We start from the raw sequence: 220,831 nt of genomic DNA, 5'->3' as shown, positions 1-220,831 counted from the left end.
CAGCGGCTGTGAGTTGGACGGCTACGGTCCCATCCCGGCTGCGGTGGCGCGGGAGATCATGACCAATACCGACAGTGTGTGGCGGAAGGTGGTCTGCGACCCGGCCACCGGCCAGCCGCTGGACCTGGGTCGTAGTCGACGACGGCCCAACGCGGCCATCCGGGAACTCGTCCGGGTGCGCGACCGGGAATGCGTGGTGCCGTGGTGTCGACGTCCTGCTCGGCACTGCGACCTCGACCACCAACGCGAGTGGGCCACCGACAACGGGCCCACCTCCGCCACCAACACCGCACCACGGTGTCGACGACATCATCGAATGAAGAACGCGCCCGGCTGGATCACCCGCTACGACCCACACCACGGCGCCTCGTCCATCACCACACCCGGCGGAACCACCTACACCGGCAGACGCCGACCGATACTCACGCCGAAACGATCCGCCCCCGACGATCCGCCGCCCTTCTGACCACGCGCTATCCACGCTGCCTGTGACCCCACCCGCAACGTGTGTTTCCCCTGTTCATCTCCTCCTGCCTAGCGTCGTGACTGCGGAACAACACCGAACGTACGGAGGGAACAACCCATGGCCGACACAGATCTGCGGGACAAGGTCGTCGTCATCGGCGGCGGTGCGAAGAACCTCGGTGGGTTGCTGGCGACGAAGGTCGGCGCGGCCGGGGCGAAGGTCGTCGTGCACTACCACAGTGACGGCTCCGCGCCGGACGCGCAGAAGACGGCCGACGCGGTGCAGAACGCCGGCGGGGAAGCGGTCACGGTGCAGGGTGACCTGACGCGCGTGGCCGACGTGCGCGCGCTGTTCGACGCCGCGGTCGACAGGTTCGGCGGCGTCGACGTCGCCGTGAACACCACGGGAATGGTGCTGCGCAAGCCGATCCTCGAGACGACCGAGGAAGAGTACGACCGCATGTTCGCGATCAACGCCAAAGCGGCGTACTTCTTCATCCAGGAAGCAGGCCGCAGGCTGAACGACAACGGCTCCATCATCAGCCTCGGCACGTCGCTGCTGGCCGCCTTCACCGACGGATACTCCACGTACGCCGGCGGCAAGGCCCCGCTCGAACACTTCACGCGCGCCGCAGCCAAGGAGTTCGCCGACCGCGGCATCTCGGTCAACACCGTGGCGCCGGGACCGATGGACACGCCGTTCTTCTACCCCCAGGAGACGCCGGAACGCGTCGAGTTCCACAAGTCCCAGGCCATGGGCAACCAGCTCACCAAGATCGAGGACATCGCACCGATCATCACCTTCCTCGCCACCGAAGGCCGATGGTTCACTGGACAGACGATGTTCCCGAACGGTGGCTACACCACCCGGTAACCGGCGAAAGGGGCGACGCGTGGGCCTGGACCTGCACAAACTCGACCACCTCGTCGCCGTGGCCGAGGAAGGCAGCTTCACCCGCGCCGCCGCGCGCCTGCACATGTCACAGCAGGCACTGTCCACATCGGTCCGGACGCTCGAACGTCAAGTGGGCGTGGACCTCCTCGACCGGGGACCCGCGGGCGTGACCCTCCTGCCCGCGGGAGAAGTCCTCGTCGAGGAGGCCCGCGTACTGCACGGCGTCGCACACTCCGCCGTGCTCCGCGCCCGGCGCATCGGCCGCGGCGAAACGGAGACGCTCCGCATCGGGCACACCCCGGCCGTCACCGGCGACGAAGTCACCGCACTGCTGGCCGGAACCACCGTCGGCGACACCCGCGTCAGCCAGCGCTACCCGGACGAACTCACCCGCGAACTCCTCGCGGGCGAACTCGACCTCGGCCTGTGCCGCGCCATGCCACCCGCCCACGGCCTCGCGCGCACCCTCGTCACCCGCCAGCGCCTCCGCGTCGCCGTCGCGGGCGACCACCCCATGGCCGCACGCGACACGGTCGCCCCGGCCGAACTCGCCGACCACACCATCATCGTGTGGGGCACACCCGGCCGGTCGGCCTACACCGACCTGCTCATCGGACTGTGCCGGGACGCCGGCTTCGAACCGCGCATCCGCCGCAACCCCGTCCAAGGCACGCCACCCGTCACCGCGCCCGCCGGCACCGCCGACGTCGCCTTCGTGACCGCACCCGCAGGCACCGCAGCAGGTGGCGTCCGTGTCGTCGACCTCGCCCCCGAACTCACCGTCCCGCTCCACGCCCTGTGGCCCCAGCGCACCACCTCCGCGGCCCGCGACGCTTTCCTGTCCTCAGTGGACTGACCCGCCGGCCGCCAGATACGCCCGCCATCCGCCGTCGTGCCCGCGGCCGAACGCGATTCGGCTCACGAACGTGGCGTGGCGGTGGCGTCCCGTGGGTCGGCACACCGTCGGTGGTGGCAGCCTGCCCGCATGACCCGCTGGTATCCGCATCTGTGGGCGGGCACGCTGCTCACCCAGGCCGCCTACAACGCGGCCCGCATGCTCGTGTCCTACCGAGTCCTCGAGCTCGGCGGGCACGGGATCGCGCTCGGCGTCATCACCGCGCTGTTCTCGCTCCTGCCGCTGATCGTGGCGGTGCCGGTCGGACGCGCGGTCGACAACGGCCACCCGGCGGGCATGCTGCGGGCGGGCGTGTTCCTGACGATCGGAGCGCTGGTCGTGATCGCCGTCAGTGGCGACCTCGTCGTGCTGGCCATCGGGAACGTGCTGCTGGGATTCGCGCAGATCCTCGTGACCGTCGCCGGACAGGGGTTCATCCCGCTGCTGTCGACCTCCGACCAGCTCGACCGGCGGTTCGCGGGGTGGGCGCTGGCCACGTCGATCGGGCAGACCGCGGGCCTACCTGTGGCGGGTCTGGTCACCTCGGCCAGCAGCGGCTCCGGCGGCGTGGCCACCACCGCGGGACTGCTGGCCCTCGCGGGACTGGCCGTCCTCGCCGTTCCGTCGACGCTGTTGATGCCGGTCGTCGGGTCCGCGGCGGCACGGGCCAGACAGCACGGCGAAGCCCAGTCGGTGCCCACCATGCTGCGCACGCCCGGCATGCGGGCCGCCATGTTCAGCAGCCTCGTCGTCCTGACGTCGATGGACGTACTCGCCGCGTTCCTTCCCGTGCTCGGCCAACAGCACGGGTTCAGCGTGCTGCTCGTGACCACCCTGCTGATGATGCGCACCGGCGCTGCCATCGTGTCGCGCTCGTTTCTGCCCGCGTTGCTGCGGAGGGTGCACCGGCGGTGGATGCTGCTGGCCGCGACGCTGTGCTCGGCCGTGCCGATGGCCCTCATCCCCGTCATCCCGCACCCGGTCGTCATCGGCGCGTTCCTCGTGATCGTCGGCTTCCTCTGGGGCGTGGGCCAACCGCTGACGATGAGCTGGGTCGTGAGCCTCGTGACCGAACGCAGCCGCGCCTCTGCCCTGTCGCTGCGGCTGACGGGCAACCGGCTCGGTCAGGTTCTCGTCCCGCTCGGGGCGGGCGCCATCGCCGGGGTCGCCGGGGCCGGCGGGGTCTTCCTCGTGACCGCCGTGCTCCTCGGCACCTCCGGCGGGCTCACCTGGCGGGCGATCCGCAAGAACCTCGTCTGACGGCAGCGCGCGAACGCCTCACGCCCGCTCCGTGTCCTGTTCGGCGTCACCCTTCGGCGGCTTGCGCGGCGGCGACCATGACGGCCCTGGCGTTGCGCATGTGCGCGGTCATCACCGCCTCGGCCCACACCGCGTCGCCCGCACGGATCGCGGCGACGATCTCCACGTGATGGGCCAGGCTGCGGCGCAACGATTCGACGTCGTAGGTGTGGAAGTTGCGGAGCACGATCGGCGCGTGCACGGCCCCCGACAGGGCGTTGGCCAGCGCCGCGTTGTCCGCCAACGCCGAGAGCCGGTCGTGGAACCGCCGGTTGAGCTCGGCCAGCGCGTCGAGATCCTGCCCCCGCCCGGGCGTGCCGACCTCGACCATGCGCTCGGCAAGGTGGGCCAGTTCGGCGGTGTCGTCGGCCGTCGCGTGCCGTGCCGCCAGGGCCGCCGCCCGCGGTTCCAACGCGGTCCGCAGGTCGAAGATGCCCTCGAGCTCGCGCACCGTCCAGGTCGCCACCCGGGCCCCGCGATTCGGCGCGACCTCGACCAGCCCCTCCGTCGCCAGCTGCGTCAACGCGCTGCGCACCGGCGTCCTGCTCACACCGAGCCTGCCCGCCAGCTCCACCTCCGCGAGTCGCGCACCCGGGGCCAGCTCCCCGCGGAGGATGAGCTCGCGCAATGCGTCCACGGTGCGGCTCGTCGACGTGGTCGACGGTGCCGTGGCCGTCGGGGCGGGTGTGCCCGGCTGCCGCGGTTCGTGTGGTTGTGGTCGGTTCATGGGCACCTCACCCGGATTGTGTGCAATCCTCGTCGTGGACGTGTCGACAACGTTCGATCCGTGGCCGGCGGTGGCTACTTCCGGCCTGTGGCGTACAGCAAGGAGGCTAGCCGTGGCAGACCTGCTCGGCACTGCGGAAACACCACCACGCAAGCGTTTGCGAGAGCTGCTTGCCGCCGACCGTCCCGTCGTCGCGCCCGGGTCGTACGACGCACTGTCGGCCCGGCTGGTGGAGCAAGCCGGATTCGACATTGTGTACATGACCGGTTTCGGGACGACCGCGTCGTTGATCGGCAGGCCCGACGTCGGCCTCCTGTCCGGCGCCGAGATGATCGACAACGCGACCCGCATCGTCTCCGCCGTCGACGTCCCCGTGATCGCCGACGCCGACACCGGATACGGCAATGCGATCAACGTCGTGCGCACCGTACGAGCCTACGAACAAGCCGGGGTCGCCGGTGTCCACCTCGAGGACCAGGTGATGCCGAAGAAGTGCGGGCACATGTCCGGCAAGGCCGTCATCCCGACCGACGAAATGGTGGGCAAGATCCGCGCCGCCGTCGCCGCCCGCCGCGACCCCGACTTCGTGCTCATCGCGCGCACCGACGCCGCCGCGGTCCACGGACTCGACGACGCGATCGCCCGCGCTCGCGCCTACGCCGCGGCCGGCGCGGACGTGCTGTTCGTCGAGGCGCCGACGAGCGAGGAGGGTATCGAGTCGGTCGCCCGCGAGTTGCGTGGCGTCGCACCGCTGGTGTTCAACTGGGCCGAGGGCGGACGCACTCCGCCGTTGTCGCTCGACCGCATCGCCGAGCTCGGCTTCTCGCTGGTGATCTATCCGATCGGGACGTTGCTCGCCGCCACCGCGGGCATGCGCTCGCTGCTGGCGACGCTCCGCTCCGAGGGCACGCCGACATCCGCATTGCCCGAGCTGCCGACCTTCGGCGAGTTCACCGACCTGATCGGCCTGCCCGAGATCGGCGACCTCGAACAGCGCTTCTCCTGACGCTGCTTTTCCTGGCGGCGCTTCTTCCGGCGACGCGGCCGGGTGGTGATCACCCGGCCGCGCGGCTAGGTTGATTTATGCGCATCTGCGCACCTGCCCGGCGAGCAGACAAAGGGGTTCGCAAATGCCGGATAATCGCGTTGTCGTCTACAAGGGTCCCGGTGAGGTCGCGGTCGAATCCGTCGACTATCCGAAACTGGAACTGCCGAGCGACGTCGTCGACGGCCTCGGAATCAAGAAGAAGGCGCCGCACGCGGCGATCCTGCGTATCGTCACGACCAATATCTGCGGCAGTGATCAGCACATGGTGCGTGGGCGCACGACTGCTCCGGTCGGGCAGACACTCGGTCACGAGATCACCGGTGAAGTGGTGGAAGTCGGCGAGGACGTGCTGTTCGTCCGCGAAGGTGACATCTGCTCGGTGCCGTTCAACATCGCCTGCGGCCGGTGTCGAATGTGCAACGAGGGCAAGACGGGAATCTGCCTCAACGTCAATCCCGCCCGTCCCGGCGCTGCCTACGGGTACGTCGACATGGGCGGCTGGATCGGTGGTCAGGCCGAATACGTCATGGTGCCGTTCGCCGATTTCAACCTGCTGAAATTCCCCGACCGTGATCAGGCGCTCGAGAAGATTCTCGACCTGACGATGTTGTCGGACATTTTTCCCACCGGATATCACGGTGCCTACACCGCGGGTGTGACGACCGGGTCCACTGTGTACGTGGCAGGGGCGGGGCCGGTGGGGCTGGCCGCCGCCCACGCGGCCCAGTTGCTCGGCGCCTCGGTCGTGATCGTCGGCGACATGCTCGCCGAACGGCTCGACCAGGCACGCAGTTTCGGCTGCGAGACCGTCGACCTGAGTTCCGGAACGCCGCTGCCCGACGCCATCGAGCAGATCACCGGCGAACCGGAGGTGGACGCGGCGGTGGATGCCGTCGGGTTCGAAGCGCGCGGCCACGGCAAGGACGCGGGTGAGCAGCCCGCGACCGTGCTCAACGACGTCATGACCATCGCCCGTGCAGGTGCGTCACTGGGCATCCCGGGGTTGTACGTCACGGGCGATCCCGGTGCGGCCGACGAGAACGCCCAGGTCGGTCAGCTCGGCGTGCGGATCGGCTTGGGCTGGGCGAAGTCGCACTCGATGACGACGGGTCAGTGTCCGGTGAAGCAGTACAACCGGCAGCTGATGAACATGATCCTCAGCGGGAAGGCGAACATCGCCAAGGCAGTCAACGCCACGGTGATCTCGCTCGACGACGCACCGCAGGGCTACCGGCAGTTCGACAGCGGTGTCGCCCGCAAGTTCGTCATCGACCCGCACGGAATGGCGCCGGCCGCCTGAGCGCCCTCGACCCGTGTTGCGTTCCCAGGGGCGCGTGTTGCGCCCCTGGGAACGCGTGTTGCGGATCCGGGGGCCCGTGTTGCGCCCCTGGGGGCGCGTGTTGCGTTCTTGGGGTGCCGTGTTGTCGGCTCGGGAGACCGTGGTTGTCGGTGCTCGTGTTTGCGAACACACGTCGAGCCGGGCTCGGCCCGGTACACCGTCGCAGCATGCCACTCGCGATGCCCTCCGCGCCGCTGGCATCGACGACGCGGATACCACCGCGTCGCGCCAACGCGTCGTGGCGTGATGGATGCGCACCGGGTCGGCTCGACGCCGAACGCGCAACACGCGCCCCGGAATCGGCAACACGGCTCCCTAGGGGCGCAACACGGCTCCTGAATCCGCAACGCGGGCACCGGAATGCGCAACACGGGTCCCGGAACCCGCAGCACGCGCCCCGGAACCCGCAACACGGGCCCCGGAATCCGCAACACGGCGTCGGTCAGGGGTGGAGGCGGGGGGCTATCGACGCTGCGTCCGGGGGGCTCGTGCGGGTCGGCATGCCCTGGGCGAGGGTGCGTGCCCAGGCGCACAGGCCGGCGACGTCGAGGCCGTACGGCGCGTCGGCGGCGAACGGTTCGATGTTGTCCGCACCCCGGGTGAGCAGCGACGCCGCGCCGGTGAGGTTGCCGCGCGCCGCGTGCGTCACGCCCACCGCCACCTGCGCCAGCCCGCGCCACAACCCCTCTTCGCTCGCCGGGCCGGACTTCCACGCGTCCTCGAACACCTCGTGGGCGTGGAACGGCTTGCCCTCGTCCAACAGCTGCTGCGCCTCGCGAATCGTGTCCTCCGGGGTGCGTTCCACGCCTTCCGGCGCGCGCTCCACCCCCGGCGAGCCGTAGGGCAGCGGCCTGCCGAGTCCGTCGCGCGGACGCGCGTTGCGTGCCCTGCCTTCGGAATCCCTGTCGCGTGCGCTCGTCGGTCGATCACTCACGGTCCGAGTCTGACACGTCGTGGGTACCGCTCATGCCGTTCGATGCGTGCTTCGACGGCGGCTGCGGCTGACTGTCGTGCGGTTTGGTCCTGCCGGTGAACGTGATGTGCCCCTCCGCGTGCAGCCGCTCGATCATGTGCGGATAGTGCAGCTCGAACGCGGGACGCTCGGAGCGGATCCGGGGCAGTTCGAGGAAGTTGTGCCGGGGCGGAGGCGAGGTCGTGGCCCATTCGAGCGAGTTGCCGTAGCCCCACGGGTCGTCGGCGGTCACCGGTTCGCCGAACCGCCAACTGCGCATGAGGTTCCACACGAACGGCAGCATCGACGCACCGAGGATGAACGCGCCGATCGTCGACACGGTGTTGAGTGCCGTGAAGCCGTCGGAGGGCAGATAGTCGGCGTAGCGGCGCGGCATGCCCTCCGAGCCCAGCCAGTGCTGCACCAGGAACGTCGTGTGGAAACCGATGAACGTGAGCCAGAAGTGCAGTTTGGCGAGACGTTCGTCCATCATCCGGCCGGTGAACTTCGGGAACCAGAAGTAGATCCCCGCGAACGTGGCGAACACGATGGTGCCGAACAGCACGTAGTGGAAGTGCGCCACCACGAAGTAGCTGTCGTGCACGTGGAAGTCGGCGGGCGGCGCGGCCAGCAGCACGCCCGTGAGCCCGCCGAGCAGGAACGTCACGAGGAAGCCGACGGACCACAGCATCGGCGACTCGAACGTGATGTGGCCCTTCCACATCGTGCCGATCCAGTTGAAGAACTTGATGCCCGTCGGCACGGCGATCGCGAATGTCAGGAACGAGAAGAACGGCAGCAGCACCGCGCCGGTCGCGAACATGTGGTGGGCCCACACCACGAACGACAGCGCCGTGATGCCCATCGTCGCGAACACCATCAGCCGGTAGCCGAACAGCGGTTTCCTGCTGAACACCGGGATGATCTCGGTGATGATGCCGAAGAACGGCAACGCGACGATGTACACCTCGGGATGGCCGAAGAACCAGAACAGGTGCTGGTACAGGATCGCGCCGCCGTTGGCCGGGTCGAACACGTGCGCCCCGAGCATGCGGTCGGCGAACAGGCCGAGGAGCGCAGCCGTCAGGATCGGGAACGCGGCCAGCACGAGAACGCTGGTGAACAGGATGTTCCAGGTGAAAAGGGACATCCGCCACATCGTCATGCCGGGCGCGCGCAGGCACACGATCGTCGTGATCATGTTGACCGCGCCGAGGATCGTGCCCAGTCCGGACACCGTCAGGCCCATGATCCACAGCTCGCCCCCGACGCCCACCGAGTACTCGGCGCGGGACAGTGGCGTGTAGGCGGTCCACCCGAAGTCCGCACCACCGGCGGGCGTGATCAGCGAACTCAGCACGATCAGCCCGCCGAACAGGAACAGCCAGTACGAGAACGCGTTCAGGCGCGGGAAGGCGACGTCGGGTGAGCCGATCTGCAGCGGCAGCACCAGGTTGGCGAACGCGAAGACCACCGGCGTGGCGTACAGCAGCAGCATCACCGTGCCGTGCATGGTGAACAGCTGGTTGTACTGCTCCTGCGAGAGGAACTGCATCCCCGGCCTGGCCAGCTCGCCGCGGATGAGCAGGGCCATCAGCCCGCCCGCCATGAAGAACGCCAGCGACGTGGCCATGTACATGACGCCGATGACCTTGTGGTCCGTCGTGCGCATGAGGCTCAGAAGCCGCCTGCCCCGCGTGCCCGTCGCATGCGGGGGATCGGCGATCCGGGTCGGCTCGATGTCCGTCGGCGGCTGTACCGAATGCGTGGTCACCCGAGGTACCTCCGGCTGCGGTGGACGGTCCCTCCATGACGGTAGGAGCGTGTCCCGGTGATCGCAGCGCTTTGCACCCGCGTGAGGTCCGCGTGAGCACGATGTGGGTGTCGGCCTGGGATTTTGCTACGTTCGCCAGTACCGGTGCGCGCGGCTGCGCCGGAAACCAGGCGCACGGGTACAGCCCGGCACGAATCGGAAGGCGACACGGATGAACACGGGCGTGGCCGCAGGAGCGGGTGATCTCGGGGGACTGGCCGGGTGGGCGGTCGACATCATGGAGACGCTCGGCGGCCCCGGTGCGGCCATCACGGTCGGGCTCGACAACGTCTTCCCTCCGATTCCGAGCGAACTCGTCCTGCCGCTGGCCGGGTTCACGGCCGCGCAGGGCACATTCACCCTCCTCGGAGCGCTGCTGTGGACCACGGCGGGTTCGGTCGCGGGTGCGCTGATCGTCTACCTCGTGGGCGCGCTGCTCGGCCGCGACCGCACCCGCAGGGTCATCGCGGCGGTGCCGCTGATGAAGGCGCAGGACTTCGACGTCGCCGAGGCCTGGTTCGCCAAGCACGGCACGAAGGCCGTGTTCCTCGGCCGCATGGTGCCGCTCGTGCGCAGCTTCATCTCACTGCCCGCGGGGATCGAACGCATGCCGCTGCCGGTGTTCCTGACGCTCACCACGGTCGGCAGCCTGATCTGGAACTCGATCTTCGTCGTCGCCGGGTACCTGCTCGGCGCCAACTGGCAGGTGGTCGAGGAGTACTCCGGTGTCTTCCAGACGGTCGTGATCGTCGCCGTCGTGGCCGCGGTGACGCTGTTCGTCGTCAAGCGGGTCCGCGAACGCCGCGCGGTCGACCCCGGTGATCCCGACCCCTACGCCGAGGACTCCCACCCCGAGGACACGCGCGTCTGAGCCGGCAGCCCGGACCTTCCGGGACTGTCAGCTCACCGCAGGGCGGCGGTACCAGGAGGTCCACAGCGGCCGGTAGCCGTTGGCGTACCAGAACGGCGTCGAGCGGGGGCTCTCCAGCGCGTGGTGCAGCAACACGGCGTCGACGTCCTCGGAGTCGAACAGCTGGTGCGCGTGTGCCGCCAGCGCCGAACCGACACCGCTGCTGCGCGCCTCCTCGGCGACGTGCAGCGACGACAGGTATCCGACCCGGTCCGCGGCGACGTAGCCCGAGATCCAGTCGGACTGTGGTGGCAGCTCCACCTCGAGGAACCCGAGCGGCCTGCCGTACAGCTCGGCGATCCACAGCGGCGGCACCGTGCGGCCCTCTGCCAGCTGTGCCCGCGCGTCCTCGGTGAGCCGTTCGACGGCGTCGGCGCGCGGCGTGACCACGCCGAACTGTGCGTCGTAGGCGTGCAGCTCACTGCGCATCCGCACGAGCGTGGGCAGGTCGGACTCCTCGGCGGCGCGGATCCGCACGCCGGGAACCGCGGGCGGACCGGAGCCGAGACGGTTGGCCAGCCGCACGGCCAGCACCCGGTTCGGGGCAAAACCCCTGCGCAGCAGGGTTGTCGTGCCGGTGGTGTCCCGGCTGGGCCTGATCACCACGGCGGCGGTGTCCCAGTCGTAGCCCTCGTCGTAGGTGACGGCCTCGGCCAGCTGGTCCTCCCACTGGCACAGCAGACCGTCGAGGGCGCTCGCCGGATCGGGCCCGGCGATGCGGACGTCGAGGCGGTACTCCACGAGGGGCCGCCACAGCGACCCCATCGAGCCGGGGGCGACCTTCGACCGGCTCGCGAACGCGAGACCGTCCCGCACCCGCAGCGGCGGTGCGGATCCCGACCCGGGATGGGTCAGCGGGGGCAGTACGGCGTCGGCGCTCGCGACGCGCTTGGCGTGCTCGTCAAGGACGGCGGTGTCACTCGCGTGCATGGCTCCATCCAACCCGTCGGCCGTGTGGGCGTGTGATCGCCCTCTATGACGCATCTCACCTGGTCGACATGATGACAGCCAACGGGTGATCGTCGCCTGCTACTGGCAGCGATCGACCGATATGAGGTATCACTCCCATGCGGTTAACGACCTCTTACGTTCACCGTCCGCTCACGACGAGTTGACCTGACGGTGTTCAAATCAGATGCTTTATCCGCCGTGCGGGGTACGGTTTATGCCTCGTTCGCGGACAGTTGCGAACGCGCAACCGGTGGGTGACCCGGCACCGGGACGGAAGGGGAAGGTGGCATGGGCCAGGCACGCCGAGATCCCACTGGTCATCGGCTTCTTCGTCGCGCCGTTCGAGGTCGTGCTGGCCGCCCACGTCGTCGCGGGCATCACCACACTGCTCGCGCGGCGCGTGACCGGCAGGGTGCTGTACAACGCGGGCGCCTTCCTCATCGAGGTGACCGCCGCGTTCGCCGTCGCCGGGCTCGTGGCGGGTGCGCTCGGCGACCCCGGCGGCATGCCGTGGCCTGCCGCGCTCGCCGGCACCCTCGCCGCCCCGCTGGCCAGCACCGTCCTGGCGATGGCGGCCGTGCGCGTGCTGCGCAGGCGGATGCAGATCGGCACCGTCGTCCGGCTCGCCGCGCGCATCCTCGTGGTCGGCTTCGTCAACGCCTCCGCGGGGCTCACCGGCTACCTCGTCATCGCCAACACGCCCGGCGCCTGGCCGATCGTCGTCGCCGTCAGCATCGGTCTCGTCGCGCTGTACTGGGCCTACTCCGACCTGCTCCGCGAACAGCGCGACATGGAGGCCCTGTTCGACGTCAGCCTCATGGTCGCCCGCTCCGACCACCAGGTCGCCGCGCAGCCCGCGGGCAAGGCGGGGGAGATCGACACCGGCATCGACCTCGACGAGTGGAACAGCATCGCCGAGCGCATCAAGGACCAGCTCGCCGCGGGCCGGGTCGTCCTGCGGCTGCGTCTCGAGGTCGACGAGCCGATGCACGTGCTCGTCGTCGGCGCCGACCTGCCCGACGAGCAGCTCCGCCCCGACGATCCGCTGCTGCGCCTGCCCGGCGCCAACGTGCGGCACTTCCGCGTCACCGACGGCAACGCCTCCGTGCGCGGTGCGCTGTCCGCACGCAACGCCCAGGAAGCCCTCGTCGTGCCCTTGCGCAGCGGTAACCAGCTCCTCGGCCTCGTCGAGGCGCACGACCGGCTCTCGCGCTGGCGCGGCTTCGGCAAGTACGACGTGCAGCTGCTCGGCACGATGGCCAGCCACCTCGCCACCGCGCTCGACAACCGCCGCCTGCTGGCCACCCTGCGCCACGACGCCTACCACGACCCGCTGACCGGACTGCTCAACCGGCCGGGTTTTCGTCAGATCGCCTCCGAACCGCTCGCCGAACGCGCGGGCCACCCCACGGCCGACGTCGCGGACCCGTCGGGAACCCAGGCCGTCGTCCTGCGTCTCGACCTGGACATCTACTCGACCGTCAGCGACGCGCTCGGCTACACGTGGGCCGACCGGATGGTCGTCGCCGCGGGCCGCCGCATCCGCGACGTGCTCGGCCCCGGCGTCCCCCTCGCACGGCTGGAAGGGGCCTCGTTCGCCGCGCTGCTGCTCGACCGCGTCCCCGACGAGGCACACGGACTGGCCGAACGGCTCCGCGACGAGGCGTCCAAGCCCTACCTCGTCGACCGGCTCAACGTCGAGGCCAACGCCATGGTCGGCTACGCCTGCGCGGCCATGCCCGGCGACGACGGCGAACCCCCCGACGTCGACGCCCTCCTCCAACGCGCAGACGTCGCCGTCCGCGCCACCCGCGGCGGCGAGGAGGTGCGCGGCTACGCCCCGAGCATGGGCCAGATCTTCCTCCGCCGGTTCCAGATGGTCACCCAGTTCCGGCAGGCCCTCGAGGAGGGGCAGGTCAGCGTCCACTACCAGCCCAAGGTGTCGCTGCCCGGCAAACAGGTCGTCGGCGTCGAGGCGCTCGTGCGCTGGGTGCACCCCGAGTTCGGCCGGATCAACCCCGACGAGTTCGTCCCCGCCGTCGAAGCAGCTGGCCTCGTCGGTGCGCTCACGTCGTTCGTGCTCGACGAGGCCCTCGCGCGCGTGCGGCGCTGGCTCGACGAGGGCATCGAGATCTCCGTGGCCGTCAACCTGTCCGTGCGCAGCCTGGCCGACGAAGGCTTCGCGGCCCAGGTCGCCGACGCACTGGCGCGCTACGACGTCCCCGCACGCCTGCTGACGTTCGAACTCACCGAGTCCGCCGTCATGGCCGACCCGCAGCGGGCGCTGCCCATCCTGGGCGAACTGCACGAACTCGGCATCGAACTCGCCGTCGACGACTTCGGCACCGGCTACTCGTCCCTGGCGTACCTGCGCAGGCTGCCCGTCGACCAGGTGAAGATCGACAAGAGCTTCGTGTTCGGCATGGGCACCGATCTCGGCGACCTGGCCGTCGTGCGCTCCATCGTCGAACTCGGCCACTCGCTCGGCCTGTCCGTCGTCGCCGAGGGCGTCGAGGACGACGCGTCCCGCGACCAACTCGAGGCCATGGGATGCGACGTCGCGCAGGGCTACCTGATCTCCCGGCCCCTCGCCGAGGACCGCCTCGAGGCGTGGCTCCAGGCCCGCACCGCACGCTCCCTCGGACACCGCGACGAGACCGTGCTGACGCTGCTGACCTGAGGTTTCGCCCCAAGCCCACCCCCGTGTCCGAAGGCCCGTCGCGCTCGGGTACTCTATTCGAGGCTCGTTGAGCACGCCCCTTTAGCTCAGTCGGCAGAGCGTCTCCATGGTAAGGAGAAGGTCGACGGTTCGATTCCGTCAAGGGGCTCGCGATTGGGAGTAGTCTGCTGACGGAGTGCGTCAGCCTGGATCGCTCGCCGATCATTGTGGGGGCTCAGCCCCCACACCCCGACCAAGGGGCTTCGCCCCCTGGACCCCCTTCGGTGGCTGGGTTTGGTGCCCGGGTCCCGTTGGGTGCGGGGAAGCTGTTGGACAGGGCGGGGTAGCTCAGGTGGTTAGAGCACACGGCTCATAATCGTGGTGTCGCGGGTTCAAGTCCCGCCCCCGCTACTCGGACTACACGGCCACGGCGGTGGCCCACTCATCGTTGAAAGAGGAAAGACCGTGGCTTCTTCCACCGACGTTCGCCCGAAGATCACCCTCGCGTGCGAGGAGTGCAAGAACCGCAACTACATCACCAAGAAGAACCGGCGCAACGACCCGGACCGTCTTGAGATGAAGAAGTTCTGCCCCAACTGCGGCACCCACCGCGCGCACAAGGAAACCCGCTGACGCGGCAGACCCACACTTCCAACCGCCCCCACCCGACGGTGGGGGCGGTTTTTTGTCACCCGCGCACAGTCCACGGCGCCCGAATTGTGACTCCCTGAGCACTCACGACCACTGTGAGAAAGATCCACCCTAAGTAGCTACCGGGCCAACTCACCCCGACATCACACTGTCGGGCGACACATCCCAACCCTGCGGGAAAGTGAGTTGTCGGTATGAAAACGTCGCGCAAGACCGCCATCACCGCCGTGGCAGGAGCCCTGGCCCTGGGAATGTTCGCCCCGGCCACCGCGGCATCGGCCTCCGTACCGGGTATCGAGGGCTACTCGGACGTCGTCGCGAACGAAGCCATCACCACCCTGTCGAGCGAACGGGGCGTCAGCGAGGTGGCCGCCGCCACCCTGCTGCAGACCCAGCAGAACAGCGTCGACGCGCTCGACGAACTCCGCTCCTCGCTGTCGTCCGACATCGTCAGCGAATACCTCGACGCCTCCGGCAAGCCCGTCGTGAACGTCGCCACCAAGGCCGCCGCCGCCAAGGCCGAAGCCGCGGGCGCCACCGCCAAGGTCGTGTCCCGCACCGCCGAACAGCTCGACGCCGCGCGCGCTCAGCTCGAATCGGTCAGCGTGGCGCACACCTCGGTCGGCCTCGACCCCCAGAACAACCAGCTCGTCGTCACCATCGCCGACCAGGCCAAGGACAGCGCCGCCGCCAAGCTCACCCAGAAGGCGGCCCAGCTCGGCGACGCCGTGCGCGTCGAGCACGTCGCAGGCGGCATGGAGAAGGCCATCTACAACGGAGAGGCCATCACAGGAGGCGGCAGCCGCTGCTCCGCGGGCTTCAACGTCAACGACGGCTCGCAGGACTACATCCTCGACGCAGGCCACTGCACCGCGGGCGTCGCCGAGTGGAACGTCGGCCCCTCGATCGACGCCAGCTTCCCCGGCAACGACTACGGCCTGATCCGCAACGACACCGGCAGCGCACCCGGCGCCGTCACCCTGTGGGACGGCACGACGCAGTCCATCAGCTCCGCGTCGGACGCCACGGTCGGCCAGGACATCTGCAAGAGCGGCTCCACGACCCAGCTGACCTGCGGCACCGTGCAGGCCACCAACGTCACCGTCAACTACCCCGAGGGCGCCGTCAGCGGCCTCGTGCAGACCAGCGCCGAGGTCAACTCCGGTGACTCCGGCGGCTGCCTGTTCTCCGGCAGCACCGGCTTGGGCATCACGTCCGGCATGGGCGGCGGAAGCTCCTACTTCCAGCCCGTCACCGAGGCGCTGTCGGCCTACGGCATGTCGCTGAACTGACGACTCACGGCCGGCTTTCCGCCCCCACGGTCGCTCCGCTCGCGCACAGCGCAGGTGGAGCCACCGTGGGGGCGGTGCCGTGTCGGCGGCAGGCGGCCTCCGCCAGGCCTCCACGGTCGTGTCCGCGCTCCCGGCCTGCCGGTAGGCTCGCCGCCGTGCCACTGGATCCGTCATTCGTCGGGCGCACCTACCCGCCCCACACGACCTACGAGGTCGGCCGCGCGAAGATCGCCGAGTTCGCCGACGCCATCGGCGACGACAACCCGCTCCACCGCGACGTCGAGGCGGCCAAGGAGGCCGGATACCCCGACGTCATTGCGCCGCCCACGTTCCTGACGATCATCAACATCCGCGCCATCAACGCGGTCGTCGAGGACCCCGAACTCGGACTCGACTACGACCGCATGGTCCACGGAGACCAGAGGTTCGTGCACCACCGGCCCGCCCGTGCAGGCGACCGGTTGCAGGTCACGGTGCACATCGACGACATCTTCGTGCGCGCGGGCAACGACTTCCTCAGCGTGCACGCCGACGTCGCCACCACCGACGGCGAGCCCGTCTGCACCACCTACGCCCAGCTCGTCGTCAGGGGGGAGCAGTCGTGAACGTCGGAGACGAGCTGCCGGGCCTGTCCGTGCGGGTCACCCGCGAGCAGCTGGTGCGCTACGCGGGCGCGTCACTGGACTTCAACCCGATCCACTGGAACGAACGCTTCGCCTCCGAGGTCGGCCTGCCGAACGTGATCGCGCACGGCATGCTGACCATGGCGCTGGCAGGTCGCGTCGTCACCGACTGGCTCGGCGACCCCGGCCGCGTGCTCGAGTACGGCGTGCGCTTCACCCGCCCGGTCGTGGTCCCCGACGACGGCGAGGGCGCGCTGGTCGACTTCACCGCCAAGGTCGGCGAGGTCCGCGACGACGGGACCGCCCGCGTCGACATCACCGCGAAGTTCGACGGCAAGACGGTTCTCGGCAAGGCGCAGGCCGTCGTCCGCGTGTGACGCGGCTCAGGTGCGGGCGGACACCAGGTCGTTGACCAGGCCCGCCGCCTGCTCCGCGCCGTCGACCGTGGCCTTGATCGTGTGCCCCGACGTCAGCCGGATCGCGAGCGTCTCGCCCGCACGCACCTTGAACGCCGTGTACGAGGGCCCGCGGCGCAGGCCGTAGCCGCCTGCGCTCCACACCGACATGTGCTCGACGTCGGCCGAGGCGATCTCGTCCAGCGTCACGTGCCTGCTCGGGAACGAGAACAAGCCGAGCGTGAGCAGCACGCCCGTCGCGTCGACCCGGACCCGCACCCGGCACACCGCCGACAGCGCGAGCACCGCCACGACGAGGATCAGCGCGTACGGCATCACCTCGAGGTCGGTCAGCCCGACCTGCAGCACCACGTAGAGGGCGATGACGAACATCCCGCCGAACGCCATCGGGTAGTTCGTACCGGCCCCGATCCACGTCGCGCGTTCTCCGGGGGACAGGCCCGCCGACGGCAGGTCCCGCGGACTCGGCGCCACCGCACGCACCGTCGGCCCCGCGAGCCACGCGGCCAGGGCACCCGCGGCCACGCTCACCCCGAAGGCGATGGCCACCGCTCCGACGGCGCTGCCCGCCTGTTGCCAGGACGTCGTGTCGAGGCTCGCCCACATCGATCCGGCCAGCACGCCACCGGGTAGCGTCGCCAGCCAGGCCGCGAACCCGACCGCGCTGCGCGGCGCGCCCGACCCGCGTGCGTGGGACACGAGGACGCCAACGGTCGCGACCACCGCGACGGCCGCGCCGAGGCCCAACGTCCAGCCGGTCATCGCCGCCAGGTCCGTCCCCCGGTCCGGGCCGCCCGTGCCCCAGTGTGAGACGACCACGTCGGGCAGGCGGTCGGACCACGCGGCCCGCACGGCGTACACCGCGGCCAGCGCCGCGAGGGGGACGCCGGCCGTCGCCAGCGCCAGTCGCGTCGTCTTCATGCGTACTTCTCCTTCACGATGTTCGTGAGCTCCTCGACGTCGACCCCTACGCGGCGCGCCTCGTCGACGAGGTCGCCGGCCAGTGTGTTCAGTCGCGCCCGCGTGTCGGCGGTCCCGGTGACGACCGCACCGCGTCGGCGGCGCAGCTCGATCAGCCCTTCGTCGCGCAGCACGCCGTAGGCGCGCAGCACGGTGTGCACGTTGATGTCGAGCGACGCCGCCACCTCCCGCGCGGGCGGCAGCTGCTGCCCCTGGGCGAGCTCGCCGTCCGACAGGGCACGCCGCACCGACGCGGCGACCTGTTCGAACAGCGGCACCTGGGACGCCGGGTCGATCCGGATCAACATTGTTCTAACTGTACTAGAACAAACGCCGTTGCGGCGGGTGGGTGTCGAGTCCCGGAGTCCGCAACACGCGCCCCCGGAGGCGCAACACGGGCACTCGGGGGTGCAACACGCGCCCCTGGGTCCGCAACACGGGGTCCTGGGGGTGCAACACGGGGTCCTGGAACGCGAAACGGCCCCTCGGTGTTCGCCGAGGGGCCGTTTCGGGTGCTGCGCCGGGTTCCGGCGGGTTTGGTTACCTCTGTTGGTTACCTCGCCTCGGCGAGGAGGTTCGCCACGCGGTTCACGCCCTCCACAAGGTCCGCCTCGGCGAGGGCGTAGGAGAACCGGAAGTAGCCGGGCGTGCCGAAGGCCTCTCCCGGCACGACCGCGACCTCGGCCTCCCGCAGGATCAGGTCGGCCAGCGCGACCGTGTCCTCGGGGCGCTCCCCGCGGATCTCCTTGCCCAGCAGCGCCTTCACCGACGGGTAGGCGTAGAACGCGCCCTCGGGGGTCGGGCACTCGACGCCGGGGATGTCCGACAGCAGCGACACGATCTTCTTCCGCCGCGCGTCGAACGCCTCCCGCATGCTGTGCACCGCGTCCAGCGGGCCGGCGACCGCGGCCTGGGCGGCGCGCTGGGCGACGTTGGAGACGTTGCCGCACAGGTGCGACTGGAAGCTCGACGCGGCCTTGACCACGTCGTCCGGGCCGATGATCCAGCCGACGCGCCAGCCCGTCATCGAGTACGTCTTCGCCACGCCGTTGAGGATCAGCGTCTGGTCGGCGAGCTCGGGCACCACGACCGGCATCGACGCGGCCGTGATCCCGTCGTAGACGAGGTGCTCGTAGATCTCGTCGGTGATCACCCAGATGCCGTGCTCGAGGGCCCACTTGCCGATCGCCTCGACCTGCTCACGCGGGTAGACCGCGCCGGTCGGGTTGGACGGCGAGTTGAACAGCAGCACCTTCGTCTTGTCGGTGCGCGCAGCCTCGAGCTGGTCGACCGTCACCAGGTAGCCGGTCGTCTCATCGGCCGTGACCTGCACGGGGACGCCCCCGGCGAGGGTGATCGACTCGGGGTAGGTCGTCCAGTACGGCGCGGGCAGCAGCACCTCGTCGCCCGGGTCGACCAGCGTCGCGAACGCGGAGTAGACCGCCTGCTTGCCCCCGTTGGTCACGAGCACCTGTGACGGGTCGCAGCGGAAGCCGGAGTCGCGCAGCGTCTTCTCGGCGATCGCCTCTCGCAGCTCGGGCAGGCCGCCGGCGGCGGTGTAGCCGTGGTTGACGCGTTCGCGCGTCGCCTCGGCCGCGGCATCGACGATGTAGTCGGGCGTGGGGAAGTCCGGCTGCCCCGCGCCGAATCCGATCACCGGGCGGCCCTCGGCCTTGAGCGCCTTCGCCTTCGCGTCCACCGCGAGCGTCGCGGACGGCGTGATGCCTGCGATCCGTGCGGACACGCGGGAGCGGGGGCGGGCGGATGTGGTTCCAGGTGTGGCCATGGCTACAGTTTTCCACGCGTACGGCGCCGGGGATCACCTGGCCCGATGCGGACGAGTGCGGTGGTGGGCGGTCAAGAGGGCCTCGGTTGCAGAGCGCGATCGGCCTTGCCGTAGACTGCTGCACTTGGAACGTTCGACGGTTGATCCTGCCCGCGTCCTCACGATCGGATGGGGGATGATGGACCACGCGGATGTTCAAAGGGGTGTAGCTCAGTTGGTAGAGCAGCGGTCTCCAAAACCGCAGGTCGCAGGTTCGAGTCCTGTCGCCCCTGCGTTGACGTGTCAGGTGAGGCAGAGGAGTGACTCGTGAGCGAGGACGGCGAGAAGGACACGGAGAAGGAGCAGAAGAGCTCCGCCTCCCGTCCGAACACCGCCGCGGCTCGCCGCGAGCGGCGCGCCGCTGCCCGCGCAGGCACGGGCAGTGACGCCAAGGCGGGTAAGACTGCTCCCAAGGGCAAGGCGGGTTCCGGGCCCGACAAGGGCAAGACCGCCGGCAAGGACCGGCCCACGCCGAAGCGGGGCGGCACGGCGACGGCCGAGAAGCGTTCGCTTTTCGGGCGGATCGTGCTGTTCCTCCGTGAGGTCTGGGGCGAGCTGCGGAAGGTCATCTGGCCTACCCGCAAGCAGATGGTCACTTACACGGCCGTGGTGTTGGTGTTCGTGGCCTTCATGATCGCCCTGGTCTACCTGCTCGACTTCGTCTTCCTCGAGGGAGTCGATTTCGTATTCGGCGACTAACGCCCTGGCCAGGCCGCGCGGGTGGCGGGGGCGGATCGTCGCGCCCGCTACCGCACACGCGATCAACTGAGAGGACGGAAAGTGACCTCCGAGAACGGCTCAGACGAGCAGGTGCTCGCGGCCACCGACGTGGACGCGGACTCGGCCGAGGCCACTGAGGCTGCCGCCGCGGCCGACGCCGCTGAGACGCCTGAGCAGGCCGCCGAGACCGCCGAGGTCGAGGAGAGCGCGGAGGCAGGCACCGAGGACTCCGCCGAGGTCGGCGAGGCTTCTTCGGAGTCTGCTGACGCTGCTGGTTCGGCTGATGCTGCCGGTTCCTCGGACGAGCCCGTCGACCCGGTCGCCCAGCTGCGCGCGGAACTCAAGTCGCTGCCCGGTGAGTGGTACGTCGTGCACTCCTACGCCGGCTACGAGAACCGGGTGAAGAACAACCTCGAGACCCGTCGGCAGACGCTGGACGTCGAGGACTACATCTTCCAGATCGAGGTGCCGACCGAAGAGGTCACCGAGATCAAGAACGGCCAGCGCAAGCAGGTGAACCGCAAGGTCCTGCCCGGCTACATCCTGGTCCGCATGGAGCTCAACGACCAGTCGTGGAGCGCCGTGCGCAACACGCCCGGGGTGACCGGTTTCGTGGGCGCCACGTCGCGTCCCTCGCCGATCACGCTGGACGAGGTGCTGAAGTTCCTCGCGCCGCAGGTCGAGAAGGAGGCGCCGGCGAAGGCGGCCAAGAGCGAGGCCGCCTCGGCGGACACGCAGGCCCCGGCCGCGTCGACGTCCGCGGTCGAGGTCGACTTCGAGGTCGGCGAGTCGGTCACCGTCATGGACGGTCCGTTCGCGACGCTGCCCGCGACGATCAGCGAGGTCGACGCCGGTGGCCAGAAGCTGAAGGTCCTGGTTTCGATCTTCGGCCGCGAGACTCCGGTCGAACTGTCGTTCAACCAGGTCTCCAAGATCTGACGGCCGCTGCCTCGCAGCGGTCGGAAGGCCCCCGCGCCACGGCAGGTGCGTGGGGAGAGCAACGCTGAACTAGGAAACGGAAATGCCACCCAAGAAGAAGAAGCTTGCAGCGATCATCAAGCTGCAGATCCAGGCGGGTGCCGCGAACCCGGCGCCCCCGGTTGGCCCCGCGCTCGGTCAGCACGGCGTCAACATCATGGAGTTCTGCAAGGCGTACAACGCCGCCACGGAGAACCAGCGTGGCAACGTCGTGCCGGTCGAGATCTCCGTCTACGAGGACCGCTCGTTCGACTTCAAGCTCAAGACGCCGCCGGCCGCGAAGCTGCTGCTGAAGGCCGCGGGCATCGACAAGGGCAGCGGCGAGCCGCACAAGAACAAGGTCGGCAAGGTCACGATGGACCAGGTCCGCGAGATCGCCGAGACCAAGAAGGCCGACCTCAACGCCTACGACACCGACCAGGCCGCCAAGATCATCGCCGGTACCGCCCGGTCGATGGGCCTGACCGTCGAGTAAGTCGCCTCCCCGCGAGGCCGCCGTGGAAGGGCCAGGCGCTGGCCCGCACCACAACTGATCCACCTCTTATCGAAGGACAGAGCATGACCAAGCGCAGCAAGGCCTACCGTCAGGCCGCCGAGCTCGTCGACCAGGACAGGCTGTACTCGCCGCTCGAAGCGGTGAAGCTGGCCAAGGAGACGTCCAGGGTCAAGATGGACCCCACGGTCGAGGTCGCGATGCGGCTCGGCGTCGACCCCCGCAAGGCGGACCAGATGGTCCGCGGCACCGTGAACCTGCCGCACGGCACGGGTAAAATCGTCCGCGTCGCTGTTTTCGCCACCGGTGACAAGGCCTCCGAGGCCGAAGCCGCCGGTGCCGACGTGGTCGGTTCCGACGACCTCATCGAGCGCATCCAGGGTGGCTGGCTCGAGTTCGACGCCGCGATCGCGACTCCGGACCAGATGGCGAAGGTGGGCCGCGTGGCCCGCGTCCTCGGCCCGCGTGGCCTGATGCCGAACCCCAAGACCGGCACCGTCACCCCGGACGTCACCAAGGCCGTCTCGGAGATCAAGGGCGGTAAGGTCAGCTTCCGCGTCGACAAGCAGTCGAACCTGCACCTGGCGATCGGCAAGGCCTCGTTCGACACCGAGAAGCTGGTGGAGAACTACGCCGCGGCTCTCGACGAGATCCTGCGTGCGAAGCCGTCCGCCGCCAAGGGCCGCTACATCAAGAAGGTCACCTTCACGACGACGATGGGCCCGGGCATCCCGGTCGACCCGACGCGTACCCGCGACCTCCTCGCCGAGGACACCGCGGCCTGACGCGAAGAACACAGCCGAGGGGCGGTTCACCCGTGACGGGTGAACCGCCCCTCGTCGTGTTGCGGCTTCGGGGGCCCGTGTTGCGGATTCCGGGGTTCGTGTTGGCACTTCGGGGGCTCGTGTTGGCGCCTCGGAGAGGGCGAACCCGGGGGAGCGCGGTGCGGTCGCCGGATGCATCACGGGGTCCCGAAACCGCAACACCGCTCCCTGGGCGTGCAACACGGGCCCCGGGGCGTGCAACACGGCTCCCTGGGGGTGCGACACGCGCCCCGGGATCCGCAACACGCTCGCCTGAGGGCGCAACACGGGCCCCGGAGGGCGCGACACGGGGTTAGTTGGCGTTGTTGCGCTGCGAGTTGGGCGATCCTGACGTGCCGGGGCACGTTTTCGGGCCCGGTTCGTGGCCGGTGATCAGCCACTGGCCCGCGTAATCCTGCTTGGTGACCACGAACGTGCCGAGCGCGGGACCGCCCTTGATCGTGAACGAGCACGAGTCGATCCGTTCCTCGTTCGAGTTCGGCAGGTATCCGCGGGCGTAGACCGACTCGGCGTAGTCGTTGACGTGCGTGACCTGCTCGTGCAGCGCGAGCACCGCCTCCTTGCAGTCGCCGAACCCGAGGTTCTCGGCGAAGCGCTGCTGGGTGCGTTCGGCGAACCGTCCGCACGCCTTGTCCACGAGCGGTTCGCCCGTCGTCGGGTCGTCCTGGGCGATCGCGTCGTAGACCTGCCGGACGGCCTCGTACGGCTCGTCGGACAGCAGTTCGTTGGTGCGGTAGGTGCCGCCGCCTTCCTGGGCGTACTCCTCGGTCGTCTTGCCGTCGCCCGAGTCGCCGAAGAAGTGGTTGTAGGCCCACGTGGCGGCGAGCGCCAACAGCAGGATGGCGATCAGCCACGCCAGGACCTTCTTGCCCAGCCACACGAGCCACCGCGGCGGGCGCCTGCGCGGCCGGTCGTCGGGGCGGCGTTCGAGCTCCCGCGGATCGGCCGTCGTCACCGCGCCGGACGGTGCCTGATGAGCCGCGGGGTACTGCTGCGACGGCGCCGCCGGTGGGCTGGCGGGCTGGTACGGCGCAGGCGGATGCTGCGGCGAGGGGACGACGGCACCGCCCTGCTCCTGCTGCGCCTGCTGGAACTTGAGGAATTCCTGGAACTGCTGGAACTGCTGGAACTGACGCAGCTGTTCCGGATCGACCGGCTGCGCACCCCCGCCCGGCTGCGCGCCCCCGCCCGGCTGCGCGCCCCCGCCCGGCTGGATCTCGGCGCTCGACGGCTCGGCCGCACCGGACCCCGCCGACGGCCCGGACCCCGCCGACGGCCCGGACGCCGTGGCGTCGGCGCCAGCCTGTTCCGTCGGGCCGGAGTGGTCCGCAAGCCCCGCCAGGTCCGTGCCCGAGGGTGGGGTCGGGGTGTCGCCCGCCGCGCCCGCGGGGTCGGCGGATTCGCCGGGTTCGCCGGATGCCGGGTCGGGTCGCTGCTCGGTCACGGACCCATGATGCCTGCTCACGGTCCGCGTTCGGGAGTGCCTCGCGCAGACCCTGTCGCAGACGCGCGGGAGGGTGGGCGTATAGTTTTCGCTGGTTCTACCGAAGACCGCTGGTCTTCCCGGGGTTACCTCGGGAACGAAGGCCCGCCGGACACGGCGGCGGCCCGCGCAGGAGGAACGAGGACTCACCACGCTACCCGCGTGTCTTGACGCCCCGCGCCTGCTGTGCTGGCCACCGAGCCGCCGCGCCGGGGCGTTTGTCGTTTCCAGGGTGGCGACGGGCGCGCCAGTGGTCCCCAGCCAAGAGAGGAGGCGACCATGGCGAAGCCCGAGAAGGTGGAGGCGGTCGCCGAGATTGCGGACTCCTTCCGCAACAGCTCGGCCACGGTCATCACCGAGTACTCCGGCCTCTCCGTGTCCCAGCTCGGTGAGCTGCGCCGCGCTCTCGGCTCCACCGTGAAGTACCGGGTCGCGAAGAACACGCTCACGAAGCGCGCCGCCGAAGAGGTGGGCGTGGAGGAGCTCAACGAGCTTTTCGTCGGGCCGACCGCCATCGCCTTCATCGAGGGTGAGCCGGTCGAGGCCGCGAAGGCGTTGAAGAACTTCGCGAAGGACAACAACGCGCTCGTCATCAAGGGCGGCTACATGGATGGCCGTTCGATGAGCGTCAGCGAGATCGAGAAGCTCGCCGACCTCGAGAGCCGTGACGTGCTGCTCTCCAAGGCGGCGGGTGCGTTCAAGGCCAAGCTGTCGCAGGCCGCCGCGCTGTTCGAGGCGCCGCTGTCGAAGATGGCCCGTGCCGCCGCCGCGCTCGAGGACAAGCAGAAGTCCGAATCCGGCTCCGACGCCGAGAGCTGACCGCTACATCCACCCCCGACCCCAGAGTCGATCGCAAGGAAGGAACGCCACCATGGCGAAGATGAGCACCGACGAACTGCTCGACGCCTTCAAGGAGCTGACGCTGCTTGAGCTGTCCGAGTTCGTGACCAAGTTCGAGGAGACCTTCGACGTCACCGCCGCCGCCCCGGCCGCCCAGGTCGTGGCCGCCGCCCCGGGTGGCGGCGAGGGCGCTGCCGCCGCCGAGGAGCAGGACGAGTTCGACGTCGTCCTCGAGGACGCCGGCGACAAGAAGATCCAGGTCATCAAGGTCGTGCGCGAGGTCATCTCGGGCCTCGGCCTGAAGGAGGCCAAGGAGCTCGTCGAGGGCGCCCCGAAGCCGCTGCTCGAGAAGGTCGACAAGGAGGCCGCCGAGGCCGCCAAGGCCAAGCTCGAGGAGGCCGGCGGCAAGGTCTCGCTCAAGTGATCTGACGCCCCTTTCGGGCGCTTGATTCACCGCGAAAGCGGGCGGACATCCACGCGATGTCCGCCCGCTTTTTTCGTATCCCGGAATGGGTGGATGTGCCTGCTTCGTGTACGCGGCGTGTCGATTTCTCACATTCGAGGGAGTGCTCCTCGTATCCGGGATGGGCCGTGGGTTACCTTGCAGATCCACATCACACGGTCTGTGTTCGGGATTACCCCGGGTGCGGCATTCGGGTGTGAACCAGTGAGTAACTTGTGCGGGCGTCGGTCGTTGCTCGTAGAAGGAAGACGCTGCGGACCTGGCGGTGCTGCCTCGCGACACGCAGGCACCCGCGCTCGGGCCGCGGCCGCGGAACCGCTCCAGGAGGGTGCGATGGGTGCCGAGGTGGTCATCGAGGGCTTGACCAAGTCCTTCGGCAAGCAGGCCATCTGGCGTGACGTGACGCTGAACCTGCCGCCTGGGGAAGTGTCGGTGATGCTCGGGCCGTCGGGTACCGGTAAGTCGGTGTTCCTGAAGTCCATGATCGGCCTGCTCAAGCCCGACAAGGGGTCGTGCACCATCAACGGCACCGACATCGTCACGTGCTCGGAGCGCAAGCTCTACGAGACCCGCAAGCTCTTCGGGGTGCTGTTCCAGGACGGCGCGCTGTTCGGGTCGATGAATCTCTACGACAACGTGGCGTTCCCGCTGCGCGAGCACACGAAGAAGTCGGAAACCGAGATTCGCAAGATCGTGCTCGAGAAGCTCGACATGACGGGTTTGTCGGGTGCCGAGGACAAGCTCCCCGGCGAGATCTCCGGCGGTATGCGTAAGCGGGCGGGTCTGGCCCGCGCCCTGGTGCTGGACCCGGAGATCATTCTGTGCGACGAGCCGGACTCCGGCCTCGACCCGGTGCGCACGGCGTATCTGTCGCAGTTGCTGATCGACCTGAACGCGCAGATCGACGCGACGATCCTCATCGTCACGCACAACATCAACCTCGCCAGGACGGTGCCGGACAACATCGGCATGCTGTTCCGCAAGGAGCTGGTGATGTTCGGCCCGCGCGAGGTGCTGCTGACCTCGGACGAGCCGGTCGTCGAGCAGTTCCTCAACGGCCGCAGGCTCGGCCCCATCGGCATGAGCGAGGAGAAGGACTCGGCGCAGATGGCGCTCGAGCAGGCCCAGGCCGAGGCCGGCCACCACGACGGGTCCACCGAGGACGTGCGCGGCATCGTGCCGCAGTTGCAGCCCACGCCAGGTCTGCCGGTGCGGCAGGGCGCCGTGCGCCGTAAGGACCGGGTGGTGAAGATCCTGCACACGCTGCCCGAGGCGGCTCGGGAGGGCATCATCGCCTCCCTCACCCCGGAGGAGCGCAGGCACTACGGCATCCCGGAGCCCGCCGTCACCGCGGGCTCGGCGTTGCCGCCGCACCGCGGCAACCTGCCCGCCGACGACGTCGCGAACCTGCCGACCGAGAGACAGTGGCCCGCGGAGCAGACGGGTGCCACCCCTCCGCTGCGGCCTCGGCGAGGCGGGCGATGAGCGCTCGTGCCGGTACGGTTCCCGGCCTCGGGATGCTCCGCGAAACCGGCAAGCTCTTCGCCCTCGGTCTCGACGTCGGCCGTGGCATCTTCCAGCGGCCGTTCCAGCTGCGCGAGTTCATCCAGCAGGCGTGGTTCATCGCCAGTGTGACGATCCTGCCGACCGCGCTGGTGGCGATCCCGTTCGGCGCGATCATCTCGCTGCAGTTCGGGTCGTTGGCGAGCCAGCTGGGTGCGCAGTCCTACACGGGTGCGGGCAGCGTGCTCGCGACCGTGCAGCAGGCCGCGCCGCTGGTGACGGCGCTGCTGGTGGCGGGTGCGGGCGGTTCGGCGATCTGCGCCGACATCGGCGCGCGCACCATCCGCGAGGAGATCGACGCCATGGAGGTGCTCGGCGTCTCGGCCGTGCAGCGCCTCGTGGTCCCCAGGGTGCTGGCGTGCATGCTCGTCGCGGTGCTGCTCAACGGCATGGTCAGCGTCATCGGCGTGCTCGGTGGCTACTTCTTCAACGTCATCCTCCAGGACGGCACGCCGGGTGCGTACCTGGCGAGCTTCTCCGCCTTGGCCCAGCTGCCCGACCTGTGGGTGGGCGAGCTCAAGGCCCTCATCTTCGGTTTCCTGGCCGCGGTCGTGGCCGCGTACCGGGGCCTGAACCCGCCGCCGGGGCCGAAGGGCGTCGGGGACGCGGTCAACCAGTCCGTCGTCATCACGTTCCTGCTGCTTTTCGTGGTCAACACCGTCATGACGTTGATCTACCTGCAGCTCGTCCCGCCGAAGTTGGACTGACCGATGACTCCACGGACCCAAGTGACCCAGCGCGCGAAGAAGATCGCGAACCGCCCGCTCGAGACGCTGGACGATCTCGGCGACCAGATGTCGTTCTACATCCGCGCCCTCGCGTGGGCGCCGAGAACGATCCGGCGGTACTCGAAGGAAGTGCTGCGCCTGCTCGCCGAGGTGAGCTTCGGTTCGGGCTCGCTCGCGCTGATCGGCGGCACCGTCGGCGTGATGGTGGGCCTGACGCTGTTCACCGGTGTGCTGGTGGGCCTGCAGGGCTTCTCGGCGCTGGACTCGATCGGCACGTCGGCGTTCACGGGCTTTCTGACGTCGTTCTTCAACACACGCGAGATCGCCCCGCTGATCGCGGGGCTGGCGTTGTCGGCGACGGTCGGTTCGGGCTTCACCGCCCAGCTCGGCGCGATGCGGATCTCCGAGGAGATCGACGCGCTCGAGGTGATGGCAGTGCCGAGCCTGCCGTACCTGGTGACGACGCGGATCATCGCGGGATTCGTCGCCGTCATCCCGCTGTACGTGATCGGCCTGATGGCCTCGTACATCGCGTCGAGAACGGTGGTGATCTATGTCTACGGACAGTCGGCGGGCACCTATGACCACTACTTCGACATGTTCCTGCCACCGCAGGACGTGCTGTATTCGTTCATCAAGGTGCTGATCTTCAGCGTCCTGATCATCCTCACGCACTGCTACTACGGCTACAAGGCCAGCGGCGGCCCCGCGGGTGTGGGTGTGGCCGTCGGCCGTGCGGTGCGGTTGTCGATCGTCACGGTCGCGGTGGTCAACTTCTTCATCGGGTTCGCCCTCTGGGGGACCGACACGACGGTGAGGATCGCGGGATGATGGCAACACTTCGTCGCAGGCTCCTCGGACTGCTGCTGGTCGCGTTGATGGTCGGCGGTGTCGCGCTGAGCGTGGCCATCTACAACAAGGCGTTCACCGACTACGTCGACGTGACGCTCGAGGCCGACCAGGTCGGTAACCAGCTGTCGGAGAACTCCGACGTCAAGGTGCGCGGGCTCATCGTGGGCCGGGTCGGCGAGATCACGCCGAGGGTCGACGGCACGACGTTGACGCTGAACCTCGACCCGGAGCACGCCCAGCTCGTGCCCTCGGACGTGTCGGCGCGGTTCCTGCCGAAGACGCTGTTCGGTGAGCGCTACGTCGACCTGGAGATCCCGGATGGCTCCTCGGCCGAGCCGCTGCGCTCGGGCGATGTCATCCCGCAGGACCGCACGCGCAACGCCATCGAGCTGGAGCAGGCGTTCGAGGACCTGATGCCGGTGTTGCAGGCCGTGCAGCCGCAGAAGCTCTCCAGCACGTTGACCGCGATCTCGACCGCGTTGCAGGGCCGCGGCGAGGACCTCGGCGACACCATTTCCGAACTGGGTGAGTACCTGGGCGAGCTGAACCCGCACGTGCCGAAGCTGCAGGAGAACCTGCGTGAGCTGGCGAAGTTCTCGCACAACCTCTCGGACGTCACGCCGGACCTGGTGCACACGCTGGAGAACCTGACGACCACGAGCAAGACGATCGTGGAGAAGCAGGAGGGCCTGCAGAAGGTGTACAGCAGCGTCACCGGTGCCTCGACGGACCTGCAGTCGTGGCTGGAGGCCAACTCGCAGAACCTCATCCAGCTCGGCAAGACGGCACGGCCGACGGCGGAACTGCTGGCCAAGTACGCGCCCGGCTATCCGTGCTTCCTGGGGCAGATGGCCGAGCTCGTGCCGAGGATCGACAAGGCCTTCGGCAAGGGCACCAACAAGCCAGGTCTGCACGCGACGTTGGAGATCACCACCAACCGCGGTCCGTACCTGCCCGGCCAGGACGAACCGGAGTGGAACGACCACCGTGGTCCGCGGTGCTACGACTTCGCCGAGCGGCCCGACCCGTTCCCGCAGTACCCGCCGGACGGCCCGGTGCAGGACGGCAGCACGGCACCGCCGCCAGCCCGCTCGGTCAACGACGGCCTCAACCCGGCGAACAACATGGCCGACGCCGGCGGATACAACACCGGCGGCGGCTCGGCCGCTCCCGGCCTGAGCGCGGGTGACCCGGCGGGTTCGCCCGGCGAGCTGCGCCTGATCTCGCAGCTGACCGGCCCGCAGATCGGCATGGACGCTGACGAGGTGCCCGGCTGGGGCGCGCTGCTCATGGCGCCGATGTACCGAGGAGCGGAGGTGACGGTCGAATAATGCGTGGACTCGCCGCACCACTGGTCAAGCTCGGGGTGTTCATCGCCGTGACGGTGATGCTGACCGGCGTGCTCGCGATCAGCATCGCGAACGTGAACCTCGGGGACACCGCGACGTACAAGGCCCGGTTCACCGACGCGACGATGGTCATCCCCAACGACGACGTCCGCATCGCGGGCGTGCGGGTCGGGCAGGTCAAGTCGGTCAACATCGTCGACCGCAGGCACGCCGAGGTCGAGTTCGACGTCGAACAGGGCAGGCGACTGCCCGCCGGCGTCGAGGCGACGATCAAGTACCGCAACCTCGTCGGCCAGCGCTACATCTCGCTGGAACAGGGCGACGGCACGCCGGGTGGCACGCTGGAGCCGGGCGACACGATCCCGCTCGAACGCACCACGCCCGCGTTGGACCTGAACGAGCTGTTCAACGGCTTCAAGCCGCTGTTCCGCGCGCTCTCGCCGGACGACGTGAACAAGCTGTCGTACGAGATCATCCAGGTCCTGCAGGGCGAGGGCGGCACGGTGGAGAGCCTGCTGCAGCACACCGCGTCGCTGACCACCACGATCGCCGAGAAGGACCAGGTGATCGGGCAGGTGATCAACAACCTCAACTCGGTGCTGACCACGATCAACGAGCGAACGCCGCAGCTGGACCAGCTGATCGTGCGGCTGCAGAAGCTCGTGTCGGGGCTGGCGTCCGACCGGGAGCCGATCGGCCAGTCGATCGAGGCGCTCGGCGGCCTGGCGCAGACCACCTCCGGTCTGCTCCAGGAGGGCCGCGAGCCGCTGAAGAAGGACATCAAGGCGCTCGGTGAGCTCACCGGCAACCTCAACGACAGTGAGCAGGTCGTGGAGCACTTCATCCAGTTCCTGCCGGAGAAGGCCAGGAAGATGGCCGCCACCGCCGACTACGGCTCGTGGTTCAACTTCTTCCTGTGCAGTGCGGGCGGCAACGTCCGGATTCCCGGCCTGATGCAGGAGCCGATCCACTCCGAGGTCGCGCCGGTCAACAGGGAGCGGTGCATCAGCGAATGAAGAGCTTCCAGAAACGCAACCCGATCCCCATCGCGATCGCCGGCATCGTGGTGATCGTGCTGGGCATCGTGGCCGCGCTCAACACCGAGGACCTGCCGATCATCGGCGGCGGCACGACGTACCAGGCCGAGTTCAGCGAGGCCGCGGGTCTGCAACCGGACGACGAGGTGCGCGTGGCGGGCGTGAAGGTCGGCAACGTCAACGACATCGAGCTCGACGGCGACCGCGTGCGGGTCTCGTTCAAGGTCAGGGATGCCTGGCTCGGCGACCGCACGACGGCGACCATCAAGATCAAGACGTTGCTCGGGCAGAAGTACGTGGCGCTCGACCCGGTGGGGGAGGGCACGCTCGATCCGGGCGAGTCGATCCCGCTGGAACGCACCACGGCTCCCTACGACGTGCTCGACGCGTTCCGCGACCTGTCCAGCACCGTCGACGAGATCGACACCGACCAGCTCTCCGACAGCTTCGACGTGCTGTCCGAGACGTTCGCGAACACGCCCGACGACGTGAAGGGCGCGCTGAACGGCCTCTCGCAGCTCTCGGACACGATCGCCAAGCGCGACCAGCAGCTCGCCGGCCTGTTGAAGAACACCAAGCAGGTCAGCGGCACGCTCGCCGGTCGCGACAAGGAGCTCGTCAAGCTCATGAACGACGGCAGTTCGCTGCTGAGCGAGCTGCAGAACCGCAAGCAGGCGATCACGGCGATGCTGCAGGGCACGCAGGAGCTGTCGAAGCAGCTGCGCGGGCTCGTCGACGACAACGACGAGCAGATCGGTCCCGTGCTCACCAAGCTCGACCGGCTCACCGGGATGCTGCAGCGCAACCAGGACTCGCTGTCGGAGGGCATCCGCCGGTTCGCCCCGTTCGTGCGCGTGTTCAACAACACGATCGGCAACGGCCGCTGGTTCGACAACTACATCTGCGGCTTCCTGCTGCCGTCGGTCGGCCCGCTGAACGAAGAGGGGTGCAACGTCAAATGATCACCACTCGGTTCGGGCAGCGGCTCGCTCAGGGCGTCACGATCGCCATCGTGCTCGGCCTCGTGGTCGCGGGCGGTCTGTGGTGGACGCTGAAGGACGCGGGAACGAAGCAGGTCACCGCCTACTTCCCGAGCGCCATCGGCCTCTACGAGGGCAACAGCGTCCGCGTGCTGGGTGTCGACATGGGTGAGGTGACCAAGGTCGAGCCGCAGGGCGAGCGGGTCATGGTCCAGATGACCTACGACCGGGAGGTGCCGATCCCCGCCGACGCGAAGGCGATCATCGTCGCTCCGTCGCTGGTGTCGGACCGCTACGTGCAGTTCGCCCCCGCCTACACGGGTGGCCCGCAGCTCGAGGCGGGCGCCACGATCGGGCAGGACCGCACCGAGGTGCCGCTGGAGGTCGACGAGCTCGCCGACAGCCTCAGCAGGGTGTCCGAATCGCTCGGCCCGAAGGGCGCAAACTCCGACGGGTCGCTGTCGAACCTGCTCGACACCACGGCGAACAACCTCGACGGCAACGGCAAGGCCCTGCACGAGACGATCTCCAAGCTCGGCCAGGCGGCGGGCACGCTGTCGGGCAACTCGGGCGACCTGTTCGACACCGTCGAGAACCTGGCCAAGCTGTCGAAGACGTTCGCGGGTTCGGACCAGACGGTGCGCCGCTTCGAACAGCAGCTCGCCGACGTCAGCGGCTACCTGGCCGGGGAGCGGGAGAACCTGTCGAAGACCGTCACCGAGCTCGGCACCGCGCTGCAGTCGGTGAAGGGCTTCGTGGAAAGCAACCGCGGCAGGCTCAAGTCGAACGTCGACAAGCTGGCCAGTGTCACGCAGGTGCTCGTCGACCAGCGTGGTGCGCTCGCCGAGACGCTCGACATCGCCCCGCTCGCACTGTCGAACCTCGCCAACACCTACAACGCCTCGTCGGGCACGCTCGACGCCAGGCCGAACCTCAACGAGCTCACCCAGCCGCCGATCACCATGGTGTGCGGGCTGCTCAAGCAGACCCCGAACGCGCTCGACGCGGTCGGCGACCTCTGCCAGGGCGTGGCCGACGTCGTCGAGGGTGCGGTGCCGCTGCCGTCGCTGGCGCAGTCGGTCAACGCACTGAACAAGGGCAAGCTGCCGCCGCTGCCGCTCCCGGTCACCGAGCAGGTGCTGTCGTCGGGAGGTGGCCAGTGAGGTTCCGCAAGCTGATCGCAGCGGGGGCGGCCGCGACGATGCTGGCCGCGTCCGGATGCGGGTTCACCGGCATCTACGACGTGCCGCTGCCCGGCGGCGCCGACCTGGGCGACCACCCGTACCGCGTCAAGGTGCAGCTGCGCGACGCGCTCGACCTCGTCCCGCAGTCGGGCGTCAAGGTCAACGAGGTGTCGGTCGGCAGGGTCGAGAAGATCGACCTGGCCAAGGACGGCTGGACCGCCGAGGTGACGGTGCTCGTCAACGGCGACATCGAATTGCCCTCCAACGCCATCGCCAACCTGCGCCAGTCGAGTCTGCTGGGCGAGAAGTACATCCAGCTGGCCGCGCCGGGGCAGGACGCGTCGGGGGAGCGGTTGTCGGACGGCGGCACGATCCCGGTCTCGCGCACCGACCGCAGCGTCGAGGTCGAGGAGGTGCTCGGTGCGCTGTCGATGCTGCTCAACGGTGGCGGCGTCGAGCAGCTGAACACGATCACCAAGGAATTGAACACGGCGCTGTCGGGCAACGAGCAGGACGTCAAGGGCCTGCTGCGCAACGCCAACCAGCTGGTGTCGGCGCTCGACGAACAGTCCGGCGACATCACCCAGGCCCTCGACGGGCTCAACCGGCTGTCGATGAGCCTGAACGGCCAGAAGGACCGCATCGCGGGCGCGATCGAGAACCTCGGCCCCGGCCTCGAGGTGCTCGAGAAGCAACGCGGTCAGCTCGTCACGATGCTGCAGGCGCTCGACCGGCTCTCCGGCGTCGCCACGCAGACCATCAACGCGAGCCAGGAGGACCTGGTCGCCAACCTGAAGTCGCTGCTGCCGGTGCTGCAGAAGCTCGGTGAGGCCGGCTCGGACCTGCCGAACGCGCTCGAGCTGCTGCTCAGCTACCCGTTCACCGACGAGGCGGTGAAGGGCGCCAAGGGCGACTTCTTCAACCTGTACCTCGATCTGGACCTGGATCTGGCCGAGGTGATGAAGAACCTCGGCCGCAGCAGGCAGAACCCGCTGAAGGACGTGCCGATCCTCGGCGGGCTGACCTCCGGGCAGGAGGGCACGGGCGGCAACCCGCCGCCGCTGCCGCTTCCCGGCGAGTCGCAGCAGCAGGCCCAGCCGCAGCAGGACCAGGGCGGGCAGGACGCACCGCAGGAGCAGGCGCCGCGGTCGGGCGTCGAGGGGATCTTCGACGTGTTCGCAGGGGGTCGATAGCCGATGCTGGTGCGCAAGACCAAGATCCAGCTGGTCGTGTTCGCGGTGGTGTCCGTGGTCGCGATCGTGTACGCGCTCGTGCGGTTCACCGACGTCGAAGAGGTCTTCGGCCAGGGCGGTTACACCGTGGACCTGCAGCTGTCGGAGTCTGGCGGCATCTTCACCGGTGCCGAGGTCACCTACCGCGGATACAACATCGGCAAGGTCGGCCCGCTCAGCCTCACCGCGGACGGCACCAAGGCCGAACTGGACATCGAGCCGGGCGCGCCGAAGGTGCCCGCCGACCTCAAGGCCGTCGTGGCCAACCGCTCCGCCGTCGGTGAGCAGTACGTCGACCTGCAGCCGCAGAGCTCGGGCGGGCCGTACCTCGAGGCCGGATCGGTCATCGGCGCCGACCGGACGGAGACGCCGGTGCCCACCGAGAAGCTGATCGGCGACCTGTCGTCGCTGGCCAAGTCGGTGCCGACCGACTCGCTGCGCACCGTCGTGGACGAGTCGTACGAGGCGTTCAACGGCACCGGGCACGACCTGCAGACGCTCATGGACACCACGCGCGAGTTCACCGGGGTGGCCAAGGAGCACCTGCCGCAGACCGTCGACCTGCTCGAGCACGGTTCCACCGTGCTGCGCACGCAGAACGAGCTGACCGGCTCGATGCGGTCGTTCAGCCGGGACCTGCGGTCGCTGTCGCAGACGTTGAAGGACTCCGACGCCGACTTCCGCAAGCTCGTGGACGTGGCCCCGCAGGTGGGCGACCAGGTGCAGCAGGTGCTCGCCGAGACCGGCCCCGGCCTGTCGACGCTCACGGCGAACCTGCTCACGACGTCGAACCTGCTCACCACCCGCCAGGACGGGCTGGAGATGATGTTCATCGCCTACCCGATGGTCACCGGTGGCGCGTTCTCGGTGGCTCCCGGCGACGGCACGGCTCACCTGGGGTTGGCGTTGAACCTGTTCAACCCGCCGTCCTGCACCAAGGGATACCGTTCGCCCGACGAGTACCGGCCGGGCAACGACACCTCGGACCGGCCGCCCAAGGAGGACGCCTACTGCGCCGAGCCGTCCGGCAGTCCGATCAGCGTGCGTGGTTCGCAGAACGCCCCGTACAACGGCGTTCCGGTCAAGCCGACCGAGCAGCAGGTCGAGGCCAACTCGACCAGGGACGAGGAGGAGCTCGCCTCGCTGCGCGGCACGCCGGGCGTCGCGGGAGCACCCGGTGTGGACCTGACGAGCCTCGGGCAGCTCGCGGGCCTGGCGGGCCGATGACGAGACGGCAAACGTCCAGCTAGGGGCCATACGGCAAGCTGACACGATCGCAATACCCTGGAGCGCTATGAGTTCGGACGAGCCGGAGAAGGCCCGCGGAGGCGACGAGGCCGAAGACAGGACCGGCGAGGCCGAGGCGTCGCCGGCCGGAACCGACGCCGGTACTGCCGACACCGCCGGCACGGCCGGCACCGACGACACGGCTGATACCGCTGGCACCGCCGACACCGCCGAGGAGGCCGAGGACGCCGAGGACACCGGCCCGGCCGACGACACGGCCGAGGCCGGCGAGTCGTCCGGTGCGCAGGACTCGGGCGAGTCGGGTCTGCCGAGGTGGACGCTGATCGGTGCGGCGGCGTTCGCCACGGCCGCGTTCATCGTCGCCGCGGTGTTCGGCGTGCTCTGGTTCGCCAACGCCACCGGTGAGGACGCCGAGGTCGCGGCCGAACGGCAGGACGTCGTGCGGGTCGCGGGCCAGGCGGTGACGGCGTTCACCGAGCTCGACCACACCAAGCTCGACGAGTACTTCGAGCGGCAGAAGGAGCTCAGCACCGGCGAGCTGTCCCAGCAGATCTCCCAGGCCGAGGACACGTACCGCAAGGCCATCACCGAGGCGAAGTCGAAGGTGACGACCACGGTGCACGACATCGCGGTCAACGAGCTCAACACGCGCGAGGGCAAGGCCAGCGCCGTGGCCGCGGCCAGCACGAAGGTGCAGCGCGGCAGCGACGAGGGCACCAAGACGATGCGGCTGGAGATCCAGCTCTCGCGCCAGGGCGAGGACGCCCCGTGGAAGGTGTCGCAGATCGGCGACGTGCCCGTCGCCGGGGCCGGCCAGCAGTAATCGCGCAGGATCGGAGTTCCATTCGTGCCACCGAACCGTCGTAAGCCCACCCCGCACCCCGCGGGACCGGCCCCGACCCCTGCGCGCCGTCCGAAGGTCGCCGGCCTGCGCAGGCCCCGGCCCACCCAGGCCGAGGGCACCGAGGGCACCGAGGAGGTCCAGCAGCCGGAGCAGTCCCCGTCGCAGGCCGAGTCGGCCGGCTCGCCTGCCGAGGCTCCCGCGCAGGAGACGTCGGACGCGGGTGCATCGGACGCGCGTGAATCGGATGCAGGTGCATCGGCCTCAGGTGCATCGGCCGGGCCCGCGCGTCCCGGGCCGCGCAGGAAGGCCAGGGACACCGGGCGGGCCAAGCCCTCGAGTCTCGACGAGGCGGAGACGGCCGACGTCGAGGAGCCGGGCACCCCGGCCGTCGCATCGAGCTCGCGGAGTGCCAAGGGCGCACGGCAGGGCCGTGCCTCCGCCGACGCCGCCGCCTCCGCCGACACCGCCGACGCCGCAGACACCGCAGACGCCGGAAACGCCGACACCACTGCCGACAACACCGCCGACAACACCGCCGACGCCGACGACGAGGGCGCGGCCGGGTCCAAGCGGGTCGGCTACGCGCCCGTCGCGGTGCTGCTCGTGGTGGGGCTGGTGCTCGCGGGCCTGGCGGTGTTCTTCCACATCAAGGGCAGTGACGCGCGTGCCGCGACGAGCAACGCGGCGATGGTCGACATGGGTGCGACCTCCGAGGTCACCGATGCCATGTCGACCGCGGCCGAGCGGCTGTTCTCGATCGACTACAACGACCTCGGCAAGAGCGAGAAGGCCGCCGAGGAGCTGCTGGCCGGCGACGAGGTCAAGCAGAAGTACGACGCGCTCATGGGCGAGATCAAGCGGCTCGCCCCCGAACAGAAGATCGTCGTGACCGTGCACGCCTCGCGCAGTGCCGTGGTGAACCTCGACGGCGACCGCGCGAGGGTCATGGTGTTCATTGACCAGTCGGCCACCCGCGCCTCGGACCAGCAGTCGTCGGCCGGCGGTGCCGCGATGTGGCTGGAGACCGAGAAGCTCGACGGCCAGTGGAAGGTGACGAACATGGACACCTACGCCGCCGAGCAGCCTGCCGGTGGCCAGGGTGAGAGCGGACAGCCTTCCGGCGGTGCGCCACTGCCCGGTGATCAGAACGGCCAGCAGGGTGGCCAGAACGGTCAGCAGGGCGGCCAGCAGGGAGGCCAGAACGGCGGGAACTGACGTCGTGCTGCGGCCGTAACCGCAGGTGGAAGGGCCGTGACGGATGCGTCACGGCCCTTCGCACGTCCGGTGTCGGGCCCGTGTGCCATATCCGGCGCGGCGCTGTCGATACTCGGGCGTACGTGATCTATTTCGTACTGCGCCACCCGTCGGCTCCGGCGTGTGAATGCTTGACTCAGCGCGGTCGGGGGTTCACGCTTACAGGCAATAGCGCACGGCAAGCCTTGCGGGAGGCGAGCCGGAGACGAGCGAACGAGGCTTGGGCCCCACGTCTTGGGCGAGCCCCCTCGACAAGTCGCCGTCTTCGGGGCTAGACTGCTTCTTTGCGCTGCCCACTTTCATGCTGCCCATTGTCGGTAGCTAGGATGGTCGGCACTACCGCACCCTTGACAGTTCGTGTTGCTCGTCGCTAACGCGGCTGCTCAACCGCTTATGTCCCCGGAAGGACGCATCTTGGCAGTCTCTCCCGCGAATCAGGCCACTGCTGCGACCACCTCGACGCGCTCGTCAACGGGAATTCCAGGAGCACCGAAGCGGGTCTCATTCGCGAAGATCCGTGAGCCGCTGGGTACCCCCGACCTGCTTGACGTGCAGATCCGGTCTTTCGAATGGTTCACCGGCTCCGATGCGTGGTTCGAACGCGCCGTCAACGACGGTGAGGAGAACCCGGTCGGTGGCCTGGCTGAGGTCCTGGGCGAGATCTCGCCCATCGAGGACTTCTCCGGCTCCATGTCCCTCTCCTTCTCCGACCCGCGCTTCGACGAGGTCAAGGCCTCGGTCGAGGAGTGCAAGGACAAGGACATGACGTACGCGGCGCCGCTGTTCGTCACCGCCGAGTTCGTCAACAACAACACCGGCGAGATCAAGAGCCAGACGGTCTTCATGGGCGACTTCCCCGTGATGACCGACAAGGGCACGTTCATCATCAACGGCACCGAGCGTGTCGTCGTGTCCCAGCTCGTGCGGTCGCCCGGCGTGTACTTCGACCAGGCCATCGACAAGTCGACCGACAAGGACGTCTTCAGCGTCAAGATCATTCCGAGCCGGGGTGCGTGGCTCGAGTTCGACGTCGACAAGCGCGACACCGTCGGCGTGCGCATCGACCGCAAGCGCCGCCAGCCGGTCACCGTGCTGCTGAAGGCCCTCGGCTGGACGACCGAGCAGATCCGCGAGCGCTTCTCGTTCTCCGAGACGCTGCTCGCGACGCTCGAGAAGGACTCCACCGCCGGCACGGACGAGGCGCTGCTGGACATCTACCGCAAGCTGCGCCCGGGCGAGCCGCCGACGAAGGAGAGCGCGCAGACGCTCCTGGAGAACCTGTTCTTCAAGGACAAGCGCTACGACCTCGCCAAGGTCGGCCGCTACAAGATCAACAAGAAGCTCGGCCTCGACCTGCCGTACGAGACCGGCACCCTCACCGAGGAAGACATCGTCACGACCATCGAGTACCTCGTCCGCCTGCACGCGGGCGAGGAGACGATGCAGCCGGGCGAGACCGAGGTGCCCGTCGAGACCGACGACATCGACCACTTCGGCAACCGTCGTCTGCGCACGGTCGGCGAGCTGATCCAGAACCAGATCCGGGTCGGCCTCTCGCGGATGGAGCGCGTCGTGCGTGAGCGCATGACGACCCAGGACGTCGAGGCCATCACGCCGCAGACGCTGATCAACATCCGCCCGGTCGTGGCCGCGATCCGCGAGTTTTTCGGTACCTCGCAGCTGTCGCAGTTCATGGACCAGAACAACCCGCTGTCGGGTCTGACCCACAAGCGCCGTCTTTCGGCGCTGGGCCCGGGCGGTCTGTCCCGTGAGCGTGCGGGCATGGACGTCCGCGACGTCCACCCCAGCCACTACGGCCGGATGTGCCCGATCGAGACGCCGGAAGGCCCGAACATCGGCCTCATCGGCTCGCTGTGCGCCTACGCCCGCGTGAACCCGTTCGGCTTCATCGAGACGCCGTACCGGAAGGTCGTCGACGGCAAGGTCACCGACGAGGTGCACTACCTGACCGCCGACGAGGAGGACCGCTTCGTCAAGGCGCAGGCCAACGCCCCGCTGAACGAGGACGGCTCCTTCGTCGAGGAGCAGGTCCTCGGCCGCCGCAAGGGTGGCGAGGTCGAGCTGATCGACCCGCAGGACATCGACTACATGGACGTGTCGCCGCGGCAGATGGTCTCCGTCGCGACCGGCATGATCCCGTTCCTCGAGCACGACGACGCCAACCGTGCGCTCATGGGTGCCAACATGCAGCGCCAGGCGGTGCCGCTGCTGCAGGCCTCGTCGCCGCTGGTCGGCACGGGCGTCGAGCTCACGGCCGCCGTCGACGCCGGTGACGTCATCGTCGCCGAGCAGGCCGGCGTGGTCGAGGAGCTGTCCGCCGACATGATCACCGTCATGCACGACGACGGCACGCGGAAGACCTACGGGCTCTACAAGTTCCGTCGCACCAACGCGGGCACCTGCTTCAACCACCGTCCGGTGGTCGGCGAGGGCGACCGCGTCGAGGCGGGCCAGGTGCTGGCCGACGGCCCGTCCACCGAGAACGGTGAGATGGCGCTCGGCAAGAACCTGCTCGTGGCGGTCATGCCGTGGGAGGGCCACAACTACGAGGACGCCATCGTCATCTCGCAGCGGCTCGTCCAGGACGACGTGCTCACCTCGATCCACATCGAGGAGCACGAGATCGACGCCCGCGACACCAAGCTCGGTGCCGAGGAGATCACCAGGGACATCCCGAACGTCTCCGAGGACGTGCTGGCCGACCTCGACGAGCGCGGCATCATCCGCATCGGTGCCGAGGTCCGCGACGGCGACATCCTGGTCGGCAAGGTCACGCCGAAGGGCGAGACCGAGCTGACCCCGGAGGAGCGCCTGCTGCGCGCGATCTTCGGCGAGAAGGCCCGCGAGGTGCGCGACACCTCGCTGAAGGTGCCGCACGGCGAGACCGGCAAGGTCATCGGCATCCGCGTGTTCTCCCGCGAGGAGGACGACGAGCTGCCCCCCGGCGTCAACGAGCTCGTCCGCGTCTACGTGGCGAAGAAGTCGAAGGTCCAGGACGGCGACAAGCTCGCCGGCCGGCACGGCAACAAGGGCGTCATCGGCAAGATCCTGCCCGCGGAGGACATGCCGTTCCTCCCGGACGGCACGCCGGTCGACGTCGTGCTGAACACGCACGGTGTGCCGCGTCGTATGAACATCGGCCAGATCCTCGAGCTGCACCTCGGCTGGCTGGCCTCGCAGGGCTGGAAGGTCGAGGGCAACCCCGAGTGGGCGGCGAGCCTGCCCGAGGACCTGCGCGACGTCGAGCCGGGCACCAACACCGCGACGCCGGTGTTCGACGGTGCGCGCGAGGCGGAGCTGATGGGCCTGCTGTCGTCGACGAAGCCGAACCGCGACGGCGAGCGCATGGTCGGCGAGGACGGCAAGGCGGCGCTGATGGACGGGCGCTCCGGTGAGCCGTTCCCGTACCCGGTGGCCGTCGGCTACATGTACATGCTGAAGCTGCACCACATGGTGGACGACAAGATCCACGCGCGGTCCACGGGCCCGTACTCGATGATCACGCAGCAGCCGCTCGGTGGTAAGGCGCAGTTCGGTGGCCAGCGCTTCGGCGAGATGGAGTGCTGGGCGATGCAGGCCTACGGCGCGGCGTACACGCTGCAGGAGCTGCTCACCATCAAGTCCGACGACGTGCTCGGCCGCGTGAAGGTCTACGAGGCCATCGTCAAGGGCGAGAACATGCCCTCGCCGGGGATCCCGGAGTCCTTCAAGGTTCTGCTGAAGGAGCTCCAGTCGCTGTGCCTGAACGTCGAGGTGCTCTCCAGCGACGGTGCCGCCATCGAGATGCGCGACTCCGACGACGAGGACCTCGAGCGCGCGGCTGCGAACCTCGGGATCAACCTGTCCCGGAACGAGTCGCCGTCCGCCGACGAGATCGTCCAAGGCTGATCCGCCTGCCCGCTAACGACTCATACTTCGTTCGAGAGAAAGAAGTCCTCTAGTGCTGGACGTCAATTTCTTCGATGAGCTTCGCATCGGCCTGGCGACCGCCGACGACATCCGCCAGTGGTCCTTCGGCGAGGTCAAGAAGCCCGAAACCATCAACTACCGCACCCTGAAGCCGGAGAAGGACGGACTCTTCTGCGAGAAGATCTTCGGTCCGACCCGGGACTGGGAGTGCTACTGCGGCAAGTACAAGCGCGTGCGCTTCAAGGGCATCATCTGCGAGCGCTGTGGTGTCGAGGTCACGCGTGCCAAGGTGCGCCGTGAGCGGATGGGCCACATCGAGCTGGCCGCCCCGGTCACGCACATCTGGTACTTCAAGGGTGTTCCCTCGCGGCTCGGCTACCTGCTGGACCTGGCCCCGAAGGACCTCGAGAAGATCATCTACTTCGCGGCGTACGTGATCACCTCGGTGAACACGGAGCTGCGGCACAACGACATGCCGACGCTCGAGAGCGAGATCGGCGTGGAGCGCAAGAACATCGAGGCCAAGCGCGACGCCGACATCGAGGAGCGTGCGCAGAAGCTCGAGGCCGACCTCGCCGAACTCGAGAACGAGGGCGCGAAGTCGGACGTCAAGCGCAAGGTGAAGGAGGGCGGCGAGCGTGAGATGCGCCAGCTCCGCGACAAGGCCCAGCGCGAGCTGGACCGACTCGAGGAGGTCTGGAACACCTTCACCAAGCTCGAGCCGCGCCAGCTGATCGTCGACGAGCTGCTCTACCGCGAGTTGGTCGACCGTTACGGCGAGTACTTCACCGGCGGCATGGGCGCCGAGGCCATCCAGAAGCTGGCCGAGGACTTCGACGTCGACGCCGAGGCCGAGGCGCTGCGCGAGACGATCCGCGGCGGCAAGGGCCAGAAGAAGCTGCGTGCGCTCAAGCGCCTGAAGGTCGTCGCGGCCTTCCAGGCCACGGGCAACGACCCGCGCGGCATGGTGCTCGACGCCGTCCCGGTGATCCCGCCGGAACTGCGCCCGATGGTGCAGCTCGACGGTGGCCGCTTCGCCACGTCGGACCTGAACGACCTGTACCGCCGGGTCATCAACCGCAACAACCGCCTCAAGCGACTGATCGACCTCGGCGCGCCCGAGATCATCGTCAACAACGAGAAGCGGATGCTGCAGGAGTCCGTCGACGCGCTGTTCGACAACGGCCGTCGCGGACGTCCGGTGACCGGTCCCGGTAACCGGCCGCTGAAGTCGCTGTCCGACCTGCTCAAGGGCAAGCAGGGCCGCTTCCGTCAGAACCTGCTCGGTAAGCGCGTCGACTACTCCGGCCGTTCGGTCATCATCGTCGGTCCGCAGCTCAAGCTGCACCAGTGCGGTCTGCCGAAGGACATGGCGCTCGAGCTGTTCAAGCCGTTCGTCATGAAGCGGCTGGTGGACCTCAACCACGCGCAGAACATCAAGTCCGCCAAGCGCATGGTGGAGCGGTCGAAGCCGGCCGTGTGGGACGTGCTGGAAGAGGTCATCAACGGCCACCCCGTCCTGCTGAACCGTGCTCCGACGCTGCACCGCCTCGGTATTCAGGCCTTCGAGCCGCAGCTGGTGGAAGGCAAGGCCATCCAGCTGCACCCGCTGGTCTGCGAGGCGTTCAACGCGGACTTCGACGGTGACCAGATGGCCGTGCACCTCCCGCTGTCGGCGGAGGCGCAGGCCGAGGCGCGCATCCTGATGCTGTCGGCGAACAACATCCTCTCGCCCGCCTCCGGCCGGCCGCTGGCGATGCCGCGTCTGGACATGGTCACGGGCCTGTACCACCTCACGCGTCTCGACGAGAACGCCACGGGTGCGGGCAACGTGTACTCGTCCGAGGCCGAGGCGATCATGGCCTTCGACATGAAGCAGCTCGGCCTGCACGCGCCGATCAAGATCCGCGTGAAGGACCGGCAGCCGTCGCGGGAGCAGGAAGCCGAACTGCGCGAGGCCGGCTGGGAGCCGGGCCAGGCGTGGCTGGCCGAGACGACCCTCGGCCGGGTGCTGTTCAACAACCTGCTTCCGGCGGACTACCCGTTCATCAACGAGCCGCTGCCGAAGAAGCGTCAGGCCGTCATCGTCAACGACCTCGCCGAGCGCTACTCGATGACCCAGGTCGCGCAGACCCTGGACCGGCTGAAGGACGCCGGCTTCCACTGGGCCACGCGTTCCGGTGTCACGGTCGCCATCTCCGACGTGCTCGTGCCGCCGGAGAAGAAGGAGATCCTCGACGACTACGAGGCCAAGGCCGCCCAGGTGGAGAAGCGCTACCAGCGCGGTCAGCTGTCGCACTCCGAGCGCAACAACGAGCTCGTCAAGGTGTGGGGCCAGGCGACGGAGGACGTCGCCAAGGTCATGGAGGACCACTTCCCGGACGACAACCCGATCTCGATGATCGTGAAGTCCGGTGCGGCGGGCAACATGACGCAGGTGCGGTCGCTGGCCGGTATGCGTGGTCTGGTGTCGAACCCGAAGGGTGAGTACATCCCGCGTCCGATCAAGGCCAACTTCCGTGAGGGCCTGTCGGTGGCGGAGTACTTCATCGCCACGCACGGTGCCCGTAAGGGTCTGGCCGACACGGCGCTCCGTACCGCCGACTCGGGTTACCTGACCCGTCGTCTGGTGGACGTCTCGCAGGACGTCATCGTCCGCGAGACCGACTGTGGCACCAGCCGCGGCATCAACATGGTCATCGGTGAGGACCTGGGCGACGGCCGCATCGTGCGCGGTGCGAACGTCGAGACCAGCGCCTACGCCCGCAGCCTCGCGGCCGACGCGGTCGACGCGCAGGGCAACGTGGTGCTCAACGCCGGTGACGACCTCGGTGACCCGGCGATCGAGAAGCTGATCGCCAGCGGCATCACCAAGGTGAAGGTGCGCAGCGTGCTGACCTGTGAGTCGTCGGTCGGTGTGTGCGCGACCTGCTACGGCCGTTCGATGGCCACCGGCAAGCTGGTGGACGTCGGCGAGGCCGTCGGTATCGTCGCCGCCCAGTCGATCGGTGAGCCGGGTACGCAGCTGACGATGCGTACGTTCCACCAGGGTGGTGTCGCCGGTGACGACATCACGACCGGTCTGCCGCGTGTCACGGAGCTGTTCGAGGCCCGTGTGCCGAAGGGCAAGGCGCCGATCGCGGACGTCGACGGCCGGGTGCGCATCGAGGAGAGCGAGCGGTTCTGGAAGATCACGCTCATCCCGGACGACGGCAGCGAGGAGATCGTCTTCGACAAGCTGTCGAAGCGTCAGCGTCTCGCGGTGGGCCCGAACGGCCCGCTCGCCGACGGCGACCACGTCGATGTCGGCCAGCCGCTGCTCGAGGGCACGCCGGACCCGCACGAGGTGCTTCGTGTGATGGGTCCGCGCGAGGCGCAGATGCACCTTGTGGAAGAGGTCCAGAAGGTCTACCGGGCTCAGGGCGTGGGCATCCACGACAAGCACATCGAGGTCATCGTGCGGCAGATGCTGCGCCGCGTGACGATCATCGACTCGGGTGCCACCGAGTTCCTGCCGGGTGAGCTGCCGGAGCGCACGCGCTTCGAGCAGACCAACCGCCAGGCGGTGGCCGAGGGCGGCGAGCCGGCCTCGGGTCGCCCGGTGCTGATGGGTATCACGAAGGCCTCGCTGACCACGGACTCGTGGCTGTCGGCCGCGTCGTTCCAGGAGACCACGCGTGTCCTGACCGACGCCGCGATCAACGGCCGCAGCGACTCCCTGGTCGGCCTGAAGGAGAACGTGATCATCGGTAAGTTGATCCCGGCCGGTACGGGCATCAACCGGTACCGCAACATCCAGGTGCAGCCGACGGAGGAGGCACGGGTCGCCGCCTACGCGATCCCGTCCTACGACGACGGCTACTACACCCCGGACGTGTTCGGTACGGGTACCGGTGCCGCGGTGCCGCTGGACGACTACGACTTCGGTCGCGACTTCCGGTAAGCAGTAGGGAAAAGGCCCTCGGTCCGATGTGGACCGAGGGCCTTTTCGTGTTTGACGGCGGTGTCTCACGCGGTGGTGTCACGCGGCGGTGACGGCGACGGCCGGTGCGGGTGCTGACTGCGGTGTCAGCCCGCCGCTCGGCGTCGGGCACGGTAGGCGGCGGCTTTGACACGGTTGCCGCATTCGCTCATGCCGCACCAGGTGCGCCGGGCGCCGCGGGACCGGTCCAGGTAGAGGCGGGTGCAGTCGGGGCGTGCGCATTCCTTGATCGGAGCGGCAGGCGGAGTGGTGGTCGAACTCGAGGAGTTGGCAGCCGGGGAGGTCGCAGCCGGGGCCGCTGCCGTCTGGTTCGCTGCAGTCTGGTTCGCCGTACTCGGAGTTGGTGCGGCGGCGAGCACGGTGATGCCGCTGCGGGCGACGTGGGCCAGCGCGGCGCGGATACCGCCGGTGATCCGCATGCCGCCGTCGACCAGTTCGAGCGCCAGTGCCGGGCCGTTCGCGGTCACGTTGAGGACCTCAACGTCGGCGGGGTCGAACGGATCGCCGCGGGTGCGGGCGAGCGCCAGGCGGTACACCGCTTCCCTCAGGGTGATCGCGGTATCGAAGCTTGCGAGGTCGGCCGCGACCTCGGCAGGAAGCCCGTCGCACGCACTCACCCATCGTTCCAGGTCAGCAGGGCCCTTGAGGAGGTCGACGGGTTCGGTCCGCCGGTATCCGACGGTCGCGGCCAGGTCGAGCGCAGGATCGCCGCTCACGAAGGAGAACTCCACGTCACCATCTTGACCGGTGACGGCCGTGGCAGCAAACTCGTCACCAGTTGAACCGGTGACGATGGGAGTGGGGCATGCAGGGTGGTGTGGACGGGGTCGAGGCGGTGGTTTTCGACGTGCTGGGCACGCTGGTGGACGAGCCGGGAGGAATCCGGAGCGCGATCGGCGAGGCCGTCCCGGGCGCGGGCGACGACCGGGTCTCGCAGCTGGTGGCGCTGTGGCAGCGGCACGTCGAGAACCAGCAGCACCGCATCGTGGTGGGGGAGCGGGCCTACGCGGGCAGCACGGTCCTGGACCGGGAGGCCGCCGGGCGGGTTGCCGGCGATGCCGGCCTCGCCGACGCCGCCGTGGTCGATCGGCTGGCGCTGGCCGGCCGCAGGCTGAGGCCGTGGGCGGACTCGGCAACCGCGCTGGCGCGGATCGGGTCGGCCCTGCCGACCGTGGGACTGTCCAACGCGGACCGCTCGACGCTGTTGTGGTTGAGTGCGCGTGCCGGGCTGCGCTGGCATCAGGTGCTGTCGGCCGACGACGTCGGGACGTACAAGCCGGCGGCGCAGGTCTACCGCGCGGCGCTCGACGTGGTGGGCTGCGAGCCGGAACGGGTGCTGATGGTCGCCGCGCACGCGTGGGATCTGCGTGCGGCGCGGGCGACCGGCATGCGCACGGCGTACGTGGCGCGCCCGGTGGGCGATCCGCCCGTGGACAGCGACGTCGTCGACGGCCGGTTCACCTGCCTCGACGATCTCGCCGCGGCCCTCGACCGCTGATCAGGACCGCGTGCCCGGCGGATTCCGGGACGCAGTCGACCCCTGGGTGGCGGCGGGCCGTTCGGACGAGCTGGAGGCGACGAGCCAGATCGGGACGGCCAGCAGGCCGAAGCACACGGCGCTGATCACGAGCAGCCAGAACGGGTCCCAGCCGGTGAGCGGTTCGTCGTCGATGCCGAGCCAGCTGACCGGCAGGACGGGCATGGTGCCGTCGAGAACCTCGCCGACCTCGCCGCTGGACAGCGCCATCGAGTGCGTTTCGCCGTCGATCGTGTATTCGCCGAACAGATGGGGATTGCGCTTGTTCCACTCGGTTTCGTCGGTGACGGTCACCGTCACGTCGTCGCCGAGGCCGAAAGCGGACGCGACGCCGTTGACGAGGTTCACTCCGCCGTAGCCGAAGAGCCCGACGACGAGCGCCAGCATGCCGAGGATGATGCCGACCACGCCGAGCGTGGACATCGACGAGCCCTTCTCCTCGGGCCGAGTCGTCGGGACAGCCTCGGTGATGAGGTGGCTCTGGCCGTCCGGTGGCGTCGGCGATGCCTCGGGGATGCAGTCGAGGAGTCCGAGCAGGGTGTTGACCGTCTCGACGTCCTTGGCCGGGTCGATGCGGCCGGGCAATGTCACGTACAACAGGCCGGACTCGAACGTGAAGATCCGCGGTGCCATGGGGTGCAGCCGGTCGAGCAGCCACGCCGTGGCCTGGGCGTTCACCATCCGCGCTGCGGCGGCGTGGTCGCCGGTGAAGGCCGCGAGGTGCTGATTCGCCGGGGTCGACACCGGTGTTTCCACCCAAGCGCCACCGCGTGCGGCCACGGTCGCGGGCACAGGCGGTGCGGTTGCGCCGGCATCCGGGTCGATCGGCCGGCCGTCGACGTCGGTGTGCTGTTTGACCTGGAGCACGAGGGGCGCGATGTCGGCCGTGGCGATCTCGACGCGACGCTCGTGGATGGTGTTCCGGCCGGAGGAGCCGGTGGACCGCCGTTCCAGGGATGCCTCGCTGATTCGTACCCGCCATGGCCCTCGCGCGAACTCGACCGCGTACTCGTTGCGAGGACGGTGTGTCGTCAGGAACCGGCGGAAGCCGGCGAGTTGCCGGTCGAAGGGCGGCTTCAGGTGCGCCGACCAGGCACCGGCCTGCCGCTTGCGATGCACCGTCCCGCCGAGGCCGGCGGCGAACTCCTCGAGGACGGCGGCGTGCGCCGTGTCCTGACGCCGGCGCCCACGGCGGCTGGACCACGCGGCGAGCGCAGGCAGGACCACCAGCACCACCACGACCAGGACGTACACGGTTGTCATGGCTCAGATGTCCGTCCTTCTGTGTTCTGCCTGTTCCGTGTTCAGCGGCGGTACTGCCAGGCTTGGCGGGGGAGCCGGTCGACGATGTCGATGAGGGGATTGACGTGCCGCAGGACCGCGGCCGCGTCGAGTTTGCCCGGGCGGTCCCACCAGAGACATTCCTCCTGGAAGACCATCCACTTCGTCTGACAGCGCTGGTCGGCCATGAGGAAGTCGAGCACGGGGCCCTGGAGCAGCGTGCGGGCGAAGCGTTCGTCCTCGGCGTGGACGCGGAACCACCGGTCGAACTCGTTTCCGAGCGTGATCTCCGGGAACTGGTCGCCGGGTCCGGTGAACGTGTGTATGTACCTCGACGAGATCTGCACCAGTGGCCACGGAGGGGTACGCACCTCGTAGAAGACCTTGTTGTACTCGATCGACCGCGTCCTGTTTCTGGTGCGCCTGTGGATCCAGTACGTGTAGTCGATGGCCTGTACGTCGTGGTTGCGGTACTGGAAGCGGATGGCGGTGTTCCACTCGGTGCGGCGGCCGACCCCGAATCCGTCGGAGGCCGACGTCGGCATCACGCCCCACTCGGGACGGCCGCCCATCTCGTACCGGAACATCTGCGCACGGACGCGATCGGCGAACCACCGCAGCCGGGTGTTGCGCTTGTCCTCCTCGGCGCGTGCCTGAGGGCCGTCGTACCGCAGATGCCGCATTCCGAGGAAGGCGCCACCGAAGATGAGCGCGCCGACGAGCAGCGCCCCGATCAGTGGGCCGCCCCATTCCTGCATCATCGGCGGGCACCTCCGTTCCGCGCGGTCGAGGGAATCCGGTCGAGGAGGTCGATCAGCACGTCGGCGCCCACGCACACACTGTCCACATCGAGCTCCGTCGGCATCTGCAGCCAGCACACGTCGCCGTCGAACGAGATGACCTTGTGGTGGTAGCGGCTGTCGACGGCGAGGTAGTCGAGCACCGGGCCGTGGAACACGGCGCGCGCGGCCTGCTCGTTGTCGGTGTAGAGCTGGAACGCGCGGTCGAAGGCGTCGTGTCCGATGTGGATCCGCTGCGTGTTCGCCAGGTTCGGAGGCGGGCCTTCGCGCAGTGCTTCCCCGCCGCAGAGCCGTATCCGGGGCAGCGGCGGGACGCGGGCCTGGACGTACGTCCAGGGTTGGGCCTGCGCCGTGCCGTCCATGGTCCGGACGTGCACGTGCCGGACGAACGCGAGCAGCTCGTGGCCGCGATAGGGCGATGCCAGGGCGGTGTCGAACGGATGTGCTCCCGGCTGCAGCGGGGCGGGGAGGAATCCGTACGGCAGCTGGGCGGCCTCGCCGGGGAGGAACACGACCGGGTCGACGAACCCGTTGCTGAACTCGTCACGAATCCGCTCGCGCCCGCGATCCCGGGTCGGCTCCCGAGGGGCCCGCAGCCCGAGGATCACCCCGGCGACCGCGAGCACCACCCATACGACGACAACGACGACGGCGACGGGGTTCATCTGCGACTCGAATCAGAAGTCGAGGTTGCCGCTGATCCGGCTGTCGGACTGCTGCTCGCCGATGTTCCGGTACTCAGCGTTCTCCTCGGCGTCTTCCTTGGCTCCCATGTAGTGATCGTTGGCCGTCTTCACCACTCCGGGCAGCGCTCCCACTTCGCCGTCGGCCACCTTGGTGAGGCCATCGACGTCGACGCCGGTCGTCTGGGTGATGGCCTCCTCCGCTCCTGCCTGCAGAACGTTGCCCGCGACCTGTTTCGCCGCTTCACCCTTGCTGACCTGCTCGACGACCCGGTCGGTGACCTTCCCGGTGGCCTCGTCGACGAGATCCCGGGTCTTCGCGAGACCGCCCTTCTCGAGGGAGTTCATCGCCGCGTCCTTCAGACCCTGCGAAGAGCCCAGGCTCTTGAACGAGTCCTTGATCTTCGCGAACCAGTCCTTGATCTTGTTGATCAGCTGCTGGAGCTTCGAGACCTTCTGCGACGTGTCGGCCACGGTGGTCCCCGCGCGCACACCGGTCGCCGCGCCGGCCGCGGCGGTCGAACCGCCGAACGTCGGCCCTGCGGCGAGCAGCGCCGGCACCCACGTGAGGATGAGCCACTTCACGAACTCGGTGATGATGGCCTTGATGACCTCCTCGATCACCTGCATCACCATCGCGGACTGCTTCAGGACCTCCGCGACGTTGCCCGCTTTCGAGGCGACGCCGGCCACGCCGTCGGCGAACGAGGCGAGCCGCGCCCCTGCGGCGTTCGCGCTGTCGCCCTGCCAGCTGGCCAACGCCTCGTTCGACACCGAAGGGAAGTCCTGGCTCATCGCCTCGAAGGCCTGACCGATCTGGCCGAAGTTGCCCGCAGCCTGCTCGAGCGCAGGTCCGTCGCCGGTGACCATCTTCAGCATGTCGTCGAGTGGCTGGACGACCGACATGAGGAAGTCGAGACCTTGCTCGACGAGCCAACCGAGCGGATCCGACGCGATGTCGAGCGCCAACCCCCCGACCTCACTGATGAAGGCGGTGCTGTCGATCGCCAGCGTCCTGGTCCAGTCGTTGGCCTGGGCGGCATCCTCGCCGGGGCCTTCGCAGAACTTGCTGACCAGATCCACCGCACTGCCGACCACCGGCGTGTTCTCGGCGATCGCACCGGTGTTGATGAGCCCGGAGTCGTTGCTCGTCTCGATGTTGACGTCCTGCGTGACGTCCTCCACCTCAGCCAACCTGCGGCCCCCCTTGCGCCGTTTGGATGTTCGTCAGGATCGCCTTCAACTGCCTGGCCACTTCGCGCTCGTTCGTCTCGTACTTCTCGGCCGAGTCGTTGATCTTCTCCGCCGCGGAGTGCAGGCCGTCCAACATGCTCTTGATGTGCGAGTCGAGCTCGTTCAGCAGCTCCGTGTACTCCTGTTTCGTGAACAGGCCGACGATGCCCCACGACTTGTCGCCCACGTCGGCCTGATGCACGTTCTGGGCCAACTCCTGGGTCTGCTCCTTGTACTGCCCGAGATTCTGGGTGTACTTCCGAAGGTGCTCGGGGTCGAGTGCGAAGCCCGGTCCGCCTGTGGTCATCGACGCTCCTCCTCGTCGTTGAACAAGCTCTTCAGGAACTCGTCGCCGGACGAAGCCGAACCGCTCGCGGGCGGAGTCGCTGCCGGCGCGTTGTCGTCACCGTCGCCGTCGAAGACGCTCTGGTGGGAGTAGTCCTCGTGGTACTCCTCCTCGACCGGGACCGATTCACGCGCGGGCTGCTCCTCGGCCATGCGCTGGCGCAGCTCCTCCTTCGAGATGCCGAATGCCTCGGCCTGCGTCTCGATGACCTGGTCGGTGACGTTCATGCCCAGACCGCCCATGTGGGTGTCGACGATGCCGGCCTGTTTGCGTGCCGCCTCCGCGACCGCTTCGTACAACGTGGACTTGATCGCGGCCGCGAGTGCCTGCGGCGGCTGGGTCATGGCCTTGTCGGTCAGCTGAATGTCCTTGACCGAACCTCCCGGGCCGGCGACGACGGTCACGGAGCGGTCGGAGTTCGACGCCGTGGCCTCGAGTTCCGACAACTCGCTCTGCATGTCGGCCACGCCTGCCATCTGCTCGTCGACGCGCTTCAACCTGGACTGGAACTTCTCGAACTCTGCGACGAGCCGGTCGAACTCCGCTGACACTTCGCCTCTCCCCTCAACACGGTGTACGCCTCGGCCCCGGTCTGCGGCCGCCTCGGCGGTCTTGCTTTTGTCGAACAGTCTTGCCGAACAGTGTCGGCGGAACGGTGTCGCACGTCGGACACCGCCCTACGGTGTTCCGCCGTCCTTGGACGACATACCGGAGGGCCCGGTTTCATGGGGCGCCTCAGTCCGGTTCCACGACGCATCAGTTCGGTTCCACACTGTGCGGGGAATGGTCTGCAGTACGTCCGCGAGAAGATCGGCCGCGGCGATGGTCCCTTCCGGGTGGAGGCGACCAGGCCCCCGTTGGTCGGCCTGGACGACTCCGTGTTCGAAGGTCACGGTGGGCCGGAACGGCTTCGCGTACCGGGGCGACATGATCGTGTCGACGAGCTGTTGCGACACGAAGGTGCGCGCGAACTCCGGGTCGCGGCACTCGACGATCAGATCGTGGTGGTCGGCAGCCGTCCCCTGAACGGTGTCCGCCGCGTCGACGAACACGTCCGTGTAGCGCGTGCGTGGCTGGATGCGCAGCCACGGGGTCGGTGGCGCCGGCATCTGCACCGCGCTGTGGTGCGTCACCTTCTTGACCTTGCTGGTGCTGCTTCCACTCGCGTTCTTGATCTTCACGGTGCGGGTTTCGTAGACCAGCGTGTGGAAACCGCGGTGGTTCCACTCCACGGCCCAGTGGAAGGGTGGGGTGTAGGCGTCCGGCGGGTCGAAGTGGCCGAACGTGGGCCGGGTGGGGCCGTCGCCCGTGTGCTCGACGCCGCCGACCTGTTGGGTGAATCGGGTGCGTTGTGTGGTCACCCGGCGTTCCTCGGCGCGGGTCCACAGCCAGCCCAGCAGCCAGCAGCCCAGCCCGAACGCGACGACGATCAGCAGGGTCGTCGTTCCTGCATCCAGCTCCATCCGCGCTCCGCCTCCCCTCGTGTGCGCATCAGTACCGCACCGTAGCGGAATCGTCACCGGACACGGGTGCGGTTCAGGCCACCGGTGGCGGAGGCCATGCGTCCCGGCCTGCGTTCTGCACGGCCGCGATCAGCAGGTCGGCGGCGCGGAGGATCGCCTCCTCGTGCAGGGTCGGGCCGTGGTAGGCCTTGGTACGCACGACGCCGTGTTCGACCATGATCGCGGGCGGGGTGCGCGGACCGCCGTGCATGCGCAACGTCTGCACCAGCTCGCGGGTCACGAACCGGCGCGCGAAGTCTTCGTCGGCGCACAGCACGTGCATTCCGGCCTCGTCCGCGGGCGTGCCCGCGACGAGGTGCGGTTCCTCCGGCCTGCCCGGTGCCCACACCCAGTCGTTCCTGCCACCGAGCCACAGCTGTGGCGTCACGGGCACCGGGATCTCGACGGTCGTCTCGTGACGCACCCCGTCGGGCGCGTGCTTGTTGACGCCTTCCCGCGAGCGGATCGCGAAGACCAGCACCCGGTGGCCGCCGCGCTGGAACTCGAACGCCCAGTGGAACGGCGGGGTCCACCGGTCGACCTCGTGGAAGTAGCCGAACGACGGCTGAGGGAACCGGTCCGGCGAGTACTCGGTGCCCCGCAGACGTCCCACGAACACCGACCGAGCCTGCGCCACCCGGGTGTCCCGCTCACGGTCGAGACGCCTGCGGCGTCTGCCCATCACCCAGCTGATCACCACGATGATCAGCACCAGTACCCACAGCACAGGATTGTCGAGCGACATGCGACGGCCTTCCTCCCCGTTCCAGGCCCTCCACCGGCGGCACACCTTAACGGCGCGCGGACCGAGCGGCGTCACATGCGCAGGTGGTCCTCGGTCTCCTCGGCGGACATGCCGTTGCCGGTGTTCGCGCCGTCGGCGACCTCCTTGGCGTCGCGCACGTGGTCGATGATCGTGCCGTAGTGGTCGTTGACGGTCTTGCCTGCCTGCAGACCGTTGTCGGGTCCTCCGCCGGTCGGGTCGATGCCGGTGAGCGATTCGGCGAGCTGGGCCGCGCCGGCCTTGCCTGTCTCCGCGGCGATCTTGCCGATCTTGCCCCCGGTCGTGCCGATCCGGGCGAGGTCGTCGACCTTGCCCGCCATGCCACCCGGCTTGACACCCAGCCGCTTGCCCAGCTTGACCATCGCTGAGCCGAACTTCTGGAAGAACTCGAAGATCTTGTCGAGGATCTTGCCCAACTTGCCGAGCTTCGAGGTCACCTTCGACACGGTCGCGGCCGCCTTCGGGGCGGTCGCCGCGCCCGCAGCCGCGGTGGAACCGCCCGCCGTGGGCACCGCCGCAGCCAGAGCGGGCAGCCACAGCGCGATCAGCCAGCTGACGAGCTCGGTGATGATGGCCTTGATGACCTCCTCGATCACCTGCATCAGCATCGAGGACAGCTTCAGGATCTCCACGACCCCGCCTGCGCTGGTCGCCACGCCGTCGATACCCGCGGAGAAGTCGGCAAGGGCGTTCTTGGCCGCCTCCGCGGCATCGCCGTTCCAGTCCTGCAACGCCTCGTCGGCCACGCTGCGGAACTCGCCCGCGTACTCGACCAGCCCGCTGCCGATCGACTGGAAGTCCTCCGCGGCCTCGGCCAGGCGGGGACCGTCGCCGGTGACGAAGTGGAGCGCGTCCTGCAGTGGCGTGATGACGCTGAGCAGGAAGTCGAGCCCGTTGCCGACGAGCCAGCCCACCGGGTCGAGCACGGCCATCGCGGCCTCGGTGCCGCACTCGGCGACGAACGCGGCCGTGTCGGTGGCGCAGTTGGCGCCGTGCAGCACCACGTCGAGGGCGTCGGGGTCCTCGGGAATGCCCTGCCAGTAGTTGGTGACGGTGTCGACGCCCTTCATCGCCGTCTTCAGCCCCGGCGTGCTCGACGCGACTCCCGCGGCGTAGTCGCCGATACCCGATTCGTTGTCCGCGTTCAGCTCGATGCCGCCCGCGACGTCGTTGACCTCGGTCATGGCCATGCTCCCCAGTTCCCTCAGACCCGCGGGTCCGTCGCGTTGCCGGTTCCGGCGCCGCCCGCGTCGCTCGTGTCGATGTCCACCAGGAATCCGCCGAGGTTCATCGCGTGCGCCTCGTCGTCGCCGCGGTACATCGCGGCAGCGGTCCCGATCTTGTCGGCCGTGCTGTCGAGACCTTCCTTCATGGCCTCGATGAGGTTCTTCAACTCGGCGAGGGCCTCGTCGTACTTGCCCTTCGTCATGATCCCGACGACACCCCACGACTCGTCGCCCACGTCGGCGGTGTCGGTGAGCTCGCCGAACGTGCCCGCCTGCTCCTTGAACGACGCGAGGTTCTCGCCGTAGCCGCTGAGCGCCTCGATCTCGACGTTGAATCCGGTCATGTCCGCCTCCTGGAAGAACCCGTGCCCGATACGACCGGTCCGCGGCCTCGGCGGTTCCCTCCGGTTTTCCGGACTGCGGCGGACCCACGTCCTAATCGCACTGATAGCCCTGCTGCCGGCGCAGGATCGCGGCCATCTCGATCAGCATGTCGGTGCCGCGCAGAAGCGATTCCGGGGCCAGGCGCATCCCGACCGACGTCGAGATCACGCCCTGTTCGAACGTCACCGTCGGCATGCAGCGCATCCTCCGGTGCGCGGCGAACACGGCGGCCAGCTCGGGGGTGACGACGCGCCGTGCGAACTCCTCGTCGCCGCACATGGCGCGGATGCGGGAGTCCGGGAAGCCGTCGAGTGCGCGGACACGCTGCAACGTGTCGGGGTCGATCACCCAGCGCCAGTGCTCGCCGACCATCAGCGGCGGCGCGTCGACGGGCAGCCCGCTGGGCACCTGCACCGTGCCGACGTGGCGCACCTGGGTGTTCGGCCCGCCGCTGCGTACCTCGGAGGCCACGACCGGCACACCGCTGCGGGTGAACTCCATGGCGTAAGTGAACGGAACGCCGGTGTAGTGATCCTTCTCGGGGAAGTGGCCGAAACTCGGCCGGGTGCCGCTCCGGGGATCGTGCTCGCGAGCACCGATCTGCCGCGCGAACTCCTCCCGTGAGACCCGCCGCCGGGCGTTGCCGTGGCGGACGGCGACGGCGGCGACGACCGCGCCCACGGCACACAGCACCAGCAGAATGACGATCAACGTTCCCGGATGCATGCGTTCCCCGTTCCCCTCCGTCCTGGTCCGCCGCCGCTGAGCCTGTCTGCTGCGCCCTGTCTACTGCGCAGCGCTCCGTCCGTCGCGGAGCCGGGACGGCGCGGCGCGCGGATCGCACAGGATGCTCGAAACCGTGGCCGAACCGCGTTAAGGTGAGGACGGTATCGCCCGATACCTCTCGACATCCGCCGATATACGTCTGCCGATACCGACCGGCTCGTGTGAGCGTGTCCGCCCCGCGTCAGGTCCGAGCTCGGCCGCCGGTGGTGACCGTGGAACCGCGGTCCGCCCGGCACCCGTGTGGGGCCGCCGGGGCCTTAGGGGACCCCCGGGTCGTCGCTATCTGCGTGGGCGGGTATCTTTGACATCTGTGCCCGGCATGCTGTCGGGCTGCTCCGTGTGCCGTTGTGGCCACGGGCCGGATTCTCATGTCCGGCTCGGGCCGGCAGCGCTTCGCTGACGCAGTGGCGATGACGGCGATTCGGAGCTCCGGAAAGTCATAACTCCGGAAATCCCGATGGGAGTTCACGGGTCGCCTGCGACCCTTGGCGCGGGCCGACACGCCCGACCGCGGGGACCGGGGGAGACAAGGCCACACAGTAAAGCTGCAGAAGCTTTTACAGACGCGAGAAGAAAGCTGGTCCATTGCCCACGATCCAGCAGCTGGTCCGAAAGGGCCGCCAGGACAAGGCTGCCAAGCAGAAGACCGCGGCGCTCAAGGGGAGCCCGCAGCGGCGCGGCGTGTGCACCCGCGTCTACACCACCACGCCCAAGAAGCCGAACTCCGCGCTCCGCAAGGTCGCGCGTGTCCGGCTGACCAGCGGCATCGAGGTCACCGCCTACATCCCGGGCGAGGGCCACAACTTGCAGGAGCACTCGATGGTGCTCGTGCGCGGTGGTCGTGTGAAGGACCTCCCCGGTGTCCGCTACAAGATCGTTCGCGGTTCGCTCGACACGCAGGGCGTGAAGAACCGCAAGCAGGCGCGCAGCCGGTACGGCGCTAAGAAGGAGAAGAGCTAATGCCCCGCAAGGGTCCGGCCCCGAAGCGGCCGCTGATCGCTGACCCGGTCTACGCATCGCCGCTCGTCACGCAGCTGATCAACAAGGTGCTGACCGACGGCAAGCGCTCGCTGGCCGAGCGCATCGTGTACGGCGCACTGGAAGGCGCTCGCGAGAAGACCGGCACCGACCCGGTCGTCACGCTGAAGCGCGCCCTCGACAACGTCAAGCCTTCCCTCGAGGTGAAGAGCCGGCGTGTCGGTGGTGCCACGTACCAGGTGCCCATCGAGGTCAAGCCCGGCCGCTCGACGACCCTTGCCCTGCGTTGGATCGTCACCTTCGCGCGTCAGCGCCGGGAGAAGACGATGATCGAGCGCCTTCAGAACGAGCTGCTCGACGCGAGCAACGGCCTCGGGGCCAGCGTGAAGCGCCGCGAGGACACGCACAAGATGGCCGAGTCCAACAAGGCCTTCGCGCACTACCGCTGGTGAACCGCCACCACTGAAGGAATACCGACGCCCGGTCGACGTGAATGATCGAGCCAGTGCCGGGCCCCACACTTGAGACAGGGGAACATTCAAGTGGCACGTGACGTGCTGACCGACCTCAAAAAGGTCCGCAACATCGGCATCATGGCCCACATTGACGCCGGTAAGACCACCACGACCGAGCGGGTCCTGTTCTACACCGGGATCAACCACAAGCTCGGTGAGACGCACGACGGTGCCTCGACGATGGACTGGATGGAGGAGGAGCAGAAGCGGGGTATCACCATCACCTCGGCTGCCACCACCACCTTCTGGAACGACTATCAGATCAACATCATCGACACCCCGGGCCACGTCGACTTCACCGTCGAGGTGGAGCGCAGCCTGCGCGTGCTCGACGGTGCCGTTGCCGTCTTCGACGGTAAGGAGGGTGTCGAGCCGCAGTCCGAGCAGGTCTGGCGTCAGGCCGACAAGTACGAGGTCCCGCGCATCTGCTTCGTCAACAAGATGGACAAGCTGGGTGCCGACTTCTACTTCACCGTCGGCACGATCGAGGAGCGCCTCGGCGCCAAGCCGCTGGTCATCCAGCTGCCGATCGGAGCGGAGTCCGACTTCGAGGGCATCGTCGACCTTGTTCAGATGAAGGCCCTCACCTGGCGCGGTGACGTCAAGAAGGGCGAGAAGTACGAGGTCGAGGACATCCCCGCAGACCTCGCCGACCGGGCCGCGGAGTATCGCGAGAAACTCATCGAGATGGTCGCCGAGTCCGACGAGGAGCTGCTCGAGAAATACTTCGGCGGTGAGGAGCTGACCGAGGCCGAGGTCAAGGCCGGTATCCGTAAGCTCACGATCAGCCGTGAGGCGTTCCCGGTTCTGGCCGGCTCGGCGTTCAAGAACAAGGGCGTGCAGCCCATGCTCGACGCCGTCGTCGACTACCTCCCGTCGCCGTTCGATGTGCCGCCGGTCGAGGGCACGCTGCTCGACGGGGAGACGCCGGCTTCGCGCAAGCCGTCCGTCGACGAGCCGTTCGCCGCGCTGGTGTCCAAGGTTGCCGTGCACCCGTTCTACGGCAAGCTGACCTACATCCGCGTCTACTCCGGCAAGGTCGCCTCCGGCACTCAGGTCGTCAACGCGACCAAGGAGCGCAAGGAGCGCATCGGCAAGATCTTCCAGATGCACTCCAACAAGGAGAACCCGGTCGACGACGCGCAGGCCGGCCACATCTACGCGGTGCAGGGTCTGAAGGACACCACCACCGGTGACACGCTGGCCGACCCGCAGAACCCGATCGTGCTCGAGTCGATGACGTTCCCCGAGCCGGTCATCAAGGTCGCCATCGAGCCGAAGACGAAGGCCGACCAGGAGAAGCTGTCGACCGCGATCCAGAAGCTCGCCGAGGAGGACCCGACCTTCCGGGTCAGCCAGGACGAGGAGACCGGCCAGACGATCATCGAGGGCATGGGCGAGCTCCACCTCGAGGTCCTGGTCAACCGCATGAAGACCGACTTCAAGGTCGAGGCGAACATCGGTAAGCCGCAGGTCGCTTACCGTGAGACCATCCGCAAGACGGTGGAGAAGTTCGAGTACACCCACAAGAAGCAGACCGGTGGCTCCGGTCAGTTCGCGCGGGTGATCATCAAGCTCGAGCCGCTGACCACCGGCGATGGTGCTCTCTACGAATTCGACAACCAGGTGACCGGTGGCCGAATCCCGCGGGAGTACATCCCGTCCGTGGACGAGGGCGCGCAGGACGCCATGCAGTACGGCGTGCTGGCCGGCTACCCGCTCGTCGGGTTGAAGCTCACCTTGTTGGACGGTGCGTACCACGAGGTCGACTCTTCGGAGATGGCCTTCAAGGTCGCCGGCTCCGTGGCGCTCAAGGACGCCGCGCGGCAGGCGAACCCGGTACTGCTGGAACCGATGATGGCCGTCGAGGTCACCACACCCGAGGACTACATGGGTGAAGTCATCGGTGACTTGAACTCCCGCCGTGGCCAGGTCCAGGCCATGGAGGAGCGGTCTGGCACGCGTGTCGTCAAGGCGCTCGTGCCGCTGTCGGAGATGTTCGGGTACGTGGGCGACCTGCGGTCGAAGACCCAGGGTCGTGCCAACTACACGATGGTCTTTGACTCCTACGCCGAGGTTCCGTCGAACGTCGCGAAGGAGATCATCGCCAAGGCGACAGGGGAGTAACTCCCACCAGCACCCAAAGCGGGCGGAAAAGGGGCCTCCCCTAAGGTCCGCACAACCGACCAGATCGAGTCGCGATCGGCGCAGCCACGCCGGGAGCGAGCAAGTACAGTCCAGGAGGACATTCCAGTGGCGAAGGCGAAGTTCGAGCGGAGCAAGCCGCACGTCAACATCGGCACCATCGGTCACGTTGACCACGGCAAGACGACGCTGACCGCGGCGATCACCAAGGTTCTTCACGAGAAGTACCCGGAGCTGAACCAGTCCCGCGCGTTCGACCAGATCGACAACGCGCCGGAAGAGAAGCAGCGCGGCATCACGATCAACATCTCGCACGTCGAGTACGAGACCGAGAAGCGTCACTACGCGCACGTCGACGCCCCCGGTCACGCCGACTACGTGAAGAACATGATCACGGGTGCCGCCCAGATGGACGGCGCGATCCTCGTGGTCGCCGCCACCGACGGCCCGATGCCGCAGACGCGTGAGCACGTGCTGCTCGCCCGTCAGGTCGGCGTGCCGTACATCGTCGTGGCGCTCAACAAGGCCGACATGGTCGACGACGAGGAGATCCTCGAGCTCGTCGAGATGGAGGTCCGTGAGCTGCTGTCCGACCAGGAGTTCCCCGGTGACGACGCCCCCGTCGTCAAGGTCTCCGGTCTGAAGGCGCTCGAGGGCGACGAGAAGTGGACCGAGGCTGTTCTCGAGCTGATGAACGCCGTCGACGACAACATCCCGGACCCGGAGCGTGAGGTCGACAAGCCGTTCCTCATGCCGGTCGAGGACGTCTTCACGATCACCGGCCGCGGCACGGTCGTCACCGGCCGTATCGAGCGCGGTGAGATCAAGCTGAACGAGGACGTCGAGATCGTCGGCATCCGGGAGAAGGCCACCAAGACCACGGTGACCTCGATCGAGATGTTCAACAAGCTCCTCGACGCCGGCCAGGCCGGTGACAACGCGGCGCTGCTGCTCCGCGGTATCAAGCGCGAGGACGTCGAGCGTGGCCAGGTCATCGTCAAGCCCGGCACCACGACTCCGCACACGGAGTTCGAGGGCTCGGTCTACATCCTGTCCAAGGACGAGGGTGGCCGTCACACGCCGTTCTTCAACAACTACCGTCCGCAGTTCTACTTCCGGACGACCGACGTGACCGGCGTCGTGACCCTCCCCGAGGGCACCGAGATGGTCATGCCGGGCGACAACACCGAGATCTCGGTGCAGCTGATTCAGCCGATCGCCATGGACGAGGGTCTGCGGTTCGCCATCCGTGAGGGTGGCCGTACCGTCGGCGCCGGCCAGGTCACCAAGATCATCAAGTAATTCGCACCCCCGGGTGCGGGTGCCATATTTCGGTGTGGCATCCTATTTAGGTTGCTCGACGCGGGGCGGCCGATTCTGGAAAAGATCGGAATCGGCCGCCCCGGCGCGAGCGTCCTGGGCTCACGACGGCGAACGTCCGTGGTGAGTCGGGAGTGATCCGCCTACCGGATCCCGGTAGTGATCACTTCGGAGAACGAAGACCTAGGGCACGACAATGATCCTGCGGGATCGGTCTGCGCAGCAAGGGCGACACGCCCGACCGCGTGGACCGGAGGCCGGACCGTTGACGTGCAGAAACCGGAGCAAGACCGGCTCACGGGCTTGTCACCGGTGGACACAAGCGGCACGAGACGAAGGAACGAGCTGCCACCATGGCGGGACAGAAGATCCGCATCCGGCTCAAGGCCTACGACCACGAGGCGATCGACTCGAGTGCGCGCAAGATCGTCGAGACGGTCACGCGCACCGGCGCCTCCGTGGTGGGACCGGTGCCGCTGCCCACTGAGAAGAACGTTTACTGCGTCATCCGCTCGCCGCACAAGTACAAGGACTCGCGCGAGCACTTCGAGATGCGTACGCACAAGCGGCTGATCGACATCGTGGACCCGACGCCGAAGACGGTCGACGCGCTCATGCGCATCGACCTGCCGGCCAGTGTCGACGTGAACATCCAGTAAGCGTTGGGCGAGCGGCGGAGATAAGAGACTCATGTCTGACAGGCAAGTGAAGGGCATTCTGGGCACGAAGCTCGGCATGACGCAGGTCTTCGACGAGAACAACCGGGTCATCCCGGTGACCGTCGTGCAGACCGGTCCGAATGTCGTGACCCAGGTGCGCAATCAGGAGAAGGACGGCTACTCGGCCGTGCAGCTGGCCTACGGCGCCATCGACCCGCGCAAGGTCAACAAGCCCGAGACCGGTCACTTCGACAAGGCCGGCGTGACGCCGCGGCGCCACGTCGCCGAGCTGCGCACGTCCGACGCCGACACCTACGAGGTCGGTCAGGAACTGACCGCCGAGGTGTTCAGCGACGGCGCGCTGGTCGACGTCACCGGCACCACGAAGGGCAAGGGCTTCGCCGGCACGATGAAGCGTCACGGCTTCAAGGGCCAGGGCGCCAGCCACGGTAACCAGGCCAACCACCGCACCCCGGGCTCGATCGGCGGCTGCGCCACCCCGGGCCGCGTGTTCAAGGGCGTGCGCATGTCCGGCCGGATGGGCAACAACCGCGTCACCACGCAGGGTCTCAAGGTCCACCAGGTGCGCGGTGAGGACGGCCTGCTGCTCATCAAGGGCGCGGTTCCCGGCCCGAAGGGCGGCCTTCTCTTCGTCCGTAGCGCCGCGAAGGGTGGTGTGACCGCATGACCGCGACGATCGAGGTGAAGACCCCGGCCGGTAAGGCCGACGGCTCGGTGGAGCTGCCCGCGGAGATCTTCGACGTCCAGGCGAACATCCCGCTGATGCACCAGGTCGTGGTGGCTCAGCTGGCCGCTGCCCGTCAGGGCACGCACGACACGAAGACCCGTGGCGAGGTCCGCGGCGGTGGCGCCAAGCCGTACCGCCAGAAGGGCACCGGCCGCGCCCGTCAGGGCTCGATCCGCGCCCCGCAGTTCACCGGCGGTGGCACGGTCCACGGCCCGACGCCGCGCGACTACTCGCAGCGCACCCCGAAGAAGATGAAGGTCGCCGCCCTGCGCGGTGCCCTGTCCGACCGGGCGCGCAACGACCAGGTGCACGTCGTCACCTCGCTGGTCGAGGGCGAGAAGCCCTCCACCAAGGAGGCGAAGAAGACCCTGGCTGCGCTGACCAGCGGCAAGCGGGTGCTCGTGGTGCTCACGCGCGACGAGGAACTGCAGTGGCTGTCGGCCCGCAACCTCCAGAACGTCCACCTGATCACGGCGGACCAGCTCAACACCTACGACGTGCTGGTCAACGACGACGTGGTCTTCAGCAAGGCGGCGCTCGACGCCTTCCTCGCCGGCCCGGCCAAGGGCAAGGGCGTGAAGGCTTCGGCGACCTCCGGCGAGGTCTCGGAAGGGAGTGACCAGCAGTGAGCTCGGTGGCCATCCCCGACCCGCGTGACATCCTCATCGCGCCGGTGATCTCCGAGAAGTCCTACGGACTGCTCGAGGACCAGCAGTACACCTTCGTGGTCCGTCCCGACGCCAACAAGACCCAGATCAAGATCGCGGTCGAGCAGGTCTTCGGCGTCAAGGTCATCAACGTGAACACGATCAACCGTTCCGGCAAGCGCAAGCGCACCCGGTACGGCTTCGGTAAGCGCAAGGACACCAAGCGCGCGATCGTCACGCTGTCGCCCGAGAGCAAGCCGATCGAGATCTTCGGCGCAGGCGCGTAAGGGACTGAGAAGACATGGGCATCCGTAAGTACAAGCCGACCACCCCGGGCCGTCGCGGCTCGAGCGTGGCTGACTTCTCCGAGATCACCCGGTCGACGCCGGAGAAGTCGCTCGTCAAGCCGGTCAACAAGACCGGTGGTCGCAACTCCGGTGGCAAGATCACCACCCGCCACAAGGGTGGTGGCCACAAGCGCGCCTACCGGATCATCGACTTCCGGCGCAACGACAAGGACGGCATCCCCGCCAAGGTCGCGCACATCGAGTACGACCCCAACCGGACGGCTCGCATCGCGCTCCTGCACTACGCGGACGGCGAGAAGCGCTACATCATCGCGCCGGACAAGCTGAAGCAGGGCCACACGGTGGAGAACGGCCCGAGCGCCGACATCAAGCCGGGTAACAACCTGCCGCTGCGCAACATCCCGGTCGGCACCGTGATCCACGCGATCGAGCTCCGCCCCGGCGGTGGCGCGAAGATCGCCCGCTCGGCCGGCGCCCGCGTGCAGCTCGTCGCCAAGGACGGCCCGTACGCCCAGCTGCGGATGCCCTCGGGCGAGATCCGCAACGTGGACGTGCGCAACCGCGCCACGGTCGGCGAGGTCGGCAACTCGGAACACTCCAACATCAACTGGGGTAAGGCAGGGCGTAACCGCTGGCGCGGCAAGCGTCCGACCGTCCGTGGTGTCGTGATGAACCCGATCGACCACCCGCACGGTGGTGGTGAGGGCCGCACCTCCGGTGGCCGTCACCCGGTGAACCCGAACGGTAAGCCGGAAGGCCGCACCCGCCGTCGCAAGGAAAGCGACAAGATGATCGTCCGCCGCCGGCGCACCGGCAAGAAGCGCTGAGCAGGGAGGTAGAAGAACATGCCGCGCAGCCTGAAAAAGGGCCCGTTCGTGGACGACCACCTGCTCAAGAAGGTGGACGCGCTCAACGAGTCGGGTAAGAAGACCGTGATCAAGACCTGGTCCCGTAGGTCCACGATCATCCCGGACATGCTCGGTCACACCATCGCGGTGCACGACGGCCGCAAGCACGTCCCGGTGTTCGTCACCGAGGCCATGGTCGGTCACAAGCTGGGCGAGTTCGCCCCGACGCGGACCTTCAAGGGCCACGTCAAGGACGACCGCAAGTCTCGTCGCCGCTGAAGCAGCGCACCTTAAGAGAAGGAAGTAACGATGAACGCGCGTAACGACGCGGTAGCCGAGCAGGACACCCTGCCGACGGCTTTCGCTCGGGCTCGCTTCGTCCGGGACTCGCCGACCAAGGTGCGCCGGGTGATCGAGCTGATCAAGGGTCAGAACGCCAACGAGGCTCTGACGACGCTGAAGTACTCCCCGCAGGCCGCGGCGTACCAGCTGTCGAAGGTGCTCGCCAGCGCCATGGCGAACGCCGAGAACAACCTGGACCTCGACCCCGACACGCTCTGGGTCAAGAACGCCTACGCCGACGAGGGGCCGACGCTCAAGCGGATTCAGCCGCGCGCCCAGGGCCGGGCCTACCGGATCCGGAAGCGCACGAGCCACATCACCGTCGAGGTCGAGTCCCGTCCTGAGGCGAAGAAGAGCAAGAAGGCAGGTGGCCGGTAGTGGGCCAGAAAATCAACCCGCACGGCTTCCGGCTCGGGATCACCACGGACTGGAAGTCCCGCTGGTACGCCGACAAGCAGTACAAGGACTACGTCGCCGAGGACGTGAAGATCCGCAAGCTCCTGTCCACGGGCATGGAGCGGGCCGGCATCTCCAAGGTGGAGATCGAGCGCACCCGTGACCGGGTTCGCGTCGACATCCACACCGCCCGTCCGGGCATCGTCATCGGACGTCGTGGTGCCGAGGCCGACCGCATCCGTGGTGCGCTGGAGAAGCTGACCGGCAAGCAGGTGCAGCTGAACATCCTCGAGGTCAAGAACTCCGAGGCCGACGCCCAGCTCGTCGCGCAGGGCATCGCCGAGCAGCTGTCCAACCGTGTCGCGTTCCGCCGTGCCATGCGCAAGGCGATCCAGACGTCGATGCGGTCGCCGCAGGTCAAGGGCATCCGCGTGCAGTGCAGCGGTCGTCTCGGCGGCGCCGAGATGTCCCGTTCCGAGCACTACCGCGACGGCCGGGTCCCGCTGCACACGCTGCGTGCCGACATCGACTACGGCTTCTTCGAGGCCAAGACGACGTTCGGCCGCATCGGCGTGAAGGTGTGGATCTACAAGGGCGAGCTCGTCGGCGGCCTCAAGGCCAAGGCCGAGCGGGACGCCGCAGCCGCGGCCGAGCGCGCGCCGCGCCGTGAGCGCCCGCAGCGGCGTCGCAGCGGTGCCTCGGGCACCACGCCGACGTCGACCGAGGCCGGCCGTGCCGCCAAGGCCGACACAGACGTCGCGTCCGCAAGCGCCCCCGAGGTCGCTTCGACGGACGCAGCAGAGAAGACGGAGGGCTGAGGCGTGCTCATCCCACGCAAGGTCAAGCACCGTAAGCAGCACGCACCGAAGCGCAAGGGTGCCGCCAAGGGCGGCACGAAGGTCACCTTCGGTGAGTACGGCATCCAGGCGCTCGAGCACGCCTACGTGACGAACCGGCAGATCGAGTCCGCTCGTATCGCCATGACGCGCCACATCAAGCGTGGCGGGAAGATCTGGATCAACATCTTCCCGGACCGCCCGCTCACGAAGAAGCCGGCCGAAACCCGCATGGGTTCCGGTAAGGGTTCGCCCGAGTGGTGGGTGGCCAACGTCAAGCCGGGCCGCGTGATGTTCGAGATGAGCTTTCCGAACGAGGCCGTGGCCCGCGAGGCCATGCGCCGCGCGATCCACAAGCTGCCGATGAAGTGCAGGATCGTGACCCGTGAAGGTGGTGAGTTCTGATGGCGGCAGCAGGAGTTGCTGCGTCGGAGCTGCGTGAGCTTACTGCGGAAGAGCTCGTGCTTCGGCTGAAGGAATCCAAGGAGGAGCTGTTCAACCTCCGATTCCAGATGGCTACCGGCCAGCTCGACAACAACCGCAGGCTCCGTACGGTCCGCGCGGACATCGCGCGCATCTACACCGTGATGCGCGAGCGCGAGCTCGGCCTCTCGATCGCGCCTGACGAGACTGACGAGAGTGAAGGTGCCGCATGAGCGAGCCGGTGCAGAAGGCTGACTCCGGTCGGAACTACCGGAAGGTCCGTGAGGGCCTGGTCGTCTCCGACAAGATGGACAAGACGATTGTCGTGGAGCTCGAGGACCGCAAGAAGCACCCGCTTTACGGCAAGGTCATGCGCTCGACCAAGAAGGTCAAGGCGCACGACGAGCAGAACACGGCCGGCGTGGGCGACCGCGTCATCGTGATGGAGACCCGGCCGCTGTCGGCGACCAAGCGGTACCGGCTGGTCGAGATCCGCGAGAAGGCCAAGTAATCAGGGGGCGGCAACAGCCCCATTCGTTCCGCCAGGCTCGGGGCGTGATCCCGAGAACCGGCGCGACATACAGGAGTTGACGTGATCCAGCAGGAGTCGCGACTGCGAGTCGCCGACAACACGGGTGCCAAGGAGATCCTGACCATCCGCGTGCTCGGTGGCTCGGGGCGGCGCTACGCGGGCATCGGCGACATCATCGTCGCCACCGTCAAGGACGCCATCCCGGGCGCCAATGTGAAGCGTGGTGACGTCGTCAAGGCCGTCATCGTCCGCACGGTGAAGGAGAAGCGTCGCGCCGACGGCTCCTACATCCGCTTCGACGAGAACGCCGCGGTGCTCATCAAGAACGACAACGAGCCGCGAGGCACGCGCATCTTCGGGCCGGTCGGGCGCGAGCTGCGCGACCAGAAGTTCATGAAGATCATCTCGCTGGCGCCGGAGGTGCTCTGAATGAAGGTCAAGAAGGGCGACACCGTTCTCGTCGTCTCGGGCAAGGACAAGGGCGCGAAGGGCAAGGTCATCAAGGCCGACCCCCAGGCTCAGAAGGTCCTCGTCGAGGGCGTGAACCGGATCAAGAAGCACACGCGGATCACCCAGACGCAGCGTGGAGCGGAGTCCGGCGGCATCGTCACGCAGGAAGCCCCGATCCACGTCTCGAACGTCATGGTCGTGGACTCGGACGGGAACCCGACGCGCGTCGGTTACCGCATCGGCGAGGACGGCAAGAAGGTTCGGATCTCGCGTAAAACCGGCAAGGACATCTGATGACCAGCGCAGAGACGACATACCCGACCCCGCGGCTGAAGGTCCGGTACCGCGAGGAGATCGCCGGCCAGCTGCGCGAGGAGTTCGACCTCAAGAACGTGCACCAGATTCCCGGTGTCACGAAGGTCGTCGTGAACATGGGCGTCGGCGACGCCGCTCGCGACAGCAAGCTCATCGAGGGCGCGGTGCGTGACCTCGCCGCCATCACCGGGCAGAAGCCCGAGGTGCGCAGGGCCCGCAAGTCCATTGCGCAGTTCAAGCTGCGCGAGGGCCAGCCGATCGGTGCGCGTGTGACGCTGCGCGGCGACCGCATGTGGGAGTTCCTGGACCGGCTGCTGAACATCGCGCTGCCGCGTATCCGCGACTTCCGCGGGCTGTCGAGCAAGCAGTTCGACGGGCACGGCAACTACACGTTCGGCCTGTCGGAACAGTCGATGTTCCACGAGATCGACCCCGACTCCATCGACCGCCCGCGCGGCATGGACGTCACGGTCGTCACCACCGCCACCACCGACGACGAGGGCCGTGCGCTGCTTCGCAAGCTCGGCTTCCCGTTCAAGGAGAACTGAGCAATGGCCAAGAAAGCACTCATCGCCAAGGCCGCCCGGAAGCCGAAGTTCAAGGTGCGTGCCTACACCCGTTGCCAGCGCTGCGGCCGGCCGCACTCGGTGTACCGCAAGTTCGGCCTCTGCCGCATCTGCCTGCGGGACATGGCGCACGCGGGGCAGCTGCCCGGCGTGAGCAAGTCGAGCTGGTGAAGGCGCCCCGATAACTCCCACTTCGCCACAGGCCCCGGACAGCCGGGGAACCAGGGCGAGAAAGGTTGACAGGTCACCATGACGATGACCGACCCGATCGCAGACTTTCTGACACGTCTGCGGAACGCGAACTCGGCGCACCACGACGAGGTGACGCTCCCGCACTCGAAGATCAAGGAGAACATCTCCGAGATCCTCAAGCGTGAGGGTTACATCGCGGACTACCGCACCGAGCCCGGCGAGAAGCACAAGAACCTCGTCGTGCAGCTCAAGTTCGGTCCGAACCGTGAGCGCAGCATCGCCGGCCTCCGCCGCGTGTCGAAGCCGGGTCTGCGTGTGTACGCGAAATCCAACAACCTGCCGAAGGTTCTCGGTGGCCTCGGCGTCGCGATCATCTCGACGTCGGCCGGCCTCCAGACCGACCGTCAGGCCATGCGCAACGGCGTGGGCGGCGAAGTCCTCGCCTACGTCTGGTAAGGGAGGGGACAAGGCAATGTCACGCATTGGGAAGCTGCCGATCACCGTCCCCTCCGGGGTCGAGGTGAACATCGACGGCCAGCACGTGTCGGTCAAGGGCCCGAAGGGCACCCTCGAGCACACGGTGCCCGAGCCGATCACGGTCGAGCGCGATGAGGACGGCGCGCTGCTGGTCAAGCGCCCGGACGACGAGCGCGAGAGCCGTGCCCTGCACGGCCTCACGCGGACGCTGGTGAACAACCTGGTCGTCGGCGTCAGCGAGGGCTACGAGAAGAAGATGGAGATCCACGGGGTCGGTTACCGCGTGCAGGCCAAGGGCTCGGACCTCGAGTTCGCCCTCGGCTACAGCCACCCGGTTCTGATCAAGGCTCCGGAGGGCATCACGTTCAACGTGGAGAGCCCGACGAAGTTCTCGGTGGCCGGCATCGACAAGCAGAAGGTCGGCCAGACCGCTGCGGTCATCCGCAAGCTGCGGCGTCCTGACCCCTACAAGGGCAAGGGCCTGCGTTACGAGGGTGAGCGCATCCGTCGCAAGGTCGGAAAGACGGGTAAGTGATCATGAGCGAAACGGTTACGAAGCGCAGGCCGATCGGCAAGGACGTCTCGACCCGTCGCCGCGTGAGCAAGGCTCGCAGGCACAACCGGCTGCGCAAGAAGATCTTCGGCACCGCGGAGCGTCCGCGGCTGTCGGTGAAGCGCTCCTCCCGGCACATCTACGTGCAGCTGATCGACGACGTCGCGGGCCACACGCTGGCTGCTGCGTCGACGCTCGAGGCCGACGTGGCCGCCGTCGAGGGCGACAAGAAGGCCAAGGCCGCCAAGGTCGGCGAACTGGTGGCCTCCCGCGCCAAGAGCGCGGGTGTCGAGTCCGCGGTGTTCGACCGGGGCGGCAACGCCTACCACGGCCGGATCGCGGCGCTGGCCGACGCCGCTCGCGAAGCGGGGTTGGAATTCTGATGGTGAGCAAGTTCGAGAACGGAAGGAACGCCTGATGCCGGGACGTACGCGGCAATCCGGCGGCCAGGGCGGACCCGGCGAGCAGCAGAACCGCGAGCGCGGTGGCGGCCGGGACCGCAGGGACCGTCGTGACGGTGGCCGTGGCGGGGCGGCCCAGGACAAGAACCCGCACCTCGAGCGCGTTGTAGCGATCAACCGCGTGGCCAAGGTCGTCAAGGGTGGTCGTCGCTTCAGCTTCACCGCTCTGGTCGTGGTCGGTGACGGCGACGGTCAGGTCGGCGTCGGCTACGGCAAGGCCAAGGAGGTGCCCGCGGCGATCGCCAAGGGCGTCGAGGAGGCCAAGAAGAACTTCTTCCGCGTGCCCCGCATCGCAGGCACCATTCCGCACCCGGTGCAGGGTGAGGAAGCCGCCGGTGTGGTGCTGCTCCGTCCGGCCAGCGCCGGTACCGGTGTCATCGCCGGTGGCCCGGTGCGTGCCGTGCTGGAGTGCGCGGGTGTGCACGACGTGCTGTCCAAGTCGCTCGGCAGCGACAACGCGATCAACATCGTGCACGCGACCGTGGCCGCGCTGAAGGGCCTGTCCCGTCCGGAGGAGGTGGCGGCCCGTCGCGGTCTGCCGCTCGAGGACGTCGCGCCGGCGCGCATGCTGCGCCAGCGTGCGGGACAGGAGGCCTGACATGGCGCAGCTGAAGGTCACCCAGATCAAGAGCACGATCGGGACGCGGCAGAGCCACCGGGACACCTTGCGTACCCTGGGACTGCGGAAGATCCGTCAGTCCGTGGTCCGTGAGGACACCCCCGACGTTCGCGGTCTGGTCCACACGGTGCGGCACCTGGTGAGCGTGGAGGAGGTCAAGTCATGACCATCAAGATCCATGACCTGAAGCCCGCACCCGGCGCCAAGCGCGACAAGATCCGCGTCGGCCGTGGTGAGGGTTCCAAGGGCAAGACCGCCGGTCGCGGTACGAAGGGCACCAAGGCCCGGAAGAACGTGCCCGCCGGCTTCGAGGGTGGGCAGATGCCCATCCAGATGCGGCTTCCGAAGCTCCGTGGCTTCAAGAACCGCTTCCGTACCGAGTACCAGCCGGTGAACGTGGGCGACATCGCTCGCGTGTTCGCCGACGGCGGCAAGGTCGGCAAGGACGAGCTCGTCGAGAAGGGCCTCGTCCGCAAGGGCCACCTGGTCAAGGTTCTCGGCAACGGCGACGTCGAGGGCGTCAAGCTCGAGGTCTCCGCCGACGCGTTCTCCAAGAGCGCGAAGGAGAAGCTCGAGGCAGCGGGTGGCTCGGCCACCACGCTCTGACGCTCCGCGAGCAGCCAGAACCGACCGCGGCCCGTCCGGTACCCACCGGACGGGCCGCGGTCGTTGTGCGTTCAGGTGCTCCCGAGGGCCCTATGGTCGCGTTGAACGCAACTATGGGGCCCTTGGGAGCTTCCTCCGGGCCCACGGCTGTAACCCCGCTGTGAAGCCCGTGCGACTTAGGTAGGTAGCCTGTGGTCACTTGGGCAACTCGCTGAATTGCCAGCTGCGACGGCTGTTAGAGTCGACGACGCGCTTGGGGCACCCGTGTGTGCTCGGGCGCTGTCTGGCCCAGCCCGCCAGCGAAGTTGAGTTGTCCCGTCGGCGGAGAAAGACCGTCGGCCAAGCCGATCGCCGGCACGTCCGGCGACGTCGAGGAGGTCCCCCGCGTGCTCAGCGCCTTCCGCTCGGCTCTCGCCACGCCGGACCTGCGCAAGAAGATCCTGTTCACGTTGATGATCGTCGCCGTGTACCGACTCGGCGCGGTCATCCCAGCGCCTGGCGTGTCGTACAACAGCGTGCAGGCTTGTCAGGCGCAGGTCGAGACGCAGAGCTTCTACTCCCTGCTGAACCTGTTCAGCGGTGGTGCGCTACTCCAGCTCTCCATCTTCGCGACGGGCATCATGCCGTACATCACGGCGAGCATCATCGTGCAGCTGCTCACGGTGGTCATCCCGCACTTCGAGGAGCTGAAGAAGGAGGGCCAGTCCGGTCAGAGCAAGCTCACGCAGTACACGCGGTACCTGACGATCGCGCTGGCGATCCTGCAGGCCACCGGCGTCATCGCGCTGGCAGAGCGCGGCGGGATGTTCCCGAACTGCACCGAGCAGATCTTCCCGGACAACAGCGTCGTCGCCATGGCGCTGACGGTGCTGACGATGACCGCGGGCACCGCGGTGATGATGTGGATGGGCGAGCTCATCACCGAGCGCGGCATCGGCAACGGCATGTCGCTGCTGATCTTCCTGAACATCGCCGCCCAGATCCCGGCAGAGGGTGCGAACATCCTCAGCCAGAACACGCCTGTCGTGTTCGCCTTCGTCTGCCTGCTGGCACTGCTGATCATCGCGAGCGTCATCTTCGTCGAGCAGGGCCAGCGCCGGATCCCGGTGCAGTACGCGAAGCGGATGGTGGGCCGTCGCATGTACGGCGGCACCTCGACCTACCTGCCGATCAAGGTCAACCAGGCGGGTGTGATCCCGGTCATCTTCGGTTCGTCGCTGCTGTACCTGCCGGACCTGCTGAGCAACATGATCGGAGACCCGAACAATGCGTCGGGTTTCCAGCGCTTCGTCCAGACGTACGTCAGTGACCAGGGCAGCTGGGTGCACATCATCCTGTACTTCGCCCTGATCATCTTCTTCACGTACTTCTACATCACGATCACCTTCAACGTTGACGATCGCGCCGAGGAGATGAAGAAGTTCGGCGGCTTCATCCCGGGTATCCGTCCGGGCAGGCCGACCGCCGAGTACTTGCGCTTCGTGCTGAGCAGGATCACGTTGCCGGGCTCGATCTACCTTGGCATCGTGGCAATCCTGCCGAACTTCTTCCTGTCCATCACCGGTGAAGGTCAGAACCAGAACTTCCCGTTCGGCGGAACGGCGGTCCTGATCATGGTCGGTGTCGGACTGGACACTGTGAAGCAGATCGAAAGCCAGCTCATGCAGCGCAACTACGAAGGGTTCCTCCGATGACGCGTGTGCTCCTTGTTGGTCCTCCCGGAGCGGGCAAGGGAACGCAGGCCGTCGCTCTCTCCGAGCGGCTCGGCGTTCCGCACATCTCGACAGGTGATCTGTTCCGCGCCCACGTGGGCAACGAGACGCCGCTGGGCCAGGAGGCCAAGCGGTACATGGACGCCGGCGAGCTCGTGCCCGACTCCGTGACCAACGAGATGGTGCGCGAGCGGCTGGAGGAGCCGGACGCCAAGGCCGGGTTCCTGCTGGACGGCTTCCCCCGCAACACGAAGCAGGCCGACGAGCTCGGCGACATGCTGGCCGCGCAGAACACGGCGCTCGACGGCGTGATCGAGCTGAAGGTCAGCGAGGACGAGCTGGTGGAGCGCCTGCTGGCCCGCGGCCGCAGTGACGACACCGAGGACGTCATCCGTCGCCGCCAGGAGGTCTACCGTCAGGAGACCGCGCCGCTGCTGGAGTACTACGCGGACATCCTCGTAACCGTCGACGGTGTCGGCGAGGTCGACGAGGTCTCGCAGCGTGTGCTGGACGGGCTCGGCAAGAACTCGTGAATCTGCTCGGCCTGCGTATGCCGCGGTGGGTTCGCCGCGGCGGTTCGATCCCAGCCAAGTCGCGTGGTGAGCTCGAAGCCATGCGTGCGGCGGGGCTGATCGTGTCCCGGACGCTCGCCGCCGTCACCGAGGCGGCCAAGCCCGGGGTGAGCACGCTCGAACTGGACGCGTTGGCCGAACAACTCATCAGGGATGCCGACGCCGTGCCCTCGTTCAAGGGCTACCACGGCTTTCCCGGATCGATCTGCGCGTCGGTCAACGACCAGATCGTGCACGGCATCCCGTCGGCGGAGCTGGTCCTCGCGGACGGCGACCTGTTGTCGGTGGACTGCGGGGCCATCCTCGAGGGCTGGCACGGCGATTCGGCGGTCACGATCTGTGTCGGGGACGTGAGGGAGCCCGACCGGAAGCTGTCGGCCGCGACGAGGTCGGCGATGCAGGCCGGGATCGACGCCGCGGTGGCGGGCGCGAGGCTGACCGACATCTCGCACGCCATCGAGACCGAGGCACTGGGCAGGAGCCTCGAGGACGGCGTCGACTACGGCATGATCGAGGAGTACGGCGGACACGGCATCGGCCGCGAGATGCACATGGAGCCGTTCCTGCCGAACGTCGGCAAGCCGGGACGCGGCCCTGAGCTGCGGCCGGGCGTCACCCTGGCGATCGAGCCGATGCTCACCGGTGGTTCGGGCGACACCGTCGAGCTCGACGACGGGTGGACGGTCATCACCGACGACGGGTCCCGCGCCGCGCACTGGGAGCACACCGTCGCGGTCACCGAGGACGGCCCCTGGGTGCTCACGGCACCCGAGCAGCAGGCCTCCTGAGCGCTCCGCATCTACCACAAGCGGCCCCGGTTTGGGAGTCGTGACACGGGGTGCGTAAACTGTCTAGCTGGCGTGCCTTCCACGCCGATTCCTGGGGCACCTGGTCACGGCAGGTAGCGGAGTTTCGGTTTCGCGACTCCCTGCGGTCTGACCGCGTGTCGGAATCGGTGAGGCGTGTGCGCCAGTCCAGGTAAGCACCGCTCAACCAATCACGAATTGCGGAGTACATGGCGAAGAAAGACGGGGCCATTGAGGTAGAAGGCCGCGTGATCGAGCCGCTCCCCAACGCGATGTTCCGCGTCGAGTTGGAGAACGGCCACAAGGTCCTGGCCCACATCAGCGGCAAGATGCGGCAGCACTACATCCGCATCCTGCCTGAAGACAAGGTGGTCGTGGAGCTCTCGCCCTACGACCTGTCTCGTGGTCGCATCGTCTACCGCTACAAGTGATCACGGAGAGCGTGGCGGATACCTGCGGCGTCCTAGTCCGCTAGGGCACACGGTTATTCGACACGACGAAAGCAGGAGACGTGAAGGTCAAGCCGAGCGTCAAGAAGATCTGCGACAAGTGCCAGGTCGTCCGGCGGCACGGCCGGATCATGGTGATCTGCGACAACCTGCGCCACAAGCAGCGCCAGGGCTGACGCAGCTCGTCACTTGTCGACAGTGACCTGACACTGTGACACCTCAACCTCCCCGAACCTGCTCGAACCGGGTGACACCGGTCGGGTTCGACCCCCGGGACTTCAGGCCGGGGCCGGGACACCGTTCGCGAGAGCGGGCGGAGACGCGAGTCGTCCCGGAAGTGGTCGGGGAGCAGACCTGAAGACGAACTCGAAGGAGCATCAAGCGCCAATGGCACGACTCGCTGGCGTCGATCTTCCCCGCGAGAAGCGGCTGGAGATCGCGCTGACCTACATCTACGGCATCGGCCGCACCAGCTCGAAGCAGATCATCGCCGCGACGAGCCTGAACCCGGACACCCGGGTCAAGGACCTCGCCGACGACGACCTGGTCAAGCTGCGTGACCACATCGAAGAGAACTTCAGGGTCGAGGGTGACCTCCGCCGCGAGGTGAACGCCGACATCCGTCGGAAGATCGAGATCGGCTGCTACGAGGGTCTCCGCTGGCGCCGTGGCCTTCCGGTCCGCGGTCAGCGCACCAAGACCAACGCGCGTACGCGCAAGGGCCCGAAGAAGACGGTCGCCGGCAAGAAGAAGGCAGGCCGCTGATGACGGTCGTACGCACGAAGCGGCGTGCCATGCGGATGGGAACCGGTTCCCGCCGCAACCACGCGACGTCGCCGAAGTCGCTGTACGCCCGTCCGATGGCGCTCCGCGAGCTGTACTCCGACGCCGGAACGATCATCCGGCGCGGACACCAGGAAGCCGCCGCGGCCGCCGACGAGAAGCACTCGCGCTAACGAGGAGATCACCCGAATGCCACCCCGCAGTGGCGGCGCCAAGAAGGTGCGCCGCAAAGAGAAGAAGAATGTTGCCCACGGGCACGCTCACATCAAGAGCACGTTCAACAACACGATCATCTCCATCACCGACCCGAACGGTGCGGTGATCTCGTGGGCCTCGTCCGGCCACGTCGGCTTCAAGGGCTCGCGTAAGTCCACGCCGTTCGCCGCGCAGATGGCCGCCGAGAACGCCGCCCGCAAGGCCGCCGAGCACGGCATGAAGAAGGTCGACGTGTTCGTGAAGGGCCCGGGCTCGGGTCGCGAGACCGCGATCCGTTCGCTGCAGGCCGCCGGCCTCGAGGTCGGCACCATCCAGGACGTGACCCCGCAGCCGCACAACGGCTGCCGCCCGCCGAAGCGTCGTCGGGTCTGAGGAACGGGGAGGAGTAAACAGAAATGGCTCGTTACACCGGCCCCGCGACGCGTCTGTCGCGTCGCCTCAAGACCGACCTCATCGGCGGCGACCAGGCCTTCGAGCGTCGTCCCTACCCGCCGGGCCAGCACGGCCGCGGCCGGGTCAAGGAGAGCGAGTACCTGCTTCAGCTGCAGGAGAAGCAGAAGGCCCGCCACACCTACGGCGTGCTCGAGCGCCAGTTCCGCCGCTACTACGAAGAGGCCGCCCAGCGGCCCGGTAAGACCGGCGAGAACCTGCTGCAGATCTGCGAGTCGCGTCTGGACAACGTCGTGTACCGCGCAGGCATCGCGCGGACCCGTCGCCAGGCTCGTCAGCTCGTGAGCCACGGCCACTTCACGGTCAACGGCAAGAACGTGAACGTGCCGAGCTACCGGGTGTCGAAGTTCGACATCATCGACGTGCGCCCCAAGTCGGCGCAGATGCTGCCGTTCGTGGCCGCGAAGGAGGCGCTCGGCGAGCGCCCCGTCCCGGCCTGGCTGCAGGTCGTGCCCTCGTCGCTGCGCATCCTCGTGCACCAGCTGCCCGAGCGCGCGCAGATCGAGGTCCCGGTGCAGGAACAGCTGATCGTCGAGTTCTACTCGAAGTGATCGCCGGCGGCGGCGCGGCCGATCCGCGCCGCCGCTCCGCCACCCCTTTCGGCGTCATATGGCGGGCGCCGGCAGGAAAGGACAAGGAACAGTGCTGATTTCCCAGCGACCGGCTCTCGGCGAAGAGACGGTCAACGAGACCCGGTCCCGGTTCACCATCGAGCCGCTCGAGCCGGGCTTCGGCTACACGCTCGGCAACTCGCTTCGGCGCACGTTGCTGTCGTCGATCCCGGGTGCTGCTGTCACGAGCATCCGTATCGACGGCGTCCTGCACGAGTTCACCACCGTCCCGGGGGTGAAGGAGGATGTCACCGAGATCATCCTGAACCTCAAGGAGCTCGTGGTGTCCTCCGAGGAGGACGAGCCCGTCACCATGTACCTGCGCAAGCAGGGCCCCGGTGAGGTCACCGCGGCGGACATCGTCCCGCCGGCCGGTGTGACCGTGCACAACCCGGATCTGCACATCGCCTGGCTGAACGACAAGGGCAAGCTCGAGGTCGAGCTCGTCGTCGAGCGCGGCCGCGGCTACGTGCCTGCCCTGCAGAACAAGCAGGCGGGTGCCGAGATCGGCCGGATCCCGGTCGACTCGATCTACTCGCCGGTGCTGAAGGTGACGTACAAGGTCGAGGCCACGCGTGTCGAGCAGCGGACCGACTTCGACAAGCTGATCCTGGACGTGGAGACCAAGCCGTCGATCACGCCGCGCGACGCCGTCGCGTCGGCGGGCAAGACGCTCGTCGAGCTGTTCGGCCTCGCCAGGGAGCTCAACGTCGACGCGGAGGGCATCGAGATCGGCCCGTCGCCGCAGGAGGCGGACACCATCGCCGCCTACGCGATGCCGATCGAGGACCTGGACCTGACGGTGCGGTCCTACAACTGCCTCAAGCGCGAGGGGATTCACACGGTCGGCGAGCTGGTCTCGCGCAGCGAGGCCGACCTGCTCGACATCCGCAACTTCGGTGCGAAGTCGATCGACGAGGTGAAGATGAAGCTCGTCGGCCTCGGCCTCGCGCTCAAGGACAGCCCGCCCGGGTTCGACCCGACGACCGCGGCCGCCAACTACGACGACGGTGGCGAGGGCTGGGGCGACGACATGTCCGTCGGCGTTCCCGGTGGCTTGTCCGACGATGGCCACGACGATGGCCAGGACTACGCAGAGACGGAGCAGTTGTAAGACCCGACGACGGTGGCCGGTCGCGCCCAGCGGCCGGCCACCGGGTCTGACAGCTGAGAAGCTAACGAGGAGAACCGATGCCCACCCCCACCAAGGGACGCCGTCTCGGTGGATCGCCGTCGCATGAGCGGCTGATGCTGGCGAACCTGGCCACGTCGCTGTTCGAGCACGGCAAGATCACGACCACCGAGGCCAAGGCCAGGCGTGTCCGGCCGCTCGCGGAGAAGCTGATCACGAAGGCCAAGCGCGGCGACGTGCACAACCGGCGTCAGATCATGCGGACCATCCGCGACAAGGACGTCGTGCACAAGCTGATCGACGAGATCGGCCCGCACTTCTCCGACCGCAACGGTGGCTACGTCCGCATCACCAAGACGCTGCCGCGCAAGGGCGACAACGCCCCGATGGCGGTCATCGAGCTGGTGGCGGAGAAGACCGTGACGTCGGAGGCCGAGAAGGCTCGCGGCACCAAGTTCGCGGCCGACGAGAAGGCCACCGAGGAGAAGGCCGCCGAGAGCGCGGAGAGCGCAGAGTCCGCGGACTCCGCCGACTCCGCGGACAGCGCTGACTCGGCTGACAGCGCCGACTCGGCCGACAGCCCGGCCGCCGAGTCGGACGAGCAGGCCGACGACAAGGCCGAGTCCGAGAAGAAGGACGAAGCCTGACAGGCAGTTCCGCATCGAACGAGCCCGCCGTTCCCACTGGGGAGGGCGGGCTCGTTCGTCTGCGTCTGGAGGTCTCCTACGACGGCACGGACTTCTCCGGATGGGCGCGCCAGCCGGGCAGGCGCACCGTGCAGGGGGAGTTGGAGGAGGCGCTCGCGAAGCAGCCTCCGGGGGCCGCCGTGCCCAGGTCGGTGGTCGTCGCCGGGCGCACCGACGCCGGAGTGCACGCCGCGCGGCAGGTGGTGCACGTCGACGTCGAGCCGTACGAGGGGCAGCCGACGTCGCGCCGGTTGACCGTCGACGAGCGTGGCCTGCCGGACCTGGACCGGATGCGTCACCGGTGGAACCGCATCCTGCCGCCCGACGTGCGCGTGCTGGACACGCGCGTGGCCCCGGACGGTTTCGACGCGCGCTTCTCCGCCGTCCGCCGGCACTACCGCTACCAGGTGTCCGACGCGCCCTGGGGCGTCGACCCGCTGCGGCGCAGGGACACGCTGGCCCATCCGCGCCCGCTGGACGTCGACGCCCTGCAGCAGGCCTCTCAGGACCTGCTGGGCCTGCAGGACTTCGCGGCCTACTGCAAGCATCGCGAGGGTGCGACGACGATCCGGGAGTTGCAGCGCTTCACGTGGCGCAGGGTGGGCGAGTACGAGGTGCACGCCGAGGTCTCGGCCGACGCGTTCTGTCACTCGATGGTGCGCAGCCTCGTCGGTGCGCTGCTGATGGTGGGCGACGGCAGGCGCGACGTGGAGTGGCCGCACCGCGTGCTGGACAGCCAGGTCAGGGAGAGCGCGGTCGCCCCCGCGCACGGGCTGACCCTCGTGGCCATCGACTATCCCCCGGACGCCCACCTGGCCACCAGGGCAACCCAAACGAGAGCCCTCCGGGACACCCCGCGCGCCTGACCCCAATGCGCCCGAGGGCCCCATGGTTGCGTTCAACGCAACCATGGGGCCCTCGGGGGCTTTGAAACGCGGGCAGTCAGTCGCCTCGGCGGACGGGGCCGAGGATGGCCTGCTCCTTGCCGGTGGTGACGAGGCGGAGCGGGCGCCACAGGTTGCGGCCGAGCGCCACCACCTGGTCGTCCTTGAGGGTCGTCAACTGCCTGCTCATCTGCTGGGGCAGTCGCCAGATCTGTGCGGCCAGGTCGGCCTGGCCCGCGGGCAGCCGCTGCATGAGGACGAGGTCGGCGCCGTTGGCGACCGCCGTGGCCTGCGGGTGCAGGTACGGCAGCACGTACACCGTCGTCTGCCAGGGCGAACGTGGTGGGAACAGGTCCTGCGGTGTCGGCCCGCCGTCGTTGACCACGAGCAGCGGTGCGTCCTCCGACGGCCTTGGCAGCTCGACGGGGGAGAGCCTGCGGATCTGTACCAGCGGCGACGGCTGGCCGTTCTGCGTGCCGGCGGCCTTCTGCAGCACGTGCCATGCCGCCGGACGTCCCGTGGCGACGATGCACCACGCGCCGACGGCCATGGCCCGCATGGCCACCTGACGGGCCAGGTACAGCCCGCCGACAAGCACGATGCGGGTCGGCACCGAACGCAGCGCCGACACCGTCAGTGGCTCGCCCTGCAGCCCGGAACCGAGGATGATGCCGCCCCGGTCGCCCGACGGGCTGACGGCGTCCAGCAGTGCGGGATCGGCGACGAACTCGGGCGCCACGCCGTCGAGTTTTGTGGGGTCCTGCAGTCGGCTCATTTCTCGATTCCCCCTCGCTGCGCGCGCGTCGTTCCGGCCCGGCTCATGCGTTGCCTCCGAGCGGGATCGTCGCGGCCAGTCCCTCGGTCTGCTTGCCACGGAGCGGGGTCAGCGTGACACCCACCCGCTCGGCGAGGCTGTCGAGCCGCTGGTCGGCGGCGTCGAGCTCGCGCGGGTTACGGGCGCTCACGCGCACCACGCCGCGCAGCGACACCTTGCCCTCGTCCTCGGCGGGCGAGATCGACATGCCGACGGTGGACGACAGCGCCCGCACGCTGGTCAACGCGTTGAGGTTCGCCGTGACCTTGCCCTTCGGCCAGCCCGTGATCGCGTAGCTGGCGTGCCCGATGCCCGCGGCCGTGACGCCCGTCCACTTCTCCTTGAGCGCCACCTTCTGCCCGGAGCCGACGACCCCGGTGAGCTCGGCGGCCGACACCCCGGCGCGCAGCAGCTCGTCGGCGTTCAGTGGCCGCGTGGGCACGCCGTTGGACTCGAGGGCATTGCGGACTCGCGACAGTGCACCCATCAGCGCGCGGTGGGCGCCGACGACGCCGCCGCCACGTTCCTGCACCGCCGCTGCGCAGCGCTTCGGGTCCAGTCGCAGCGAGATCCACGTGGTCCGCCGCGCGGCGGCGGGAAGCGGCCCGAGGACCTCCATGTACGAGCTCAGCGCGGGCGAGTCGGCGGGCAGCGCAGCGCTGCCGGGGTAGCAGTGCCAGGTCATCTGGATGGAGTCGAGCACGACCCCGCGGTCCTCGAGGCACGGAGCCAGCGCCGACAGCGGCAGGCTCGGTGCGCCGCCCGCCTGCGTGATGAGTGCGGGCGTCGGCTCGACGAGGAGCACGGCCGTCCACGTGCCGTCGTGCCAGGCGAGGCCGACGTCGGAGTGTTCGTGGTCCTTGCCGTGCGCCACGATCAGGCCGGGGATCGCCAGCCGCAGCAGGTTGACGCGCACGTCGTCGCCGCCGATGACGGTCTCCTCCTCGTCGGCCACCGTTTCGATGGACTTCGGAGGGGGCGGCGTCGCGGTGCGTGCCCGCGTGCGGAACGTGTATCGCGTGGTCAGGCCCGCCCACTGGGTGAACCACTGGCCGTTCCAGCGCAGCAGGGCGAGCACGACGGTCACGCCCAGGATGCCGACGCCGACCCACAGCAGCGACTGGCTGATCGCCAGCAGGATCAGCCCGATCGCCAGCCCGACCTCGACGAGGACGACGTTCATCACCGGGAACGGGCCGAGGCTCGCACCGTGGGTCCGCTTGTGTGCGGGCGGGGCGTTGCGGGGCTGTGGTTCCGGGGGTTTCGGCGGAGTCGGCTCCTGGCCTCCGGGACCTCCCGGACCACCGGAACCGCCAGGGCCTCCCGGACCACCGGGGCCACCGGGACCACTGCCACCGGGGCCGCCAGGTCCGCCAGGTCCGCCGGGGCCACCGGGACCGCCGGGGCCACTGCCACCCGGACCTCCCGGACCGCTCGGTCCTCCCGGGCCGGGACGTCCGCCGCCGGGCCCGCCCGGTCCCTGCGGACCGCCGGGCCGCTGGGGGCCGCCTCCGCCGGGTCCTGCGGGACCTCCCGGACCACCTGGACCACTCGGGCCACTCGGACGGCCGGGGCCACCGGGACCGGAGGGGGCAGGCGGCTTGCCGGGGCCTGCCGGCCCCTTCGGTGCGGGTCCGCCCGGGCCGGGACCTCCCGGTCCAGCCGGGCCTCCGGGACCTGCCGGGCCTCCGGGGCCGGGACGACCCGGACCCGCGGGTCCCTGCGGACGCTGCGGCGGTCCCGGTGGCCGCCCTCCGGGAGGCGGTGGGCCCGATGAGCGTGGAGGCGGCGTGGTGACGGACATCCGCTGGCTTCTTCCCCTCATTGTCACTCGCGTGTCCCCCGGAAGCGGCCGTGAGCGATTCGCGTTCGCCCGCCGTGGGCCTGCGGATCGCCCCGCCGCGGGCCCGTGTGAGACGGACACGCAGCGAAAACAGCCATCCCGGGGAGTCGCAGACTAGCGGGTGTTGGTAGAAACCAACACCAGCCGGTCCCGCACGGTTATCCTGCGGAACCGTATCGCGATGGGGAGGCAGTGGGGCGAGAATGCCGTCAACACCGACAACAAAGTCACAGGTTCAGGCGTACCGGTTCGTACTGCGGCGGATGCAGTCGGCGCTGGTGCGCAAGGACCCGGTCATGCTGCACGACCCGATGCGAACCCACGGGCGTGCCACCACGGTCGGCGTCGTCCTCGGTGCCCTCGGCTGTCTGGGGTTCCTGGTGTTCGGCATTTTCAAGCCGGCACCGAGCGTTCCGGACAGTGGCATCGTGATCAGCGAGCAGTCCGGTCAGGTCTACGTCGTCAACCAGGGCGGCGATCAGCTGATCCCGACGTTCAACGTCGCCTCGGCGAAGCTGCTGTCGATGGCGCAGGCGCAGGAGAGCAGTGAGGGCGGGGCCGCACCGCAGCCGCCCGAGGGCGACGGGCTCGAACCGCAGGTGGTTCCCGACGAACAGTTGACGGACATCTCGCGCGCTCGGCTCCGCGGCATCCCGGACGGCCCGCCGCTGCTGCCCAGCCAGGACCAGACGATCCGCAGCCAGTGGGCCGTGTGCGACGCGCTCGACTACGACGACTCGCTGCCTCCCGAGACGGCGCGGCAGGAGGCCACGGTCAAGAGTCAGGTGCTCGCGGGCGTCTCGGCGGGCGAGGCGAAGGACGAGCTCCCGCAGAACCAGGCGATCCTCGCCCAGAACGGCGAGGAGACGTACCTGATCTACCGGCAGCAGAACACGCAGGCGGGGCCGGGCAACGCGGTGAAGGCGCTCGTCGACCTGAGCCCGGACGACCCGGTCACCAGCGCCTTCGGCCTCGACCCGCAGCAGGCGCGGAAGGTCTCGCCCAGCCTGCTCGAAGCGATCCCGAACGCCACCGGCCAGCTCGTGGCCCCCCAGATCGACGGGGCGCAGGAATCGCCGAACTACGACATCGGCCCCGCCTCCCCGCAGGTCGGCTCGATCATCAACGTGGTCGACGCGGGTGCGGAGACGCTGTACGTCGTCCTCAAGGACGGCATCCAGGAGGTTTCCGAGGGTGCCGCCAACGTCATCCTCGCGAGCAACCAGTCCGGCACGAGTGAGACGCCGCGGGACGTGTCGCTGGCCGACATCTCGAACGCGCCGAAGCTCGGCGTGAACGATCCGCGCCGCATCGAGACCGAGCACTTCCCCTCCGAGGGAATCGAGATCGTCGACCAGCAGCTGAGCCCGCACACCTGCCTCGGCTGGAAGGTCCAGGGCGAGGGTGCGGCCCGCGACTCGTTCACGACGGTCTACGTGCACCGCACCTCGCCGCTGCCGAACGGCGCGAAGCCCATCGACGTCGGCACGGCCGCGCCGGACGGCTACAACAAGGTCGACCAGTTCTACATGCAGCCCGGCTACGCCGCTCCGGTCCGTTCGGCCACGAGCAAGGAGACGTTCGGCAAGGGCCCGTTGCAGCTGATCTCCGACCGGGGCATCCGGTACGGCATCCCGAACGTCACCACGGCGCAGTGGCTGGGGCTGGGGGAGAACCTGTTCCAGCCGGCACCCGAGACGATCATCAAGATGCTGCCCGCCGGGGCGTCCCTGAACCCGCAGGACGTGCGCAAGACGTACGACTCGGTACAGGTCGCGCCGAACGCGCCTGAGGGTGGGGCGGCCGCGCCGGGAGGCTGATCGACCCGCGGATCGAGTTGAGGGCCGTGGCCCCGTGAGCGACGACGTCGCCGCGGGGCCACGGCTGTTTCCACCTGTGGACACCCCTGTGGACAACTCGGGGAGCCCGGTCGGTGTCGAAGCCCGGCCCGGTGTGGGAACGGCGGGCCGGGTGCGGCTCCCTGCGAGGCGAGCTCAGCCGGGGCCTCCGCGGACGAGGCCGCCTGCGTTCGCCGTGGTCACTCCGACGAGGCACCGCCGAAGCGGGCGCCGCGAAACCTGGAGGACAGACCGCTCCGGCTCGGTGCAGACGAGCACCCCGGCAGCGCCATGGGCCAGCCAACCGGGCCTGGTCGGCCTGCCTGTGGATCAGGCGGGCCGCGCCTCCCGCGGAGGTCTGCGGCCGCCGGGCTCGGCAAGGCCGGGTGTCCTACGACCCCGAGCCGGCCACCTTGGCGTCCTTGGCCGGCTTCTGGTTCCGCCGCACGGTGTGCACGACGAACATCGTCACCCCGATCGCCAGCAGCGCACCCGCCGAGCCGCCGACGGCGACCGCGAACGGCGTCCAGTTCGTCGTGTCGGCGGGCGGCAGGTCGTCGGGCAGCGCCTGGGGAACGACAGGCTCGGCGTTCTCCTCGGACGGCACGTTCGCGGTCAGCGCGGCGATCGGGTCGATGACGCCGTGGCCGATGTACTGGTCGTGTCCGTCGGGAGCGGCCGGGTGGTGCGCGGTGTACTTGATGCGGTCCATGACCTGCGTGGCGGTCAGCTTCGGATACATCTGCCGCACGAGCGCGGCCACCCCGGAGACGTACGGCGCGGCGAAGCTGGTGCCCTCGATGGGTGCGGCCTCGCCGTTGGGGTCGATGGTCTGGTTGACCAGCCGGTCGGAGCCTTCCGCCGGGTCGAGCGAGATGATGTCGGTGCCGGGCGCCGCGACGCTGACCCACGGCCCGTTCATGCTGAAGTTCGCCGCCCCGCCGCTCTCGTCGATGGCGGCGACCGACAGCACGTGGTCGGAGAAGATCGGCGGCGAGACGTAGGAACTGGGGCTGTCGGCCGAGGTGTTCTGCTCGCAGTTCTGGCCCACGTTGCCTGCGGCGCTGACGACGACCGCGTTCCTCTCCTCGGTCGCGTACTTCACCGCGGCCTGGAGCTTCTTGTTCTCCTGGTCGATCTGGTTCGGGCCGGTGGCGGGCTGGCAGTTGTTGATCGACACGTTGATCACGCCGCCCTGGCTCACGTCGGCGGCCTTGACGATGGCCGCGGCGAGCGAGGCGAGGGTGCCCGCGCCTTCCTTGCTCTCCGCCTGCCGCTGCGACGAGTCGGTGGCCGCGGAACCGCCGGTGCCGCCTCCGTCGCCGCCGTCACCGCCGTTGCCGCCCTCGCCACCGGTGTCCCCACCGCCGGGGCCGCCGCCGTTGCCGCCACCGTCGCCGCCGCCGGGCCTGCCGCCCTGGCCTCCGCCCTGATCGCCGGGACCCGGGGCGGGGGTCTCCTCTTCCTCGACCTTCTCGTAGGCCTCGCTGGACTGGCGGATGGACTTGATCTTGACGTTGGGAGCGACGCCCGTGAAGCCGACGTCGCTGGGGGTCTTCGCGCCGATGATGCCGGCGACCTCGGTGCCGTGCCCGTCGCAGTCGAGCACGCCGGGGCCGTAGTCGGTCTCCTGGTTCACCAGGTCGAGCACGCCTTCGACCCTGCCGTTGAAGTAGGGATGCCCGTCCCAGACACCGGTGTCGATGACCGTGACGGTCTGGCCTGCACCGGGCTGCATGCCCTGTGCCTCCATCATCCGGTGCACCTCGTCCAGGCGCAGGTACTGCTGACCCCACGGGGCGTTGCGCAGCTGCTCGACCTCGTCGAGCTCCGCGGCCGCCACGCACTCGGTGCTCTTCTGGTAGTTCTCGGGCGGCGAGTCGCTGCGCAGCGAGGCGGGGCTCGGCAGCCCGGAGTCCACCGGCGGCGTCCAGTCGGCCGACTGGGCCGACGCGGGCAGGGCGGGCAGCCCGGCCACCGTGGCGCCGATGGCGGCCGTGAGCAGCAGCGCCGACGCGCGCCGCGCCCCGCCGCGTGAACGTGTACCGACCGAACGCACCCGAAACCCCCTTGCCGGCTTCTCTTGTCCGCCTTCGCCCGCTGCGGCCTCAGCCGAGCAGGTCGAGGTGGCGGAAGTAGGAGTAGAGCTCCATGGCGGCCAGCGCGAGCGGCAGGACCGCGGCGATGCAAATGGCCTCGATGATGTCGACGGTGCGGCGGATCGGCGGCGAGAAGCGCTGGTTCGGCACCACCGCGCCGAGCACGACCGACCCCGCGGCCAGCACCACGAAGGCGACCGCGCCCCACAGCAGCTGGTCGAACGGGTCGGCGTTCTGCAGCCAGCCGACGAGAATGCCCGCGGCGGAGACCATGCCCGTGACCAGCAGTGCGATGGCCTGCGCACCGTTGGCGTAGGTGCGGGCGCGCAGCAGCAGCACCGCGGTGGCGACGGCACCGGTCAGCACGCCCCAGATGTTCGGCGCGGTCGCCGAGATCATCGCGGCGAGTGCGGTGACCGCGCCGCAGCCGACGAGCAGACCCGTCATGTAGTTGTGGGCCGCGCTCGTGCGCTGCTCGATGTCCGAGTAGTCCGGGATCTCGGAGTCTTCCTTGAGCTCGTCCGCGGTGCCGGGGACGGTCGGCAGCGGCAGCTTGGCCAGCCAGATCGTCGCCCTCGGCAGCACCGAGATGCAGCCGAGCGCCACGGCGGCGGTACCCGCGGCGATGGCGTGAGCCGGCTCGTCGCCCAGCAGCGTCGCGACGAGGAAGGACAGCACACCGAACACGCCCGCCGTCGCGGCGGCGATGAACGTGGTCAGGCCGGTGCCGGTGATCATGATCGACGCGGCTGCCACGACCACGACCAACGCGCTGCCGAGCAGCAGGTTGGGGCGGATCGACGTGTCGAGCGGGACGATGAAGAACCCGGCCACGAACGCCATGGGAAGCCCGCCCGCGGCCGAGATCAGCACGCCGGTGGAGACCGCGCGGTAGGCGCGGGCCAGGGTGGCGCCGAGTGCGACACAGGCGATGGCGAGCACGCCCGCCGCGATCGCGGCGAACATCGGGTACATGCTGCTCTCGCCGACGCCGAACACGCCGCCGAGGAAGATCGACAGAGCGGCGAGGACCGCGGCGAGGCCACCCGCGGCGTGGCCGATCTTGAGGGCCGTCTCCTTGCTCCACGGGCGGAAGCCGTCGGGATCGGCCTCGGCGATCGCGTCGACGACGTCGTCGTAGAGCGGGGGCGGCGGGTTCTCGTTGCGCTTGCGCAGCTGCAGCAGCTCACCGTCCACGACGCCGAGCGAGGCCAGCGTCCTGCTCGGGTCGAGCGGCGCGTCCCCCAGCTTGGCCAACGCCCACCCGCCGTGCCGGGCGCCTCCGTCGGGAGAGGTCTCCTTGGCCATCTCCAGCAACATCGGCATCAGGTCCGCAACGGCCACGTCGGCCGGCAGTGCGACGTCGATCCGGGTGTTCGGTGCCACCACCGTCACCCGACTGAATACGGTCGTGCCCGTTGCCACCTTCTAGCCCCCTACCTGGATGTATCGCTGCCTCGGTACTTATACCGCGCACGGCAACATACCGTTCGCCGCCCCGGACGTCTGCATCTGCCTTGACGGCAGGTCATGGCGGCGCATGCAGTCTTAACGCACGAGGAGCCGGCGCGGGGGCGATTCGGCCGAACCCGTGCGAGTTCGCCGGTCTGCCGATCACGACTTGCCCTCGTTCGCTACCGTGTGAGCTCGGCCAGCATGTCGCCGGTCGCATGCCGACTTGAATAGCCGACTTGAAGAGGGGTCTTTTCGGTGAGCACGCTGCAGTTCAAGCGGTCGCCACGCCTTGCTGCGCCCCGCCCGCCGGGCGGCGAGGTCCACCTCGAGCCGCCGCCCGAGGTGCCACGCGCCATCCCCGGCAACATCATGATGAAGATCCTGCCGGTCGTCATGATCGTGGCGATGCTCGGCATGGTCGGCATGATCATGGTTCCGCGGCTGCAGGAGGGGCAGGCGCCGAGCCCCTTCATGATGATGATGCCGATGATGATGGTCATGTCGATGGTCGGCATGTTCGCAGGTGGGGGCCGCGGCGGTCAGCAGAAGAAGGCCGAGATGAACGAGGACCGCAAGGACTACCTGCGGTACCTCGGCCAGATGCGTGAGCGCGCCCGCGAGGCGATGGAGGAGCAGCGCGCGTCACTGGAGTGGGTGCACCCGGACCCGCAGACCCTGTGGTCCATGGCGGCGACGCGGCGCATGTGGGAGCGCAGGCAGAACGACCAGGACTTCCTCCACCTTCGGGTCGGCCGCAGTGCGCACCGGCTGGCGACCAGGCTCGTCCCGCCGCAGACCGGTCCGGTCGACGAGCTCGAACCGATCGCGACGCTGGCCCTGCGCCGGTTCGTGCGCGCGCACTCGATCGTCCCCGACCTGCCCACGCAGATCACCCTGCGTGGGTTCGCGGCCGTCGGCATGCAGGGCGATCGCGAGCTCACCCGCGGGCTGACGCGCGCGATGCTCGCCCAGCTCGTCACGTTCCACAGCCCGGAGGACGTGCTCATCGCCGTCGCCTCGACGGGTCGGTCGAAGGCCGAGTGGGAGTGGGCCAAGTGGTTGCCCCACACGCAGCACCCGACGCTGTCCGACGGCATCGGCCAGCTGCGCATGATGGCCGGGTCGCTCGGCCAGATCGAGGCGTGGCTCGAGGACGAGCTGCGGGACAGGCAGCGCTTCTCGCGTAACGCCACGCCGCCGCCGGACCAGCCGCACATCGTCGTCGTGCTCGACGACGCCGACGTCACCGGCGAGGAGCAGATCCTCCTGGAGGAGGGGCTCGTCGGCGTCACGCTGATCGACCTGTCGGACACGATCGGCAACCTGGCCGCCCGCCGCGGCCTGCGCCTGGTGGTCGAGCCCGAACGGCTCGGTGCGCGCAGCGCGGGCGGTGTCGAGTGGTTCGGCGAGCCCGACACGCTCAGCCTCGTCGAGGTCGAGGCGCTGGCCCGCAAACTCTCGCCCTACCGGGTCGGCAGTGCCGCAGCCGAGGACGGGGAGGAACAGCCGCTGCTGTCCAACCCGTCGCTGCTGGAACTGCTCGGCATTCCCGGCGACCCGATGACGTTCGACGTGCAGCAGGCCTGGCGCCCGCGCCCGGTGCGCGACCGCTACCGCGTGCCGTTCGGCGTCGGCGAGATGGGCCAGCCGGTGGAGCTGGACATCAAGGAAGCCGCCATGGAGGGCATGGGCCCGCACGGCCTGTGCATCGGTGCGACCGGTTCCGGTAAGTCCGAGTTCCTCCGCACGCTCGTGCTGGGCATGCTCGCCACCCACTCGTCGACGACGCTGAACTTCGTGCTCGTCGACTTCAAGGGTGGTGCGACGTTCCTCGGCCTCGACAAGGCGCCGCACGTGTCGGCGGTCATCACCAACCTGGCCGACGAGGTCACGCTGGTCGACCGCATGAAGGACGCACTGGCCGGCGAGATGAACCGCAGGCAGGAGGCGCTCAAGAACGGCGGCAACTTCAAGAACGTGTGGGAGTACGAGAAGGCCCGCGAGAACGGTGCCGACCTCGACCCGCTGCCCGCGCTGTTCATCGTCGTCGACGAGTTCTCCGAGCTGCTCAGCGAGAAGCCCGACTTCATCGAACTGTTCGTCGCGATCGGCCGGCTCGGCCGTTCGCTGCAGATGCACATGCTGCTTGCCTCGCAGCGGCTCGAGGAGGGCAAGCTGCGCGGCCTGGACTCCCACCTGTCCTACCGCATCGGCCTGAAGACCTTCTCCGCCGCCGAGTCGCGCGCGGCGATCGGTGTTCCGGACGCCTTCGAACTGCCGTCGGTGCCCGGTGGTGGCTACCTGAAGTACGACACCTCGACGCTCGAACGTTTCAAGGCCTCCTACGTCTCGGGTCCGTACCGCCCCGCAGGCATCAAGGCGGCCGCACCCGGCGCCAAGGTGGTGCGTGCGGACAAGCGTCCGCAGATGTTCGTGCCCGACTACGTCGAGCTGCCGAAGGAACCCGAACCGGAGCCGGAACCGGAACCGGAGAAGCCGCAGCAGCCCGAGTCAGAGGAGGCCGTCGAGCCGAGCGAGCTGGACGTCATCGTCAGCAGGCTCGTCGGGCAGGGTCCGCCCGCGCACGAGGTGTGGCTGCCGCCGCTGAACGAGCCGAACTCGCTCGACACGCTCCTGCCGAACCTCAACCCGACCGAGGAACGCGGACTGTCGCCCGTCGGCTTCTTCGGCAACGGCAAGCTGCAGGTGCCGCTCGGCATCGTGGACCGTCCGTACGAGCAGCGGCGCGACCCGCTGTGGGCCGACTTCTCCGGCGGTGCCGGTCACGGCGCCGTCGTCGGCGGTCCACAGTCCGGTAAGTCGACGATGCTGCGCACGCTCGTGATGTCGATGGCGTTGACGCACACGCCCGAGGAGGCGCAGTTCTACGCCATCGACCTCGGTGGCGGCACGCTCGCCTCGCTCGACGGTCTTCCGCACGTCGGTGGGGTGGCCGTCGCCAGGCGCGACCCGGACAAGGCCCGCCGCATCGTCGCCGAGCTGACGACCCTGGCCGCCGAGCGGGAAGCGCGCTTCGGGGAACTGGGCGTCGACTCGATGGCCGACTTCCGCAACCGCAAGCGCCGCGGCGACATCACCCACGAGCAAGACCCGTTCGGCGACGCGTTCCTCATCGTCGACGGCTGGCGCGCGCTGCGGGACGACTTCGAGGAGCTCGAACCGCAGATCACCAAGCTCGCCGTCCAGGGCCTCGCCTACGGCGTGCACGTCGTCATCGCGTCCAACCGGTGGGCCGACATCCGGCCCGCCATCAAGGACATGCTCGGCACCCGGTTCGAGCTGCGGCTCGGTGACCCGAGCGAGTCCGACATCGAACGGCGCACGGCGGTCAACGTGCCCGCCGGACGTCCCGGTCGCGGTCTGACCCGGGACAAGCTGCACTTCCTCGGCGGTCTGCCGCGGATCGACGGGTCGAGCGACGCGACGACCGTCGGTGACGGTGTCGCCGACGCGGTCGCCAAGATCAGTTCCGCGTGGCAGGGCCGCAAGGCACCGCAGGTGCGGCTGCTGCCCGACTTCATGCCGTACGAGGACCTGCTGGCGATCGACAACCGCCGCGACTCCAAGCTGGTGCCCATCGGCGTCAACGAGGACGAGCTGGCGCCCGTCTACCTCGACTTCAACGCCGACCCGCACTTCCTGGCATACGCCGACGGCGAGTCCGGCAAGACGAACCTGCTGCGGCAGATCGTCCGCGGGATCACCGACCGCTACACCAAGCAGGAGGCGGTCATCATCCTCGTCGACTACCGGCGCACGATGCTCGGTTTCGTCGAGGGGGACCAGCTGCTGGCGTACGCGGTGTCTGCCAACCAGCTCGACGGGATCGTCAAGGAGGTGGCCGGGTCGATGCAGAAGCGCCTGCCCGGCCCGGACGTGACGCCGCAGCAGCTCAAGGACCGGTCGTGGTGGCAGGGCCCCGAACTGTTCGTGATCGTCGACGACTACGACCTCGTGGCCACGCAGCAGAGCAACCCGCTGCGTCCGCTGGCCGAGTACCTGCCGCAGGCCAAGGACGTCGGCCTGCACATGGTGGTCGCCAGGCGCACCGGTGGTGCCGCGCGTACCGGGATGGACCCGATCATCGGCAAGCTCAAGGAGCTGGCGATGCCGGGCATCGTGATGAGCGGTTCCAAGGACGAGGGCACGCTGCTGGGCAACGTCAAGGCCAGCCCGATGCCGCCCGGCCGCGGCAACCTGGTCAGCCGCAAGGTCGGCAAGCAGCTCATGCACGTGTCGTGGATCAATCCCGAGTGATCCACGCGCCGACGCCGTGGTCACCGGTCGTTCCTGACGTGGGGAGCGACCGGTGACTTTTCGCGTCGCGATCGACTTCGGCACGTCGAGCACCTGCGTCGTCGCCGCGATCGGGGAACGGCAGCCACAGGTCGTCGTGATCGACGGCCAGCCGCTGATGCCGTCGGCCGTGTACGCACACGCCGACGGCACGCTGTTCGTCGGCCAGGAGGCCGAGCGGCAGGCCGCGGTGGATCCCGCCCGGTTCGAGCCGACGCCGAAACGCCGGATCGACGAGGGCGAACTGCTGCTCGGCGACACCGTGCTGAACGTCGTCGACGTCGTGCGCGCCGTGTTGTCCAGGGCGGTGGGCGAGGCGCGCAGGCTGGCGGCGGGTGCGGAGATCGACCTGCTGGTCCTCACGCATCCCGCGGACTGGGGTGCGGTGCGCACCCGGCTGCTGCGCCAGGCCGCGAGCGGTCTCGGGCACGAGGTCGCGTTGGTGCCGGAGCCGGTCGCCGCCGCGGTCTTCCACGCCGCGACGTACGCACCGGCCCACGACAACCCGGAGAAGACCGTCGCGTTCACCGGCAAGCCGGGGGACACGTTGGCGGTGTTCGACTTCGGTGGCGGCACGATCGACGTGAGCGTCGTGCGCCGCACGGAGTCGCAGAACCGCAGGACGGCGTTCGAGGTCCCCGCCACCCGCGGCGACCCGGGCTTCGGCGGTGCGGACATCGACCAGGCGTTGCTGGAGCACGTCGGTTCCCTCGTCTCGTCGGCGGACAGGGATGCGTGGGAGCAGCTGGTCCAGGGCAGGGAACTGGCCGACCGGCGCAGGAGACGCGTGCTGCGGCAGGACGTGCGCGGCGCCAAGGAGACGTTGTCCCGGCACGCCTACACGGACGTGCCGATGCCGCCGCCGTTCGCCGACGCGCACGTGACGCGGGAGCAACTCGAGGAGTTGGTCGCCGCCCCGCTCGGCAGGGCCGTCGAACTCGCGGTCGCGACGATCGAGGAGGCCGGGCTGCGGCCGAAGCAGCTGACGGCGATCTTCCTCGTCGGCGGATCGAGCCGGATCCCGATGCTGTCGCGGCTCATCCACGAGCGGACCGGCGTCGTGCCCACGACCCTCGACCAGCCCGAGACCGTCGTGGCACGCGGTGCGCTGCGTGCCGTACAGGTGATCCCCGACCGCGGCGGAGCGGTGCCCGGCGCGTTGCCCGGCGCAGGGGACGAGGCCACCTCCGTCGTGCGCAGGCCGGAATCCGCGCCGCAGCAGCCCCACGGTCCACACGGGACGGGCAGGCAGTCGGCGGGCAGCGCCCGTCCCGGTGCGTACGGAGCACAGTCGGGGCCGAACACGGCTCCGTACCGGCCACAGCAGCCCGGCGGCCACCATCCGGGCACGCAGCCGCCCCAGCATCCGTCGGGCCAGCATCCGTCGGGGTCGCAGGCGGGCAGGCGTCCGCACAGCCCGCAGACGCCGCGTCCCGGCGTTCCTGCTCCCCACGCTCAGGGCGGGCACGGACAGGGCGGCCCCGGAAAGGGCGGGCACGGGCAGGCTGGGCCGGGAACACCGCACGGCGGCGGGTTCGCCCAGCAGCATCCCGGCTTCGCCGCGTCCTCCTACACCGCGGCCTCCTCCACCGCGGGCTCGGGTGAGCCCGGCGGCGAGGGCGCCGGCACCGGAACGAACGGCGGCCGGAAGCGGGCACTGGTGTGGTCGGCGCTCGGCCTGGTGGTGCTGCTGGCAGGTGCGGCCGCCGTGTGGTTCTTCGTCATCAGGGAGGACGAACCCGAGGGAACGCGGGTCTCCCGGTTCTCGTACTCGTTCATCGCACCGCAGGGCTGGAAACAGCTCGACGAGAACGTCGAACGCGCCAACATCACGTACGGCCCGGCCGACTCCTCCGGTTCGGACCTCGTCGTCGTCCAGCAGATCCAGCAGGACTTCGACGCCGGAAAGCAGCGCAGGCGCCTGTTCGACGAGATCCGCCAGGATGGGGCGGCGCGGCCGGACAAGTACCGCGGTTTCAAGGAACACCACGGGTTCGCGGGCCGCGACACCATTCACTACACGGAGAAGCTCGACGGGATCGCCGAGCCCGTGCGGTGGTACATCCTCGCGAACGGTTCGGTCCAGGTGAGCGTCGGCTGCCAGACCGACAAGGCCAAGAAGGAAGTCGCCGCGGGCTGCGAACAGATTGTCCAGACCCTCGAATTCACGAACTGACGCCACGTTCGACGTAACCCGCGTCCGCTGTGCATGTGCGAAACCGAATGCGAAACGCGCTCGCAGAGCTCTGACCTGCGTAAACGTGTTCGGTTCCGTTCGGTTCCAGGTTTCGGCGTTTACTGGAGCAACTACTTACGGAACCGGCGGGACATCGTGGAACCAACCATGGCAGGGTCTTCGTCGTAGGGTCAGTACCAGCAAGGAAGTACTCGACTGAACCACTGACGAAGGGGGTCATCCCAATGGCAGGCGGCTTTACAGGGACTCCGGAACAGTTCCAGCAGGCGTACCGCGACGTCGAAGAGACGAAGCAGGCCATGGACCAGAACATGTCGACGCTGCGCGACCGCATCGAGGCGACCCGCGCCGGCTGGGGCGGCGAGGCTGCGCAGGCGTTCCAGAACGTCATGAACGCGTTCGACGAGAAGAACATGAAGCTGAACCAGGCGCTGCAGGACATCGCCGAGCTGCTTCAGCAGTCCGGTGTCAAGTACCAGCAGGCGGAAGAGGAGCAGCAGTCGGCCATCGGCAGCATCTCCAACGCCCTCGGCGGCCTCTGATTCGTTCGCGACCCGATTCACTTCATTCTTAGACTTTCTGGAGGGTAGACATGTCCGGTATCAAGGTTGATTACGCAACGATCCACACCGCTGCCGAGGACTGCAAGGCCACCGGCGGCGAGCTGGAGAACCTGTTCGAGCAGCTGAAGAGCCAGCTCGCCCCGCTCGTCGAGAGCTGGGAAGGTGACGCGATGCAGGCCTGGAACGAGGTTCAGAACAACTGGAACCAGTCGCTCGAGGAGCTCAAGCAGGTTCTCGCGCAGATCGCCACCGCTCTGCCGCAGATCGCCGACGGCTACCAGGGCACGGAGAAGGGCATCCAGGGGATGTTCGGCTGACATCAGCCTGCTTCACCGCAGCCTCTGGGGGCAGCTCTGGGGGCAGTCCTGGTGGCACGGCCACCGGCTGACGGATACATGGAACGGGTCCGGCCTCTCACGGCCGGGCCCGTTCTCGTGTGTGCGGCAGAGGGCGCGGCGACGTCCGAGGGCGCCCCGAATCGACCGCCGACCAGGGTCGTAGACTGCGGGTAGCGGTTCCTCGACGCGCCGAGGCGGCCTGTCGGGAGGATGCGGTGGCCGGCATTAGGATGAGCCGCCCATCGGACCCCGCCTCCATGCGCTCCGAAGCGACCGGGTATCTTCGTAGTCTGTGCGCGCGCCGAGTGTTTGCGGCCGGCCCGCACGTACCCACAAGCAATCTTGACGACGAGGTAGACCCTTGCCCACGTACAGCCCTAAGCCCGGCGATGTCACCCGTGCCTGGCACGTGATCGACGCCCAGGACGTCGTGCTCGGCCGGCTCGCGACCGAGGTTGCCACGCTGCTGCGCGGCAAGCACAAGCCGACCTATGCTCCGCACGTGGACACGGGTGACTTCGTCATCATCGTGAACGCCGAGAAGGTCGCCCTCACCGGCAACAAGCGCGAGCAGAAGTTCGCGTACCGTCACAGCGGCTACCCGGGCGGCATGCGCAAGCAGTCGTTCGGCGAGCTGCTCGACACCAAGCCGGAGCGCCTGCTCGAGAAGACCATCAAGGGCATGCTGCCGAAGAACAAGCTCGGCCGTGCCATGGGGAAGAAGCTGAAGGTCTACGCCGGCCCGGACCACCCGCACGCCGCGCAGAACCCGCAGCCCCACGAGATCACCAAGATCGCTCAGGTGACCAAGTGAGTGAGGAACAGCCTGTGACCAGCACCGAGACCGAGGCCGCCACCGAAGCGGCTGTGACGAGCGAGACGCCGGCAGCGCCGAAGCCGTCTCGCGCCGCCGGTGGCACCGCGCAAACGGTCGGCCGGCGCAAGGAGGCCGTCGTCCGGGTGCGTCTCGTGCCCGGCAGCGGCCAGTTCAAGCTCAACGGCAAGTCGCTCGAGGAGTACTTCCCGAACAAGGTGCACCAGCAGCTCATCCGTGAGCCGCTGGTGACGGTCGAGAAGCCCGAGTCGTTCGACATCGCCGCCAACCTGCGCGGCGGCGGCCCGTCGGGTCAGGCCGGTGCACTGCGCCTGGCCATCGCCCGTGCGCTCGCCGAGATCGACGGCGACGACCGCCCGGCGCTGAAGAAGGCCGGCTTCCTCACGCGTGACGCGCGTGCGACCGAGCGCAAGAAGTACGGCCTCAAGAAGGCCCGCAAGGCGCCGCAGTACTCCAAGCGCTGACCTTCGACGTCAGTGTTCTGTCTCGCATCGACTGCGGTGTGGGGCAACACGCGAGAGCGCCCATCCGATACACGGGTGGGCGCTTTTCGCGTTTCCGGGGAAGGCGCCCGCCGTGTTGCGTTCTCCGGGGCCCGTGTTGCAGTCCCAGGGGCCCGTGTTGCGGGTTCCGGAGGGCGTGTTGCGGTCCTGGGAGCGCGTGTTGTGGGTATCCGGGCCGGGTGTCGCCTGCCGTAGCGCAAACGGTGACCCGCCGGTATCGCCCACGTGCGTGTCGCTAAGTTGTCCGCGCGACGCGGAGTCCGCACGGTGGGCTCCATGGCGTCTCGAGGCGATGTGTTGTAGCTGGAGGATGTATGGCCCGCCTGTTCGGCACCGATGGCGTGCGCGGTCTCGCGAACAGTGAGCTGACGCCGGAACTGGCGTTGTCGGTGGCCGCGGCGGCGGCTCGCGTGCTCGCTGCCCACGACCGATCGCACCGTCCGGTGGCTGTGGTGGGCCGCGACCCGCGGGCCAGCGGCGAGATGCTGGAGGCGGCGGTGGTCGCCGGGCTGACCTCGGCGGGCGCCGACGTGGTGCGCGTCGGCGTGCTGCCCACCCCCGCGGTGGCGTTCCTCGTCGGTGACCTGGACGCCGATTTCGGCGTGGTCATCTCGGCGTCGCACAATCCGATGCCGGACAACGGTCTGAAGCTGTTCGGCGAGGGTGGGCACAAGCTGCCCGACAGCATCGAGGACGAGATCGAGGCGCTGCTCGGCGCGGACGTGACGCAGGTGCCGCCGCGTCCCACGGGGTCGGAGATCGGCAGGGTGCGCGACGCCGCGGACGCGCTCGACCGCTACGTGGCGCATCTGGTCGCCGCGACGCCGCACTCCCTGGCGGGGCTGAAGGTGGTCGTGGACTGCGCGAACGGTGCGGCGTCGGTGGCTGCGCCCGAGGCCTACCGGAAGGCGGGCGCGGAGGTCGTCGCGATCCATGCCGAACCGGACGGGCTCAACATCAACGACGGGTGCGGGTCGACCCATCCGGAACAGTTGCAGGCCGCGGTCGTCGAACACGGCGCCGACCTGGGGATTGCGCACGACGGTGATGCCGACCGGTGTCTGGCCGTCGACGGCGAGGGCAACCTGGTGGACGGCGATCAGATCATGGCCGTGCTGGCCCTGGACATGGCCGAGCGGGGCGAACTGACGCACACGACGCTCGTGGCCACGGTGATGAGCAACCTGGGCCTGCACCTGGCGATGAAGGAGCACGACATCGCGTTGCGGACGGCCGCGGTCGGTGACCGGTACGTGTTGGAGGAGTTGCGCGCGGGCGGGTTCGCGCTGGGTGGCGAGCAGTCCGGCCACGTCGTGTTGCCCGCGCACGCGACGACGGGCGACGGGTTGTTGACGGCGTTGCGCCTGATGAGCAGGGCGGCGGCGACGGGCAAGCCGGTGGCCGAGCTGGCCGCGGTGATGGAACGGTTGCCGCAGGTGCTGGTGAACGTGCGGGTGGCCGACAAGGCGGCGGTGGCTGCGTCGGAGGCGGTGCGCGAGGCCGTGGACGCGGTGACCAGTGAGCTGGGCGAGGAGGGCCGGGTGCTGCTGCGGCCGTCGGGCACGGAGCAACTCGTCCGGGTGATGGTCGAGGCGAAGGCGGAGGCCACGGCGCAGGCGGCGGCGGACAGGCTGGCGGGGGTCGTCGCGGCGGTGGCGTGAGGTCGCCGACCTGCAGTGCGGCGCGAAACGTCCAGGTCGCGACGGACGGATCGGCGCGAACGGGCCGTTCGTGTCAGGTGTGCCTGGTTTGCGCGACAACGCCCGGGTGAGCTGGGTATGTTTCTCTGTGCGTTTGTGATGGCACCGGACGTCGCTGCCGTGCGTCCAACCCACCGCGTACACGCATGACGAGCACGACCACGCACCGACAAGGGGGAGGAACCGATGTCTGGTGGACAGCAAGTAAACGCGGACGGTCTGCGTGCGGCGGGCGAGGCCTATGCGCACGAAGGCGAGGAACTGAAAACCGCCGGCAGCAAGATCGAGACGAACGTCAGTTCCGAGAAGGTCGGTAAAGCGTGGGCCGATGTGGCCAAGTCGTACGTGGACGCCATCAGCAAGTATCGGGACGCAGTGAACAAATGTGGTGCGGAGGCTTCCGGGCTCGGCGACAAGATGGCGCAGGCGGGTAAGGCCTACAAGGACGGCGAGACGGTCAGCACCGAGACCATCGCGTCGAAGGGGGCGGAGCTCTGATGGCCAACAGTCGTATTCGGGACCGTGACAACCGGGATTCTGATGGTCCTACGCCACTTGGCCAGGGGGGATCCTCTTTCGCGGATACACCTACAGCCCATCGGCGGAACCAGGGCGATGACTGGGTCACGCCCGGGACCAAGGGCGAGATCGACGACGATCAAGTCGAAGCTGCGACGGACAAGTTCAGCGATCGCGATCTGAACGGTATGCGAGATCTGCTGGACGATCCCAACATCAACGACACCGATCGTGGTCAGATGCTCATGGCGTTGTCGAACGCCGGGATGGTCAGCGATGCCGAGATCGACAAGTACGCCAACAAGTACGGCTACGACGCTGACCGCCTGAAGGAAGGCGGCGACGATGTCGACACCAACCTCGACAACGCCAAGCGCGCCTACCGTGTAGCACAGCGCGACTCCCACAAGGGAAAGATCGACAAGGCTCAGAAGAACCTCGACGACTCCCAGGGGTTCAGTACCTCGGACGAGATTATCGACGAAGCTGAGCCCGGGGTGCAGCTGTTCGACGAATTCTATCCCAAGTATCTGAGAGCGCAGGACAAGGTCGGCCAGGCCGGCGGATCGCAGCAGCAGCAGCAGCCGGACGAGGGGTATCCCGAGCCTGCCGGTAAACAGTCATCCGGTGAGGGCGAGGGTGCGGGTGGTGCCCAGTACTCGGCCAGTGGAAACACCCCGGACGACATCCGGAATGGCCTTGACGAGTTTCGTGGAATCGTGTTCGGGACATTTCATGGTGACGCTTCGATGCTGGAGCGGGCCGGAAAATCGCTCGATGAGTTCGACGAGGCTGTCAGGAAGTCTTGGCAGGATGGTACGTCGGATTGGCTGGGCGACGCGAAGTCGGCTGCGGCTCAGCGCAATGACGAACTGAACCAGAATATGGGGGAGCTCTCACAAGCCCTGCGGTCGGCTCCGGGCGACCTCCGTGCCGGTATAGACGGTGTCCGCGACTGCGTCGTCTACTACGCCAGGCAAGTCCTGAACATGTACGGAAACGGCCGTATCAATGGAATCGTCCCAGTTGACGTCGACAAGTATATTCGGTTCCTCGATGATTTTCCCGCGGGAAAGGCTCAGATCCAGGAGGCTAAAGGAAAGGTTGAGGGCCGGAGCTGGGGTGATGATATTGCTGTGGCGGCTTTCGATGGTGGGTTCTTTGGTCTAGGCGACCCTCGAATAACGTTTCCTACTCCATTCTTCAATATCCTCGGGTACACCTTCGAGGGTGAGATCAATGAAGACAACATGGAGCAGGAGCTCAAGAAGGCTGAGCAGTGTAAGAACGCTGCTGAGACCGCTCTCCGGGAATTCATGGCGGCGTACGACGCCAAGTGTCAGGAGTTCCACGGTTACGGCTCCGAGGGTGTTGCCGCGATCCAGGATCACTACACCTCGATGATCGAGACCTTGAACGAGCACCTCGGTGAGGCGTTCGGAGAGAAGGAAGGAAAAAGTGGGGACGCTGGTCCTGGTCCTGAACAGCAAACGGCAACGCCTCCGCAGTCCGCTGGTGGGTCGCCCGTAGGCGGCGCACCCCCCGGCGGGGGCGCTCCCCCCGCGGGTGGTGCCCCGCCCGTCGGTGGCGGTGGCATGTCGACGCCACCGACCGCGGCCACCAGCCCTGCTGATGCCGGCGGTGGAGATGCAGCAGGCGGTGGCCCGGGTGCGGGTGGTGCAGGGCCGGATCTGGCGAATGGGCCCAAGCCCGGTGGTCAGGGCGACGTCGAGAACCCTGTGACCGGTGAAAAGGCCGAGGTTGACCCCGAAACCGGTGAGCCGTACCCGATCGACCCGGAGACCGGCGAGGCCGTCAAGGACGGCCCCGAGCGCGAGACCCTGAGCGTTGAACAGGGGGACCGCAAGCTCGATCTGGTCGCGCCCAACGAGAAGGGCGAGATGGAGATCTCCGTCGCCGACGGCGAGGGGCCCGGCAAGGACTTCAAACTCGACTTCGGCAACGACTCCGGCGACGGCAACGAATCCGGCGACGGAAACGGGCCCGGCGCGGGCGACGAGGCCTCGGGCGGCGCGCAGCCGAGCGGGCAGGCCGGCGGCGGGCCCGGCCAGGCCGAGGGCGCACAGGACTTCGGCCCGGAAGGCTCCGCCGGTGACGGCTCGAAGGGCGAACAGGTCTACACGCCCGACGAGGATGGCAAGATCCGCATCGAGGAGAACGGCCTCAAGATCACCGCGGAACAGCCGGACGGCCCCGACGGCCCGACGACGGTGACCGTCGACGACGGCAAGGGCGAGCCCACCACCTACACCCTCGGTGAGGAGAACAGCGAAACCACCGGCTCCAGCGCCGCAGGTGGCAACGGCATGCGTGCGAGCGGAGCGGGCATGGCGGGTGGCCCGGACGGCGACGGTCCGCTGCGGGCCACCGGCGGCGCCGCCCCCGCCTCGGCTGCGGGTATGAGCGCAGCGGGCATGGCCGGGCCGGACATGGGCGATACCGCAATGGGTGGCGGTGCGCCCGACCCCGGAACCAGCGGCGTCCAGTCCGGCGACCTCGGTGGCGACACGGCATCGGCAGCGGCGCAGGCAGGCCCGGCCGCGGCCGCGGCAGGCGATGCGGGAGCACTGCAGGGCGACATCTCCGGCGCGGCGGGCGCTGGAGATTCCGGCGCTATGCAGGGTGACCTCGGCGGTGGTCCGATGGCCTCGACCGGCGGCGACCTGCCCGCCGACGCGGGCCCGGTCTCCGACGGCCCGGTTTCCGACGGCCCTGGCGCCGACGCGCCTGTCTCCGCGGCATCCGAAGCCGAGTCGTCCGGATTCGAGGCGTCCGGACCCGAGGAACAGGCGTCCGACTCGACCGCCCCAGCGGCCAACGACGCGACCTCCCCAGCTCAGGCCATGCCCAGCGATGCACTGGGCGGTGGCGGTGACCCCACCGGCGAGAGCAGTCTCGCCGACACCCCGGGCATCGAGCAGGAGCAGGAACGCCAGGGCAACGACGGTGGCTCGGGTGGCGTCGGCTCCGCCGCCGCAGGCGGTGGCGGCGGCATGATGGGCGGCGGCATGGGCGCAGCCGGCGGAGGCGGCGGTGGTGGCGACGACCAGGACCGCCAGAGTCAGTTCGTCCTCGACGCGGTGAGCGAACTGTTCGACGCCACCCCGTCCAACGAACGCATCAGCGGCGCACTGGGCGAGGACACTCCGGTCGTGCTGCCGTTCAGTCGCTGATCGGGTGAGTGGAGGAAACGAGATGACCGGGGAAGCCAGCCCGAAACTGCTGGACAAGCTTGCCTCGATTCGAGCGCGATACGAGGCCGCCGTCGCCGAGACACAGGAACGTGCGACGCAGTACGAGCGCGCGTTGGCTCAGCGGGCCGAGGAGCGGCGGCAGCAGGCCGAGGAGCTGAGTAAGGAGCTCGACGCGAAAACAGCCGAGAACCGTGCTGCCCGCGAAGACCCCAACGCGAAGAACGAGTGGCTGAACCGCCGGGACGGTGGGGAGCGCACGATGAACTTCGGGCCGGGGGCCGACGAGCTCGACGAGGCTGCCGACGCGCAGCAGTCCACGCAGTCGTCGCCGCCGCAGCAAACCACGGTGCCGACCCCGCTGCCGGCGTCCGAATCGGCGCAGCCGTCGCAGGCGAAGCACCGTCGTCCCCGTCGCGACGAGGACGACGACGAGGACTTCGCCAACCGCGACTGGTTCGTCTGAACACCACCGTCTGAGCCCCACCGGCTGAGCAGCACTCCGCCTGCCGGCAGCACCCGACTCGACCACCGCAGAGCACCCGTCCGGACGTTCCTCCGGGCGGGTGCTCTGCTGTCGTGGGACCCGCCCCGAAAAACCCCGTGCCGGTACATTTCGTGTGCATATGCGACGGCACCGACCGGGCCTCGCCGACGTCGTAGTCACAGACGACAGCAGACACAGGGGGTGGGAGCCGTGAGCGGAGTCAACGCACCGGACGGATACACCGTCGACGAGAGCTCCATGGCGAGCCGGGCCACGAACATCAGCGACGCCGCCGACGGCGCACTCGACGACGTCAAGGACGTCGGCACGTCGAACGTCGCCGAAGCGGGGTTCGGCAATGCCCACACCGGCTTCGCGGGCGACTACACCGCGGGCATCCAGACCATCGGCGAGGCCGCACAGGCCATGTGCTCGGCGCTCACCTCGTTCGCCTCGACCATCGGCGCCGCGGGCAGCCGGTACGGCTCGGCCGAGGACACCCAGGCCCAGGCGGCCACGAACTCAGGGAGCGGACTGTGACCGGCATCTTCAGCAGGGAGCCCGAGTACACCTGGGCCGAGACCAAGGAGCTCCTCGACGATCCGCACGTCTCCGCCGAGACCAAACAGGCCGTCCTGAAACACTACTCATTGCGCGGCGACAACGACTCCGCCGCCGACGCCTACTACGAGAAGTACAACGTCAGGCCGGGTTGGGCGGATCCCATCTGGGACGATCGCCGTCGACCCTACGACCGGTCGGCCGACCCGTACGAGGACGCGCGGGCCGAAGCCGAGGAGAAGGGCTACCGGTCGAGCCAGATCGAGTCCGAACTCGACGAGAACCGCGGCAAACTCGACGAGGCGACCCTCGGAACGGGCAGCACGGGCTACACCACGTCCGACGAGCTGCTCGAACTCGCCAAGGACGGGCTCGACACGTTCCACAAGTTCCTGCCCATCGACGCGCAGGTGCCAGCCGACTCGCAGCACATCGACGGCCCATTGGACTACGCCTCCGACATCCGCGAGCGCTACTGGGAACAGGCGGGCATCGACTTCCAGAAGTTTCTCGACGACGCCGACGCACTGCGCAAGGCCCACGGCACGCTCAGCGAGCTCCGCTCCAGCACCGAGGACGACCTCAACGCGCTCTACCGCGACTGGACCGGCGACGCCGCGAACGCCTCGTACCAGAAGTACAGCGAGGACATCGATCCGCCGGCCAAGGACCTCGTGTCCCATGTGGAGGGAGCCGCCGCGGTCATCGAGCGGGCGGTGGAGTCCGTGTTCAACGCTGTGCGCAGCAAGGCCGAGGAGGTCACTCGGCTGTACTCGCCGACCGTTGGCGCCGCGACCCCGGAGATCGCGCAGAAGGTCGTCACGCTGGCCCGCGGCGAGTTCGACAGCCAGGACCAGGTGCTCGAGGTGGCCGCGTGGATCGACGCCCAGTGCGGCACCAACATCGAATCCACCATGCGCCACGACAACTGCGACCTCAACGACGAGAACAAACAGCTCGTCATCCGCGAGTGCAAGGCGTGGATCCGCGAGTCGTGGAACGTCGACCTCTACGACAACCTCTACTCGGCGTTCACGTCACTGTGCGACTCGACGAAGGAAGCCGTCGACGAGGCCTACACCACGCTCAACAAGTATCTCGGCGAGTACAGCAACGACTTCCCCAGCGACGGCGCTGGTCAGGGCGACCCGCAGAACCCGGGAGTGCCCGGCGGAAGCCACGATCCCGGCATCGACGCGGGTGCCGGTCCCGGAACGGGCAACGGCTCAGGTACCGGTTGGGGTACCGGCACGTCCGGTGTGGGCGGCTCGGGAGCGGGTACCGGCGGGCCCGGTGGAGGTTCCGGCGCAGGCACGAGCCCGTCGGCACCGTCGATGCCGAAGATCGACACCCCGCAGCCCGACCTCGACGGGCTCACCCCGGGCAGGCGTCCCGACGGCCGCGACGACGGCAAGCCGGGCGCCGGCACCCCCGACGTCGGCGACATCCTCGGCGAGGGCTCCAGGGACGACGGTACCGACGGCACCGCCGATCCGGGTTTCCTGCGCGGCGACGACGAGCAGGGCACGCTCACGGTCGAGCAGGGCGACAAGAAGCTCGAGATCGGTGAACCCGACGCCGAAGGCCGGATGGGCATCACCGTCGACGACGGCTCCGGCGAGCCCGCCCAGTACGAGCTCGACTTCGGCACCGGCGACCGGGACGCCCGCACCGCAGACGACGGCGATGCCGAGGGTGGTGAGTTCGGCCCGCAGGGCGGTGACCCGGCCGAGAAGGTGTACCGGCCGGGACCGGACGGCAAGATCCGCATCGAGGACGGCAACCTGACGATCGTGGCCGAGCAGCCCGAAGGCCCCGATGGCCCGACGCTCGTGACGGTCGACGACGGCACGGGCGAACCCACCACCTACACGCTCGACGGCTTCGGCGACGGCGACACCGGCAGCGACATCGACGGTCTCCGCCCGCTGCCAGCGCAGCCGCCGGCCACCGAGGACGGCATCGAGCTACCCGACCCGTTCGGCGGCGGCACGTCCGACAGCGGTGCCGACAGTGGTGCCGGAAGTAGCGCCGACGTGCAGACCCCGTCCGCGCCTTCGACGTCCGGAAGCCTCACCGGCTCCCTCGGAGGAGGCGGAGACGTCGGCGGTGCAGGAGGCGGTATCGCCGCGGCGGCTCCCGGCGCGGACGCCCAGCCGCTCGACGAGGGCTCGCGCACCAGCGCCACGACCGGCACGCCCGGCGGCGGTGGTGCCGCACCGGCGGCTCCGGCCCCGGGCGGCGCGCCCGCGGCAGCCGGGGCGTCCGGCGGCGGTGGCGGAATGATGGGCGGCGGCATGATGGGCGCCCCGATGGGTGCAGCCGGCGCGGGCGCAGGCCAGGGCGGCGAGCAGAACCGCAGCGCCAGCTACCGCATCGACGGCCAGCTGTTCGACGGTTCCGAGACCCCGAAGGCGATCAGCGGCACCATCGGCGAGGAGCGCCAGCCGCCCGTGAAGTACGACAAGTGATGCCGAGGAGACACGGTGGCTGACTCGACAGGCACGACAGGACAGGGCACGGCAGGACACGGCACAGCAGGTGGGAACACCGCGGGCGGGAACAGGGCTGCGGCCGCGCTGGCCCGGTTCGACCAGATCAACCGCGAACTGGCCGACCGTCGTGCGCTGCGCGAACGCAGGGCGGCCGAGGCGAAACGGCAGGCCTCGGAGAGCCTGACGAAGCGGGGCCTGGTGGCCGAGCGCGCCGCGCAGCACCTGGCCGAACTGGGCAGGCGTGCGCGGGCGCAGAGCGGCTGGGCCATCGAACGTTCCCGCGCCGGCGAGGAGAACGTGCTCACCTTCGGCGTCGAGGACGACACCGGCGCCGACGTCACCGAGGAGGTGCCGCCTCCCCAGACCGCGCGCACGGTGACCCCGCGCGACGAGGACGACGACTTCAGCAACGAGACGTATCTGACATGACCTCCGACGGCAACGCGGCGATCAGCGGGAGGGCCGACGAGATCAAGGCGATCGTGTGCCGTGTGCTCGACGTCCCGCCGTCGGAGGTCGGCCTCGAGTCGCGGTTCGTCGACGACCTGGGCGCCGACTCGATGGACCTGCTCGAACTGCTCTCACACCTGGAGGTCGAGTTCGACGTCCGGATCGACGAGGACCACCTCGCGCGGCTGGTCCACCTGCGGGGTGTCCACGACGTGCTGGGTGAGGTGCTGGAGGCCTGAGCGCCCGCTCAGAGCGCCCGGTCAGTGGGCGGCCTTCTCCTTCTCGTCGAGGTCGACGATCTTCGCGGCCTTCACGCTCTCGTCGAGCAGCGGCCGATACTTGTCGGTGCCCGTCAGGTGCGTGAGGAAGAACGCGGTGAACAGGGCGCGCACGGTGCGCTGCGTCGCCCGGTGCGGCTTGCCGTGCACGAGCAGCTGGCTCCAGTGCGATCCCTCGGCCACCGCGAGGTGCGAGGCCTTCGGCAGGGTGCGCAACTGGGCCGGTCCCGCCCAGGCACGCGTGATGACCTCGGCGTTGCCCTGCGCGGGCGCGACCAGGTCGTCGTCGGCCGCGAGGTGCATGCCGGGGCATTCCACCTGCTCGGCGGCCCTGGACGCCGACGGGATCGTCTGGGCGGGGGCGAACGTGGCCACCGCGCGCACCGCCGGGGCCTTCGCGGCGGCCAACACGGCGGCGCCGCCACCGGTCGAGTGCCCGGCCAGGCCCAGCTTGAGGGGATCGACGCTGATGGCGCCCGGACCGAGGCGGACGTTCGTCACCATCTCGAGAGTGGAGAGCAGATCGTCGGCGAACAGCCGATGCGACGGCAGCGGTCCACGCTGCGTCGAGGGGGCGGCCGCGACGATGCCCCAGCTCGCGAGGTGTCGCAGCAGCTCACGGTAGCGGCCTGCGGGCTGCAGCCAGCCGTGCCCGAACGCGACGGCGGGCAGCGCGCGGCCCTCCTTCGGCGTGTAGACCACGCCGGGCTGGCCCACCAGCGCCAGGTCGCCGCGCAGCACCTCGTGCGGTCCCGCGAAGGTGAGGTCCTCGAGCAACTGCTTCGCCTTGGCCATGGCGCGCAGATTACTCGACCCACCCCGCCGCTGTTCCCCCCGACACAGCCCCACCACCTCGATGAAGCTCCCAAGGGCCCCATAGTTGCGTTCAACGCGACTATGGGGCCCTCGGGAGCTCCCCGACACAGCCCTACCCCCGCGGCGCAGCCCTACCCCGCGGCGCAGCCCCACTCGCCGCGCGGCTGGGCTAACACGCGCTGGGTGCGGCCGGGAGGGGCGAGGCGCGCGGTGTCGATACGCTGGGGGACGTGTGTGGAATCGTCGGATACGTCGGGCACCGGAAAGCACTGGACGTGGTGCTCGGTGGCCTGCGACGCATGGAATACCGCGGCTACGACTCGGCGGGTGTCGCCGTGCTCGACGGAGCGGGCTCGCTGACCGTCGAACGGAAGGCGGGCAGGCTCGCCAACCTGGAGGCGGCGCTCGACGAGGCCGGGAGGTCGCGGTTCGAGGGCACGGCCGGGATGGGGCACACCCGGTGGGCCACCCACGGTCCGCCGGTCGACCGCAACTCGCATCCGCACCGGGACGCTTCGCAGCGCGTCGCCGTGGTGCACAACGGCATCATCGAGAACTTCGCCGAGTTGCGGGCCGAGCTCGAGGCCGACGGGATCGACCTGGCCAGTGACACCGACACCGAGACCGCGGCGCACCTGATCGCCCGCGCCTACGAGAAGGACCCGGATGCGGCGGGCGACCTGCCCGCGAGCGTCCGCGCGGTCTGCCGCAGGTTGCAGGGCGCGTTCACGCTGGTCGTCACGCACGCCGACCACCCCGACATGATCGTCGCCGCTCGCCGGTCCTCGCCGCTCGTCGTGGGCGTCGGCGAGGGGGAGACGTTCGTGGCTTCCGACGTCGCCGCGTTCATCGAGCACACCCGTGAGGCGGTCGAGCTGGGTCAGGACCAGCTCGTCACGATCACGCGCGAGGGCTACGAGGTCAGCGATTTCCACGGCGAGCTCGCGCAGGGCAAGCCGTTCACGGTCGACTGGGACCTGTCGGCCGCCGAGAAGGGCGGCCACGAGTACTTCATGCTCAAGGAGATCGAGGAGCAGCCCGACGCGCTGGCAAACTCGCTGCGCGGGCACTTCGCGGGCGGCCGCATCGTCCTCGACGAGCAGCGCATCTCCGACCAGGATCTGCGCGACATCGACAAGGTCTTCGTCGTGGCCTGCGGGTCGGCCTACCACTCCGGCCTGGTCGCCAAGTACGCCATCGAGCACTGGTGCCGCCTGCCGGTGGAGGTCGAGCTGGCCAGCGAGTTCCGGTACCGCGACCCGGTGCTCGACCGGGACACGCTCGTCGTGGCCGTCTCCCAGTCCGGCGAGACGATGGACACGCTCGAGGCCGTCCGCCACGCCCGCGAGCAGCGCGCCCGGGTCCTCGCGGTCTGCAACACCAACGGCGCGCAGATCCCACGTGAGTCCGACGCCGTGCTCTACACGCACGCGGGCCCGGAGATCGGCGTCGCCTCGACGAAGGCGTTCCTCGCCCAGATCGCGGCCAACTACCTCGTCGGACTGGCGCTGGCGCAGGCCCGCGGCACGAAGTATCCCGACGAGGTCGGCCGCGAGTTCGCCGACCTGGAGGCGATGCCGAAGGCCGTCGAGCAGGTGCTCACCACCGTCGACCAGGTGCGCGACCTCGGTGCGCGGCTGGCCGACTCGAAGGCGGTGCTGTTCCTCGGCAGGCACGTGGGCTACCCGGTGGCGCTCGAAGGCGCGCTCAAGCTTAAGGAACTGGCCTACATGCACGCCGAGGGTTTCGCCGCGGGCGAGCTCAAGCACGGCCCGATCGCGCTGATCGAGAAGGACTTGCCGGTCGTCGTGGTCATGCCGTCCCCGCGGGGCAGGGCGGTGCTGCACGCCAAGCTCGTGTCGAACATCAGCGAGATCCAGGCCCGCGGCGCGCGCACGATCGTCATCGCCGAGGAGGGCGACGAGACGGTGCGGCCCTTCGCCGACGAGCTCATCGAGGTGCCCGCGGTGCCGACCCTGTTGCAGCCGCTGGTGTCCACGGTGCCGCTGCAGGTGCTGGCCGCGGAGATCGCGCGCACCCGCGGTTACGACGTCGACAAGCCCCGCAACCTCGCCAAGTCCGTCACGGTGGAGTGAGCCGTGCGCGGCGTGTGGACGACCGCCCTGGTGCGTGCGGCCGAGGACGAGGTTCTCGCACGCACGCCCGAGGGCGCGCTGATGCGCAGGGCCGCCCACGCCGTCGCCGCGCGCGCCGCCGCGTTGCTGGCCGACCACACCGGTGGCGTCGCGGGACGGCGGGTCGTCCTCGTGGTCGGTGCGGGCAACAACGGCGGTGATGCGCTGTGGGCGGGTGCGTTCCTGCGCCGTCGGGGTGTCGGCGTCGGCGCGGTGCTGCTCGCGCCGGACAACGCGCACCCCGCCGGCCTGGCCGCACTGCGCCGCCGCGGTGGGCGCGTGTTGTCCGATGCGGACGTTCCACAGTGGATCGACGAGGCGGACCTGGTCGTCGACGGCGTGGTGGGGATCTCGGCCCGCGGTCCGTTGCGGCAGGAGGCGGCCGAGGTGTTCGATCGGGTCACCGTGCCCGTGCTGGCCGTCGACCTGCCGAGCGGTGTCGACCCGGACACCGGGGCCGTCGACGGACCGGCCGTGCAGGCGAGCGCCACGGTGACCTTCGGTGCCCGCAAGCCCGTGCACGTCCTCAACCCCGGCCGCTGCGGCGAGGTGACCCTCGTCGACCTGGGCCTGCCGCTGGGCGACGACCACGGCAGGCCGCCCCACCTGCACCAGCTCGACACGGCCGACGTCGCCGCGGCGTGGCCGATTCCCGGACCGGGCGACGACAAGTACACCCAGGGCGTGGTCGGGATCGCCGCGGGGTCGGAGACCTATCCCGGTGCTGCGGTGCTCGCCACGGGCGCCGCGGTGCGCGCGACGTCGGGCATGGTGCGCTACGCGGGCTCGGCAGCCGACGAGGTGCGGGCGTGGTGGCCCGAGGTCGTCGCCACCGGATCGGTCGCCGACGCGGGCCGGGTGCAGGCGTGGTCGGCGGGACCGGGACTCGGTACCGGCAACACCGGCTTCGAGGTCCTCGCGCACGTGCTCTGCCAGGGCGTGCCCGTGTGCGCGGACGCCGACGCCATCACCCTCCTCGCGAACCGCCCCGAGGTGTTGGACGCGCGCGACCCCGACACCCCGCTCGTGCTCACCCCGCACGACGGCGAGTTCGCCCGGCTCACCGGCGACCGGCCGGGACACGACCGGGTCGCCGCGGCGCGGGACGCGGCTCGCCGGTTCGACGCCGTCGTCCTGCTGAAGGGGCACTGCACGCTCGTCGCCGCACCCGACGGGCGGGTGCTGGTCAACCGGCCCCGTGGCGCGTGGCTGGCCACGGCCGGCTCGGGTGACGTGCTGTCCGGCATCCTGGGCGCACTGCTGGCCGCAGGCCTCGACCCGTGGCTCGCGGCCGGGGTCGCCGCCGACGTGCACGCCCGCGCGGGCGAACTCGCCGCGGACGGGGTGCCGACGTCGGCCGCGCAGGTGCTCGAGGCCGTTCCGGAGGCGGTCCGGCGCGTCCGTGCGCTGTGGGAAGATGACGCGCGCAGGTGAGCGCGTGCGACGAGAGCGCAGGAAGTCCATGACCGAACAGCAGCACACGAACCGGGCCCTGGTGACGGTGGACCTCGACGCGATCCGCCGCAACGTCGCGCTGCTGTCGGCCCGCGCCGCGGCCTCGGGGGCGGAGACGATGGCGATCGTCAAGGCCGATGGCTACGGCCACGGCGCCGCAGAGGTCGCCAGGGCCGCGCTGCGCGGCGGCGCGACCTGGCTCGGCGCGTGCTCGCTGAACGAGGCCCTCGACCTGCGTGCCGCGGGGATCGACGTCCCGCTGTTCAGCTGGCTCGAGACACCCGACACCGACTTCGCGCCCGCGCTGGAGGCCGGCATCGACGTCTCGGTCAGCTCGGCCGCCGAGCTGGCCAGGGTCGCCGACGCCGCCGCCCGCACCGGCAGGCGGGCCCGCGTGCACCTGAAGATCGACACGGGACTGTCGCGGAACGGCTGTCCCGCCGACCTGTGGCCCGCCCTCGTCAAGGCGGCCGCCGCCGAACCGGACGTCGACGTGATCGCGATGTGGTCGCACCTGGCCGCCGCCGACGAGCCCGGCGATCCGTCGATCGACCGCCAGGCCGAGCGGTTCGCCGACGCCTACGCCCTCGCGCGCGAGGCCGGACTGAATCCGTTGCGCCACCTGGCCAACTCGGCCGCGACGCTGACCCGCTCCGACCTGCACTTCGATCTCGTGCGTCCGGGCATCGCCGTCTACGGGCTGAATCCGGTGCCGCAGCACGAGGAACTCACGCCTGCCATGACGTTCTCGTCACAGGTCGTGCTCACCAAACGCGTCGCCGCGGGCGAATCGGTGTCCTACGGTCTGACGTGGACGGCGAGTGAGGACACCACACTCGCGCTCGTGCCGGTCGGTTACGCCGACGGCGTGCCGCGCACGCTGTCCGGTCGACTGGACGTGTGGCTCGACGGGCGCAGGCGGCCCGTGCGCGGCCGCGTGTGCATGGACCAGCTCGTGGTCGACTGCGGTGACGACGAACCGGCGCTCGGTACGGAGGTCGTGCTGTTCGGCACCGGCTCCGAGGGTGGGCCGACCGCGCGCGAATGGGCCGACCGGATCGGCACGATCGACTACGAGATCGTCACCGGCATGTACCGCCCGCGGGTGCGCCGGGTGTACACGGGCGGCGAGTCGTGACGACCGGCTCGGACCACGCCGCGGCGCGCCTCGGGGTGTTCGACGACGGCAGGGTGTCGCGGGTCGCCGTGGACGACGGCACCCCGCTCGCGGTCGAAGAGGTGCCGGCGGCGGGGAAACCCGCCCTGACGGTCGTCGGCGTGCACGGATTCGCGTTGTCGCGCCGCAGCTGGCATTTCCAACGGCAGGCACTCACCGGGCTCACCGACCCGGCCGTGCGTCAGGTGTACTACGACCACCGCGGACACGGCGAGTCGGCGCCCGCTGAGGAGTCGGCCTGCACCATCGAACAGCTGGCCGCGGACCTGCACTCGGTGATTCGCACCGTCGCACTCGACGAACCGCTCGTCCTGATGGGACATTCGATGGGCGGGATGGTGCTGATGGAACTCGCCCAGCAGGCGCCCGAGCTGTTCGCCGGTCAGGTGTGCGGTGTCGGTCTGCTCGCCACCGCAGCCGGGGAGGTCGGCAGTCAGGGACTGCCGAAATCGTTGCTGTCGCGCAGGAATCCGATCACGCGTGGCGTCGGTGAGCTCGCCGGGTGGCAGCCGGGGCTCGTCGAGTTCGTCCGCGCTGCGGGTGGCCAACTCACCCGCACCGCCGTGCGCCACCTGGCATTCGGCAAACACGACGTGCCCTCCGAGGTCGTCACCTTCATGCAGGAGATGCTCGGGGTCTCGTCGATGAAGCAGCTGGCGAGCTTCGCCGACACGTTCGGCACCCACAACCGCTACGCGGCGCTCGCCGGGCTCAAACACGTCCACACCCTCGTCGTCGGCGGCGATGCCGACCGCATCACGCCGTACTCGCACACCGAACGCATCGCGGCCGAACTGCCCGACGCCTCGCTGTTGCGGCTGCCCGGTGCGGGGCACATGCTGCAGCTCGAACGTCCCGACGAGGTCAACGAACACGTGCTCGACCTGGTGCGCGCCTGCGCGGGCGGCACCCGTGAGCGTACGAGGAAACGGAGGTCCCGGTGGTGGCGCCGGTGAGCATCGAGCTGACGACGGCCGACGACGCGATCCGATTCGGACGGACCCTCGGCGGCGCGCTGCGTCCCGGCGATCTCGTCCTGCTGGCCGGTCCGCTCGGCGCGGGCAAGACGACCATGACGCGCGGTATCGCCGAGGGCATGGGCGTCTCGGGGCGCGTGAGTTCGCCGACGTTCGTTCTCGCGCGCGTCCACCCGGCTGGTGCGGACGGTGGCACGCCGCTCGTGCACGTCGACGCCTACCGCCTCGGCGGCGATCTATCCGAACTGGACGATCTGGACCTGGACGCCGAACTCGAGTCGTCCGCGGTGGTCGTCGAGTGGGGTGAGGGTCTGGCCGAACCGCTTTCCGAGGACCGCCTGGTCGTCCGTATCGAGCGCCACGCCGACGACACCCGCACGGTCACGTTCGAACCCCACGGCACCTGGACCGGCCGCGTCGACAGCCTCACCTGAGCCCGGGCCCGCAGCGGTTCCGTGGGTGATTGAGCGGGTGATTCACCCCGTGATGCCCTCGGCGATGCCGAGGTCGACCAGGTCCTGGGGACTCAGCCGGAGCTGACCGGCCGTGGCGGGAACGTCGCCGGGGTTGCGTTTCAGAATGCGGGCGGCGGCCTCGGGCGAGGTCACCGAGAAGTAGGCGTCCGGGGTGATCCAGGTACGCCCCGCCGCGGCGAACGCCAAGGCCCCGCCCGAACCGCCCTCGCCGATCACCAGTGTCGTCACGGGCACGGCCGCGGAGGCCACGGCGTCGAACATCTCGGCGATCGCCGGGCCGACGCCTGCGCGTTCGGCATCGGCGTCGTTGGCGGCGCCCGGCGTGTCGACGAGGGTCAGCACGGGGACACCCAGCCGCGACGCGAGCCGCACCAACCGTGCGGCGGTGCGGAAGCCCGCGGGCGTGGTGGGCGTGCCGCACTGTGCGGCGTAGGCGATCGTCACCCCGTCGCGCCGTCCGAAACCGCACGACACCCCGGAATCGACGCCGCCGCACCGGTCGCCGCTGATGTCCTCCCGCCACTCGAAGTAGGAGTCCAGATAGGACTCTGCTCGTGGCCGGTGGGGCGACCGTGCCGCCTGTACGGCGTCCCACCCCGAGGCCGGCGGCGCGGTGGCCCCGAGCGGTGCGGGCGGCGGTGCCGGGTCGGCGGACGGCGCGGTGAGCAGCCGGAGCCACCGGCCGAGTCGCCGTGGCAGGTCGGCCGGATCCACGACCAGGTCGACGTGCCCCGCGCGGTGCTGGCCTTCCGCCGTGTACGCCGCGTACCCGTCGGGATGTCCCTCCGGGCGCACGCGGGAGCCCGCGAACCCGACCTGGGCGCCGGTGACGGCGAGCGTGACGTCGGCCCCCGCGCCGAGCGTGGCCCAGCCGCCGCCCGTGGCGGGGTCCCGCAGAACCGCGATGCGGGGCAGTCCGGCCTCGCGGGCCTGTCCGGACGCCCGCGCGATGCGTTGCAACTGCGTGAGCGCACGCATGCCCTCCTGCATCCGGCTGCCGCCGGTCGCGATGAGCGACACCACGGGCAGGCGGAGTTCGCGTGCCCTGGCGAAGGCGCGTTCGATCCGCAGGCCGGTGCGCTCGCCGATCGATCCGCCGAGGAAACCGAACTCGAACGCGATCAGCATCGTCTCGACGCCGTCGACCGCTCCGACCCCGCACAGCACCGACTCCGACTCGCCCGTGCGGCCGGCCGCACGGTCCCGCGCCGCGTCGTAGCCGTCCCAGCCGATCGGACCATCCACACCGGAATCGGCCGCGTCGTCGTAGGCCAGCTCCGCGAACGCCGGCGTCAACGAGCCGAGCAGCTGCCTGGCGGTCTCAGGCATGGAGCGACCGTTTCATGATCTTGCCCATGTCGTTGCGCGGCAACGCATCCAGGAACCGGACCACACGCGGTCGCTTGTGCGGCGTGAGCAGCCGGGCGACGTGGTCGACGAGTTCGGCGTCGCCGGGCCGCTCGCCCGCAGGCACGACCCACGCGACGATCCGCTCACCGAGGTCGTCGTCGGGTTCACCGGTCACCGCGGCCTCCGCCACACCCGGATGCTCCAGGAGCGCGTTCTCGATCTCGCCCGCGCCGATCTTGTATCCGCCGGACTTGATGATGTCGGTTCCCTTGCGCCCCACGATCTTCACGTAGCCGTCGCCGTCGCGGACGGCCATGTCGCCCGTGCGGAACCAGCGGTCACCGCCCGCGTCGTCGGCGGCGAAGGCCTCGGCGGTCGCGTCGGGCCGGTTGAGGTACTCGGTGAACAGATTGGTTCCGCGCACCTGGACCTCGCCGACGGTCTCGCCGTCCCACGTCTCGATCGGCGTACCCGACTCGTCGACGATCCGCAGTTCCACCCCACCCAGTGGCAGGCCGACCGTGCCCGGTTTGCGCTCACCGTCGGCGCGCACGCTGGTGTTCATGAGCGTCTCGGTCATGCCGTAGCGTTCGACGACCCGCTGCCCGGTCGCGGAGAAGATCCGTTCCTGGTCGTGCACCGGCAGCGCGGCCGATCCGGAGACGAGCAGCCGGGCGGCCCGCAGCGCCTCGGCCAGAGCGGGTCGGCTGCCGACCTCCTCGGCGATCCGGTGGTACATCGTCGGAACGCCGAACATCATCGTGCCGCCGCCTGCCAGGGCGTCGGTCAGCGCGTCGAGGGAGAACTTCCCGAGGTGCCAGGCCGTTCCGCCGCGCCGCAACGGCCCGAGGATGCCCAGGATCAGCCCGTGCACGTGGAACAGCGGCAGGCCGTGCACGACGGTGTCGGCCGACGTCCACTGCCACGCGTCCTCCAATGCGTCCAGTGTGGACGCGATCGCGCGGCGAGGCAGGACCACCCCTTTCGGGGCGCCCGTGGTTCCGGAGGTGTAGACGATCAGTGCCGGTGCTTCGGCGTCCGGCTCGGCCGGACGGTCCGATGTGGACGACTCGCCGGGAAGGTCGATACGCGGCAGGTTCGCGAGCTCGCCCGGCAGGTCGTCGCCGGGAGCGGCCAGCACGGCGTCGGGGGTGCTGTCGGAGACGATGTGGGCGAGCTCGCGTTCCCCGATCTTCGGGTTGATCGGCACCGCGGGGACGCCGGCCAGCAGCGCGCCGACGGCACCGAGCGCCGTCTCGAGGGTCGGGGTCGCCCACACCGCGACCCTGCGGCAGTCGCGGAGCCGCGCGGCGATGCCGCCGGCGATGTGGGCGAGCTCGCGGTAGGTCAGCGTCCGGTCGCCGAATCGCACCGCGGTGTCGTCGGTCGGTGCTGCCAGGGACGGGAACAACGGTGCGGTCACGCGAACTCCTTCGAACGACGGTGGTGCACTGGCTCGGCGTACCGGGGGCATCAACCGAATCCCGGTACGACGAGTATCAGCCAGCAGGCCAGCGGTGCCACGGCGACGACGATGCCGCCGTAGATCATGAGCTGCCGGAAGAAACGGTCCCGGTCGGCGCCCTCGGCGTTGGCGAGCACGAGGGCGCCGTTGGTGGAGAACGGGCTGACGTCGACGACGGTCGAGGCCACCGCGAGCGCGGCGATCATCCCGATCGGGCCGATCGTGCCTTCGGCCAGGAATGGCACGGCCAGCGGGATCAGCGCGCCCATGATGCCGACCGACGAGGCGAACGCCGACACGATCGCACCGATGTAGCAGATCAGCAGGGCCGCCAGTAGAGGAACGCCGACGCTCGAGACGGCGTTGCCCGCGTAGGCGATCGTGCCCATCTCCTCGAGCACGCCGACGTAGGTGAGCATGCCGCAGATCAGCAGCACGGTCGGCCACGTGATGTGCTCGATCGCCTTCTTGCTGGTGTCCGGCCAGACGACCGAGAGCACCACGGCCAGGGTGATCGCCGACAGCCCGACGTCGAGCTCCAGCACGAGAGCGCCCACGACCAGGGCGACGAGTCCGACGAGCGTGGTGATGCGCGCCGGAGTCAGCCGTAGCGCGGCGGCGTTGGTCGAGGCCGTGGAGTCCGTGGCGGCGGCGTCCGTGGAGTCCGTGGAGTCCGTGGAGGCCGTGGAGTTCACGGAGTCCGTGCCGGCGGAGCTGCCGGTGCCCGCCATGGCCAGCACACGGTCCGCGGTACGCGAGAGCTTGAGCCCGCCGCAGACGACGAACACGATCGCGGCCACGACGAGGTTCACGACCACGCTGGCCAGGAAGAGCACGAGTTCGTTGCCGGGCAGGCCCTCGCGGGCCACGATGCCGTTGACGATCGTGCCGTAGATGCTGATCGGCGAGAATCCGCCCGCCTGTCCTCCGTGGACCACCATCGCGCCCATCAGCAGCGGGCTGATGCCGTACTGCCTGGCGAAGTTCAGCGCGATGGGCGCGACGATCGCGACGGCCGCAGGGCTGACGGCGCCGATCGACGTGAGCACGCCGGTGACGGCGAACATCACCCACGGGATGAGTGCCAGGCGTCCGCCGACGAGCCGGATCGCGGCGTGCACCAGCCAGTCGGTCGTGCCGTTGGCGCGGGCGATGGCGAACAGATAGGTGACACCGACCAGCACGACGAACAGGTCGCCGGGAAAGCCCGCGAAGATCGCGTCGGCGTCCATGTCCGCGGCGAGTGTTCCCACGCCGAACGCGGCCGCGAAGGCGAGTGCCCCCATGTTGATGGATCTCGTCGTGGCGATCACGAACACCACGGCCAGTACGAGGATCGAGACGAGTTCGGCGGACATGCGGATCTCCCGTCGTTGGGCTCCCTGTCGTGGCACTTTTCCGGCGAAGTGCCCCGGCGAAAGTGCACTGCTGCCGCCCAGTGGTCCACAGGACCAGTGGCTGGACCACTTTGCGGGGCTCGGGTCAGCGGTGTCAAGCACGAATTGGCTGAGTGGCTCAGCCACTTTGGCTGCGGCGGCTGCTGTTAGCCTTTCGGCAGGAGTGCAGGTCAGCGTGAGGGGAAGGGTCGACCGTGGGTGACGCTTTGCGGCCGATGGCCCGTCCTCGGCTGTACGAGCAGGTGATCGACCGGCTGCGGGAGTACGTCGCGGACGCCGGCCTCGGTGCCGGCGACAAACTCCCCGCCGAACGGGAACTGGCCCAGCGGCTCGGCGTGAGCAGGACGTCGATCAAACAGGCGATCGTCGTCCTGCAGGTGCAGGGCCTCGTCGAGGCGCGCCACGGAGGCGGCACGTACCTCGTCGCCGACACGCTCGACGCCGAACCCGTCGAGAACCTCGTCGAACGGCGCAAGCGTCTGCCGGACGTGCTCGACGCCCGCGAGGCGATCGAGACGAAGCTCGCCGAGCTCGCCGCCGAACGCAGGACCACCAGCGACCTCGACGCCATCGAGGCCGCGCTCGACCACATGCGGCAGGAGGTCGCGGAGGGGGAACACGGCGTCGAGGGCGACCGGCGGTTCCACGCCGCCGTCACCGAGGCCGCCCACAGCGTGTTGCTCGCCGAGTTCATGTCCTCGATCGCCGACCAGATCACCGAGAGCCGCAACGAATCGCTCCGCCAGCCGGGCCGCCCCGCCCGGTCGCTCACGCAGCACATCGCCATCTTCGACGCGATCAGCCTCCGCGACGGCAAGCGCGCCGCCGCCGCGATGCGCAGGCATCTGCGCACGGTCGCCAAGGTGCGGTTGCTCAGCTGGAACCCGGAGGACGAGACCGACGGCGACTCCGAAGCGGGCTGGTGAGTTGCGCCTGCGGGCCGTCGTAGGCTCGAAGGGTGTTGATTCTCGCCCTTGACACCGCCACCCCCGCGGTCACCGCCGGGCTCGTCCGGTTGCCGGAGTCCGCGGCGGAGGCGCCCGAGCAGGTGGCCGCGCGCGTGACCGTCGACGCGCGGGCTCACGGAGAGCTGCTGACCCCGCACGTCCTCGACGCCGTCGGCGAGGCGGGGGCGAGCCTGGCCGACGTCGCGGCCGTCGTCGTCGGCACGGGCCCCGGCCCGTACACCGGGCTGCGCGCGGGCCTCGTCACCGGCGCCGCGCTGGCACACAGCCTCGGCGTGCCCGCCTTTCCCGTCTGCACGCTCGACGCGATCGCGGCGGGCTCGTCCGCCGCGGGACCGCTCGTCGTCGTCACCGACGCCCGCCGCCGCGAGGTGTACTGGGCGACCTACGACGCGGGGACCGCGGACTCCGAGTGGGGTCGGCGGCTCGACGGTCCGCACGTCGGCCCGCGCGCCGACGTGCCCGAGTCGCCCGGAGCCACGCTCCTCGACCACGAACAACCCACCCCGCTGGGGCTCGTCACCGTCGCGGCGGAGGCGATCCGCGCCGACGCGGAACCGGGCCCGCTCACACCGCTCTACCTGCGCAGGCCCGACGCGGCCGAGCCGTCGGCGAGGAAACGGGTGACCACGTGACGTCCGTCGACGGCCTGCCCGAGACCGTCCGTCTTGAGCCGATGCGGCGGCGGCACGTGCGCGCGTGCGCGGCGATCGAGCAGGTCCTGTTCGCCGACGAGAGCCCGTGGCCGCCCGCCGCCTTCCACAGCGAACTCGACCTCGGCGGCTACTACCTCGTGGCCGTCGAGGGTGAGGAGGTGCTCGGCTACGCGGGTCTGGCGATCATGGGCAAGCGTGGCGACCACGAGACGAGCCTGCACACCATCGGCGTGCTGCCGCAGCACCAGGGGCGCGGGATCGGCAAGGCGCTGCTGCGTGCCGTACTGGCCAAGGCCGACGAGCTCGCCGCTCCGGTGTTCCTCGAGGTGCGGGTCGACAACGAGCCCGCGCTGGCCATGTACGCGGCCCACGGTTTCGAACGTCTCGGTGTCCGCAGGGGCTACTACCAGCCCTCCGGCGCCGACGCCTACACGATGAGCCGCCCCGCGGCGGCCACCCGGTCACAGGAGGACATCCACTGATGCCGAAGATCATCATGGGCATCGAGAGCTCGTGCGACGAGACCGGCGTCGGCCTGGTCGCCTCCCACGAGGACGGAACGGTGGAGCTGCTGGCCGACGAGGTCGCCTCCAGCGTCGACCAGCACGCGCGCTTCGGCGGCGTGGTGCCCGAGATCGCCAGCCGCGCGCACCTCGAGGCGATGGTGCCGACGACCCGGCGCGCGTTCGACGCGGCGGGACTGTCGATGTCCGATGTGGACGCCGTCGCCGTGACGGCGGGTCCTGGCCTCGCGGGCGCGCTGCTGGTCGGGGTGTCGGCGGCGAAGGCCTACGCCGCTGCGCTGGACGTCCCGTTGTACGGCGTCAATCACCTGGCGGGCCACATCGCGGTCGACACGCTGCAGCACGGGCCGTTGCCGACGCCGTGTCTGGCGCTGCTCGTGTCCGGCGGGCACACGCAGCTGTTGCGGGTCGACGACATCGCGGGCGCCATCACCGAGATCGGTTCCACTGTGGACGACGCGGCGGGGGAGGCCTACGACAAGGTCGCCCGGCTGCTGGACCTGCCGTACCCCGGCGGACCGCCCATCGACAAGGCGGCACGGGAGGGCGATCCCGCCGCCATCGCCTTCCCCCGCGGCATGACCGGTCCGCGCGATGCCAAGTTCGACTTCTCGTTCTCCGGGTTGAAGACCGCCGTCGCCCGCTGGGTCGAAGGCGCGCAGGCACGTGGCGAACAGGTGCCGGTCGCCGATGTGGCCGCGTCGTTCCAGGAGGCCGTCGCCGACGTGCTGACCGCCAAGGCCGTGCGGGCCGCGACCGAGGCAGGCATCGGCACCCTCGTCGTGTCCGGCGGGGTGGCGGCGAACTCGCGGCTGTCGGCGTTGGCGCAGGAGCGGTGCGCCGAGGCGGGCATCGAGCTGCGCATCCCGCGACCCCGGCTGTGCACGGACAACGGTGCGATGATCGCCGCGCTTGGTGCGCACGTCGTGGCGGCCGGCCACAAGCCGAGCGCGCTCGACCTGTCCGCCAACCCGGGTCTGCCCGTCGACACCGTCCTCGTCTGAGGGCTCCCGAGGGCCCCATAGTCGCGTTCAACGCACCCATGGGGCCCTCGGGCGCATTGAACGCGACGAATGTTCCCTTCGCTCCGGTGCCCACGAACGAGGTACGGGTGGTGCGCCGCCCCGACCTGCGCCGCCCCGACCTGCGCCGCCCGACCTGCAGGGCCGCATCAGCGCGGCCTGCGACACGATCCTCACCGACACCGCCGGCCCCGACACCTGGCGAAGGCGAGCACAGGCGGGGGATGGCCGCGGTCAGTGGGCGAGGCGGACGGCGGTGCGAATCGCCGGGCCGAGTATGCCCGACGGGCCCCTGCGGGGCAGGGCCTCGATGCGCCGCGAACGCCGGGCCAGGCCGTCGAGATCGCCGAGCCGGACGTGGTGGGCGACGTGGAGCGCGGCGAGCTGGTGGGTGTCCATCGCGCTGTGCCCAACGCCGGGTAGGTCGACGAGTGTGGCGTGGGGCAGCAGTGACACCGCGCGGTCGGCGATCGGCCGGGGAGTGCGCAGATCGCGGCCACCCGACACGACCGCCGTGGGCCACCCGAACGTCGGCAACGCTGCGGGCAGGTCGACCGGATCGCCGCGGAACGGCGGAGCGTCCGGGTGCGCGGCGGCCGCGGCGAACGCCTTCTGCGGATCGAGCGGAAGCCCGTCCGGGGCGGCACCGAAGCCGAGTGTGCCGTGCGTGATGCCTGCCACCAGGTCGAATTCGGCGACGAACGGTCGGTTCCTGCCCTCGCGTTCGCCTGCGCCGAGCGAGGCCAGCCACCGCCATGTGCGCCGTGCCCGCCGGTGAAGGTGGGCCTCGAGGAGGCGTTCGAGCGTCTCGGGTCCGGCGAACTCGTGCACGACCTGCACGACGTTTCCCACGTCATCGACGCTGTCGACGTCATCGGCCCGGCCGGGCTCGTCCGCCCCCTCGGCCCTGTCCGCCCCGTCGGTCCCGGGCCCGGCCGCCAGGACCGCGCGGACCAGCGTGGGCAGGCGGCCTCGGCCGTGCAGCAGCAGTTCTCGCCGGTGGTCGCGGACCGTGAACCGGTCGGCCGCCGACAGCACCGGCGAGTCGAGCACCATCCCCGCGACCCGGCCGGGATGCCGCACCCCGAACAGCTGCGCCAGGTACGAGCCGTAGGACGTGCCGTAGACGACGGCCCGATCGATGCCCTCTCGGTCGAGCACCACGGCGAGGTCGTCGGCCGCCGCCTCGACCGTCACCTCCGGCACCGTGAGCTCCCGGTCGTCGCGGTGCATACGCGACAGTCCGATGCCGCGGTGCTCCATCATCAGCACGTCGAGCCCACGCGAGACCGCGAGCTTCCGCAACCGGTCGTAGACGAACACCGACGCCAGTCCCGGCCCTCCCGGCAACAGCACGACCGGGGTGTCGTTCGACGGCGCGGGACGCACGTAGGCGATCCGGGCGCCGTCGCCCGCCTCGGCGATACGGAAGTCGTACCGTTCGGCGGCCTTCCAGGCTCGCTCGGTCCTCATGCCCGCCAACGCACGGCCCGCGCGGCTGGTTCCGTGCGCAGTGCGATGACCAGGCCCGATACCCCTCCTTGCGCGGCTAGCACTCCCATAGCTAGAGTGCTAATCACACGGCACCCAACACGCCCCGGCACCCGCGACGGCGGGGTGGTAGGCGCCGTACCCAATAGGTACCTGCCAACGCTTTCTCTCGACCCGTGGAGGTCAACCCGGTGAGCGTGAACATCAAACCGCTCGAGGACAAGATCGTTGTCCAGAGGAGCGAGGCCGAGGAGACGACGGCTTCCGGTCTCGTCATCCCCGACACCGCTAAGGAAAAGCCCCAGGAGGGCAAGGTTCTGGCCGTCGGCCCGGGCCGTGTCGACGACAAGGGCAACCGCGTCCCCGTGGACGTGAACGAGGGCGACGTCGTCATCTACTCCAAGTACGGCGGCACCGAGGTCACGTACAACGGCGAGGAGTACCTGATCCTGTCCGCCCGCGACGTGCTGGCCGTCGTCAACTGAGACGACCCGCGTATGCGCAACGCCCCGGGCCCCGCATGAAGCCGGGGGTCGGGGCGTTTCGCGTGCCTGGAGAGAGGTTCCTCAATGCCTAAGCAGATCAACTTCAACGAGGACGCTCGCCGCGCGCTCGAGCGCGGGGTCGACAAGCTGGCCAACGCCGTCAAGGTGACGCTCGGCCCGAGTGGCCGTCACGTCGTCCTGGACAAGCAGTTCGGTGGCCCGACCGTGACCCTCGACGGTGTCACGGTGGCCCGTGACGTCGAGCTCGACGAGCCGTTCGAGAACCTCGGTGCGCAGCTCGCCAAGAGTGTCGCCACCAAGACCAACGACGTCGCCGGTGACGGCACGACGACCGCCACCGTGCTGGCGCAGTCGCTGGTCAAGGTCGGCCTGCGCAACGTGGCGGCCGGCGCCAGCCCGGCCGCGCTGGGCGCGGGCATCGAGAAGGCCGCCGACCACGTCGTCGAGTTCCTCAAGAACAAGGCGACCCCGGTCAAGGGCCGCGACAACATCGCCCAGGTCGGCACGGTCACGTCGCGGGACGCCAACATCGGCGCCCTGCTCGGCGAGGCCGTCGAGAAGATCGGTGAGGACGGCGTGATCACCGTGGAGGAGTCCTCCACGATGGCCACCGAGCTCGACATCACCGAGGGTGTGCAGTTCGACAAGGGCTTCCTGTCGGCGCACTTCGCGACCAACCCGGAGGAGCAGCGGGCGATCCTCGAGAACGCCTACGTGCTGCTGCACCGGGAGAAGATCTCCTCGATCAACGACCTGCTCCCGCTGCTGGAGAAGGTCGCCGAGGCCAAGAAGCCGCTGCTGATCATCGCGGAGGACGTCGAGGGCGAGGCACTGTCCACCCTCGTGGTCAACTCGCTGCGCAAGACGATCAGCGCGGTGGCCGTCAAGGCGCCGTTCTTCGGTGACCGCCGTAAGGCGTTCCTGGACGACCTGGCGGTCGTGACGGGCGGCACGGTCGTCTCGAGCGAGGTCGGCCTGAAGCTGTCCGAGGTCGGCGTCGAGGTGCTGGGTCAGGCCCGGCGTATCGAGGTCACCAAGGACGCGACGACGATCGTCGACGGCGCCGGCACCAAGGGCGACATCGACGCGCGGATCGCCCAGATCCGCAAGGAGATCGAGACCACCGACTCCGACTGGGACCGCGAGAAGCTCCAGGAGCGGCTCGCGAAGCTCGGAGGCGGCGTCGCGGTCATCAAGGTCGGTGCGGCCACGGAGACCGAGCTGGGCGAGCGTAAGCACCGCATCGAGGACGCCGTGGCTTCGACCAAGGCGGCCGTCGAGGAGGGCATCGTGCCCGGCGGTGGCTCCGCACTGGCCCACGCGTCGAAGGAGCTCGAGGGCGACCTCGGCCTCACCGGCGACGAGGCCACGGGCGTCAAGATCGTCCGCGAGGCGCTGACCGCTCCGCTGTACTGGATCGCCAGCAACGCAGGCCAGGAGGCCGCGGTGCTCGTGTCCAGGGTCAAGGAGCAGGAGTGGGGCCAGGGCCTCAACGCCGCGACCGGTGAGATCACCGACCTGCTCGCGGCCGGCGTGGTCGACCCGGTGAAGGTGACGCGTTCCGCCGTCGCCAACGCCGCCTCGATCACCCGTCTCGTGCTCACCACGGAGAGCTCCGTGGTGGACAAGCCCGAGGAGGAGGACGAGGACGCGGGCCACGGCCACGGCCACGCGCACTGACGTCTCTCGTCGACACCGCACACGGGGCGGCACTCCACACCGGAGTGCCGCCCCGTTGCTGTCGGCGCCGCCGCGGCCGGTTACCGAAAGGCGCTTTCCGTGCAGTCGGAAAACGTCGGAGCGCGGACGGTTCCCGTGGAAGCGTTTCGCGGGGAAGATGCTTGAGCGAAAAGAAAGGGGCGCCTCCCCGGCGCCCCTTTCTTCTTCCCCCTCGGAAATGGTTTCACATTGTCAACGTGAGAGACCTTCGCTCGTTGTGGATGAGCTGTTCCCGCTCGCTTTCCGACAGTCCGCCCCAGACTCCGTAGGGCTCGTGGACCGCCAGGGCGTGCTCGCGGCACAGCTCCAGCACCGGGCAGGACCGGCATACCGCCTTTGCCCTGGCCTCCCTGCGAGCCCTGGCGGGGCCCCGCTCGCCGTCGGGATGGAAGAACGAGGCACTGTCCATCCCTCTGCAGGACCCCTCGAGCTGCCAATCCCAGATATCGGCATTCGGACCGGGAAGCCGGCGAATATCGGCCATCGGGTGCCCCCTTGTTCACATTCCGGTCCCACGCGAACCGGAGGTGCTACTGCTACTCCATTTGGTGCAACGAGGTGCACGTTAGGAGTGTGGGAAAAGTTGTTCAAGGGATCTGCCCCGATTCATTCTTTAGGCATCCCCCGGCGGTGTGATAGGCGACACAGAGTGGCCTTCGTGTCGCCGGATACGGCGACGCCTCGCCCGAAGGGCAGGATGCTCCCGTGGTGACCGTGACAGTGGAGAACCGTTTGCGCCAGTTGGCGTTCGGTGACGTCCCCCATCCGGAGACCCGATCGCGTCACCGGATCGTCGCGGCGGCCCGTACGGACCGTGAGTGTTGGCTTGCGGCGGTCGCTCTGGGAGCTCGGGGGCACTACGCGGCGGCGGCCACGTTGCTGCAGCCGTTGATCCACGGGGCCGGTGCTGGTGCCGGTTCTGGTGGGGCCGTGTTGTCGTCGCTGGCCGCGAGCACGCTCGCCTCGCACCGCAGGCAGCTCGGAGGGCACGCCGCGGCCCTGCGCCTCGACGGCCTCGCGCTGGCGCGCATCACCGCGTCGCCGGATCGGCCCGAGCCCGGGCCGGCGGGGCCGATGGCGCAGGACGCCGACGGGGTCGACGCGGCAGGCGCGTGGGCGGACGCCCTTCTCGGTCTCGCCGCCGACCGGCTCGGCACCGGACGTCCCGATCTGGCCGGCGGTCTCGTCGCCCGAGTCCTGAGCGGCACCGGCAGCCGCGGCGGAAGTGGCGATACCGGGGCCAGTGACAGGAGTGGCGACCGGGCCGGCACTGAGTGCGCTGCCGGTGTGGAGCCGGCCGTGCTGTCGTGGCGATCGCGCGTGCGCGCGGGCTGGGTGGGCGCGGAGGCCGCGTTGGCAGGCGGCGACCCGCAGACCGCCGTCGGGCGGGCCGAGGCCGCACTGGCGGTACTCGCCGAGCCTGCCGACCCCGCCGTTCCTGCCCATGCGGCAGCTCCCGCAGCTGCCGCAGATCCCACAGATCCCGCAGCTCCCGCCGGCACCGCGGATCTCAACGGGCCCGCGGATCCCGGGGCTCTCGGGCCGCGTGTGCCCCGGCATCGTGCGAAGTCCGAACTGGTCCTGGCCGCCGCACTCGCCGCGCGAGGAGGCGGCCAGGATCGGGTGCGGGCGGGTGAGCTCGTCGACTCGGCCCTCGAGGTGATCGAGACGAGGGGATTGCGCTCGCTGTCGTGGCCGGCCCTGCTGCTCGCGGCCGACCTCGCCCAGGGAGGCCGTGGCGCGCAGCACCGTGCGCGCGCCACGCGTGAGGTACACGCTCTGTTACGGAGCGCTGATCCCGAGGCACGCAGACTCGCGGTGTCCTCGCCGTGGATGCCGATCTGAGTCGTGAACCGGCCGCTCCGGCAGACGGGTCAGAGAAATTTCAAAAAAGCCACCAGATCGTGTCAAGGTCCGGCCTAAAGCGTCCGATAGTGGGGGTAGTACGTCACCCGGCTGCAGGAAGGAACCCCCGTGACAACGGTCTTGATCTGCGACGATCGACGCAGTGTCCGCGAAGGGCTCACCCGTGTGATGTCCGCTGTGCCCGGCGTCAGTCGCATCGACTGTGTAGCGCACGGTGACGAGTTGCTGGCTCGCTACTCGCGGCAGCCGGTCGACGTCGTGCTCGTCGGTACGCAGCGCGCGGTGCCCACCGGTGTCGAGGCGACCCGTCGTCTCGTCTCCGCGAACCCCCAGGCGAACGTGATCGTCTTCGGTGCGCCCGACGACGCGGGCAGCATCGCCGCGGCGATCGCCGGCGGTGCTCGCGGCTACCTGCGCTGGGACGCCTCGCGCCCCGAGCTGGTCGCCGCGCTCGCCCACACCCTGGCCAGCACCTCCGTGCCCGCGCAGCGGCAGCCCGCCGACCCCGGCGTGCAGCTCACCGAGCGCGAACTGCAGGTGCTGCGCGGCATGGCGCAGGGCAAGAGCAACGGGCAGATCGGCCGCGAGCTGTACCTGTCCGAGGACACGGTGAAGACCCACGCGCGCCGGCTGTTCCGCAAGCTCGGTGTGCGCGACCGCGCGCAGGCCGTGGCCCACGGTTTCCGCCGCGGTCTTGTCGCCTGAGCCGCTTGTGGCCTGACTCGCTCGTAGCTTGAGCCGCTCGGGGCCCGCTGGGTCCCCGCGGCCCACGCCGACGAGTAGGACAGCTCACAGCAACACCCGCAGTCCGGGACGTTCGCGAATCCGTCGGCCGCCGGCGCGGCAGGCCGACACGTGCACCGACAACCGCGCGGACAACTGCACTCACAACTGCACTCACAACTGCACTCAAAGCGGGGCGCGGCATGCCTGCATGCCGCGCCCCGTTGTACTGTGAACTGCGCCCACGCCGCGGTGCCGATCGGAAGGTCACCGCGAACGGCGTGGGGCGCGTCACGCGCGCACTGCGAGCGCTCGGAACTCACGCGGAACACAGGGAGCGGCCAGGTACTGTGGTCGCATCACCGGCGTGAGGGACGCTCAGGCCCGCACGCCGCTTTTCATGCACACCGAGACGTAACACCGGGATCGTTGTCTGCGATGGCCACTGTGGGGGATGGACTGGACGAGTCGGTCGCCGCCGCTGTTGAGGGAGATCAGCAAGCGGTCGAGCGGCTGCTCGCTTCGATCCGTCCCCTTGTGGTGCGGTACTGCCGCGCCCGAGTTGGCAGGCAGGAGCGTTCGTACGCTTCGGCAGACGACGTGGCTCAGGAGGTGTGTCTCGCGGTGCTGACCGCATTGCCCTCCTACCGCGACCAGGGACGACCGTTCCTGGCGTTCGTCTACGGCATCGCCGCCCACAAGGTGGCCGACGCACACCGCGCGGCCGCCAGGAACAGGGCGGAGCCGGTCGCCGAGGTGCCGGACGAGATGGAGCGCGACGTCGGGCCCGAACAGTTCGCCATCCAGGGCGAGCTGAACGAGCGCATGACGAAGCTGCTGCAGGTCCTGCCGGAGAAACAACGCGAGATCGTGGTGTTGCGTGTGGTCGTCGGACTCTCCGCGGAGGAGACCGCAGAGGCCGTGGGGTCGACCCCCGGCGCGGTCCGGGTCGCTCAGCACCGTGCTCTCGCGCGGCTGCGCAAGGTGCTGGCCGCAGAGGAGGTGGTCTGAGTGACGGAACACACCGGTCCCCACGGTCCGGCCGACGAGCCGGAACGGGACGTCGACGCGGTCGAGGGCCAGGACAGCACCGACAACACGGGCGGCGCGGAGGTCACCGACCTGACCGCGGCGATCGAGGCCGCGCGCAACGGCTCGCACTCGTCGGATCACACCGCGCACGGCTCCGAGGGCACGGACGCGACGTCGCAGGACGCCGACGGTGCAGCCGGAGTCGACGGTGCCGAGCAGGACGCGGACGCGGTCGACCTGACGGTGGTGCAGGCCGACGACGCGCTGCTCGACGCGCTCGGCGGGCCCGACCCGCGGACCGCCGACGAGCTGGGTGACGACGAGCTCAACGCGGTGCTGCTGGCGTGGCGCCGCGACATCGACACCGAGCGGATTCCCGAGCTGGTCGACCTCGACACGGCGGTCACCGAGATCAAGACCGCCTCGCTGGCCAGGAAGCACGCGGGCCGTGGGCACAAGCGCCGGTTCATGGTGCCCGTCGCCGCGGCCGCCGCGGTGCTGGCGATCGGCTTCACCGGAACCTCCCTCGCCGCGAGGGACGCCCAGCCCGGCGACACGCTCTGGGGCCTGAGCAAGGTGCTCTACGCCGACCACGCGCGGTCCGTCGAGGCCGCGGCGTCGGTGCGTTCGTCCATGGACGAGGCGCGGCTCGCGATGGCCTCCGACCGGTACGAGGAGGCCCGGTCGGCGCTGTCGAAGGCCGAGCACGACCTGAAGAACGTGAGCTCGGAGGAGGCCGCGCAGCTGAAGGCCAGGCACATGCAGCTCATGGCACAGCTCGAGGACCGTCCCGAGAACAACCCGCCCCCCGCGACGTCGTCGGAGAGCGACAGCTCCACGTCGAAGCCCACGTCGCCGGACTCGTCCTCGCCGGACTCGTCGTCGCCGACCGACTCGCGGCCGCAGCCCGGGCCCGACCCGTCCGACCCGACGACCACGGACCCGTCGGACCCGACGACGACCGAGCCGGACGACACTCCGACGGACACCCCGACGTGGCCCGAGGAGCCGGACCCGTCGACGCATCCCACCGGCGAGAGCGGCAGCTCCTCCGGCAGCAGCGGTTCGGGTGAGTCGCCCGCCCTGTCGGGCAGCAGCAACTGACCGCCGGTCCACGACGAACACGCGAAAAGCCCCACGGAGGCCTGGTTTACAGGTCGCCGTGGGGCTTTCGTCATTGGCGCACTGAGCTGGTTGGCGCGCTGGGTTCGTTGACGCACTGAGCTCGTCCGCGCGGTGAGAGCCGGTACGCACTGAGAGCCGGTGCGCAGCGCATCGCCTGTTCGCTACACGCGAACAGGCGCGGGCAGACAACTCGGGCGCTGCCGGACCGGACTGCCCGTCAGCAGGTCAGTAGGCGTTTTCCGTGGCTGTGATGCCGTCGGCGAAGCCGCGGCAGTAGTCCCACGTCACGTAGTCGGCCGGGTCCGGATCGAACGCGGGCTCGTGCGGGCGCATCCGACCATCGGCCAGCAGCTGCTCGAGACTTGCCCGCAGCAGGTGCCAGTCGTGGTAGTGGGGAAGGTCGCACTCGCCGCAGTCCACGACGATCCCGCGCACCCCGCGAGGTTCGAGGAGCGCCTGGTAGACGGCCAGATCCGCGAGGTCGGCGAGCAGCTCGGAACGCTCCTCGTCGGAGATCGGCTCACCTGCGGGTTCCTCGCGGTCGGCGATCTCCTTGGCCGGGTCGTCGGGGTCGTCGGCGAATGGGTCTGGGGGCAACACGTCGTGCGGCACGGGCTGCACGGTACCGGGAAGGGACCCGGGTGCGTCCAGATACCATCGGTTACGAGGCATTCAGCCGTGTCGCACTCCCCGCGTGAGGAAGGTCCGCCGCCACTATGTCGAGCGAAGTCACCGACTCCGACACCACCGCCGTCCGCCCGGACGGCGCCGACGATCACGCCGTGCAGGCGGACAAGTTCGCGCTGCTCGGACTGACCTTCGACGACGTGCTGCTGCTGCCTGCGGAGTCCGACATCGTGCCGAGTGCGGTCGACACCGGTACCAACGTGACGCGCAACGTGCGACTGCGCATCCCGCTGCTGTCGGCCGCGATGGACACGGTCACCGAGGCACGCATGGCCATCGCCATGGCCAGGCAGGGCGGCATGGGCGTGCTGCAGCGCAACCTGCCGATCGACGAGCAGGCGCAGGCGGTGGAGATCGTCAAGCGTTCCGAGGCCGGCATGGTCACCGACCCCGTGACCTGCTCGCCCGACGACACGATCGCCGAGGTCGACGCCCTGTGCGCCCGGTTCCGCATCTCCGGCGTGCCGGTGACCGACGCCTCCGGGCAGCTGGTGGGCATCATCACCAACCGCGACATGCGCTTCGAGCTCGACCACTCCAAGCAGGTCCGCGAGGTCATGACGCCCGCGCCGCTGGTGACCGCCCAGGTCGGCGTCACCGCGGAGGCCGCGCTCGGGCTCCTGCGCAAGCACAAGATCGAGAAGCTGCCGATCGTCGACGGCGCGGGCAAGCTGCGCGGTCTGATCACCGTCAAGGACTTCGTCAAGACCGAGCAGTACCCGGACGCGAGCAAGGACGCCGACGGACGGCTCATCGTCGGCGCCGCCGTGGGCGTCGGTTCCGACGGCCACCAGCGGGCGATGGCGCTGGCCGACGCGGGCGTCGACGTGCTCGTGGTGGACACCGCGCACGGCCACTCGAGGGGCGTGGTCGACACGGTGGCGCTGTTGAAGAAGGAGCTCGGCGACGCGGTGGACGTCGTCGGCGGCAACGTCGCCACCCGTGCGGGCGCGCAGGCGCTCGTCGACGCGGGCGCGGACGGCGTGAAGGTCGGTGTCGGCCCGGGCTCGATCTGCACCACGCGGGTCGTCGCGGGCGTCGGCATGCCGCAGATCTCCGCCATCCACGAGGCGAACAAGGCCTGCAGGCCCGCGGGTGTTCCGGTGATCGGCGACGGTGGCATCCAGTACTCGGGTGACATCTCCAAGGCCATCGCGGCGGGCGCCTCGAGCGTGATGCTCGGCAGCCTGCTCGCGGGCACCGCCGAGGCGCCGGGCGAGGTCGTGCTCGTCGGCGGCAAGCAGTTCAAGACCTACCGCGGCATGGGCTCGCTCGGCGCGATGAGCTCGCGCGGCGGGTCCCGGTCGTACTCGAAGGACCGCTACGCCCAGGACGACGTGCTGTCCGAGGACAAGCTGGTTCCGGAGGGCATCGAGGGCAGGATCCCGTTCCGCGGGCCGCTCGCGAACGTCGTCCACCAGCTGGTCGGTGGGCTGCGGTCCGGAATGGGGTACGCCGGTGCCCAGACGATTCCGGAGTTGCAGCGCGCACAGCTGGTGCGGATCACCGCGGCCGGGCTGAAGGAGAGCCACCCGCACGACGTCACCATGACGGTCGAGTCGCCGAACTACACGAGCCGGTGACACGCCGCCGCGGTCGCGGCGGGACGTGAAGCCACGGGGAACGAGGCGCTCGAGCAGCGGGCGCTGGAGAGGACTGACACGTGCGGGATCTGGTCGAGATCGGCATGGGACGGACCGCGCGGCGGTCGTACGACTTCGACGACATCGACATCGTGCCGTCGCGCAGGACGCGGTCGTCGAAGGTGGTGTCCACGGCCTGGCAGATCGACGCCTACCGGTTCGACCTGCCGCTGGTGACGCACCCTTCGGACGCCGTCGTCTCGCCGCACACCGCCGTCGAGATCGGCAAGCTCGGCGGCCTCGGCGCGCTGAACGCCGAGGGCCTGTGGGCCAGGCACGCCGACGCCGAGAGCGCGCTCGCCAAGGTCGCCGAGGCGGCAAAGGAGGGTGCCGCGCCGTCCGAGGTGGTGCGCAGGCTCCAGGAGCTGCACTCGGCGCCGGTGCGTCCCGACCTGCTCACCGAGGCGGTGCGGACGGTCCGTGACTCGGGGACCACCGTGGCCGCGCGCGTGAGCCCGCAGCACGCCGCCGAGCTGACCCCGCACCTGCTGTCCGCGGGCGTGGAGATCCTCATCGTGCAGGGCACGATCGTGTCCGCGGAGCACGTGGGCACCGGTGACGCGGACGGCGGCGACGGCGCGGACAGCGACACCGAGCCGCTGAACCTCAAGGACTTCATCGCCGACCTCGACGTCCCGGTCATCGCCGGTGGCGTGAGCGACTACCGCACCGCCATGCATCTCATGCGCACCGGTGCGGCGGGCGTGATCGTCGGGCACGGCTACAGCCCCGGCGTGACGACCACCGACCAGGTGCTGGGCATCGGGGTTCCGATGGCGACCGCGTTGATCGACGCCGCGGCCGCGCGCCGGGACTACCTCGACGAGACGGGCGGCCGCTACGTCCACGTGCTGGCCGACGGTGGGGTGCGGCACTCCGGTGACATCGCGAAGGCCGTGGCGTGCGGTGCCGACGCCGTGATGCTCGGTGCTCCGCTGGCGGCCGCTGCCGAGGCGCCGGGTCGCGGGCTGTACTGGACGTCGGCTGCTGCGCACCCGTCGCTGCCGCGTTCGCGCGTGGCGCGGGTGGCCGGGGACGGCGGTCCGGTCGACTCGGTGGACCTGCGCACGCTCCTGCACGGTCCCGCCCAGGACCCGAGCGGCACGGTCAACCTGTTCGGTGCGCTGCGGCGCGCGCTGGCGAAGACGGGCTACTCCGACCTCAAGGAGTTCCAGCGCGTCGGCCTCACGGTGCGCCACTGATCGTCGCGTTCCGGCACGCTGCGTGATTGACCCGTCGGTAACTTACCTCTGGTCAGAAACCGTCCCGCTGGTTACAGTTTTGGTGTGACTTCGCGTAACACCATCAGTGGGGATGGCACGAACTTCGACTACGACGTCCTCGTCGTCGGCTCCGGCTTCGGTGGCAGCGTTGCGGCGTTGCGGCTGACGGAGAAGGGCTACCGCGTCGGCGTCGTCGAGGCGGGCAGGCGGTTCACCGACGAGGAGTTCGCCCAGACGTCGTGGGATCTGCGCAAGTACCTGTGGGCGCCGCAGCTGGGGTGCTACGGCATCCAGCGGGTGCACCTGCTGCGGGACTGCATGATCCTCGCCGGCTCGGGCGTCGGCGGCGGATCGCTGGTGTACGCGAACACCCTGTACCGGCCGTTGTCGCCGTTCTACCGCGATCCGCAGTGGGCGCACATCACCGACTGGGAGAGCGAGCTCGCGCCGTACTACGACCAGGCCAGCCGCATGCTCGGGGTGAACCTCAACCCGACGGTCACGCCGTCGGACGAGGTGATGCGCAAGGTCGCCGCCGACATGGGCGTCGCCGACAGCTATCACGCCACGCCGGTGGGCGTGTACTTCGGCGAGCCGGGCAAGCAGGTCGCCGACCCGTTCTTCGGGGGAGCGGGGCCGGACCGCACGGGCTGCACCGAATGCGGCTCCTGTATGACCGGATGCCGCGTCGGAGCGAAGAACACGCTGGTCAAGAACTACCTCTACCTGGCCGAACAGGGCGGGGCACACGTCGTGCCGATGACGACGGTGACGGCCGTGCGGCCGCGAGGAAATGGGGGCACCCGCGCCGACGACGGTGTAGCCGGCGGAGGAGGGGGTTTCGAGGTCGACCTGCGCAAGACGGGCACGACGTCGAAGCGCTTCACCACGACCGTCACGGCGGGTCACGTCGTCATGGCGGCCGGCACGTGGGGCACGCAGAAGCTGTTGCACGCGATGCGCGACAACGGCACGTTGCCGCGGCTGTCCACGCGGCTCGGCGAGCTGACGCGCACCAACTCCGAGGCGATCCTCGGCGCCGCGCGCACGTCGGTCGACCCCGAGAACGACTACAGCAGGGGCGTGGCGATCACCTCGTCGATCCACCCCGACGAGAACACGCACATCGAGCCCGTGCGCTACGGCAAGGGCAGCAACGCGATGAGCCTGCTGCAGACGATCGCCACCGACGGCAGCCTCGCGGAGCCGCGGTGGAAGCAGCTGGCCAAGTACATGATCAAGCACCCGGTGAAGTGCTTGAAGATGCTCAACGGCTACAGGTGGAGCGAGCGGACCGTGATCCTGCTCGTCATGCAGAGCCTCGACAACTCCATCACGACGTTCACCAAGCGCGGCCCGTTCGGACGGCGCAGGTTCACCTCGAAGCAGGGCCACGGCGAGCCGAACCCCACGTTCATCCCGGCCGGTCACGAGGCCACGGAGCGCACCGCGGAACACATCGACGGCGTCGCGGGCGGTACGTGGGGCGAGATCTTCGACATCCCGCTGACCGCACACTTCATCGGCGGCGCACCGATCGGCACGAACCCGGACGAGGGCGTCATCGACCCGTACCATCGCGTGTTCGGCTATCCGAACCTGCACATCGTGGACGGCACCGCGATCACGGCGAACCTCGGCGTGAACCCGTCGCTGACGATCACGGCGCAGGCGGAGCGGGCGTTCTCGTTCTGGCCGAACGCGGGGGAGCCGGACCCGCGCCCGTCGCAGGACGAGCCGTACCGCCGCATCGACCCGGTCGCCCCGCGCCGCCCCGCGGTCCCCGCCGAGGCCCCGGGCGCCCTCCGTCTCCCCATCACCCCGGTATAACGCCGGCCCGTGTTGCGCTTCGGGGGCCGCGTGTTGCGTTCCCGGGGTCGCGTGTTGCGGCTCCAGGGGCCCGTGTTGCGGCCCTGGGAGCGCGTGTTGCGCTTTCGGGAGCCTGTGTTGCGGGTTCCGGACGTCGGAGAGGACGAGGAGACACAACGGGGCCGTATGAAGCGGTTGACCTTCGAGTCGGTTGAAGCCTGACGATGCCGGGGAGCCGGTGGCCGCATCTCCCACCGGTCCGAGCCGACCGAGGAGACTCGCCCATGACCGCCACTCCGACCGACACACCCGATCCGACGATGAACGCCATCGTGTCTGCCGTATCCGCCGGGCAGGACGGTCACGTCGATCTTGCCCGCCGAGAACTGCTGCGGCTCTGGGCGCGGATCGGCGTGACGGGGGATCCGTTCCACCGCTGCACGCTGGCGCATACCTGGCCGACCTTTGTGACGACCCCGCCGAGTCGCTCATGTGGGATGTGCGTGCGCTCGATGCCGCCGACGCACTGACCGATCAGCGTGCCAGTCAACACCACGCGAGCCTGCGCGTCGCCGGCTTCTATCCGAGCCTGTACCTCAACCTGGCCGACAACTTGCGGCGGCTGGGCGCTTTCCGCGCGGCGGCCGGGTACGTCGAAGAGGCCGAGCGGCACACGTCGGCGCTGCCCGACGGTGCGTACGGCGACACCATTCGCGCGGCCCTCGAGGACGTGCGCCGTGCGGTGGGGGAACGTGCCACGGCACGGCTTGCTTCGGCGTCCGGCCCAGCGCAGTGACGACTCGCGCAACACGGCACCCCGGGCCCGCAACACGGCACCCCTAGATCCGCAACACGGCACCCCGGCCCCACAACACGCGGCCCCAGATCCGCAACACGGCACCCTAGATCCGCAACACGCGCCCCTGGATCCGCAACACGCGGCCCCCAAAGCGCAACACGGGTGGTCAGGTCAGGGTTGTCAGTTGGGGGGTGGTGATGGTGTGGATGGTGATGTGGATCGTGGTCGGGTCGTAGTCGGGGACGTCGCCCACGACGACGCGGGCCGACTCGAGCTGCGCCCGCGCGCGCATCGCCAGCGCGGTGTCTCCCGTGAACAGTCCCACCGCCGACGCGGCCGCACCCGGCGCGGCGACGGCGGCGAGTGCCTCCTCGGGTTCGTCCGCGACCGTCACCGCGAGAATCGGGCCTGCCACCGGTTCCTCCTCGGTGCCGGTGACGAGCGTCGGCTCCTCGGCGGTTCCGCCGGCCAGCACGGTGGCGCCCGCGGCGACGACGTCGTCGAGCCACGCGGCCGCAGGCTCGGTCACCTCGGCCGGCAGCGTGCCCACCGAGACGGCCGTGTCGTAGGCGTTTCCCGTGGGCTGGGCGGAGACAGCGGCCGTCAGCGCGGGCAGGAACTCGTCGGCGATCGCCGAGCACACGACCGCCCTGCGCACGGCCTCCTGCCGCATCCCGCCCTGGCGGGTGGCGGCGACGGCGATGCGCTGGGCGACGTCGTCGCGGTCGGCGGCGTTCGGCAGGTCGGTCACGACCACCGCGGCGCCCTTCGCCGGTGCTGGCGGGTCCACGCGGACCAGGTCGCGGGCGTCCGGTTCGGGGCCGGGCAGCACGGAGAAGGCACCTTCGGGCAGTCCCACCTCGCCCAGCGCCTCGCCGAGGGCCAACGCCGACAAGGGCGTGTCCGTCCCCGCCGCCACGACCACCGGCGCGCCGGCCGCGAACGCCGCCGCCACCGCGTGCGCGGCACTGCGCAGCGGAGCCTGCGGTGACACGACGGCCAGTACCGGCCCGCGCGGCACGGCATGGATCAGCGTGGCGGCCCCCGCTCCGCCACCGGTGGTCACGCGGCCTTCGGAGGTGAGCGGATGCCGGGCGGCGTACCGCAGCACGGCCACAGCGTCGTCGACCTCCCGGTTCGCCCAGCGCAGCGGGATGCCGCTCTCGGCGGTGATCAGTTCCGCGAGTTCCTCACGGCGGCCCTCGAGTTCACCCGCGGCGATCTGCAGTGCACCGGTGCGCAGGTCGACGTCGTCGAGCCTGCCGAGTCCGACCGCGGCCTCGAGAGCGCCTGCCGCCTGCTCGGCCGACGGAAGCACGACGGTCGCGACCTCCGTGTCGTCCGCGGGATGCGTGATGACCGCGGTGTCCTCGTTGGTCTCGGCACGTCCGGCGATCCAGGCCTCGTGGGGGCGCGGCGCGTACGCCTCCTCGCCGGTGTCGTCGGAGCCGCCGGTGTCGTCGGGGTCGAATGCGGGATCGGCCGGGCCTGCTGTGCTCATGGGCGCACCCTATTGGCCTCGCGTGTGGGCCCGCTCACCTGCCGGGGCGCCGGCGGTGGAGCTCGCGTGAGTCCGGCCCACCTGGCGGCAGCGCCCTGCGATTCACCTGCGACGATGGAGGTACCGAACGTCGTCGATCCCGCAAGCCAGGAGGTCCTGCTCGTGCCCGAGAACGCGCCCGGGAATCCGGGGGACAGCACCGAGGGCCCCGTCCTCGTCGTGGACTACGGCGCGCAGTACGCCCAGCTCATCGCGCGGCGGGTGCGTGAGGCGCAGGTGTACTCCGAGGTGGTGCCGCACACCGCGTCGGTCTCCGAGATGCTCGACCGCAACCCGTCGGCGATCATCCTGTCCGGCGGTCCGTCGAGCGTGTACGCCGACCAGGCGCCGAGTGTCGATCCGGCGTTGTTCGAGGCGGGTGTGCCGGTGTTCGGTATCTGCTACGGGTTCCAGGTGATGGCGCAGGCGCTGGGCGGGACCGTCGAGCACACGGGCACGCGCGAGTTCGGCCGCACCGAGCTCGACGTCTCCGGTGGCCACCTGCACGAGGAGCTGCCCGCGCGGCACCCGGTGTGGATGAGCCACGGGGACTGCGTGACGAAGGCTCCCGAGGGGTTCGACGTCACCGCGCGCAGCGAGGGCGCTCCGGTGGCCGGGTTCGAGAACGTCGCGGCCGGGTTCGCCGGGGTGCAGTACCACCCCGAGGTCGCACACTCCCCGCACGGCCAGGAGGTGCTGCGCCGTTTCCTCCAGGACGTCGCCGGGATCCGTCCGCAGTGGACTACGTCGTCCATTGTGGACGACCAGGTCGCGAGGATCCGCGCGGAGATCGGGGACGGGCACGCGATCTGCGGCCTGTCCGGCGGTGTGGACTCGGCGGTCGCGGCCGCGCTCGTGCAGCGGGCGATCGGCGACCGGCTCACCTGCGTGTTCGTCGACCACGGGTTGTTGCGTGCCGGCGAGCGCACCCAGGTCGAACGTGACTTCGTCGCCGCGACGGGCGTCAACCTCGTGACCGTCGACGCGCGCGAGCAGTTCCTCGACGCGCTCGCGGGAGTCAGCGACCCCGAGGAGAAGCGCAAGATCATCGGACGCGAGTTCATCCGCGTCTTCGAAAGCGCCGCGCGTGACCTGAAGGACAAGGGCGACGCCGAATTCCTCGTGCAGGGCACGCTGTATCCGGACGTCGTCGAGTCCGGCGGCGGCGCGGGAACGTCGAACATCAAGAGCCACCACAACGTCGGCGGACTTCCGGACGACCTGCAGTTCTCGCTCGTGGAGCCGCTGCGGTTGCTGTTCAAGGACGAGGTGCGCCGTGTGGGGCTCGAACTGGGCCTGCCGGAGACGATCGTCCACCGGCAGCCGTTCCCCGGCCCCGGCCTCGGCATCCGCATCATCGGCGAGGTGACCGCCGACCGGCTCGAGACGCTGCGCGCGGCCGACGCCATCGCGCGCGAGGAGCTGTCGGCGGCCGGTCTGGACCGGGAGATCTGGCAGTGTCCCGTCGTGCTGCTGGCCGACGTGCGCAGCGTCGGGGTGCAGGGTGACGGCCGTACCTACGGGCATCCGGTCGTGCTGCGGCCGGTTTCGAGCGAAGACGCCATGACAGCCGACTGGACTCGGCTACCCTACGACGTGCTCGAGCGCATCTCGACGCGCATCACCAACGAGGTCGCCGAGGTCAACAGGGTCGTGCTCGACGTGACGAGCAAGCCGCCGGGCACGATCGAGTGGGAGTAAGGGCGCCGAGACGGACCGGGGGTCAGTGACACGTGTGGATCGCAGGGCTCGTTCTGATCGCGGCGGGTGTCGCCGCGTTCTTCTTCATGCAGCACACCAAGCGGGAGCTGCACGCCATGATCGGCACGGAGACGTTCACGATCCCGGAACTCGAGGACCAGCGGAAGATCTCGGACGATCTCGGCGCCAAGGGCTCGTTCCGCAAGTCCGCCGAGGTCGTGGGTGCGGCGCATCCGCCGCCCAGCGGTGCCCGGACGTCCGAACTGTCCAAAACGGAATGTGTCTGGTACCGCTACACGGTCGAGCGCGAGTACGAGCACACCGAGTACCGCGACGGTAAGCGGCACACGCGGCGCCGCACCGAGAAGCTGACCGACCACCAGTCGAACAACGGGTTCGCGATCATCGACGAGGCCGGTCGCACCATCGGCGTCGATCCCGGCGGCGAGCGTCCCGACCGGCCGGAACAGGTCGTCGACCGGTTCGAACCGCACGAGGGCGGCCGCAGCAGCGTCGAGCTGTTCGGCGTGCGCCTGCCCAGCTTCGGCGGTGGGAACCGGACGATCGGCTACAAGTACAAGGAATGGGTCGTTCGTCCAGGGCAGCGGCTGTACGTGCACGGCGAGGTGCACGACAGGAAGGGCCCGCTGATCATCGGGAAACCGTCCGAGGGTGGTTTCTTCATCATCTCCACGCGCACGGAAGGCGAACTGCGCAAGGCGCACGAGACCAAGCACAAGTTCCTCGCCGCCGGTTCGATCGCCGGCGTGCTGATCGGCCTCGGTCTCGTCGTCGGCCAACTGGTCACGTAGGCAGGCACGCAGGCCTTCCCGGTTCGGCCGGCGCAGGGATCTACTGGCGGCGCAGGGAGGCGGCCAGCATCCCGACGCCGATCACGACCGCGACCCCGGCGAGGATCCACCGCGGATCGAGATGTCCGATCCACGCGGGACCGTCGAGGAAGACGTAGGCCGACGCGCACAGCGCCGCGATACCCGCCACCAGCGACAGCGGGTCGAATCCGCGTCGCCGCGTGTCCTGCCCGGCGTCGCCGGGGGTTTCCGTTGCCTCACGCATGGCGCCGCACCTCCACGTTGCCGATTCCGGCGTCGAGTACGAGATGGAACCGTTGCCCGTCTTCGCCGTCCGCGCCGTTGTCCCTGCCGACGAGGTTGCCGTTGCCCACCCCGCCCTGGGAGCGGTTCAGGCACTCGGCGTTGCCGGTGCGGGCCGTGCAGTCGAACGTGACGTCGGCGGTCAGGGGAACGAACACCGTGATGTCGCCGGTGCCCACGCTGGCCTCGACGGAGATCGGTTCGTCCCGTTCGGGAAGCTGGGTGAGGTCGAGTTCGATCGTGCCCGCCGTGCGCTCGTAACTGGGCTGCAGTTCGCGGAAGTTGGTCGGCGTCTCCTTGATCGCGCCGACGCCACCCGGGTAGCCGCCCGCGGGCCACGGGCTCAACATCAGCGTGGCGACGGCGACCGGCGCGGCGAACCAGATGAGTCCCCGCGCCCCACCGCGGAACGCCCCGAACAGCAGGCCACCGGCGAGCACGGCGAGGGTCGTCGCGGCGACGTGGCCAGGCTGCCAGCTCTCTCCGTCGACGAACGCCGTTCCCACGCCCGCGGTGACGACGGCCAGCGCGAGCGTCACCAGCGTGATCTTGGAGCCTCCGCGGGAACGTCGAGGTCGCGGCGGCTCGGGAGCCTCCGGTGGGCGGTACGGGTCGGCGGGTGGTGCCGTGTGGTCGGCGAGGTCCCAGCCGAGCGGGTCGGCGCCGAGGGCGTCCCAGTCGTCCGAGGTGGTGTCCACCGGCGTGCCCTTCGCCGTAGACATCGCGGCGGTCACCGGGCCCCTGGCAGGCGGGCGGTTGAGGTGTCCGCGGCTGCGGTGCATCAGGTAGAGCGCCGTCACGACGAGCGCGAGCGCGATGATGCCGCCGCCATCGAACCACGTGCCCCCGAACGCCAGGCCGAACGCGGGAAAGCACAGCGCGCACAGCACGACGGCCCCGGCCCGACTCGTGCCGCTGCGCCCGTGCCCCAGCAGCCCCTCGAACGCCGACACCTCGTCGTCCTGGCCGGGCAGGAACAGCCAGCCCAGCAGGTACACGGCAGGACCGACGCCTCCGAAGAAGGTCAGGGCCACCAGCGCCACCCGGATGACGATCGGGTCGATGCCGTAACGCGTCCCGATGCCGGCGGCGACGCCCGCGATCTTGCGTCCGTCGGAGGGGCGCCGCGGCCTGCTCGCCCAGAAGTCCTTGACGGTCGCCTCGAACCCGTCCAGGTGCCTGGCCGCACCACTCGTGCTGTTCATGACATCGAGCATGCGCGTGCACGGCTCGCCTGCACATCGGGGACCACCCTGAAACCGTCCCGGGTCTCGCGCTCCCGCCCGGTGCGGCGACCAGGAGAGTCGTGATCAGGGGTTTCCCTGATGATTCCGCGCCCGCCATCTGTGACGATGGAAGGCGACCATGGATGACGTGCACGATCAGGGCCCCCGCGAGTCCGCAGCGGCCACGACGACGAGACCGACCGGTGCCGACGCGCCGGTCGGCAGGCCGAGCGCGTCCGTGACCGTCCCGGCCCACGCTCCGGTGCCCGACGGTATGCAGCCGCCGCCGAAGATGTATCGCAGGCGCGGTGGACGGGCGCTGGCCGGTGTCGCGGGCGGGCTGGCCGACCATCTCGGCGTCAAGGTCCTGTGGGTGCGGGCGGCGTTTGCCGTGCTGGCCGGGCTCGGCGGGCTCGGCCTGATGCTCTACGGCCTGCTGTGGGCGTTCGTGCCCCAGCAGGCCAGGAACGAACCGCAGCAGGAGCTCACCGGCAGGCAGCGTCAGCAGGCCTACGGACTGCTCGCGCTCGGTACCGGCTTCGCGGTCGTCGGCGGTGTGCTGTCCGGTGTGCTCACCGGGTGGGCGGCGTTGCCGTTCGCGGTGGTGCTCGTCGGCGCCGCCGTGGTGTGGCGCGAGGCCGACGAGACGCAGCGCAGGCGGTGGCGCACCGGGGCCAGGACCGGCGTCGCGGGCGCGGTCGTCGGTGGCGGCGGTGTGTCGGCGGTGGTGCGGGTCCTCTCCGGCGTCGCGCTGGTAATGACCGGCATCGGCGTGATCGTGCTCCGTGGCAGCAACCTCGACCAGCTGCAGGTCGCACTCGTCGCCGTGCTCGCGACGCTCGTCGGAGTCGCCCTGCTCACCGTCCCGTTCTGGTTGCGGCTCGTACGTGACCTGGGCGAGGAACGCCGTGCGCGCATCCGCACCGAGGAACGCGCCGAGATCGCCGCACACCTGCACGACTCGGTGCTGCAAACGCTTGCCCTCATCCAGAAGCGCTCGGAGCACCCGCGGGAGGTGGCGCGGTTGGCGCGCGGGCAGGAGCGCGAACTGCGCACCTGGCTGTACGGGCCGAGCGGGTACGGCACCCCGAAGCGCGACCGCGCCGAGCCGTCGGCCACGGGGGAGCCGGCGGCACCGGACATGCTGGCCACGGCCGTCGCCGCCGCGTGCGGCGAGGTCGAGGACCGGTTCGGCATCTCCGTGCAACAGGTTGTCGTCGGCGACGCCGAACTCGACGACGGGCTCGCCGCGCTGGTCCAGGCCGCGCGCGAGGCGATCGTCAACGCCGCCAAACACGCAGGCGTCGACGAGGTCAGTGTGTACGCCGAGGTCGAGCCCACCTCGGTCACCGTGTTCGTGCGCGACCGCGGCGCGGGCTTCGATCCCGACGCCGTTCCCGCCGACCGGCACGGGCTCTCCGACTCGATCCGGGGCAGGATGGAGCGCGCCGGCGGTACGTGCCGGCTGCGCACCGCACCGGGTGAGGGCACCGAGATCCAACTCGCCATGCCGCGGCAGGACGCGGCGTCCGCCGGTGAGCAGACCGCGGACCGATCAGCACAGGGGGCAGCCACATGAGCGCCGACACCAACAGTGACGACACCAGCAGCGCCGACACCAACAGTGACGGGACCGCCCGTGAGGCCAGGGAACCGGTGACGGTCTTCCTCGTCGACGACCACGCACTGTTCCGCGCGGGCGCGAAGGCGGAGCTGGAGTCGATCAGCGACGAGGTACGCGTCGTCGGCGAGGCGGGGTCGGTCGCCGAGGCGGTCGCGGGCATCACGCGCGTGCGACCGCAGGTCGTGCTGCTCGACGTGCACATGCCCGACGGTGGCGGTGCCGAGGTGCTGCGCAGGCTGCGCACCGATCTGCCCGACGTCGTGTTCCTGGCCCTGTCGGTGTCGGACGCGGCCGAGGACGTCATCGCCGTCATCCGCGCGGGCGCCCGCGGGTACGTGACGAAGACGATCTCGTCGGCCGAACTGGTGCGGGCCATCGTGCGCGTGGCCGACGGCGACGCGGTCTTCTCGCCGCGGCTGGCCGGATTCGTCCTCGACGCCTTCGCCGAACGCCCGGGGTCCGAGCCGATCAGCGACCCCGAGCTCGACCAGCTCACCCCGCGGGAACGCGACGTGCTGCGGCTGCTGGCCCGCGGATACGCCTACAAGGAGATCGCCTCCGAGCTGTTCATCTCGGTCAAGACCGTGGAGACCCATGTCTCCAGCGTCCTGCGCAAAACCCAGCTGTCGAACCGCTACGAACTGTCCCGCTGGGCCACCGACCGCCGCCTCGTGTGATCCCCGTGCGCGGCTGCGCGGTGCTCCAAAGACGTACAGCTGGGCTTAAGTCAGGTTCAGAACTGTTCGCTTGTCCTCATTAGTTGCGGTGGGCGAAGCTTGAGGCATGCCGTCGTCTTTCCGGAACTCCCCGGCGTTGCCGTGGGTGGCCGCGCTGGCCGTGATGTCGTTGTGGGCGTCGTCGTTCGTCGTCATCCGCGGTGTCGGGGTGCATTTCTCGCCCGGTTCGATGGCGTTGCTGCGGCTGGTCGTCGCTACCGTGGCACTGTCGATCGGCGCGTTGCTGCTGCGCCCACGCTGGCCCCGTACGGCGGCGGCGTGGGGCTGGACGCTGCTGTGGGGCGTCGCCTGGTTCGGCGTCTACACCGTGGTGCTCAACCTTGCAGAGCAGCACGTCGACGCGGGTACCGCCGCGATGCTCGTCAACGTCGCCCCGCTGGTCGTGGCGCTGTGCTCCGGTCTGCTGCTCGGTGAAGGGCTGCCCGTGCGGTTGTTCGTCGGCATGGGGGTGTCGATGGCCGGGATCGTGGTCATCACCGTCGCCACCACGACCGGTCACCTGACGGTGCTGGGCGTGGTGCTCTCACTCGTCGCGGCGCTGCTGTACGCAGGCAGTGTCCTGCTGCAGAAATGGCAGCTCACCGGCGGCGACTCCTACGCCGTGACGCTCGTCGGTATCGCGGGCGCCACGGTGGCCTGCCTGCCGTTCGCGGGCGAACTCGCCACCGAACTGTCGGCCGCGCCCGCCGCCTCGGTGTGGGCCGTGGTGTACCTGGGCCTGTTCCCGACCGCGCTGGCGTTCAACTTCTGGGGCTACGCGCTCAAGCACATCCCGGCGGGCGTGCTCAGTTCGTCGTCGCTGGTTGTGCCCGCGCTGGTGGTGCTGTTGTCGTGGCTGACGCTGGGCGAGGTGCCGCCGCTGCTGGCCGTGCTCGGCGGGGTGCTGTGCCTGACCGGTGCGGCGTTCTCGATCGTGCCGCACGTCCGGGCCGCGCTGCGCACGCCGAAACAGCCAGCCGCGGCGGAGGAGACTCCGTCGGAGGCGACCGTCTGACGGTTCTCTCGCGCCGAAAAGGTTGTGGACACATAAGTAGGCACCAGTCCCTACGATGAGCCCATGACGGCTGCCTCCGAGGTGTCAGGCGACGGTGACCTGGCGACGGTGCTACGCGATCTGGCGTGGACGGTGCACCGGCTCGTCCCCGACGTCGCCGGCCTCGAGCCGCTGCCCAACAGTGAGCTCGCCGTGGTCAAGGAGGTGCTCGCCGAACCGGGCATCGCGGTCACCGAACTCGGCAGGCGCGTCGGCATGTTGCAGAGCAACACGAGTGCGGCCGTGCGGGCGCTCGTGCGCAGGGGACTCGTCACGCGCGAACGGTGCGACACCGACCGCCGCGTCACTCGCCTCATGCCGACGTCGAAGTGCCTCGAGGCGCGCGAGCTGATCCGCTCGGTGTGGTCGGGAACGGTGCGCGACGCGATGGCACACCTGGAACCGGAACAGGTCGAGGCGATCGCCAACGCCCGAACCGCGCTACGCGAACTCGACAAGGTCCTGCGCGAAACGACCTGAGCCGCCGTGCGTGCTCGGAGCAGCCTGTGTTCAGAGCAGCCTGTGTTCAGAGCAGCAGGAGGAGCAGGACCACCACGAGCACGACGACCGCGGCCGCCCCGCCGAGGAGCCACGTCCGCGGGACTCCCGCCCACGGCGTCGCCCGAGTGGACGAGCGCGGAGCCGGCTGCGATGCGGGTGCGGCCGGAATGTTCACCATCTGCGGTAGCACCGGCACGGTCGGCATGGCGGGCGCGGTCGGCGGCACGACACCGACCTCCTGGCCCTTCGTGATCGCCTTGAGCGCCTGCACGGAGTCCTGCATCGTCGGGCGCAGCTCGGGGTCGTCGCGCAACATCTTCAGCAGCGCGCCGGTCAACGCGCCGCTGCGCTGCGGGACGACCGGCGTACCCGTGCCGTCCTCACCGAACGGCGGGACCCCCTCGACCGCCGCGAACAGCGTCGCGCCGAGCGAGAACGCGTCCGACGACGGCGCCGGCTCGGCGCCCTTCGCCACCTCGGGGGCGCGGAACGCCGGGTCGGGGGGAGGTTCCGACAGGCCGATGTCGGTGAGCTTCACGCCGCCGTCGTCGCACAGCAGGACGTTGCCCGGCTCGACGGACCGGTGCGTGATGCCGATGGCGTGCGCCGTCGCCAGCGCCGCCCCGAGCCGCCTGCCCAGGTAGGCGGCCTGCGGCGGGGTCAGCTCACCGTGCTCGGCGAGGAAGTCGGCCATGTTGCGGCACGGCACGTACTCCATCACGACCCACACGTCGCCCTCGTGCCGCACCGCGTCGTACACGGTGACGGCGGCCGCGTGCAGCACGCGTGTGGCCTGGCGCGCCTCGTACAGCGCGGTCTGCCTGGCCTTCTCCGCAGCCTCGCCCGTCAGGTCCGGATCGACGTACACCCGTTTCGCCGCGACCGTGCGGTGCAGCATCGTGTCGAACGCCATCCACACGATGCCTGCGCGTCCACGCCCGATGGGCTGGTCGAGCCGGTATCGGGCGCCGACGACGGTGCCTTCCGCGTAGTTCACACGATCCCTCGAACGATCAGGGAACGGGGTCGATCGAGCCGTCCGCCGGGCTTGAGGGCGGTGGAGAGGACGAATCCGTCGGTTCCGGCGCGGTGGTCGGTTCCGGCTCGCTCGTCGGTTCCGGTGCCGGTTCGCTCGTCGGCTCGGGTGCCGGTTCGCTGGTCGGTTCCGGTTCCGGCTCGTAGGTCGGCTCGGGCTCGTAGGTCGGTTCGGGAACCTCGACGTACGACGACTCCTCGGTCGTCGGCTCGGGCGAGCTGGTCGTCGACGGTGCCTCGGAGCTCGTCGGCGACTGCGACGTCGTGGCCGGGACCGGGTTGCCCGCGGGCTCGGGGTCGTCACCGCCGCTCGGTCCGCTGAAGATCCACACGGCAAACGCGGCCAGGCCGAGCACGACGAGTCCGCCGACCAGCGCGGGCAGCTTCCACTTCGGCTTCTCGTCCTCGTCGGCCGCCGCACCACCCGCGGCACCGCCGCCGGCCGCAGCCGCGACCTTGGTGCCCTGACCGTCGTCGTAGGGGTCGTCGTACGGGTCGTCGGGGTAGGCGCCGTAGCCGGCGCCCGGAGCTGCGGCGACGCGGGTGCGGTCGCTGTCGTCGTAGCCGTACCCGTCGTCCTCGTAACCAGAGCCGTGGGAGCCGTAGTCGTCGTACCCGTCGTACGGCGCGTCGTAGTCGCGGCTGGGGTAGGCGGCCGTGGCGGCGTACGGGTCGTCGTAGCCGTTCTCGTACTGGTCGCCGTAACCGTCGCCGTAACCGTTGCCGTAACCGTCGTCGTCGTAGTAGCCGCCCGCGTCGCCGCCACCGAGCGTGCCGGAGTGCCCGGCGGGCGGCTCCTCACCGCTCGCGGCGGCCGCACCGAGGGCCGCACCAGCGGCGCCGCCTGCGGCCGCGGCTCCGGCCGCGCCGAGCACGGAGGTCCGGTCGTCCTGCGGGTCCTCGGCCGGTCCGCCCAGCGGTGTCTCCCCGCGCGCGACGGCAGCGAGCAGTTCCTCGCACTCCTCGGCGGTGGGGCGGTGCTGGGTGTCGGGGTGCAGCATCACCGCGAGCACGCTGGTCAGCGGACCGGACTGGCGGGGCGGGTTGATCTGCCCGGCAGCGACCGCGTGCAGCAGGCTCAGCGTGTTCTCCGACAGGCCGAACGGCGGCTGCCCCTCCGTGGCGGCGTACAGGGTGGAACCGAGCGAGAACACGTCCGACTCGGGGCCGGGGTCGCCGCCGATGGCCACCTCGGGCGCCAGGTAGGCGGGCGTGCCCGCGATCATGCCGGTCTTGGTGACCGTCACGTCGTCCTTGGCCCGCGAGATGCCGAAGTCGGTCAGCTTCACCATGCCGTTCGGCGCGAGCAGGATGTTGCCCGGCTTGATGTCCCGGTGGACGATGCCGACGGCGTGCGCCGCCTTGAGTCCGGCCGCCACCTGCGAGCCGATCTTGGCGACGTCGATCGGGTCGAGCGTCCGGCCGCCCTGGAGTTCCTGGGCCAGGCTGGTCGACTCGAGGTACTCCATGACCAGGCACGGCTGCCCGCTGTCGTCGGTGACGACGTCGAACACGCTGATGGCGTTCGGGTGGTGGAGTCGCGCCGCGATCCGCGCCTCGCGCATGGTGCGGGCGCGCGCGTCGTCGATCTCGTGGTCCTCGAGACCGGATTGCAGCAGGAGCTGTTTGATGGCGACCGTGCGGTGCAGCAGCTCGTCCTGCGCCATCCACACGGCGCCCATGGCACCGGAACCGATCCGGCTCACGACACGGTAGCGGCCCGCGATCAGGCGACCTTCGTCGCGCACGCGACCTCCTTCGGGGCTGGTGTCTCCGGTGGTGGAGCGTAGGCACACCGATCCGACGAGCTGGCTGGTGCGGCCGTGCGCTGCCACGAGGCAGTCACAACCGTCCCACACAGGTTAGGCCGCTCACGCTGCGCACACGAAGGCGGCACTCTCGCGCACGGTATGTCGCTTCCGCACACAAAGACGCGCGGCCGTCAGAAAGGTTGTGTCACCGTGAAGAATGATACCGACTGAGTTCCGGGTGCCGAGCGTAGCGATTCGGCGTCCGTGTCGCCCTGTCCAGTGACACCGCCGTCGCCGGTGACGACGGCCGCGACGATGATCGACGCGATCACCATGGCCGCCGCGAGGACGAGTGCCGCGAGCTTGGCCCTTCGTGCCAGCGGGTGCTCCGGTTCGGGCTCCGGGCCCGCCGGTTCGGGGTCGCGGCTCGCCTGCACGCTGGGTGGCGGCAGGTAGCGGCCGGGTTGGGAGAGGGCCTCGCGCAGAAGGGTGTCGTCCGTCAGGTCGTCGATCAGGTCGTCACCCAGATCGTCAGCGAGGTCGCGGCCGACGATCGGGTCGCGGTCGACGTTCCCGTCGTCGTCCAGGCGCTCCTGGTCGACGGCGTCCTCGACGGCGACGCATTCGTCGCTTGCGTGGCGGCGCTCGTGCACGGTTCGGCCCTGTCTGCTCCGTCTCGTGGTTCACCTACGTGCGGACCCCTGCCGACCAGGTAACCGGCTGTGGGCGGCGATCACCACCCCGTGTCGGTGGAGGGTCGCGGACGTACGACGAGCGGTCGAGGTGATCACTCGCTTAGAGCAATTTGCAACCGTTCGGCGAATGCACGTGCAACGGAATGTGCGGGAAATGTGGCCCTGACGTGCGAATACCTGCGGCGGTCAGGTGCCGTCGGCGGAGATCTTCTCGTCGTCGTCGAACGTCAGCTGCCGGGTCTGCTCCTCGGTGCTGCCGTCCTCGTAGGTGACGCGGACGGTGTTCTCGGTGATGCCCTCGTTCTGGTCGATGTAGATGTGCGTGACCTCGAAGTAGGCGATGCCCGCGTAGGCACGTTCGAGACGCTGCGGTCCCTGTTCGCGCAACTGGCCGCTGGTCAGTTCGTGGGCGGCCTGCGGGTCCTCGGTGACCTGGTCGAGGAACGCCTGCGAGCGCTTGGCCATGACCTCGGGGTCGTGCGAGTTCGAGAAGTACACCGGAGTCGCGGTCTCGGTGGGCGCAGGCGTCGACGGCGGCTTGGTCGGTGTCGACGACGAGGGAGACGAGGGGCCCGACGACCCGGGCGCGGACTCGGAAGGTGCGGACGGGTCCGGCGTCTCCGACGCGGACGGCGAACTCGACTGGCCGGGCGGGTTCCGCAACGGGTCGGCCGTGTTCGGGGTGTCCCCGCCGGCGGACGAGCTCTCGTCGGAGGTCCGTGCCGCTTCCGAGCTGTCCGAAGGTTGCGAGGAGTCCGAGGAGTCCGAGGAGTCGTCGGAACCCTCCGGTGCCTGCCTGCCACCGCGATCCGTGGTGTCGTCGGGGATCAGCGGTGCCACGGCACCGTGCCGGTCCGGCCAGCCCTCCGCCGTGTTGGTCGGATTCCCCGGCCCGACGAACAGCGTGCCCGCCACCAGCAGTGCGACGACGACCGCACCCGACGAGAGACTCGCGAACCACGCGGCCTTGCGCCAGGTGGGCGGCGGCGTCACCGAGGCCGGGACCGTGCCCAGGTCGAACCTGCCCAGCCCTTCGGCGCCCGAGGCGACGAGGATCCGGGAGTCCTCACCCTGCTCGGCCGATTCGGCGGGGTCGTCGGCGGCAGCCAGCTCGTCCGGCAGGTCGTCGGGTATGTCGGCGGTGCTGGCGGGCAACGGCGCCGCGGGACGGGATGCGCGGCGTCCCTCTCCCGCACCGTCCGTTCCGGGGGTGGCCAGCGAGATGCGCTGCCTGCGGACCCTGGGTGTCTCGGACCTGCGGGCACCCGCCTGGGTCGGCACCTGGGCCGGCGCCGTCGCGCCGGGAAGGTCCGCACCGGGAGTATTCGCGCTGTTCGCGCCGTGGGTGTTCGCGCCGGGGGCAAAGCCGGCGAGCGGGGCCGGTGCCGTCGTTTCGGCGGCACCGGGAGGCGGCGGCTGGACCTGCGACTGCTGCGCATGCGGCCGCGCGGGGAACGCGGGCCGTGCCGGGCCGGTCCGGGCGTGGGCAGGGGCGCGGCGAGACGTCTGCGCAGGCACGCGCGGATCCGGGCCCGCGGCGGACGGCGGCCCGGCGACGGGGCCGGACAGCGAGCCGGACACCGAACCGGCGGTCGGATCAGCTCCCGGAGCGGTGGAACGGTGCCTGCCACCGCCGCGCGCGCCGGGTTCCGGCCGCGCGTGACGGCCGCCGGTCTGACGGGGTGGTGCGAAGAAGTCGAACCTGTCGGGCGAGCTGGCGGTCATGCGGTGGTGACCCCTCCTCGCGCGCCTGCTGACGACAGATCTGTCCGGTTCCGCCCGAATGGAGCAGGTGGCGATGCGAGGGGAGCACGCGCAGCTGCACGGCAGCTTGCACGTGCGCTGCAACATGCAGCGCGTGGGATGCCCCTCGAAATGCTCACCCGGACAAGGGTAGGAGCTCTCGCCGCTTTCGGCCCAACTCAAAGCCCTTAGTGCACGGATATCACTCCACCGGGCGCACCCCGGCCGCGCTGCGTGTTCGGCGAGGTCAGGAGCCGGAGCGGTACTTCGCCCGAGTGGACTGCAACGCCTTGGTCGCCACGGCACCGCTGCCTACTGCGAGCACAATCGCGATGACGTCCATCGCCGAACTGCCCGCCGTGAACAGCAGTGCGACCAGCGACGCGACAGTGGTGCCACCCGCGACGGGCCAGCGCGTCCGCACGTAGTCGGCGATCGGGCCGCCGCCCGCCCGCTTGTTCGCCGCGCTGTTGAGCAACGCCAGGTAACCGGTGTGGCCGAGGGCGGCGAGCACGCTGGCGAGCGAGGCCAGTAGCGCGATCAGGTGGATGATCGTTTCCATGTGTCCAGTGTGCCCGAAAGGGGTGAAGCGCCGGTTCGCCGGAAGCGGACCGGCGTCACGACCGACCGACGTCACGACCGACCGACGTCACGACCGACCGACGTCACGACCGACCGGCGTCACGACCGACCCCACCGAGCCGGGGCCGACTGAACGGCGCCCGATCCGTGGTCGGACCGGTACCTGGGATCAGCCCGCCCGGTCAGTGGCCCAGGCGGCCGCGTCCGAGGTTGAGCAGCGCGAGCGCCAGCTGGCGTCCCTCCGGGCCGAGTTCCCGGTAGCGGGCGAGCACGTCCATCTCGCGGTTGTAGACGATCCGCGTGCCGCCCGCGGCCATCCGCGCGGCACCGATGGTCTTCGACACCTCCGCGCGCCGTTTGACCAGGCGCAGGATCTCGGCGTCGAGCCAGTCGATCTCCTTGCGGAGGTCGTCGATCGACTCCGCGGGTGCGTCGGAGGCAGGCGAGTCGGTGTGATCGGTGGGGGACTCGTCGTGCGTCTGGGCGTTCATGTGACCCTCCGGTCGTGTCGGTCCGGTCCCGGTCTGCGGCCCGAAGCCGACGAAAGCCCCGGGTCCGAGGACTCCGGGGCTTCAAGGTGATGGTGAGTCAGCACGCGATCACGGGAGCCGGAGTCCGGTTCCCGTAGAAAAATCGGCACGTCGCGCTGAGCACGTCGCGAGTATGGCACATTCCTGCCGTGTCAGGGGTGCGAGGTAGCGTGAAGTCACAATGAGCACCCTCTTCGATCTTCCCCCGGACCAGGGCAAGCACGCCGATCTGACCGGCGACCTCAACCCGGCGCAGCGTGCCGCCGTCGAGCATGCGGGAGCCCCGTTGCTCGTCGTCGCGGGCGCGGGCTCGGGCAAGACGCGGGTGCTCACCCGGCGGATCGCGTATCTGCTGGCGGCACGCGGCGCGCATCCCGGCCAGATCATGGCGATCACGTTCACCAACAAGGCGGCCGCCGAGATGCGCGAGCGCGTCGCCGAGCTGGTGGGCCGCCGGTCCGGTGCCATGTGGGTGTCGACGTTCCACTCGATGTGTGTCCGGGTGCTGCGGCGTGAGGCGAAGACCCTCGAGATGTCGTCGAACTTCTCGATCTACGACGCCGACGACGCGCGCAGGCTGTTGACCCTCGTCGCCCGCGATCTCGACCTCGACGCCAAGCGCTACCAGCCGCGCGCGCTGGCCGCGCACATCTCGAACCTCAAGAACGAGCTGATCGACGCCGAATCGGCGGGCTCGCACGCCACCAACGACTTCGAGCGCAGGGCGGCCGAGGTCTACGTGGAGTACCAGCGCAGGCTCTCGCAGGCCAACGCCATGGACTTCGACGACCTGATCATGCGCACCGTCGAGCTGTTCCAGGCCTTCCCCGACGTCGCCGAGTACTACCGGCGCCGGTTCCGCCACGTACTGGTCGACGAGTACCAGGACACCAACCACGCGCAGTACACGCTGGTGCGGGAACTGGCGGGCACCGAGCCGACGGAGTCCGGGATCGAGCCGGCCGAGCTGTGCGTCGTGGGTGACGCCGACCAGTCGATCTACGCGTTCCGCGGCGCCACGATCCGCAACATCGAGGAGTTCGAGCGCGACTTCCCGAACGCCCGCACGATCCTGCTGGAGCAGAACTACCGGTCGACGCAGACGATCCTGTCCGCGGCCAACGCCGTGATCGCGCGGAACCCCAACCGCAGGGACAAGCGGCTGTGGACCTCGGAGGGTGACGGGGAGAAGATCGTCGGCTACGTCGCCGACAACGAGCACGACGAGGCCGCGTTCGTCGCGGGCGAGATCGACGAGCTCGTCGACCAGGGCTCGGTGAAGTACTCGGACGTCGCCGTCTTCTACCGCACCAACAACCAGTCCCGTGTGTTCGAGGAGATCTTCATCCGTCTCGGACTGCCGTACCGGGTCGTCGGTGGGGTGCGGTTCTACGAGCGCAGGGAGGTCCGGGACGCGCTGGCCTACCTGCGGGTGCTGGCCAACCCGGAGGACACGGTCAGCCTGCGGCGCATCCTGAACGTGCCCAAGCGCGGGATCGGTGATCGCGCGGAGGCGTGTGTGGCCACCCACGCCGAGCGGGAGCGCATCTCCTTCGCGTCGGCGCTGCGCGACGCGGTCGCCGACAAGGTCCCGATGCTCAACCCGCGCTCGCGTAACGCGATCACCGCGTTCATGGAACTGCTGGACGGGCTGTACGAGCTGGTCGATTCCGGTGCCGAGGTCGCCGACGTTCTCGAAGCCGTGCTCGACCGCACCGGGTATCGCGCCGAACTGGACTCCTCCGACGACCCGCAGGACGCCTCGCGGCTGGAGAACCTCGACGAGCTGGTCACGGTGGCCAGGGAGTTCACCGAGTCCGCCGCGGAGGCGGCCGCGCTCGCCCCGGACACGAACGCCGACAACGCCGACAACGCCGACGCCGCCGAGGCCGTCGACGATGCGGGCGTGCCCGAGCCGGGATCGCTGCCCGCGTTCCTCGAGCGGGTCTCGCTGGTCGCCGACGCCGATTCGATCCCGGAGTCGGACGGTGGCGACGAGGAGTCCGAAGCCGACGACCAGGGTGTCGTCACGCTGATGACCGTGCACACGGCGAAGGGGCTGGAGTACCCCGTCGTGTTCGGCACCGGATGGGAGGACGGCGTCTTCCCGCATCTGCGTGCCCTCGGCGAACCGAAGGAACTGGCCGAGGAGCGCAGGCTCGCGTACGTCGCGATCACCCGCGCCCGCGAACGGCTGTACCTGTCCCGTGCGCTGATGCGAACCCAGTGGGGACAGCCGGCGGCGAATCCGGCGTCGCGGTTCCTCGACGAGATCCCCGCCGAGCTGATCGACTGGCGCAGGGAGGCCCCGTCGTCGGGCGGTGGCGGTTCGCCGCGGGCGGCCACGACCTGGGGTGGACGGCCCGGGGTCGGCGGTGATTCGGCGCAGGCGCGGATCGCGTCGGGCGGTATGCGCACCACCGGTTTCGGCGGGGTGCGCAACGATTGGAAGGACACGGTCGCGCTCAAACTCGACGTGGGCGACCGGGTCAGCCACGACAAGTACGGCCTCGGCACGGTCGTGTCGACCGACGGTTCCGGCCCGCGCGCCACGGCGACGATCGACTTCGGAGCGTCGGGCACGGTACGGCTCATGCTCATCGGCAGCGTGCCGATGGTGAAGCTGTAGCGAGGGCACTCGCGCCGAATTGTTCGATCGTCTGTTCGAGTGAAGTCAGCGGCGGACGGCTGATTCCGTCAGGGTGGCGCGCTAGTCTCGTAGTCGAACACAGGTTCGAGTGCGAGGTGGGCGGATGCGGAACGCGGTCACGAGTGTCGCGTCGGGGATGGCGCGGGGCGTGTGCCGTCTCCGGGCTTTCCTCGGTGGTCGGGCCCGGGAACGACGAAACGGCGCCACCCATGCAGGGGGCGCCGTCGTCGAAACGGTGTCGGAGTCCCTTGTGGATCCGAACGTTGTGGATCCGAGCGGTGTGGGTCCGAACGGTGGCCTGTTGGGCCGGGAATCAGCTGATGTGCACGCCGTGCTCGGCGAGCCACGGCAGCGGGTCGATCTTCTCGCCCCCGTCGGACGTCCAGACCTCGAAGTGCAGGTGCGGGCCGGTCGACTGACCCTCGTTGCCCATGAGGGCGATCTCGTCGCCCGCCTTGACCCGCTCGCCCTCGGACACCGAGAAGCTGGAGACGTGGCCGTAGACGGTGACGATGCCGTCGTCACGCTGCACCTTGACCCACTGGCCGAACCCGCTGGCGGGCCCGGCCTCGATGACCGTGCCGTCGACGGCCGAGACGATCGGGGTGCCGATGCTGTTCGCGAGGTCGATGCCGTAGTGGGTGGTGCCCCACCGGGCGCCGAAACCGGAGGTGAAGGTGCCTTCGGCCGGCTGGACGACCTTGGGCCGCGCGGCCTCGATGGCTGCCTGGCGGCGAGCTTCTGCCTCCGCGGCGAGTCGCGCGTCGGTCAGTTCGGCGCTGCGGTTGATCTTCTGGGCCTCGGCCGAGGCCGAGGAGTTCTCGTCGGCGGGTTCGCGCACCTGGAGCAGCTGCGGAGCGCTCACGGGGGCGTCCCCGCCCATTCCCATGGCCGCACTCGCGTCATGGGTGTTGGCCAGCGGCGTCACATCGGTGCTGGTGTCGACGGCGCCGGACTGGGCTTCGTTGGAGGACGTGTTTTGAAGGGTCTGACCTGCTGCGGCGGCGGCGAATGCACCTGCGGCGACGGCCGCGACCATGACGCGTCCGCGAAGGGCGGACGACGGCGCGGGCAGTCGGTGGGCACCACGCGGGCGCACCATCGAATCGTCGACCCCGTCCAGCGCGTCTTCGAGCGCAGGCGAGGGTGCTTGGCCGCCGGGAGAGCGGTGTCGAGCCAAGGCAGGGGGCCTTCCGTTACTCGGGGGAGTCAGCTCGCGAACTCCGGGCGGGGGAACCCGGTGGGCGACCTCGGGGGTGATCGCCCGGTGGCGTGCGCACCTCGGGGGGAGGTGGTCGGCCACGTTCGTCCGTGATCTGACCGTAATGGGGACTGCGGGACAGTAACGAAGGGGCGCCACGAGGGGCAAGGATCCGGGCCGTCTTTCGGCCGTACGGGGACTCTCGGCGTCGGCGGTCCGTATGCGATCACGCAAGGTAGAGGCCTGATTGCGCCGTTGGTGTGAGTTGGGTTACACCTGGGCAACCCGTGGTCTGAACATCCGGTTCGTGTCGCTTCGTCGCGCACTGTCCGGCCGTGCCGGAACCGCATGCGGCGCACGCTGACGGGGCGCCGTCCGTGGGCGGGCCGGTCGGGACCACTCGGAACGTGGCGCACGTCGCGGATGCGTGCGGTACGCGCCGTGGGCCGTGCAGTGTGGGCGTGCGTCGTCGGGGGATGCGCGCCGGTGTCGCCTCACGCGGTGCGACCGTTCGTGGATACCGTGCTGGTACAGCCCACGCAGCTTTCGAGGTGAGTCGATGATCCGCCCCGTACACCCGCCGCAGTCCCTAGTGGAGTCATGCCGGTGACGTCGGAAACGCGTGACGGCCGGTCCGGCGACGGTCTGCGCCCGGATCCCCGCCAGGACGGTGGCCGCTCGGCACTGATGGCCGCCCTGGCACTGTCGGCCGTGTCCGCCGTGCTCCTTGTGCTGGGCTCGGTGGTCCCGGTCGTCGAGAACGCCGAACGCGGCTTCTCCGGCGTGGGCATGACGGTGGTGCTGGCCGCGCTCCCGCTCGTCGTGGCGGCGGTGTTCGCGGCGCGGGGTCGTGCCGGTGTCGCCGTCGGCGTGCTCGTCGGCGTGGCCGCGCTGGCTCCGGGAAGGGCGGTACTGGACCTGCAGTTCGCTGCCGACCCGTCGCGGGCGCTACGGCCGGATCTGTACCTCCCGGCGGACCTGCAGGCACATTCGCCGTCGACAGGTCTGTGGCTGTTGCTCGCCGGACACGCCGTGGCCTTCGTCGCGGGGGCGCTCGCGATCCGGGCCCGCGGCGGATCGGCCGCGGGCGACCCCGTGTTCGCCGGCGAGGCCGGGGACGAGGACGGTGCGACCAGCGGCGTGCAGCACGACCGGTCGACCCGCCGGTTGGCCGCGGTGGTGGGACTGGCCGTCGTGGCCGCGATCGGACTGCTGATGCAGCCGTTCGCCTCCGAGAACGTGTATCTGCTCGCGCAGAACGCGTTCGAGGGGCCCATCGTCGCGATGGCCGGTTACCTGTTGATCGCCGCGGCCCTGCCGTTGGCGGCGGCCATCGCCGTGTCCTCCGGCGAGGGGGACGGCGCAGGTGGCGCGGCGGGCGTGCCGCGGGGCGTGCTCCACGGGCTCGCGGTGGCCGGAGCGGCGGTCGCCGTGCCCGCGGTCGTCGCGGGCGTCGTCGTCGACTCGGCGCGGGTGGACACGGGACCGTTCGTGGCGTTGGCAGGCCTGCTCGGACTCGTCGTGGTCGGGGCCTTGCCGGCCACGACCTCGGATGCCTCGGATGTCTCAACCAGCTCGGGCGCGGACAAGGACAGGGACGGTGGTGCGGCGGTCCAGCTGCCCGGCGGTGTGCGGTTGTTGGTCACGACCGGCGCGCTGGCCGTCGGCACCGGCGCGCTCGCGGTCGTCGGCGCGCTGACGCCCCAGCTGGAGACGCAGGCCGCGATCGCCCCGCCGGAAAGCCCGGCCCGCTGGACGCTGCTGACTGCTGGACTGGTGGTCGGCGCCATCGGGGTGGCCGTCGTGGTCGACGCGGTGAGCACGCGACGTGCCGCCGCCGTGCTCCGGCCGGTGCTGTCGGTGGCATGGGTGTCCGTGCTCGTCGCGGGTACGGCTGTGCTCGACACGGCGGTGACCGCGACCGGTTCGGCAGGCGGGCTCGCCTCGGCGGGCCCGGGGGTCGTGTGGACGTGGATCGCCATGCTGCTGGCCGCGGTGACGGCCGTGTGTTCCGTCGTCGCCGGTGCGGTCGAGCGGGACGCCGCCGAGGAGAACGCCGAAGAGAACGCCGGAAACGCCGAGGACGACGCCCGGAACACCGAGGACGCCGACGGCCGCGCAGCGGATGGCGAGGCCACTGGCCCTGCGCCGGTGTTGCTCGGTGCGGTGGCGCTCGCGGGCGTGCTGGCGGTCGCCGCGTTCGCGCTCCCGGTGCTCACGGCGTCCGGATACGCCGCGGCGGGTTTGGTGTCGCGGTTCGGGACGCCGTCGTGGGGCCTGTTGGCCGGGGTGCTGGTCGTGCTCGGCGCGCTCGCACTGGTTCCGTGGAGCAGGCCGAGGTCGGCGGTCGGGGCGCTCGTCGGGGTGGGCGTCGTGTTGGCGTTGCACGCCGCGGCGTTCCCGTTGACCCGCGGGCAACTCGACGACGCCGCGGCCGGTGGCGGGTTCTGGCTGGCGTTCGCGGCGCTGATCGCGGTCGTGGTGTCGGCCATGATCGCCGCACTCGGGGCGCCTGCACGCGCCAAGGATCAGGGCGCGGCGAGGCGCTGATTCTCCGCACGAGTTCCTGTCCGGTGTGGAAAGACGTCCGGCGGGAAATCGGAAACGCATTCCGCCGGCCCGAGCTACCGTTCGGTAACTAGCCGCTGAATGGTTCAAGCGGAACGCGATCTGCGCCACACTCCCAGCTCACGGCGCTTTTGGTGACCGAGTTCACCGGAGGTGGCCGCGTCGCGCGCAGGCCGGCTCGATAGGGTCGTGCACGTCCGGCAGCACGGTTTGTAAAGCAGTGCCTTGCAAACCAGGCGTCTTTACAAACCACAGTGGCGTGTGTCGTCAGGAGACTGAAGTAGTGGACCTCTACGAATATCAGGCGAAGGACCTCTTCGCCGCCCACGGCGTGCCGGTGCTTCCCGGCGCCGTGGCGAGCACCCCGGAAGAAGCACAGGCCGCGGCTGAGAAGCTCGGCGGCCAGGTCGTCGTCAAGTCGCAGGTGAAGACCGGCGGCCGTGGCAAGGCGGGCGGCGTCAAGCTGGCCGAGAACCCCGCCGAGGCGAAGGAGAAGGCCGAGGCGATCCTCGGTCTGGACATCAAGGGTCACATCACGCGACGGGTGTTGGTGACCGAGGCGTCGGACATCTCCGAGGAGTACTACTTCTCGTTCCTGCTCGACCGCGCGAACCGCACCTTCCTCGCGATGGCCTCCGCCGAAGGCGGCATGGAGATCGAGCAGCTCGCCGTCGAGCGTCCCGAGGCGCTCGCGCGAGTCGCCGTCGACCCGATCGAGGGCGTCGACAAGGCGAAGGCCCTCGACATCCTGACCCAGGGCAACTTCCCCGAGGTCATCAAGGACGAGGCCGCGGACGTCGTCGTGAAGCTGTGGGAGACCTTCGTGGCCGAGGACGCCACGCTGGTCGAGATCAACCCGCTGGTGCGCGACCCGCAGGACAAGATCGTCGCCCTCGACGGCAAGGTCACCCTCGACGGGAACGCCGACTTCCGGCACCCGGCCCACGAGGAGCTCGTCGACAAGGAGGCCGAGGACCCGCTCGAGGCCAAGGCCAAGGCCAAGGACCTCAACTACGTCAAGCTCGACGGCCAGGTCGGCATCATCGGTAACGGTGCCGGTCTCGTGATGTCCACTCTGGACGTCGTCGCGTACGCGGGCGAGAAGCACGGCGGCGTCAAGCCGGCGAACTTCCTCGACATCGGTGGCGGCGCCTCGGCCGAGGTCATGGCCGCCGGTCTGGACGTCATCCTCGGTGACCCGGACGTCAAGAGCGTGTTCGTCAACGTCTTCGGTGGCATTACCGCCTGCGACGCCGTCGCGAACGGCATCGTCGAGGCGCTGAAGATCCTGGGCGACGACGCGACCAAGCCGCTCGTCGTGCGCCTGGACGGCAACAACGTCGAGGAAGGCCGCCGCATCCTCAACGAGGCCAACCACCCGCTGGTCACACAGGTGGACACCATGGACAACGCGGCGGACAAGGCCGCCGAGCTGGCGGCAGGAGCGTAAGAGACATGTCGATCTTCCTCGATTCCAGCAGCAAGGTCATCGTTCAGGGCATCACCGGGTCCGAGGGCACCAAGCACGCGACCAAGATGCTCGCCTCCGGCACCAACATCGTCGGTGGCGTCAATGCCCGCAAGGCCGGTCAGACCGTGACCATCGGCGAGAAGGACCTCACCGTCTTCGGCTCCGTGTCGGAGGCGATGGCCGAGACCGGTGCCGACGTCAGCGTCATCTTCGTGCCGCCCAAGTTCGCCAAGGACGCGGTGATCGAGGCCATCGACGCCGAGATCCCGCTCGCCGTCGTCATCACCGAGGGCATCCCGGTGCACGACGCGGCCTACTTCTGGGCGCACGCCAAGGCCAAGGGCAACAAGACGCGGATCATCGGCCCGAACTGCCCCGGCATCATCTCGCCGTCGCAGTCGAACGCCGGCATCATCCCGGCCAACATCACGGGCCCCGGCAAGATCGGCCTCGTGTCGAAGTCGGGCACGCTGACCTACCAGATGATGTACGAGCTGCGTGACATCGGCTTCTCGACGTGCGTGGGTATCGGCGGTGACCCGATCATCGGCACCACGCACATCGACGCCCTCGAGGCGTTCCAGGCCGACCCGGAGACGTCGGTCATCGTGATGATCGGTGAGATCGGCGGTGACGCCGAGGAGCGGGCCGCGGACTTCATCGCCGAGAACGTCACGAAGCCGGTCGTCGGGTACGTCGCGGGCTTCACCGCCCCGGAGGGCAAGACGATGGGCCACGCGGGCGCCATCGTCTCCGGTTCCGCGGGTACGGCGCAGGCCAAGAAGGAGGCCCTCGAGGCCGCGGGCGTGAAGGTCGGCAAGACGCCGACCGAGACCGCCGAACTGGCCCGGGAGCTGTACAAGGCTCTGTAGAGCCGAGGCCGCAGGCAGCGCGAACGAGGGGCCGGACACCGACGGTGTCCGGCCCCTCGTGTGTTCGCGGTCGTGTGCATTCGGTGCGGGTGTGAAACCCGGAAGGCGAATCGTCCGTCTAAGCGACGTCCTCTCAGGGTGGTGCGCTAACGTCCGTGCTGTGGTCGCCGGCTGTGGCAGGGCGGCCGCGTATCCCCGGGTGTGCACGGCGGGCGACCAGCACCCGCCGTGTCTGCGAGCAGAACCACGACAGGAGAACACGGATGAGCTTCCCGAGCGGCGGCCCAGGTACGGGCGGATTCCCCGGCCAGGGACCGCAGCAGCCGCAACAATCGTTCCCGGGGCCGCCCGCTCCCCAGCAGGGTGGCGGCGGTCTGAAGATCAGCCTGCCGCAGATCCTGTTCCTCGCAGTGGCCGGACTCGGCCTTGTGAACCTGTTCCTGGGGTTCGCGAATTTCGCTGTTGTCCCGCAGGTTGAGACCGGGATCGGCTTCTACGAAGAGGGATCGGCGGCGTGGCTGCCGATGATGTTCTTCCTCAGTGGTCTCGCGGCATTGCTGACGATCCTGCCGGGCGAGCACAAACCCGGTCCGTGGCCTGCGCTCCTGGCGGTAGGCGTCCTGCTGCCGTTCCTGTTCATCACGTTCGCCAGCGAGCGCGAGTACGGTGCCGGCGCAATCATGATCCTGATCTTCGGCATCGTCCAGACGCTCGCGGCGGTGGCGGCGTACCTGTTCGACGAGAACATCATCAAGCCGCCGCAGCCGAAGCCCGTGGGCCAGCCCGGCTCGTACGGCCAGCAGCCGCAGGGCGGTTACCCCGGCCAGGCGCCGCAGCAGCCGCAGTCGGGTGGCTTCCCGCAGCAGAACCAGCCGCCGCAGCCGGTGAACCCGCACGCGCAGCCGACCGCGTACGCGCCGCAGCACGGCCAGTTCTTCCAGCCGCAGGACCCCGGCCAGCAGGGACAGCAGGGCCAGCAGGGTCAGCCCGGCCAGGGGCCGCAGCCCGGAGCCTGACCCGGCGGATTCCCCACGTACACGCGGCGCCCATGGCCGAACACCGGCCGTGGGCGCCGTTGTCGTGGGGGAACCCGGACGGGCGAACGTGATTCTCATCAGAGGTTGCCGCGCGGCGTGGCGCGTGCTGGGGTGCGAGCCCGTTTGCGATGGTCGAGGGCATGAGCCTGCTCGCCTCCCCGTCCCGTTCCGCGTCCGCGGACGGCGAGCCGGTGTCTCGTTCGGCCTGGGTACGCGCATTGGCGACGGCCGCACTGGCGCCGCTGCTGACCGGGTACCTCGCCACCGCCGCGCTGTTGACGTTGATCCTCGCGATCGCGACGTCGTCGCATTTCTCCACCGCCGCGGTGTTCGCGACGACGGGACCGGTGTGGCTCGCGGCCTATCAGGTTCCGTTGCAGATCGGCGGTCAGCCGCTCGGCGTGCTTCCCGTGTTGCCGACCATCGGGGTGTGCGTGTTCGTGGCACGCACCGCGCGGAGTGCCGCGGGACGGCTGGGCTGCACGACCGTGAACCGAGTGCCACCGGTGATCGCCGCCATCGCGGGCGCGCATGCGCTTGCGGGCGGAATCCTCGCGGTGGTTTCGGGGGACGGATACATCAGCGTCGACGTCCTGTCCGCGATCTTCGTTCCCGCGCTGGTGGCGGCGCTGGCCGCGACGGTCGGCGTGGCCCGGCAGTGCGGCCTCACCGCGGAACTCCGGCGCTATCTGGATCCGATCGCGTTGCACGGTCTGCGGGCAGGCGCACTCGGCATCGCCGGATTGCTGGCCGCAGGGTGCCTGACGCTCTTCGTGGCGACGTCGCTGTCGGCTCCGACTATCGGTGCGCTCTTTCACGAGGTGGCACCCGGGGTCGGGAGCGCGACCGGGTTGTGGCTGCTGTCGGTGGCGTACGTGCCGAACGCGGTGGTGCTGGCGCTCGGTTTCGCCACGGGTCCTGGCCTCGAACTCGGTGGTGTCGCCGCGGGGCCGTTCACGTTCACCGGTGGCGGAGTGCCGCCGTTCCCGTTGCTCGGCGCGTTGCCGGACGAACGGGCCCTGTGGTGGCCGGTGTTCCTGCTGTTGCCCATCGCCGTGGGCGCGTTGGTGGGCTGGACCCTGCGGACGTGCCACGACGATCCGATGACCCGACTGCGCACGGTCGGTGTGGCGGGAGCGTTGGTCGGTTTCGGCACGGTCGTCGCCGGTTTCCTCGCCGGTGGACGTCTTGCTTCCGGCCCGTTCGACCCGGTGGGGATTCCGCTCGGGTTCGTCTCCATCGCCGCGTTCCTCTGGATCGCGCTTCCGGGGGCGTTGGTCGCGTGGTTCGCCGGTCCGCGTCCGCAACCGGCCGAGGACACCGGGGACGCCGATGAGGATGCCGATGCCGATGCGGAGACGGGCGAGTCCGACGAGGACACCGCCGACGAGGGTGCAGCCGACGAAGACACTGCTGACGAGGACGGTGCTGACGAGGACGGTGCCGACGAGGACGGTGATCTCGCCGATGAGTACGACGACGAGCTGGACCTCGACGACGAGACGGATGCCGACCACCCGGACGACACCGACACCGACACAGCCGCCGAGGTCGACGAGATCGACGAAGCCAACGACGAGATCGACACCGACCTCGACATCGAAGCCGACGACACCGCAACCGACGACACCGCAACCGACACCGAGGGTCGCGAGGACACCCCCACGGCCGACTCGGCAGGCGACGACGGTGATTCCGACGATGCCGATAACGGTGACTCCGGCCACGACGGGCACGGAGTCACCGGTGCCGAGGTCGACGAATCCCCTGATGAGGGCCGTGACCAGGACCGGGGTGCCGACCGTCACTGACACCTCGGCGTGTGCGAGGCCGCGCCGGCGTTAGGGTGTGGTCACCAGGTCATGGCGATGTGCGCGGTCGCAGGACTAGCGGCTTGAAGAGGCGTCCGGCTAGGAGAAGCGTTCTGGTTACCAGGTTGGAGTTGCCGGCACAGGCGAAACTGGTCGTTCTCGCCTCGGGGTCCGGCACCCTGTTGCAGGCCGTCCTCGACGCGGTTGCCGAACCGCCCTTCCCGGCCACCGTCGTGGCCGTGGGCACCGACCGTGCGGGAGCCGAAGCGCTCGAGCGTGCCGACCGCGCGGGCATTCCGCATTTCACCGTCCGTACCGCGGACCATCCCGATCGCGCCGCCTGGGACAAGGCCCTGAGTGACGCCGTCGCGGCGTACGAACCCGATCTCGTCGTCTCCGCCGGGTTCATGAAGCTGCTGGGGCCGGCGTTCCTGGAGACCTTCCCGAACCGGGTGATCAACACGCATCCCGCGTTGCTGCCGGCGTTCCCGGGCATGCACGCGGTGGCCGACGCGCTCGCGATGGGGGTCAAGGTCACCGGGTCGACGGTGCATTTCGTCGACACCGGCGTGGACACGGGCCCGATCATCGCGCAGGAACCGGTGGTCGTGGAGCCCGATGACGACGAGTCCAGCCTGCACGAGCGGATCAAGGTGACCGAACGTCGCCTGCTCGTGGACGTGATCGCGAAGCTTGCCCGTGCGGGGTGCACGGTGGACGGACGAAAGGTGAGGTTGTCGTGAGCGAGCAGACTCCTGGGGCCGGGCAGCGCCCGATTCGGCGTGCGCTGATCGGGGTGTCGGACAAGGCGGGCCTGCTCGAACTCGGCACGGGCCTGCACGCCGCCGGGGTGGAGATCGTCTCCACCGGCGGCACCGCGAAGGTCCTCGCGGACGCGGGTGTGCCGGTGACGAAGGTCGAGGAGGTCACCGGATTCCCCGAGTCGTTCGACGGCCGCGTCAAGACGCTGCACCCGCGCGTGCACGCGGGCCTGCTCGCGGACCGCAACCGGCCGGACCACGAGGAACAGCTCACGTCGCTGGACATCGCGCCGTTCGACCTGCTCGTGGTGAACCTGTACCCCTTCGCGCAGACGGTGGCCTCCGGTGCGAGCCCCGAGGACTGCGTCGAGAACATCGACATCGGCGGACCGGCCATGGTGCGTGCCGCCGCGAAGAACCACGGGTCGGTCGGCGTCGTCGTCGAACCCTCCAACTACGACTGGGTGCTCGAGCGCGTGCGCGCGGGCGGGTTCAGCTTCGAGGAACGCAAGCGGCTGGCGGCCAAGGCGTACGCCCACACGGCGTCGTACGACGCGGCCGTCGCGTCGTGGTTCGCCGGCTCGTACGCGCCTGCCGACGAGTCGGGTTTCGCCGACTTCGCATGCGCGACGTGGGAACGCGGTGACGTGCTGCGTTACGGCGAGAACCCGCACCAAACGGCCGCGATGTACCGGCGACCCGGTGAGCACGGCATCGCCCACGCCGAACAGCTGCACGGCAAGGCCATGTCGTACAACAACTACGTCGACACCGACGCGGCGCGACGCGCGGCGGCCGACTTCGACGAACCCGCGGTGGCGATCATCAAGCACGCCAACCCGTGCGGCATCGCCCTCGGCGAGGACATCGCGGAGGCGCACCGCAAGGCGCACGCCTGCGACCCGGTGTCGGCGTTCGGCGGGGTGATCGCGGCCAACCGCCCGGTCTCGCTGGCCATGGCCGAGCAGATCGCCGACGTGTTCACCGAGGTCGTTCTGGCTCCGGCGTTCGACGAGGACGCGCTCGAGGTGCTGACCCGCAAGAAGAACGTGCGGTTGCTGACGCTGCCCGAGCCGGTCACCTCCGACGTCGAACTGCGGCCCATCTCGGGCGGAATGCTGATGCAGAGCGCCGACCGCATCGACGCCGAAGGCGACGACCCCGCGGACTGGACGCTCGCCACGGGGCAGGACGCCGACGAACAGACCCTCGCGGACCTGCGTTTCGCATGGCGGTCGATCCGCGCGGTGAAGTCGAACGCCATCCTGCTCGCCCACGACCGCGCGACCGTCGGTGTCGGGATGGGGCAGGTCAACCGGGTCGACTCCTCGCGGCTGGCCGTCCAGCGGGCAGGGGAGCGCGCGCAGGGTTCGGTCGCTGCGTCCGACGCGTTCTTCCCGTTCCCCGACGGGCTTCAGGTGCTGCTGGACGCGGGTGTCCGCGCGGTGGTGCAGCCGGGTGGCTCGGTGCGGGACGCCGAGGTCATCGCGGCGGCCGAGGCCGCGGGCGTGACGCTGTACCTCACCGGGACCCGCCACTTCGCGCACTGATCTCGCCCCCTTCCTTCACACACGACTCGTCCACATCGCCTCGGTGCCCGTCGGCGCCGGGGCGATGTGGTGTCTGGGTCGTGTCCGGGCTCTCCCGGCGTCCAGTGCGGCTTGACACGATCTTCGAACTCATGTTCTATGTGAACTCTATCGAACATCGGTTCGAGACGGCAAGCTCGAGGTAGTCAGCGGGGAGTCGGGACATCAGCCGGAGCCGCCTTCGTCGCGGCCGGACATCAGACGACGGACATGTGTATCGGCGCGTGCGTCCACCGTGGACGTTCGCGCCTGCGATCCCTGTGTGTGAAGGGGGCGGTGATCGCTATGTCGACACAGATGGCCATCGGCGCAGGCGACACAGCCGATGACACAGTCGGTGATACCGCGGTGGCGGACGCCGTGGCCGGTGGTGAAGGGGTGAACGACACCGTGGCCCGGCTGGCGGCGTTGCCGGGGGTCGGCACGGCCAGCGGTATCGCGCTGCGCGGTTCGGCGAGCGGAGGGGAGCGCGGAAGGGCGTCGCGGAGCCCGGACGGTGCGGGTGGTCCCGGTCGTGCCTGCGAAGCGGGAGTGTCGGGTCCGCGGGGACTCGTCGGCGTGGCGGACGGCCCGGACAGCCCGAGTGGCACGGGCGACCTGGCCGGCGTCACGAACACGGCCGGTGCGGACAGCAGGGTCCTGCCGGTGGCCCTGCCGTTGGCGCAACTGTTGCCGTGGGGCGGGGTGCGCCGCGGCAGCACGGTGTCCGTCAGCGGCTCCACGAGCGTGCTGCTCGCGCTGCTGGCCGAGGCGACGTCCCACGGCTCGTGGGCGGCCGCCGTGGGCATGCCGCGGTTGGGCGTGCTGGCTGCGCACGAACTCGGGGTCGCGATCCGCCGGCTCGCCCTGATCCCTCGTCCCGGAGCCGACTTCGCGGCGGTGACGGCGGCCCTGCTCGACGGTGTCGATCTCGTCGCCGTTCCCGCGGGCACGGCGTACGGGACGAACGGCGCGCGGCACGCGGACACCGCACGCCGGTTGTCGGCGCGCGCACGGAACCGCGGGTCGGTGTTGTTGACCTTCGGGTCGTGGCCGGGAGCCGAGGTGGAGCTGCGTTGCCGCACCGTCGGCTGGTCCGGCACGGACGACGGGTACGGGCGGCTGACGCGGCGTGCGGTCGCGATCGAGGCCACCGGACGTCGCGGTGCCGCCAGGCCGAGGCGTGCCGTGCTGGCACTGCCGGGGCCGTCCGGCGCGATCGAACAGCTCGACCTCGCAGGCCGGCCCCAGCCGGTCCAGCCTCGGCCCGATCACCCGCAGCCCGCCCAGCCATCCGAGCGGGCACCGCTGGCGGGGGTGCGTGCGGGATGAGCGGGTCGGAGTACGTACCGGCGCGGATGCTGGTGTTGTGGTGCCCGGACTGGCCCGTCGTGGCCGCCGCCTCCGAGGCGGGACTGCCGGTGGACGAGCCCGCGGCGGTCCTCGTCGCCAACCGGGTCGTGGCGTGCTCGGCCGTGGCCCGTGCGGTGGGCGTGCGCCGCGGCATGCGCAGGAGGGAGGCACAGTTCCGGTGTCCCGAACTCGCCGTGTTTGCCGACGACCCCGATCGGGACGCGCGCCTCTTCGAGGCCGTCGCCATGGCGGTGGAGGATCTCGTGGTCGGCGTCGAGGTCGTGCGCCCCGGCGTGGTGTCGGTGCCCGTCGCGGGGGCTTCGCGGTACTTCGGCGGGGAACATCCGCTGCTGGAACGGCTCGTCGACCACGTGTCGGCCAGTGCGGGGGCCGAATGTCAGGTCGGCATCGCCGAAGGACTCTTCGCCGCGACCCTGGCCGCGCATCGGTCGATGCTCGTTCCGGAGGGCGCCGCAGCGGAGTTCCTGGCAGCACTGGATGTCGGCGAACTCGACCAACCGGGCACCGACCGCGGTGGACTGGTGGACCTGTTGCGCCGCTTGGGAATCCGCACCCTTGGCGACTTCGCAGCCCTTGCCGAACGCGACGTGCTCGCCCGCTTCGGGGCCGAGGGGCTGATCGCCCACCGGCTGGCGGGAGGACGGGACGAACGTCCGCCGGACCGGCGACGTCCCGCCCCTGACCTGGCCGTCACGCAGCAGTGCGACCCACCGCTCGACCGTGTCGACGCCGCGGCGTTCCTGGCCCGCACGGTGGCGCACCGGTTCCATGCCGGGCTGGCGTCCCGGGGTCTGGCCTGCACCAGGCTGGGCATTCGCGCCACGACGGGTGCGGGCGAGGAACTCGGCAGAAGCTGGCGCTGCGCCGAACCCCTCACTCCCGACGGCATCGCCGACCGCGTCCGCTGGCAGTTCGAAGGGTGGCTGACGCAAGGCCGCCGTCGAGGTGACGGGCCCACCGCGGGAGTGACGGAACTCCGGCTCGAGCCGGAGGAGACCGTCGAGGGAAGCGCACTGCAACTCGGACTGTGGGCCGGCGGCTCGGGAGCGGAACACACCCCGGAAGCCGACAAGGCCGCCCGCGCACTGGTGCACGTCCAGGGACTGCTCGGGCCCGACGGCGTCCACACCGCCGTTCTCGGTGGGGGCAGGGGCCCTGCCGAACAGGTGCGGCTCGTGCCGTGGGGCGACCGGCTCCCCGACGAGGACCGCCGCCCGTGGCCGGAACGCCTGCCGGGGCCGTCCCCGGCGACGGTCTTCCCGGAACCGCCGTCGGCCACGGTTCTCGGCGCGGACGGGACGGAGATCGGCGTGACCGAACGGAATCGGCTCTCGGCACGTCCGGCGACCGTGGCCTTCGATCCGGACGGTGCGGGTGCCGGCGGCGCCCGAGCAGGCCGGGGCGAACACGACGTGCGCGACGTGCACGACTGGGCGGGCCCGTGGCCCGTCACCGCCCGGTGGTGGGACCCGGACGGTCCGGGACGAAGGGTCCGCGTACAGGTGGTGCTCGGCGAAACGGCGGAGCGGCCCCCTGCCGCACTGCTGCTGTGCTGGCAGGACGGGAAGTATCCGAAATGGACGGTCGAAGGGGTGTACGACTGATGAACGACGACACGTCACACGGCAACCCGGAGCGGATCCCGGACGTCGAGTACCCGGACCTGGCCGCGATGTCGTGGCCGGTGATCCCGCAGCCGAGACGTTCCCCGGAAAGCGACTGAGCATGGGCTGGAACAATCCGCCGGTTCCGTGGCGGGAACTGGAACGCACCCTGTCGGGCCGGGACGTACCACCGGAGTCGGGGGACGGGAACGACAGCCCGGCATGGGGCAGGAAGAGGGAGAAGTACGCCAAGCCCCCGAACCTGAGCCCACCGGGCAGGGACGACACGGGAGCCCGCGGCCGGGTTCCCTACGCCGAACTGCACTGTCACTCCAACTTCAGCTTCCTCGACGGCACGAGCCACCCCGAGGAACTGATCGAGGAGGCGGCGCGCCTCGAACTCGACGCCATCGCGATCACCGACCACGACGGCATGTACGGCGCGGCCCGGTTCGCCGAGGCCGCCGACGAGGTCGGCATGCGCACCGTGTTCGGCGCCGAACTGAGCCTCGGCCTGTCCGAACCGCCGAACGGCGTCGCCGACCCCGACGGCGAACACCTGTTGCTGCTGGCCAAGGGACAGGACGGCTACACGAGCCTGTGCAGGGCCATCACGGCGGGACAGCTGCGTGGGCACGACCGGGAACTCCCGAGGTCCGAGCGGGCGGAGAAGGGCAGGCCCGTGTACGACCCCGACGAGATCACCGACGAGGTCGCGGGCCGGTGCGTGGTCCTCACCGGCTGCCGCAAGGGTGCCGTTCGCCGCGCGCTCACCGAACGCGGACCGGACGCCGCGGAGGAGGCGCTGCGCGGACTGATCGATCGGTTCGGGCGCGAGGACGTCCACGTCGAACTCATCGACCACGGACGGCCTTCCGACAGCCTGCACAACGATCAACTCGCGGCCGTCGCGGCACGGCTGGGTGTGCAGACGGTGGCGACCGGAGCCGTCCACTACGCGCGGCCGAGCCAGGCGCCCGTCGCGCAGGCGGTGTCGGCGATCCGGGCCCGGCGCAGCCTGGACGAGATGGAGGGGTGGCTGGCCGCGTCCGGTGCCGCGCACCTGCGGTCCGGAGCCGAGATGCAGGCCAGGTTCGCGCGGTATCCCGGCGCCGTGCAGCGCGCCGCGCTGCTCGCCGAGCGCTACGCCTTCCCGTTGGAGATCCTCGCTCCCTCGCTGCCGCCGTTCGAGGTTCCCGAGGGCGAGGACGAGGCGTCCCATCTTCGCGAGCTGACTTATCGGAAGGCGCAGCGCCACTACGGCACGCGAGCCGATCGTCCCGACGCCTACGCCCAGCTCGACCACGAACTCGACATCATCGAGAAGCTCGGATTCCCCGGGTACTTCCTGATCGTCTGGGACATCGTGCGGTTCTGCCGCGCCAACGACATCCTGTGCCAGGGCAGAGGATCGGCAGCCAACTCCGCAGTCTGCTACGCGCTCGGGATCACGCGGGTCGATCCGATCAAGTGGCGGCTGTTGTTCGAACGGTTCCTGGCCCCCGACCGCGACGGCTATCCGGACATCGACCTCGACATCGAGTCCGACCGGCGCGAGGAGGTGATCCAGTACGTCTACACCAAACACGGCAGGCTGCGGACCGCGCTGGTCGCCAACGTCATCACCTACCGCGCGCGGTCGGCCGTGCGCGACGCGGCCAAGGCACTGGGGCATTCCCCCGGGCAACAGGACGCGTGGAGCAAACAGATCGACCACTGGGGTCCGCTGAGTCAGCTGCGGGAACAGTCCGATCACGACATTCCACGGAACGTGCTCGCCGTGGCGGGTGCGCTCGAGGACTTCCCACGGCATCTGGGCATCCACCCGGGAGGCATGGTCATCTGCGATCGCCCGGTGAGCGAGGTCGTCCCCGTCGAATGGGCGCGGATGGCCGACCGGAGCGTGCTGCAGTGGGAGAAGGACGACTGTGCGTGGGCCGGCCTCGTCAAGTTCGACCTGCTCGGGCTCGGCATGCTCTCGGCGCTGCACTACATGCGCGACATGGTGCGCGACCGCAAGGGCATCGAGGTGGATCTCGACGACCTTCCGCTCGACGACGAGAACGTCTACGCGATGTTGCGCCGCGCCGACGCGATCGGCGTGTTCCAGGTGGAGAGCCGGGCACAACTCGCGACCCTGCCCCGATTGGCGCCGAAGGAGTTCTACGACCTGGCCATCGAGGTCGCGTTGATCCGGCCGGGACCCATCCAGGGCGGATCGGTGCACCCGTACATCCGCCGGGCCAACAAGCAGGAGAAGTGGCGACACGACCACCCGTTGATGGCGAACGCGCTCGGCAGGACCTACGGGGTGCCGCTGTTCCAGGAACAGATGATGCAGCTGGCCCTCGACGTCGCCGGGTTCACCGCGGCGGAGGCCGACGAGCTCCGGCACGCCATGGGCTCGAAACGGTCGGGGCGGAAGATGGAACGACTGCGGCAACGGTTCTACGACGGGGCGGCCCGCAACGGAGTGGACAGGGAGATGGCGGCGCGCATCTTCGAGAAGATGCGCGCGTTCTCCCACTTCGGCTTCCCGGAGAGCCACGCACTCAGCTTCGCCTACGTGGTCTTCGCCAGCGCGTACTTCAAGTACTACTACCCGGATGCCTTCTGCGCCGGGCTGCTGCGCGCCCAGCCGATGGGCTTCTACTCGCCGCAGTCGCTGGTGGCCGATGCCCGCAGACACGACGTGACGGTGCGTGGACCGGACATCAACGCCAGCGACGTGCACGCGGACCTGGAACCGCTCGACGGTGATGGCCGGGACGCCGGGGAGATCCGCAGGAACCACGCCGTCCGACTCGGACTCGGCGGGGTGCGCGAGATCGGCGATTCGCTCGCACAGCGACTCGTGGATGAGCGGAGAACCCACGGCCGGTACCGGGACATGGCCGATGTGGCCAGGCGCGTCCGGCTCACCACACCGCAGATGGAGGCGCTGGCCACCGCGGGCGCCTTCGGATGTTTCGACGCGGTGAGCGGGGACCGGCGGAAGGCGCTCTGGTCCGCGGGCGCCGTTGCGCAGGAACGGCCCGAGAAACTCCCCGGCACCACACCGGCCGTGGAAGCACCGACGCTTCCGGGGATGGACGAGGTCGAGGTGGCGGCCGCCGACGTCTGGGCGACCGGAGTGTCCCCGGACAGCTTTCCCACCCAGTTCGTCCGCGACCGGCTCGACGCGCTCGGCGTGGTCCCCGCCAAGGACCTACAGGAGGTGGAGGACGGCACGCGCGTGCTCATCGGCGGGGCCGTCACCCACCGGCAGCGTCCAGCGACGGCGGGCGGCATCACGTTCGTCAACATCGAGGACGAGACCGGCATGGTCAACGTGGTCTGCACCCGTGGCCTGTGGGAGCGCTACCACCGGGTCGCGCGGTCGAGCAGGGCGATGCTCGTACGCGGGATCGTCGAACGGGCGGACGGTGTCGTCAGCCTGCGCGCCGACCGCCTGCAGCACCTGCCGATGCGGATCACCGCGCAGTCGAGGGATTTCCGGTGACCGCGCGGGCGCGAGCCGGTGTGCGATTCTGGCGGCGTGCATTCCCCCGAATCCGGCTCCGGCCCAGCAGACTCCGCCCGCATCGACCCGGCGCCCGGCCCGGACGGCGACTCGGTGATCGACCGAGAGACCGGCTCGGAGGCCGGTGCGGAGATCGGCGAGAACTACCGCGACGCCGTGTTGTCCGGCCAGCGATGGGAGGGCAGGCGGTTCGTCCGGTGCGATTTCACCGACGCCGACCTGCGCGAGCTCACGACCGCCGGATGCACGTTCGACCACTGCGATTTCACGCGGACCGACCTCGGAGAGTCCGCGCACCGCTCAACGGCGTTCCGTACGTGCACGTTCGACCGCACCATGCTCGGCAATGTCTCGTGGGCAGGGTGTTCGTTGCTCGGCAGCGTGTTCGTCGACTGTGGACTGTTGCGCACGATCACGTTGTCCGACTGCGATCTCACGCTCGTGTCCTTGGCGGGCGGCGTGCTGCGCGGAACGAACCTGTCGGGCATGCGCCTGCGCGAGGCCAACCTGACCGGGACCGACCTCCGCTCGGCGAACCTGCGCGAGGCGGACCTGACCGGCGCCACGCTGAGCGGAACCCGCTTGACCGACGCCGACCTGCGCGGCGCGCGGCTGGACACGCGTGCCCTGACGGCGGCCGACCTGACCGGCACGCACGTCGACGTCGACATCGCGGTCCGGTACGCCGCGGCCCACGGCCTGATTGTGCACTGATTTCCCGTCACAGGGGCGATCCCGTTCCTGCGGCCCCGCCTGCGCCCGTCGCAGGAACGGGCGCAGGCGGGAAACCGAGCCCGCACGGACGTCCCGTGCGGGCCCAGGTGTCAGTCGATCGGCGGTTCGCCCGGATCCAGCTCGATCAGGTCACCGTCGGCCAGCAACTCCTCGATGGATGCGGGCAGCATGTAGGCCGCACCGCCTCCGGGCTGGTTGAACCACGGAATCGCGACTCCCGCGAGCGCTTCGAGCGGCCGCTGGACGCGATACACGTGGTACGGGCGGTTGACCCACTCCGGAACGAGCGAGCGCTCCTCGAACGGGGTGCCCGCCGCGTACGTGAGGTTGCCGTTCGCACCGCCGAACCGGTCGAGCTCGCTGCCCGCGGGCAGAGTGCGCATCTCCTTGCCGCGGAACAGGGTCAGCGGTGGTTCGCCCGGCAGCGGCTGGATCGGCCACTGCTGGCCGCCCTGACCCTGGCCTTGTCCACCGTGGCCCTGGCCGGCCGGTCGCGGTTCCGCGGCGGCGGTGTGCCGGGGTGGAGCGGCCTGCTGAGGTGCCCCGACCGGCTCCCGCGGCGGCGCCGGGGCGGCAGCGGGTGCGCCGTGGCCCATGGCCGGATCGCCCGCCGGGGCCATCATCCGGGTTCCTGCCGCCTCGCCTGCCGGTCCGCGGTCGCCGGGGCGAACCGCGCCGGTCGCGATGTCGGACGACAGCGTGGCCGTCAGCGGCCGCGACGGAGCCTGCTGCGGTTCTGCGGCGGGTTCGTCGTAGTCGCCGTACCCCTCGCCGTAGTCCTCGCGGTACTCGTCGTCGTAGTCGTACTCGTCGGCTGCAGGCGCCTCGTCGACGCCGTCGGGCGACAGGAGCACCTTGCCGAGCATGAACGCCTTGGCGTCCGCGGCGTCGCCGAACACCGCAGGGCTCTTGAGGCCGCCCTCGTACCAGCCGACGCGCCAGCCTTCCGCGACCCGCTCGATGCTCCACCCGTGCTCTGCGGGCATGCCGAGCACGTAGTACTCGTCCGGCACCTGGAGTTCGTCCAGCTTGTCCTGCAGGTCGTCCAGCTCGGGGTCCTGCGGCGGCATGTTGCCGATCTGCGTGGGCGGACCCGGATCGTGGTCGGCGGCCACGGGCGCTGCGGGGCGCTGCTCGGCACCCGGGCCCGCGTGCCGTCCGTTGGCCTCGCGCGGTTCGTACGCTGCTGGTTCGTATCCCCCGGGCTCGTATCCGGCGTGCTGGTGGCCCGGACGGTCGTATTCGCCCGGCCGGTCGAACTCCGGCCGCTCGAAGTCGGGGCGGCCGAGGCCGGGGCGCTCCTGTCCCGGACGTTCGTGGTCAGCGCGGTCCCGGTGGTCAGCGGGTTCGGGGCGGTCGAGGTCGGCGTGTCCCGGCTCCCGGAACCCGGCGTCGCGCTCGTCCCGTTCGGGACGGTCGGCGTCCCGGTCGGCACCGAAGCGGTCGTCACCGAAGCGGCTCGCGGCGGCCATGCCCGCGACTCCCGCGGCACCGGCCACCCCCGCGGCGCCGGCCACGCCGGTGATGCCGTTCAGCCCGCCCGTCTCACGATGCTCGGCGCTCTCGGTGCTCTCCTCCTCGCGCGGCTCGTCGAACTGCTGCCGCGGGTTGGGTGCGGTGCGTTCCTCCTCCTGCTCGGCAGGAGGCACGACCGGGTTGGTCACCGTGGTCGGCGGGCCGGAGTCGAGGTCGGGACCGGACTCGCGCGATTCGGTCTGCTCGGTCTCGGGCCGGCCGAACGGTGTCCGTTCCCGGCCGGCTTCGCCGGCGTCCTCGGGTTCGGCCGCGTTCGCCCCACCGGAGGTCTCGCGGGCACCGAAGTCGGGCACCTGCGTGTATGTGGTGCTCTGTTCGAAGGTCGAGTCCGGTTCGAATCCCTGGGTCTGTTCGAACCCTTGCGTCTGTTCGAACGACGAGGTGGGCTCGTCGTCGAGGTCCTCGAGTCGTGGGTCTCGCTCGGAGTGAGCGGCCTCGTCGGCCGGGTCGCCGGTGCCGTAGGCGCCGGGACGCTCCTCCGCGCGTGCGTCGTGGTCGTACTCGTCCCGCGGGTCACGGACGTCCCTGCGGTCGTCCGGAGCGGTCTCACCGGCAGGCGTGACGGGGTCGAACGGGGACCGTTCGGCGCTGGCCGGACGCTCGCCGTGACCACCGAACTGCTCGTCCAACGCCTGGGCGGCCTCGCCGGGCCTGCGTACGGGCAGTTCGGGTTCGTCGGTCTGCTCGGCCGGGGGCGTGCCGTTCCTCGCGGCCATGGCACCCGCGGCACCCACCGCGCCGGCACCGGCCAGTCCGGCCGCACCGAACGCCGCGGCGCTCGTGGACGTGGGCTCGCCGGTCTCGGCCGGCTCGGTCACGCGGGTCGCTCCCGCGTCACCGGCCTCGCCGGCACCTGCTGCCTCGGCAGTGCGTGCCTCGCCGGTGGAAGTACCGGCGGGGGCGGCTGCGGACGGTGTCTGCTTGGTGCTCTGGTCGTCCGCGGCGGACTCGGCAGGCTCGGCGGGTTCGGCAGGCTGGGGAGCCTGGCCGTGGTTCACGTGGGCCGCGGCGGCCTGGCGTGTCTCGTCCGGCACGTCGGGCACGGAGAACCCGTTGGCGCGGATGTGCTGCACCAGGTCCGGTTCCGGCGACACACCGTGCTCGCGCAGGTAGTGGTTCACGGCGGCGGGCCAGATCCACGAGCCGTCGCTGTGGAACGCGATCGGCACGTCGGCCGACTGGGCCGAGGCGAGCCGGTCGACGTCGTAGCCGCGCACCGGCACGACGAGGGGAGCGGCCTCGAGGTAGTCGAGCACGCGGTCGCGCTCGTCGGCGCCGAGTTCGGGCCGCGTCACCACGGGGCCGTTCGGACCGGCGCCGTCGAAGATCCGCGCCATGCGGAACCGCGGGCCGGTGCGCTCGGGGCCGAGTCCGGCCATGCGGCGCATCAGCCAGTCGGGGACGTTCTCCTCCGAACGCGGGAACATGCGCAGTTCGTCGGCGTAGGCCTGCGACGGCGGGGCCAGGTCCCACGTGGGCTCGTCGCGGTCGTACTCGAGGTTGTAGCTCGAGGGGTGGTCGAGCTGGTAGCGCGCGTTGAACCAGGTGCCCCTGCCTTCGCGGTACATCCCGGCGCGCAGCTTGCCGAACAACGTCGCGATGTCGTGGGTGGCGACCCACTCCTGCGTCGATCCGTCGGCGGTGACGACCTCGCCGGTCAGCTCGTGATACCTCCCCACGGCGCGGTACACCGCGGTCACCCTGCGCCAGTCGCGCGGGGCGGCCCTGAGGAGCGAGAGGCCGATCTGCTTGACCAGAGTGTCCTGCTCGGTCGCGTTCAGCTGGGTCGGAAGTGCCACGCCCACATCTTGACTAATCCGTTTCCCGAATGCACGGCCGCCGCCGATATCCGCGGTCGGTTCCACCCCGTTGCAGGCCCGTCAGCGGCCCTGACATGCGCAGAGTGGGAGCGAACACACCCGAGGAGGTGGTCGGGATGCCCCGTGCGGGTGGGGGCGCACAATGGCACGCGATGGCTACCGCCAGTACGGATCGAATGCGCGATCCGGACACATCGACAGCAAGCACGTCAACCGCCCGGCGGGTGTGGGGTGCGGTCCTTGCCGTATCCGCCGGCATGGGGATGTCGGTCCAGGCACGGGTCAACGGTCAGCTCAGTGTCGAACTGGGCGACTCGGCACTCGCCGCCGTCGTCTCGTTCGGCGGCGGACTGGTGCTCCTGCTCTGCTGGCTCGCGATATCCCGGTCGATGCGCGCGGGTACCCGCACCGCCCTCGGCGCGTTGCGCTCGGGCACGTTGCGTCCGTGGCACGTCCTCGGCGGTGTCGCGGGCGCCGCCTACGTACTCGGCCAGTCGCTGACCGTCGGCGTCATCGGGGTCGCCCTGTTCACCGTCGGCGTCGTGGCGGGGCAGACCGTGAGCGGGCTGTTCGTCGACCGGTTCGGACTTGGCCCTTCGGGCAAGGAGCCGACCACCTGGCTGCGGGTGGCGGGTGCGGCCCTGACGGTCGCCGCCGTCGGCGGGGCGCTCGCGGGCGACATCGCGGCACAGGCCGACCCCGCACGCATCGCGATGCTCGCGCTGCCGTTCGCGGCGGGAGCCGGGATGGCGGTGCAGCAGGCGTTCAACGGGCACGTCAACGCCGTGTCGGGCAGCGCGCTCACCGCCGCGCTCGTCAACTTCACGACGGGCACGACGGTGCTCGTCCTGGCGTGGCTGGTGTCCCTCGCCGTGAACGGGCCGCCGAACGGGTGGCCTGCGAACCCGGTGCTGTACCTCGGCGGTCTGGTCGGAATCGTGTTCATCGCGACGGCGTCGTTCGTGGTTTCGTGGATCGGGGTGCTGCTGCTCGGGTTGAGCACCGTGGCGGGTCAGCTCATCGGATCACTGTTGATGGACGTGTTCATTCCCGCGGCAGGAGAGGGCCCGGCGGTCTCGACCGTGGTGGCGTGCGGCGTGGCGTTGGTCGCCATCGCCATCGCATCCCTGGGCGGGCGGAAACGCGGCCGGCGGTTTGGGAGACTGTCCTCGTGACGGCGACGATTCTCGACGGCAAGGCCACCAAGGAAGCCATCTTCGCGGAGCTGACCCCACGGGTCGCGGCACTCGCCGAGCGGGGCATCACGCCCGGACTCGGCACCGTGTTGGTGGGCGACGACCCCGGTTCGCACTCCTACGTGAAGTGGAAGCACGCCGACAGCACGAAGGTCGGCATCAACTCCATCCGCCGGGACCTGCCCGAGGACACGACGCAGGCCGAGCTCGAGAAGGTCGTCGACGAGCTGAACGCCGACCCGGCGTGCACGGGTTACATCGTGCAGCTGCCCCTGCCCGCGCACATCGACACCAACGCGATCCTCGAGCGCATCGCGCCGGAGAAGGACGCCGACGGGCTCGCCCCCATCAGCCTCGGCAGGCTCGTGCTCGGCCAGGAGGGCTCGTTGCCGTGCACGCCGCTCGGCATCATCGAGCTGCTGCGCCGCTACGACGTGCCGCTGAAGGGTGCGCGGGTCGCGGTCGTCGGCCGCGGCATCACCGTGGGCCGCACGATCGGCCTGCTGCTGACGCGCCGGAGTGAGAACGCCACCGTGACGCTGTGCCACACGGGCACGCGTGACCTGGCCGCGGAGGTCAGCCGCGCCGACATCGTCGTCGCGGCGGCCGGCTCGCCGGGGCTGATCACGCCGGACATGGTCAAGCCGGGTGCGGCGGTGCTCGACGTCGGAGTCTCCCGCGTCGACGGCAAGCTGGCCGGCGACGTCGCCCCGGGCGTCGAGGAGGTCGCCGGCTTCCTGTCACCCAATCCGGGCGGTGTGGGACCGATGACCAGGGCGATGCTCGTGTCCAACGTCGTCGAGGCCGCCGAGCGCGCGGCTCGCTGACCATGACCACGCCTGCCCCGGGACCCGCCGAGCGCCGCGACCCCGATGCCGGTGGCCGCGGCTGGTTGGTGCACGTGCCGCTGGCCGTGGTCTTCCTGCTCGTCCTCGCGGGCGGGGTGCGGATCGGCATGTACCACTGGCGACAGGGCACGGCCCTGATCGGCGGTGCGCTCCTGGTCGCCGCCGTGCTGCGCGCGATGCTCACCGACGCCCAGGTCGGGATGCTCAAGATTCGCGGTCGTGCGGTCGACGTGCTGTGTTACGTCGGCCTCGGCGGGCTGATCGTCTTCGCCGCCCTGACCATCACCGGCGGGCCCTTCGGCTGAGCGCGGCCCGACACACGTGTGCGCGGGCCGCCCGGAACGGGGCGACCCGCGCACGGTGTCCGGTGAAGCCACCCGGGAGGACGGCGTGGAACTCGATCCACCGGCTGCTCAGGCCGGTACGGGCTCCTCGACCGGTGCTGGAGCCGGCGCCGGTGCCGGTGCCGCCGCGCGCTCACGACGCTCGACCAGCGCCGCGACGACGGCCAGGCTCAGGCCCAGCGCGGCCAGCAGCGCGCCGACCACGTTCGGCGACACGAGGCCGAGCCCGCCCGCGATGACGAGCCCACCCAGGTAGGCGCCGATCGAGTTGGCGATGTTGAAGGCCGACTGGATCGCCGCCGACACCAGCGACGGGCTGCCGCCCGCCTTCTCCATCACCCTGGCCTGCAGGATCGGGCCGACCATGAACGAGGTCATGCCGACCAGGAAGATCGTCACGGTGGCGCCGACCTTGCTGCCCGCGGTGACGGTGAACGCGGCCAGCACGACCGCCAGTGCGGCGAGGGCGCCGCACAGCGCGGGCGTCGGGTTGTGGTCGGCCAGACGGCCGCCGAGGAAGTTGCCCAGGGTCATGCCGACCCCGGCCAGCGACAGCAGGAGCGTCACGGTGGCGGGGGCGAACCCGGCGACGTCGGTCATCATCGGGGTCACGTAGCTCAGGCACGCGAAACCGCCGCCCATGCCGAACGTGACGATGGCCAGTGCGAGCCACACCTGCGGCTTGCGGAACGCCGCGACCTCGCCGCGCAGCGAGGCACCCGCGGGCTTGCCCTGGTGCGGTACGAGCTTGGCCACGGCGGCCAGCGCGGCCAGGCCGATCAGCGCCACCACCGCGAACGTGGCCCGCCAGCCGAACTGCTGGCCGAGCAGCGTGCCGAGGGGGACGCCGAGCACGTTGGCCAGCGTCAGGCCCATGAACATCATCGAGACGGCCCTGGCCTTCTGGCCGGGGCCGACCAGGCTGGCGGCGACGACGGCGCCTGCGCCGAAGAACGCCCCGTGGGGCAGTCCGGCGACGAAGCGGAACAACACACCCAGGTCGTGGTTGGGGGAGAGCACGAACAGGGCGTTGCCTGCGACGAACAGGCCCATCATCGCCATCAACATCGTCTTGCGCGGAAGCCGCACGGCGACCGCGGTGAGCAGGGGAGCGCCGACCACCACGCCCAGGGCGTAGGCGGAGATCAGGTGGCCGGCGGCCGGGATGGAGACCCCGAAGTCCGCGGCGGCCTGGGGCAGTACGCCCATCATCACGAACTCGGTCGTACCGATACCGAAGGCACCGATGGCCAGCGCGAGCAGCGCTACAGGCACAGTTCTCCTCTCGGGGAAGAAGGGTCGGGAGGGCGGGGAACGAGGCTCGGGCTCTGGTACGGGTGCGGGGACACCGGCCCGAATGGCGGCCACGGTCGTCGGCGGTCGAGGTCGCCACGAACGAGCCAGGACAGTCGGAACGCAGCCGTGCTGGATCGTTCAAGTACAGGTCGTAAAAAAAGAACAGCATTCCGCGCTTCGTCGCGGCTCACTGCCCTGTCATCAAGTGTGAACGACCTCGTCGGCCGATGTCATCCCGGCTTTCGGGCTACGCGCGGTGACGATCGCCACGGCCCGTGATGTAACGCGGGGACGTGGCGATCGCGCACCCGTTGGGCCGGTCAGGCCCCGGTGTCGGTGCGGGCGGAGTCGACCTCGCAGTCGGGTCCGGGGAACACGAGCCGTTCGTTCCCGTCGGAGAACCGCACGAGAAACGGCGGGCGCCCCTCGTCGCCCCGGACCTCGATGATCTCGCCCTGTCGTTCGGTATCGCCCACGACCCGGCCGTGGACCGTGATCCGGTCGCCGACTGCTGCGCGCACGAGTCGTTCACCTCCGTCGCTGGAGCTGGCCGTGTCCGTCGAGCGTAGGCCGCGAAAACGGCAGCGGCGAGTCGATCACGGCGAGCGGCTGTCGGGGGTGGGCCGAGGACTCATTCCGTCAGCGGTGCAGCCTCGGCGGCCAGCCGCTCGAGGTAGCCGGCGGGAACGTGGTGGGGGAGGTTGAACACGACGAGGTCGGCGCCTGCCTCGCGGTAGCCGGCCGCCTCCTCGACCGCGGGACCGATGCCCGTCTCGGCGTGCACGCGCACGTTCACCGAGCACGTGATCTCCGCGGGGTCGCGGCCCACGTCGGCGCAGTGGCCGAGCAGGACGTCCTTGAGCTGCAACCAGTGCTGCGGGGACTGCGCACCCGCGTGCCACTGCTGCGCCCACCGCGCTGCCGCGCGCAACGTGCGCCGGGGTCCCTTGCCGCCGATGACGATCGGCGGGTGCGGGCGCTGCACCGGCTTCGGTTCACAGTGGGCGTCGGTGAGGCGTACGTGCGTGCCGTGGAACGTCACGGACTGCTCGCTCAGCAGGCCGATGATCGCCTGCACGCCCTCGTCGAACCGGTCGAACCGTTCGCGCAGTGGCGGCAGCTCGATGCCGTAGGCGTCGCACTCCTGCTGCATCCACCCCGCGCCGAGACCGATCTCGAGACGTCCTGCCGAGATGACGTCCGTGGTGGCGGCCATGTTGGCCAGCAGTGCGGGGTGCCGGTAGATCATGCCGGTGACCTGGCAGCCGAGTCGGATGCGCCGGGTCGCCTGCGCCATGGCCGCCAGCATCGTCCACGCCTCGTAGTTCGGGGCCGTGAGGTCGCCCGAGAGCGGATAGAAGTGGTCCCAGTTCCACGCGGACTCGAACAGTTCGATGTCGTCGGCCGCCCGCCAGGTGTCGAGCAGGTCCGGCCACGGCGTGTGTTCGGGCTTGGTCTTGATTCCCAGGCGCATGCCGCCCATCACAGCATCCCCGTGCCGGCCGGTACACGGTGCCGGAGCGGCGGGGAAAGGCTGCCGGAAACGCCGCCTGCAGTGGTGCCCCGGCGGTCGGGGCATTCGGGGCGTATCGGGCGTGTCCGATCCCACGGAGGCGTTGGTCCGCACGTACCTGTGAAGCCCTGTGGGAGACACGTAGATTGCGTGGTGAGCTGCTCTTTGTCGGCGTCGCTGTGGGTCCGGAGTTTCTACTCATGAGTAACCAGGGGGCGCCGGGACCAGTGCTAATCCAGCAGTACGCTTGTACCGCTACGCATTGGTGTGGGATGGATTTCCCGCACCCGACGGCGTCATGGCGAATGCGCAGCGGTATCAGGCGAAGACGAACGCGAGACCCGCGACGCGAACAGCGAGAGGAGCGCCGCCGCTCATGGCCAAGATCAAGGTCGAGGGCACAGTCGTCGAACTCGACGGCGACGAGATGACCCGCATCATCTGGCAGTTCATCAAGGACAAGCTGATCCACCCGTACCTCGACGTGAACCTCGAGTACTACGACCTGGGGATCGAAGAGCGCGACAGGACCGACGACCAGATCACGGTCGACGCGGCGAACGCCATCAACAAGCACGGCGTCGGCGTCAAGTGCGCCACGATCACGCCGGACGAGGCCCGCGTCGAGGAGTTCGGTCTCAAGAAGATGTGGCGGAGCCCGAACGGCACGATCCGCAACATCCTCGGTGGCGTCATCTTCCGCGAGCCGATCGTCATCCAGAACATCCCGCGGTTGGTGCCCGGCTGGACCAAGCCGGTGATCGTCGGCCGCCACGCCCACGGTGACCAGTACAAGGCCACCGACTTCAAGGTTCCCGGCCCCGGCACGGTCACGATGACCTACACGCCCGCGGACGGCTCCGAGCCGATGGAGTTCGAGGTCGCGAACTTCCCCGAGGGCGGCGGTGTCGCGATGGGGATGTACAACTACCGCAAGTCGATCGAGGACTTCGCGCGCGCTTCGCTGCAGTACGGCCTCGACCGGGGCTACCCGGTCTACATGTCGACCAAGAACACGATCCTCAAGGCCTACGACGGCATGTTCAAGGACACCTTCGAGGAGATCTACGAGAAGGAGTTCAAGGCCGACTTCGAGGCGAAGGGCCTGACCTACGAGCACCGGCTGATCGACGACATGGTCGCCGCGTCGCTCAAGTGGGACGGCGGCTACGTCTGGGCCTGCAAGAACTACGACGGCGACGTCCAGTCGGACACCGTCGCCCAGGGTTACGGTTCGCTCGGTCTGATGACGTCCGTGCTGCGCACGCCGGACGGCCGCACCGTCGAGGCCGAGGCCGCGCACGGCACGGTGACCCGGCACTACCGCCAGCACCAGCAGGGCAAGCCGACCTCGACCAACCCGATCGCGTCGATCTTTGCCTGGACCCGTGGTCTCGAGCACCGCGGCAAGCTGGACGGCAACTCCGAGCTGGTCGGCTTTGCCAACAAGCTCGAGCAGGTCGTCATCGAGTCCGTCGAGAGCGGCAAGATGACCAAGGACCTGGCGCTGCTGGTCGGCGGGGACACGCCGTTCCAGACCACCGAGGAGTTCCTCGCCACGCTGGACGAGAACCTCCAGAAGAAGATGGCCCAGGGCTGACCTGGCCGATCTTCCGGTGACGCCGTCTCGGCGGCGTCCCTTCGGCGACGAGGGCCGTGAGTGCGGGGCGGGCACCCACGGCCCTTTCGCCGTCTCGGGGCGGGTTCGGTCGCTCTGCGTGGCTGCGGTTCGCCAACACGAGTGGTTGCGACGTCCGGACCTGTCGTCGCCGAAAAACGGGCCCGTACCCTGCTCGACGGAGTGCGTGTCGGCGGTCTGTAAGGAGCACTCGTGGTACTCGGCATCCCGAAGCGGGCGTTGATCATCCTCGCGGCGTTGATCGCGGTGATCGTGCTGTACGCGGTCACGGGCGGAGAACTCAGCTCGGAGGCCGAGGGCTCGGGCGGCGAGTCCGGTTCCGGCGAGTGCACGATGGTTGTCGACGCCGATGCGCTGAACGTGCGGTCGGGACCGTCCACAGGCGACCCGGTCGTCGACTCCCTCGAACAGGACTCCGAGACCGAGGCCACCGGCGAGGTGCGCGACGGCTTCCGCAAGCTGGCCGAGGGCCGCTGGGCGGCCGACGACTTCCTGCAGCCCGCGGACGGCTCCTCCTGCTGACTCGCGGCTGATCTGTCGGGGGTGCGGATTACCCTGCTAGGCGTGTTCACCGTCTCCACCGTCAACGTCAACGGCATCCGCGCAGCGGCGAAGAAGGGTTTCACCGAGTGGTTCGGGCAGACGTCCGCGGACGTCGTCGCCTGCCAGGAGGTGCGTGCCGATCTCGCCGCGATCCCGAAGGACCTGGTCGAGCCCGAGGGGTGGCACGCGGCGCACGCGGTGTGCGAGGTCAAGGGCCGCAACGGTGCGACGTTGTACAGCCGCGTCGAGCCGGAGGCCACGCGGATCGGTTTCGGCGCCCCCGAGTTCGAGGCGAGCGGCCGGTACGTGGAGATGGAACTGCCCGGTGTCGTCGTGGCGAGCCTGTATCTGCCGAGCGGCGAGGTCGGCACCCCGAGGCAGGAGGAGAAGCAGCGGTTTCTCGACGTCTTCCTGCCGTATCTGGTCGAGCTGAGGGAGAAGGCGGCCGCCGACGGGCGCGAGGTGGTCGTCATGGGCGACTGGAACATCGCGCACGCCGAGAGCGACCTGAAGAACTGGAAGGGCAACAGGAAGAACTCGGGTTTCCTGCCGGAGGAACGGGAATGGATGGGTCGCGTGTTCGGTGAGGCCGGATACGTCGACGTGCAGCGGGAACTCGATCCGGACGGTCCCGGCCCGTACACGTGGTGGTCGTACCGCGGGAAGGCATTCGACAACGACTCCGGTTGGCGGATCGACTACGTCGCGGCGACGCCGCGCCTGGCACAGGCGTGCACCTCGGTGGTCGTCGAACGTGCCGACTCCTACGACAAGCGTTGGTCCGACCACGCCCCCGTGACGGCGACGTTCGACTGGGCCCCCTAGGCCTGACCCGCGTGCCCGTGTCCGCACCCGAAGCGCCCGTGTTGGCGTTCCAGGGCGCCGTGTGAGCGTCTCGTGTGGCCGTGTTGGCGTTCCAGGGGGCATGTTGGACTTCGTTGCCGTCGGTACGCGCGGCGGTTAAAGTCCGGCTGTTTGTCCGCGGTCAGGAGGTTCGATGACGCGCAAGCTGATCATGGACGTGGATACAGGCACGGACGACGCCGTGGCGCTCATGTTCGCGGCTCTGCATCCTGATCTCGATCTCATGGGCGTGACGACGGTCAACGGCAACGTGCCCCTCGACAACACGACCGACAACACCTTGCGTGTCCTGGACTGGATTGGCTGTTCCGGGATACCCGTGCATCCCGGGTTGTCGAGGCCGATCGTGCGAACCGAATTTCCCTCGGCTCGGCATTTCGTTTCTGACGGCGCGGACGATCCTCATGGGAAGGCGCTCGACATTCCGGCGCCGAGCAGCCGAGCGCAGTCCCAGGGTGGGGTCGAGTACCTGATCGAGACGTTGCGCGCCGCGGCCGAGCCCGTCACCTTGGTCGCCGTCGGACCGCTCAGCAACATCGCCGCCGCGATCGCTCTGGACCCCGAACTGACCGGTCGGGTCGACGAGATCGTGATCATGGGTGGCGGCCACGCGACGGCGAACGTGACGGCCTCCGCAGAGTTCAACATCTGGGCAGACCCGGAAGCCACCGCGATGGTTCTGGCTGCCGGATTCCCGAAGCTGACATTGGTGACGCTGGATGCCACGCACCGCGCAGGCATCACCCGTGATGCCTGCCGGGAACTCGCCGGACTCGGCACCCCGGCGGGAACCGCTGCGGCGCGGTTCGTCGGACGGCGCATCGATGCCTACTCCGGGGCCGGCCACGAGGGAGTGGCGCCCGTGCACGACGTCGTCTGCGCCGCGTACCTGGTTCGTCCCGATGTCGTTGGCACCAGTCCGCTTCCGGTGGCGGTCGAAACGGCGGGTGCTGCGACCCTGGGGAGAACGGTGATCGACGTTCGCCCGGACACGTCGCAGCCAGCGAACGCTCACGTGGCCCTCGACGCGAACGCCGAGCTCCTGACCGAGTTGTTGATCGACACGTTCGCCAGGACGTCCTGACGCGCCCCGGGCGGTAGTGCATTCGTTGGGAGGTGAACCGTGCACGAAGTGATCGAAGCGAAGCGTGACCAGATCGGGCAGCTGTGCCGTGCGTTGCCGGTCCATCGCCTCGACGTGTTCGGTTCGGCGGTCGGTGACTCGTTCGACGTCGGGCGAAGCGACGTCGACGTTCTCGTCGAGTTCGACGAGGGGACGGACGTGGACCGCTTCGCGGCGTACTTCGGCCTCAAAGAGGGGTTGGAGCGGATTCTCGGCCGGTCGGTCGACATCGTGACCGTGGGCAGCATCCGCAACCCGTACGTCCGTCAACAGGTCTTCACCACCCGGGAAACGCTGTATGCCGCGTGACGCGCGCGGGGCGTGTCGCGACCCTCACGCGAACGAGTGGTGTGGTCCGGCGAGTCGCGAAGGCCCCGGCGAGTCTGCCGGAAATGTTCCCACGCACCGGCTGAACTGGGGTTTCGCGTCGTTCATCGGGGCCTGGCGAGAGATTTACACGTTCGACACGGGCCCCGTGCTTACGTTGGTCCGAGCGGGTCGCTACTCTCACCCGCGTCGTGGCGCAGAAGGTCGCCGCCGACACCGACAGTAGTCTCGGCGCTGCCGTCATCGCCTGGTGGTGTGATGGCAGCGGGTCGAACCAGGAGGACATCCGGTGGGCAGTTCTGACCAGGAGCCGGCTCATCCGATGCGCGCGGTGCGCGTGCTGGTGGGCGCGGCGACGGTGCCGGCCCTGCTGGCCCTTGCCGCTCCGGCGGCGTCCGCCTCCACCGTTGTCGCCCAGCCGCAGGCCAACGCGATGACGATGGGCCTGCTGGGCCCTGTCGGGCTCGTGGCGATCGTGCTGGGCGTGGTCGGCATGGTGGCGGGCGTGGTGCGCCAGCGTCGCAAGAAGGCCGCCGAGGCCACCCAGGCACAGCCCGCCCCGGATGCCGTGGCGTCGATGCTCGAGCGCGACGTCGAGGCCGCGGCGGTACGCCCGCCCGGTCCGCGCGCCGCAGCGGAGACCGCAACGGCGGCCGTCCCCGTCGACTGACACCTGCTCGGGCGAACGAGTGTGAGTTATCAGCCTTAGCGCTCGGGTGAGGCTCGCGCTTAGTGTCGAGGTCATGGTTGATCACATCGCGATCGCCCCGCCCGAACCTGCTCCCACGGCATCCGCCATGCGCCGCGCGCTCAAACGCGCCGCCGACGGGTCCACCCTGGACGTCACCGAGTCCGCCGTGCTGCTGCACGCCCGCGGCGAGGATCTCGACACGTTGCTGGGTATCGCGAGCCGGGTCCGCGAGGCACATCTCGCCGACCAGAACCGAACCGGCATCGTCACCTACAGCCGCAAGGTCTTCATCCCGCTGACCCGCCTGTGCCGCGACCGCTGTCACTACTGCACGTTCGTCACCGTCCCGGGCAAGGTGGAATCGCTCTACCTCGAACGTGACGAGGTCCTCGAGATCGCCCGCGCCGGCGCGGCGGCCGGCTGCAAGGAAGCACTGTTCACGCTCGGCGACCGGCCGGAGGAACGCTGGCCGCAGGCGCGCCAGTGGCTCGACGAGCGCGGCTATGACTCCACATTGGACTACGTGCGGTCGTGTGCGATCGCCGTGCTCGAGGAGACCGGCCTGCTGCCGCACCTCAACCCCGGTGTCATGAGCTGGGAGGAACTGCAGCGCCTCAAGCCCGTGTCCCCGAGCATGGGCATGATGCTCGAGACGACCGCCGAACGGCTGTGGTCCGAGAAGGGCGGTCCGCACTACGGCAGTCCCGACAAGGAACCGGCCGTGCGGCTGCGCGTTCTCGACGACGCCGGCCGCGTGGGCGTCCCGTTCACCACGGGCATCCTCGTCGGCATCGGTGAGACCATCACCGAACGCGCCGAATCGCTGCACGAGATCCGCAAACGCGCGCGGCAGTACCGCAACGTGCAGGAGATCATCGTCCAGAACTTCCGGTCCAAACCGGACACGGCGATGCGGTCCCACGCCGACGCCGACCTCGCCGAACTCGCGGCGACCGTCGCCGTCGCGCGGCTGCTGATGCCGCCGGGGGTGAGCGTGCAGGCACCGCCGAACCTCGTGGGCGACGAGCACGCGCTGATCCTGCGCGCCGGAATCGACGACTGGGGCGGGGTCTCGCCGGTCACGCCCGACCACGTCAACCCCGAGGCACCGTGGCCGCACGTCGACGAGCTCGCCCGCTGGACGGCCGACGCCGGGTTCGAACTCCGCGAGCGGCTCACCGCGTACCCCAAGTACGTGCGTGAGGCGGAGAAGTGGATGGACATCCGGCTGCACGGGCACGTGCGCGCACTGTCGGCCGCCGACGGTCTCGCCGACGAATCCGCCGAGGTCGTCGGCAGGGAGTGGCAGGAACCGGACGGCGGGATCGACACCATCGGGCGCGCCGACCTGAACGCCACGATCGACACCGAGGGCCGCACGTCCGACCGGCGAGGCGACTTCGACAGCGTCTACGGCGACTGGGACGCACTCCGTGACAGTGTCCACAGTGCACCGGAGAAACTCGACACCGAAGCGCGCGACGGCCTCCGGCTCGCCGAGTCGAACCCCGCCGCGCTGCTCGATCCGGCCAATGCGGACGCCGCGATGGCGCTGCTCACCGCCGACGGCCCGGCGCTGGAGACGATGGCGCGCCTCGCCGACGACCTGCGTGCCGAGGTCGTGGGCGACGACATCACCTACGTCGTCAACCGCAACATCAACTTCTCCAACGTCTGCTACGTGGGGTGCCGTTTCTGTGCCTTCGCGCAGCGGGAGCGGGACGCCGACGCCTTCCGGCTCTCCACCGAGGAAGTGGCGGCACGCGCCGTCGAGGCCTCGCAGGCGGGCGCCACCGAGGTGTGCATGCAGGGCGGTATCGACCCGAAACTGCCGGTCAGCTACTACGCCGACATCGTGCGCGCCATCAAGAAGGCCGTGCCGGACATGCACGTCCACGCCTTCTCGCCGATGGAGATCGTGTCGGCGGCGTCGAAGGCGGGCGTGAGCGTGCAGGAGTGGCTCACCGAGCTGCGGGACGCCGGCCTCGACTCGATCCCCGGCACGGCGGCCGAGATCCTCGACGACGACGTGCGCTGGGTGCTCACCAAGGGCAAACTTCCCGCGCGCACGTGGATCGACGTGGTGACGACCGCGCACCGGGTGGGCATCCCGTCGTCGAGCACGATGATGTACGGCCACGTCGACCACCCCGAACACTGGCTCGGCCACCTGCGGGTGCTCGGCGGCATCGCCAGGGAGACCGGCGGGTTCACCGAGTTCGTCGCGCTGCCGTTCGTGCACCACAACGCGCCGATCTACCTCGCGGGTGTCGCGCGGCCGGGGCCGACGATGCGGGACAACCGTGCGGTGCACGCGTTCGCGCGGCTCGCGCTGCACGGGCTCATCGACAACGTGCAGTGCTCGTGGGTCAAGCTCGGCGACGAGGGCACGGCGCAGATCCTGAGGGGCGGGGCCAACGACATCGGCGGCACGCTCATGGAGGAGACGATCTCGCGCATGGCCGGTTCGGAACACGGCTCGTCGCGCACCGCCGAGGAGCTCGGCACCCTCGCCGACCTGGCCGGACGCCCGGCCAGGCAGCGCACGACCACCTACGGTCGCACCCTCGCCCCCGTCGTGTGAAGGAGATCCCGTGGGCCCCATAGTTGCATTCAACGCAACTATGGGGCCCACGGGAGCTTCGCCTGGAAACGCGGCACGCGCAGGGAGCACGGTGGGGCGAACCGGGCATCGCGGACGGCACGTCGGTTTGCGCTGGTCGGCGACACGCCGTTAGCTTCCTGCGCGTGACAGAGCAGAAGGCGGACGACGAGGGCTTCCTGCCGCGCATGCGGCGCCGGTATCCATGGCTCGACCACGTGGTCAGAGCGAACGACGCCTTCAGCGAACGGCACGGGAACCACTACGCGGCCGCGATCACGTACTTCTCCGTGCTCTCGCTGTTCCCACTACTGATGGTGGCCTTCTCGGTCGCCGGCTTCGTCCTGGCCGGCAACGCCACGCTGATGAACGAGCTTCGGGAAGGCATCGTCACCTCGGCTCCGGAAGGCCTGCAGGGTCTGCTGGAGCAGATCCTCAACGCGGTTACCGAATCCCGCGCCGGCCTCGGTGTCATTGGTCTGCTCATGGCGCTGTACTCGGGACTCGGCTGGATGGGCAACCTCCGCGACGCGCTCACCGCCCAGTGGGCGCAGCAGCCTGCGAAGACGCCGTTCCTGTCCACGAAGATCAAGGACCTGCTCGCCCTGGCCGGTCTCGGCGCGGCGCTGGTCGTGTCGTTCGGCCTCACCGCCGTCGGCGGGCAGGCGGGGGCGTGGCTGCTCGGGCTCGTGGGACTCGAGGGCTACGTGTGGGCCCAGTACGTGCTGCGCGCGGCCACCATCGTGCTCTCGCTCGCGGCCAACGTGCTCGTCTTCACCTGGGTGATCTCGCAGTTGCCGCGCGACAAGGTCAACCCGCGCAGCGCCGTGAAGGGTGCGGTACTGGCCGCGATCGGGTTCGAACTGCTCAAGAACGTCGGGTCGTACTACCTGGCGAGCGTGACGAGTTCGCCGAGCGGTGCGCTGTTCGGCCCGATCATCGGCCTGCTCGTGTTCGCCAACCTGGTGTCGCGGTTCCTGCTGTTCATCACCGCGTGGACGGCGACGGCGCGCGAGAACCAGGTGCGTGTCGTCGAACCGCCGCCGCCCACGGTCGTCCGGCCGAACGTCACCGTGCGCAAGGGCGCGGGCATGGGCGCCGCCGCGGGCGCGTTCGGCATCGGCGCACTGCTCGGGTGGCTGGGGCGCAGGCGCTCGTAGCCCGGTTCGCCCGCACGGGTCATTAAGCTCGCTCCGGAAGGAGTGTGCAGTGACCGAGCCAGACCCCGACTCCGCGCGCGCCACGGGCGACCCCGGCGCCACGAGCGACACCGACGACGTGGCCGAGCCCGCCGAGCCCGCCGAGCCCGCGCAGGACGCCGCCGACATCGCGCAGCCCGCACGGCTGCCCCGCGAGGTGTACGTCCTCGTCGGCGCCAGCTTCCTCATCGCCATCGGCTACGGCATCATCGGGCCCGCGCTGCCGAACTTCGCCCACAGCTTCGACGTCGGCCTGACCGCGGCTTCGTTCGTCGTCAGCGCGTTCGCGCTCGTCCGGCTGGCGTTCGCGCCGGTGAGCGGACGCCTCGTGACGAAGTTCGGCGAACGGCGGACCTACCTGTGGGGCGTGTCGATCGTCGCCGTGTCGACGATCCTGTGCGCCTTCGCGGCCGAGTACTGGCAGTTGCTGTTGTTCCGCGCAGTCGGCGGCGTCGGGTCGACGATGTTCACCGTGTCGGCCATCGGGCTGCTCATCCGCATCTCGCCGCCGGAGCTGCGCGGCCGCGCGTCCGGCCTCTGGGGAACGAGCTTCCTGCTCGGCGGTGTCGCAGGGCCCGTGCTGGGCAGCGCGCTCGTGGCCGTGTCGCTGCGCGCGCCGTTCCTCGTGTACGGCATCGCCCTCGTCGGAGCCACGGCGCTGGTGTTCTGGCAGCTGCGCCGCTCCGAACTGGCCTCGCGCCAGGAGGACAAGGACGCGCCGACGATGACGTTCCGGCAGGCACTACGGCACCCGACGTACCGGGCCGCCCTCATGTCCAACCTCGCCAACGGCTGGGTCGTGCTCGGCGTGCGGATGTCACTCATGCCGCTGTTCGTGACGGCCGTACTGGCGCGCGACGAGGCCTTCACCGGGCTGGCGCTCGCCCTGTTCGCCGGCGCCAACGCGCTCGTGCTGCTCGGCTCCGGCCGATTCGCCGACACCTACGGCCGCAAACCGCCCGCACTGGCCGGTCTTGCGCTGCTGGCGGTCGGCACGGTGGGACTCGGCCTGATCGAGGACACGTGGATCTTCCTCGCCGCGACGGTCGTCACCGGCATCGGCGCAGGCTGCCTGAACCCGTCCCACAACGCCGCGCTCGCCGACGTCCTCGGCGCCAAGGCCCGGGGCGGCTCGGTGCTGGCCGGGTTCCAGATGGCCGCCGACGTCGGCGCCGTCGTCGGCCCGCTCGCGGCGGGTGCCATCGCCGAGCGGTGGTCGTTCACGGCCGCCTTCGGCGTGACGGGTGTGGTCGCGGCCGTGGCGTTGGCGCTGTGGGTGCTGGCCAGGGAGACCCTGCCCGCCAAGGTCGACGCCGCTACACCTGCTCGTCGCGGCTGAGCGCGATCCCCACGCCGACGCCCACCGACACGAGGATCACCAGACCGATCACCCAGCCAACGCCGGACGTGCCGTCGCCGGAGTCGGCCGCTCGCGCGCCCGTCGCGGAACGTTCGCCCTCCGACGTGGCCTGCTGGGAGTCGGGTGCGTCGGTGCGCGCTGGCGCCTGCGGCTGAGGGGGTGCCGTCGTGACCCGGCCGACGGCAGGTGTTCCCGCAGCGGCGAGCTCGAAGCCGTAGTCGAGCATGTTCATGGCCTGTTCGCTCACCCGGATCGGCTTCTGCTCGGCGCGCAGCAACACCACCGACAGGCGACGTCCGTCGCGTTCGGCGGCGCCCACGTAGGTGTGGCGGGAGGCATCGGTGAAGCCGGTCTTCCCGCCGAGGAACCCGGGATACTCCTCCAACAGGCGGTTGTCGTTCACCAGCGGATACGACGGTTCACCACGGGCGCCGGGGAACTGCATCCGCTTGGTCCGCACCGCCTCGGCGTACGCGGGCTTGGTCATGGCGTGCGTGAACAGCAGCGTCTGGTCGTAGGCCGACGTCACCATGCCGGGACCGTCGAGCCCGGACGGCGTCGCGGCACGCGTGTCCGTGGCGCCGAGGCGGTGCGCCAGCGTGTTCATCTTGTCCAACGCCTGGGGGACGCCGCCGAGCGCGTTCGCCAGCGCGTGCGCCACGTCGTTGCCCGACTTCATCAACAACGCCAACAGCAGATCGCGCACGCGGTACGGCGAGCCCGCCTCGATGCCGGCGCACGAGCACTCCTGGTCGGCGTCTTCCTCGTTCGGCACGACGACCTGGTTCGGATCCAGTTCGTCGATCACCACGAGCGCCAGCAGCGTCTTGATCAGCGAAGCGGGACGCTGCCGTCCGTGCGGATGGTGCGCGGCCAGCACCTCGCCGCTGTCCATGTCCTGGATGAGCCAGTTCTTCGCCGTCAACGGCCGAGGCGGCTGCGGAGCCCCCGGCGGGAGCACCAGTCCGCACGCGCCGAGCTGCTGTCCGCCCGCCGGATCCTCCGGCACGGGCAGCGGAGCGGGCTCGCGCTGCCCGGGCGCGGGTTCCTCCGACGTGTTGCCTGGCGGCGGCGGAAGCGTCGCGTTGGGACACGTCGACTGGGCACGTGCCGCGGGCGTACGGGACGGGGCGAGGGGAGTGCCCGCCACGAGGAAGCCCGCGAGGACCGCGATCACCAGGAGCCGGAAGACAGGGGTGCGCACCAGCGAAGGTTAGCCAGACCACGGCCGGTCCACGCGGGTGAATCCCCCATGTCGGGGTGACGGCGGGCACACGGGGATACTGCGGACCATGCGCATGTCCCGTGGAATCTCGGTGTTCCTGCTGGCCTTCGGCGTGTGGTCGTGGATCATCTGGATCACGTTCGCCCGCAACCTGTGGAGCAGCGACAACGCCTGGGCGGCCGACGGTTCGCCCACACCGTTCTTCTGGGTGCACCTCGCGCTGACGATCGTGTCCTTCGTGCTCGGCACCATCATCGGTGTCATCGGCTGGCGAGGCCTGCGGGCGCTGCGCCGGTCGAGCTCGGAGTCTTGAGGGCAGTTCCGAGCGGGGCCTGCGCTCCTGCGCTCCTGGGCTCTGGGAGCACGCGGGCGCGGCGGTGGAACCCGCAGCCGGTCGCCAGGGTCGAAAGCGGTATGACCGAATCGTCCTGGAATCCGCCGCCGCAACAGCCTTTCGAGCAACAGTCCTACGAGCCGCAGTTCGGCCAGCAGGCGCAACCCCCGCACCCGTACCAGCCGCAGCCCGGCGTGCCGTGGGGTCCTGCTGGACGCGCGCGTCCGTTCCCATTGGTGCTCGCCGCCGTGGCCGGACTCGTGCTCGGCGGCGGTGGTGTGGGCCTGGCGTGGTGGCTGACGTCGGGCTCGGAGGAAGGGGCAGCCGCCTACGCCGCCGGTGCCTGCGCCATCGTCGAGGAACACGAAGCCGACTCGACCGCGGACGCCGGGGGAGAGGCGGACTCCTCGGAAGGTCCCCTCGCCGAGTCGCATCGCTGGACTGCCGCGTGGGGATTGGCGAAGAGCGCGGCGGACCAGGATCCGTCGTTCAAGGCGATCGGCGACAGCTTCGACGACCTGAACGTCTTCGTGAGCCGAGCGGAGTTCGACACCGACGAGTTCCGGGAGACGGTCGCCGAGGCGAAGGCGGCCTGCGACGACGTCTGAGCGTCCGCTCGGTACCTCCGGCCAGGTCGATGACCAGGTTCTCCGGGCGTCCGGCTCGACCGAGCCAGGACGCCCGGAGGGCGCAACACGGGCTCCGGAGGCACGGGCTCCGGAGGGCGCAACACGGGCTCCGGAGGGCGCAACACGGGCTCCGGAGGGCGCAACACGGGCTCCGGAGGGCGCAACACGGGCTCTGGAGGGCGCAACACGGGCTCTGGAGGGCGCAACACGGGCTCCGGAGGGCGCAAAAAGGGCGCGCGGCTTGCCGCGCGCCCTTTTTGCGTACCCCTCACGTGCGCTTGAACAGCAGCGCGCGCTTGACCTCCTGGATCGCCTTCGTCACCTGGATGCCACGCGGGCAGGCGTCGGTGCAGTTGAACGTCGTGCGGCAGCGCCACACGCCCTCGGAGTCGTTGAGGATGTCCAGCCGCTCCTCCGAGGCCTCGTCACGCGAGTCGAAGATGAACCGGTGGGCGTTGACGATCGCGGCGGGGCCGAAGTACGACCCGTCCGCCCAGTACACCGGGCACGACGACGTGCACGCCGCGCACAGGATGCACTTGGTGGTGTCGTCGAACCGCTCGCGGTCGGCCGCCGACTGGTAGCGCTCGCGCGTGGGCTCGTTGCCGTAGGCGATCAGGTATGGCTTGACCGACCGGTACGCCTCGAAGAACGGCTCCATGTCGACATAGAGGTCCTTCATCGTCGGCAGGCCCTTGATCGGGGCGATGCTGACCGTGGTCGGCTTGCCCTCCTTGGCCAGCAGGTCCTTGACCAGGACCTTGCAGGCGAGCCGGTTGATGCCGTTGATCTGCATCGCGTCCGACCCGCAGATGCCGTGTGCACAGGAACGACGGAACGACAGCGTGCCGTCCACGTAGTTCTTGATGTTCATCAGCAGATTCAGCACACGGTCGGTGGGCAGCGCCGGGACGTCGTAGGACTCCCAGTGCGGCTCGTTGTCGATCTCGGGGTTGAACCGCAGGATCTTCACCGTGATGGTGATGGAGCCTTCCGGAGCCGGGATCTGTGACGTGTCGTTCGTGGGTTCAGCTACCGCTGTCATTTCACATCCTCCGCGAAGAGGCGGTCAGTACGCATCAGTACTTCCGCTCCATGGGCTCGTACCGGGTGAAGACCACCGGCTTGTAGTCCAGCCGGATGTCCGAGGTGAACCCGGTGAGACCCAGCGGCGCGTCCGGATCCTCCTTCTCCGGCAGGATCTTGTAGGACATCGAGTGCCGCATGAAGTTGGTGTCGTCGCGGTCCGGGTAGTCCTCGCGGGCGTGGCCGCCGCGGGACTCCTTACGCGCGAGGGCCGCGTTCACCAGCATCTCGGCCAGGTCCAGCAGGAAGCCCAGTTCGATGGCCTCGAGCAGGTCGGTGTTGTACCGCTTGCCCTTGTCGTGCACCGCGATGCGGCCGTAGCGCTCCTTGAGCGCCTGCACGTCGGACAGGGCCTGCTTGAGGGTGTCCTCGGTGCGGTACACCGCCGCGTTGGTGTCCATCGTCTGCTGCAGCTCGGTGCGGATGTCGGCGACCCGCTCCCCGCCGTGGGCGGTGCGCAGGTGCTCGACCATGCCCTCGACCATCTTGGCCGGGTTCTCCGGCAGCTCGACGTGGTCGGTGCCGTTCGCGTACTCCGCGGCGGCGATGCCGGCCCGGCGGCCGAACACGTTGATGTCCAGCAGCGAGTTGGTGCCGAGGCGGTTCGACCCGTGCACCGACACGCACGCCACCTCGCCCGCGGCGTACAGGCCGGGGATGACGGTGTCGTTGTCCTTGAGCGCCTCGCCCTTGACGTTGGTCGGGATGCCGCCCATGGCGTAGTGCGCCGTCGGGTACACCGGCACCGGCTCGTGCACCGGGTCGACGCCCAGGTAGGTGCGGGCGAACTCGGTGATGTCCGGCAGCTTGGTCTCGAGGACCTCCTCGCCGAGGTGGGTGCAGTCGAGGTAGACGTAGTCCTTGTGCGGACCGGCGCCGCGGCCCTCCAGCACCTCGAGCACCATCGACCTGGCGACGATGTCGCGCGGGGCGAGGTCCTTGATCGTCGGGGCGTAGCGCTCCATGAAACGCTCACCCGACTCGTTCCGCAGGATCGCGCCCTCGCCGCGGGCACCCTCGGTGAGCAGGATGCCCAGACCGGCAAGACCGGTCGGGTGGAACTGGTAGAACTCCATGTCCTCCAGCGGCAGGCCCTTGCGCGCGTAGATGCCCATGCCGTCACCGGTCAGGGTGTGCGCGTTGGACGTGGTCTTGAAGACCTTGCCGAAGCCGCCCGTGGCGAACACGATCGACTTGGCCTGGAAGACGTGGATCTCACCGGTCGCGAGCTCGTAGGCGATCGCGCCGGAGGCGACCTCCTCGCCGTTCTCGTTCTTCGACAGCGTGACGTCGAGGACGTAGAACTCGTTGAAGAACTCGATGCCGTGCTTGACGCAGTTCTGGTACAGCGTCTGCAGGATCATGTGACCGGTGCGGTCGGCCGCGTAGCAGGCCCTGCGCACCGCGGCCTTGCCGTGGTCACGCGTGTGGCCGCCGAAGCGCCGCTGGTCGATCTTGCCTTCCTCCGTGCGGTTGAACGGAAGGCCCATCTTCTCCAGGTCGAGCACCGCGTCGATGGCCTCCTTGGCCATGATCTCCGCGGCGTCCTGGTCGGTCAGGTAGTCGCCACCCTTGACGGTGTCGAAGGTGTGCCACTCCCAGTTGTCCTCTTCGACGTTGGCCAGGGCGGCGCACATGCCGCCCTGAGCCGCGCCGGTGTGGGATCGCGTCGGGTACAGCTTGGTGAGCACGGCCGTGCGGGAGCGCTGACCGGCTTCGATCGCCGCGCGCATGCCGGCGCCACCAGCTCCGACGATCACCACGTCGTACTTGTGGAACTGCATGAGAAGTCTCCGTGTGGTGGGGGTCAGGCGGCGATGTTCGGGTCGAACGTGAAGATCACCAGGGTGCCGAGCACGAGGATGACGGCCATCGAGACGTAGAGCAGCATCTTCAGCCAGAAGCGCGTGGCGTCCTTACGCGCGTAGTCGTCGATGATCGTGCGCAGCCCGTTGCCGCCGTGCAGCTGTGCCAGCCACAGCATCGCCAGGTCCCAGAACTGCCAGAACGGCGAGGCCCAGCGGCCGGCGACGAACGCGAAGTTGATGCGGTGCACGCCGCCGTCGAGGATGTTCATGATGAACAGGTGGCCGAGCACCAGGATCACCAGCGCGAGACCGGAGATCCGCATGAAGGCCCAGCTGTAGAGCTCGAAGTTGTTGCGGCGAGCGGCCGGGCGCCGCGGGGAACGCGGCTTGTCGAGAGTCAGCGATTCGGTCATCAGTGGCCGCCTCCGAACAGTTCGCTCACCGTGCGCTCGAGCATGAAGTAGGTGCCCGGGATCATCACGACGACCCAGATGCCGAGGGTGGTCCACAGCATCGGGCGCTGGTACTTGGGTCCCTTCTCCCAGAAGTCGACCAGGATGACACGGAGGCCGTTGAGCGCGTGGAAGAGCACGGCGCCGACGAGACCCACCTCGAGGAGGTTGACGAACGGTGTCTTGTAGGTCTCGATGACCTCGTCATAGGCGTTCGGGGAGACCCTGACGAGCGCCGTGTCGAGCACGTGCACGAACAGGAAGAAAAAGGTGAGCACCCCGGTAACGCGATGCGCTACCCAGGACCACATGCCGGGGTCGCCGCGGTAGAACGTCCCGCTCCGGCGTGAGGCGCCCGCCCGATCACTCGCACTGGCCGCCGTGGCAGTGCTCGCAGTGGTGGACATCGGTGTACGGCCCTCCAACGTCACTGATGGACTTCGCCGCCCGGCTCTGACCGCGACTTTTTCGAGGTCATTCTGGTCCGAGCGTCATATACGCGCCGAATGCTAGACCCGCCGGTCATACCGGGCTCAACCTCGGGTTCCCAGCTGTGATCGACCAGACACCGGGGACATAAGCCCTAGCGCAGGCCCAGGCCACCCGGGCGTCGCCGTGGTCACAGTCGTGGTCACACCATCGCGTGCACTTCCCCAAGGTGCTCCCGAGGGCCCCATGGTTGCGTTGAGCGCAACCATGGGGCCCTCGGGAGTGCACTCGCGACGTTCGTTGGTGACGCTGAGTGAATACTCCGGGGCACAATCGGAGTCACGGTTGCGGCAACTTAAACATTTGGGTTACGCGGGGTGCCGAACGGCTGCCGTGGAGGTCACGCCAGCGGTACGGTTCGCCAGTCCGCCCGAGTACCGGGCACACAATCTTCGGTCCGTCCGCGAACAGCGGGGAGGGAGTATCACCGTGCGGCGAAAGCGTGGTGGAGCGCTGGCGGCTATCGCCATGGCCGGCGTGCTGACGATGGCGGGTTGCGCCAAGGATTCCGGTGGCGACAGCGAGGCGGCGGGCGGCGACGGCGGTGGCGCCGCCGGCAGCTGCGTCACCGAGGAGGCGCCCGCCGCTCCGCAGGGCGGCCAGCAGAGCGAGAGCAAGCGCAAGACGGACGTCGACGCCAGCGACCTGAAGGTCGGCCTCGCCTTCGATGTCGGCGGCCGGGGTGACGCCTCGTTCAACGACGCCGCTGCTGCGGGCGTCGACGACGCGGTCAAGCAGCTCGGCGCGGAGAAGGGCAACGAGAGCCCTGCCGCGGGCAACGAGTCCGAGGCGGCGAAGGAACAGCGCCTCGAGCAGATGGCCAACCAGGGCAACAACCCGATCATCGCCGTGGGCTTCGCCTACGCCGAGGCCGTCGGCAAGGTCGCGCGGAAGCACCCCGACACCCAGTTCGCCATCGTCGACGACGACTCGGTGAACGCGAAGAACGTGACTCCGCTGGTGTTCGCCGAGGAGGAGGGCTCGTTCCTGGCGGGCGTGGCCGCGGCGTACAAGAGCTCCGAGTGCCAGGTCGGCTTCGTCGGCGGGGTCGAGACCCCGCTGATCCAGAAGTTCCAGGCCGGTTTCGAGCAGGGCGTCGAGGCCGCGGGCGGCGACAACATCGAGGTGCGCAGCGAGTACCTCACCCCGGCCGGTGACATCAGCGGCTTCAACGACCCCGGCAAGGCCAACGTCAAGGCCAAGTCGATGATCAGCCAGGGCGCCGACGTGATCTTCCACGCGGCGGGCGCCTCGGGTAAGGGCGTGTTCGAGGCCGCGGCCGCCGAGGACGCGCTGGCCATCGGTGTCGACTCCGACCAGTACGAGCAGAAGACGCTCTCGGACGTCAAGGACGTCATCGTGACCTCGATGCTCAAGAAGGTCGACGTCGCGGTGTACGACTACATCGCCGCCGTGGCCGAGGGCTCGACCGACGACCTGCCGGAGCGGTTCGACCTGTCGGTGGACGGTGTCGACTACTCCAGGTCCAATTCGGACATCGAGGACGTGAGCGACGAGCTCGACGCTTACAAGCAGGCCATCGTCGACGGCAAGATCGACGTTTCGGACAAGCCGCAGAGCTGAGGTCCGGACAACCTTCAGCCGATGTGGGGCTCGCAGGCGGCCGTCGTCTGCGAGCCCCACCTGCCGTTTCCGGCGGTTTTGCACCGCGGCGACGGCCCCATCTGCTTTGATGCCGGTCGCGGCCCCTTACCCGGCACCGACGACGCGGCGGGGACCACTTGGAAGTTCCGCTGCCGCATCCGCACATCAGCCCCTGCTCGAGCAAGGCGAAAGAACAGATGACCGAACCGGAACCGGTGGTCGAACTCACCGGGATCACCAAACGCTTCCCCGGCGTGGTGGCCAACTCCGACGTGCACCTGGCCGTGCGCGCGGGTGAGGTCCACGCCGTGTGCGGCGAGAACGGCGCCGGAAAGTCCACGCTGATGAAGATCCTGTACGGGATGCAGCAGCCGGACGAGGGCACCATCAAGGTCGGCGGCGAGGTCGTGGAACTGCGCAACCCGCAGGACGCGATCAAGGCCGGCATCGGCATGGTGCACCAGCACTTCATGCTGGCCGACAACCTCACCGTGCGCGAGAACGTGCTGCTCGGCGCGGAGGGACTGCACGGCATGGGGCGTAAAGCCCGTGCCAGGCTGACCACGTTGGCCGAGCAGACCGGCCTGCACGTCGATCCGGACACGCTGGTCGAGAACCTCGGCGTGGCCGACCGGCAGCGGGTCGAGATCGTCAAGGTGCTCTACCGCGGCGCGCGGATCGTCATCCTCGACGAGCCGACGGCGGTGCTCGTGCCGCAGGAGGTCGACGCGCTGTTCGAGACGATCCGCAGCATGCAGGCCGACGGGTACACGTTCCTGTTCATCTCGCACAAGCTCGACGAGGTGCGGACGATCGCCGACGAGGTGACGATCATCCGGCGCGGGACGACCGTCGGCACGGTGGACCCGGCCACGGTCAGCAGCCACGAACTGGCCGAGATGATGGTGGGTTCGCAGTTGCCGAGCCCGGAGACCCGCGAGTCGACGGTCACCGACCGCGAGGTGCTGCGCGTGACCGAGCTGCGCCTCGATGCCGAGGACAGCGACCGCGCGGTGCTGGACGACGTGACGTTGTCGGTGCGCGCGGGCGAGATCCTGGGCATCGCCGGTGTCGAGGGCAACGGGCAGACCGAACTGGTCGAGACCGTCATGGGGATGCGGAAGGCCTCGGCGGGCACCGTGGAGCTGATCGGTGAGGACGGGCAGCTGCGGGACATCACGCGGCTCGGCACGCTCGCCAGGCGCGAGGCGGGCATCGGCTACATCGCCGAGGACCGGCACCGGCACGGCCTGTTGCTGCGCCAGCCGTTGTGGTCGAACCGGATCCTCGGCTATCAGACGCGCAAACCCGTTTCCAACGGTCATCTCATCGATCCGGCCGCGGCGCGGGAGGACACCGAGCGCATCGTCGAGGAGTACGACGTGCGCACCCCGGGGGTCGACGTGCTCGCGGGTGCGCTGTCGGGCGGTAACCAGCAGAAGCTGATCGTCGGCAGGGAGCTGTCGGGGGAACCGACGCTGCTGATCGCGTCCCATCCGACGCGTGGGGTCGACGTGGGTGCGCAGGCGCTGATCTGGGAGCAGATGCGCCAGGCGCGGCACAACGGACTGGCGGTGCTGCTCATCTCGGCCGACCTCGACGAGCTGATCGGACTGTCCGACACGATTCGCGTGATGCTGCGCGGCCGCTTGGTGAGCGAGGCCGACCCGGCGACGGTGACGCCGCAGGAGCTGGGCTCGGCGATGACGGGGGCGGGGACGCAGGAGGAGGCCGCATGATCAACTGGCGGACCGCTCTGCTGCCTCCGGCGCTGGCGATCGTGTTCTCGATGCTGTTGTCGTCGGTGGCCCTGCTGATCTCGGGTGCGAATCCGCTCGAGGCGTTCGGGACGATGGCGGCGCAGCTGCTGCACGGCAACACGGCCGTGGCGACGGTCAATCTGGCGATCGTCTACTACCTGGCCGGCCTCGCCGCGGCGATCGGCTTCCAGATGAACGTCTTCAACATCGGTGTGGAGGGCCAGTACCGGTTCGCCGCGGTGGTCGCGGCGATCGTCGGTGCGGCGATGAAGCTTCCCCCGGTGCTGCACGTGATCGTGATCCTGGTGGTCGCGATGTTCTCGGGCGCGTTGTACGCGCTGCTGCCGGCGTTGCTGAAGGTGTATCGCGGCGTCAGCGAGGTGATCACGACGATCATGCTGAACTCCATCGTGTTCGGCATCGTCGCGTTCCTGATCAATCCCGAGCAGTTCGGTGTGCTGCACGGCAACAACGTCTCGACCGAGCAGATCGCTCCGTCGGGCCGGATCCCCGGCATTCCGCTCGGGGACGCGGGCACGGTGTTCGGTTTCGTCGTGATCGCGGCGGCGCTCGGATACGGCTACTGGTTCATGTTGCGCCGCACGCGGTTCGGGTTCGAGCTGAAGGCCAGTGGCGAGTCGGCGACGGCGGCGGCCGCGGGCGGGGTCAGCGCGAAGAAGATGACGCTGGCGGCGATGCTGATCTCGGGTGCGGTCGCGGGCCTGATCGCGATGCCGGAGTTGCTCGGCCGCGACTACGTCTACGCGATGACCTCGACCCAGGGGTACGGCTTCACGGGGCTGGCCGTCGCGCTGCTCGGCAGGAACCACCCCGCGGGTATCGCGTTCGGCGCGCTGCTGTGGTCGTTCCTCGACCGTTCGGCGGTGTCGCTCGAGTCGCTCGGGATTCCCAGTGAGATCGCGACGATCATGCAGGGCACGATCGTCCTGTCCGTCGTGGTGGCCTACGAGATCGTGCGCCGCGCCGACCTGGCCGCCCAGCAGCGGCGGGTCGGCAGGGCGGGCCGTAACGGCTCGCCCGCGACCGTCGCGGAAGGAGGTGCGGTGTGACCTCGGTGATGGAGACCCCGGCGCCCGCGTCCGGGCAGAGGTCCTCGCGCAGGATTCCCGGTTGGGCTCGCGGCGTGCTGTGGGCGGTCGTGGCGATCGGCGTCTTGTCGACGACGTCCTATCTGACCGACATGCCGCTGCTGACCTCGAGCGACACGTCGCAGACGGCGCTGCGGCTCGCGCTGCCGATCCTGTTGGCTGCGTTGGGTGGTCTGTGGGCCGAGCGCGCGGGTGTGATGAACATCGGCCTCGAGGGCATGATGATCCTCGGCACCTGGGGCTCGGCCTGGGGTGCGTACTACGGCGGCGTGTGGGTCGGACTGGCCGCCGGCATCCTTTTCGGACTGTTGGGCGGACTGCTGCACGCGGTGGCGGTCGTGACGTTCAACGTCAACCACATCGTCTCCGGTGTGGCGATCAACCTGCTGGGACTGGGTGTCGCGCAGTATCTGGCGACGCTGGTGTTCGAGCCGCTCTCGGGCAACCCGCGGGAATCGCCTCCGGTGGCGAAGTTCGACACCTACTCGGCGACGTTCCTGTCGGACTGGCTCGGTGCGCTGGAGAACGAGCAGCGGGTCGTGCTGTCGGACGTCGCGGGGTTGTTGCGCGGTCTGGTCACCCAGGTCTCCCCGTTGGCGATGCTGGCGCTGCTGCTGGTGCCGGTCAGCTATCTCGTGCTGTGGCGCACGCGGTTCGGGCTGAGGTTGCGCTCGTGCGGGGAGAGCCCGGTCGCGGCCGAGTCCCTCGGCGTGAACGTCTATCTGCACAAGTACATCGCGGTCGCGGTGTCGGGCGGGTTCGCCGGCATGGGCGGTGCGTCGCTGGTGCTGTTGGAAGGCGGCGCGGACTATCTGGAGAACCAGGTCAACGGCCGCGGGTACATCGGCCTCGCCGCGATGATCTTCGGTAACTACCGGCCCAGCGGTCTGCTCGGTGGTGCGGCGCTGTTCGGCTACTCCGACGGTCTGCAGCTCTCCGGCGGAGGTACCGCCGTGCTCGCGCTCTGCTACGGCGCGGTACTGCTGCTGGCGGTGATCGTCGTGGTGCAGCTGATCAAGCGGAAGTGGTTCGCCGCGGCCGGTGCCGCCGTGGGTGCGGGGATCCTCTACTGGATCTACTGGACCAACGACGAACTGCCGAGCGACCTGATCCCGTACACGCCGCACTTCGTCACGATCATCGTGCTGGCGGTGGCTGCGCAACGGTTGCGGGTGCCGAAGGCGATCGGCAAGCAGTACCGGCGTGGGGAGGACTCGTGAGCGAACCCGACTGGGAGTCGCTGAGGGCCGAGGCGGTGCGTGCGGCCGCACTGGCGTACGCACCGTATTCCGGCCTGCACGTCGGGGTCGCCGGGCTCGTGTCCGACGGCCGGGTCGTGACCGGGTGCAACGTGGAGAACGCCTCGTACGGGGTCGGACTGTGTGCCGAGTGCACGATGGCGGGGCAGTTGCGGCTGTCCGGGGGCGGCTCGCTCGTGGCGGTCGCGTGCCGCGGCGGTTCGGGCGAGTTGCTCATGCCGTGCGGCCGGTGTCGGCAGATCCTCTACGAACACGGCGGCCCCGAGTGTCTGCTCGACACCCCGAGCGGCATCCTGCCGATGTCCGCGGTGTTGCCGGACGCGTTCGGACCAGCGGATCTGCCGGCCTGAAAACGGATGCCGGCGCACGCCGTTCCGTGACAGGATCGGGTGATGCGACTCGAGGACATCGTGTGGGACGCCCGAGAGCCGCGGCGACTCGGCGGGTTCTGGGCGGAGGCGCTCGGCGCCAAGGTCATGCTCGACGAGCCGGACATCGTGGAGGCGCGCGTCCAGCTGTCCGACGAGGTGTTCCTCGATCTGTGCTTCCCTCGGGTGGACGAGCCGTCCGCCGCACCGACGCGGCTGCATCCCGACCTGCGGGGCGGGCCGCATCAGACGGAGATCGTCGAGCGGCTGCTCGGTCTCGGCGCGGTCCACGCCGACATCGGACAGGGCGACGTGCCGTGGACGGTTCTCGCCGACCCCGAGGGCAACACGTTCTGCGTGACGGACGAGCGCGACTGCTACGCCGCCGGTTCCGGCCCGATCGCCGCGTTGCCGCTCGACAGCGCCGACCCCGAACGCGACGCCCGGTTCTGGGCCGCGATCACCGGGTGGGTTCCGTGTGCCGGCAGCGGCGACATGCCCGCGTTGCGGCATCCCGACGGTGTCGGCCCACTGCTCGAACTGTGTCCCGAACCGGAACCCTCGCGGGGTAAGAACTCGCCGCATCTCGACGTCCGGCCCGCCGCCGGTGAGGACCTCGTCGCACGGGCAACGGCGCTCGGTGCTCGCCGCGTCGTCGGCTACGACGGATACCCGTGGCAGGTCTTCACGGACCCGTCCGGCAACGAATTCTGCGTCCTGGAGGCTCCCGCGATGTTGCCGGATGCGGCCGGACAGGCCAATCTTCCGGAATGACCGTCAGGGAACCCTTCGCCGCCGTCGACGTCATCCGTGCCAAGCGGGACGGCGGCACGCTGACGTCCGAACAGATCGACTGGGTCATCGACGCCTACACCCGCGGCGTGGTGTCGGAGGAGCAGATGGCCGCGCTGGCGATGGCGGTGTTCCTGCGCGGCATGGACACCGCCGAGACGGCGCGCTGGACCGGCGCGATGATCGACTCCGGCGAGCGGCTCGCGCTGCACGTCTCGCGGCCGACGGTCGACAAGCACTCCACGGGCGGTGTCGGCGACAAGATCACCCTGCCGCTGGCTCCGCTGGTGGCGACGTGCGGCGCGGCGGTGCCGCAACTGTCCGGCCGCGGTCTGGGGCACACCGGTGGCACGCTCGACAAGCTCGAGTCCATCCCCGGCTGGCGCGCGCAGTTGTCGGCGGTGGAGATCGGACGGCAGCTCGACGAGGTCGGTGCGGTCGTGTGCGCGGCGACCGACACGCTCGCGCCCGCGGACCGCAAGCTGTACGCGCTGCGCGACGTGACGGGCACGGTCGAATCGGTTCCCCTGATCGCCAGCTCGATCATGAGCAAGAAGATCGCCGAGGGCGCAGGCGGCCTCGTGCTCGACGTGAAGGTCGGCAGCGGGGCGTTCATGACGTCGATCGAGCGGGCGCGGGTACTCGCGAGGACCCTCGTCGACATCGGTACCGCGCACGGACTTCCCACTCGGGCCGTGCTGACCGACATGTCGACCCCGTTGGGTGCGGCCGTCGGCAACGCGATCGAGGTCGCCGAGGCGGTGGACGTGCTCCGCGGCGAGGGGCCCGAGGACGTCGTGTCGCTGACGGTCGCGCTGGCCCGCGAGATGTTGGCGCTCGCCGGGCACGGCGACGTCGATCCCGCGCCGGTGCTCGCGTCGGGCAAGGCGTACGAGACGTGGTGCCGGATGATCAGCGCGCAGGGCGGCGATCCGGAGGCACCGCTGCCGACGCCCGCGCACGTGCACGTCGTGGAGGCACCCGACACCGGTGTGCTGACGACGCTGGACGCCTACGCGGTGGGCGTGGCGGCGTGGCGGCTCGGGGCAGGCAGGGCGCGCAGGGAGGACCCGGTGCAGGCGGCTGCCGGCGTCCGGTGCCTGGCGAAACCGGGGGAGCACGTCGAGGCCGGACAGCCGCTGTTGGAGCTGCACACCGACACCCCGGACGCCGTCCCCGCCGCGCTGGCGGCTCTGGAGGGCGCCGTCGAGGTGTCGGAGAGCGCCGCGGAACGCCCACCGTGGCCCGCGACCCCGGTCCTGGAAACGATCCGCTCCTGACCCGCACACGAAGAAGCTCCCAAGGGCCCCATGGTTGCGCTGAACGCAACCATGGGGCCCTTGGGAGCTCTGAAACCCCGAGGGGCGGTGTCAGTCGTCCGCGTCGTCGGGGGACGAGCCGTTGTTCTTGGCCTTCGCGTCGGCCTTCTGCCTGCTGCCGCCGTTGCGGCGACGCGGCTGCCGCGGCGCGGGCGGCTGCACGGCCACGGTCTGCGGTGCGGGTCCGCCGCCGAGCATGAGCTCCGCGAACGTCGCCATCGCCTCGTCGAGCTGACCGCCGATGCGGCGCACCGACTCCTCGCCGCTCTTCTGCACCACCGAGGTGACCTCGTCGCTGTCCGGCTGCTTCGACAGCGTCGACTCGACGCCGGCGAAGCCGGAGCGCACGGAGCCGTCCAGGTCGCCGATGCGGCCCGTGACGTCGTCCTCCACCTTGTCGACCCGCGTGCTGAGGTCGTCGAGCTTGCCCGTGACCTGCTCGAGGCGCTCGGCCAGCTTCTCGAGCCGCTCGGTCGGGTCGATGGCCTCCGCCGTCTCCGACACGGTGGTCTTGACGGTCTCGGTCGAGGCGGTGATCCGCTCCTTGGCGTCGGACTCGAGCCGCTCGAGCCGCTCCTTGAGCCCGGTCTCCAGCGCGTCGATGCGCTCCCGCACGGGCGTGCCGACCGTCGTCGGCATCGCGTCGAGCTTGTCGTCCTGCTTGCTCAGGTGCCCGCCGAGTTCGTCGATGCGGCGGTGGATGTTCTCGAGCTTGTCCTCGAGACCGTCCATCCGGCCCGCGACGGCCTCGAACTTCGCCGCGACACCCTCGAGCCTGCCGTCCAGCTGCGCGAACGGCTTGGCGAGTTTGTCGACGATCGCCTCGACCGAGCGGCCCAGCTCGGCGATCGCGTTGTCCTGGGCCTCCATGCGCGTCATGGCCTCGTCGAGCCGCTCGGCCAGCACGCCGACCTCGGTACGGTCGGGCAGCTCGGACAGGCGCTTGCGCACCGCGCCGAGGGAGTCGACCGGAGCGAGACGGGCGTAGATGTCGTCGAGCGCGTCGAAGATCTGCTGCTGTTCGCTCTCTCGGACCTCGGCCGCGCGCACCAGCATGTTGCGCATCCGGTCGAAGGACGGAGCTGCGAGTTGGTTGTCAGTCGTCACTGCGGTGTCCTTCATCGGCGGGGAAAAGGATGGGACGTGTTCGGCAGCCTATCCATCGCCGGAATGGCGCGGCTAGCGCCCCCGGGAAATTGCGCGTGACATCGCGTCCGTTCGTCTCGGTATCGCCTTCGCCGCACCCCGCTGCCCCGCGAAAACAACGAAGCGGTCAACCGTTTGCGGACGGGTCGCGGGAGTGGTTCGGCAGGCTGGTTCGGGAGGTTAGGCGGGTTCCGACGAAAGTCGCCCGGAGGCCATCTCGGCGTCGCTGCGGGTCCGCTCGCGGGCAGGCCGCGGGAGAGTAGTGTCACTACATGGACACCACAAGTGCCCCGAGCAGGGAAGAACTACGTCAGGCCCCGAAGGTTCTGCTCCACGATCACCTGGACGGCGGCTTGCGTCCCCGCACCGTCGTCGAGCTGGCGGACAGCACCGGTTACGACGGGCTTCCGACCACCGACGTCGACGAACTCGGCCGCTGGTTCACCGAGGCCGCGGACTCGGGCTCGCTGGAGAAGTACCTCGAGACGTTCGCGCACACCTGCGGCGTGATGCAGACCGAGGACGCGCTCGCGAGGGTCGCCGCGGAGGCGGTCGAGGACCTGGCCGACGACGGGGTCGTCTACGCCGAGCTGCGCTACGCCCCCGAGCTGTTCGTCGAACGTGGGCTGTCACTCGATGCGGTGGTGAGGGCTGTCAGCGACGGCATCACGGAGGGTGAACGCAAGGCGAACGCCGCGGGCCACCGGATCCAGGCGCGCCAGCTGCTCTGTGCGATGCGCCAGCATGCGCGCGCCTCGGAAATCGCCGAACTCACCATTCGGCATCGCGATTCCGGGGTCGCCGGTTTCGATATTGCGGGACCGGAGGCCGGCTACCCGCCCACGCGAAATCTCGACGCATTCGAGTACATGCGTTCCAACAATGGCCATTTCACCATTCACGCGGGCGAGGCTTTCGGCCTGGCGTCGATTTGGGAGGCCATTCAGCACTGCGGTGCGGAACGGCTCGGACACGGTGTGCGGATCGCCGACGACGTGAAGATCTCCGCGGACGGTGAGGTCGGGCTCGGCAGGCTCGCCGCCTATGTGCGGGACCGGCGGATCCCGCTCGAGCTGTGCCCGTCCTCGAACGTCCAGACGGGAGCGGCGAGTTCGATCGCCGAGCATCCGTTCGGCTTGCTCGCGAAGCTGCGTTTCCGGGTCACGGTCAACACCGACAACCGGTTGATGAGCGGCTGCTCCATGTCGTCGGAGTTCGCGGCGCTCGTCGACGCCTTCAGCTACGACTGGGCCGATCTTCAGTGGTTCACGATCAACGCGATGAAATCCGCGTTCATGGATTTCGATCAGCGGCTCGACGTGATCAACAACGTCATCAAGCCCGGCTACGCGGCGCTGATGGCGTAGCCGCCACGCGACTTTCCCCGCCCGGCGGCCTGCCCGTCCGCGCCCGGCCGGGCGCGGACGGGGGCGGACGGGAGTGAGGAAATCCGTTCGTGTCAGCCGGTGGGAGTCGGCTACATTGCGTCGCGATGACGCGACTCCACCTGTTCGACATGGACGGCACGTTGATCCACGGGTCGGCCGCGGCGATCGAGTTGTCGAAGCAGATCGGGGTCGAGGCGGAGATCCTCGACCTCGAACGCGCCTTCGCCGACGGGCTGCTCGAACCCGGCGAGTTCGCCCGCCGCGCGCACGCGCTGTGGAGCGCGCTCACCGAGGACCACGTGGTCGCCGCGTTCGACGGTGCGCCGTGGCTCGAGGGCATCCGCGAGACCTGGGCCGACATCCGGGCGCGCGGTGAGCACTGCGCCGTCATCTCGATCTCGCCGAACTTCTTCGTCGAGCGCCTGCTTCCATGGGGTGCCCACGCCGCGCACGGTTCCCCGTGGCCGGCCGTGCCGTTCCGGGAACCGGTCGACCCCGCGGGTATCCACACCCCCGATTCCAAGGTGCGGATCGCCGACGAGCTGTGTGCGGCCTTCGGGGTGACCAGGGCCGACTGTGTCGCCTACGGCGATTCGTGGTCCGACGTGGCCCTGTTCGGCAGCGTGCCGGTGTCGGTTGCGGTCAACGCGGACCACCACGTCGGCGACCTGGCGACCCACGCCTACACGGGCCGTGATCTTCGTGAGGCCCATTCGCTCGCTTGTGAAGGTTAGCCACGCAAACTAAGGTCCACCATCCAGGATCTTCGTCTTGAATGGTGGGAGCCAGACATGGTGGGAGCGGGCGAGGCGCAGCGCTCCGGCAGCAGGCTCCGATGGCGCATCCTCGCGCTCGGACTCAGCGCGCAGACCGCGAGCTGTGCGTTCCTGTTCGGCATCCCCTTCCTCGTGCCCGCGATGCAACGCACCGAGCACCTCACGCTGAGCCAGGCGGGCACCGTCGTCGTTGCACCGAGCGTCGGACTGTTGCTGACGCTGATCCTCTGGGGCGCGGCCGCCGACCGTTACGGCGAACGCGTCGTCATGGCCCTCGGTCTCGGCGCCTCCGGGCTGTTCCTGCTCGCCGCGGGACTGGCGACGACGACGCTTCCGGTGCTGTTCGGCCTGTTCGTCGCGGCCGGGGCGTGCACGGCGTCGGTCAACGCCGCCAGCGGACGGGTCGTCATGGGCTGGTTCGACGCAGGCGAACGCGGCGTCGCGATGGGCATCCGGCAGACGGCCCAGCCGCTCGGGGTCGGGATCGCGGCGCTCGCACTGCCCCCACTCGCCGAGTACGCGGGGTTCCGCGCGGCGATGCTGTTCCCGGCCTGCTTCGCGCTCGTCGTCGCGGTGCTGGTGGCCTGGCTGGTGGTCGATCCACCGAGGCCGGAGGTCGACCGTTCCCGGCCGGTGAAAGCGCCGTCGCCCTACCGCTCCGGTTCGTTGTGGCGGGTGCACGGCGCCAGCGCTCTGCTCGTGGTGCCCCAGTTCGCCGTCTCGGCGTTCGCACCGGTGTATCTGGTGACGGTGCAGGGATGGAGTGCGCTCGCGGCGGGCTGGTTCCTCGCCGTCCTGCAGGGACTCGGCGCGCTCGGCAGGTTGGCCGCCGGGTACTGGTCGGACCGGGTGGGCAGCAGACTCCGTCCGATGCGGACGCTGGCCGTGGCGAGTGCGCTGGTGATGCTGCTGTTGGCCGGCGGCGACGCGTCCTGGTCCTGGCTGGCGGTCGCGGCGTTGACCCTCGCCGCGGTGATCACCGTCAGCGACAACGGACTCGGATTCACCGCCTCCGCCGAACTCGCGGGCATCAGCTGGGCAGGCCGCGCGATGGGCGTGCAGAACACGACGCAGAACCTGGCCGCCGTGCTCACCCCGCCGCTGCTGGGCCTGGTGATCGGCGACAGCCGCTATGCACTGGCGTTCTGCGTGGCCGCGGTGTTTCCCGTGCTGGCCATCTGGTTCACCCCGGTGCGGAGCGAACGTCCGCCCGGCTGAGCGGGACCCGCGTCAGTTGACGTGGAGGCGTTCCTCGAAGTCCTCGACGAGGCGACGCCACGTCTTCTGCTCGTCGTCGAACGGTCCACTCGGGGCGAGCCGGGTGGGGTCCGGCTTGAGGATGTACGACACGAGCCAGCCGAGCCGCTCCGACGAACCGAGCGTCTCGCCCACGGTCTCGTCCCCGGACCAGTCGGCCGCGTCGGTGAGCAGCTCGACGGCCAGCTCGAGCTGGGTGGGGTCGACCGAATCGGGCCCCTCGGCCAGGTCGGAGTCGAGATCGGCCAACACGTAGGTGTTGTCCTGGTCGACGTCGATCTCGAGTTCGCCGGCCGTGGCCGCGGTCAGCACCTCGTCCCATGTGGACACGTCGGCCAGTTCGCTGTCGGCGAGCTCTCCCGGGTCGGCGAGCTTGCGGGCCAGCGCCTTCGGAGAGGTGAACACCTCGATGGTGCCGTCCGAACCCAGGAACACCGGGTCGTCGTCGAGGTAGCAGCGCAGCGTGTAGTACGAGGCGTTGGACAGGACGATCTTGATCGGGTCGATGCCGACCTCGCCCCAGAAGCCGAGCTCCTCCTCCTCGTCGCCGGAGTCGTCGTCGCCGACCGCGTCGATCTCCTCCTCGTCGGAGTCCACACCGGCCTCGGCCTCCGCGGACTCCTCGTGGAACGCGGCGAGCTCCTCGGCGGTCGTGTCGAGCGTGGCCGCGTCGACGTCCGGCACCGTGACCAGGTCGTCGATCGTGTCGAGGATCGTGTCCCACTTCTCGGAGACCGTCGCCGACAGGTCGTCCCACAGCTTGTTGCCCTCGCGGCCGCTGAACGGCAGCGTGCCCTGGTCCAGCAGCGAGAACCCCTCGCAGCTGTCGAGGACCTCGTGCACCTCGTCGAGCTCGCACACGTCGGCGAGCGACCGGACGATGGCGACGATCTCGGCCAGTTCGGACAGGGTCCACGAGTCCGGGTTCTCCGCGACCATCTCCGGCACGCCCACGAGGTCGTAGGAGTGGTCGTCGTCGGGGATCAGCTCGGGGACGTTGAGCGCGGGCACGGTCTCCCACGCCGGGTGGTCGACGAGGTCGTGCTGCTCGGCGGTGCGCACGTAGGCGGCCAGGTGGGCGGCGTCGGGGAAGGCGTACAGGTCCTCCTCGTCGCCGAGGAAGGCTTCCCACTCCTCGCCGTCCTCCCGCCATCGCGGCGCCCACAGGGTGACGAGATCGCCCTGCGGCAGCCCGAGCTCGATCGGGATGATGTCCTGTGCCATTACTTCCTCCGCCACAACCTGATACGCCCGTTCGGCCCGGTGATTCACCCACCTCGGGCGCGCCATGCAGCCTACGGGTTCCGCGCCGTCTCCGCGATCACCCCTCACCGGCCGAAAGTCGCGACGGCACGGCCACCGGCGTGCGACTCCGAGCGGGGCGGCGCCGTGGCCCGCCTCCGACCGCGGAGGCGGCATCAGAGACCCTTGGGTCACGATGACTGATTCCCTTGCCGACCTGGTACCCGCCGATGCCGATCCGGACACGCTGTTCGAGGCGTTCTCCACCTGGACCCTGGAGCGTGGCATCGAGCTGTACCCGGCGCAGGAGGAGGCGCTGATCGAGGTCGTCTCCGGGGCCAACGTCATCCTGTCGACCCCGACCGGCTCCGGGAAGAGCCTGGTCGCGACGGGTGCGCACTTCGCGGCGCTGGCCAGGGGCGTACGCAGCTACTACACGGCGCCGATCAAGGCCCTGGTGTCGGAGAAGTTCTTCGCACTCGTCGAGACGTTCGGTGCGGACAACGTGGGCATGATGACCGGCGACTCGGCGGTCAACCCGGACGCGCCCATCATCTGCTGCACCGCCGAGATCCTGGCGAACATCGCGCTGCGCGACGGTGCCGACGCCGACGTCGGCCAGGTGGTCGCCGACGAGTTCCACTTCTACTCCGACCCCGACCGCGGCTGGGCCTGGCAGGTGCCGCTGATCGAGCTGCCGCGTGCACAGTTCGTGCTCATGTCGGCCACGCTCGGCGACGTCTCGTTCTTCGAGAAGGACCTGACCCGGCGCACGGGCCGCGAGACCGCCGTCGTGACGTCCGCCGAGCGGCCGGTACCGCTGACGTTCCGCTACGCGATGACGCCGCTTCACGAGACCGTGACCGAACTGCTGTCCGGGGGACAGGCGCCGGTCTACATCGTGCACTTCTCCCAGGCGGCGGCGATCGAGAGCGCGCAGGCGCTCGTGAGCATCAACGTCACCACGCGCGCGGAGAAGGATGCGATCGCCGAGGCCATCGGCGACTTCCGCTTCTCGGCGGGCTTCGGCAAGACGCTCTCGCGGCTCGTGCGCGCCGGGATCGGGGTGCACCACGCGGGCATGCTGCCGAAGTACCGCAGGCTGGTCGAACAGCTCGCGCAGGCGGGGCTGCTGAAGCTCATCTGCGGCACCGACACGCTCGGCGTGGGCATCAACGTGCCGATCAGGACGGTCGTGCTGTCGGCGCTGACCAAGTTCGACGGCACCCGCCAGCGGCACCTCAAGGCGCGCGAGTTCCACCAGATCGCGGGCAGGGCGGGACGTGCGGGTTACGACACCGACGGTTACGTGGTGGTCCAGGCCCCCGAGCACGTCATCGAGAACGAGAAGGCGCTGCAGAAGGCCGGCGACGACCCCAAGAAGAAGCGCAAGATCACGCGCAAGAAGGCGCCGGAGGGGTTCGTCAACTGGACCGAGACGACCTTCGAGAAGCTCATCGCCGCCGAGCCGGAGCCGCTGACGTCGAGCTTCACGGTGACGCACTCGATGCTGCTCAACGTGATCTCCCGGCCCGGCGACGCGTTCGCCCACATGCGACACCTGCTGACCGACAACCACGAGGACCGGCCCGCCCAGCGCAGGCACATCCTCCGTGCCATCGCGATCTTCCGTGCGCTGCTGGCGGCCGGGGTCGTCGAACGGCTGGACACCCCCGACGCCGACGGCAGGCGGGTGCGGCTCACCGTGGACCTGCAGTTCGACTTCGCGCTGAACCAACCCCTGTCCCCGCTGGCGCTGGCGGCCATCGAACTGCTCGATCCCGAGTCGCCGAGCTACGCGCTCGACGTGGTGTCCATTGTGGAGGCCACGGTGGACGACCCGAAGCAGATCCTGTCGCAACAGCGGTTCAAGGCGCGCGGCGAGGCCGTCGCCGAGATGAAGGCCAGCGGTGTCGAGTACGACGAGCGGATGGACCTGCTCGAGGAGGTCGACTACCCGAAGCCGCTCGAGGAGCTGCTCGAGGGCGCGTACGAGACGTATCGCCAGGGGCATCCGTGGGTCGCCGACTACCGGCTCTCCCCGAAGTCCGTGGTGCGCGACATGTACGAGCGGGCGATGAACTTCGTCGAGTACATCGGCCACTACAACCTCGCGCGGTCCGAGGGCGTGCTGCTGCGGTACCTCGCCGATGCCTACGACACGCTGCGGCGCACCGTGCCCGACGACGCCAAGACCGAGCCGTTGACCGATCTGATCGAGTGGCTCGGGGAACTGGTGCGGCAGGTCGACTCGAGCCTGCTGGACGAGTGGGAGGCACTGCGTCATCCCGGTGAGGACGGCGGGGCGTTCGAGGCCGCACCGGCGTTGCCCGACGGGCCGCCTCCGGTCACGCGCAACGAGCGGGCGTTCCGTGTGCTGGTGCGCAACGAGATGTTCCGCCGCGTCGAGCTCGCCGCGCGCGAGGCCTACGACGTGCTGGGCGAACTCGACGACGGCTGGGATGCCGACGACTGGGCCGACGCGCTCGACGAGTACTTCGCCGAGTACGAGGAGATCCGCACCGGCCCCGACGCCCGCGGCCCGGCGATGCTGATGATCGACCAGCAGCCCGAGGTGTGGAAGGTCCGGCAGATCTTCGACGACCCCGAGGGCGACCGTGACTGGGGCATCAGCGCCGAGGTCGACCTCGGCGCCTCCGACGAGGCGGGCACCCCGGTCATCCGCATCACCGACGTGGGCCCCCTCACCACCTGACCCCGTGTTGCGCTTTCAGGGGCGCGTGTTGCGCGTTGGCGAGCCCGTGTTGCGTCCCCGGGGGCGCGTGTTGCGCTTTCGGGGACCCGTGTTGCGTCTTGGCGAGTCCGTGTTGCGCCTTCGGGGTCGCGTGTTGCGGATCGAGGGACCCGTGTTGCGGATTCGCGCTCAGCACCCGCCGCAGTTGTGGAACGTGACGTCCCAGTGGTTGCTCTCGAGGTAGTAGACGTTGCCGGAGGCGGACTCCCACTTGCTGCCGCCGATCGAGGTGAACGTGTTCTGCACGTAGCTCGTGAGGCAGTCCGAGAGCGAGAAGTCGAGCTTGTAGCCGTTCCAGTGGCTGTACGTGCCGTCCGCGTGTCCGGTTTCGGTGCCGCCGGTGACGTTCAGCGCGCAGCCACTGGCCGACTTCAACGTTTCGGCCCCCTGAACGGTGGCCAGGTTGACCTGTTCGAACGAGGTGCACGTCGGGGTGTTGCGGTCGCTGCAACCGCCACTGGAACTCCAGGTGATGCCCGCGCTCTCGAAGCGCGACGCGGCGTCGGCGTGGGTCAGCTTCGTCTGGGTGGCCTCGAACGGCGTCGCCTGAGCCGTGCCTGCACCGAGTAGTGTGACGGCGGCTGCTGCCGCGCCAGCCGTGAGGATGCGCAGTGATGGGCGTCTCATGACATGCAGCGTAGGGACGATTCACCGACTGCAGGAGCGACCTTGGTAGGGATTTTCATCCGGACCTCGGCCGGGCGCGACGTGCACCGGGGCGCCCGGAAACCCCAACACGGAACCCTGAGGGCGCAACACGCGGCCCCAGATCTGCAACACGTGCCCCCGGGGACGCAACACGGGCTCGCCAACGCGCAACACGCGGCCCCAGATCTGCGACACGCGCACCCGAGGGCGCAACACGCGCACCCAGGGGCGGGTTACGCGCCCTTGGGGTGCCAGACGGTTTTCGCCTCGAGGTAACGGCGGAGCCGGGAGATGTCCGGACGCTGCGTCCAGTCCGGTTCGGCGTCCGGTACGCGAAGCACGCGTTTCACCGTGCCGGACGCCGCGCGGGCGATGTCCACACGCGACTCGGCGCTCGCGCCGGTCGGGTCGATCGCGTTGACGTCGGCGTGCGAGGCGAGCCACGGCCCGAGCTCGTCCGCACGTCCGGTGAGGACGTTCGCGACCCCACCGGGAACGTCCGATGTCGCCAGGACCTCCGACAGCGTGATGGCCGGCAGCGGCCGGTCGGCGCTGCTGACCACCACCGCGGTGCACCCCGTCGCCAACACCGGGGCGAGCACGCTCACCAGGCCGAGCAGCGACGACGACTGCGGCGCGAGCACGCCGACGACACCCGTCGGCTCCGGCACGGTGAACGAGAAGTACGGCCCCGCAACGGGATTCGCCGCACCGAGGACACTCGCCACCTTGTCGGTCCAGCCTGCGTACCACACCCACCTGTCGATCGAGGCGTCCACAACGGACGATGCGTCGGCGGCGGAGATGCCTTCGCACGCCGACACCTCCGCGGCGAACTGGGCCCGGCGGCCCTCGAGCATCTCGGCGACGCGGTACAGCACCTGACCGCGGTTGTACGCCGTCGCACCGGACCACCCGCCGAACGCCTTCCGCGCAGCCGACACCGCGTCGCGCACGTCCTTGCGCGAGGCGTGCGAGGCGTTGGCGAGAAAGGCCCCGGAGGCGTCGGTCACCGGGTACGTCCGCCCGGACTCCGAACGCGGGAACTTGCCTCCGATGTAGAGCTTGTACGTCTTCGCGACACTCACGCGGTCAGACATCGAGGTACGCCTCCAGTCCGGTGCGGCCGCCCTCGCGGCCGAAGCCCGACTCCTGGTAACCACCGAACGGTGCGGCGGGGTCGAAGCGGTTGAACGTGTTGGCCCACACCACGCCTGCGCGCATGCGGTCGGCCAGCCACAGGATGCGCGAGCCCTTCTCGGTCCACAGGCCCGCCGAGAGCCCGTACGGCGTGTTGTTGGCCTTCGTGACCGCCTCGTCCGGGGTGCGGAAGGTGAGCACCGACAGCACCGGCCCGAAGATCTCCTCGCGGGCCACGCGCATCGACTGTTCGACCCCCGACAGCACCGTGGGTGCGAAGAAGAAGCCGCGTTCGGGCAGTTCACAGGGGCTCGTCCAGCGTTCGGCTCCGTCGGCCTCGCCGGACGCGGTCAGTTCGCGGATCTTCGCCAGCTGCTCGGCGGAGTTGATCGCGCCGATGTCGGTGTTCTTGTCGAGCGGATCGCCGAGTCGCAACGTCGACATCCGCGCGCGCAACTTGCCGAGCAGTTCCTCGGCGATCGACTCCTGCACGAGCAGCCGTGAGCCCGCGCAGCAGACGTGGCCCTGGTTGAAGAAGATGCCGTTCACGATGCCCTCGACGGCCTGGTCGAGTGGGGCGTCGTCGAACACGACGTTCGCCGCCTTGCCGCCGAGCTCGAGCGTCAGGCGTGTGGCCGTCCCGGCGAGCGCGTGCTGGATCTCCTTGCCCACGGCCGTCGACCCGGTGAACGCGATCTTGTCGACACCCGGGTGGCGCACCAGCGTCGACCCGATGTCGCCCGCACCGGGCACGATGTTGACCACGCCCGCGGGGAGTTCGGCCTGCTGGCAGATCTCGGCGAACACCAGCGCGCTCAGCGGTGTCGTTTCGGCCGGTTTGAGCACCACCGTGTTCCCGGTCGCCAGCGCGGGCGCGATCTTCCACGCCAGCATCAGCAGCGGGAAGTTCCACGGGATGATCTGGCCGGCCACACCCAGCGGCTTCGGGTCCGGCCCGTAGCCCGCGTAGTCGAGCTTGTCGGCCCAACCGGCGTGGTAGAAGAAGTGCGCGGCGGCGGTCGGGACGTCGGAGTCCCGCGACTCCTTGATCGGCTTGCCGTTGTCGAGGGTCTCCAGCACGGCCAGTTCACGGGAGCGTTCCTGGATCAGCCGTGCGATGCGGAACAGGTACTTGGCCCGCTCGGCACCCGGCATCGGCCCCCACACCGTGTCGAACGCCGTCCTCGCCGCGCGCACGGCGATGTCCACATCGGACGCCGAAGCCGTGCCGACCTCGGCGAGGGGCTCCTCGGTCGCCGGGTTGATCGACGTCAGCGGGTCGCCTCCGCCGTCGACGAACGCGCCGTCGATGAACGGCCGGTAGGCCGGTTGCAGATTCGCCAGGTCGCGCGATTCGGGCGCGGGCGCGTACTCCCACACGCTCATCAATCCACCGCCACGTAGTCGGGGCCACTGTAGTGACCGTCGTGCTGGGTGCGCCGCTGCAACAACAGGTCGTTCAGCAGGCTGGACGCGCCGAACCGGAACAGCGACGGCGTCAGCCATTCCTCGCCCGCCACCTCGTGGACGGCCACGAGGTACTTGATCGCGTCCTTCGTGGTGCGGATGCCGCCCGCGGGTTTGACGCCGCGCAGCTGTCCCGTTGCGGTGTACCAGTCCCGGACGGCCTGCAGCATCACGTGTGTGACGGGAAGGGTCGCCGCGGGGGAGACCTTGCCCGTGGACGTCTTGATGAAGTCGCCGCCCGCCAACAGACCGAGCCACGACGCGCGGCGCACGTTGTCGTAGGTCGCCAGCTCGCCGGTCTCGAGGATCACCTTCAGGTGCGCCTCGCCGCACGCCTCCTTCACGGCGCGGATCTCGTCGAACACGAACCCGTAGCGCCCTTCGAGGAACGCGCCCCTGTCGATCACCATGTCGACCTCGGTCGCGCCCGCCTCCACCGCGAGGCGCACGTCGGCGAGTTTGACCTCGCGGCTCGACCGTCCGGACGGGAACGCCGTCGCCACGCTCGCCACACCGATGTCCGTGCCGCGGAGTGCCTCCACCGCGGTCGCGGCCATGTCCGGGTAGACGCACACCGCGGCGACCGGGGGAGTGTCCGGCCGGTCCGGGTCGGGCCTGCGTGCCTTCGCGGCCAGCGCGCGCACCTTGCCGCGGGTGTCGGCGCCCTCGAGCGTGGTCAGGTCGACCATCGAGATCGCGGTGTCGATCGCCTGGAGCTTCGCGGCCTTCTTGATGCTGCGGGTGCCGAGACTCGCTGCCCTGGCCTCCACCCCGACCTGGTCCACACCGGGAAGACCGTGCAGGAACCGGCGCAGGCTCGTCTCGTCGCGGGTGGCGTCGGCGAGTGCGTCCGGCGAACTAGCTGTTGCCATGACGGTGAGGGTAGCCGCCCTGCTGCGGCATCGGGGGCTGATCGGCGACGGCCGTCGCCGATCCCGCCTGCGAGGCGATCCGCGGCTGTGTGTCCTCGCCGCACAGGGCCGTTGTCAGGACTCCGAACACCGCGCCGGCGGTCTCCGGCGGAGCCGTCATGTTCTGGTTGACGGTCAACGTCATGCCCGCGTCGCCGTCGGGGCGGTGGAGACTGAGCGTTCCCGATCCGGGCAACGAGCCGTCGTGTCCCCACGCCTCGCCGCACCCCTTGCCCAGCGACATCCGGTAGATGCCGAGACCGTAGTCGTAGCCCGCGTACGCGCCGTCCGGTGTCGTCGCGGGCACGGTGTCGGTCATCTCCCTGAGCATGTCCGGGCTGAGCAGCTCACCGCCGAGCAACGCGTCGAAGAACCGGTTCACGTCGTCGGCGGTCGAGACCATGCTGCCGGCGCCGATGTAGCGCGAGTAGTCGTATTCGGTGAGGTCGGCGCGGCCCGCCGCGCCGGGCACGAACGGGAAGCTGCGCATCGACGCGGTGTCCGACAACTGCAGTGGACCGGTGATGCGCTCGTCCAGTGCCGTCTCGAACCGCTGGCCGGTGACCTTCTCGACCAACATGGCCAGGACCGTGTAGCCGACGTTCGAGTACGCCCACGACGTACCGGGCCGAAACTGCAGCGGACGATCAGTGCTCGCACGTACGAGGCGTTCCGGGGTGTAGGCCTCGAACCGCTCGGTACCGATCTCGGGAAGCGTTTCCCACGTCAGGTGCGGCGGAAGGTCGCGCAGCAGGCCGCTCGTGTGCTGCAGGAGCTGGCGGACGGTGATCGGCTCGGAGTAGGGCAGCAGCCCCGGCAGGTGCTCACCAACGGTGTCGTCGAGGCCGATGCGGCCCTCGTCGGCAAGCTGGAGCACGAGTGTGGCCGTGAACGGTTTGCTGATGCTGGCGATCCGGAACCGGCCGTCCGGATCGCCGGTCACGCTTGGTCCACAGGTTGCCGACGCCGCTGCCGCCCCGCCACGTTCCGGCGTCGCCGTCGGCCGCGGCGAGCGCACCGGGCACGCCGGTCGCGGTGACGTCGCCCGAGTGCCGCCTTTAACCGGTCGTTCTCGTCCGCGCCTGCTCGCGCGGTGTGCGGTGGGGTCTCGGGGCCTGCTGTCGCCGATGCGAGCGCCGTGACGACACTGCCCCCGATCAGGATCACGGCCAGTGCGGTCAGGATGCGGCGCGTGCCGCCGGGTGCCGCGTGCATGTTTCCCCCAGATTCGCGCTACTCGAGTTCCTTGTTCTTCTTCCGCTGCTTCTTCTCCCGCGAGACGCGCCTGACCTCGACCCCGCCCCAGAACGCCAGGCCGTTGACCTTCACCACGGGGGCAGCGTCCGGGACCTCGTCCTCGGGTGCGGCGCTCTTCTTGTCGACCTTGTCGAACGCGCCCATCAGCCCCACGCCGCTGACCTGGACGTGCACGTCGTCGGGCACGATCACGTCGATCCCGGCCATGATCGCCACCGCCGTGATCGTCACCTCCCGCTCGGCGAACCGGGCCTCCCGCAGGTCGATCTCCACCCCGCCCCAGAAGGCGAAGCTGTTGTGCTGGCGCGGGACCACCCAGGGACCCTTGCGGTCGGCGCCGGACATGATCGCGATCGACGTCGCCGAACCGGGCCTGCCGCCGATCCTGCTCTCCGGGGAACGACTCGACGTCGTGGCCGGCGGGTTCCTCCCCTCGACGGGAGAGACGGTGTCCGGCAGATCGACCAGCACGGGCTCGAGCTCGCCGAGCGTCTTCGCCGCGTACACGGTGCCGAGTCGCTCGTCGAGTTCGGCCATCGTGATGCGGCCGTCCCCCATGGCCTTGTGCAGCTGCTGTGCGACGCGTTCCCGGTCGTCGTCGGAGGCGCGCAGCTGTTTCGGATCCACGGGCCCAGGCTGTTCCGTCATGGCCCCTCACCTTAGGGCCTGCGGAGGTCGCATCGCGCCGTTGATCTCGGTTTCGACGGCGTGCTCGGCGGAGTTCGTGACGACGTGTTCGGTGGCGGGTGTGGTGGCGGGCGTTGGTGCCGGGCACGGGTCGGTGGTCCCGGGGCCGGCGGTCCGGGGTGACGTGGCGGGTCCGGTCGTCCCACCACCGGCTCCGACGAGGCACTTCCCGCCGTACCCTCCTGGGTATGCACGTCGAGGTCATCGAACATCCGCTCGCCCGCGCCCGCCTCTCCACGATGCGCGACGCACGGACCGACAGCGCCGCGTTCCGCGCCGCGCTGCACGAGCTCACCGTCATGCTCGTCTACGAAGCCATGCGCGAGGCGCCCCTGGTGACCGACCGGATCCACACCCCCGTGGCGCTCACCGACGGCTACCGCCTGGCGGCGCCGCCGTTGCTCGTCCCGGTCCTGCGAGCCGGGCTGGGGATGGCCGACCAGGCGCACAAGCTGATCCCGGACGCCCAGATGGGTTTCGTCGGGCTGGCCAGGGACGAGGAGACGCTGAAGCCGACGCCCTACATGGAGTCGCTGCCCGAATCGCTCGCCGACCGTCCCGTGTTCGTCCTCGACCCCATGCTCGCCACGGGCGGATCGATGGAACACACCATCCGGCTCCTCACCGGTCGCGGAGCCACCGACGTCACCGCCGTGTGCGCGCTGGCCGCCCCCGAGGGACTGGAGTTGCTCGAGAAGGCCGACCTTCCCGTCCGCGTCGTGACCGCGTCCGTGGACGAGCGCCTGAACGACTCGGGCTTCATCGTGCCGGGCCTCGGCGACGCCGGCGACCGCCAGTACGGGACCGTCTGAGGCATGATCAGCTTCTGACCTGGGCTTTCGTCAAAAGGGGACCCCCCTGTTTTCGGGGGTTTCGGCCACGTGTAATGTTCTCTTCGTCGCCAGGGAGACCGGGCAGACGAAAGCCGAAAGGCCGAGTCGCAAGCCCCGGGTTACCAGGCGAGGGGACATGAACCAAGCTCCCACGC

The 220,831-nt window shown here is 69.6% G+C and carries 206 protein-coding genes and 3 tRNA genes; 151 read left to right on the top strand and 58 right to left on the bottom strand.

Annotated elements, in window-relative coordinates; translation table 11 throughout:
- The 4 genes from IF64_RS27190 to IF64_RS0116105 form a co-directional block, all read left to right on the top strand.
- On the top strand, positions 1 to 466 hold a 466-nt coding region (locus tag IF64_RS27190; RefSeq protein WP_030532946.1), incomplete at its 5' end, for an HNH endonuclease signature motif containing protein.
- Between the two features lie 117 nt (positions 467 to 583).
- Positions 584 to 1,339 carry an SDR family oxidoreductase gene (locus IF64_RS0116115; protein WP_030532945.1) on the top strand — a complete coding sequence of 252 codons (756 nt, stop codon included), beginning with the start codon at positions 584 to 586 and terminating at the stop codon, positions 1,337 to 1,339.
- A gap of 19 nt (positions 1,340 to 1,358) precedes the next feature.
- Positions 1,359 to 2,216 (top strand): LysR family transcriptional regulator, encoded by an 858-nt coding sequence (locus IF64_RS0116110; protein ID WP_030532944.1) that lies wholly within the window; start codon positions 1,359 to 1,361, stop codon positions 2,214 to 2,216.
- 129 nt (positions 2,217 to 2,345) lie between these two features.
- The gene (locus IF64_RS0116105) at positions 2,346 to 3,515 is read left to right on the top strand and encodes an MFS transporter (protein WP_030532943.1); all 1,170 of its coding nucleotides are present in this window, start codon (positions 2,346 to 2,348) and stop codon (positions 3,513 to 3,515) included.
- 46 nt (positions 3,516 to 3,561) lie between these two features.
- Here IF64_RS0116105 and IF64_RS0116100 read toward each other — a convergent pair whose 3' ends face one another.
- On the bottom strand, positions 3,562 to 4,281 hold the full coding sequence (locus IF64_RS0116100) for a GntR family transcriptional regulator (protein ID WP_084705898.1): 720 nt from the start codon (positions 4,279 to 4,281) through the stop codon (positions 3,562 to 3,564).
- A 112-nt stretch (positions 4,282 to 4,393) separates the two neighbouring features.
- Here IF64_RS0116100 and IF64_RS0116095 point away from each other — a divergent pair, with 112 nt between their 5' ends.
- Together IF64_RS0116095 and fdhA are read left to right on the top strand one after the other, a co-directional pair.
- Complete coding sequence (locus tag IF64_RS0116095) at positions 4,394 to 5,287, top strand: isocitrate lyase/PEP mutase family protein (protein ID WP_030532941.1); 894 nt, start codon at positions 4,394 to 4,396, stop codon at positions 5,285 to 5,287.
- A gap of 124 nt (positions 5,288 to 5,411) precedes the next feature.
- Complete coding sequence (gene fdhA, locus IF64_RS0116090; protein WP_030532940.1) at positions 5,412 to 6,629, top strand: formaldehyde dehydrogenase, glutathione-independent; 1,218 nt, start codon at positions 5,412 to 5,414, stop codon at positions 6,627 to 6,629.
- Positions 6,630 to 7,110: 481 nt separating this feature from the next.
- Here fdhA and IF64_RS0116085 read toward each other — a convergent pair whose 3' ends face one another.
- Positions 7,111 to 7,602 carry a DUF309 domain-containing protein gene (locus IF64_RS0116085; protein WP_030532939.1) on the bottom strand — a complete coding sequence of 164 codons (492 nt, stop codon included), beginning with the start codon at positions 7,600 to 7,602 and terminating at the stop codon, positions 7,111 to 7,113.
- Positions 7,595 to 9,394, bottom strand: a complete 1,800-nt coding sequence (gene ctaD, locus IF64_RS0116080; RefSeq protein WP_036876796.1) for an aa3-type cytochrome oxidase subunit I — start codon at positions 9,392 to 9,394, stop codon at positions 7,595 to 7,597. The genes IF64_RS0116085 and ctaD overlap by 8 nt, the downstream gene beginning before the upstream one ends.
- Positions 9,395 to 9,605: 211 nt before the next feature.
- On the opposite strand from ctaD, the gene IF64_RS0116075 reads away from it, so the two are divergent.
- A complete protein-coding gene (locus IF64_RS0116075; RefSeq protein WP_051757902.1) occupies positions 9,606 to 10,304 on the top strand; it encodes a DedA family protein in 699 nt (232 codons plus the stop codon).
- A gap of 27 nt (positions 10,305 to 10,331) precedes the next feature.
- On the opposite strand, the gene IF64_RS0116070 is transcribed toward IF64_RS0116075, so the two are convergent.
- A complete protein-coding gene (locus IF64_RS0116070) occupies positions 10,332 to 11,273 on the bottom strand; it encodes a GNAT family N-acetyltransferase (RefSeq protein WP_030532936.1) in 942 nt (313 codons plus the stop codon).
- Between the two features lie 304 nt (positions 11,274 to 11,577).
- Here IF64_RS0116070 and IF64_RS0116065 point away from each other — a divergent pair, with 304 nt between their 5' ends.
- The 7 genes from IF64_RS0116065 (at position 11,578) to IF64_RS0116035 (ending at position 16,896) form a co-directional block, all read left to right on the top strand.
- Positions 11,578 to 13,974 (top strand): putative bifunctional diguanylate cyclase/phosphodiesterase, encoded by a 2,397-nt coding sequence (locus IF64_RS0116065; protein WP_246134829.1) that lies wholly within the window; start codon positions 11,578 to 11,580, stop codon positions 13,972 to 13,974.
- A gap of 75 nt (positions 13,975 to 14,049) precedes the next feature.
- Positions 14,050 to 14,122: transfer RNA gene (locus IF64_RS0116060), tRNA-Thr, on the top strand.
- Between the two features lie 168 nt (positions 14,123 to 14,290).
- A tRNA-Met gene (locus IF64_RS0116055) sits at positions 14,291 to 14,364 on the top strand.
- 54 nt (positions 14,365 to 14,418) lie between these two features.
- Entirely contained in the window at positions 14,419 to 14,586 is a 168-nt protein-coding gene (gene rpmG / locus IF64_RS0116050) for a 50S ribosomal protein L33 (RefSeq protein ID WP_030532934.1), read from the top strand.
- Between the two features lie 212 nt (positions 14,587 to 14,798).
- Complete coding sequence (locus IF64_RS0116045; RefSeq protein WP_030532933.1) at positions 14,799 to 15,896, top strand: S1 family peptidase; 1,098 nt, start codon at positions 14,799 to 14,801, stop codon at positions 15,894 to 15,896.
- A 155-nt stretch (positions 15,897 to 16,051) separates the two neighbouring features.
- Positions 16,052 to 16,501, top strand: coding sequence for a MaoC family dehydratase N-terminal domain-containing protein (locus IF64_RS0116040; RefSeq protein WP_030532932.1), 450 nt, complete (start codon positions 16,052 to 16,054; stop codon positions 16,499 to 16,501).
- Positions 16,498 to 16,896: a MaoC family dehydratase gene (locus IF64_RS0116035; protein ID WP_030532931.1), complete on the top strand. Its 399-nt coding sequence runs from the start codon at positions 16,498 to 16,500 to the stop codon at positions 16,894 to 16,896. The genes IF64_RS0116040 and IF64_RS0116035 overlap by 4 nt, the downstream gene beginning before the upstream one ends.
- Before the next feature lie 6 nt (positions 16,897 to 16,902).
- Here the strand turns inward: IF64_RS0116035 and IF64_RS0116030 are convergent, their stop codons facing one another.
- From IF64_RS0116030 to IF64_RS0116020, 3 genes are all read right to left on the bottom strand, one after another.
- Positions 16,903 to 17,856: a hypothetical protein gene (locus tag IF64_RS0116030; protein ID WP_030532930.1), complete on the bottom strand. Its 954-nt coding sequence runs from the start codon at positions 17,854 to 17,856 to the stop codon at positions 16,903 to 16,905.
- On the bottom strand, positions 17,853 to 18,203 hold the full coding sequence (locus IF64_RS0116025) for a GntR family transcriptional regulator (RefSeq protein ID WP_030532929.1): 351 nt from the start codon (positions 18,201 to 18,203) through the stop codon (positions 17,853 to 17,855). Before IF64_RS0116025 ends, IF64_RS0116030 begins: the two co-directional genes overlap by 4 nt.
- 245 nt (positions 18,204 to 18,448) lie before the next feature.
- Complete coding sequence (locus IF64_RS0116020; RefSeq protein WP_030532928.1) at positions 18,449 to 19,681, bottom strand: pyridoxal phosphate-dependent aminotransferase; 1,233 nt, start codon at positions 19,679 to 19,681, stop codon at positions 18,449 to 18,451.
- A 199-nt stretch (positions 19,682 to 19,880) separates the two neighbouring features.
- Here IF64_RS0116020 and IF64_RS0116015 point away from each other — a divergent pair.
- The 5 genes from IF64_RS0116015 to rplA all read left to right on the top strand — a co-directional run bounded on the left by IF64_RS0116015 (position 19,881) and on the right by rplA (position 22,696).
- Positions 19,881 to 19,953, top strand: a tRNA-Trp gene (locus IF64_RS0116015).
- A gap of 34 nt (positions 19,954 to 19,987) precedes the next feature.
- Entirely contained in the window at positions 19,988 to 20,419 is a 432-nt protein-coding gene (secE, locus tag IF64_RS0116010) for a preprotein translocase subunit SecE (protein WP_030532927.1), read from the top strand.
- 81 nt (positions 20,420 to 20,500) lie between these two features.
- Positions 20,501 to 21,379, top strand: coding sequence for a transcription termination/antitermination protein NusG (gene nusG, locus IF64_RS0116005; protein WP_030532926.1), 879 nt, complete (start codon positions 20,501 to 20,503; stop codon positions 21,377 to 21,379).
- 82 nt (positions 21,380 to 21,461) lie between these two features.
- A complete protein-coding gene (gene rplK, locus IF64_RS0116000) occupies positions 21,462 to 21,893 on the top strand; it encodes a 50S ribosomal protein L11 (protein ID WP_030532925.1) in 432 nt (143 codons plus the stop codon).
- Between the two features lie 83 nt (positions 21,894 to 21,976).
- Entirely contained in the window at positions 21,977 to 22,696 is a 720-nt protein-coding gene (gene rplA, locus IF64_RS0115995; RefSeq protein ID WP_030532924.1) for a 50S ribosomal protein L1, read from the top strand.
- 331 nt (positions 22,697 to 23,027) lie between these two features.
- Here the strand turns inward: rplA and IF64_RS25505 are convergent, their stop codons facing one another.
- The gene (locus IF64_RS25505) at positions 23,028 to 24,179 is read right to left on the bottom strand and encodes a hypothetical protein (RefSeq protein ID WP_246134830.1); all 1,152 of its coding nucleotides are present in this window, start codon (positions 24,177 to 24,179) and stop codon (positions 23,028 to 23,030) included.
- Between the two features lie 318 nt (positions 24,180 to 24,497).
- Here IF64_RS25505 and rplJ point away from each other — a divergent pair, with 318 nt between their 5' ends.
- The 15 genes from rplJ to IF64_RS0115915 all read left to right on the top strand — a co-directional run bounded on the left by rplJ (position 24,498) and on the right by IF64_RS0115915 (position 45,665).
- Entirely contained in the window at positions 24,498 to 25,037 is a 540-nt protein-coding gene (gene rplJ / locus IF64_RS0115985) for a 50S ribosomal protein L10 (RefSeq protein ID WP_030532922.1), read from the top strand.
- 52 nt (positions 25,038 to 25,089) lie between these two features.
- Positions 25,090 to 25,482, top strand: a complete 393-nt coding sequence (gene rplL, locus IF64_RS0115980) for a 50S ribosomal protein L7/L12 (protein ID WP_030532921.1) — start codon at positions 25,090 to 25,092, stop codon at positions 25,480 to 25,482.
- Positions 25,483 to 25,854: 372 nt separating this feature from the next.
- Positions 25,855 to 27,006: an ABC transporter ATP-binding protein gene (locus IF64_RS0115975; RefSeq protein WP_030532920.1), complete on the top strand. Its 1,152-nt coding sequence runs from the start codon at positions 25,855 to 25,857 to the stop codon at positions 27,004 to 27,006.
- 32 nt (positions 27,007 to 27,038) lie between these two features.
- Entirely contained in the window at positions 27,039 to 27,791 is a 753-nt protein-coding gene (locus tag IF64_RS0115970; RefSeq protein ID WP_425468463.1) for an MlaE family ABC transporter permease, read from the top strand.
- Positions 27,792 to 27,794: 3 nt separating this feature from the next.
- The gene (locus tag IF64_RS0115965) at positions 27,795 to 28,643 is read left to right on the top strand and encodes an MlaE family ABC transporter permease (protein ID WP_030532918.1); all 849 of its coding nucleotides are present in this window, start codon (positions 27,795 to 27,797) and stop codon (positions 28,641 to 28,643) included.
- Positions 28,640 to 29,995 (top strand): MCE family protein, encoded by a 1,356-nt coding sequence (locus IF64_RS0115960; protein ID WP_030532917.1) that lies wholly within the window; start codon positions 28,640 to 28,642, stop codon positions 29,993 to 29,995. Before IF64_RS0115965 ends, IF64_RS0115960 begins: the two co-directional genes overlap by 4 nt.
- Positions 29,995 to 31,029, top strand: coding sequence for an MCE family protein (locus tag IF64_RS0115955; RefSeq protein ID WP_030532916.1), 1,035 nt, complete (start codon positions 29,995 to 29,997; stop codon positions 31,027 to 31,029). The genes IF64_RS0115960 and IF64_RS0115955 overlap by 1 nt, the downstream gene beginning before the upstream one ends.
- Positions 31,026 to 32,012, top strand: a complete 987-nt coding sequence (locus IF64_RS0115950; RefSeq protein WP_030532915.1) for an MCE family protein — start codon at positions 31,026 to 31,028, stop codon at positions 32,010 to 32,012. Before IF64_RS0115955 ends, IF64_RS0115950 begins: the two co-directional genes overlap by 4 nt.
- Positions 32,009 to 33,193, top strand: coding sequence for an MCE family protein (locus tag IF64_RS0115945; RefSeq protein WP_030532914.1), 1,185 nt, complete (start codon positions 32,009 to 32,011; stop codon positions 33,191 to 33,193). Before IF64_RS0115950 ends, IF64_RS0115945 begins: the two co-directional genes overlap by 4 nt.
- A 38-nt stretch (positions 33,194 to 33,231) precedes the next feature.
- Complete coding sequence (locus tag IF64_RS0115940) at positions 33,232 to 34,407, top strand: MCE family protein (protein ID WP_051757909.1); 1,176 nt, start codon at positions 33,232 to 33,234, stop codon at positions 34,405 to 34,407.
- A 3-nt stretch (positions 34,408 to 34,410) separates the two neighbouring features.
- A complete protein-coding gene (locus tag IF64_RS0115935) occupies positions 34,411 to 35,673 on the top strand; it encodes an MCE family protein (RefSeq protein WP_030532912.1) in 1,263 nt (420 codons plus the stop codon).
- A 67-nt stretch (positions 35,674 to 35,740) separates the two neighbouring features.
- Positions 35,741 to 36,517: a hypothetical protein gene (locus tag IF64_RS0115930; protein ID WP_246134831.1), complete on the top strand. Its 777-nt coding sequence runs from the start codon at positions 35,741 to 35,743 to the stop codon at positions 36,515 to 36,517.
- Positions 36,518 to 36,541: 24 nt separating this feature from the next.
- A complete protein-coding gene (locus IF64_RS27185; RefSeq protein WP_051757900.1) occupies positions 36,542 to 37,753 on the top strand; it encodes a hypothetical protein in 1,212 nt (403 codons plus the stop codon).
- 453 nt (positions 37,754 to 38,206) lie between these two features.
- Complete coding sequence (gene rpoB, locus IF64_RS0115920; protein WP_030532909.1) at positions 38,207 to 41,701, top strand: DNA-directed RNA polymerase subunit beta; 3,495 nt, start codon at positions 38,207 to 38,209, stop codon at positions 41,699 to 41,701.
- A 52-nt stretch (positions 41,702 to 41,753) separates the two neighbouring features.
- Positions 41,754 to 45,665 carry a DNA-directed RNA polymerase subunit beta' gene (locus IF64_RS0115915; protein WP_030532908.1) on the top strand — a complete coding sequence of 1,304 codons (3,912 nt, stop codon included), beginning with the start codon at positions 41,754 to 41,756 and terminating at the stop codon, positions 45,663 to 45,665.
- Between the two features lie 125 nt (positions 45,666 to 45,790).
- Here the strand turns inward: IF64_RS0115915 and IF64_RS27520 are convergent, their stop codons facing one another.
- The gene (locus tag IF64_RS27520; RefSeq protein ID WP_036876791.1) at positions 45,791 to 46,435 is read right to left on the bottom strand and encodes a CGNR zinc finger domain-containing protein; all 645 of its coding nucleotides are present in this window, start codon (positions 46,433 to 46,435) and stop codon (positions 45,791 to 45,793) included.
- 74 nt (positions 46,436 to 46,509) lie between these two features.
- Here IF64_RS27520 and IF64_RS0115905 point away from each other — a divergent pair, with 74 nt between their 5' ends.
- Positions 46,510 to 47,202, top strand: coding sequence for a haloacid dehalogenase type II (locus tag IF64_RS0115905; RefSeq protein ID WP_030532906.1), 693 nt, complete (start codon positions 46,510 to 46,512; stop codon positions 47,200 to 47,202).
- Here the strand turns inward: IF64_RS0115905 and IF64_RS26135 are convergent, their stop codons facing one another.
- The 11 genes from IF64_RS26135 to IF64_RS0115850 all read right to left on the bottom strand — a co-directional run bounded on the left by IF64_RS26135 (position 47,203) and on the right by IF64_RS0115850 (position 56,206).
- The gene (locus IF64_RS26135; protein ID WP_051757899.1) at positions 47,203 to 48,504 is read right to left on the bottom strand and encodes a hypothetical protein; all 1,302 of its coding nucleotides are present in this window, start codon (positions 48,502 to 48,504) and stop codon (positions 47,203 to 47,205) included. It abuts the gene before it with no gap.
- Between the two features lie 41 nt (positions 48,505 to 48,545).
- The gene (locus tag IF64_RS0115895) at positions 48,546 to 49,283 is read right to left on the bottom strand and encodes a hypothetical protein (protein ID WP_030532904.1); all 738 of its coding nucleotides are present in this window, start codon (positions 49,281 to 49,283) and stop codon (positions 48,546 to 48,548) included.
- On the bottom strand, positions 49,280 to 49,987 hold the full coding sequence (locus IF64_RS0115890) for a hypothetical protein (RefSeq protein ID WP_030532903.1): 708 nt from the start codon (positions 49,985 to 49,987) through the stop codon (positions 49,280 to 49,282). The genes IF64_RS0115895 and IF64_RS0115890 overlap by 4 nt, the downstream gene beginning before the upstream one ends.
- Positions 49,988 to 49,999: 12 nt before the next feature.
- Positions 50,000 to 51,190, bottom strand: a complete 1,191-nt coding sequence (locus tag IF64_RS0115885; RefSeq protein ID WP_051757898.1) for a WXG100 family type VII secretion target — start codon at positions 51,188 to 51,190, stop codon at positions 50,000 to 50,002.
- Between the two features lies 1 nt (position 51,191).
- A complete protein-coding gene (locus IF64_RS0115880; protein ID WP_030532901.1) occupies positions 51,192 to 51,545 on the bottom strand; it encodes a hypothetical protein in 354 nt (117 codons plus the stop codon).
- Positions 51,542 to 52,135 carry a YbaB/EbfC family nucleoid-associated protein gene (locus IF64_RS0115875; RefSeq protein ID WP_030532900.1) on the bottom strand — a complete coding sequence of 198 codons (594 nt, stop codon included), beginning with the start codon at positions 52,133 to 52,135 and terminating at the stop codon, positions 51,542 to 51,544. Before IF64_RS0115875 ends, IF64_RS0115880 begins: the two co-directional genes overlap by 4 nt.
- A 126-nt stretch (positions 52,136 to 52,261) precedes the next feature.
- The gene (locus IF64_RS0115870) at positions 52,262 to 53,047 is read right to left on the bottom strand and encodes a hypothetical protein (RefSeq protein WP_030532899.1); all 786 of its coding nucleotides are present in this window, start codon (positions 53,045 to 53,047) and stop codon (positions 52,262 to 52,264) included.
- A gap of 73 nt (positions 53,048 to 53,120) precedes the next feature.
- Positions 53,121 to 53,831 (bottom strand): hypothetical protein, encoded by a 711-nt coding sequence (locus IF64_RS0115865; protein WP_030532898.1) that lies wholly within the window; start codon positions 53,829 to 53,831, stop codon positions 53,121 to 53,123.
- 71 nt (positions 53,832 to 53,902) lie between these two features.
- Positions 53,903 to 55,054 carry a hypothetical protein gene (locus tag IF64_RS0115860; protein WP_030532897.1) on the bottom strand — a complete coding sequence of 384 codons (1,152 nt, stop codon included), beginning with the start codon at positions 55,052 to 55,054 and terminating at the stop codon, positions 53,903 to 53,905.
- A gap of 20 nt (positions 55,055 to 55,074) precedes the next feature.
- The gene (locus IF64_RS0115855; RefSeq protein WP_030532896.1) at positions 55,075 to 55,440 is read right to left on the bottom strand and encodes a type VII secretion target; all 366 of its coding nucleotides are present in this window, start codon (positions 55,438 to 55,440) and stop codon (positions 55,075 to 55,077) included.
- Between the two features lie 91 nt (positions 55,441 to 55,531).
- Positions 55,532 to 56,206, bottom strand: coding sequence for a hypothetical protein (locus tag IF64_RS0115850; protein WP_030532895.1), 675 nt, complete (start codon positions 56,204 to 56,206; stop codon positions 55,532 to 55,534).
- Between the two features lie 645 nt (positions 56,207 to 56,851).
- Between IF64_RS0115850 and rpsL the strand changes: the two genes are divergently transcribed.
- From rpsL to truA, 37 genes are all read left to right on the top strand, one after another.
- Positions 56,852 to 57,226 (top strand): 30S ribosomal protein S12, encoded by a 375-nt coding sequence (gene rpsL, locus IF64_RS0115845; protein ID WP_030532894.1) that lies wholly within the window; start codon positions 56,852 to 56,854, stop codon positions 57,224 to 57,226.
- Positions 57,226 to 57,696 carry a 30S ribosomal protein S7 gene (gene rpsG, locus IF64_RS0115840; RefSeq protein ID WP_030532893.1) on the top strand — a complete coding sequence of 157 codons (471 nt, stop codon included), beginning with the start codon at positions 57,226 to 57,228 and terminating at the stop codon, positions 57,694 to 57,696. The genes rpsL and rpsG overlap by 1 nt, the downstream gene beginning before the upstream one ends.
- 90 nt (positions 57,697 to 57,786) lie before the next feature.
- Entirely contained in the window at positions 57,787 to 59,886 is a 2,100-nt protein-coding gene (gene fusA / locus IF64_RS0115835) for an elongation factor G (protein ID WP_030532892.1), read from the top strand.
- 126 nt (positions 59,887 to 60,012) lie between these two features.
- Positions 60,013 to 61,206, top strand: a complete 1,194-nt coding sequence (gene tuf / locus IF64_RS0115830; protein ID WP_030532891.1) for an elongation factor Tu — start codon at positions 60,013 to 60,015, stop codon at positions 61,204 to 61,206.
- Positions 61,207 to 61,577: 371 nt separating this feature from the next.
- Positions 61,578 to 61,883, top strand: a complete 306-nt coding sequence (gene rpsJ / locus IF64_RS0115825) for a 30S ribosomal protein S10 (protein WP_028848712.1) — start codon at positions 61,578 to 61,580, stop codon at positions 61,881 to 61,883.
- 31 nt (positions 61,884 to 61,914) lie between these two features.
- The gene (rplC, locus tag IF64_RS0115820; protein WP_030532890.1) at positions 61,915 to 62,571 is read left to right on the top strand and encodes a 50S ribosomal protein L3; all 657 of its coding nucleotides are present in this window, start codon (positions 61,915 to 61,917) and stop codon (positions 62,569 to 62,571) included.
- Positions 62,568 to 63,260 carry a 50S ribosomal protein L4 gene (gene rplD, locus IF64_RS0115815; protein ID WP_030532889.1) on the top strand — a complete coding sequence of 231 codons (693 nt, stop codon included), beginning with the start codon at positions 62,568 to 62,570 and terminating at the stop codon, positions 63,258 to 63,260. Before rplC ends, rplD begins: the two co-directional genes overlap by 4 nt.
- Positions 63,257 to 63,565, top strand: coding sequence for a 50S ribosomal protein L23 (rplW, locus tag IF64_RS0115810; protein ID WP_030532888.1), 309 nt, complete (start codon positions 63,257 to 63,259; stop codon positions 63,563 to 63,565). Before rplD ends, rplW begins: the two co-directional genes overlap by 4 nt.
- 14 nt (positions 63,566 to 63,579) lie before the next feature.
- Positions 63,580 to 64,413 (top strand): 50S ribosomal protein L2, encoded by an 834-nt coding sequence (gene rplB, locus IF64_RS0115805; protein WP_030532887.1) that lies wholly within the window; start codon positions 63,580 to 63,582, stop codon positions 64,411 to 64,413.
- A gap of 18 nt (positions 64,414 to 64,431) precedes the next feature.
- Positions 64,432 to 64,713: a 30S ribosomal protein S19 gene (gene rpsS / locus IF64_RS0115800; protein ID WP_009152380.1), complete on the top strand. Its 282-nt coding sequence runs from the start codon at positions 64,432 to 64,434 to the stop codon at positions 64,711 to 64,713.
- 30 nt (positions 64,714 to 64,743) lie between these two features.
- A complete protein-coding gene (rplV, locus tag IF64_RS0115795) occupies positions 64,744 to 65,154 on the top strand; it encodes a 50S ribosomal protein L22 (protein WP_036876781.1) in 411 nt (136 codons plus the stop codon).
- Positions 65,154 to 65,990, top strand: a complete 837-nt coding sequence (gene rpsC, locus IF64_RS0115790; protein ID WP_030532885.1) for a 30S ribosomal protein S3 — start codon at positions 65,154 to 65,156, stop codon at positions 65,988 to 65,990. Before rplV ends, rpsC begins: the two co-directional genes overlap by 1 nt.
- 3 nt (positions 65,991 to 65,993) lie before the next feature.
- A complete protein-coding gene (gene rplP, locus IF64_RS0115785; RefSeq protein ID WP_030532884.1) occupies positions 65,994 to 66,413 on the top strand; it encodes a 50S ribosomal protein L16 in 420 nt (139 codons plus the stop codon).
- On the top strand, positions 66,413 to 66,664 hold the full coding sequence (rpmC, locus tag IF64_RS0115780; protein WP_030532883.1) for a 50S ribosomal protein L29: 252 nt from the start codon (positions 66,413 to 66,415) through the stop codon (positions 66,662 to 66,664). The genes rplP and rpmC overlap by 1 nt, the downstream gene beginning before the upstream one ends.
- A complete protein-coding gene (gene rpsQ, locus IF64_RS0115775) occupies positions 66,661 to 66,942 on the top strand; it encodes a 30S ribosomal protein S17 (protein WP_030532882.1) in 282 nt (93 codons plus the stop codon). Before rpmC ends, rpsQ begins: the two co-directional genes overlap by 4 nt.
- Positions 66,943 to 67,023: 81 nt before the next feature.
- Complete coding sequence (gene rplN, locus IF64_RS0115770) at positions 67,024 to 67,392, top strand: 50S ribosomal protein L14 (RefSeq protein ID WP_030532881.1); 369 nt, start codon at positions 67,024 to 67,026, stop codon at positions 67,390 to 67,392.
- A complete protein-coding gene (rplX, locus tag IF64_RS0115765) occupies positions 67,393 to 67,707 on the top strand; it encodes a 50S ribosomal protein L24 (RefSeq protein WP_030532880.1) in 315 nt (104 codons plus the stop codon).
- The gene (gene rplE, locus IF64_RS0115760; RefSeq protein ID WP_030532879.1) at positions 67,707 to 68,276 is read left to right on the top strand and encodes a 50S ribosomal protein L5; all 570 of its coding nucleotides are present in this window, start codon (positions 67,707 to 67,709) and stop codon (positions 68,274 to 68,276) included. The genes rplX and rplE overlap by 1 nt, the downstream gene beginning before the upstream one ends.
- A 3-nt stretch (positions 68,277 to 68,279) precedes the next feature.
- Positions 68,280 to 68,465, top strand: coding sequence for a type Z 30S ribosomal protein S14 (locus IF64_RS0115755; RefSeq protein WP_030532878.1), 186 nt, complete (start codon positions 68,280 to 68,282; stop codon positions 68,463 to 68,465).
- A gap of 78 nt (positions 68,466 to 68,543) precedes the next feature.
- Entirely contained in the window at positions 68,544 to 68,942 is a 399-nt protein-coding gene (gene rpsH / locus IF64_RS0115750; protein ID WP_030532877.1) for a 30S ribosomal protein S8, read from the top strand.
- Between the two features lie 16 nt (positions 68,943 to 68,958).
- Positions 68,959 to 69,498, top strand: coding sequence for a 50S ribosomal protein L6 (rplF, locus tag IF64_RS0115745; protein ID WP_030532876.1), 540 nt, complete (start codon positions 68,959 to 68,961; stop codon positions 69,496 to 69,498).
- Between the two features lie 2 nt (positions 69,499 to 69,500).
- Positions 69,501 to 69,899, top strand: coding sequence for a 50S ribosomal protein L18 (rplR, locus tag IF64_RS0115740; protein WP_030532875.1), 399 nt, complete (start codon positions 69,501 to 69,503; stop codon positions 69,897 to 69,899).
- Between the two features lie 34 nt (positions 69,900 to 69,933).
- Complete coding sequence (gene rpsE / locus IF64_RS0115735) at positions 69,934 to 70,575, top strand: 30S ribosomal protein S5 (RefSeq protein ID WP_030532874.1); 642 nt, start codon at positions 69,934 to 69,936, stop codon at positions 70,573 to 70,575.
- A gap of 1 nt (position 70,576) precedes the next feature.
- Complete coding sequence (rpmD, locus tag IF64_RS0115730) at positions 70,577 to 70,762, top strand: 50S ribosomal protein L30 (RefSeq protein ID WP_030532873.1); 186 nt, start codon at positions 70,577 to 70,579, stop codon at positions 70,760 to 70,762.
- Entirely contained in the window at positions 70,759 to 71,202 is a 444-nt protein-coding gene (gene rplO, locus IF64_RS0115725) for a 50S ribosomal protein L15 (protein ID WP_030532872.1), read from the top strand. The genes rpmD and rplO overlap by 4 nt, the downstream gene beginning before the upstream one ends.
- Before the next feature lie 386 nt (positions 71,203 to 71,588).
- Positions 71,589 to 72,896, top strand: a complete 1,308-nt coding sequence (secY, locus tag IF64_RS0115720) for a preprotein translocase subunit SecY (RefSeq protein ID WP_030532871.1) — start codon at positions 71,589 to 71,591, stop codon at positions 72,894 to 72,896.
- Positions 72,893 to 73,447 (top strand): adenylate kinase, encoded by a 555-nt coding sequence (locus IF64_RS0115715; RefSeq protein WP_030532870.1) that lies wholly within the window; start codon positions 72,893 to 72,895, stop codon positions 73,445 to 73,447. Before secY ends, IF64_RS0115715 begins: the two co-directional genes overlap by 4 nt.
- Positions 73,448 to 73,464: 17 nt before the next feature.
- Complete coding sequence (map, locus tag IF64_RS0115710) at positions 73,465 to 74,274, top strand: type I methionyl aminopeptidase (protein WP_051757908.1); 810 nt, start codon at positions 73,465 to 73,467, stop codon at positions 74,272 to 74,274.
- Positions 74,275 to 74,501: 227 nt separating this feature from the next.
- The gene (infA, locus tag IF64_RS0115705) at positions 74,502 to 74,723 is read left to right on the top strand and encodes a translation initiation factor IF-1 (protein ID WP_030532868.1); all 222 of its coding nucleotides are present in this window, start codon (positions 74,502 to 74,504) and stop codon (positions 74,721 to 74,723) included.
- Positions 74,724 to 74,803: 80 nt separating this feature from the next.
- Positions 74,804 to 74,917: a 50S ribosomal protein L36 gene (rpmJ, locus tag IF64_RS0115700; RefSeq protein WP_024876314.1), complete on the top strand. Its 114-nt coding sequence runs from the start codon at positions 74,804 to 74,806 to the stop codon at positions 74,915 to 74,917.
- A 211-nt stretch (positions 74,918 to 75,128) separates the two neighbouring features.
- Entirely contained in the window at positions 75,129 to 75,506 is a 378-nt protein-coding gene (gene rpsM, locus IF64_RS0115695) for a 30S ribosomal protein S13 (RefSeq protein ID WP_030532867.1), read from the top strand.
- Positions 75,506 to 75,697, top strand: coding sequence for a hypothetical protein (locus IF64_RS0115690; RefSeq protein WP_030532866.1), 192 nt, complete (start codon positions 75,506 to 75,508; stop codon positions 75,695 to 75,697). The genes rpsM and IF64_RS0115690 overlap by 1 nt, the downstream gene beginning before the upstream one ends.
- Positions 75,698 to 75,713: 16 nt before the next feature.
- Complete coding sequence (gene rpsK / locus IF64_RS0115685) at positions 75,714 to 76,112, top strand: 30S ribosomal protein S11 (RefSeq protein WP_030532865.1); 399 nt, start codon at positions 75,714 to 75,716, stop codon at positions 76,110 to 76,112.
- 23 nt (positions 76,113 to 76,135) lie between these two features.
- Entirely contained in the window at positions 76,136 to 76,741 is a 606-nt protein-coding gene (gene rpsD, locus IF64_RS0115680; protein ID WP_030532864.1) for a 30S ribosomal protein S4, read from the top strand.
- A 91-nt stretch (positions 76,742 to 76,832) separates the two neighbouring features.
- A complete protein-coding gene (locus IF64_RS0115675; RefSeq protein WP_030532863.1) occupies positions 76,833 to 77,915 on the top strand; it encodes a DNA-directed RNA polymerase subunit alpha in 1,083 nt (360 codons plus the stop codon).
- Between the two features lie 77 nt (positions 77,916 to 77,992).
- Positions 77,993 to 78,580, top strand: a complete 588-nt coding sequence (rplQ, locus tag IF64_RS0115670; RefSeq protein WP_030532862.1) for a 50S ribosomal protein L17 — start codon at positions 77,993 to 77,995, stop codon at positions 78,578 to 78,580.
- The gene (gene truA / locus IF64_RS0115665; protein ID WP_211252594.1) at positions 78,577 to 79,485 is read left to right on the top strand and encodes a tRNA pseudouridine(38-40) synthase TruA; all 909 of its coding nucleotides are present in this window, start codon (positions 78,577 to 78,579) and stop codon (positions 79,483 to 79,485) included. Before rplQ ends, truA begins: the two co-directional genes overlap by 4 nt.
- A gap of 76 nt (positions 79,486 to 79,561) precedes the next feature.
- Here the strand turns inward: truA and IF64_RS0115660 are convergent, their stop codons facing one another.
- Together IF64_RS0115660 and eccE are read right to left on the bottom strand one after the other, a co-directional pair.
- Complete coding sequence (locus IF64_RS0115660; protein ID WP_030532860.1) at positions 79,562 to 80,278, bottom strand: hypothetical protein; 717 nt, start codon at positions 80,276 to 80,278, stop codon at positions 79,562 to 79,564.
- 43 nt (positions 80,279 to 80,321) lie between these two features.
- The gene (gene eccE, locus IF64_RS0115655) at positions 80,322 to 81,500 is read right to left on the bottom strand and encodes a type VII secretion protein EccE (protein ID WP_051757897.1); all 1,179 of its coding nucleotides are present in this window, start codon (positions 81,498 to 81,500) and stop codon (positions 80,322 to 80,324) included.
- A gap of 863 nt (positions 81,501 to 82,363) precedes the next feature.
- Here eccE and eccB point away from each other — a divergent pair.
- Positions 82,364 to 83,980: a type VII secretion protein EccB gene (gene eccB / locus IF64_RS0115645; RefSeq protein WP_030532859.1), complete on the top strand. Its 1,617-nt coding sequence runs from the start codon at positions 82,364 to 82,366 to the stop codon at positions 83,978 to 83,980.
- Positions 83,981 to 84,389: 409 nt separating this feature from the next.
- Here eccB and IF64_RS0115640 read toward each other — a convergent pair whose 3' ends face one another.
- Both IF64_RS0115640 and eccD read right to left on the bottom strand, forming a co-directional pair.
- Positions 84,390 to 86,057, bottom strand: coding sequence for a S8 family serine peptidase (locus IF64_RS0115640; RefSeq protein WP_030532858.1), 1,668 nt, complete (start codon positions 86,055 to 86,057; stop codon positions 84,390 to 84,392).
- Between the two features lie 49 nt (positions 86,058 to 86,106).
- Positions 86,107 to 87,522, bottom strand: coding sequence for a type VII secretion integral membrane protein EccD (gene eccD / locus IF64_RS0115635; RefSeq protein WP_036876773.1), 1,416 nt, complete (start codon positions 87,520 to 87,522; stop codon positions 86,107 to 86,109).
- 285 nt (positions 87,523 to 87,807) lie between these two features.
- Between eccD and IF64_RS0115630 the strand changes: the two genes are divergently transcribed.
- From IF64_RS0115630 to IF64_RS0115560, 14 genes are all read left to right on the top strand, one after another.
- Positions 87,808 to 91,830, top strand: coding sequence for a type VII secretion protein EccC (locus IF64_RS0115630; protein WP_030532856.1), 4,023 nt, complete (start codon positions 87,808 to 87,810; stop codon positions 91,828 to 91,830).
- A 52-nt stretch (positions 91,831 to 91,882) separates the two neighbouring features.
- The gene (locus IF64_RS0115625; RefSeq protein WP_030532855.1) at positions 91,883 to 94,045 is read left to right on the top strand and encodes a type VII secretion-associated protein; all 2,163 of its coding nucleotides are present in this window, start codon (positions 91,883 to 91,885) and stop codon (positions 94,043 to 94,045) included.
- A 245-nt stretch (positions 94,046 to 94,290) separates the two neighbouring features.
- Positions 94,291 to 94,608, top strand: coding sequence for a WXG100 family type VII secretion target (locus tag IF64_RS0115620; RefSeq protein WP_030532854.1), 318 nt, complete (start codon positions 94,291 to 94,293; stop codon positions 94,606 to 94,608).
- Positions 94,609 to 94,658: 50 nt separating this feature from the next.
- On the top strand, positions 94,659 to 94,946 hold the full coding sequence (locus IF64_RS0115615; protein WP_030532853.1) for a WXG100 family type VII secretion target: 288 nt from the start codon (positions 94,659 to 94,661) through the stop codon (positions 94,944 to 94,946).
- Positions 94,947 to 95,328: 382 nt separating this feature from the next.
- Positions 95,329 to 95,781: a 50S ribosomal protein L13 gene (gene rplM, locus IF64_RS0115610; RefSeq protein ID WP_030532852.1), complete on the top strand. Its 453-nt coding sequence runs from the start codon at positions 95,329 to 95,331 to the stop codon at positions 95,779 to 95,781.
- Between the two features lie 14 nt (positions 95,782 to 95,795).
- Entirely contained in the window at positions 95,796 to 96,266 is a 471-nt protein-coding gene (gene rpsI / locus IF64_RS0115605; protein WP_036876771.1) for a 30S ribosomal protein S9, read from the top strand.
- Between the two features lie 353 nt (positions 96,267 to 96,619).
- Complete coding sequence (gene glmM / locus IF64_RS0115600) at positions 96,620 to 97,966, top strand: phosphoglucosamine mutase (RefSeq protein WP_030532850.1); 1,347 nt, start codon at positions 96,620 to 96,622, stop codon at positions 97,964 to 97,966.
- A 225-nt stretch (positions 97,967 to 98,191) separates the two neighbouring features.
- Entirely contained in the window at positions 98,192 to 98,503 is a 312-nt protein-coding gene (locus tag IF64_RS0115595; RefSeq protein ID WP_030532849.1) for a hypothetical protein, read from the top strand.
- Positions 98,503 to 101,718: a putative sodium/potassium/calcium exchanger gene (locus IF64_RS27705; RefSeq protein ID WP_157575516.1), complete on the top strand. Its 3,216-nt coding sequence runs from the start codon at positions 98,503 to 98,505 to the stop codon at positions 101,716 to 101,718. The genes IF64_RS0115595 and IF64_RS27705 overlap by 1 nt, the downstream gene beginning before the upstream one ends.
- Positions 101,719 to 101,740: 22 nt before the next feature.
- A complete protein-coding gene (locus tag IF64_RS0115580; RefSeq protein ID WP_030532847.1) occupies positions 101,741 to 102,202 on the top strand; it encodes a hypothetical protein in 462 nt (153 codons plus the stop codon).
- Positions 102,203 to 102,433: 231 nt separating this feature from the next.
- Positions 102,434 to 102,763 carry a hypothetical protein gene (locus tag IF64_RS0115575; protein ID WP_036876831.1) on the top strand — a complete coding sequence of 110 codons (330 nt, stop codon included), beginning with the start codon at positions 102,434 to 102,436 and terminating at the stop codon, positions 102,761 to 102,763.
- Complete coding sequence (locus tag IF64_RS0115570) at positions 102,760 to 105,255, top strand: WXG100 family type VII secretion target (protein WP_051757895.1); 2,496 nt, start codon at positions 102,760 to 102,762, stop codon at positions 105,253 to 105,255. The genes IF64_RS0115575 and IF64_RS0115570 overlap by 4 nt, the downstream gene beginning before the upstream one ends.
- Positions 105,256 to 105,270: 15 nt before the next feature.
- Positions 105,271 to 105,708: a hypothetical protein gene (locus tag IF64_RS26130; protein ID WP_051757894.1), complete on the top strand. Its 438-nt coding sequence runs from the start codon at positions 105,271 to 105,273 to the stop codon at positions 105,706 to 105,708.
- Positions 105,705 to 105,968, top strand: a complete 264-nt coding sequence (locus tag IF64_RS0115560) for an acyl carrier protein (protein ID WP_030532843.1) — start codon at positions 105,705 to 105,707, stop codon at positions 105,966 to 105,968. The genes IF64_RS26130 and IF64_RS0115560 overlap by 4 nt, the downstream gene beginning before the upstream one ends.
- A 21-nt stretch (positions 105,969 to 105,989) precedes the next feature.
- On the opposite strand, the gene IF64_RS0115555 is transcribed toward IF64_RS0115560, so the two are convergent.
- Positions 105,990 to 106,802 carry a dienelactone hydrolase family protein gene (locus IF64_RS0115555; RefSeq protein ID WP_030532842.1) on the bottom strand — a complete coding sequence of 271 codons (813 nt, stop codon included), beginning with the start codon at positions 106,800 to 106,802 and terminating at the stop codon, positions 105,990 to 105,992.
- 251 nt (positions 106,803 to 107,053) lie between these two features.
- Between IF64_RS0115555 and glmS the strand changes: the two genes are divergently transcribed.
- The 5 genes from glmS to tsaE are packed head-to-tail and all read left to right on the top strand — an operon-like array spanning position 107,054 to position 113,001.
- Positions 107,054 to 108,919: a glutamine--fructose-6-phosphate transaminase (isomerizing) gene (gene glmS / locus IF64_RS0115550; RefSeq protein WP_030532841.1), complete on the top strand. Its 1,866-nt coding sequence runs from the start codon at positions 107,054 to 107,056 to the stop codon at positions 108,917 to 108,919.
- Between the two features lie 3 nt (positions 108,920 to 108,922).
- Positions 108,923 to 110,392, top strand: coding sequence for a bifunctional ADP-dependent NAD(P)H-hydrate dehydratase/NAD(P)H-hydrate epimerase (locus IF64_RS0115545; protein WP_030532840.1), 1,470 nt, complete (start codon positions 108,923 to 108,925; stop codon positions 110,390 to 110,392).
- A gap of 28 nt (positions 110,393 to 110,420) precedes the next feature.
- Complete coding sequence (alr, locus tag IF64_RS0115540) at positions 110,421 to 111,551, top strand: alanine racemase (RefSeq protein ID WP_030532839.1); 1,131 nt, start codon at positions 110,421 to 110,423, stop codon at positions 111,549 to 111,551.
- The gene (locus IF64_RS0115535; protein WP_051757893.1) at positions 111,548 to 112,546 is read left to right on the top strand and encodes an alpha/beta fold hydrolase; all 999 of its coding nucleotides are present in this window, start codon (positions 111,548 to 111,550) and stop codon (positions 112,544 to 112,546) included. The genes alr and IF64_RS0115535 overlap by 4 nt, the downstream gene beginning before the upstream one ends.
- Positions 112,534 to 113,001: a tRNA (adenosine(37)-N6)-threonylcarbamoyltransferase complex ATPase subunit type 1 TsaE gene (tsaE, locus tag IF64_RS0115530; RefSeq protein ID WP_084705902.1), complete on the top strand. Its 468-nt coding sequence runs from the start codon at positions 112,534 to 112,536 to the stop codon at positions 112,999 to 113,001. The genes IF64_RS0115535 and tsaE overlap by 13 nt, the downstream gene beginning before the upstream one ends.
- 42 nt (positions 113,002 to 113,043) lie before the next feature.
- Here tsaE and IF64_RS0115525 read toward each other — a convergent pair whose 3' ends face one another.
- Genes IF64_RS0115525 through IF64_RS0115515 form a run of 3 tightly spaced genes read right to left on the bottom strand, consistent with a single transcriptional unit; the run spans position 113,044 to position 117,216 of the window.
- Positions 113,044 to 114,372, bottom strand: a complete 1,329-nt coding sequence (locus tag IF64_RS0115525; RefSeq protein WP_030532836.1) for a carboxyl transferase domain-containing protein — start codon at positions 114,370 to 114,372, stop codon at positions 113,044 to 113,046.
- Positions 114,365 to 115,816 (bottom strand): acyl-CoA synthetase, encoded by a 1,452-nt coding sequence (locus IF64_RS0115520; protein WP_030532835.1) that lies wholly within the window; start codon positions 115,814 to 115,816, stop codon positions 114,365 to 114,367. The genes IF64_RS0115525 and IF64_RS0115520 overlap by 8 nt, the downstream gene beginning before the upstream one ends.
- Before the next feature lie 50 nt (positions 115,817 to 115,866).
- A complete protein-coding gene (locus tag IF64_RS0115515) occupies positions 115,867 to 117,216 on the bottom strand; it encodes an SLC13 family permease (RefSeq protein WP_030532834.1) in 1,350 nt (449 codons plus the stop codon).
- Positions 117,217 to 117,449: 233 nt separating this feature from the next.
- Between IF64_RS0115515 and IF64_RS0115510 the strand changes: the two genes are divergently transcribed.
- The 4 genes from IF64_RS0115510 to tsaD are packed head-to-tail and all read left to right on the top strand — an operon-like array spanning position 117,450 to position 120,404.
- Entirely contained in the window at positions 117,450 to 118,181 is a 732-nt protein-coding gene (locus tag IF64_RS0115510; RefSeq protein WP_030532833.1) for a FadR/GntR family transcriptional regulator, read from the top strand.
- A gap of 32 nt (positions 118,182 to 118,213) precedes the next feature.
- A complete protein-coding gene (tsaB, locus tag IF64_RS0115505) occupies positions 118,214 to 118,855 on the top strand; it encodes a tRNA (adenosine(37)-N6)-threonylcarbamoyltransferase complex dimerization subunit type 1 TsaB (RefSeq protein WP_030532832.1) in 642 nt (213 codons plus the stop codon).
- Between the two features lie 41 nt (positions 118,856 to 118,896).
- Complete coding sequence (gene rimI, locus IF64_RS0115500; RefSeq protein ID WP_030532831.1) at positions 118,897 to 119,358, top strand: ribosomal protein S18-alanine N-acetyltransferase; 462 nt, start codon at positions 118,897 to 118,899, stop codon at positions 119,356 to 119,358.
- Positions 119,358 to 120,404 carry a tRNA (adenosine(37)-N6)-threonylcarbamoyltransferase complex transferase subunit TsaD gene (tsaD, locus tag IF64_RS0115495; protein ID WP_030532830.1) on the top strand — a complete coding sequence of 349 codons (1,047 nt, stop codon included), beginning with the start codon at positions 119,358 to 119,360 and terminating at the stop codon, positions 120,402 to 120,404. Before rimI ends, tsaD begins: the two co-directional genes overlap by 1 nt.
- A gap of 252 nt (positions 120,405 to 120,656) precedes the next feature.
- Here the strand turns inward: tsaD and IF64_RS0115490 are convergent, their stop codons facing one another.
- Positions 120,657 to 121,895, bottom strand: coding sequence for an alpha/beta fold hydrolase (locus IF64_RS0115490; protein ID WP_030532829.1), 1,239 nt, complete (start codon positions 121,893 to 121,895; stop codon positions 120,657 to 120,659).
- A 209-nt stretch (positions 121,896 to 122,104) separates the two neighbouring features.
- On the opposite strand from IF64_RS0115490, the gene groES reads away from it, so the two are divergent.
- Positions 122,105 to 122,398 carry a co-chaperone GroES gene (gene groES / locus IF64_RS0115485; protein ID WP_030532828.1) on the top strand — a complete coding sequence of 98 codons (294 nt, stop codon included), beginning with the start codon at positions 122,105 to 122,107 and terminating at the stop codon, positions 122,396 to 122,398.
- An 84-nt stretch (positions 122,399 to 122,482) separates the two neighbouring features.
- Positions 122,483 to 124,099 (top strand): chaperonin GroEL, encoded by a 1,617-nt coding sequence (gene groL / locus IF64_RS0115480; RefSeq protein WP_030532827.1) that lies wholly within the window; start codon positions 122,483 to 122,485, stop codon positions 124,097 to 124,099.
- Positions 124,100 to 124,322: 223 nt separating this feature from the next.
- Here groL and IF64_RS0115475 read toward each other — a convergent pair whose 3' ends face one another.
- Entirely contained in the window at positions 124,323 to 124,622 is a 300-nt protein-coding gene (locus tag IF64_RS0115475) for a WhiB family transcriptional regulator (protein ID WP_030532826.1), read from the bottom strand.
- Between the two features lie 221 nt (positions 124,623 to 124,843).
- On the opposite strand from IF64_RS0115475, the gene IF64_RS0115470 reads away from it, so the two are divergent.
- The 4 genes from IF64_RS0115470 (at position 124,844) to IF64_RS0115455 (ending at position 128,863) form a co-directional block, all read left to right on the top strand.
- Positions 124,844 to 125,983 (top strand): hypothetical protein, encoded by a 1,140-nt coding sequence (locus IF64_RS0115470; protein WP_051757892.1) that lies wholly within the window; start codon positions 124,844 to 124,846, stop codon positions 125,981 to 125,983.
- A 129-nt stretch (positions 125,984 to 126,112) separates the two neighbouring features.
- A complete protein-coding gene (locus tag IF64_RS0115465; protein ID WP_030532824.1) occupies positions 126,113 to 126,709 on the top strand; it encodes a response regulator transcription factor in 597 nt (198 codons plus the stop codon).
- A 456-nt stretch (positions 126,710 to 127,165) separates the two neighbouring features.
- Positions 127,166 to 127,738, top strand: a complete 573-nt coding sequence (locus IF64_RS0115460) for a sigma-70 family RNA polymerase sigma factor (RefSeq protein ID WP_030532823.1) — start codon at positions 127,166 to 127,168, stop codon at positions 127,736 to 127,738.
- Entirely contained in the window at positions 127,739 to 128,863 is a 1,125-nt protein-coding gene (locus IF64_RS0115455; protein ID WP_048808766.1) for an anti-sigma-D factor RsdA, read from the top strand.
- A 246-nt stretch (positions 128,864 to 129,109) separates the two neighbouring features.
- Here IF64_RS0115455 and IF64_RS0115450 read toward each other — a convergent pair whose 3' ends face one another.
- Positions 129,110 to 129,496 (bottom strand): DUF5319 domain-containing protein, encoded by a 387-nt coding sequence (locus IF64_RS0115450; protein WP_051757891.1) that lies wholly within the window; start codon positions 129,494 to 129,496, stop codon positions 129,110 to 129,112.
- Between the two features lie 104 nt (positions 129,497 to 129,600).
- Between IF64_RS0115450 and guaB the strand changes: the two genes are divergently transcribed.
- From guaB to IF64_RS28145, 5 genes are all read left to right on the top strand, one after another.
- Positions 129,601 to 131,154, top strand: coding sequence for an IMP dehydrogenase (gene guaB, locus IF64_RS0115445; protein ID WP_048808768.1), 1,554 nt, complete (start codon positions 129,601 to 129,603; stop codon positions 131,152 to 131,154).
- Positions 131,155 to 131,234: 80 nt separating this feature from the next.
- A complete protein-coding gene (locus IF64_RS0115440; RefSeq protein WP_030532819.1) occupies positions 131,235 to 132,416 on the top strand; it encodes a GuaB3 family IMP dehydrogenase-related protein in 1,182 nt (393 codons plus the stop codon).
- An 84-nt stretch (positions 132,417 to 132,500) separates the two neighbouring features.
- Positions 132,501 to 134,267 (top strand): GMC family oxidoreductase, encoded by a 1,767-nt coding sequence (locus tag IF64_RS0115435; RefSeq protein WP_051757890.1) that lies wholly within the window; start codon positions 132,501 to 132,503, stop codon positions 134,265 to 134,267.
- Positions 134,268 to 134,530: 263 nt separating this feature from the next.
- Positions 134,531 to 134,776, top strand: a complete 246-nt coding sequence (locus tag IF64_RS28150; protein WP_342779953.1) for a hypothetical protein — start codon at positions 134,531 to 134,533, stop codon at positions 134,774 to 134,776.
- Positions 134,737 to 135,042 carry a hypothetical protein gene (locus IF64_RS28145; RefSeq protein WP_342779954.1) on the top strand — a complete coding sequence of 102 codons (306 nt, stop codon included), beginning with the start codon at positions 134,737 to 134,739 and terminating at the stop codon, positions 135,040 to 135,042. The genes IF64_RS28150 and IF64_RS28145 overlap by 40 nt, the downstream gene beginning before the upstream one ends.
- Before the next feature lie 169 nt (positions 135,043 to 135,211).
- Here the strand turns inward: IF64_RS28145 and IF64_RS0115420 are convergent, their stop codons facing one another.
- Positions 135,212 to 136,546 (bottom strand): aldehyde dehydrogenase family protein, encoded by a 1,335-nt coding sequence (locus IF64_RS0115420; protein ID WP_051757889.1) that lies wholly within the window; start codon positions 136,544 to 136,546, stop codon positions 135,212 to 135,214.
- Between the two features lie 114 nt (positions 136,547 to 136,660).
- Here IF64_RS0115420 and guaA point away from each other — a divergent pair, with 114 nt between their 5' ends.
- Positions 136,661 to 138,286, top strand: a complete 1,626-nt coding sequence (gene guaA / locus IF64_RS0115415; protein ID WP_246134833.1) for a glutamine-hydrolyzing GMP synthase — start codon at positions 136,661 to 136,663, stop codon at positions 138,284 to 138,286.
- 32 nt (positions 138,287 to 138,318) lie between these two features.
- Complete coding sequence (locus IF64_RS0115410) at positions 138,319 to 139,098, top strand: E3 ubiquitin ligase family protein (protein ID WP_030532814.1); 780 nt, start codon at positions 138,319 to 138,321, stop codon at positions 139,096 to 139,098.
- A 40-nt stretch (positions 139,099 to 139,138) separates the two neighbouring features.
- Here IF64_RS0115410 and IF64_RS0115405 read toward each other — a convergent pair whose 3' ends face one another.
- Positions 139,139 to 139,363 (bottom strand): hypothetical protein, encoded by a 225-nt coding sequence (locus IF64_RS0115405; RefSeq protein ID WP_030532813.1) that lies wholly within the window; start codon positions 139,361 to 139,363, stop codon positions 139,139 to 139,141.
- Positions 139,356 to 140,606: a PspC domain-containing protein gene (locus IF64_RS0115400; RefSeq protein WP_051757905.1), complete on the bottom strand. Its 1,251-nt coding sequence runs from the start codon at positions 140,604 to 140,606 to the stop codon at positions 139,356 to 139,358. The genes IF64_RS0115405 and IF64_RS0115400 overlap by 8 nt, the downstream gene beginning before the upstream one ends.
- A gap of 160 nt (positions 140,607 to 140,766) precedes the next feature.
- On the opposite strand from IF64_RS0115400, the gene IF64_RS0115395 reads away from it, so the two are divergent.
- The 4 genes from IF64_RS0115395 (at position 140,767) to IF64_RS0115380 (ending at position 144,501) form a co-directional block, all read left to right on the top strand.
- On the top strand, positions 140,767 to 142,206 hold the full coding sequence (locus tag IF64_RS0115395; protein ID WP_036876765.1) for an ATP-binding protein: 1,440 nt from the start codon (positions 140,767 to 140,769) through the stop codon (positions 142,204 to 142,206).
- Positions 142,203 to 142,928: a response regulator gene (locus IF64_RS0115390; protein WP_246134834.1), complete on the top strand. Its 726-nt coding sequence runs from the start codon at positions 142,203 to 142,205 to the stop codon at positions 142,926 to 142,928. Before IF64_RS0115395 ends, IF64_RS0115390 begins: the two co-directional genes overlap by 4 nt.
- Positions 142,929 to 143,034: 106 nt before the next feature.
- Positions 143,035 to 143,982, top strand: a complete 948-nt coding sequence (locus IF64_RS0115385; RefSeq protein WP_051757888.1) for a DMT family transporter — start codon at positions 143,035 to 143,037, stop codon at positions 143,980 to 143,982.
- A gap of 63 nt (positions 143,983 to 144,045) precedes the next feature.
- Complete coding sequence (locus tag IF64_RS0115380) at positions 144,046 to 144,501, top strand: MarR family winged helix-turn-helix transcriptional regulator (protein WP_030532808.1); 456 nt, start codon at positions 144,046 to 144,048, stop codon at positions 144,499 to 144,501.
- A gap of 46 nt (positions 144,502 to 144,547) precedes the next feature.
- Here IF64_RS0115380 and IF64_RS0115375 read toward each other — a convergent pair whose 3' ends face one another.
- The 6 genes from IF64_RS0115375 to IF64_RS0115350 form a co-directional block, all read right to left on the bottom strand.
- A complete protein-coding gene (locus IF64_RS0115375; protein WP_030532807.1) occupies positions 144,548 to 145,519 on the bottom strand; it encodes a serine/threonine-protein kinase in 972 nt (323 codons plus the stop codon).
- A 16-nt stretch (positions 145,520 to 145,535) separates the two neighbouring features.
- Positions 145,536 to 147,305 (bottom strand): serine/threonine-protein kinase, encoded by a 1,770-nt coding sequence (locus tag IF64_RS0115370; protein WP_030532806.1) that lies wholly within the window; start codon positions 147,303 to 147,305, stop codon positions 145,536 to 145,538.
- 194 nt (positions 147,306 to 147,499) lie between these two features.
- Positions 147,500 to 147,961, bottom strand: a complete 462-nt coding sequence (locus tag IF64_RS0115365; RefSeq protein WP_030532805.1) for a hypothetical protein — start codon at positions 147,959 to 147,961, stop codon at positions 147,500 to 147,502.
- A gap of 228 nt (positions 147,962 to 148,189) precedes the next feature.
- Positions 148,190 to 149,728 carry a hypothetical protein gene (locus IF64_RS26125; protein ID WP_051757887.1) on the bottom strand — a complete coding sequence of 513 codons (1,539 nt, stop codon included), beginning with the start codon at positions 149,726 to 149,728 and terminating at the stop codon, positions 148,190 to 148,192.
- 265 nt (positions 149,729 to 149,993) lie between these two features.
- Complete coding sequence (locus IF64_RS0115355) at positions 149,994 to 150,308, bottom strand: hypothetical protein (protein WP_030532803.1); 315 nt, start codon at positions 150,306 to 150,308, stop codon at positions 149,994 to 149,996.
- A gap of 202 nt (positions 150,309 to 150,510) precedes the next feature.
- Entirely contained in the window at positions 150,511 to 150,819 is a 309-nt protein-coding gene (locus IF64_RS0115350) for a chorismate mutase (protein ID WP_030532802.1), read from the bottom strand.
- Positions 150,820 to 151,039: 220 nt separating this feature from the next.
- On the opposite strand from IF64_RS0115350, the gene pcrA reads away from it, so the two are divergent.
- A complete protein-coding gene (gene pcrA / locus IF64_RS0115345; protein WP_030532801.1) occupies positions 151,040 to 153,487 on the top strand; it encodes a DNA helicase PcrA in 2,448 nt (815 codons plus the stop codon).
- 334 nt (positions 153,488 to 153,821) lie between these two features.
- Here the strand turns inward: pcrA and IF64_RS0115340 are convergent, their stop codons facing one another.
- A complete protein-coding gene (locus IF64_RS0115340; protein WP_030532800.1) occupies positions 153,822 to 154,547 on the bottom strand; it encodes a M23 family metallopeptidase in 726 nt (241 codons plus the stop codon).
- Between the two features lie 768 nt (positions 154,548 to 155,315).
- Between IF64_RS0115340 and IF64_RS0115335 the strand changes: the two genes are divergently transcribed.
- The 11 genes from IF64_RS0115335 to IF64_RS0115280 all read left to right on the top strand — a co-directional run bounded on the left by IF64_RS0115335 (position 155,316) and on the right by IF64_RS0115280 (position 172,012).
- Entirely contained in the window at positions 155,316 to 157,259 is a 1,944-nt protein-coding gene (locus IF64_RS0115335) for a hypothetical protein (protein ID WP_145600604.1), read from the top strand.
- A 301-nt stretch (positions 157,260 to 157,560) separates the two neighbouring features.
- A complete protein-coding gene (gene sucC, locus IF64_RS0115330) occupies positions 157,561 to 158,727 on the top strand; it encodes an ADP-forming succinate--CoA ligase subunit beta (RefSeq protein ID WP_030532798.1) in 1,167 nt (388 codons plus the stop codon).
- Between the two features lie 5 nt (positions 158,728 to 158,732).
- Complete coding sequence (gene sucD, locus IF64_RS0115325; RefSeq protein WP_030532797.1) at positions 158,733 to 159,620, top strand: succinate--CoA ligase subunit alpha; 888 nt, start codon at positions 158,733 to 158,735, stop codon at positions 159,618 to 159,620.
- 263 nt (positions 159,621 to 159,883) lie between these two features.
- Entirely contained in the window at positions 159,884 to 160,636 is a 753-nt protein-coding gene (locus tag IF64_RS0115320; protein WP_030532796.1) for a DUF5336 domain-containing protein, read from the top strand.
- A 161-nt stretch (positions 160,637 to 160,797) separates the two neighbouring features.
- Entirely contained in the window at positions 160,798 to 162,468 is a 1,671-nt protein-coding gene (locus IF64_RS0115315; protein WP_211252593.1) for a cell division protein PerM, read from the top strand.
- Between the two features lie 125 nt (positions 162,469 to 162,593).
- The gene (gene purN / locus IF64_RS0115310; protein ID WP_030532794.1) at positions 162,594 to 163,211 is read left to right on the top strand and encodes a phosphoribosylglycinamide formyltransferase; all 618 of its coding nucleotides are present in this window, start codon (positions 162,594 to 162,596) and stop codon (positions 163,209 to 163,211) included.
- A complete protein-coding gene (gene purH / locus IF64_RS0115305; protein ID WP_030532793.1) occupies positions 163,208 to 164,779 on the top strand; it encodes a bifunctional phosphoribosylaminoimidazolecarboxamide formyltransferase/IMP cyclohydrolase in 1,572 nt (523 codons plus the stop codon). Before purN ends, purH begins: the two co-directional genes overlap by 4 nt.
- Before the next feature lie 324 nt (positions 164,780 to 165,103).
- Positions 165,104 to 166,129: a hypothetical protein gene (locus tag IF64_RS27700; RefSeq protein ID WP_211252592.1), complete on the top strand. Its 1,026-nt coding sequence runs from the start codon at positions 165,104 to 165,106 to the stop codon at positions 166,127 to 166,129.
- Complete coding sequence (locus IF64_RS0115295; RefSeq protein WP_246134835.1) at positions 166,126 to 167,775, top strand: DNA polymerase Y family protein; 1,650 nt, start codon at positions 166,126 to 166,128, stop codon at positions 167,773 to 167,775. Before IF64_RS27700 ends, IF64_RS0115295 begins: the two co-directional genes overlap by 4 nt.
- A gap of 121 nt (positions 167,776 to 167,896) precedes the next feature.
- Positions 167,897 to 171,277 carry an error-prone DNA polymerase gene (locus IF64_RS0115285; RefSeq protein ID WP_030532790.1) on the top strand — a complete coding sequence of 1,127 codons (3,381 nt, stop codon included), beginning with the start codon at positions 167,897 to 167,899 and terminating at the stop codon, positions 171,275 to 171,277.
- Between the two features lie 117 nt (positions 171,278 to 171,394).
- Positions 171,395 to 172,012 (top strand): pentapeptide repeat-containing protein, encoded by a 618-nt coding sequence (locus IF64_RS0115280; RefSeq protein ID WP_051757904.1) that lies wholly within the window; start codon positions 171,395 to 171,397, stop codon positions 172,010 to 172,012.
- Positions 172,013 to 172,122: 110 nt separating this feature from the next.
- Here the strand turns inward: IF64_RS0115280 and IF64_RS27945 are convergent, their stop codons facing one another.
- Positions 172,123 to 175,368 (bottom strand): glycohydrolase toxin TNT-related protein, encoded by a 3,246-nt coding sequence (locus tag IF64_RS27945; RefSeq protein WP_030532788.1) that lies wholly within the window; start codon positions 175,366 to 175,368, stop codon positions 172,123 to 172,125.
- Positions 175,369 to 175,505: 137 nt separating this feature from the next.
- Here IF64_RS27945 and IF64_RS0115270 point away from each other — a divergent pair, with 137 nt between their 5' ends.
- From IF64_RS0115270 to IF64_RS0115260, 3 genes are read left to right on the top strand one after another with little or no spacing between them, the layout of a single operon-like run.
- On the top strand, positions 175,506 to 176,564 hold the full coding sequence (locus tag IF64_RS0115270) for a DMT family transporter (RefSeq protein WP_428829423.1): 1,059 nt from the start codon (positions 175,506 to 175,508) through the stop codon (positions 176,562 to 176,564).
- The gene (locus IF64_RS0115265; protein WP_030532786.1) at positions 176,561 to 177,412 is read left to right on the top strand and encodes a bifunctional methylenetetrahydrofolate dehydrogenase/methenyltetrahydrofolate cyclohydrolase; all 852 of its coding nucleotides are present in this window, start codon (positions 176,561 to 176,563) and stop codon (positions 177,410 to 177,412) included. The genes IF64_RS0115270 and IF64_RS0115265 overlap by 4 nt, the downstream gene beginning before the upstream one ends.
- 2 nt (positions 177,413 to 177,414) lie before the next feature.
- On the top strand, positions 177,415 to 177,738 hold the full coding sequence (locus tag IF64_RS0115260; RefSeq protein ID WP_030532785.1) for a DUF3017 domain-containing protein: 324 nt from the start codon (positions 177,415 to 177,417) through the stop codon (positions 177,736 to 177,738).
- A gap of 108 nt (positions 177,739 to 177,846) precedes the next feature.
- Here IF64_RS0115260 and IF64_RS0115255 read toward each other — a convergent pair whose 3' ends face one another.
- The 3 genes from IF64_RS0115255 to IF64_RS0115245 all read right to left on the bottom strand — a co-directional run bounded on the left by IF64_RS0115255 (position 177,847) and on the right by IF64_RS0115245 (position 180,547).
- A complete protein-coding gene (locus IF64_RS0115255) occupies positions 177,847 to 179,052 on the bottom strand; it encodes an MFS transporter (protein WP_030532784.1) in 1,206 nt (401 codons plus the stop codon).
- A gap of 341 nt (positions 179,053 to 179,393) precedes the next feature.
- Entirely contained in the window at positions 179,394 to 179,594 is a 201-nt protein-coding gene (locus IF64_RS0115250; RefSeq protein ID WP_030532783.1) for a DUF1918 domain-containing protein, read from the bottom strand.
- Between the two features lie 110 nt (positions 179,595 to 179,704).
- The gene (locus IF64_RS0115245; protein WP_030532782.1) at positions 179,705 to 180,547 is read right to left on the bottom strand and encodes a TIGR03560 family F420-dependent LLM class oxidoreductase; all 843 of its coding nucleotides are present in this window, start codon (positions 180,545 to 180,547) and stop codon (positions 179,705 to 179,707) included.
- Between the two features lie 415 nt (positions 180,548 to 180,962).
- Between IF64_RS0115245 and IF64_RS0115240 the strand changes: the two genes are divergently transcribed.
- From IF64_RS0115240 to IF64_RS0115200, 9 genes are all read left to right on the top strand, one after another.
- A complete protein-coding gene (locus IF64_RS0115240) occupies positions 180,963 to 182,186 on the top strand; it encodes an NADP-dependent isocitrate dehydrogenase (protein WP_030532781.1) in 1,224 nt (407 codons plus the stop codon).
- Positions 182,187 to 182,417: 231 nt separating this feature from the next.
- Positions 182,418 to 182,747 (top strand): SH3 domain-containing protein, encoded by a 330-nt coding sequence (locus IF64_RS0115235; RefSeq protein WP_030532780.1) that lies wholly within the window; start codon positions 182,418 to 182,420, stop codon positions 182,745 to 182,747.
- Between the two features lie 42 nt (positions 182,748 to 182,789).
- The gene (locus IF64_RS0115230) at positions 182,790 to 183,593 is read left to right on the top strand and encodes an exodeoxyribonuclease III (protein ID WP_030532779.1); all 804 of its coding nucleotides are present in this window, start codon (positions 182,790 to 182,792) and stop codon (positions 183,591 to 183,593) included.
- 172 nt (positions 183,594 to 183,765) lie between these two features.
- Complete coding sequence (locus tag IF64_RS0115225; protein WP_030532778.1) at positions 183,766 to 184,716, top strand: nucleoside hydrolase; 951 nt, start codon at positions 183,766 to 183,768, stop codon at positions 184,714 to 184,716.
- Positions 184,717 to 184,764: 48 nt separating this feature from the next.
- Positions 184,765 to 185,064: a nucleotidyltransferase family protein gene (locus IF64_RS0115220; RefSeq protein ID WP_248700056.1), complete on the top strand. Its 300-nt coding sequence runs from the start codon at positions 184,765 to 184,767 to the stop codon at positions 185,062 to 185,064.
- Positions 185,065 to 185,371: 307 nt separating this feature from the next.
- Positions 185,372 to 185,752, top strand: a complete 381-nt coding sequence (locus tag IF64_RS27695) for a hypothetical protein (RefSeq protein WP_145600607.1) — start codon at positions 185,372 to 185,374, stop codon at positions 185,750 to 185,752.
- Positions 185,753 to 185,825: 73 nt separating this feature from the next.
- Entirely contained in the window at positions 185,826 to 188,357 is a 2,532-nt protein-coding gene (locus IF64_RS0115210) for a bifunctional FO biosynthesis protein CofGH (protein ID WP_030532775.1), read from the top strand.
- A gap of 206 nt (positions 188,358 to 188,563) precedes the next feature.
- Complete coding sequence (gene yhjD / locus IF64_RS0115205; protein WP_084705900.1) at positions 188,564 to 189,535, top strand: inner membrane protein YhjD; 972 nt, start codon at positions 188,564 to 188,566, stop codon at positions 189,533 to 189,535.
- A 166-nt stretch (positions 189,536 to 189,701) separates the two neighbouring features.
- Positions 189,702 to 190,913, top strand: coding sequence for an MFS transporter (locus IF64_RS0115200; protein WP_030532773.1), 1,212 nt, complete (start codon positions 189,702 to 189,704; stop codon positions 190,911 to 190,913).
- Here IF64_RS0115200 and IF64_RS0115195 read toward each other — a convergent pair.
- Positions 190,891 to 192,138 carry a D-alanyl-D-alanine carboxypeptidase family protein gene (locus tag IF64_RS0115195; RefSeq protein ID WP_030532772.1) on the bottom strand — a complete coding sequence of 416 codons (1,248 nt, stop codon included), beginning with the start codon at positions 192,136 to 192,138 and terminating at the stop codon, positions 190,891 to 190,893. The two genes, IF64_RS0115200 and IF64_RS0115195, sit on opposite strands and share 23 nt — an antisense overlap.
- An 88-nt stretch (positions 192,139 to 192,226) precedes the next feature.
- Between IF64_RS0115195 and IF64_RS0115190 the strand changes: the two genes are divergently transcribed.
- Together IF64_RS0115190 and IF64_RS0115185 are read left to right on the top strand one after the other, a co-directional pair.
- Complete coding sequence (locus tag IF64_RS0115190; RefSeq protein ID WP_030532771.1) at positions 192,227 to 192,472, top strand: SCO4848 family membrane protein; 246 nt, start codon at positions 192,227 to 192,229, stop codon at positions 192,470 to 192,472.
- Between the two features lie 101 nt (positions 192,473 to 192,573).
- Positions 192,574 to 193,101 carry a hypothetical protein gene (locus IF64_RS0115185; RefSeq protein WP_051757883.1) on the top strand — a complete coding sequence of 176 codons (528 nt, stop codon included), beginning with the start codon at positions 192,574 to 192,576 and terminating at the stop codon, positions 193,099 to 193,101.
- 289 nt (positions 193,102 to 193,390) lie between these two features.
- Here IF64_RS0115185 and IF64_RS0115175 read toward each other — a convergent pair whose 3' ends face one another.
- From IF64_RS0115175 to sdhC, 4 genes are read right to left on the bottom strand one after another with little or no spacing between them, the layout of a single operon-like run.
- Entirely contained in the window at positions 193,391 to 194,167 is a 777-nt protein-coding gene (locus tag IF64_RS0115175; protein WP_030532769.1) for a succinate dehydrogenase iron-sulfur subunit, read from the bottom strand.
- A gap of 34 nt (positions 194,168 to 194,201) precedes the next feature.
- Complete coding sequence (sdhA, locus tag IF64_RS0115170) at positions 194,202 to 195,992, bottom strand: succinate dehydrogenase flavoprotein subunit (protein WP_030532768.1); 1,791 nt, start codon at positions 195,990 to 195,992, stop codon at positions 194,202 to 194,204.
- Between the two features lie 23 nt (positions 195,993 to 196,015).
- Entirely contained in the window at positions 196,016 to 196,429 is a 414-nt protein-coding gene (locus IF64_RS0115165; RefSeq protein ID WP_030532767.1) for a succinate dehydrogenase hydrophobic membrane anchor subunit, read from the bottom strand.
- Positions 196,429 to 196,875 (bottom strand): succinate dehydrogenase, cytochrome b556 subunit, encoded by a 447-nt coding sequence (gene sdhC, locus IF64_RS0115160; protein WP_030532766.1) that lies wholly within the window; start codon positions 196,873 to 196,875, stop codon positions 196,429 to 196,431. The genes IF64_RS0115165 and sdhC overlap by 1 nt, the downstream gene beginning before the upstream one ends.
- A gap of 550 nt (positions 196,876 to 197,425) precedes the next feature.
- Between sdhC and IF64_RS0115155 the strand changes: the two genes are divergently transcribed.
- The 7 genes from IF64_RS0115155 to IF64_RS0115125 all read left to right on the top strand — a co-directional run bounded on the left by IF64_RS0115155 (position 197,426) and on the right by IF64_RS0115125 (position 205,130).
- Positions 197,426 to 198,541 carry a BMP family lipoprotein gene (locus tag IF64_RS0115155; protein ID WP_030532765.1) on the top strand — a complete coding sequence of 372 codons (1,116 nt, stop codon included), beginning with the start codon at positions 197,426 to 197,428 and terminating at the stop codon, positions 198,539 to 198,541.
- A 218-nt stretch (positions 198,542 to 198,759) separates the two neighbouring features.
- On the top strand, positions 198,760 to 200,301 hold the full coding sequence (locus tag IF64_RS0115150) for an ABC transporter ATP-binding protein (RefSeq protein ID WP_030532764.1): 1,542 nt from the start codon (positions 198,760 to 198,762) through the stop codon (positions 200,299 to 200,301).
- Entirely contained in the window at positions 200,298 to 201,392 is a 1,095-nt protein-coding gene (locus IF64_RS0115145; protein WP_030532763.1) for an ABC transporter permease, read from the top strand. Before IF64_RS0115150 ends, IF64_RS0115145 begins: the two co-directional genes overlap by 4 nt.
- An 8-nt stretch (positions 201,393 to 201,400) precedes the next feature.
- A complete protein-coding gene (locus IF64_RS0115140; RefSeq protein ID WP_145600859.1) occupies positions 201,401 to 202,651 on the top strand; it encodes an ABC transporter permease in 1,251 nt (416 codons plus the stop codon).
- A complete protein-coding gene (locus IF64_RS0115135) occupies positions 202,648 to 203,040 on the top strand; it encodes a cytidine deaminase (protein ID WP_030532761.1) in 393 nt (130 codons plus the stop codon). Before IF64_RS0115140 ends, IF64_RS0115135 begins: the two co-directional genes overlap by 4 nt.
- A gap of 42 nt (positions 203,041 to 203,082) precedes the next feature.
- The gene (locus tag IF64_RS0115130) at positions 203,083 to 203,832 is read left to right on the top strand and encodes a VOC family protein (RefSeq protein WP_051757882.1); all 750 of its coding nucleotides are present in this window, start codon (positions 203,083 to 203,085) and stop codon (positions 203,830 to 203,832) included.
- Positions 203,829 to 205,130 carry a thymidine phosphorylase gene (locus tag IF64_RS0115125; RefSeq protein WP_030532759.1) on the top strand — a complete coding sequence of 434 codons (1,302 nt, stop codon included), beginning with the start codon at positions 203,829 to 203,831 and terminating at the stop codon, positions 205,128 to 205,130. Before IF64_RS0115130 ends, IF64_RS0115125 begins: the two co-directional genes overlap by 4 nt.
- Positions 205,131 to 205,220: 90 nt before the next feature.
- On the opposite strand, the gene IF64_RS0115120 is transcribed toward IF64_RS0115125, so the two are convergent.
- The gene (locus IF64_RS0115120) at positions 205,221 to 206,276 is read right to left on the bottom strand and encodes a hypothetical protein (RefSeq protein WP_036876807.1); all 1,056 of its coding nucleotides are present in this window, start codon (positions 206,274 to 206,276) and stop codon (positions 205,221 to 205,223) included.
- Between the two features lie 311 nt (positions 206,277 to 206,587).
- On the opposite strand from IF64_RS0115120, the gene IF64_RS0115115 reads away from it, so the two are divergent.
- The 3 genes from IF64_RS0115115 to IF64_RS0115105 all read left to right on the top strand — a co-directional run bounded on the left by IF64_RS0115115 (position 206,588) and on the right by IF64_RS0115105 (position 209,697).
- Positions 206,588 to 207,682, top strand: coding sequence for an adenosine deaminase (locus IF64_RS0115115; RefSeq protein ID WP_030532757.1), 1,095 nt, complete (start codon positions 206,588 to 206,590; stop codon positions 207,680 to 207,682).
- A 125-nt stretch (positions 207,683 to 207,807) separates the two neighbouring features.
- The gene (locus IF64_RS0115110) at positions 207,808 to 208,437 is read left to right on the top strand and encodes an HAD family hydrolase (protein ID WP_030532756.1); all 630 of its coding nucleotides are present in this window, start codon (positions 207,808 to 207,810) and stop codon (positions 208,435 to 208,437) included.
- A gap of 57 nt (positions 208,438 to 208,494) precedes the next feature.
- Positions 208,495 to 209,697, top strand: coding sequence for an MFS transporter (locus tag IF64_RS0115105; RefSeq protein WP_030532755.1), 1,203 nt, complete (start codon positions 208,495 to 208,497; stop codon positions 209,695 to 209,697).
- Between the two features lie 12 nt (positions 209,698 to 209,709).
- Here the strand turns inward: IF64_RS0115105 and IF64_RS0115100 are convergent, their stop codons facing one another.
- Complete coding sequence (locus IF64_RS0115100) at positions 209,710 to 210,960, bottom strand: hypothetical protein (RefSeq protein ID WP_030532754.1); 1,251 nt, start codon at positions 210,958 to 210,960, stop codon at positions 209,710 to 209,712.
- Between the two features lie 214 nt (positions 210,961 to 211,174).
- Here IF64_RS0115100 and IF64_RS0115095 point away from each other — a divergent pair, with 214 nt between their 5' ends.
- On the top strand, positions 211,175 to 213,694 hold the full coding sequence (locus IF64_RS0115095) for a DEAD/DEAH box helicase (protein WP_030532753.1): 2,520 nt from the start codon (positions 211,175 to 211,177) through the stop codon (positions 213,692 to 213,694).
- Positions 213,695 to 213,862: 168 nt separating this feature from the next.
- On the opposite strand, the gene IF64_RS0115090 is transcribed toward IF64_RS0115095, so the two are convergent.
- The 6 genes from IF64_RS0115090 to IF64_RS0115065 all read right to left on the bottom strand — a co-directional run bounded on the left by IF64_RS0115090 (position 213,863) and on the right by IF64_RS0115065 (position 219,804).
- Positions 213,863 to 214,360, bottom strand: a complete 498-nt coding sequence (locus IF64_RS0115090) for a hypothetical protein (protein ID WP_030532752.1) — start codon at positions 214,358 to 214,360, stop codon at positions 213,863 to 213,865.
- A 254-nt stretch (positions 214,361 to 214,614) separates the two neighbouring features.
- The gene (locus IF64_RS0115085; RefSeq protein ID WP_030532751.1) at positions 214,615 to 215,481 is read right to left on the bottom strand and encodes an aldehyde dehydrogenase family protein; all 867 of its coding nucleotides are present in this window, start codon (positions 215,479 to 215,481) and stop codon (positions 214,615 to 214,617) included.
- On the bottom strand, positions 215,474 to 216,907 hold the full coding sequence (locus tag IF64_RS0115080; protein WP_030532750.1) for an aldehyde dehydrogenase family protein: 1,434 nt from the start codon (positions 216,905 to 216,907) through the stop codon (positions 215,474 to 215,476). Before IF64_RS0115080 ends, IF64_RS0115085 begins: the two co-directional genes overlap by 8 nt.
- Positions 216,907 to 217,860 (bottom strand): deoxyribose-phosphate aldolase, encoded by a 954-nt coding sequence (deoC, locus tag IF64_RS0115075; RefSeq protein WP_030532749.1) that lies wholly within the window; start codon positions 217,858 to 217,860, stop codon positions 216,907 to 216,909. Before deoC ends, IF64_RS0115080 begins: the two co-directional genes overlap by 1 nt.
- Positions 217,847 to 218,842 (bottom strand): serine hydrolase domain-containing protein, encoded by a 996-nt coding sequence (locus tag IF64_RS0115070; RefSeq protein WP_051757881.1) that lies wholly within the window; start codon positions 218,840 to 218,842, stop codon positions 217,847 to 217,849. The genes deoC and IF64_RS0115070 overlap by 14 nt, the downstream gene beginning before the upstream one ends.
- A gap of 290 nt (positions 218,843 to 219,132) precedes the next feature.
- A complete protein-coding gene (locus IF64_RS0115065; protein ID WP_030532747.1) occupies positions 219,133 to 219,804 on the bottom strand; it encodes a DUF1707 SHOCT-like domain-containing protein in 672 nt (223 codons plus the stop codon).
- Between the two features lie 227 nt (positions 219,805 to 220,031).
- Here IF64_RS0115065 and upp point away from each other — a divergent pair, with 227 nt between their 5' ends.
- Positions 220,032 to 220,655, top strand: coding sequence for a uracil phosphoribosyltransferase (gene upp / locus IF64_RS0115060; protein ID WP_030532746.1), 624 nt, complete (start codon positions 220,032 to 220,034; stop codon positions 220,653 to 220,655).
- Positions 220,656 to 220,831: the final 176 nt, after the last annotated feature.

This window comes from Prauserella rugosa, assembly GCF_000719975.1.
In the GTDB taxonomy this organism is placed as follows: Bacteria; Actinomycetota; Actinomycetes; order Mycobacteriales; family Pseudonocardiaceae; genus Prauserella; species Prauserella rugosa.
The sequence above is the reverse complement of the archived record's forward strand: the minus strand, read 5'-3'. Positions and strand labels throughout refer to the sequence as shown.

Excerpts from the sequence above, each read along its gene's own strand:
- IF64_RS0116115 (WP_030532945.1), top strand. The coding sequence starts at position 584 with ATGGCCGACACAGATCTGCGGGACAAGGTCGTCGTCATCGGCGGCGGT.
- IF64_RS0116105 (WP_030532943.1), top strand. The coding sequence starts at position 2,346 with ATGACCCGCTGGTATCCGCATCTGTGGGCGGGCACGCTGCTCACCCAG.
- IF64_RS0116100 (WP_084705898.1), bottom strand. The coding sequence starts at position 4,281 with ATGAACCGACCACAACCACACGAACCGCGGCAGCCGGGCACACCCGCC.
- fdhA (WP_030532940.1), top strand. The coding sequence starts at position 5,412 with ATGCCGGATAATCGCGTTGTCGTCTACAAGGGTCCCGGTGAGGTCGCG.
- IF64_RS0116075 (WP_051757902.1), top strand. The coding sequence starts at position 9,606 with ATGAACACGGGCGTGGCCGCAGGAGCGGGTGATCTCGGGGGACTGGCC.
- IF64_RS0116070 (WP_030532936.1), bottom strand. The coding sequence starts at position 11,273 with ATGCACGCGAGTGACACCGCCGTCCTTGACGAGCACGCCAAGCGCGTC.
- IF64_RS0116045 (WP_030532933.1), top strand. The coding sequence starts at position 14,799 with ATGAAAACGTCGCGCAAGACCGCCATCACCGCCGTGGCAGGAGCCCTG.
- IF64_RS0116030 (WP_030532930.1), bottom strand. The coding sequence starts at position 17,856 with ATGAAGACGACGCGACTGGCGCTGGCGACGGCCGGCGTCCCCCTCGCG.
- IF64_RS0116025 (WP_030532929.1), bottom strand. The coding sequence starts at position 18,203 with ATGTTGATCCGGATCGACCCGGCGTCCCAGGTGCCGCTGTTCGAACAG.
- IF64_RS0116020 (WP_030532928.1), bottom strand. The coding sequence starts at position 19,681 with ATGGCCACACCTGGAACCACATCCGCCCGCCCCCGCTCCCGCGTGTCC.
- rplK (WP_030532925.1), top strand. The coding sequence starts at position 21,462 with ATGCCACCCAAGAAGAAGAAGCTTGCAGCGATCATCAAGCTGCAGATC.
- rplA (WP_030532924.1), top strand. The coding sequence starts at position 21,977 with ATGACCAAGCGCAGCAAGGCCTACCGTCAGGCCGCCGAGCTCGTCGAC.
- rplJ (WP_030532922.1), top strand. The coding sequence starts at position 24,498 with ATGGCGAAGCCCGAGAAGGTGGAGGCGGTCGCCGAGATTGCGGACTCC.
- rplL (WP_030532921.1), top strand. The coding sequence starts at position 25,090 with ATGGCGAAGATGAGCACCGACGAACTGCTCGACGCCTTCAAGGAGCTG.
- IF64_RS0115975 (WP_030532920.1), top strand. The coding sequence starts at position 25,855 with ATGGGTGCCGAGGTGGTCATCGAGGGCTTGACCAAGTCCTTCGGCAAG.
- IF64_RS0115970 (WP_425468463.1), top strand. The coding sequence starts at position 27,039 with ATGCTCCGCGAAACCGGCAAGCTCTTCGCCCTCGGTCTCGACGTCGGC.
- IF64_RS0115965 (WP_030532918.1), top strand. The coding sequence starts at position 27,795 with ATGACTCCACGGACCCAAGTGACCCAGCGCGCGAAGAAGATCGCGAAC.
- IF64_RS0115960 (WP_030532917.1), top strand. The coding sequence starts at position 28,640 with ATGATGGCAACACTTCGTCGCAGGCTCCTCGGACTGCTGCTGGTCGCG.
- IF64_RS0115955 (WP_030532916.1), top strand. The coding sequence starts at position 29,995 with ATGCGTGGACTCGCCGCACCACTGGTCAAGCTCGGGGTGTTCATCGCC.
- IF64_RS0115950 (WP_030532915.1), top strand. The coding sequence starts at position 31,026 with ATGAAGAGCTTCCAGAAACGCAACCCGATCCCCATCGCGATCGCCGGC.
- IF64_RS0115945 (WP_030532914.1), top strand. The coding sequence starts at position 32,009 with ATGATCACCACTCGGTTCGGGCAGCGGCTCGCTCAGGGCGTCACGATC.
- IF64_RS0115940 (WP_051757909.1), top strand. The coding sequence starts at position 33,232 with ATGCTGGCCGCGTCCGGATGCGGGTTCACCGGCATCTACGACGTGCCG.
- IF64_RS0115935 (WP_030532912.1), top strand. The coding sequence starts at position 34,411 with ATGCTGGTGCGCAAGACCAAGATCCAGCTGGTCGTGTTCGCGGTGGTG.
- IF64_RS0115930 (WP_246134831.1), top strand. The coding sequence starts at position 35,741 with ATGAGTTCGGACGAGCCGGAGAAGGCCCGCGGAGGCGACGAGGCCGAA.
- IF64_RS0115905 (WP_030532906.1), top strand. The coding sequence starts at position 46,510 with ATGCAGGGTGGTGTGGACGGGGTCGAGGCGGTGGTTTTCGACGTGCTG.
- IF64_RS26135 (WP_051757899.1), bottom strand. The coding sequence starts at position 48,504 with ATGACAACCGTGTACGTCCTGGTCGTGGTGGTGCTGGTGGTCCTGCCT.
- IF64_RS0115895 (WP_030532904.1), bottom strand. The coding sequence starts at position 49,283 with ATGATGCAGGAATGGGGCGGCCCACTGATCGGGGCGCTGCTCGTCGGC.
- IF64_RS0115890 (WP_030532903.1), bottom strand. The coding sequence starts at position 49,987 with ATGAACCCCGTCGCCGTCGTCGTTGTCGTCGTATGGGTGGTGCTCGCG.
- IF64_RS0115880 (WP_030532901.1), bottom strand. The coding sequence starts at position 51,545 with ATGACCACAGGCGGACCGGGCTTCGCACTCGACCCCGAGCACCTTCGG.
- IF64_RS0115870 (WP_030532899.1), bottom strand. The coding sequence starts at position 53,047 with ATGGAGCTGGATGCAGGAACGACGACCCTGCTGATCGTCGTCGCGTTC.
- IF64_RS0115865 (WP_030532898.1), bottom strand. The coding sequence starts at position 53,831 with ATGTCGCTCGACAATCCTGTGCTGTGGGTACTGGTGCTGATCATCGTG.
- IF64_RS0115860 (WP_030532897.1), bottom strand. The coding sequence starts at position 55,054 with ATGACCGAGGTCAACGACGTCGCGGGCGGCATCGAGCTGAACGCGGAC.
- IF64_RS0115855 (WP_030532896.1), bottom strand. The coding sequence starts at position 55,440 with ATGACCGGATTCAACGTCGAGATCGAGGCGCTCAGCGGCTACGGCGAG.
- IF64_RS0115850 (WP_030532895.1), bottom strand. The coding sequence starts at position 56,206 with ATGCATCCGGGAACGTTGATCGTCATTCTGCTGGTGCTGTGTGCCGTG.
- rpsG (WP_030532893.1), top strand. The coding sequence starts at position 57,226 with ATGCCCCGCAAGGGTCCGGCCCCGAAGCGGCCGCTGATCGCTGACCCG.
- rpsJ (WP_028848712.1), top strand. The coding sequence starts at position 61,578 with ATGGCGGGACAGAAGATCCGCATCCGGCTCAAGGCCTACGACCACGAG.
- rplC (WP_030532890.1), top strand. The coding sequence starts at position 61,915 with ATGTCTGACAGGCAAGTGAAGGGCATTCTGGGCACGAAGCTCGGCATG.
- rplD (WP_030532889.1), top strand. The coding sequence starts at position 62,568 with ATGACCGCGACGATCGAGGTGAAGACCCCGGCCGGTAAGGCCGACGGC.
- rplB (WP_030532887.1), top strand. The coding sequence starts at position 63,580 with ATGGGCATCCGTAAGTACAAGCCGACCACCCCGGGCCGTCGCGGCTCG.
- rpsS (WP_009152380.1), top strand. The coding sequence starts at position 64,432 with ATGCCGCGCAGCCTGAAAAAGGGCCCGTTCGTGGACGACCACCTGCTC.
- rplV (WP_036876781.1), top strand. The coding sequence starts at position 64,744 with ATGAACGCGCGTAACGACGCGGTAGCCGAGCAGGACACCCTGCCGACG.
- rpmC (WP_030532883.1), top strand. The coding sequence starts at position 66,413 with ATGGCGGCAGCAGGAGTTGCTGCGTCGGAGCTGCGTGAGCTTACTGCG.
- rpsQ (WP_030532882.1), top strand. The coding sequence starts at position 66,661 with ATGAGCGAGCCGGTGCAGAAGGCTGACTCCGGTCGGAACTACCGGAAG.
- rplX (WP_030532880.1), top strand. The coding sequence starts at position 67,393 with ATGAAGGTCAAGAAGGGCGACACCGTTCTCGTCGTCTCGGGCAAGGAC.
- rplE (WP_030532879.1), top strand. The coding sequence starts at position 67,707 with ATGACCAGCGCAGAGACGACATACCCGACCCCGCGGCTGAAGGTCCGG.
- IF64_RS0115755 (WP_030532878.1), top strand. The coding sequence starts at position 68,280 with ATGGCCAAGAAAGCACTCATCGCCAAGGCCGCCCGGAAGCCGAAGTTC.
- rpsH (WP_030532877.1), top strand. The coding sequence starts at position 68,544 with ATGACGATGACCGACCCGATCGCAGACTTTCTGACACGTCTGCGGAAC.
- rplF (WP_030532876.1), top strand. The coding sequence starts at position 68,959 with ATGTCACGCATTGGGAAGCTGCCGATCACCGTCCCCTCCGGGGTCGAG.
- rplR (WP_030532875.1), top strand. The coding sequence starts at position 69,501 with ATGAGCGAAACGGTTACGAAGCGCAGGCCGATCGGCAAGGACGTCTCG.
- rpsE (WP_030532874.1), top strand. The coding sequence starts at position 69,934 with ATGCCGGGACGTACGCGGCAATCCGGCGGCCAGGGCGGACCCGGCGAG.
- rpmD (WP_030532873.1), top strand. The coding sequence starts at position 70,577 with ATGGCGCAGCTGAAGGTCACCCAGATCAAGAGCACGATCGGGACGCGG.
- rplO (WP_030532872.1), top strand. The coding sequence starts at position 70,759 with ATGACCATCAAGATCCATGACCTGAAGCCCGCACCCGGCGCCAAGCGC.
- IF64_RS0115715 (WP_030532870.1), top strand. The coding sequence starts at position 72,893 with ATGACGCGTGTGCTCCTTGTTGGTCCTCCCGGAGCGGGCAAGGGAACG.
- map (WP_051757908.1), top strand. The coding sequence starts at position 73,465 with ATGCCGCGGTGGGTTCGCCGCGGCGGTTCGATCCCAGCCAAGTCGCGT.
- infA (WP_030532868.1), top strand. The coding sequence starts at position 74,502 with ATGGCGAAGAAAGACGGGGCCATTGAGGTAGAAGGCCGCGTGATCGAG.
- rpsM (WP_030532867.1), top strand. The coding sequence starts at position 75,129 with ATGGCACGACTCGCTGGCGTCGATCTTCCCCGCGAGAAGCGGCTGGAG.
- IF64_RS0115690 (WP_030532866.1), top strand. The coding sequence starts at position 75,506 with ATGACGGTCGTACGCACGAAGCGGCGTGCCATGCGGATGGGAACCGGT.
- rpsK (WP_030532865.1), top strand. The coding sequence starts at position 75,714 with ATGCCACCCCGCAGTGGCGGCGCCAAGAAGGTGCGCCGCAAAGAGAAG.
- rpsD (WP_030532864.1), top strand. The coding sequence starts at position 76,136 with ATGGCTCGTTACACCGGCCCCGCGACGCGTCTGTCGCGTCGCCTCAAG.
- rplQ (WP_030532862.1), top strand. The coding sequence starts at position 77,993 with ATGCCCACCCCCACCAAGGGACGCCGTCTCGGTGGATCGCCGTCGCAT.
- IF64_RS0115660 (WP_030532860.1), bottom strand. The coding sequence starts at position 80,278 with ATGAGCCGACTGCAGGACCCCACAAAACTCGACGGCGTGGCGCCCGAG.
- eccE (WP_051757897.1), bottom strand. The coding sequence starts at position 81,500 with ATGAACGTCGTCCTCGTCGAGGTCGGGCTGGCGATCGGGCTGATCCTG.
- eccB (WP_030532859.1), top strand. The coding sequence starts at position 82,364 with ATGCCGTCAACACCGACAACAAAGTCACAGGTTCAGGCGTACCGGTTC.
- IF64_RS0115620 (WP_030532854.1), top strand. The coding sequence starts at position 94,291 with ATGGCAGGCGGCTTTACAGGGACTCCGGAACAGTTCCAGCAGGCGTAC.
- IF64_RS0115615 (WP_030532853.1), top strand. The coding sequence starts at position 94,659 with ATGTCCGGTATCAAGGTTGATTACGCAACGATCCACACCGCTGCCGAG.
- glmM (WP_030532850.1), top strand. The coding sequence starts at position 96,620 with ATGGCCCGCCTGTTCGGCACCGATGGCGTGCGCGGTCTCGCGAACAGT.
- IF64_RS0115595 (WP_030532849.1), top strand. The coding sequence starts at position 98,192 with ATGTCTGGTGGACAGCAAGTAAACGCGGACGGTCTGCGTGCGGCGGGC.
- IF64_RS27705 (WP_157575516.1), top strand. The coding sequence starts at position 98,503 with ATGGCCAACAGTCGTATTCGGGACCGTGACAACCGGGATTCTGATGGT.
- IF64_RS0115580 (WP_030532847.1), top strand. The coding sequence starts at position 101,741 with ATGACCGGGGAAGCCAGCCCGAAACTGCTGGACAAGCTTGCCTCGATT.
- IF64_RS0115560 (WP_030532843.1), top strand. The coding sequence starts at position 105,705 with ATGACCTCCGACGGCAACGCGGCGATCAGCGGGAGGGCCGACGAGATC.
- IF64_RS0115555 (WP_030532842.1), bottom strand. The coding sequence starts at position 106,802 with ATGGCCAAGGCGAAGCAGTTGCTCGAGGACCTCACCTTCGCGGGACCG.
- alr (WP_030532839.1), top strand. The coding sequence starts at position 110,421 with ATGACCGAACAGCAGCACACGAACCGGGCCCTGGTGACGGTGGACCTC.
- IF64_RS0115525 (WP_030532836.1), bottom strand. The coding sequence starts at position 114,372 with ATGCCTGAGACCGCCAGGCAGCTGCTCGGCTCGTTGACGCCGGCGTTC.
- IF64_RS0115515 (WP_030532834.1), bottom strand. The coding sequence starts at position 117,216 with ATGTCCGCCGAACTCGTCTCGATCCTCGTACTGGCCGTGGTGTTCGTG.
- rimI (WP_030532831.1), top strand. The coding sequence starts at position 118,897 with ATGCGGCGGCGGCACGTGCGCGCGTGCGCGGCGATCGAGCAGGTCCTG.
- tsaD (WP_030532830.1), top strand. The coding sequence starts at position 119,358 with ATGCCGAAGATCATCATGGGCATCGAGAGCTCGTGCGACGAGACCGGC.
- IF64_RS0115490 (WP_030532829.1), bottom strand. The coding sequence starts at position 121,895 with ATGAGGACCGAGCGAGCCTGGAAGGCCGCCGAACGGTACGACTTCCGT.
- groL (WP_030532827.1), top strand. The coding sequence starts at position 122,483 with ATGCCTAAGCAGATCAACTTCAACGAGGACGCTCGCCGCGCGCTCGAG.
- IF64_RS0115475 (WP_030532826.1), bottom strand. The coding sequence starts at position 124,622 with ATGGCCGATATTCGCCGGCTTCCCGGTCCGAATGCCGATATCTGGGAT.
- IF64_RS0115460 (WP_030532823.1), top strand. The coding sequence starts at position 127,166 with ATGGCCACTGTGGGGGATGGACTGGACGAGTCGGTCGCCGCCGCTGTT.
- guaB (WP_048808768.1), top strand. The coding sequence starts at position 129,601 with ATGTCGAGCGAAGTCACCGACTCCGACACCACCGCCGTCCGCCCGGAC.
- IF64_RS28150 (WP_342779953.1), top strand. The coding sequence starts at position 134,531 with ATGACCGCCACTCCGACCGACACACCCGATCCGACGATGAACGCCATC.
- IF64_RS28145 (WP_342779954.1), top strand. The coding sequence starts at position 134,737 with ATGTGGGATGTGCGTGCGCTCGATGCCGCCGACGCACTGACCGATCAG.
- IF64_RS0115420 (WP_051757889.1), bottom strand. The coding sequence starts at position 136,546 with ATGAGCACAGCAGGCCCGGCCGATCCCGCATTCGACCCCGACGACACC.
- guaA (WP_246134833.1), top strand. The coding sequence starts at position 136,661 with ATGGAGGTACCGAACGTCGTCGATCCCGCAAGCCAGGAGGTCCTGCTC.
- IF64_RS0115405 (WP_030532813.1), bottom strand. The coding sequence starts at position 139,363 with ATGCGTGAGGCAACGGAAACCCCCGGCGACGCCGGGCAGGACACGCGG.
- IF64_RS0115400 (WP_051757905.1), bottom strand. The coding sequence starts at position 140,606 with ATGAACAGCACGAGTGGTGCGGCCAGGCACCTGGACGGGTTCGAGGCG.
- IF64_RS0115395 (WP_036876765.1), top strand. The coding sequence starts at position 140,767 with ATGGATGACGTGCACGATCAGGGCCCCCGCGAGTCCGCAGCGGCCACG.
- IF64_RS0115390 (WP_246134834.1), top strand. The coding sequence starts at position 142,203 with ATGAGCGCCGACACCAACAGTGACGACACCAGCAGCGCCGACACCAAC.
- IF64_RS0115385 (WP_051757888.1), top strand. The coding sequence starts at position 143,035 with ATGCCGTCGTCTTTCCGGAACTCCCCGGCGTTGCCGTGGGTGGCCGCG.
- IF64_RS0115380 (WP_030532808.1), top strand. The coding sequence starts at position 144,046 with ATGACGGCTGCCTCCGAGGTGTCAGGCGACGGTGACCTGGCGACGGTG.
- IF64_RS26125 (WP_051757887.1), bottom strand. The coding sequence starts at position 149,728 with ATGACCGCCAGCTCGCCCGACAGGTTCGACTTCTTCGCACCACCCCGT.
- IF64_RS0115355 (WP_030532803.1), bottom strand. The coding sequence starts at position 150,308 with ATGGAAACGATCATCCACCTGATCGCGCTACTGGCCTCGCTCGCCAGC.
- IF64_RS0115350 (WP_030532802.1), bottom strand. The coding sequence starts at position 150,819 with ATGAACGCCCAGACGCACGACGAGTCCCCCACCGATCACACCGACTCG.
- pcrA (WP_030532801.1), top strand. The coding sequence starts at position 151,040 with ATGAGCACCCTCTTCGATCTTCCCCCGGACCAGGGCAAGCACGCCGAT.
- IF64_RS0115340 (WP_030532800.1), bottom strand. The coding sequence starts at position 154,547 with ATGGTCGCGGCCGTCGCCGCAGGTGCATTCGCCGCCGCCGCAGCAGGT.
- sucD (WP_030532797.1), top strand. The coding sequence starts at position 158,733 with ATGTCGATCTTCCTCGATTCCAGCAGCAAGGTCATCGTTCAGGGCATC.
- IF64_RS0115320 (WP_030532796.1), top strand. The coding sequence starts at position 159,884 with ATGAGCTTCCCGAGCGGCGGCCCAGGTACGGGCGGATTCCCCGGCCAG.
- IF64_RS0115315 (WP_211252593.1), top strand. The coding sequence starts at position 160,798 with ATGAGCCTGCTCGCCTCCCCGTCCCGTTCCGCGTCCGCGGACGGCGAG.
- IF64_RS27700 (WP_211252592.1), top strand. The coding sequence starts at position 165,104 with ATGTCGACACAGATGGCCATCGGCGCAGGCGACACAGCCGATGACACA.
- IF64_RS0115295 (WP_246134835.1), top strand. The coding sequence starts at position 166,126 with ATGAGCGGGTCGGAGTACGTACCGGCGCGGATGCTGGTGTTGTGGTGC.
- IF64_RS0115285 (WP_030532790.1), top strand. The coding sequence starts at position 167,897 with ATGGGCTGGAACAATCCGCCGGTTCCGTGGCGGGAACTGGAACGCACC.
- IF64_RS0115270 (WP_428829423.1), top strand. The coding sequence starts at position 175,506 with ATGCCCCGTGCGGGTGGGGGCGCACAATGGCACGCGATGGCTACCGCC.
- IF64_RS0115260 (WP_030532785.1), top strand. The coding sequence starts at position 177,415 with ATGACCACGCCTGCCCCGGGACCCGCCGAGCGCCGCGACCCCGATGCC.
- IF64_RS0115245 (WP_030532782.1), bottom strand. The coding sequence starts at position 180,547 with ATGCGCCTGGGAATCAAGACCAAGCCCGAACACACGCCGTGGCCGGAC.
- IF64_RS0115240 (WP_030532781.1), top strand. The coding sequence starts at position 180,963 with ATGGCCAAGATCAAGGTCGAGGGCACAGTCGTCGAACTCGACGGCGAC.
- IF64_RS0115225 (WP_030532778.1), top strand. The coding sequence starts at position 183,766 with ATGACGCGCAAGCTGATCATGGACGTGGATACAGGCACGGACGACGCC.
- IF64_RS0115210 (WP_030532775.1), top strand. The coding sequence starts at position 185,826 with ATGGTTGATCACATCGCGATCGCCCCGCCCGAACCTGCTCCCACGGCA.
- yhjD (WP_084705900.1), top strand. The coding sequence starts at position 188,564 with ATGCGGCGCCGGTATCCATGGCTCGACCACGTGGTCAGAGCGAACGAC.
- IF64_RS0115190 (WP_030532771.1), top strand. The coding sequence starts at position 192,227 with ATGCGCATGTCCCGTGGAATCTCGGTGTTCCTGCTGGCCTTCGGCGTG.
- IF64_RS0115185 (WP_051757883.1), top strand. The coding sequence starts at position 192,574 with ATGACCGAATCGTCCTGGAATCCGCCGCCGCAACAGCCTTTCGAGCAA.
- IF64_RS0115175 (WP_030532769.1), bottom strand. The coding sequence starts at position 194,167 with ATGACAGCGGTAGCTGAACCCACGAACGACACGTCACAGATCCCGGCT.
- sdhA (WP_030532768.1), bottom strand. The coding sequence starts at position 195,992 with ATGCAGTTCCACAAGTACGACGTGGTGATCGTCGGAGCTGGTGGCGCC.
- IF64_RS0115165 (WP_030532767.1), bottom strand. The coding sequence starts at position 196,429 with ATGACCGAATCGCTGACTCTCGACAAGCCGCGTTCCCCGCGGCGCCCG.
- sdhC (WP_030532766.1), bottom strand. The coding sequence starts at position 196,875 with ATGTCCACCACTGCGAGCACTGCCACGGCGGCCAGTGCGAGTGATCGG.
- IF64_RS0115155 (WP_030532765.1), top strand. The coding sequence starts at position 197,426 with ATGGCCGGCGTGCTGACGATGGCGGGTTGCGCCAAGGATTCCGGTGGC.
- IF64_RS0115150 (WP_030532764.1), top strand. The coding sequence starts at position 198,760 with ATGACCGAACCGGAACCGGTGGTCGAACTCACCGGGATCACCAAACGC.
- IF64_RS0115145 (WP_030532763.1), top strand. The coding sequence starts at position 200,298 with ATGATCAACTGGCGGACCGCTCTGCTGCCTCCGGCGCTGGCGATCGTG.
- IF64_RS0115140 (WP_145600859.1), top strand. The coding sequence starts at position 201,401 with ATGGAGACCCCGGCGCCCGCGTCCGGGCAGAGGTCCTCGCGCAGGATT.
- IF64_RS0115130 (WP_051757882.1), top strand. The coding sequence starts at position 203,083 with ATGCGACTCGAGGACATCGTGTGGGACGCCCGAGAGCCGCGGCGACTC.
- IF64_RS0115125 (WP_030532759.1), top strand. The coding sequence starts at position 203,829 with ATGACCGTCAGGGAACCCTTCGCCGCCGTCGACGTCATCCGTGCCAAG.
- IF64_RS0115115 (WP_030532757.1), top strand. The coding sequence starts at position 206,588 with ATGGACACCACAAGTGCCCCGAGCAGGGAAGAACTACGTCAGGCCCCG.
- IF64_RS0115110 (WP_030532756.1), top strand. The coding sequence starts at position 207,808 with ATGACGCGACTCCACCTGTTCGACATGGACGGCACGTTGATCCACGGG.
- IF64_RS0115105 (WP_030532755.1), top strand. The coding sequence starts at position 208,495 with ATGGTGGGAGCGGGCGAGGCGCAGCGCTCCGGCAGCAGGCTCCGATGG.
- IF64_RS0115100 (WP_030532754.1), bottom strand. The coding sequence starts at position 210,960 with ATGGCACAGGACATCATCCCGATCGAGCTCGGGCTGCCGCAGGGCGAT.
- IF64_RS0115095 (WP_030532753.1), top strand. The coding sequence starts at position 211,175 with ATGACTGATTCCCTTGCCGACCTGGTACCCGCCGATGCCGATCCGGAC.
- IF64_RS0115090 (WP_030532752.1), bottom strand. The coding sequence starts at position 214,360 with ATGAGACGCCCATCACTGCGCATCCTCACGGCTGGCGCGGCAGCAGCC.
- IF64_RS0115085 (WP_030532751.1), bottom strand. The coding sequence starts at position 215,481 with ATGTCTGACCGCGTGAGTGTCGCGAAGACGTACAAGCTCTACATCGGA.
- IF64_RS0115080 (WP_030532750.1), bottom strand. The coding sequence starts at position 216,907 with ATGAGCGTGTGGGAGTACGCGCCCGCGCCCGAATCGCGCGACCTGGCG.
- deoC (WP_030532749.1), bottom strand. The coding sequence starts at position 217,860 with ATGGCAACAGCTAGTTCGCCGGACGCACTCGCCGACGCCACCCGCGAC.
- IF64_RS0115065 (WP_030532747.1), bottom strand. The coding sequence starts at position 219,804 with ATGACGGAACAGCCTGGGCCCGTGGATCCGAAACAGCTGCGCGCCTCC.
- upp (WP_030532746.1), top strand. The coding sequence starts at position 220,032 with ATGCACGTCGAGGTCATCGAACATCCGCTCGCCCGCGCCCGCCTCTCC.